Genomic DNA, 230686 nt, shown 5'->3' on the forward strand with positions numbered 1-230686 from the left:
ATCCAAATGAACTATTTTTGTTTTTTACACTGTCCACTTGACAGGGAGCACTTCACTTGCGGCGGATTGCTTTTTTTTTCAAATCTTATTCATTTGGGAACCATGGTTTGACCGTGGTGCAATATCCTTTTATTGCTTGATCCATTCCCGCGGCATCAGGAAAACCCTATGCAGAGGCTCCCCGGAAACCGAAGGTCTTTCGTACCGGAAAATTAGCGTCTGCCCCGGGAACTGTGTTTCCCGCTCGTCGTTACGGGTGCTATATATTCGTCTCTTACGACATAGTTGCAGATATGCTTCGGTACGGGCACGCAGTGATGTCTTTTCACGATTTGAACCGTGTGGACGACGGGAACGACTTGGGGATAGTAAAAATCCTTGTAAACGACGGATGGATCTGTATAAACCGGGTCCGCTGGCGGACAGTGGAAGCAATGAGGATGCATTTGTAAACAGCTCCTTTCGTGATTTAGTACATTTTATTGTGGCCGAATCCCCTGTGTTTGTACGAATGTCCTTATATGGGAGGTATTTGACTAAATCAGGCTCGTCTTGCAAGTCCGCAATACACGGCTCAAAATAACTCCATAACGTGGGCCAGTACGCTTCAAAGCGGATTCAGTCACGTTGCGAAATGCATAAAAATAAAAAGGCGGCATTCCGGTTCAACCGGGCATGCCGCCTTCAAACGAGTTCATATGAATGATACAGTTGTTGTAGTTTGGAAAGTTTTACGTAAGCCGGGTTCTGTGCTCGTTGCGGTACAGACGGGAACTACCCTCCCGCAGATAAGCGACAATCATCTATCTAGGCCAATCATTGCTGATTGGCTCAAGCGACCAACCCGAACGCGCCTCGGGCAAAGGCTGCTTCAATCAAGAAGCTGCGTTCCATTAGGTCTTGCTCCAGGTGGGGTTTACCAGGAACGATGTCACCAGCGTTCCTCGGGGTCTCTTACACCTCGGTTCCACCCTTGCCTGATCCGCTCGAAAGCGGCCATCGGCGGTCCGTTTCTGTGGCACTATCCTTCAACTCGCGCTGACTGGACGTTATCCAGCACCCTGCCCTATGGAGCCCGGACTTTCCTCTCGCGGCGCCTTACGCGCCGCCAGCGATTGTCTGTCAAACTTTCCGGACAACTGTATTATAGTATACTAGGAATTCGGCTTCGTTTCAATCCTCATCTGTCTGGCAGCGTTGGATGAATTCGCCTGCCTTTCCTTACATAAACCGGAACGGTTCGGTGTCGACGGCCGACGCGACCGCCTGGATATCGTACCGGTGCTTTTCCGCCTGTGCTTTCAGCCAGTCCGCAACTTTCGCCTTCATGATTTTTTCGGCGTTATGCCCCGGATCGATCAATGCGATTCCCGCGGCGAGCGCATCCTGCGCCGTATGGTAATCGACGTCCCCCGTTACGAGCACGTCCGCGCCGCGGAAGCGCGCCGCTTGGTAATACCGGCTGCCCGAGCCGCCGATGACCGCCGCCTTTTTGACGATCCGGTCGGGATCGCCCACGACCCGTACATGCGGCACGTCAAGCTTGTCCTTGACGACCTGGGAGAATGCGGCGAGCGTCATCTCCTTCTCCAGCTTGCCGGCGCGGCCCAAGCCGTAGGCCTTCCCTTTCAAATCCAGCGGATACAGGTCATAAGCGACCTCTTCATACGGATGCGCTTTTAGCATCGCCTGGATGACGCTGCTGCGGATGCTCTGCGGCACGATCGTTTCGATCCGGACTTCCTCCGCCTGCTCAAGCTTTCCTGCCGAACCGAGGAACGGATTCGTGCCCTCCTGCGGCAAAAAGGTGCCGGTCCCCGCCACGTTAAAGCTGCAATGGCTGTAATTTCCGATGGCTCCCGCACCGGCGCCAAAAACGGCTTCGCGCACCTGGTCGGCATGGGTGGCCGGCACGAACACGGCCAGCTTGTACAGCGGCTCGCGCTGGGTTTCTTCCACCGGCACCGTGTTTCGGATGCCAAGGGCCTCGGCCATCCAATCGTTCATGCCCCATTCGGCGTTGTCGAGGTTGGTATGAGCTATGTATACGGCAATGTCATGTTTGATTAACCGCTCATAGACCTTTCCCGCGGCAGAATCGGTCTGAATAGACTTAAGCGGCCGGAAGATGATCGCATGGTGCGCGATAATCAGATCCGCCCCGATGCGAACGGCCTCATCCACGACTTCTTCGTTGACGTCGAGGGCGACCAGCACCGTTCGGATTTCCTTTTGAAGAGTGCCGAGCTGCAGCCCGATCCGGTCCCTGTCATCCGGATATGCCAGATGTTTCGGGGCAAGCTGTTCCATCCATTGAATTACGGTCTGTCCTTTTGCAAACATGCAAGTACCTCCTTGATCTGCTCCATTTCCTGTTGCAGCAGCTTTGCTTTTATTTCCGCGGATTCCAGCTTCGAAGCGGACATGGAGTCCAAAATACCTTGAAGCTTATCCAGCTCGCGGTTCCACTTTTCGATCAGAACCGGCGTGGGCTCCTTCAGAAGCCACGGCCCCATGCGCAGCAAAAGGTCCCGGGTTACCGTAAAAGTTCCATCGCCGCTGCTTCGGAGCCATTCCTGGTCTTCGTACAACAACCGGCTGCTGATCCGCTGATCCGAAAGCTCGGGAACCGCGGTCAAAATCTCGTAGATTTTCCCGTCTTCCTCCAAAATGCGCTCGGAGCTGAGCAGCCAGCCATGTTCCATCAGCCATCGCCGGAGAATGTCCTCGCCGACATTGGGCTGCAGTATCAACAGTTCAACTTGCTCGAGCTTATCCCGCCCGTTATCCAGAATGTTGGCGATCAGGCTGCCGCCCATGCCGGCAATCGTAATGATGTTCGCTTCACCCGCTTCAATCACCGCCAGTCCGTCGCCCTTCCGGACCGAAATGAGTTGCCCGAGCCCGGCTTCCTGGACTTGCGCGGCAGCCGCTTTTAGCGGCCCGGGGTTCACCTCGCCCGCCACGGCCCGGACCGCGCGTCCGGATTGAACCGCCGCCACAGGCAGCAGCGCGTGGTCGGAGCCGATATCGGCCAGCCGGCTCCCTTCCGGAATGAGATTCAAAATCGTTTCTAGCCTTTTCGATAATTTCATGTCGCACCCACGTATCGTTTTTTTGGTTTTCAAGCTTCTTTTTATACCCTAACAAACCGGAGGCCCTACGCGCAAATCCTTCCTCCCATTTGCAATGGTCCCTAAAAAGCGCTAAAATAAAAACAACAAATAAAGGAAATAGTTCTAAAACCAAGAAAAAGATCGAACCTTATTTTCTGTTATCGACCATTTGGCTGAAAAAAAGACCTTGCTGCGCAACCGGCAGAAGGTCTGAAATAAAGAAGTTATTCGAGAAAATCTTTCAGCCGTTTGCTGCGGCTAGGATGGCGCAGTTTGCGAAGCGCCTTCGCTTCGATTTGGCGGATCCGCTCGCGCGTAACGCCAAACACTTTGCCGACTTCCTCCAACGTTCTCGTTCGGCCGTCATCGAGGCCGAAGCGGAGACGAAGGACGTTTTCCTCGCGTTCCGTCAACGTGTCCAGCACGTCCTCCAGCTGTTCTTTCAGAAGCTCATAGGCTGCAGCGTCTGCTGGCGCCAACGCCTCTTGATCCTCGATAAAATCTCCAAGATGCGAATCGTCTTCTTCGCCGATCGGCGTTTCGAGCGATACCGGCTCTTGGGCGATTTTCATAATTTCCCGAACCTTCTCAACGCTGAGTTCCATCTCGGCCGCGATTTCTTCCGGCGTAGGTTCGCGCCCCAACTCCTGAAGCAGCTGGCGGGATACCCGGATCAGCTTGTTGATCGTTTCGACCATGTGAACCGGAATCCGGATCGTTCTCGCCTGGTCCGCGATGGCGCGGGTAATCGCCTGACGGATCCACCATGTTGCATAGGTACTGAATTTAAATCCTTTATTGTGGTCGAACTTCTCGACGGCCTTGATCAGACCCATATTGCCTTCCTGAATCAAATCCAGAAACAGCATGCCGCGTCCGACATAACGTTTGGCGATGCTGACCACGAGACGCAGGTTCGCTTCCGCGAGCCGGCGTTTGGCCTCTTCGTCCCCGTTCATGATCCGTTTCGCCAACTCGACCTCGTCATCGGCGGAAAGGAGCGGCACGCGTCCGATTTCCTTCAGGTACATCCTTACGGGGTCGTTGATTTTAATGCCCGGCGGCAGGGACAAATCGTCGTCAAAGTTGAAATCGTCGTTGTCGCCGTTCTCGTGATCATCCGACGGATGGTGAAGAGGGTTGTGGTCTTCGTCACTTTCGTTGACCACTTCAATGCCCAGATCGCCGAGCTGCTCGTAAAATTCGTCAATCTGCTCCGCGTCCTGATCGAATGGAGAAAGTTTCTCCATAATATCTTTGTAGTTCAAAGAAGATCTTTTTTTACCCTGTTCAATCAGCTGGTCTTTTACCTGATCAAGCGTAAACTCTGTCTCTAGTTCAGTATGCTGATCATTCGCCATAACTCGACTCCCTCCTCCCTAGAAACATTCAAGCCTGTTCTTTATTGTCTCTCTAGGGCTATAATCTCACTTGCAATTTGTGCAGCACGCAAAAAGTCCCCCGAACGCTCGGCAATGATCATTTCTTCTCTCTTCTTGTCGATCTGTCTTTTCTGCGGAACTTTCTGTACTTCCCGGATACAATCCTCGAGTTCCTGCACGTTCCACTCCGGCGGTGTCTCCATCATGGAGATGGAGCTAACGGTCTTCTCCAGGCGGTCATCGTGCAAAAACGACATGAAGCGGCTGATATCCGGGGGTTTGCCCTGTGCGTAATAGGCATATAGATAAGCAGCAATCGCTGCATGATCATCGATGTTAAATGCGTCGCCGAGCCTTTTTTGAACGTAGCTTGCGGCTTCGGCATCCTGCAGCATCATGGCCAAAAGGCGCCGTTCTCCGGTATGGTATGCCGGCAGTAAAACAGGTGCGGATACCTGCCCTTTTTTATGCCTACCATTATTCCACCTTTTGTCGTTATTATCCCCATCCGGCGTGTTTTTTAACATGGCTTGGCGGAGCTCGTTGCAATCCTGCTTCAAGCTTTCGAAGGAAAGCTCAAGTTCCGTGGCAAGTTCCTTCAAATACACTTCCCGTTCGGTTGATGAAGGCAGCGCCGCGATAATCGGAAGCACTTCCTTCGTATACGCGATTTTGCCGTCTTCTTCTAGCAGTATATGGTTTTTTTTCAGATATATAAGCTTAAATTTTGTTGTTGAAACCGCTCCGTCAATGATTTGCCGTTTAAAGCGGTCTCCGCCGTTTTTCTTGATGAATTCGTCCGGGTCGAGGCCTTCGTTGATGACGGCGATTTTTACCCTGAGACCGACTCCCTCAAGGAGCGGAATGGTCTTCATCGCCGCGGCTTGCCCAGCACGGTCCCCGTCGTAGCATACCACGACTTCGTCGGCCATCGTTTTCATCATCGCCGCATGGCTCTCCGTCAGCGAAGTGCCCATGGTCGCAACGCCGTTTTGCACACCCGCCTCCCAAGCCGAAATCACGTCGCCGTAACCTTCGAATAAAACGATTTGCCGCAGCTTGCGGATGGACGGTTTGGCCAGATGGAGGTTGTACAAAATGCGGCTTTTGTTGAACAGCTTGCTTTCGGGCGAATTCAAATATTTCGGCTGGCCGTCGCCAAGCACCCTGCCCGCGAACGCGATGACTTTGCCGTTGCGTTCGCTGATCGGGAAGATGACGCGTCCGCGAAAACGGTCGAGGTAATCCTCGCCGTCGCTTCGTTTGGACAGGAGTCCGCCCTTTTCCATCTCGGCGAGATCAAAGGATCGTTTGGTCAAAAACTGAACCAACGTATCCCAACGGTCCGGAGCGTAGCCGATCTGGAACTGATCGATGGCTTTGTCGTTAAAGCCGCGCGAACGCAAATAGTCCATCGCCGCTTTGCCATGCTCCGTATTTTTGAGCAAAAAGTGATAAAATTTGGCCGTCCACTCGTAGGCCTGAAGCAGTCGGTCTCTCTCCGGATTCGGAGGAATCACCACGGCCCCTTGTCCTTCCGGCAGTTCAATGTGGCTTTCTTCGGCCATGGCTTTGACGGCTTCGGGAAAGGATAATCCTTCGATTTCCATCCTGAATTTGATGGCATTTCCGCCCTTGCCGCAGCCATAGCAGTAGAAAATCTGCCGATCCGGCGTTACCGTAAAAGAGGGGGTTTTCTCCGAATGAAACGGGCAGAGGCCTTTCATGTATTTCCCCTGCTTGGTCAGATGAACGTACCTGCTTACCGTATCGACGATGTCATGCTTGTCCAGCACCGCGTCAATCACTTTTTCCGGTATATTGCCTTGTCCGGCATTCATCCAAACCACCTTCATCTCTTTTTGGCACGTAAAATATTATTCGCTACCGTTAAACATTCTCCTGCAACTTGTGCAAAAGTTTTGTCAGTTTCTGTTGAAAAAGCAATTTGTCCGCTTGCGTCATCGGTTTCGGGCCTTTGCCGTAACTGCCGCTTCTTCGGGCCTTGGCCTGATGGTGGCGCCGGTCGAGCATAAACTCGATATTTTCGCCCGTGTAGCTCTGCCCCCGAAAAGAAATGGCGTGACAGCCCTTTGACAGGGCCAACGCAGCCAAACCGTAATCCTGCGTCGCCACGATATCCCCGCGTTTGATGTGGTTGGCGATGTAGAGGTCCGCGCTTTGATCGCTGCGGTCCACTTGAATCGTTTGCACGCCCTCTTCTGCCTGGATGAAATGGTCATAAGAAGAAACCATCAGCACAGGAATGCGGAAGGCTCTGGCTGTTTCGCCAATTTCACGCTTTACGGGACAGGCGTCCGCGTCGACGACAATGTGGAACGTGTGCATATCGGCCAGAATATATCACCCTGTAATCATGGTTTGCCATACTAGTATATACGTAATAATACGCTCAAAGGATGCCAAAATCCTTCTTGCGGGCAAATAACAACTTCTGACAGCTTTCCGGCGGTTTTCCGAAAATACGGAACAGGCAGCACCAGGTGCTCGGCCCGTTCCGTACGTTCGGCAATGCTATATTGCTACCATACCAGCTTGTTAAAATCGGCAAATTGCTTAAGACCCTGATCGATTTGGGCAAGGAGCCCCAACCGGTTGGCCCGGACCTTCTCGTCCTCCGCCATAACCATGACGGAATCGAAGAAATTCGTGATGGCCGGTTTCAGTTCCCCCAAAATGTCCAGCGCCTTGGCCCCGTCCCGCTGCTCGAGAGCGGTGGAGTACGGCTTCTGCACCCGCAGCCAAGAGGCATGCAGTTCCTTCTCCGCCCCTTCCTGCAGCAGGCTTTCGCTGACCGCCGCTTTGGAGGCTTTCGCGGCGAGGTTGCTTACCCGGTTAAAGGACTCGACCGTCGTTTTGAAATCTTCGCCGCCGCTCACGGCGTGCATCAGCGCGTCTCCGCGGGACACGACCGACATCACGTCGTCAAATCCGGCGGCAATGACCGCGTCGACGACGTCGTAGCGAAGGTTTTCGGACAGCAGCTTTTTCACGCGCAGCCCGAAGAAATCTTCGAGGTCTTTGCGGATTTCGCTGCCCTGACGCTTCAATTCCCGGAATTGGGAGTGAACGTCGATCGCGATGCCGAATACATGCGACAGCGTCAGCGGCATTTGCTTGGCAAGCAGAATTTGCACGATGCCCTGGGATTGGCGGCGCAGCGCATACGGATCCTGGGAGCCCGTCGGGATGATGCCGATCGAGAAGCAGCCCACGATCGTGTCGATTTTGTCCGCGATGCTGACGATCGAACCTACCAGCGAGGAAGGCAAATCATCCGACGCGGAACGAGGCTGGTAATGCTCGAATACCGCTTTGGCGACCGCTTCGTTTTCTCCGGCTTTGCGGGCGTAGTCTTCGCCCATGACGCCCTGCAGTTCCGGAAACTCGTATACCATTTGGGTAACGAGGTCGAATTTGCAAATGTCGGCGGCGCGGCTGACGTATTCCTGCTCGGTTCCGGAGATATGCAGCGCCTCGCCGAGCCGGTCCGCGATTTTGCGGATGCGGCGGACTTTGTCGCCGACCGTGCCGAGCTCTTCATGGAAGACGATGCTTTCGAGTTTGGACAGCGCGTCCTTGATTTCAAGCTTCTGGTCTTCGTCATAGAAAAACTTCGCGTCGGAAAGCCGGGCGCGCAGCACCTTTTCATTCCCTTTGGCGATCACGTCGAGCGAACGGTCGTCGCCGTTTCTGACCGTGACGAAAAACGGCAGCAGCTTGCCCGCTTCGTCAAGCACAGGGAAATAACGCTGATGCTCCCGCATGGACGTGATCAGCACTTCCTGCGGGATGTTCAGGAAGGACGGGTCGAACGTGCCGAACAGCACGGTCGGCGTTTCGACCAGGAACAGCACCTCTTCGAGCAGGTCGTCCTTGATGGCGATTTTCCAGTTTTTCTCCTGCGCCAGCTTGTTGATTTGCTCGAGAATGATGTTTTCGCGTTCCTGCACGTCCACGATGACATGCTGAGAACGGAGCGCTTCCGGATAATCCGAAGCATTGGAAAGCACGGCTTCGGTTCCAAGGAAACGGTGACCGCGCGTCACGTTGCCCGATTTGACGCCGGTGACTTCCAGATCGACAACGTCGGAGCCGAACATGGCCACGAGCCAGCGGATCGGACGGACGAATTTATAGTCGTAGCTTCCCCAGCGCATGTTTTTCGGGAACGTCATCGAGGACAAAATGCCAAGCAACCCTTCGGCCAAAATGGAAGCGGTATCGACGCCCGTGCTGCTTTTGGTCACGTAAATATATTCCACGCCGTTCAATTCTTTAAAGGTAAACTCCTCCGGATCCACGCCCTGTCCACGAGCGAAACCAAGCGCCGCTTTGCTCCAGTTTCCGTTCTCGTCCTGAGCGATTTTGCGGGAAGGACCTTTGACCTCCTCCTGCACGTCGTCCTGCTTCTCGGCTACGTCATGCACTAGAACCGCCAAACGGCGCGGAGTCGCGTAGGCCTGTACATCGCCGTGGGACAAGCGGGATTGCTCCAGCCACTGGGCCGTTTTTTCCTTGAGCTGGTCCATCGCGGCGCGCAAAAAGCGCGCAGGCACTTCCTCCAGCCCGATTTCGAACAACAGATCCTTGGCCATTACCGGTCGCCTCCTTTCTTCAACAGCGGGAAGCCGAGCTTCTCGCGTTCCTCCACGTAAGTCGCGGCCACCTGGCGGGCCAGATTCCGCACCCGCGTAATATAGCCGGTCCGTTCGGTTACGCTGATCGCGCCGCGGGCATCGAGAAGGTTAAAAGTATGGGAGCATTTCAGCACGTAATCGTACGCCGGAAAAACGAGGTTTTGGTCCATCGCTTTTTTGGCTTCCTGTTCGTACATGTTGAAAAGCGTAAATAGCATTTTCACGTCGGACACTTCGAACGTGTATTTCGAATGCTCGTATTCGGGCTGATGGAACACATCCCCGTAAGTGATGCCGTCCACCCACTCCAGATCAAACACGTTTTCTTTTTCCTGGATATAGGACGCCAAACGTTCCATGCCGTACGTAATTTCGACGGATACCGGATGCGTTTCGATCCCGCCTACCTGCTGGAAGTAAGTGAATTGGGTAATCTCCATGCCGTCAAGCCACACTTCCCAGCCAAGGCCGGCGCAGCCGAGCGACGGGTTTTCCCAGTTGTCCTCGACGAAGCGGATGTCGTGATGCAGCGCATCGACACCAAGCGCCTTCAAGCTTTCCAGATACAGCTCCTGGATGTTGTCGGGGGAAGGTTTGATGATGACCTGGAACTGATGGTGCTGGTACAAACGGTTCGGGTTTTCGCCGTAACGTCCGTCGGAAGGACGGCGCGAAGGCTCAACGTAAGCAACCTTCCACGGCTCCGGCCCCAGCGAGCGCAAAAAGGTCATCGGGTTCATCGTGCCCGCGCCTTTTTCCGTGTCATAAGGGTTCACGATAATGCAATTCTGTGCTGCCCAAAACTGCTGCAGCGCCAAAATCATCTGCTGAAAGTTCATATGAGCCTCTCCTTTACTAATCATGGCTTTGCAATGGTTGTCAGCTTGCTTCATCCGCTGCAGGCCATTTACGGGACATCAAAAAGCTCCCGCCCATGCCTGCAAATACAGACATAGGGACGAGAGCTGTCATTTCCCGCGGTTCCACCCTACTTGACTGCAGTCCCTGCTTTCGGGAATCCGCAATCCACTTTTTAGCCGATTTCATCTCATGCTCCCGGCTGCCTTTCATGAATCCGTTCCACCGGGCTTGCACCGTCCCCGGCTCGCTACTGGGAATCCGAAATCCACTACTTTTCCGTTCAACGCATGTCAGACAATGAATAGAACTTAATATATATTACCGAATTCGAGCGGAGAAGTCAACGTTTTTTACAGTCCGTACTTTTCCATCTGATCCAAAAAGCTTAGGGATTTCAATTTGAGCCCGAGCTGCATGTCCATAAAAGCGCGCATCACCGCTTTAAGCTCCGCTTTCGTCTCCTCCTTGACGTCGACGTGGCCGAGCCTTCGCAGATCGAGTCTGGCGAACAGCCGCAGCAGCTTTAAGCTTTTCGGGGATATGTTCATCGCCGGCGGATCCAGATGTTTGCAGGAGCGGCATAACGTACCTCCCAATCTTGGGCTGACGGCGGCATGTTCGTCTTCGGACAAGTCTTTTCCGCAAGAAATGCAGGATAGGAGCTCGGGTCCGTATCCTGCCGTTTGAAGAATTTTCATTTCGTACAGATTGATGATGATTCCGGGATCTTTGCCTTCCTCCAGCGCATTCAGGCATGCCTTGAGCTGCTGGTACCAGAAGCTCCCCGTTTCCTCGTCCTGGAGCACTTTGTCGAGAAGCTCGCAGGCGTACGACGCATAGGCCGCCAAAACCAGATCCTGGCGAAGGCCGTGCCGGGAATTCATGATTTCGCCGGAATTAAGCGTTCCGAGGCCCGTGCCGTTTCTGAAAAATACGTATTCCGCTTCTGTGAAAAGCTGCGTTAAGGCAGCATGGCGGCTTTTGACCTTTTTGGCTCCGCGGACAAGCACGCCTACTTTGCCCGCATTTTCGGTGCAAATCGTAATGATTTTGTTCCCTTCGCCGTAGTCCATGCTGCGGATGACGATCCCTTCCACCCTATATAGCATGCCTCTTCCCCCAGCCATTCCCGGAGCAGCCACAAATCATTCGTTTTCTTCATAGTTCCCCGTCTCTTCCGCTGCCGCCGTTTCCGGCGCCGCAGCCGCTTCCTCTACAGCCATGCCCGCATATTCCTTATAAAGCAAGTAAGCATCCACATCTCCAGTCATCGCAAAATACTTCCACGAAAAGTCTCGCATTCGTATTCATCCTCTCTTTGGAAATGGCGTCTGCATCTTCAAAAATAGGATGTGGCGAACGATGAGGATCTATGTAAAGCAATTCCTGCCAGCTTGGCATGGCGCCCGTTTAAGCGTCGCGGTGGAAGCCGAGGTCACGAAGCACGCGTTCCTGGTTGCGCCAGTCTTTTTTTACTTTTACCCACAATTCCAAAAAAATCTTCGATCCGAGCAAGTTTTGGATGTCCTGCCGGGCCAGCTTGCCGACTTCCTTCAGCAGCGCCCCCTGTTTGCCGATGATGATGCCTTTTTGGGAATCCCTCTCGACGAAAATGACGGCCGAAATGTATACGACGCCGTTGTCCTGCACCCGCATATCCTCAATGGTGACCGCAATCGAATGCGGGACCTCCTCCCGGGTTAAATGCAGTATTTTTTCGCGGATGAGCTCGGCGCAAACGAATTGTTCCGGATGGTCCGTAATCTGATCGGCCGGATAATACTGCGGACCTTCGGGCAAATATTTCTCCACCTGCGAAAGCAGCCGATCCACGTTATTTCCGCTTAGCGCCGAGATCGGCACGATCTCCGCAAACGTATGCAGCTTGCTGTACTCTTCGATGATCGGAAGCAGCGCGTCCGGCTCGATTTTGTCGATTTTGTTCAGCACGAGAATGACCGGCGTCTTGACGCCCTTCAACTGTTCGACGATAAACCGGTCCCCTCCGCCCAAACCTTCGGAAACGTCGGCCAAAAACAGAACGGCCTCCACCTCTTTAAGCGTATTGAGCGCCGTTTGGTTCATGTAATCGCCAAGCTTGGATTGGCGCTTGTGGATGCCCGGCGTATCGAGAAACACGATCTGGGCTTCGTCGGTCGTATATACCCCATGGATTTTGTTGCGCGTCGTTTGCGGCTTGTCGGACATGATCGCGATTTTTTGCCCGATGACCTTGTTCATCAGCGTGGACTTGCCCACGTTCGGCCGGCCGACGATCGCCACGAAGCCGGATTTGAATGCCGGTTTAGCCATAATCGAAACATTGCCTCCTCAAGTTATCATTTCATTGGTTGCATAAAGAGCTCCGGGGCCCGTCATCCGAACAAGCCGGCACGAACAAGCCCGATACCGGCCGCGGAAGCGGGCCCCAGCTGATATTATTTATTGGCGCTCGCCAAATCCGAAGGGCCAAACGCCCCCGGAAGCAGCTCGCCTACGGTCGTTTCCGTCATGTCGCCTTTCAGGTTCCCCAAAATGACTTTCATGTCCGGCGAACACAGCTCGAGCAGCACCTGCCGGCAGACGCCGCATGGGGAAATCGGCCCTTCCGTATCGCCTACGACGGCAATCGCCTGAAAACTTCCCGCTTTGTGCCCGTCGGCAACCGCACGGAACAATGCCGTACGTTCCGCGCAGTTGGTAGGCCCGAACGCCGCGTTTTCGACGTTGCAGCCGTGGTGGACATGCCCGTCCTTGTCGAGCAGCGCCGCGCCGACACCGAAATGGGAATAAGGTGTATACGCGTTCATACGCGCTTTAATCGCTTCCTGAAGCAACAATCCTGAATCCATATCAAAAACCTCCTTCGATGTCCAAAAACCTAGGGTTGCGACCCGCCCCCAAAAAGCTCGAGCAGCGGGTCGAAAAACACGATGATTCCGATCGCAGCGGCAAAAACAGCCGCCAGCAGCACTGCGCCGGCAGCCGTGTCCTTTGCCGCTTTGGCCAGCGGGTGAATCTTTGGCGAGGCCAGGTCCACGACCGATTCAAGCGCCGTGTTGACCAGCTCCATAGCCATGACGAGCGCGATTGCAAACAGCAGCGCGACCCATCTGAGCCAAGATAAATGCAGCAGCGCCGCCGCCGAAATGACGACAACCGCCGCAACGGCATGGATTTTCATGTTGCGCTGCGTCCGCAGCGCGTAAACGATCCCCTGCGCCGCATATCCAAACGCGGCCCAAAACGATTTTTTCGGCATTAACGCGTAAGCCCCACTTCAGCCAGCACGGCTTCCTGCTTGCCCATCATTTCAGCTTCGCTTTCTTTGTCCTGGTGGTCGTATCCGAGCAAATGGAGGAATCCGTGCACGAACAAAAATCCGATTTCGCGTTCCAGGGAATGTCCATATTCTTCGCTTTGCGCCTTGGCGCGATTCACCGAAATGATAATGTCCCCGAGCATCTCGGGCAAATCGGCAAGCTCCTCGCCCTCTTCCAGCTCGTAAACGATGTCCAGCTCTTCGTCCGTATATTCGTTCATGGCGAACGACAATACGTCCGTCGGGCGGTCGATGCCCCGGTACTCCTTGTTCAGTTCGTGAATTTGTCTGTCGTCGACGAACGTCAGCGCGACTTCGCCGTCTTCGACGCCTTCGGCTTTTCCCGCTTTTTGCAGCAGCAGCTCAAGCGTCGCGATCAGTTCGTCGCTGATTTCAAGCTCCTGCTGCTCGTTCGTCCATGCAAGCTGCAGTCCCATCGTTTTTAACCGCTCCTTCTGGTCTCTTCAGTCGTTTTGTTCTTTTTGATCTCTTCCGGGTATTCTATTCTGGAATGGAATATGCCCATGACGCTTTCTTTCAGCGTTTTGGCAATGATGTCCAGCTCCTTCATCGTCAGGTCGCAGTCGTTAAACTGGTGGTCGTCCAAGCGGCTTTTAATGATTTTTTCGATCATCGATTCCACCTGGTCCACGGTCGGATTCCGCAAGGAACGCACCGCCGCTTCCACGCTGTCCGCAATACCGATGACGGCCGATTCCTTGGATTGGGCTTTCGGGCCGGGATAACGGAAATCCTCCTCGGTAAAGTCGGGTTCCCTGCCCTGTTCCTCCGCGAGCCGCAGCGCCTTGTGGTAGAAATAGTGAAGGAACGTCGTTCCGTGGTGCTGCTCGGCGATGTCGCGGATCGGCTTCGGAATTTTATATTCTTTCAGCATCTCGACGCCGTCCCGGGCATGGGCGATAATGATCGATTTGCTCATTTTCGGGTCCAGGGAATCATGCGGATTTTCCATATTGTTTTGGTTTTCGATGAAATATCTTGGCCGCTTCGTTTTGCCGATATCGTGATAATAAGAGCCCACCCGGCAGAGCAGCCCGTCCGCGCCGATCGCTTCCGCAGCGGCTTCGGACAAATTGCCGACCATGACGCTGTGATGATACGTTCCCGGCGTCTCCGTCAGCAGCTTCCGCAAGAGCGGATGGTTCGGATTGGAAAGCTCGACCAACTTGAGCGCGGACAAAATGCCGAACGTGACTTCGAAAAACGGCATCAGCCCGATCGCCAAAATCGCGGTCAAGAGACCTCCGGCAAAAGCGAACCCGATCGCGTACAGCATCTGCATCTGGTTCCATTGACCGCTTCCGATCAACGTCATGATAAACACCGTCAGCGAGCCGAACAGGCAGACCATGATGCCGCCTTTCAGCAGCGTGGAACGCTGGCTTGCGCGGTGAATGGTGAAAATCGCCACCACCGACACGACCAGCGAAAAAAATCCAAACGTAAAATCGAACATCTGTCCTTGATGTACGTTCAAAATGACGCTCGCCAAAACGCAGAACAACATCGCGCAAAAATACGCAAGCTGCATGTCGAGGAGCAGCGTCACCAGCGTGGCCCCGATCGCTACGGGCGCCACGTACCCGATGTACGGCCGTTCATTGCTTTGCAGGATGCCCGCCAGATGTAGCACGATGACGGTGATGACGAAGATGAGCACCAGCATGAACAGCTGCGAGTTGTTGTATTTGAACTTGTTCGGATCCGTTTGCCGGATGAACAGGAACAGCCCTCCCGACATCAGCAAAGCCAGCAGGAACAAGCCCAGTTGCGGCCAATAGTTCACTTCGTTTTTAAGCAGGCCGTTGTCGTCGAGCAGATTGTACAGATCCTCCGTAATGAGCTGCCCTTTCGCGACGAGGATGTCCCCTTGCTTGATATAGACGGGCTGGGTGTTTTCTCTCGCTTGTACCTTGGCCTCTTTGGTCGCTTCCTCATCGTAAAACTTATTCGCCGTAATGGCAAGCTTGGACAGCTCCTGCACGACCTCCCGCGCCGTGCGCTGGCTCAGCGTGCTGGCGCTGACCAGCTCCGCCACCTTGGCGCGCGCCGCCTGCGCTTCGACCACCTGATCGTTGGTCAAGCGGGAGACGATCTCCCGGGCGACCGGCTTCATTTCGGCGATATCCTGGGACGTCAGCCGCGGGATTTTGATAAAGGTCTCTTCCGGGATTTTATAGCTCTGCTGGCTGGTCACTTTCAGCATCTCATCCAGCAGCTTGTCTGGGTAGGATGCCGACGAGCGGTTGGCATTGACGAAATTTTGAATGAAGTCCTTGGCCCGCTGCGGAATTTCCAACCGGTAGATGGCGATCTTATCCTCCCGGGACACTTGGTCGTCCTGGTTCAGACGGTCGATCCGGTCCAAAATGGACACGACCAGATTTTCGTTCGGAACGGTCACGATCGTGTAAATCGGCTGCACGCGCTCCGCTTCCTGCTCCTGGGCTTTCAGCGTCGCTTTGTTGTTCGGGATTTGCATCGGCGCCCGGATTTCCTTTTCGCTGCGCGTTCCCACCTGGATGTTGTACCGTTCGGGAAGCAGATTCGGGGCGAGGCTGACATAAAACAGCACAGCCAGACATAAAAAGAGAACATAGCGGGTTCCTGCGCTATGTTTCCAGCCGACATGTTTCATTGAGAAAGATTTGCCCGATGACGTTTCTTTCGAAGTCATAAAGATAATCCCCTCTAATCTTGGTTTTCTGCAGCTTTGTCGTAAGCAGTGATTATTTTTTGAACGAGAGAGTGGCGGACGACATCCTGCTCGGCAAACTGAACGAAGCCGATCTCCTCAATGTCTCCAAGTATATGTTTCGCCTCGATCAACCCGGATTTTTTGCCTCTTGGCAGGTCGATTTGCGTCACGTCGCCGGTAATGACCATTTTCGAGCCGAAACCTAGGCGGGTTAAAAACATTTTCATTTGTTCAGGGGTCGTATTCTGGGCCTCGTCCAATATGATGAACGAATCGTCCAGCGTACGCCCGCGCATATACGCCAGCGGCGCGATTTCGATAAGTCCTCTTTCAAGCGCTTTGGCCGTTTGCTCCGGGCCCATGACGTCGTATAAGGCGTCGTAAAGCGGCCGCAAATACGGATCGACTTTTTCCTGCAGATCCCCCGGCAGAAACCCGAGGCTTTCACCCGCCTCGACGGCCGGACGCGTCAGCACGATGCGCTTGACGGCCCCTTCCTTCAAAGCGGCGACGGCAAGCACGACCGCCAAATACGTTTTCCCCGTGCCGGCCGGTCCGATTCCGAACACGATGTCCCGCTTGCGGATGGTCGTCACATAGTGCTTCTGGCCGATGGTCTTCACCCGGATCGGTTTGCCGCGGAACGTTGTCGTAATTTCTCCCTTGAAGAGATCAAGCAACTGGTCGGCCCGAAAATCCTTGGCCAAATCGATGGCGTAAGAGACGTCCCGCTCCGACAGAATGTGACCGTTCCGGACGAGCTCAAGCAGCACTTCGAACAGATGCTCCAAAACTTGCACATCCCGCAGTTCCCCGCGGATCGTAATTTCCGCCTCGCGGGAAACGATTTGCGCCGGAATCTGCGCTTCGATCATTTTCAGAAAAGTATCCTGAGGTCCAAATAGGGACAGTCCTTCGCTTGCACTATGCAATGAAATTTGCGCGCTGTGGTTTTTTTCTGACAAATAGCCTCATTCTCCTTGACTTTGAACTATGGGAAGTTCTTCGGCAATCTTTTCTTCCACCTCAAAAAGCACTTTCATATAAACTTTACCATTCTCTCTCTTCTCATGCAAAATTTTTTGGCTGATGATCTGCGAATCGTTGCCGTATTTTGCCAAAATATCCCGAACCGCCGCCTCCAGCCCTTGTTTTTTCGCCGCTTCGGGTTCCAGCGCCTCCTCCCTCTCGTCGACCTCCATCACTTTCTCGGTCATCCAGCCGATCGGGAGCGCAATCGAACGCCATGTCAGCGGATCAAGCTCGGTCAGCGTTTGCGATTTCGCAAACGGCTCTTTCCCGTACCCCCACAGCTGGATCGCACGGTTCCCGAGCACGAGGTAGCTTTTGTCTTTCCGTTCCCCCGTATATACTTCCCGTTTCTGGACAAGCGGGACCTCCAGCTGGTATTCATGCCATACGAGGCCCTTCACTTCGCCTTTGGCCACCACAACCTGCGAATGGGCGGAGCCGTCGCCCAAAATGCCGGAAATGAGCACTTGTCCTTTTTTGACGCGCGTATTTTTTTGAACGAGGGGGCGCCCCTGCTCCGCATAAATGCTGGTGACGACCGCATCCGACTTGCTGATCAAATGGCGCGGGCTCGCCAGCGGCTCCTTCTTCGGCTTTTCCGCTTCTACGACCTGGATGGTGATCGTCGTCCCTTTGCGTTCGACCCCGACCCATGACGTTTCAGGCAGCTTGAGGCTGAGCGCCCGCGAAAGCTTGTCCGGGTCCTTCAAGCGGAAAATCCACTGGTAAGGCCGAATGCCTTCCTCCCTCGCCGCATTCAAAATATCCTCCGTCGCAAGCTTTTCGTTTCCCTCGACATTTATGTTCCAAACAAGGGATGAAAGCATGAACAGCATCAGGAAAAACACGGCGATGCCCGCCGCAAAAAATTTGCGCTTGTACAGCTTGACCAAACGGAAAGGCAGTCCGATCCGGCGCGTGACATGCATCCGGCAGCCTGTCCGTTTCAGCAGGGGGCGAAGAGCGTGGAAATCCCTAAGGAGCAGCTTCATGTCGGCCGTTTGTTGGCTGGTGGGCCGAATATCCCAGACGGGAATGCCCGCTTCCGCCAAAGCATTGATCAAGTGATTGACGCCCTCTCCTCTGACCGTAATCTGTACGCAGCCGCGCACACCGGATAGTGTAGGTATTTTCATGAGCTCTCCCCCATTCCTATATATTTTATATTGCGGATCATTCCTTCGATCAGGACCTCTTGCGGCAAAATCGCCCGGATCATCAGTCCGGCGCCTTCGATTTCGAGCATGCCCTCACTCAAGGAAAGAATCATTTTGTTCTCCGAAAAATGCCGCACGCCCTGGTGATTCTCGACGGTCAACTCCTTATTTCCAACCAGGGTAACCCGCGGCAGATCAAGTAAGACGTCCTGCGGCAGATCCAGCGCTTCATGGGTCCATTTCCGCAGCCTGCGGCTGATCCGGGTCATACGAAGGCCTCCCCCTTCCTGTACTTTACAACTTATGCCCGGTCCGGCCGTTTTATGAGAGATTTCAGGCTGCAGGCGGAGATTGCGCAAAATAACCCCGCAAAGCGGAGCCGATGGCTTTGAAACCGAACCAGATACTTTGCGGGGACCCCGGAAATGATAAATGATTATAGATAAAAAAGCCTTTTCCGCACGGATCGATCCTTCGGATCGTTCCCCTTTGCAGAAAAGGCTTTTGTTTCGTAAAAGCAGCTGCCTGTTATTTTCGACCGCCGTACGGCCGCTTCGACCGCGGCGGACCGAGAATTTCGGCCCAGATCACGCCGTTTCGGGCTTCCTTTGCAAGCCTGGAAACCGGTTTTGGGGCTTCCGCCCGCGCAGCCGAGGCCGGCACGGGCGCCGTTTGCCCGATCCGGTCCAGCGAAGCGTCGACCTGCTCCAAACGCGTCTGCATGACGCGGTTAAAGTCCTCCAGCGTATCCGGTATATCGTCCTGCCACATGCCGGATACGCCTTCGCCGGTATCGTAGTCCGGCCCGGCTTCCGAATAACCTCCGAACGGGGAGGTCCGGCCGGCGGTTTCCGCGTATCGGCCCCGCGCCGGTTCCATTTCGCCGGCCGCGGGCCAGCCCGATTCCGGCGCGCTTTCGTCCCGGCGGCTTGGGGAGGCTTGAGGCGAACCCGAAAATCCTTTTTGTTCCCGGATTTCCCGATGCTCCCCGTGTTCCCTCTGCCCCCTGCCTGCGTCTCCGCCAAACGACGGCATGCCCCGCGGATTTTGCTTTTGCTTTGATTTATTGCTTCTGTTTAAGGCGGAGAAGATAGCAAACAAAACGATCAGGATCCAATAAAAATGTTCAAAGATCCACATGGGTGCATCATTCCCTATTTGTTATTTTGGGAACCGTTCTGATCTCCCTCGCCCATCTTGCCCAGCGAGCCTCTCATTTGGGTATCCGCCTCGATGTTTTTCAGATTCATGTAATCCATCACGCCGATTTTGCCGGACCGGAGCGCTTCCGCCATCGCCAGCGGCACTTCGGATTCGGATTCGACCACGCGCGCTCTCATCTCGACGACGCGCGCCTTCATCTCCTGCTCCTGCGCGACGGCCATGGCGCGGCGTTCCTCGGCTTTCGCCTGCGCGATGCGTTTGTCGGCTTCCGCCTGTTCCGTTTGCAGGTACGCGCCGATGTTTTTGCCTACGTCCACGTCCGCGATGTCGATGGACAAAATTTCGAACGCCGTCCCTGCATCCAGCCCTTTGGCGAGCACGGTGCGGGAGATGCTGTCCGGGTTCTCAAGCACGTCCTTGTGGGCGTCGCTGGAACCGACCGTCGTTACGATCCCTTCGCCGACGCGGGCAATGATCGTCTCTTCGCCCGCACCGCCGACGAGGCGGTCGATGTTCGCCCGGACGGTTACTCTCGCTTTTACCTTGACCTCGATGCCGTTTTTCGCCACCGCGGCCACGACAGGCGTTTCGATGACGCGCGGGTTGACGCTCATTTGCACGGCCTGAAGCACGTCCCGTCCCGCCAGGTCGATCGCGGCCGCCCGCGTAAACTCAAGCGGAATGTTCGCGCGCTGCGCCGCGATCAGGGCATTGACGACCCTGTCCACGTTACCGCCGGCCAAATAGTGGCTTTCCAGCTGGTTGATGTTAAGCCCCAACCCCGCTTTCGTCGCCTTGATCAAAGGGTTGACGATCCGGCTTGGCGTAACCCGGCGGAGCCTCATCGCCACCAGAGTAATGATGCTGATGCGAACGCCGGCCGCCAACGCGGAAATCCACAGCGTAAGCGGGAAAAAGCTGAAAAATACGCTTAATACGATGATCACCAAGACGGCGATCAGCAAAATGGAGATTAAAGGACTTGTCATAACATGCCATCCTCCCATTGTTTTTACGGTTTCCACCTAAGCGGAACCGTTATTTTCCGCAGCCGCCTTATGTTAAGGATTCGCTGCGTGCAAACTGATTCATTTCGGCTTCACGACGACGCGCGCGCCTTCGACATGAACGACAACCACCGCGGAATCCCGCGGTATAAACTCTCCTTCGGTCACCACATCCACCCGTTCGTCGTCGATCAGCGCCGTTCCTGCAGGCCGCAGCGGCGTCACGCTGACGCCTTCCTTGCCGAGCAAAGACTCCCTGGATTCGGTCGGGACGTATCCCTGCTCTTTGGTTAGGGATTCATTCAGAATAAAGCGATTCCAGATGCCGCGTTCCTTGAAGACGATCGCCACGACGACAACGACGACCAGCGCAGCAATAAAGGCGATTCCTAGCGAGATCAACGCATGACTTGTGTCGTATGCCGCCCGTATCACGCCGGCCACTAAGCTGATGGCGCCCAGCACGCCCAATATGCCGAAGCTTGGCACGAACATTTCCAGGATCATCAAAATCAGGCCGATGATAAAGAGGAGCCAGGTCTCGTTGCCGGCAAAACCCGCGACATAGTTTCCGAAGAAATACAATATGAATGCCGCGGTTCCGATAATGCCCGGTACGCCGAATCCCGGAACGATGAGCTCGATCACGATGCCGGCGATGCCGAGAAACAGCAAAATGGTCATCACGATCGGGTTGGTCAAAAAGGAAGCGATGTTTTCCGCCCATGTATGTTCCACTTGAATTACGTTATCGGTCGAATATCCCATCCACGAGATGACCTCCTCCGGCGAGGAGGCGATTTTGTCCGCATACCCGACCTTCAAGGCCTGCTCGCTGGATAATGCGATGATTTGGCCTTTTTCTTTCTTTTCACCGATTTCCGGCATGTCGACGACCATGTCGATGTCCGCCATACCTGCCGCTATTTTGGCGTTCCTGCCGCTTGATTCGGCTGCGGCCGACATTTCGGATTTCCACGCGGCGACAAGTTTCGGATCATCCACCCGTTTGCCCGTGCTGTCCACCATAGCGGCCGCGCCGATCATGCTTCCCGGCGACATCGCGATTTTGTCCGCGTTGAGCGCGATGTAACTCCCGGCGGAAGCGGCATTTCCGCGTATGTATGCAACGCTTTCGATTTTGCTTTCGCGAATCATTTTCCCTATCGTTTGCGCCGTCGTTACCAATCCGCCCGGCGTGTCGATGTCCAGGACGATCAGCCCCGCGTTCATTTTTTCGGCTTCCTTGAATCCGCGCTTCATGAATTTTTCCAGTCCGGTCTCGATTTTTTGGTCAACCGGAATGATATACACCGGCGCGATTTTTGCGTCTTCGGCACTCGCCGAGCCCGGAAACGCCGCAGCCATTCCCAACATCAGCATCATGAATAGAACCAGCCGCCTGTGCAGCATGTTTCCATATCCGGATCGTTTCAATAAACCACCCTCCCTTCTCCATGATTATAATATATTTTCCGGCATATGGTACTTATTACGCAGCAATCCTCCGATCGTTTCAACAAAAATGAACGAAAACGTCTTTCGGCCGGTTTCAACAGGAAATTCAACGCTTGACAAGGGCGGGCTTGGAGAGGTCCTAACGTTTCAATTTGCCGTAAATTATGGACGTTAGCATGAAAAAACACCCCTTAAAAAGGGGTGTTTTGCGTTATGTTTTATTGCAGAAATTGTTGAACCAGCTGGTTCACAAGTTTTCCGTCAGAGCGACCTTTGACTTTCGGCATCAGCGCGCTCATCACTTTCCCCATGTCGGCTTTCGAAGAAGCACCGGTTTCCTGGATGGTCTGCTGTACAATAACTTTTAATTCTTCTTCGGTAAGCTGTTCGGGAAGATACTGACTGATAATCTCAATTTCTGCTTCGACATCTGCCGCAAGATCGTCTCGATCCGCTTTCTTAAATTCTTGGAGGGCATCTTTGCGCTGTTTAATTTCACGACTGAGGATATCAAGCACTTCGTTGTCATCCAAAGTTCTTTTCAAATCTATTTCAAGATTCTTGATCGTTGAACGAACCATTCGAATAGTGGAGAGCTTGAACTTGTCTTTGCTCTTCATCGCTTGTATCATATCTTCGTTCAATCGTTCGCTAAGACTCATGACAGTTCAGTTCCTCCTAAAACTTTCTCTTACGAGCAGCCTCGGACTTTTTCTTGCGCTTTACGCTTGGCTTCTCATAATGCTTGCGTTTCTTCACCTCAGCCAATACGCCATCCTTAGCGATGGAGCGCTTAAAGCGGCGAAGTGCAGCATCAATAGACTCGTTTTTGCGAACTTTAGTTTCAGACACCAGTTTTCCCTCCCTCCGACCAGACCGTCCAAGAGCAATAACACGGTTCATCAAATTTAATTATAGGTGAAAGAGAAATAGGGTGTCAACCTTGACGCCTATTTTTTCAGAAAAACCCTTTCACGCCGCTTTCAAGGGGATTAACCAGCAGGCCGGGCCCCGCCCGTTTGTGGAACTGCTTCCTCCGTGCCGGAACCTCGGTCCTGCCAATTCTTTCCTATCATCCCGATCAAGCAGGAACCCTTCCATGATTACGCATGAGAATCGGAAATGCCCGTCAACGCGCCCAGCTTGGCTCCTCCAAGCAGATGGTAATGAATATGGTACACCGCTTGTCCGCTGTCCGGCCCGCAGTTGTTGATGAGACGGTAGCCCGTATCCGCCACGCCGAGCTCTTTGGCCACCTGCTGCGCTACCCGGTGCATCTCGGCGACGAGCGGAAGATCTTCTTCGGCCACGTCGTTCATCGTCGCGATATGTTTTTTCGGAATGATGAGCACATGCACCGGTGCCGCCGGTTGAATATCCTTGAACACCAGAATGCTGTCGTTTTCAAACACCTTTTGTGAAGGAATGCTGCCTTCGACGATTTTGCAAAAGAGACAGTCCATCGTTAGTTCGCCTCCGCTATGTATATGTTTTGAATTTATTCCTATCATAACGGATTTCGGGGGAACGCGTCCAATGCCCGGCAAAAAAATCCGTCGCATAGCGCGTTCATGCGCCGAATCATTTCATGATCCGCGTTCGGGCAAAGAGCCGCTTCGCAAAGAAAAAGACCCTCCGAAGAGAGCCTGTTCCGCGTTCGTGCTGCATCGGTGTCCATCCGCCGTCCAAAAAAGCTGTCGAAAAAAAACGGTCTGTGGGCGTACTTCCTTTGAAGAAGGACACGTCTAGCGGAAATATTTCTTGCGAGATAGGGTTGCTTATGCACAGAAGGATTATATGTCCTTGTCTTTTTAAAAAAACGGCAGCAAGGAAAGCGCCGTCAAGCCGGCGAGCGGCAAAATGAACCGGTTGAAGCGGCGTCCGTATGGAAACCCGAAGAACGGATACCCAAATCCGTATCCGTAAGGAACGAAAGGATAAAATGCCCGGACATCCTCTTCCGGACGGAAGCATGGGTCCCAGCCGCCGGCGTAAGGGCTCGCGTAACCGTGATGGTAAGGCATGTTTTCATGGCCGACCGGAACGGCAAGATACAGCCTTTCTTCATCCACATGTTCGATAAATCCGTCATGGACGCTACCGTCCGCCATCGTCGCTCTGACATAGCGGTACATATGTTTTTTGCAAATTTCTTTGGCCTCAAACTTCTCCACTTTTCATAATCCTCCCCAGTTGCGATTTACAGGATCATCATATTCACGACTGGGCGAATGGCTACTGATTTAATAAAAATCCGTCGGCCGCAAAATAAAAAGAAGCCCCTTGGGCCAGAGAACGAAAAACCGGGGCGCTGCCGCGGCAGCGCTGATTTTGCGTTCCTTGCCAAGGAACCTCAACGAAAAGAGAAAGTCGGCTTGTCTATTGCGATAGTAACAACCTTTAAACAGGGCCGCTATGACATGCGTCACTACAGCTGTTCCACCGCGATTTTCGAGCCTCCTCCCGCCTCGTCGGCCGGAATGACGACGAGTTTGCGCGGGAGGCGGGCGCGAAGCTCCGGAACGTGGCTGATGACGCCGACGGAAAGATGGTCGTTGTGCAGCCGTTCCAGCGAGGAAATGACGGTTTCGAGCAGCTCCGGATCCAGCGTGCCGAACCCTTCATCCAGGAAAAAGAATTGGAGCGGGTATTGGCCGCGGAGCTGAATCTGGGCGGATAACGCCAAAGCGAGCGACAGCGACGTGAGGAAGGTCTCGCCCCCGGACAACGTGGACACCGGCCGGCGAACCCCTCCGTTCGCGTCGTCCCGGATGAGGAAGCCGCCGCCGGAGTCCACTTCCAGCGCGTAACGCTGCTTGGTCAAAAACGCCAGCCGCTGGGATGCGGACCGGCTGACCTGCATCAGCTGTTCCTCGGCGATATATTCGACAAAAGCGTTGCCGCGCAGGCATGATTGCAGCTTGGCGAGTTTATCGGCCTCATGCTGGCGCTCCGCGCGAAGCTTCTCAAGCTCCATCCAACGGAGATGCCGCTTTTTGACGTCCTCGAGATCGCGTTCGGCACGCGCCTTCATCCGAAGGGCCTCCTCATCGGCCTCGCGGGCGGATGCGAGCTCCCGGCTCACGTTCAGCCATTCTTCTTCCGTCAGGGTGCTTCCCGACAACTGCTCTTCGATGTGCCGAACCGCAGCCAGCAAGTCACGTTCGCCTTCGCGGTGCTGCCGCACCTTCGCCGCAAGCTGCTCGGATTCCGGCGCCGGCAGATAGGATTCTTCCACTTCGGCAGCCGTTGCAAAGGGCGATTCCGCCAAGAGAGCCTCCCAGCGCCGGGCGGCGGCTTCATGATGCGAGGCGGCCGATGCTGCGGCCTGCTGGGCCATCGCATGAGCCTTCGCGCTTTCATGTTTCGCCTGCTCCGCGGATTGCCTCCGCCGCTTCGCTTCGGCGGCCGTCTCACGCAGCGTCTTCAGCTCGCGCGCGCAGGCCTCCAGAAGCGCCTCCGCCTGACGGTCTCCGATCCAGGCATGCAGACGCTCCTGCTTTTCGGCCAACAGCTCCCGTTTGCCGCGAAGCTCGGCTTCGAGCTGGATGAGCCGCTTTTCGGCTTCAAGCACATCGCGTTCCAGCGATTGGACCGCCTGCTTCTTCTCGTCAAGGAACGGCACGCTCTTGCGCAAGCGTTCCTTCACTTCTTCCGCCTCGCGGTCCTTCCGCTGCACCTGCGACCAGCGGCTTTCGACCTCGTCGAACGGAAGCTCCCGCAATTCCTCCGCCCATCCGGCTTTCAGCCGGCCGATCTCTTCCGACAGCCGGTCGGCATTTTCCTCCAGCCGTTTCAGCAAGGAGTCGGCGGCGGCGGCTTCCGCGTCCAGCTGAAGGCTCTGCTGCCGCAGCGCCTCCCGTCTTTCCGCAAGGCCGGACGACTCTTGTTTGGCATGATGCAGCGCGGACGCGAACGTTTCCCGCGAACGTTCGAGCTCCAAGACCCGCTTGTCCCAGGCTTGGGCAGAGAACATGTCAAAGGCTTCGGGTGCCTCGGCCTGCTCAGCGGCGGCCGCGGCCTGCAGCGCGCCGGATTCGGCTGCCGGAAGGCCGGCGGCGCCCAGCAGGCCCGTACCTTCGTGGATCAGCTGAAGCTGGGCGTATTTGACCTCCTGCAGCCGGTTTTTCGCCCGCTGCAGCTGCTGCGGCAAATGCTCGTCGCGAGCCGCGGCGGCTTCCTCCGGCAGGACGGGCGCCGGATGCTCCAAGGAACCGCAGACCGGACAAGGCCGTCCGTCATGCAGCTCCGCCGCGAGAGCGAGCGACAAGCTTCGAAGCTCATGCTGCCTGAACTCCTCCCTTAGCCGGAGTTCGGCGTGCTCCGCTTCGCGCAGCGCCTGCTCGGTCTGCTTGTTTTCCAGCCCGGCTTGCGACAGGAGCGCAGAAATGCCGCTTGCGAGCTGTTTCTCCTTCTCCTGCAGCTCGCCGAGCTCCCGCCCGGCCAGCTCGCGTTTTTTCCGCAGCGCTTCCGACTTTTCCTTCTGCTGTTCATATTCGTTCCGCGCTTGATGGAGCCGTTCCTCGGCGGAACGAAGGTGCTGGCGCAGCTCCAGCGCCCGCTGCACCAGGGAGCGTTCTTTTGCGGTCACTTCCAGCTCTCCCAGCTTCTCCTGCAGGTCCGCCTGCTTCTGGGCTCCGCGGTTCAAAAGCTCCTGCTCCTTGGCCAAAAGCTGACGCAGCTCCTGCATGCCGTCCGCCGATTCCTTTTGCTGCCGTTCCAGCCCGGCCACCAGCGTGCGGAGCCCGTCCCTTTCCTTCTGCAGCAGAACGGCCTGCTCCAGCTGTTCCTGCCGCTGCAGCAGCTTGGGCTCGCCGGCAGCCAGCGCTTCCTGCGCGGCATCGTCGGCAGAGCAGGCTTTTTCCGCATCTTGTTCCGCTTGGGCGGCAGCCGTTTGAAGCGCCGCCACCTCCGCTTCTTTTTTCTCCCGATCCTGCAGGCTTTCCCGAAGCAAAGCCAAAGCCGGCATCATCGCCGATGACGCCGCCGACTTGGCCAGCAGTTGTTCAAGCCGCTGCATTTCCGGCTCCAAAGCCCGCAATTGCTCAAGCTGCGCCTGCTTCCGTTCTTTTTCAAGCTGGCGCTCGCGTATTTTTCCTTTTTCCTCGGCTTCCCGGTTCAAAGCATGCAGTTTTTTCCGGATCGCCTCGGCCTGCGCCACTGCGTCCTTCAAACGGCCTTCCGCCGCTTGAAGAGCATCTTCGCCGGCGTCGCCAAGCCCCTGCTGCTCCGCTTCCACCGCTTTCAGCGCCCCGTCGTTTTCCTTGACGCGGCGGCTGAGCTTGATGCCGAGCTGGTCGCCGTACTGCTCCAGGTGGAAAAGCCGCTGCAGCATTTGCCTCCGCTCGCTGCCTTTTAAGGAGAGGAATTCGGCGAATTTGCCTTGGGGAAGCACGACGGCCCGCGTGAAATCGTCCATCTTCAGGCCGATTTTGTCTTCGACGCAGCGCGTCACTTCCGCCAATTTATCGGCGATCACCGTTTCCCCATCCGCCGTGATTTCGATAAAGCGGCTGAGCGTGTTGCTGACGGAAAGGTCTCCGGTCCGTTTGAACCTCCGTTCGACGCGGAAGCGCCGCTTGCCTTCGGCCGAAGCCAGCTCAAAGCAGAAGGAAACGAACAAGGTGTCCTCCGAATGGTTCATGATGCCCTGCGTCCCGTTTGCGGCACGTTCGACCTTGCCGTACAAAGCGAGCGTCATCGCGTCCAGCAGCGTCGATTTGCCGCTTCCGGTCGGCCCGAAGATGCCGAACAGCCCCATGTCGCATAAACCTTCAAAATCGATCTGCTGCATTTCCCTGTAGCTCTGCAGCCCCGACAGCTTCAGTTGAATCGGCTTCATTCGGCTTCCGCCTCCTTCTCGCGCCCGTCCTCGGCCACCAGCTCGAGAAAGAGCTGCACCAGCTCGTCCTCCGGTTCGGCGCCGCCGGTCTGGCGCTGGTAAAACCTGCGGAACAGCTCCGACACCGGGAGGCCGGACCGCTCCTGCTGAAGCTCTTCCCGCTCCATCTCCGGATAAATCGGCCGGATATGTACGAATCCGTCCCGGCTTTTGCGCAGGCGCTGGATGTCTCCCAGCGACATCGATTCCGAAAGGGATATTTCAAGATCGATGTAGGCTTCCGCATCCCTTCCTTCGTCCAGCCAGCGGTACACCTCCTCGAGCCCGCCTTTCGCCTTCCAGCGCACCAACGGACGCCCGCAGCTCAAATAAACCTCCTCCAGCTCCGGCAACCCTCCGGGCGCGATATCCATCATCATGACCGATTTGGCCTGGCCCGCTTCCGAAAAGCTGTAAGCAAGCGGCGACCCGCTGTAACGGATCATGCCGTCGCCTTTGACCGCCTGCGGCCGGTGCAGATGCCCGAGCGCCGTGTACTGGGCCCCGACGGACAGCGCCGACGGATCCACCGTGTACGCCCCGCCGACCTGGATCGGACGCTCGGAATCGCATTCGACTCCGCCGAGGACGTAAATGTGGCTCATCGCCAGGTTGACCGTTTCCGGTGAAAAGGAGCCGGCCAGCTGCTTCATCAGCATACCAACGCGAGCGCTGTACGCCTTGCGCAGCTCCTCCTCCTTGCCTTCCGCGGACAGCAGTTCGTTCAGCCTTGCCTCGGAAGGATAAGGAAGCGCGGCGATTTTGGCGATTTCCCCCGTGCGGGAAACACCTACCGTCACCGCCTCGGCCACGGGCAGCCCGACGAGCGTGATCCCTTGGCGCGCCACCAAAGGCGAAACCGAAGAGACGCGTTCGGGCTGATCGTGATTGCCCGAGATGACGACCAGCGGCCGCCCGTTTTCCGTCAGCCTTGCGCATGCCTCGTAAAAAAGCTGCTCGGCCAGCGCGGGCGGATTGACGGAATCGTACACGTCTCCCGCCATCAATATCAAATCGGCCCGCTGGTCATCGGCGATGCGGACGAGTTCGTCCACGAAATCCTCCTGTTCCTTCAGCCTGCTGCGGCCTTCAAGCGTTTTTCCGAAATGCCAGTCCCCGGTATGCAATATCCGCATGCGGCTTTCTCCCCTTTCCCATGCGTGAAGTTCTGAATCTATAAGCGGACGGCATGTCCGCCGTCAAAAAAGTAGAGCCATTTTTCGCTGATTTCCTCGTGCAAAATGTCCTCCAGCGCTTTGGCGTACAGGTTCAGCTGAAATCTGTACTGCTCGGTAAGAGCGCCGATTCCGCCCCGATGCTCCAACACCCGGTCCGTTTTGTAGTCCACGAGCACGAGCTTTCCATCATGGCGGAACAAACAATCGACCACGCCCTGGATGAGCACCGTTTCATGGTTTAACGCCGACATCTCAAGCAGATCGGGTTGATGGTATAGCACGCCGTCCTGCTGGGAGAACAGCCCCTTATGGGCTTCCTCCGCCGTCAGGCCGTAGCTGAACGGCATTTCCCGCGCCGTCCACTCCGCGCTCAGCAGCCGTTTTCCGACTTCCGTCGCAAAAAACATGCCCGCTTCGTCCGGACGGATCACCTCCGCCTGCTCCCGCGTCAACAGCTCGCGTTCGACCAGCCGGCTTACGGTTTCTTCGACGGCGGCGGCATCCACTTCGCCCCGGTCCAGCGGAATATGCTGCATCAGCGTATGATAGACCGTGCCTCGCTCCGCCGGCGTCAGCGCCTTTTGCTCCATAAATTTCGGCCGCCTTAGCGGAAGGGTCGTCGCGAAAGAGTCCGAAGGGCTCGTCAGTTCTCTGCGAAGCATCCGTTCTTCCATCCATGGCTCGGACGGCTCGTCCTGCATCGCCAGCAGCTTTTTCATTTCCGATACCGAGGTTTTGGCCGGCAGCTTCGTAACGGTTTCGTACGGATACCGCCAGTTCAAACGTTCCGTTACCCAAGAACCGCCGGGCACCGACTCTTCATTTTCGGCTTCGACGGGCCGACGTTCCAGAAGAGACTGAAGCCGGAGCTTTCTTTCCGGCGTGGATTCCTCCTCTTCTTCCCAGCCGCCCAGCTCGGCTAACGACAGCTCATCCGCAGCCAGTACCGATATTTTCCAGACGGAAGGATCGGAAGCGAGAACCGAAGACGGATAGCCGTCCGCCTCCGCCATCTCGCGGAGTTTGCCGGCTCCCGGATGCCGGATCAGCGCCGGACCCACCCAATCGATGTAACTTCGCCCCCTGGCAAGCACATAATCCGGAAGCGTGTATTCGGGCGACTCCAGCACCTGCGCCCAGGACGACGCTTTTTTGCTTACGTCCTTGACCGTGCCGATCAGGTACAGCTTCTCCTTCGGGCGCGTCAACCCGACGTACAGCACCCGCATCTCCTCCGCCAGCAGCTCCAGCTGGGACCTGCGGCGGATCGCCAGGTTCGGAAGCGTCGGGAAGCTGACCCGCTTCTCCTCGTCCACGAACTTCGGACCAAACCCAAGCTCCTTGTGCATAAGGAACGGGGCATTCAGATCCTGCTGGTTAAACGTCTTGGACATGCCGGCCAAAAATACGACCGGAAATTCCAGCCCCTTACTTTTGTGGATCGTCATGATGCGAACCGTGTTATCCTTATGCTCCATGCCGCTGCCGCCGCCGAGATCGCCGCCCCGTTCGCGCAGCCGGGAGACGAAAGTCAGAAAACGGAACAACCCTCTGGATGCCGTCGTCTGCTCGAACTGGACGGCGCGGTCGTACAACGCCTTCAGGTTGTTTTGCCGCTCGACGCCGCCGGGCAAACCGCCGACCCAGTCGAGATAGCCGGTTTCCCGGTACAGCTGCCAGATCAAATCCCCCAGGCTGATTTTGCGGGCGTCGTCTCGCCAGCATTGCAGCTGCTTCACGAAATCGTGGATCTTGTGCCTTAAGGCGGGCGGGATGCCGTCGCTTGCGGCGAGCACGGAGACGTCCATCGCGGACGCGCCCGGGATTTCGCCGAGGTCTCCGACCCGCAAAGTTTCCGAGGCTGCCGCCGCTTCCGCTTCGGCCATAAGGAGCTCGCGATGCGCCCCGTCCCCGGACGCGCCCGTTATCGGCCGCGCAGCCGCAATCAGCGCATCGTAAAACGATCCGCTTTGAACAAGCCGGATCTGCGCCAGCTCCTCCTCCGTCAAGCCGACGATCGGGGACCGAAGCACGCCGGCCAATGGAATATCCTGCAGCGGGTTGTCGATGATCTGCAGAAGGGACAACATCACTTCCACTTCCGTCGCTTGAAAATATCCGCGGGCCTGCTCGCCGTCGGCGGGAATCCCCAGCTGCTTCAATTCCTCCATGATCAGCGGTCCCCAAATGTAAGCGGAACGAAGAAGGATGACCATGTCGCCGTATTTGACCGGCCTCATCTCTTTAAGGCCCTTATCGTACACAAGGAGAGGTTTGCCGGACGTGTCCCCCGTCAGCTGCCTGATTTTTTTGGCAATGGCTCTGGCTTCCAGCTGCGCCGTCTCCATTTCCAGCACTTCGCTTTCCTCCATCAAGCCGCCCTGTTCGCCTTCATTGGCCTCATCCTCCGCCGCAGGCCCTTTGCCCGCGCGGTCGATGAGCAGCAGCTCCGGCGCATACGGGTTGGCAACGCCCTCCTCCGCATTCGGGAACGAGGCGCCGTACACGAGCTCGGCCCGTTCGTCGTAAGCGATCTCCGCCACCGTTTCGTTCATGATTTGGCGGAAGATCACGTTCACCGCGTCCACCACTTCCATCCGGCTGCGGAAATTCCGCGCCAGGTCGATGCGGATGCCGCTCCCGCCGCCGCTGCCGTATCTGCGGTATTTATCCAGGAACAGCCCCGGCTCCGCCAGCCGGAACCGGTAAATGCTCTGCTTGACGTCGCCGACCATAAAGCGGTTGCCCGGCTTCTCCCTGGAGATCAGCCCGACGATCGTCTCCTGGACGCTGTTGGTATCCTGATATTCGTCCAGAAGCACTTCGTCGAACTGCTCGCGGTATTCCACGGCTGCGTCGGACGGAAGCGGGCGCTCCGGCGCCGAGTCCTCGTGCAGCAAAATCCGCAGGCAGTAGTGCTCCAGGTCGCTGAAATCGACCGCTCCCCGTTTGCGTTTTTCCGCTTCGTACCGTCCGCCGAACTCGATGACCAGCTCGGCCAGCTCTTTCATCAGCGGCGCCGCTTCGTTCATTTCCGCAAGAAATGCCGCGGCCGGACGGCCGAACAGCGCGCCGCGCAGATCCGTCAGCGTTTTTTTGACGGCATCCCGCAGCTCCTTTACGCGCTCCTGCAGCTGCGGATCGGTATCGTCCTTGCGGACGCTTTTCAGCTTGCCGAAGGAAATGCCCTGGAACGCCTCGTACAGCTCCTCCCAAGGTCGCTGCTCCATCGCTTCCCGGAGGCTGCGGACCATCTCGAGGTCGGCGTTCAGGTTGTCCGCGTAAGCGCCCGGTCCTCCCGGCGCCATCGCCAGCCCGTGGGCCTGCATCAGCAAGCCTTCCGCTCCCGCGAGCGCAAGGCGGGCGTCCTGCAAAATGCTCCGCACCCAGGAGGTTTGCCCTAAGCTGGCGGCATCCCGGACCGCAAAAGCTTCGGCCATGCTGCGCAGCCAGTGGTCCGGCCAGGCATGGCTTCGGGAAAAGTCATACAGCTTCTGGACCAGCAGATGCATCGCATCGTCGCTGCGTTCGCCGCTGAACCAATCCACCAGCCGGATAAAATCGCTGCCTTCCGCTTCCTCACTGTATTTTTCTTCGAAAAGCTCCTCCAGCAGCTCCTGCCGGAGCAGTTCGGCTTCGTTTTCGTTGATGATCCGAAAATTCGGATCCAGCGGAATCAGCTGGTAATAACGCCGGATGACTTCCAGGCAAAAGGAGTGCAGCGTCGTGATGGAGGCCCGTCCCAGCAGGGACAGCTGGCGGCGCAGGTGGACGTTATCGGGATCCTTCTCCAGTTCCCGGTCCAGCGCCTCGCGGATCCGGTCCCGCATCTCCGCCGCGGCGGCCTTCGTGAAGGTGGCGACGAGCAGGCGGTCCACGCTGAATCCCTGCTCTTCATCCGTAATTTTGCGGATGATGCGTTCCACGAGCACGGCGGTTTTGCCCGAGCCGGCCGCGGCCGCCACCAGGATGTCGTCGCCCGTTTCGGCGATCGCCCTCCACTGGTCGTCGCTCCATATGCTGCCTTCGGGTTTCGGTTGCATGCTCAATGCGTTTCTCCTCCTTTGCGCTCGGACAGCAGCTCCCATACCTGCTTTTTATCCGGCTTGCCCAACAGATGATATTGGTAGCCTTCGACCGTCTCGTCGAATTGGCATACCGGCTTGAACGGGCAATACGTGCAGGCGGTTTCCTGCTGGATCCGGTACGGCTCGATCCGTACGTCGCCTTCCGTGATCCTCGTTCCGATATGTTCGATGCTGTTCCGCACGGAAGCCAGCAAATCGTCCCATTGCTCGGGGCTTGCGACCGAAGCGCTGCTGTAAAAGCTTCCGTCCGCTTTGACGGCGACCGGCAGAATGGAGGAATGCCCCTTGTCCAAGGACGTGTCCATCAAAGACACGACATCCCGGTCGGCAAGCAGCAGCCCTTTCATCTTGAAACGTTTGAGCAGCTCTTCCGCCGCCTGCTCCATCGTCATGCCGTTCGCCGACTGCAGCATCGGGTCGTGCACGTGGAAATACAGCGTTCCCGCCGGCAGCGCCTTGCTGCCGAGCCACTGCTCCGCGTAGGTCAGCAGCACGTCCAAATACGTCAGCATTTGCAGTGCCAGCCCGTAATACACTTCATGGAGCTTCAGGTCCTTGCTTCCGGATTTGTAGTCGATGACCCGCAGCAGCAGCCCGTCTTCCCCATGGGCCAAATCCACGCGGTCGATCCGGCCGACGACCTCCATCACGGTGCCGTTCTCCAGGCGGAACGTAAGCGGGGGCAGCGGTTTGCCTGGGCCGAAATCAAGCTCCAGGCCAACCGGCTCGAAGCTGCCGCGGCGCGCATGCTCGCCCAAAATGACGGAAGCTCTGCTTACGATGTTTTTCAGCTTTCTTGAAATGTAGCCATACCGTTTGGAGCTGAGCAAAATTTCGCCCTGCAGCTTTGGCGCAAGCCGTTCCACCGTCAGTTCGGCTTCCCTTCGGCATTCCTCCGCCGTCAGGCTTCCCCAGCTGCGGTTTTGCTCTTTTAAACGGATCGCCATTTCGCTTAAAGCCGCATGGAAAAGCTGGCCGATGTCCGGCGCCTTCAGCCGGTACAGCTGACGTTCCCTCAGCTTCAGCCCATGGGAGGCAAAATGCGAAAACGGGCACGCCACAAACCGCTCCATCCGCGACACGCTCGTGCGGACTTTGCTTCCGTACAGCTTGCGGCTGGTGCCTGCCGTAAGCGCCTTGGCGCCGTTGCGGTAAAACAAGGACCGCAGCAGCATATCCAGCGGGCCGCGCCACTGCGGATCCCGCAAATACCAGTTGTATACGTCCCACCACAGCTCCGGCATCCTCATGCCCTGCCGCCACCGCCGCAGCTGCACGATCAGATGCTTCAGCGTCTGGCGGGGATGTTCGATATAAGCTTCATGCTCCAAGGCGTCCCGGTCCGCCCCCGGTTCGGCGGAAAGCGGCCGAGGCGAAAGTCCCGGAAACATTTTGGCCAGGTGACGCACCACTTCGGACGGCAGCAGTTCTTTGCCTTCGTCGTCCGCGGCCGGATAACTGATCCAGACGTGCCGGCTTGCGGAAGTCAGCGCGTTGTAGATCAGGAAACGTTCATCCAGCAGCCGCCGCGAGATTCCCGGGGCGAGCTCCAACCCCGCATCGGCAAGAACGGAGCGCTCCTGTTCGGTGATGACGCCGTCCTCCTGAAACACCGCAGGGACGACGCCGTCGTTCACTCCGAGCAAAAAAGCATGCCGGATGCCGCTTGTCCGCGTACGGTCCATCGTCCCGACCAGCACCTGGTCGAGCGACGGCGGCACGAGGCCGAGCTTCAGCTCGCTGAGCCCCGTTTCCAGCATCCCCGCGAACAGGTCGAACGTCATCGACTCGGAGCCCATCATCTCGACGATCTGATCCAGCAAATCCAGCACCTCGCCCCACAGCTGCCGGTGTTCCCTTGCCGCTTCCGGCCGGCCTTCGAGCAGCGCCTGGCGGCTCCAAACATCAAGCTTTTCGGGCACGCCCGCGTCTTCAAGCAGCCCATAAACCGCCGTGCACATGTCCCGGGCCGTTTTGGCGCGTTTGATCCGTTTCTCGAACGCCGCCAGCGGTCCCGTCACCGCGCTGCGGCAGCGCTCCATGAGCTCAAGAAGCTCCTCGGCCGTTTGCTGCTGCGGCGCCCCTCCTTCTTCGAGGGACAAGCTCGGGATGCCTTTTAAAGGCCGCCCGTCCGTCCAGCGGTAACCTTGCATTCCGCTTGCCAGCGCATAGTTTTCGAGACGGTCCATGTCTTCCCGCGTGAGCGATCCGTCGAGCGGAAGAACAAAATCGCTTTTAACGCAGCGGAACACGTCCTCGTGCCTCCAGTACCGCCGGACGACGTCCAGCGCGGCGCGCATGAACTCCGCCAGCGGATGGTGCAGCTCGCTTCTTTTCTGGTCCAGGAAAAACGGCACGCCGTAATCCTGGAACAACGGCACGACCAGATGCTCATAATCCCCCAAATTGCGCACGAACACCGCCATTTCCCGGAAACGCACGCCTTCCTCGCGCGAAAGCCGAAGCATTTCCCGAAGCGCTCCTTCGACTTCGGCGCGCCGCCCGGATGCGGGATGGATCGAAATGCCGTCGCCGTTTTGGCCTGTGGCCGCCTGATAACGCAGCCGCCGGTCATATCCCCGCTCCAAATGGGCAAGCATCGGACTTTCCCGAAAACGCGGCGGCACCGGCGGATCAAGCACCGTGTCGTCGATGTCCAGTCCCAGCTCCTCCGCCATCCCTCTCAGCTTGATATAGGTCGTGGCGGTCGGATGGAACAAATCCAGCTCATGCGGCATCCGCATCGCGTCGTAAGGCCGGTCCAGCGTCAGCGAGATGGTGACGGAACGGGCATGCGCCATCATTTGGCCGATCGCCAGCAGCTCCTGCGGGGTGAAGCCGTGGAACCCGTCGATCCATATTTCCGCGCCCCGCAAATAAGCCGAGTCCTTCACCGATTCGGTCAACCGGATGAGGTTGTCCTCCTCGTCGATATACAGCGGTGACATTTCCTGCTCAAAGTCCTTGTAAACCGTCCATAAATCCTCGAGCTTGCTGCGCAGGATCGGCGTGACGCCCGGCGCGGGAGCCAGCTTCCCGAGCAGCTGCCCCACGGCGGAGGCATCGACGCAGTACCGCTTCATTTCGGTATATACGTCGCCAAGCTTGCCGACGAACCCGAGCTGCTCGCCCGAAGCGCCAAACAGCTTCAGCTCGTCCTTCCGGCGCTGTATGATTTTGTACAGCAGCATTTTTTTGCCCTCGTCGCTGATGCCGACACGCGCCGTTCCCCCGGTCTCCTGCATGACGCGATAGGCGAGGCGGCGGAAGCTGAGCACTTGGGCCCTGACGCTGCCCTTGATCCGGCCCGACGTTACCAGCCCATGCTCGGCTTGAAACGAACCCTGCTCCGGTACGAGCAGGATGATCGCATTCCCCTGCGGCTCGGCTTCCAGCTTGGCGGCAATCCGCTCCAGAATCGTCGTCGTTTTTCCGCTGCCCGACCGTCCGATCAAAAAATGAACCGACATGATGCTCCCCCTTCATCTATGTAAAATAATCGCTGCTCATTCATCGATAATCTATCAATCAGTATATCATACGAATCTGAAAGGCAGAACGTATGTTTGTCGAAAAACCTAATCTATCAACCAAAATGGCTATAAAGCTCCTACTATTTTACCATTAAAACTCCGCTAGCGTTTAACGTCCATTATTTGCAAAAAGCCTCTTCGCCGGCGTTTCTTACCTGAGGATTTTGCAAAAATCCAAGGAGCGACTTCCAATCAGCAACATACAGAACGAAACGGTTTAATTCGTCAATAAATCGTACCCGGGAGCGGCCGGAATCGAATTTTGAAAATCTTGATCTCTAAAAAAACTGCCGCCGAATCCTTTTTCGGATTCAAAGCGGCAGTCCGGCTGCATTCCTATGAAAAGGTTTTGCTTCTCACTTCAAAAATCGCAAATTTCAGGTAATGCCCTTCGTCGACGCCCAAAATTTGCGGATGGTCTTTGCCTGCGGCGCGCCATTCGATCAGGCGCAATATTTTGCCCGCGTCGGCCGCGGCTTCCCGGATCGTCTCGAGGAACAAATCGGGCCGCATATGGTACGAACAGCTGGCGGTAACCAGGTATCCGCCTTCGTTCACCAGCTTCATGCCGTGCAGGTTGATGTCCTTGTACCCTCTGCAGGCGCCTTTAACCGCGCTTTTGGTTTTGGCGAAAGCCGGCGGGTCCAAAATGACGACATCCCAGGTTCTGCCGCCGCCGGCGGTCATTTTTTGCGAGGTGTCGACCTTGCCTCCAGTGCCGCGGGAACGTTCTTCTCTTTCCTCAAGCCCTTTGACCTGGTTGCGCAAATACTGGAACGCGTCGTCCACCACAAATTCCACGCGGTCGCCGAATCCGTTCAGCTCCACGTTTTCGCGCGCGCTGTCGATCGCATGCTGGGAGATGTCCAGGCAGGTGACCTTTTTGGCGCCGTATTTGCAGGCATGCAGCGTAAAGCTGCCGGTATGCGAAAAGCACTCCAGCACCGTCGCGCCGTCCCAGTACGGGAACGTGACGACCTTGCCGCTTTTGTTCACCGGGCGCTCTACCGTTTGCCCGTTTTCTTCGACTTCCCGGACCGTAATGCCGCTGCGCTCGCCCCAGCCCGTCATCAGCGGCTCGATCGATGCGCGGTTTTCCCGTTGGTCGAAAAAGTAGCCGGTTTTTTGCCCTTCCTCGATATCGACGCGGATCAAAAGGCCGTTTTCCCGCACCGTCACGAATCTAGGGCAGTCTCCGTAGACCGGTCCTTTGGTTTGCTCGAGCCCCTCCAGCTCCCGGATCGGAACATCGCTCCGTTCGTAAATCCCCCGGGGATTCATCACTTTGGCCAAAGCTGCGATGATCTCCTTGCGGCGGATATCCATGCCCAGCGTCAGCAGCTGAATGACCAGCACGTCATCGAAACGGTCTACGATCAGCCCCGGAAGGAAGTCGGCCTCCCCGTATACAAGGCGGTACGCGTTTCCGTCATTCAGGAAGCGTTCCCGGTGCTTCAGGCAGCCTAGGAAACGTTCCGTAAAAAAGGCTTCGTCCATCGCTTCGATTTCGCGGTAGGAAACGGCGCGCACCGTGATTTGAGATGCCGGGTTGTAATACCCCGTCGCCAAATAACGCCCTTGATGGTTCACGACATGAACCAGATCCCCGGGCTGCGGGTCGCCCTGGACCGACTCGATTTCATTTTTAAAAATCCATGGATGTCCCTGCTCCAGCCTTTTTTTGCGGTTTTTATGAAGAACGACAGTTCCCAACATGTCCACTCCTACTCGTGTGCAATATCTTGAATCTTAAATGTGCGCCGCCCTCCAAGTCATGGTTGTCCACACAGCGGCATATATGTAATGCATGGACAAGAATCCGCCAAAGGAGAACCTTCCCCATGTTTCATACGGTTATTTTTCCCGTCATTTACGGGCTCATCATTTTTTTGGCCGGCATGAAGGTGATGGAAGCGGCGCTCGGGAGCTGGGCGGGACCGCTGCTTTCGAACTTTCTGGAAAAAGCGACCTCATCCCCTTTCAAAGGCATGCTGTTCAGCACGGGCATCACGGCCGTGCTCCAAAGCAGCACCGCCGTTACCGTGCTCACGATGGGCCTTGTGAACGCCGGGCTGCTCTCGTTCGAGCGGACGCTGGGCATCATTCTCGGCAGCAACATCGGAACCTGCCTTACGACCGAGCTCATCGGACTGCAGATCGGCCGGATCGCGCTTCCTCTGCTCGGCGTTTCCATCCTCGTATGGGCCGCGGCGGTCCTGCTCGACGAATACAAGCTGTTTTCCATGCGCAGCGCCTCCCGGGCCTTCAGGCCGATCCAGCTGATGGCTCTGGCTGCGGCCGGTTTTGCCATGGTGATGCTCGGCATCCGCGTCATGCAGATGATCGGCCCTGCGCTCGAACAGTCGGGGCTGTTCGGCTGGTTTATCGGCCAATCCACGCATAACCTGTGGTGGAGCGTCGCCGCCGGAGCGGCGCTTACCGCCCTTATGCACAGCAGCGCCGCCGTCATCGGCCTTGCGATCGCGCTTGCGGCCGCCGGAACGCTTCCGGTCGGCATCGGCATCGGCATCGTGCTTGGCGCTAACGTAGGCACTTGCGTCACGGCCGTCATTGCCGCCATCGGCAGCACGAAATCCGGCCGATTCGTCGCCTGGACGCATGTCGTCCTCAACGTAGGCGGGGCGCTGCTGTTTATGCCCTTCATCCCGCAGCTGCATTGGGCCGTCTCCTTGCTGTCGGCCGACGGCGGAGCCCAGATCGCCCACGCCCAAACGCTGTTTAACATCGTTTGTTCGCTCGCCGCGCTTCCGTTATGCTATTTGCCGGTCTGGAAAAAGCTCCGCTTTCAGCATTAACATCCGAAATGGCGCGCCTTGCCTGCCCCCTTACACGCGGATCCCGAGGCGGGCAAGCGCCTTGCGGACGATCACGTCGTTGTTATCATAACCGCCTTGCTCCTGCTTGCTCCACGCCTCCGCCGGATCATACCAGGACACGCCGCTGATTTCCTCTACCTGCGGGCGCAAGGTGCCGCTCACGGCTTCGACGAGGTAATAATGGACTTCCTTGTCCACTTCCCCATGCACCGGATGCTGGTATTTATATTTGATGACGTCCACGGGGGCCACGATGTTCCCTTTGATCCCCGTTTCCTCCTCAATTTCGCGCAGCGCCGTCTGCTCCACCGTCTCGCCGGGCTCCATCTTGCCTTTCGGAAGCGAAATCTTGCCGTACCTGTCCGTAATGAGCAGCGCTTCCAGCCGGTCTCCGGCTTTGCGGTATACGACGCCTCCTGCTGAAATCTCCGTTCTGGCCATCCCGATTCCTCCCTTACCGAAGCGAATAGTGCAACAAGGATTCCACCTCCCTGGTTTGCACCGGAAATGAAATCCTTGTTTTTCATCCATTGGATTGATTGTTTACATGGCAGCGCCGGAAGCTTCTCCAAGAACGCGCACGAGCTGTCCTTCGCATTCATGCACGCCCGCTTTGGTCACCTTGACGCGGCAGAGCTGGCCCTGAAGGGCTTCGGAGCCGTCAAATACAAGCTGCAAATAGTTGTCGCTGAAGCCGTGCATTTTGCCCGGGCCGTGGGACTCCTTGGAGCCCTCCGGAATGACGTCGAGCACCTGGCCGACGAATTTCTCCGCATAGGCGAGCTGCATTTGCTCGGACAGGCTGATGAGCTCGCGCACGCGCGCATGCTTGACCTCTTCGTCGATCTGGTCCTGCATCCGCGAAGCAGGCGTACCGTTCCGTTGGGAATACGGGAACACGTGCATCTCGGAGAAGTTGATCTCCTTCATGAAATTGTAACCGTTCCGGAACATTTCATCCGTTTCTCCCGGGAAACCGACGATGACGTCCGTCGTAATGCCGACGTCCGGCATCGCTTGACGGATCAATTGCATTTTATTGTAAAATTCCTCGGTCGTATATTTGCGGCGCATCCGTTTCAGGACGGCATCGTCTCCCGCCTGCAGCGGGATATGCAGATGGCGGCACATTTTCGACGAGCGGTTCAGCACGTCCAGCATGTTGTCGTCGATTTGGCTCGCCTCGATCGAACTGATGCGGATTCTTTCCAAGCCGTCCACCTTGTCCAAATCCCACAGCAGGTCCGACAAGCGGTAGTTTTCCAGGTCGTCGCCGAAGCCGCCCGTATGAATGCCCGTCAGGACGATTTCTTTATAGCCCGCTTCGACCAACTGGTGGGCCTGGGTGATGATGCTTTTCGGATCGCGGCTGCGCGACAGTCCGCGTGACCACGGAATGATGCAGAACGTGCAGAAGTTGTTGCAGCCGTCCTGGATTTTCAAGAAGGCGCGCGTGCGGTCCGCAAAGCTTGGCACGTCCATGTCCTCGAACACGCGGTTTTTCATGATGTTGCGCACGGCGTTGATCGGCTCGCGTTTTTCGCGGATTTCATTCACGAACGGAATGATTTTGTCGCGGTCCTGGTTGCCGATGACGAGATCCACGCCGGGAATGTCCATAATTTCGGCCGGGGACGTCTGCGCGTAGCAGCCGGTAACGGCGATGATCGCTTCCGGATTGCGGCGGACGGCGCGGCGGATGATCTGCCGGCTTTTTTTGTCCCCGGTGTTTGTCACGGTACATGTATTGATCAAATAAACGTCTGCGGTCTGTTCGAAATCCACCTGCTCGTAGCCTTCATTTTTGAACAGCTGCCAGATGGCTTCCGTATCGTAAAAATTAACCTTGCAACCTAATGTATAAAATGCAACGGATGGCATTTTCAAACTCCCCCCATTTCTCCGGATTCGTAAAGTATGCATGCAAGGGCAACCATACCCGCTGTTTCGCAGCGCAGGATCCGCTTGCCGAGACCGACGCTCGCCGCGCCCGCTTCCTCCGCCTGCCGGCATTCCTCTTCGCTGAACCCGCCTTCGGGACCTACGAGGAGCAGCACGCGCGGCGGACGGTCCGCCGGCAAAGCCTGCATGAAAGGTCTCAGCGCATCGCGCAGCTGAAGGCCTTCTTCCTTCTCATAACAAAAATAAACGGCATCGTAATTTCGGAACGCCGGCAAAAGCTGCTTCCAGGCAAGCGGCTGCGCCACCTCCGGAACCGTGTTCCGGTGGCTCTGCTCGGCCGCTTCCTTGGCGATTTTGTTCCAACGCTCCAGCCGCTTGGATTCCTTTTTGGCATCGTATTGCACGATGGTCCGCTCCGAAATAAAAGGAACGAAAGAAACCGCGCCGATTTCGGTACATTTCTGGATGACGGTTTCCATCTTGTCCCCTTTCGGCAGGCTCTGGGCGACCGTCACTTTCACGGCGGGCTCATGCGTCATCTCCAGCCGGCGCACAACCTCGGCCGTAACCGCGCCTTGTTCGATCGCGGTAATCTCAACAAGCGCCTCGCGCGAGACGCCGTCGCTGACGATGAATTGGTCCCCGGCTTTGCCGCGCATCACCTTCGAAATATGGCGCGCGTCCTCGCCGGAAATGTCCACTGTATTTTCTTTGAACTGCTCGGGCGATACGAAATACCGCTGCATGATCATCAACATCCTATTTTAAAAAAATCACAATCCTCATCATACAACATTTGCCCGGTCCATGACCAGTACATGTTTCACGTTTCGGGCGTCCCCTGCCTATGACAAAATATGCAAAAAGACCTGCATGAAGTGGTAATATAAATTTTTTGCCAGCAGATAGAGAGGCGAAATCGTATATTCTCGAAGCACCGGAATAAACAAAATGAGCAAAAAGATAAACACCGACCACTGCTCCACCTGCTGCAGCTTGCTCCTCACCGGGCGCGGAACAAGGTCTTCCACGATCCGGTAGCCGTCGAGCGGCGGCAGCGGAATAAGGTTGAACAGGAACAGGAAAAAGTTCATCAAGCCGAACAGTTGGAAAAACAACACGATGGCTTCGAGAAGTTTCGGATTCGAAATCGACGCCAGCACGCCGGTGCTGATGAGCAGCGAATAGATGAACGTCCCGATGACCGCAAGGAAAAAGTTGCTGAGCGGCCCGGCAGCCGATACGACCACGCCCATCAGCCGCGGGCTTTTGAAATTGTCGCGGTTGACCGGAACGGGCCTCGCCCAGCCGAAACCTGCGATCAGGAGCAAAATGATCCCGAGCAGGTCGAAGTGAACCGCGGGGTTCAACGTGACCCGGCCGAGCAGCTTCGCCGTCGGGTCGCCGAATTTATAGGCAAAATAAGCATGCGAAAATTCATGCACCGTAAACGCGATCACCAGCACGATCAAATAAAAAGGGAGCTGGTGAAGCGGTACGCTCAGTATTCTGTTCAAAAAATCCATCATGACCTCTTTCTGGCCACAAATGCGACCCAGTCCTCATCGCGGCATACGTCCTCAATGGCAAAACCGGAATCCTCAAGTGCCTGCTGTACGATTTCCACTTTATTTTTATAAATGCCCGACGCGATATAAACGCCGCCCGGCTTAAGCGCTTGATACACATCATCGATGAACAGCAAAATAATTTCAGCCAAAATGTTGGCCACGACGATGTCGACCGGCAGCGTAATTCCGAGCTCGCTTCCGTTGCCGCCGTTCAGCAGGCCCAGCAGATCGCTTTCTTTGACCGTAATCTGTTCTTCCATGCGGTTCAGCGCCGAATTTTCGCGCGCGCTCGACACCGCCACCGGATCCAGGTCCAGGGCGAGCACATGTTTTGCCCCGAGCAGCACCGCGCCGATGGACAAAATGCCCGAACCGGTACCGACGTCGATGATTTCCTCGCCGCCTTTGACGACCTTCTCCAGCGTGCGCAGGCAAAGCGCCGTCGTCGGATGGGTTCCCGTGCCAAACGCCATGCCGGGGTCGAGCTCGATGATTTTTTCGGACTCATGTTCCGGCTCGTAATCCTCCCAGGTCGGTTTGATCGTCAACCGGTCGGAGACGCGCAGCGGCTTGAAATATTGCTTCCAGGCGGTCGCCCATTCATCCTCGTTGACCGTTTTGGTCTCATAACGGACTTCCCCCGGATCGATCTCAAACTCGCGCAGTCCTTCGATTCTTTGCTTCACTTCTTCCAGAATGTCCTCCACCGGGGACTCCTCCGAAAAATATCCTTTGATTTCGGCTTGCCCTTCGGGAATATCGTTAAGCGGCACCTCGTACCATTGCCCGTAAGACGTGTCGCGCTTTTTGTTCAACGAACCGGATTCTTCGATCGAAACGCCGCCCGCACCCGCTTCATGCAGAAAATTGGAAATCATCTCCACGGCTTCCTCTGTCGTATGTATCGTTATTTCATGCCATAACATCGTTACTCATCTTCCTCCTCAACTCGTGCATAGCTTTTATTGTACTATACATGGGCTGCCGAGTACAAAATTTTAAGTAAATTAGCCGTTTCTTGAGTGAGGAATGCGGTTGGTAATGTTTTCAAAGCATGTATAGATCAAGAAGTAAGATGGGCGTTGAATAATCCATAATGGGCAATATGGATATTTTGATTCCATCTCTGTTAAAGAAAAAGAATTTATTGTCCCGAATTATTTCCGCGCAAAAAATAACCGCGCTCGCCTTAAGGCTTATGCACGGTTATGGATAAGTTACCCACTGCCTGACACGTTCAAGACGTCCAGCCGTCATCCATTTTGCGCAGCTGGCGATCGTCGGCGGCTTCGCTGCGGCGGAGCGCTTCCACGTCGTCCGCGTCGGCGAGCGCCCCGGAAAATTCGACGTCCTCGTTTTTCATGGACATCAGTTCTTTGATTTTTTCCGTTTTGGTCATGATGCGTCCCTTTTTGTCACGGTTAGCCATATTCCAGCACCTTCTTTCGATTTTTTATGCGTCGGTCCCGCAATCCGCATCGTGGAAACTATACGAAACCGCCCGCTTCTTCGATGATTTTCATCGCCTTTTCAAACGATTCTTCCTCGACCACGACGGTCAGCAAAATATCCCTTCCGGTAGGCCCCCCTTGACCCCCGTCGCTCATGCCGCTAGCCGAGGTATTCGTGGCGGCCAGCACCCCGGCATCGCCGCCGATCGTGTTCCCGAAGGTCACGGAGGACAAGCTGCCCATGCCAGTGAGGTTCCGCTCCCCATACTGATCCGTTCCCGGGAACATGCTGAAGCGGTCGATCGACATGTCCACGACACGCAGCGACTGCAGCTTCCTGGACACGCTTTCGGCTTCCTCCGGCGTTTTGAAATAGGCCAATATATTTTTTTCGGCCATTAAGCTCACCTGCCTGTCTTAAGTTTCATTCCTTGGCCATAAAATAGGCTTTCATGCCTTTGGTTAGATTTTGCCTAATGCGGATCGAATATGCGCCGGGTTCCATCGAAAGCGGAAACCGCAGGCTCAAACGACCAAAAAAAACGCATAGCGCGGATATGGGCTTCATAGCCGATTCAGGCACTTTGCGGGAAAACGGAAATGTATAAATTTTTGTGTCATTTCTCCTAGGTTCAATATTCTAAAAAGGAGATCTCTTTTATCATATTGAACCTCTTGCCTATTCCTTGTCACGTTTCTTTAGTTCGACTTATATAGACCAAAAAAACCGGCCACAAAATGGCCGGTTTGCCGGTACTGCTTTACCCAATTATTCCCCGCGGAAAGCGCGTTTCATCCGGTCGAAAAAGGACTGCTCATGCTCATGTGTCTGCTCGCCTTCAAGGGCGGCAAACTGGCGAAGCAGATCCTTTTGCTCGTCGCTCAGCTTGCTTGGCGTCACGACGACGACCTTCACGTGCTGGTCGCCCTGGCCGATGCCGCGCAAACGCGGAACGCCTTTGCCTCTTAAGCGGAAAAACGTGCCTGTCTGGGTGCCTGCGGGAATTTTGAGCTTCACTTTTTCGGTCAGCGTCGGGATTTCAATCTCGTCCCCAAGCGCCGCCTGCGCAAAGGTCAGCGGAATTTCGCAATAGATGTCGTCGCCTTCGCGCTCGAAGAAATCATGGGCTTTAACCCGAATGACGATGTACAGGTCGCCCGGAGGACCGCCGCGCAGACCGCCTTCGCCTTCGCCCGTCATGCGGAGCTGAGCGCCGTCGTCCACGCCCGCAGGAATTTTGACATGGATCTTGCGCTGTTTTTTGACTTTGCCGCTGCCGCCGCAGGTCGAGCATTTTTCTTTGATGATTTGGCCGGTGCCGTTACAGTTCGAACAGCTGCGGCGGTTCACCATGCGCCCGAACGGCGTGTTCTGAACCACTTCCTGCTGACCGGACCCGTGGCACACGGAACAGGTTTGCGGCTTCGTGCCCGGCTTGGCGCCGGTGCCGTGGCAGGTATCGCAGTTTTCGGTACGCGGAATGGTAATATCCTTTTCGACGCCGAAAACCGCTTCTTTGAATTCGATCGTCATCGTGTATTGAAGATCATTCCCCCGCTGCGGCGCATTCGGATCGCGACGGCCTCCGCCGCCGAAAAACATGTCGAAAATGTCGCCGAAGCCGCCGAAGTCGGCTCCCGAAAAACCTCCGCCCATGCCCTGGTTCGGATCGATATGTCCGTACTGGTCATAGGTGGCGCGTTTCTGGCTGTCGCTGAGCACGTCGTAAGCTTCCTTGACTTCCTTGAACTTCGCTTCGGCGTCATCCGCTTTGTTGACGTCCGGGTGATATTGGCGGGCAAGCTTCCGGTAGGCTTTTTTGATTTCGTCTTCCGAAGCGTTTTTGCCGACGCCAAGCACCTCGTAATAATCACGCTTTTCAGCCACTCTTCCACCCCCGTTGTTTTCTCTGGAATTGCCGCTCATGGAAAAAGGAAAGCCGAAGCACCTGGGATGCCCCGGCTTTGCCTTCCCTTCCTGAACATAACTTTCTTAAGGTTAACCTTGTTTTTTGTCCTCGTCAACAACCTCGTAATCCGCGTCAACGACGTTGTCTTTTTTGGCTGCGCCTTCCTGGCCGCCTTGTGCTCCTTCGGCGCCTTGCTGAGCTTGAGCCGCTTGCTCATACAATTTTACGGAAAGCTGCTGCACGATTTCGGTCAATTCTTCGGTAGCTTTTTTGATTTGCTCGAGATCGTCGGTTTCGATCGCCGCTTTTACTTTATCTTTAGCCGCATTCGCTTTGTCGATTTCGGCCGCGTCGACTTTGTCGCCGAGATCCTTGATCGTTTTGTCCGTGGAGTACACGAGCTGGTCGGCGTTGTTTTTCGCTTCAACCAAATCTTTGCGCTTGCGGTCTTCTTCGGCATGCGCCTCGGCGTCCTTCATCATGCGTTCCACTTCCTCGTCGCTCAGGCCGCTGGAAGAAGTGATCGTAATTTTTTGCGTTTTGTTCGTGCCTTTATCCGTCGCAGACACGTTTACGATGCCGTTCGCGTCGATGTCGAACGTAACTTCGATTTGAGGCACGCCGCGCGGTGCAGGAGGAATGTCTCCGAGCATAAAGCGTCCGAGCGTTTTGTTGCCTGCCGCCATTTGGCGTTCGCCTTGCAAGACGTGGATTTCCACGCTTGGCTGGTTGTCGGCGTACGTAGAGAAGATTTGCGATTTGCTTGTCGGGATCGTCGTGTTGCGTTCGATCATTTTCGTAAACACGCCGCCTGCGGTTTCGATACCGAGAGACAGCGGAGTAACGTCAAGCAATACGACGTCTTTGACGTCGCCTGTCAGGACGCCCGCTTGAACCGCTGCGCCCAGCGCCACCACTTCGTCCGGGTTAACGCCTTTGTGAGGCTCTTTGCCCGTCAGCTTTTTGATCGCTTCCTGAACGGCAGGAATACGCGTCGAACCGCCGACGAGGACGATTTTGTCGATATCGTTCGGAGTCATGCCCGCATCGCTAAGCGCTTGACGGGTTGGACCCAATGTGCGTTCCACCAGGTCGGCGGAAATTTCTTCGAATTTGGCGCGGGTCAGGTTCACTTCCAAGTGCTGAGGCACGCCGTCTACGACCGTGATGAACGGCAGGGAGATCGTCGTGGTCAGGACGCCGGAAAGTTCCTTTTTCGCTTTTTCCGCCGCGTCTTTCAAACGCTGAACGGCAGCTTTGTCTTTGCTGAGGTCGATGCCTTGTTCTTTTTTGAACTCGTTCACGAGGTAATCGATGATGACTTGGTCGAAGTCGTCGCCGCCCAGATGGTTGTCCCCGCTGGTTGCTTTAACTTCGAAGAAGCCGTCGCCCAGTTCAAGAATGGATACGTCGAACGTACCGCCGCCAAGGTCATAAACCAGGATCGTTTGGTCTTCGGCTTTTTCGAGGCCGTAAGCAAGCGCCGCAGCCGTCGGCTCGTTGACGATCCGGAGAACTTCCAGGCCCGCGATTTTGCCGGCGTCTTTCGTTGCTTGGCGCTGGCTGTCGTTAAAGTATGCGGGAACCGTGATAACCGCTTGGGTTACCGGTTGTCCCAAATACGCTTCGGCGTCGGATTTCAATTTTTGCAAAATCATCGCCGAAATCTCTTGCGGCGTAAATTCCTTGCCGTCGATCACTTCCTTGTGGTTCGTGCCCATATGGCGTTTGATGGAGATGATGGTGCGGTCAGGGTTCGTGATGGCTTGGCGTTTTGCCGTTTCCCCGACGATGCGCTCCCCGTCTTTTTTGAAACCGACGACGGAAGGGGTCGTGCGCGCGCCTTCCGGGTTCGGGATGACGACTGCTTCGCCGCCTTCCATCACGGCTACGCAAGAGTTCGTCGTTCCAAGGTCAATACCGATAACTTTACTCATGAGAAAATATCCTCCTTCATCAATTAGGAATCAGACGCTTATAACGTTTATATTTGAAAAGCCGCCGATTTACATGCTGACTTTGACCATAGCCGGCCGCAGCACTCTGTCCTTGAGCATGTAGCCCTTCTGGACTTCCTCCACGACGGTGCCTTCCTCGTATTCATCGCTTTCCACCTGCATGATCGCCTGATGGAACTCGGGGTTAAACGGCTGTCCAACCGTATCCATCGCTTCCAGGCCTTCGGCCTTCAGCACGCCTTCAAGCTGGCGGAAAATCATGCTCACGCCTTTGGCAAAGGATTCGATTTCGGCATTGTCGCCGGCGGCGGAAATAGCCCGGTCGAAATTGTCGATGATCGGCAAGAGCTCCGTAATCAGCTTGGAGGATGCGTATTTCGCGAAATCCTCTTTTTCCTTCTGGGTCCGCTTGCGGAAGTTGTCAAAGTCCGCCTGCGTCCGCAAGGCGCGCTGCTGGTATTCGTCGGCAAGCGCTTGAAGGCGCTGAACCTCGCTTTGCAGCTGGGCTGCGTTGACGGTCTCCAGGTTTTCCTCTTCCGTAGAAGATGCATCCGAACCCGCCCCGGCAGCCGCGTTTTCCTGCTCCGCCGTTTCCTCGATGTGTTGGTTTTCATTCAATTCATTTTCGTTTTCTTGAAATTGCTGGTTTTCTTTCAAGATGTCTTCACCTCCTTAATATGCTCTATCTTTTTCGGCGTCAAACCGGCTTTTCATTAGCGGCATCATTCGTTTCCGCTTGGTTTTCTCATCTTGATGACATTATGAATGCGCAGCACTGCGCAAGCGACTTCGCCTGCCGTAAGCAGTCCGTGAATTTTGACGAGCGCAGGGTCGACGATCCCGTGTTCCTCGTAATGGATGACAAGCCCGGTATCGCAATCGACGCCCATGCCGTCGCATTCTTCCGCGAGCTGCGCGGCGCGGGCTTCCTCCATTTTCTCGAGCGGGTTGTAGCCGGCATTCAGCAAAATTTGGGCCATCGGCTTGCGCAGGGCGGCGGCGACGGCCGCAATGCCGTACGCCTCCATCCCCTTCACGGCTTCGCGCCGCCGCTCCAGTTCATAGGAGACGGCCAGCTCCGCGGTTCCGCCGCCGGGAAGAATCCCCCCGGAAATCGCCGCCTGCAGCGCCGAAGCCGCATCGGCGGCAATCCGGGCCGCTTCGCCGACAACTTCCGCGGTGCTTGCCCCGACGATCAGCGTGACGACGGGATCCTCCTTCTGCCCTCCGCTGCGAATCCGCACCCGTTCGAGCAGCTCGTCGTAGCGCGCAAGCGGGGTGAATCCAAGCAATCTGGACAAGGAATCCCGTTCCTTATGTAACGCCGTCCGGCGAAGCGGCACGGCTCCCGTCATCAAGCTGACCCGGGCGAGATCCTTCCGGCTTACCCGGGGGATCACCATGATGCCGTGATCCATGCAAAATTGCTCCGCGTCCGGGTGAATCCCTTTTTCCAGCAAAATCAGGCCGACGCCGAGTTCGGCCAACACGCTCAAATCGCGGGCGAAACGCTCCCGCAGCTCCATGTAGCGGGCAAAACCGGCCTCGGTCGTCAGCACCTCTTCATCCAACGTTTCCGGTTCGAGCGCATCATGCAAAACAAGGATGCGCGTATCGGCAAGTTCCGGCGTATCGTGGGGATACAGCGGCGCCTGTCTCAGCAAAAGGCCTTCAAATACCTCATTATTGCCTTTTTCGTGGGCCGTAACCGCTTCGGCAAGGGAGTAGGAAGGGTCTTTCAGCTTGCGGAGCCCGACGATCGAAGCGGCCTCCATCACAAGCGCGACGATGTCTTCCCGTTCCCTGCCCGCGACATAAACGGCTTTGGCCAGCAAAGGATCGTCGAGATCCCGGATTTCCCTCGTCCTGTTTCGGAGGGAATCGGCCGCCATCCGGACGCCTTGCTGCATCCCCGCCACGACTTTGGAGGCCGGTACCCCTTTTACGATCTGGGAGACCCCTTCCTGAACAAGCGCCCCCGCAAGGACGGTGGCGGTCGTCGTGCCGTCCCCGACCTTTTTTTGCTGCGACCGGGCTACTTGTATCAGCAGCCTGGCCGCGGGGTGGCTGACGTCCATTTTGTCGAGGATGGTCACCCCGTCGTTGGTAATGATCACTTCCCCGCGGTCGCCCACCAGCATGACGTCAAGCCCTTTGGGGCCGAGGGTGCCTTCGACCGCCGAGGTGACGGCCCGAACGGCGTTGCTGTTGTTAAGCAGCGCGGCATACCGCTCCTCGCCTTCGCGCACCGGCTGCTGACCTTGACTCATCCGTCTTCAAGCCTCCTTATTTATACCGCTTCGACAGCATCTCGGTCAGGTCCTTGGACAAAATGCCGAGCAGGCCGATCACCTTGGCGTATTCCATCCGCGTCGGTCCCAATATGCCGATCGTTCCGAGCGCTTCGCCTTCCAGGGAATAGGTGGCGGTAATCAGGCTGCAGTTGGCAAACGCCTCATGGTCGTTTTCGGTGCCGATCCGAACCTGGATTCCGGCCGCCCCCTGCATCGACGCCATCATTTTTGTCAGCGTAGGCGTTTCTTCAAGCAGGTCCAGAATGTCCTTGACTTTCTCGACGTCTTTGAATTCAGGCTGCGTGAGCATATTCGTCGCGCCGCTCAAATACACGCGCTGATCGGAATCTTCCTCCACGAATATGTTGTCCAGGATGCCCATAATCTCCTCGAAATTGGTCAAATGGCGCTGCATTTCCTGGCCAAGCTCGCGGTAGAGTCTCGCTTTCAGCTTGTAAAGCGGCACATTCACCAGTTTGCTGTTCAGCAGGTTGACGACTTTTTCCATTTCGGACACGGAAACGCCGGGCGGCACGGTGACCGTCTTGCTTTCAACCTGACCCGTGCTTGTGACGATGATCGCCACCGCGGTCGTTTCGTTTAACGACAGCAGCTGAAAATGGCGCAATGACGTATGAAAAACTTCCGGCCCAAGCAGGATGGAAGTGTAGTTGGTGATATTGGAAAGGATCATCGCCGCATGCTGGATGACCTGTTCCGTAGCATTCAGCTTCTCCGCGAAAAAAGCGCGCAGCGTGCGCATCTCGACGGAAAGATTTTGATACTTCGGATCCAGATGGTCCACGTAATATCGATAACCTTTGTGAGAAGGGATGCGTCCGGCCGATGTATGCGGCTGCTCCAGAAAGCCCAGCTCCTCCAAATCGGCCATTTCGTTCCGAATGGTCGCAGGACTGAAGCCGACATCTCCCCGTTTCGATATGCTGCGCGAGCCGACGGGTTCCGCCGAACGGATGTAATCGTCCACGATGGCATTCAGAATTAATCGTTGGCGTTCGGTAAGCATGTCTTCCCCTCCCTTTGGTCGTTGTAATTTTGCTTCGTTAGCACTCGACTCCAATGAGTGCTAACCGCTAATACAAAAATACCAAACTGACCTGAGCATTGTCAAGTCAGTTCGGCATGCGGGATAGAATCTGTGCGGGTATCCCCGCCCGGTTGTTTTTTCGTTTATTTTTGGGTCAGCGCCATCTCCACATCCCGGCCCGGATCGCTGTATCTATAGATCCCCGGATTGATTTCGAGCGTATGGCTCATATTGAAATCGGGATATCTCTCAATGTTTTTGCCAAGCGCGCCCGGGCCCCTCGGAGCGTATTCCGGATAGACGTCTTCGCCGTCGACGCGGAGCATCGATTGGCCGATGCCTTTGACGGGTCCGGAAACGGGCTCCGATTCGACGACCAGATCTTTTCCATCCATATAATAGGTAAACCGGACTTGGGATGATTCGAGGTTCATCTCGGCCGTTTGCTTTTCCGCCGTCGGCCGGTGCAGCGCCAGCCAGTTTGCCGAGGTGTCCCGTTTCATGACGACGGCCTGCTTCAATATGAGCTTCATCGGAACGCCGGACCAATCCTTATACCACTCGGGCGACTCGAAGGCATACGCTTTCCGGTATTTTGCAGGGTCATCCCCTTTGATCGTGTAGGAGCCTTTGATTTCCTGGTCCCCGATTTGCAGCCGCACGTCGTCGTAGTTGACTTCGAACCATTTGCCGCGCTCCTGCGGCGTTTCCTCGTTGATGCCGGCGATAATTTCGAGCGGGGTGACCGTCAACCGGTCAAGCGACTTGCGGGCTTTCTCCCGGAATTCGCCGCTCGTCTGCAGCGGCCGCGAATAGATCGCTTCGCCAGCCTTTTTGCCGTCCGTCTGAAAATGGAACGACCAGGAGCCCTCGATCCGTTTCGATTCTTTCAAATAATTGAAACGAATGTCGGCGTTTTCCCAATCTTTTGCCGCCATCCGCGGGAACACCTGTTCCATCGGGATGCCTTCGCCTTCGGGCGGGAGCTGCGTGACGGACCCGCGGACCGTTTGACCTCCGTACGTTACGGTCAGATGCGGGTCGCCGCTGCCGCCGTCTTTCGCCTCAGCGGCGTTGACGTTATAACGGACGCTCAGCCCCTCCGAGGAACCGACGACCGACTTGATATTCAGGGAAGGATACCGCGTTTCCCCCGTTTTGATTTCGGTTCCCACGGCAGGCTTTTGCTTCAGCGGAACGGCCTCGGATTTGTAATAAACAAGGTTCCCTGCTTCAAGCGTGTATGTTTTTTTGCCGTCCTTCAGCGTGTCCTTCGTCTCGTAAATGCCGAGCAGCTTGCCGCTCGCCCCGTCATATTGCAAATATCCGCTCAGCGGTTCCTCATGGCCTGCCTTATCTTTAATGGCCATATGCTCCAATACGACCACATCATATTCTTCCGGCTTCATGCCCGCGTCCACCGCAACCAGCAGCTTCATTCGTTCGCCGTCGGTGACGACCCCTTTCAAGCTCATGGTGACGCCGTTGCTGCTTGCGTCAAGATCATAACGCTGCCCGATTCCGTTATCCAGCGCACGGGTCACGCTTTTGCCGCCGTATAGATGATCCCAGTTCAGCGTTACGCCCGCAAAGGCGGGGACTGCAGCGACCATAAAACACGAAAATACAATCGCGGCGGGGATGTATTTTTTTCTCGACCTTGGCGCAGCTTCGGTTGGCACGACTCCCGCCTTACGCTCCGCCACTTCGCGTTCGATCCGCGACCACATCCGGTCAAAATCCGGCCGCTCACAGGCTTGAACGTTCTCCCGAACTTCGTTTTCAAAATACCGACTCATTTCCGATCATCTCCTTTTCCTGAAATGCCGCCATTTGCTGGAGCAGCTTGATTCCCCGGTTCAACCTCGATTTGACCGTTCCTTCCGGAATCCCGAGAACGCCTGCGATTTCCGGCACCGTCATATCGTTGGCATAACGCAGGGTGACGGCCAGCCGGATTTTGTCCGGAAGCTTGCCGTACATGCGGTCGAATTCCGCTTTGATTTCATGCCGGTCGGCGCTTTCCTCCACGGGGTTGCCCAACCTTGGACGAGCGAGCAAATAAGCCCGCAGCTCTTTGGCCCATCCGTTTTTGCGCCTTCTGAGCACGCTGTTGCATTCATTGGACGCGATTCGCAGCAGCCACGACTTCAAATCCCGCACCTGCGACCGGTCGGCCAGCAAAGCTTTTACGAACACCTCCTGGCAGAGGTCCTCGGCGTCGGACGGGTTTTGCATCATGTAGCGGCAGAGCCTGTAAACCTGTTCCTTATACGTCTCAAAAAGCTCGCGGTCATTCAATCTTGGCACCTCCTTCATGCGTGTTTCGACTATATGACCGTTAACGCGGGCAAACCGTTCATTTTCCAAACTGAAAATAAATGTATTGGTGATAAGTGAATAAAAAACCGCTTCCCTGCCATCATCATACATGACTCCCCTCGGAAAAGGGCAAGAAAAAAGCCGTTGTTTAACGCAAAAAACCACTTTCAATCAGCCGAACATCCGGTTGATATGAAAGTGGTTGATGATCAAGTCTCGTTTAAGATTCATCCAGCATCTTCAGCACGGCGATTTCGTCGCAGCAGGACTGCTTGCTGCAGTTGACGCAATCGGTCCATACCTTTTCGGGGAAAATTTCTTTTTCCACGACGGAAAAGCCGTTTTTCACGAAAAAGGATACCTCGTACGTTAACGCCATAATTTTCGGAATGCCCTGCCGTCTGGCTTCCTCCGTCAGCTTGTTTACGATCATCGAACCGATGCCGAGACCTTTATGCCCGTCCATGATCCCCAAAGAGCGGATTTCGACCAGGTCGTTTCCGAGGCGGCAAAGCGAGCCGCAGCCGATGACGGCGCCGTCCGCTTCCGCAACGACAAACTGATCGATCTGCTTCTCCAGCACCTTGCGGGAGCGGGGGAGCATGATCCCTTTTTTCGCATATCCATCGATCATCTGAAAAAGCGGCTCGACATCCTCCGGGACCGCAACTCTGCATGTGACTACAGCCGGCATCCTACTTCTCCTCCTATTCGAGGATGAAGCAAACCAGGTTATTGCCCGGGGAATTTTGCGCATCCTCTACACGTCGCTGTTTTATAATATGAATAAATATACAACATTGCGTATAGAAGTGCAAGCCTATTCTTTGACCGTCAAATAGCCGATAAATTCGCCGAAAACGTCGTTTCCGAACAAGAGGCCTTTTTCGCTGAGGCGGTATCCCGCCTCCGTCGGCTCCAGCAGCCCCGCGTTTTGCATTTTATGCAGCGGCTCCGCGAATACGTCCTCGATCCGGGCTCCGAACTGCTCCTCGAAATGGCGGTTCGACACCCCGCTCAGCACGCGCAGGCCGACCATCATGAAGTCCTCCATCGCTTCCTCGCGCGACACCTCGAACGTCTCCAGCCGCGGCAGGCCATCTTTCGTCGCTTCCGTATACGGATTGACGCCTTTAATATTCATATGGCGCTGACGCCCGACATAACCGTGGGCCCCCGCACCGAGTCCGTAATAGTCTTCGTTCAGCCAATAAGCCATGTTGTGGCGGCTGTGATAACCGGGTTTGGCAAAATTGCTGATTTCGTATTGCACGTAACCCGCTTTTTTCATCCGGTCCATGAGCAAGAGGTACATTTGGAGTTCCTCGTCTTCGCTTGGCAGCGGAAGCTGGTTCTTTTTATACATCGTATGGAAAAGCGTATTTTCCTCAACCTTCAGGCTGTAGATGGAATAATGCGGCAGCCCGAGCGCCAGCGCCTTGTCCACGCTTTCCGCCAGCATGTCCAACGTCTGGTTCGGCAAGCCGAACATGAGGTCGATCGACAAGTTTTCGAACCCCGCCTTGCGGGCGTTCTCCAGGCTTTGATACACGTCGTCCGTGTCGTGAATGCGCCCGATGCCCTTGAGCAGCTCGTTCTGGAACGATTGCACGCCAAAGCTGACGCGGTTGACGCCGCCTTCGCGCATGACCGAAAGCTTTTCCAGATCCGTCGTTCCCGGGTTCGCTTCCATTGAAAATTCGATGTCTTCGGCCCAATCCGGAAAATAAGTGCGGACCGTCTTCAAAAAATATTCCATCTCGTCCGGCTTCAGCACCGTCGGGGTGCCGCCGCCCACAAAAATCGATGTGATGACGCCGGGGGGAACCTCCTTGACCGTCCGCTCCATCTCGCGTTCAAGCCCTTGCAAATAGTCCATCACCGGCTGGTTTTTCAGCACGTAAGAGTTGAAATCGCAATAAAAGCACTTGTTCGTGCAAAAGGGAATATGAAGATAGACCGCCTGCGGTTTCCGGCTTTCTTGGGATCCGCTGCCCGTCGTTTGCGCTTGTACTGCTGCCATGGCTCAATTCCCTCCTTCTGGTTCTTTAATGTATAAGAAAAACGTCTACGACGTTCCACGTTCTATTAGTTCTTTGTCCAACCATGCGAAAAGCCGCTTCAGCGGCTTTTCCGTAACGGCTTATTTGTCGTCGATTTTCAGGACGGCCATAAACGCTTCCTGCGGCACTTCCACGGATCCGACCTGCTTCATGCGTTTTTTGCCTTCCTTTTGTTTCTCCAGCAGCTTCCGTTTCCGCGAAATGTCGCCGCCGTAACATTTGGCAAGGACGTTTTTGCGCATCGCTTTGACCGTCTCGCGGGCCACGACCTTCGTTCCGACGGAGGCCTGGATCGGCACCTCGAACATTTGGCGCGGAATGAGCTCGCGCAGCTTCTCGCAAATGATCCGTCCGCGCTGGTAAGCGCGGTCGCGGTGCACGATGAACGACAACGCGTCCACCTGCTCGCCGTTCAGCAAAATGTCCATCTTCACAAGATTCGACTTGCGGTATCCCGACATTTCGTAGTCGAACGAAGCGTATCCTTTCGTTCCCGACTTCAGCTGGTCGAAGAAATCGTACACGATTTCCGACAGCGGAATTTCGTAGGTGATCGTCACGCGGGTCGTGTCCAAATACTCCATGTTGACAAATTCGCCGCGTTTGCCTTGGCACAGCTCCATGACCGTTCCGACGTAATCGTTCGGCACGATGATGGCCGCTTTGACGTAAGGCTCTTCGACGGAATCGATTTTGCCGACCTCCGGATAGTTGGACGGGTTATCGATCTCGACCATGTCGCCGTTTGTCAGCGTGACGCGGTAAATAACGCTCGGCGCCGTCGTAATGAGCGGAATGTTGAATTCGCGCTCGATGCGCTCCTGGATGATCTCCATATGGAGGAGTCCGAGGAAGCCGCAGCGGAAGCCGAAGCCGAGGGCGCTCGAGGTTTCCGGCTCGAAGCTGAGCGATGCGTCGTTCAGCTGCAGCTTCTCCAGCGCTTCGCGCAAATCGTTGTATTCCGACGTTTCGATCGGATACAGGCCGCAATAAACCATCGGATTGATTTTGCGGTAGCCCGGCAGCGGTTCCGGCGTCGGGTTTTTCGCGTCCGTGACGGTATCGCCGACCCGGGTATCCCCGACATGCTTGATGCCCGCCACGATGAAGCCGACGTCCCCGACCTTCAGTTCGTCCACGATCGTCATCCGCGGCTTGAACGCCCCGACTTCGATGACCTCAAACGATTTGCCCGTCGCCATCATTTTGATTTTCGAGCCCGTCTTAATGCTGCCGTTCACGACACGCACATACACGATAACACCTTTATAAGGATCGTAATGCGAGTCGAAAATGAGAGCTTTCAGCGGCTCGTCCGCTTCTCCGGACGGAGGCGGAACCTGCTTGACGATCTGTTCCAAAATTTCTTTGATCCCGATCCCTGCTTTGGCCGAAGCGAGCACCGCTTCGCTGGCGTCCAGACCGATGACGTCCTCGATCTCCTGCTTGACCCGATCCGGGTCGGCGCTAGGCAGGTCGATTTTGTTGATGACCGGAATGATCTCCAGATTGTTGTCCAAAGCCAAATACACGTTGGCCAGCGTCTGGGCTTCGATCCCCTGCGCGGCGTCCACGACGAGGAGCGCGCCTTCGCAAGCGGCGAGGCTTCGCGATACCTCGTAGGTGAAATCGACGTGTCCCGGCGTATCGATCAGATTAAGCAGATACTCTTGGCCGTCGTCCGCCTTGTAAGCAAGATTGACGGCCTGCAGCTTGATCGTAATGCCGCGTTCGCGTTCCAGATCCATCTGATCGAGCACCTGTTCCTGCATTTCACGGGAAGTGAGCGCGCCGGTATATTCCAAAATCCGGTCGGCGAGCGTCGATTTGCCGTGGTCTATATGTGCAATGATGCAGAAATTCCGAATATTTTTTTGCCTTGCTTGTACGTCTGACATGCCCTACCCCCAAAACAGCCTGATGTGTCAATCAATTTATTATAGCAGTTGAAATAAAGGCGGGCAATCCCACTTGCGACCGCAAGTCATTCGGTAATGGAATCGAACATGGAAACGACCAGCCGGATGCCTTTTTGCGAAAGATTTTGCAGCAGCCCGGCGGTTTTGTCCGCCAGAACGTCCACCGTCGGCTTCCCGGTTTCCGGCGACAAAATTTGCTCCGGCGTCAGGTTGCGGGTACCCTTGACCTCGACCTGCTCGGGTTCTTTTTCCTCGACCTTGAAACGGTTCGAGCTTTTTGGCGCGGGGGCTTGTCCCTTGCCGGCGGCCGCGGCTTGGCTGCTGGCGTATGCCGGGCTTGTTCCTGTGTCCGGCTGGGACCCTCCGGAGCTTGCAAGCTGCATGCCGATCAGTACGCCGATGCCGGCCCAAACCCCTACCATCCAAATTCTTTTCGTCCATTTCGACATGACCGCTTCCTCCTTCGTCCATACCGTAAATTCGACTTAATTGACGGACCCTGCCTTTTGGGCCGATCCGGACTTGTCCGCGCTTGCTTTCTCGGCATTTTGGGTTTCGAAATACAAATCCGCGATGATTTGCCCCAGCACCTCTGCCGTCCGCTTCAGTTCTTCGTTTGTGCTGTCGATGCCGCCGACTTCGATCAAGATGCTGTTTCCGGAAAGGGACTGGTTATATTCGCCGTTGCCTTGGGATGAAGTTTTGCCCCAAATGCCTCGGGATATTCCCGGATACGCCTTCTCCAGCCGCTCGTGGATCGCGTTTGCGAAAGCTTCGTTTTTGCGCCAGTTTTTGTTTTCATGGCCGATGATAAAAAACACCTGGGCGAAACTCTTTCCGTTGATGACCGTCGTCGTTTTCGCGTGCCGTTGCGAATCGCGGTGGATATCGATGAGATAGTCCAGCCCGCTGTTTTGGGCCATGGCCTCTTTTACCGTCTGACGGGAATATTTATATGAAAAATTATAGTTGTAACCATTCACGGTATTGGCGTAATCCTTCTCCGAGTGGACCGTCCCTACCCCCAGCTTTTCCAGCTTGTCGGCCATATATTTCCCGACCAGCATGACGTTTTTTTCCGGGGAGGCCGAGCTCGGATTGTCGCTGGTTTTGCTCAGCAGCGGATTATAGGCTTCTCTCGGATGCGAGTGATAGATCATGACCACTTTTTTGCCCGAATTGGCGGCCGGAGGTGTTTCCGTTTTGCTTGGACTTTTCGGTTCCTGCTTGGACGTCCCCGCATTGCCGGGCTCCTTTTTCGGACCGGGTTCGGGCTCTTTGGCCGGCGTTTGGGGCGTTTGGTCCGTTTGCTTCGGCGGTTCCGTTTTGGCCGGTTTTTCATTCGGATCCTCCGCTTCGGGCGGCAGATGAAAATCTTCGGGCGGGACCATGTTTTGGTTGCCGGCGGCGCTTCTCAGCAGCACCGGATCGTTTGATCCCATCCCCGGCATCTCATTCGCCAGCAGGCTTTTCGGATCGCGCGGGTTGACGCTTGTCAGCATTTGAAACACAAACGTCGTCATCTTTTCGCCCGAAAACGTCGACGCGCCCTTTTCCTTGTCCAGATGCGGCACTTCCATGCCCAGCATGTCCATAAAAAACCGGCTCGACAGCGTGCCCGCAAAACCTTTCATGGACGAAACGGGGGAAGAATTCAATTTATTTTCCGCTATTCCGCCGAGCCCCAGCATGACAAAAAACAGAAACGACCCGATCACCAGCAGCAAAAACGTGCGTCCCATGGACAGCATGCGCAGCATCTTCGTTCTCCATTTGCGGATATTCCACAGCCGAAATCCATTTTTCATTGTGTCGTCCTCCTGAACTCTCTTATACTTCAAAACTATGAGCGGAGGAGAATCGCTAGAACCAAAAATGATATATTCGCAGAAAAAAAAGAAGCCGCGATAGATTCGCAGACTTCCTTTTGATGAGTCGACCGGATTTAGTGGGTATAGGCACCGGCATTGCCCGGATCGACGGCTTCATGCAGCGATGCGTTCAGGCCGCTGGCCACGATGTTGGCGATATCCTCGATAAATTCGTCGATTTCTTTCGGCGTGACGATCAGGTCGTGCCCAAGCGGCTCCAGCACCTCCTTGACCAAAGCAAGCCGCTCGTTTTCGGAAATGCTGTCGAGCAGCCCCATAATTTCGCGCGTTTGCTGCTGGTCGCCGCCAAAATGCTTTTTCATCATTTCCATCACGTTGTTGACGATCGTGGACGCGTAACATACGGTCGGCACGCCGATGGCGATGCAGGGGACGCCCAGCACTTCTTTGGTCAATCCCCGCCGCTTGTTGCCGATGCCCGAACCCGGATGGATCCCGATGTCGGCGATTTGGATCGTCGTGTTCACGCGTTCCAGCGAACGGGAGGCCAGCGCGTCGATGGCGATGATCAAATCCGGCTTCGTCCGGTCGACGATGCCCTGCACGATCTCGCTGGACTCGATCCCCGTAATGCCGAGGACGCCCGGCGCGATGGCGCTGATTTGGCGGTAGCCCGGCGCGACCTGGTCCGGCATCAGCTCAAAATATTGGCGGGTCACCAGCACGTTTTCCACCACGAGCGGACCCAGCGAGTCCGGCGTCACGTTCCAGTTGCCCAATCCGACGATGAGTACGGTGTCTTTCTTTTGAATGCCGATGAGCGTCAGAAAATCCTCGAATTCTTTGGCGAAAGCTTCCGCTACCCGCTCCTGCAAACCCGTATCCCCGTTGCGGAGCCCGGGCACCTCCAGCGTGACGTAATGCCCTTTGAGGCGGCCGATCGCCTGCGAGCCTTCGTCGGTCAGCACGTTCAGCCGGGTCACCTTAATGCCGTCCTTTTCCGAAACCTCTTCATCGACGCCCGGAATCGAATCCGGATACTGCTTTGCGGCAAGCTCTCTGGCATCCACCGCCAAATCGGTGCGCACGTTATATTTTTGCAGATCCAACTCCATCTCAAAATCATCCTCCTTTGCCGTTTTCCTTATAGTGTGCGGGAGGCGGCCTCCGATTATGCAAGCCTTAGTATTGCTTTTTGCGGTACCCCATGCTAAACTATTTTAAGTTGTGAATCATTTCGAGTAATTCGAATGCCTTACAGGAGGTGAATGCAATGCCAAACATTAAATCCGCCGTTAAACGCGTAAAAACGAACGAAAAACGCCGTGCGCTTAATGCTTCCCAAAAATCCGCGCTCCGCACAGCTGTGAAAGCCGCTGACGTTGCGCTGGCAAATAATGAAGTTGAAGCTGCTAAAGCTGCAGTTCAAGCCGCTTCCCAAAAGCTGGACAAGGCTGTGACTAAAGGTCTCATCCACAAAAACGCAGCAAGCCGCAAGAAATCCCGCTTGGCGCAAAAACTGAACGCTCTGACTGCACAAGCATAAGGGTGTTATCCATACGATGTAAATGAAAAGTCCTGAACAGCCTAAAGCTGATCAGGACTTTTTGATTCAATATCCTTTGCGTACATATTTTCGTGATCCCAAGCCCACAACACAATTGTCAGGAGTTGACGAGCAGTGGAAATCTGGAAGAAAAACTTATGGGTTTTATGGTTCGGTTCTTTCATCGTCTCTTCAAGCTTCTCCATGGTCGTACCGTTTCTCCCGATCTTTCTCATTCAAATCGGCACGACCGAAAACGTTGAAATGTGGTCCGGCCTGCTGTTCAGCAGCGCGTTTTTGGCCGGGGCGCTGTCTTCGCCGTTCTGGGGGGCGGTTGGCGACAAATACGGCCGCAAAGCCATGATCGTCCGCGCCGGTTTTGTGCTGTGCGTCATCTACATTTTAACCTCCTTCGTCACGAGCCCGGTGCAGCTGCTCATTTTACGGATTTTGCAGGGACTTCTTTCCGGCTTTATACCGGGGGCCATCGCCATCGTCGGCACCAATACGCCCGAGCACAAGGTCGGGTACGCGCTTTCGACGATGTCGACCGCGACGGCGACCGGGAGCATCATGGGGCCGCTGCTTGGCGGCGTGCTGTCGAAGCTGTTCGATAACCGGCTGGCTTTCGCCAGCGCCGGCGTGCTTTGTTTTCTGGCCACCCTGCTGGTCATCTTTTACGTCAAGGAAGAAAAGTTCGTGCCGGGCAAAGGGCGCGTGTCCGTGTTCAGCACCATCAAACTTGCCGCCAATAATAAAACGCTGCTGATCGTGCTGCTGCTGACGATGCTAACGCAGTTTTCGGTCATGACGATCGAGCCGGTGCTTCCGCTTTATATCGTAGAATTCGGCCATTCGGCCTCCGATGCCTCGATTTTGGCGGGCGTCATATTCTCGCTGGTCGGAATCGCCAGCATTTTGTTCGCGCCCCGCTGGGGCAAACTCGCCGACAAAATCGGGTTCCGGAAAATCCTTTTGATCGGGTTGTTTGCCGGAGGCGTCGGGTCGCTGCTGCAAATCCTGTTCTATAACATTTGGGCCTTCTCGATCGTCAGATTTTTGTACGGATGTTTCTTTTGCGCCGTATTCCCGGCACTGAACGGCCTTGTGGTCCGGGCGACCTCGGCCGAGTTCCGCGGCAGGGCGTTCAGCTTGAGCCAAACCTCAAACCAGCTTGGCGGCATGCTTGGTCCGCTTGCGGGCGGCGCCATCAGCGGCGTGTTCAGCATCCATACCGTCTTTTTGCTCACGGGCATCTTGCTGCTGCTGACGATGGGCCTCGCCTTTTGGTCCGGACGGTTCGGCCATCAAACGAAAACGCCTTCATCCTCTAGTACGATGAATCACTAAAGCATCATTTCCCTCTTTGTCACACTGGCGTAACAATTCCCTTTTACACTTTGGAGCCAAGGAGGGATTCATCATGAACAAAAAAACCGTCATGCTCGTCGGCTGCGCGGTATGCGCGGCCTTGACGGCAGGCATCGCGGCCATTCCAAAGAAAGACAACGCCGTCCCGCCGGTGCCCGTCATGCAGAAAAACAATGCGGATCACGAAACCGAAAGCCCGGCGGCAGCGCATGATTTCAGCTTTGACGCCGACCCGGAGACCGGGCAGCTGCACATCATCCGAAACGGAGCCCGGATCAGCGCGTCGCTTCCGATGCCGAAGGAGCCGATCGCCCATCTGGCCAAAACCACGAACTCCGTCGCTTGGACCTATCCCCGAAAGCAAATGAACGTCAAAATGGAGAAAAAAGGCCGTTATCTTGAAGTATCGCTGACCTCCACCGGAGCCGCGCAATTCGAATGGCCCAGAGTGCAGGGAGACAGCTACACGCTGCCGATCGGCGAAGGCAAATATATTCCCGGCGGGGATCCAACATGGAAGAGCTTTTTGAAGGACAACGACATGAGTTTCATCGAAAGCTTTTCCATGCGTTTTTTTGCCGTCAACCACGAACAGGATTCGATTGTGTACATTGCGGGCGACATGTATAACGACACGGTTTCCTTTCAAACCGAGCCCTCGATCCAAATGAGCTTTACGCATGAATTTCCGTCGATCAATCCGAACAAAACCTACAGTTTCCGTATTTACGTCACCGACAATGATCCTGTGCAGATCGCGGGCATTTACCGTGCCTACATCCAGGAAAAGGGCGAATTTGCTTCGCTGAAGGAAAAAGCGGCGCAAAATCCGAACGTAAGCAAGCTGTTCGGCGCGCCGCATATTTATTTATGGAGCGGTCAGGCGATCGCCCAAAACAATCTGCATTGGAGCACGCTCATCCATTCGATCCGGAAGCCGCTCTACGGCTGGATCGGGGAGCTGCTCGCCAAGTACGGCGACGACGGAGCAGCGGAATACAACCAGGTACTTGCAGGCATTTCCAAGCAAGGGTACATCGACAACTACCAAAAGCAAACGGTGACGAGAGCGCTCAATGCCGTCCTGAAGATGCCACAGCTATACCATCCCGGCGTGTTTGCGGATGTGGACTTAAACCTGAAAAAGCGAATTGAAGGAAACATCGGCCGTTTAAGCGAGCAGGAACTGTATGATATCAACAAGAAGCTGCTGAAAAGCGCCCTTAAGAACGACGCCGACCCGACAGACCAGTGGGGAGCCGAAGCTTCGACCGAGCTGCTGCAGGATATGCACGACGCCGGAATAAGCAAAGCGTGGATCGGTCTGCCGAATTGGGCGGACGGGCTGCAAAACCCCGCCATGGTCGAAAAAGCGGCGCAGCTCGGTTACCTTGTGGGACCATACGATTCCTATCATTCCATTCAAAAAGAAGCGGGCAGGGACTGGAACACGGCGTCCTTTGCGGATGCCGCCCTTTATGACGATGCGACGATCGAAAATAAAAACGGGGAAAAAATCAAAGGCTTCCTCGGCAAAGGACGCAAGCTGAATCCTATGCTGTCGCTGCCCAGCGTCAAGCAGCGCGTCGGCGGCATTCTGCAGGACGGCATCCCGTTCAACTCGTGGTTCATCGACTGCGACGCCACCGGGGAAATCTATGACGATTACTCTCCGTCGCATCCAACGACCCAGCGGCAGGACCTTGAAGCCCGGCTTGCCCGCATGCGCTACATCCGCGACGACAAACATATGGTGATCGGTTCCGAAGGCGGCAACGACTTCGCCAGCCGAACGATCGCTTTTGCCCACGGCATCGAAACGCCGGTGATCGCGTGGTCCGATCCGGATATGCGCACTAATAAAGCAAGCCCTTATTATGTCGGCGGGTACTGGTCGGCCAACGGCGGAACGCCGGACAGATACGACAAGGCCGTTCCGATCAAAGAAGCGTATGAGCATATCTATACCGATCCTTTTTACGCATTGCCCCTGTATAAGCTCGTTTACAACGACTCGGTCATCACCACCCACCATGGGAATGGGGAAGCCTAAAAATCAAAGGCGAGATCGGCAACCGGATGCTTTCGGAGCTTCTATATAACGTGCCGCCGCTGTATCATATCGACCCGGACAACTGGCAGCGGAACAAAAAGCTGATCGCGGATTATGTGAAGGTATGGAGCCCTTTCCATGAAAAAGCGGTGACCCGGCCGATGACTTCCTTCCGAATCTGTTCCCCGGACCGGCTCGTGCAGTTCGCTTCATACGGCGACAAGCTGCGGATTACCGTCAATTTTTCGTCCAAGGACTTTGCGGACCGCCAGCGGACGATCCCGGCCCGATCGGCCGTGATCGAAGATGGCGGCAAGGTGATCACCTATCGCGCACCGAACGTTTAGGGATGCAGGCGTTCTTTCGCTGCTCATCTGACATGCGCCGCCGCCGGCCGCAAGGGGCAACCCAAAAAGCCCTCGTTCCGCTTTAAGCAGAACGAGGGCTTTTTGCCTTGAAATAGAGATAAAAATGAATTGTCTGATCCTTCGTCTCCGCATGGCAGCGGAAGCCGTGCCGCTCCAAAACGGTTTTGACGATCGCAAGCCCGAGGCCCGTTCCAGACATGCCCTTATGCCGCGAGCTTTCCCCCACGTAGAAAGGCTCCCATAGCTGCGAGGCATCGGCGACCGCTCCCGAATAGCGGTTGCTCATCTGCAGCATGATTTCCTCCCCTTGCTTTCCGAATGATACGTCGATCCGGTCACCTGATGCATATTTCACCGCGTTGCCGAGCAGGTTGCGAAACACCATCCGCATTTTCTCCGGATCCGCCTCGATCACCGGGTTTCCCGGCAAATCGTCGCGGATGTCAAGCATCAAACGTTTCGTGTTCAGCTCGATGGAAAACGTTTCGGCGCATTCGCGGAACAGTTCCTTGACCGCCACCGGGCGCAGTTCAAGCTCGTCCCTTTCGATTTTCGCAAAGTCCAGAAACTCATCGATGAGCCTTGCCAACCCCTCGTTCTGGCGTAAGATGGTGGCGGCGTAGCTGCCGTCGTCCAGCCCGTCCTGAATTCCTTCGGCATAAGCCTGAATGAGCGAAACCGGCGTCTTCAGCTCATGCGTCATGTCCGACATGAACCGTTTCAGGCTCACGTTTTTCCTGGACAAATCGGCATGCGCCGCCCTCAGCTTGTCGCTCATGGCGTTGATGCTTTCCGCCAGCTCCCCGATTTCGTCCCGTGTCCCGACCCGGGCTTTGCGGAAACGAAGCTCCGATATATCCTTCGCCACTTGCCCCAGCTCCTTGAGCGGTTTCGTCATCCGGTATGACAAAATCCAAACCATGAGGACGATGATCAGGACCGAACCTAACGCCAGAACCAACATAAACTCGTTGATCATCCCGATCGTATCGCTGATGTAGGCCATCGACAGCCCGACCAGGACGATGGATTCGTCTTTGCGGATCAAACTGGCGTAAAAGCTGGATTTCAGCTTGCCCTGATCGTATATTTTGTTGACCCGGTTCCCGGCCTCCACCTTGCGCAGCGATTCGTCCGTCACCCAAAACTTGCCGAGCGTCACTTTCTTTTTCGCCAGCTGCTGGAGCAGCGATTCGTTCAGGTCGTTTTCCCGCTGCCGCAAATCGTCATAGACGATCGTCACGCGGTAGTGCCGTTCAAGCTCCGGAACCGCCTCGGTCCACTGCGCTTCCGGCAGGCCGGAGATAGCGTCCACCGCTTCCCCAAGCTGCTCCTTCGTTTTGTATATATAATATTTTGGCATAAACAAATTCGCCAACAGAACAAACATGACGAAAATGAGCAGGACGGCGACCGAAATGCTCAAAAACAGCTTGCGGCCAAGCTTATTCATCGTCCGCCTCCACGCTGTAGCCGAGACCCCGATGCGTTTGGATCAGATGATCGCCGACCTTCTCCCGCAGCCTGCGGACATGGGTGTCTACCGTTCGCGCGTCGCCGAAATAATCAACCCCCCACACCAAGTCGAGCAGTTGGTCCCTCGACAATATCCTGCCTTTATGGCGGACCAGGCAGCAGATCAGCCCGAATTCGGTTTTGGTGACTTGCAAGTCCGCGCCTTCCCTAAATATCTTGCTGCCTTCAAGATCGATTCTGAGCGACTTGTAGCGCAGGAAGCGTTCGTCTCCCAGCAGCTTTTTGGCCCGAAGAACGAGAATTTTCGGGTGAAACGGCTTGCGGATGTATTCGTCCGCGCCGATGCTGAGTGCCTTCAGCTCATCCTCTTCTTCGCTTTTGGCCGTTAAAATCAGCACTTTTTTATCCGAACGCGCTTTGATTTCCTTGCATACGTCAATCCCGCTCCGCTTCGGCATCATCCAATCCAGGACGGCAAGATCGATTTTTTCGCGGTAAAAAACCGCCAAGGCCTCTTCGCCGTCCTCGGCCGCATGCACCTCGTAACCTTCCTTTTCGAAATACGCCGTTAAGATTCGCAGCATATCCCGATTGTCGTCCGCAATCAATATCCGCATAGCAATCTCCTTTTCGCGAAAGCCGCCTTCTGTCACATTCATGTAACGCGGCCCCGGTATATTGGTTATCGAAAGGGAGGATTCCTATGAACCCCAAGCACCGAAAACACGCAAGCTTCCTATGGTTCCATGGGATCGCCGCTCTGCTGCTCCTGGCGGCCGCATCCGTCCTCTATTATGCAAGATATACGGAGCCGAATCTACTCCGCCTCCAAAACGTGGACATCGGCGCAGCGGCCGTCACCTCCGACCTGGAAGGACTCCGCATCGTTCAAATTAGTGATATCCACCTGGGCCGGTTCTATTCGCTGGACAAGCTGCAAAACCTGGCGACGCGCATCAACGGGCTGCGGCCCGACCTGATCGTCTTTACGGGCGACCTGATCGATAATTTCGCACACGATCCGGTTTCCGGCGCCATCGCTCCGATATTATCGCAAATGAAAGCCCCTCTGGGTAAGTTCGCCGTTTACGGCAATCATGACCAAGGGGGCGGCGCCAAACGTCCTTATGCCCGTATTATGGCGGAAGGCGGCTTCAAGCTGCTCGTGAACGATCATGAAACGCTGTCCATCGGCCGCAGCAAGCTTGTCGTGGCAGGACTTGACGATTTTCTGCTAGGCTCCCCGGATTTGAACAAGACGTTCAGCGGGATCGATCGGAACGCCTTCGTGCTCCTGCTTGCCCATGAGCCTGACGTTGCCGACCGGCTGGGAAAATATCCGGTAGACCTTCAGTTATCCGGCCACAGCCACGGAGGCCAGGTTCAGCTTCCGGGGTACGGCCCGCTTTATACTCCGCCGCTTGCCCGCAAATATAACGAAGGGTTGTATACGTTCCATGCCGACAGCCGCAGGCCCTTGCAGCTGTACGTCAACCGGGGCATCGGCACCACCCGCCTGCCGTTTCGCCTGGACAGCGTGCCGGAATTGACCTTGATCACCCTGAGACAGCCGGCAAAGCAATAAAGGCACCCCCGGGGAAAATAGATAGCGTTAAAGCGAACTTATCCCATGGCCGCAAAAAGGCCGGTCGGCCGCTTAAGGTTTTTTAAATCCTCCGGCCCCGGCCTTTCTTTTTTAGGCTGCCAACTTGAGCAAAAACAGTTCGAGACCCAACACTTTGTCGATGGCTCCCGTCTTCATCTGGTAATCCAACGTGCCCAGCCTGCTCAAAATTTGCTTCAGCTGCGCCGCTTGAAATTTCCGGGCCTGTTCACCGGCAATTTTTACGGCATACGGATGAAGGCCGAGCTGAGAAGCGATCTGCTGCTGGGAGTAGCTTTGTCCTGCAAGATCCTTGACCTGAAGAATGATGCGGAATTGCCTTGCGATGAGGGCGGCGATTTTGATCGGCTCCTCCTTTTGCTTCAGCAGCTCATAGAAGATCGACAGCGCCCGGTCCACCCGCAGGTTCGCAATATCCTCCACGAGCGCAAACACGTTTTGTTCCGTGCTCCGCGCAATCAGCTCGTCCACGATGTCCGGGCGAATGGTTCCGCCTTTGCCTGCATACAGGCAGAGCTTGTCGATCTCGGCGGCGAGCGTCTGCAGCTGGGTGCCCGCATTGCGGATCACCGCCTCAGCGGCGCTCTCTTCCAGCGTGCAGCCTTGCTCTTTCGCTTTTTTGACGATCCATTTCAAAAGATCTTCGCTGCCAAGCGGCATAAACGATAAAAGCGTACCTCCGGTTTTGACGGCTTTGACGATTTTTTTGCGCTCGTCCAGCTTTTCCTGATTGACGATAAACACGAGGACGCTGTATTCAGCCGGATTTTTCATATATTCAAGGAGCGATTCCGGGCGATGCTCCACTTTGCCCTGGTCTTTGCCCGCCGTAAAAACGGACGCATCCTGCACCAGGATCAGCTTGCGGGGAACCATAAACGGCACCATTTCCGCTTCCTCGATGACCTGCTGCAGAGGCGTGTCCGCCAAATCGTAGTGAACCAGCGCAAAATCGCGCTCGTTCTCGGAAACGGCATGCTCCGTAAGGAAGGACACAAACTCGTTCATTTGATATTTTTCCGTTCCGTACAGCAAATACACGGGAGCGATGTCTCCCTGCTTCACGGCTTTGGCCGCCGCTTTTACGTCCACGCTTCCGCTCCCCCTTTCATTATGTAGCCCACGTAAGATTCGACCTGCCTTATTATATTATCAAAATTCCGCATGCGGTAAAACAGCAGAAGGACCTCTCCTAAAGGAAAGGCCCCTCCGTCCCAGCTCATCTATGATAAACACCGGCGGGCAGGACTCTAGAAATCCCGCCGCCAGTGGTTACACGACGATTCTGGTTCGCTTCCAATTCTAATCGTATTAAATCCTATTCCATATCTCTTGAAATGGTGCATGCTGTTTTCTGTATTTTTTCGTTGCCGGAAACTTTGCGGCTTATGGATTGGAAGCTGCCGAGTCTTCGACCCTGTAAGTTCTGCTGGTCGCCGTCCCCTGATCGTCCGCCGTTTGATAGGTAAAGACGGTGCCGTCCGCGGACCAGACCCCGGACACCCAGCTGCCCTGCAGGTCAATGGTTTTAACGGCCTTCTTCTGGCTTTCCTGGTCCGACACGGCGTAAATGACCAGTTTGTTGTCTTCCACCGAAGCGACGTATTTGCCGTCGGGAGAATTGATTTGCGCCGCCGGCGTTTTGAGCGCGCTTATTCCCATGCTCACTTTTTCATCGGCGAGGGACTTTTCCTGAGCCGGATCCCCCGTCTCGTTGGCTTGGCCCTGCGCCCCGTCCTGGCTTGCGCCGCCGTCTCCGCCCGTATTGCCCGCTGCGGTCGCTTTATCCAGATTCGCCGTGTCATCGGCCGGCTTCTGGGCAGGATCTTGTTTCTCTTTCGGTTTTTCCGCGGGAGCGCCCTTTTGGGAAGCCGATACCGATTCATCCGGAGCTTTGGCATCGGTTTTCGCATCGGTTTTAGCATCGGCGCTGCGGCTTGCTTCGGGATTCACCTTATCCGAAGGCGCCTCGGACTGGACCGGCTGTTCCTTCTCCGCGCGATCCGAAGACGACGTGTCCGCCGATTTCAGCTCCGACGCACCGCCAGCGCTTGCAGCGGCATCATCTTCCGCAGGCGTGTTGCCGGGTTCGGCGCTGTACAGCATCTCACGCTTCGGTTCGAGATCCTGCCGCTCTCCTCCGCTGCCCTGCGAGGAGTCGGCGGAAGTCGCCGCGCTGCCGGCCGTTTTTTGCTCCGCTGCTTTGAAGGCAGGCTCTTCCGCGGTAGACAGATGTTTCTGCGGATAGCTGTATATCGCCACGCCCAGAATGACCATCGCCGCTGCAGCCCCGATGGCCGTTCGTCCCGCGACGGAATTTCGAAATTTGCTGTTGCGCACTTGACGCGCCGGCACCGGCACCATTTCGGCGGGAGCTTCCTCGCGCGAGGCGCTTTTCTCCTGGCGGGCCTGGTCTATGGCGTCAAGCTGGGGCATGATGGCGTCCACGATGCTGAATTTGGGCGTTACCTTCGGCAAATCCTCCAGGTCCCGGGACAATGATTTCAGCATCCGAAAGGTTTCCGTACATTCAGGACAATGTTTCAAATGCTCATACAGCTGCACGGTTTCTTCCTCGCTCAAATCATAATCCAAATAACGGTGCATCCACTCCACCACCTCTGGACATTTCATCCTGATACACCACCTTTCTGATGCTCTTGAAGCATATTCTGGAGCTGCTGCCTGGCCCTGAACAGATAGGATTTCACGGTATTCAGCGGAAGGTTCAGGCAGTCAGCGATTTCGTTGTAAGAAAAATCCTGCAAATACCTAAGCACGATGACGCTTCGATGATGATCCGGCAGCTGGTCGATGGCCTCCTTGATATCCTGGGCCAAATACGAGGACATGACGGTTTTTTCCACGTTCTCTTTGTCCTGAAATACCAGCTCATGTTCGTCGATGGAAACCGTCGGCTTCGTGCGCCTGAATTTGTCGATGCAAATATTGGTCACGATCCGCTGGACCCATGTTTTGAACTGCGCCTTTTCCTCATAGGAGCCGATTTTGGTATAGATGCGGATCAATGCTTCCTGGGAAGCGTCCATCGCATCTTGTTCGTCGTTTAAAATATAGTAGGCTGTGCGGTACACTTGATGCTCAATTTCTCTTAATAGGGTGATTAGAGCGTCGCGATCGCCCGATTGAGCGGCTCTTATGAGTCCCTGCTCTACCACAAAGGATCCCCCTCTCCCTGCAATCTAACAGACGTGCAGGCGTGTAAAATTGTTGCAATTTGTAACCAACTTTTTTTATCATTATAAGTTCGATATATCCTATGTACGTAAGACCGCTTCGGGCCGCTTTTCTCCCGAAAATGGCAAACCCCAATTAAGGATACCAAATTCTAGTGAACCCGTCACCAACAATCCTGTTTTGCTTACGCAACTCATCCATTTTACGTTGTTTTTTCGATCATTTCTTTAAAATTTTGTCAGAAACGGACCGGATTCATCCCCTATTGATGTCAATTCCGTCATGTTTATGAGCAAAACATAGTAACACCGTCTGCTAGCGCATCAGACCCAGCTTGCTCCGGATTCGGATGCCTTCAGGCCGGATTAGCATCTGGACTTCGCCGTTTTGGTCCGTCCGGAACAGTTCGGCGCCTTCGTCTTCGATCCGCTGCACGACTTCGGCATGCGGATGGCCGTATAAGTTGTTCACGCCCGCCGATATTACGGCGGCTTTCGGCTTCCAATAATGAAGCCAATCCTCGCCGCTGGACGATTTGCTGCCGTGATGGGCGATTTTGATCACGTCGATGCCCGCTTGGGGGACCTTGGCCGTCATTGTGCCGGCAGCGTTTGAAGAGTCTGAAGCTGCGGCAGTCATTGCCGTTTGGCTGCTCCTTGCCGTCCGCTCCAGCACGGCCTCCTCCGCAGCCTTGTCCATATCGCCTGTAAACAGCAGTCTCCTCTCGTTCATGGTCAGCACGAACGCCACCGACACATGATTCTGGCTTTTTTCGACCGGAATCTCCTCCTGCTCGGTGTCGTCCATAAGCGGCGATATAAAAGCCAATTCCGTATGCCGATCCGGCTTCAGTTTCATGCCCTGATGGACGGCATACACGGGAATCCGGCGCTTCAGGGTCGTATCCATCAGCTTGTCGAATGCCTTCGTACCGGCAAGCGTTCCGTTAAACAGGAAAGCTTTTACGGGGATTTGCTCCAAAACGGCCTGAAGCCCCCCGGCATGGTCCTGGTCCCCGTGCGTAACGATCACTGCGTCCAAACGGTGGATTCCCCGCTGCTTTAACAGGGGCACGACAACCTTGGCGCCGACTTCGAACGGTTTTTTCCGCTCCTTCCAGGCGTCCGCGGGTTTGCGGAAGTTGACCGTGCCTCCCCCGTCCACCAGAATGTTCCGTCCTTCCGGCGTCGTAATCAGGATGCCGTCCCCCTGCCCGACGTCCAGAAACTGCACCAGTCCCGCCCCGTTAAGGGAAGTAGGCCGATATTCCCAATATATCAGAAACAGAAAGGCAAGCATAATTCCGGTCAACGCCATTCTCATTTTTTTGTTGTTAGGTGCATTTCCGGCATCAATGGAACGTCCGGTCCCCCCGAGTTCCGCCGTTTCGTCTCCAGCGATTCCCGCCGGTATCCGGCTGCGGCTTCCGGCGAGGCGGCTCGCCAAATAAAGAAAAAGGTACATGAAAACAAAATAAGCGGCGATCCACGCCAAAGACGGCGATTTCCAAATGGTGACGAACTGCGGAAACCCGTTCAGCCACCGGACCAGCCGGAACGTCCAGTCGCTCGTGAACTCCGTCACCCATCCCGCGGCCTTTCCGGCCGGAAGCCAAATCCAGCCGAGCAGCAGCGACACGGCGCCAAGCGGAAGCGTAACAAAGGTAATAAACGGCACCAACACGAAATTGGCCGCAAACGACAGCAGCGAAAACTGATTAAAGTAATAAACGGTAAGCGGAAACGAAACCAGCTGGGCGACCAGCGTTACATTCAGAGCCCCGGCGATGCGCTTAGGGAGGAATCGAAGCAACTTACTCATCAAAGGAACGTAAACCATCAGCCCGGCAGTCACCAGAAAAGACAATTGGAAGCTGACGCTTAGCAGGTAATACGGGTTCCACAGCATCATTAGCAGGGCCGCCGCCGCCAATACGTTCATGCCGTCCTTCAGCCACCCTTTTCTCGCCGCATAAAGCCCGATCATGCCCATAATACCTGCTCTTACAACAGAGGGACTTACGCCCGATATGAGCACGTATACGGGAATAAGGAGCATCGTCAGAAGAAGCGCCTTTTCCCGGGTCATTTTCATTAAGGAGAACAAAAACAGCAGGCTTGCGACGAACACCGCGACATGCATGCCGGAGATCGCCAAAATATGCGTCAAACCCAGCTGGGAAAATTGCGAATACGTTTCGGGGTCGATATCGTCCTGCATGCCGATGAGCAGGCCCTTCATATATCCGGCATGGGGCTCCCGGAAAATTTGGCCGAGCTTGTCTCCGAGGCCGCTGCGCGCGCCGTCGTTCCACCGGAAAATCATGAGCGCGCTCCACGGCGAAGCCGGCGGCGAAACTTGCGCGTTTTGCGCCCCTTTCACTTTAAAAAGCCAATGGATATGCTGCGTCCGCAGGTAAGCCGCGTAATCGAAACCGCCGAAATTGCGGGCGTTGCCCGGAAGCTCAAGCGTTCCGGCCAACTTGATCCGGTCGCCGCGCCGCCATGTCCGCGCCTCCGCCTGCTGCTCCGTGCTCTGGAGTTTGACTTGCACCATCACACGTTCGTGAAGCCCTTCGGCCGCAGGTATGCTTGTCCCGCCTTCGCCCGAAGCGGCTTCCCCCTGCATGCGTGCCGTCCGAAGCTCCAGTTGAAAATCGGCACGGTCCCCGTCCACGTCCACCGCCGAAACGATCGTTCCCTCGCCATGCAGCATCATGCCGTCCAAACCGCCGGCTTCGGCCGCCAGCGCCTCCGGCAGCTTCGTGACGTTTCGGCCATCGTTTAAAAGCCAGTACGCCCCCGACAACGTTAACGCAATCCACAAGATGAGCATGCTCCGAAGCAGCTGCCTGCGGAGCAGGACCGCAGCGGAGACCAGAAGCGTCACCCCACCCCAAATCAAAAGCAGCCGCATCCCCGAAAACGCGTATGCCAGGCTGCTCCCGGCCAGCCATCCGGCCGTTCCGACGATCAATGGCCTTCCTTTCACGGCGGTTCACTCCCATTCCCATATTCTAAATCTACGCTAAAACAAAAAACCTCCGCCTGCGGTCAATCGCCGCTTTGGCAGAGGTCCTTCCCCTAAAAAGTCATGGTGAGTCTTTTTTCCTTCCCAATCAATTGCAAACGTTCATGACGGTTTCGCGCGGAGGTTCGTAGGATGACAGCCCGCGGAACACGATCCCCTTCTGCTTCATCATCTCCGCCACCTTATCCGAATCCTTCGGATAGGAGCGGTGAAACACGATTTCCGTCACGCCGCTGTTCGCGAGCATATTGGCGCAGGTCCAGCACGGCTCGTCCGTGACGTAAACCGAACTTCCTTCCCGGTCGATCCGGTCCGTAAAAAGCAGCAAATTTTGCTCGGCATGAATGGTACGCACGCAGCGCTGCTTTTTGACCATTTCCTGTTTGCCGTCATGCTCGATCATTTCGATTTCCTCCGCAATCATGCAGCCGGCCTCCGAACAATCCGGTACGCCCATCGGCGCGCCGTTGTATGCGGTGCCCAGCAGCTTTTTGCCCTGAACAAGCACGGCGCCGACATGCCTGCGGGGACAGCGGGAACGCGTCGAGACCATGTAAGCAATGTCCATAAAGTAGGTATCCCAGTCTTTTCGTGTTTCGACGTTCACGTGTAATCACCTGTTTATCATAGAATGTTTGTCTTATTGTAGCACATCTCCGGGCTAAAGCTCTATGTAAGGCTTCATTTTTTCAAGCATTTTCGGGCCGATGCCCTTGACCTTGTCCAAATCGGAGATTCTTTTGAACGGTCCGCGCTCGTTTCTGTATTCGATGATCGCCTGCGCTTTTTTGGCTCCGATCCCGGGAATGTTCATCAGTTCGGAAGCCGGCGCCGTGTTGATGTTGATTTTTTTGCCCGAAGGCGCCGTCTCGGCGCCCGCTTGCGCATCTGCGGCGTTTTGAGGCGCGGTATTAGCTTGCGTACCGCTTGTCCCTTGATCCGGTTGTTTTGAAGATTCTGACGTTTCCGTTCCCGGCAAAGCCGAACCGTTATCCCGACCTGCCGGGCGGGTAGCTTGCGTGGCTTCTCCAGGCTGCCGGTTCGAGGGCGAAGTCTGCCCGGGTTGCTCCGTTTGGGAGGCCTGTCCGGGTTGCTCTATTTGGGAGCCCTGCCCGGGTTGCTGCGTTTTTGCCGGATTTGCTCCTGTTTCCGCATTCACGGTCCCTGACCCGGTTTTCTCCGCGCCGGATGAAACCTCGCCGTTTTTCTTCCCGGATCCTATCTCCTGCTCCTCTTTCATAGCGGCGGCGAGATGATCGTTGAGCGGTTTCCACCCTTCCACCCCGTTTTCATGCCCTATGCCGGACAGCAGAATAAGGGCGCTCCCCAACACCGCGCAGCATACGCTTGCTGCCAACGTCCGTCTTTTCACAGAAAAACACCTCTTTTATGAAATGTGATCGAATAAGCTTTACGCCCGCAAAGTTGCCTTTGCGCTGCTTAGACGCAAACTAACCATTCCGCCCCAGCCTGTTCTGCCGAAAAGCCGTCATGAGGTACATGCTCATGTGCATACATTATTGAGAAGGACTGCGCTGTTACGACAAAGCACGAAAGGAGGGGAACGATATGAAGGTAGGCTTCATCGGAACCGGCAGTATGGGAAGTATATTGATCGATGCCTTCATTGCTTCCGGTGCGCTTAGGCCCACGCAAGTCTTCGCAAGCAACCGCACCTTGGAAAAAGCCACTTTGCTCGCGCAGCGTCACCCCGGACTGAATGTATGCAGCAGCAATTCGGAAACCGTAAGAAACTGCGATATCGTGTTCGTATGCGTAAAACCGCTTCAGTATAAAGCATTAATAGAGGAAATAGGAGATGACGTAAGACCGGATCAAATATTGGTATCCATTACAAGCCCGGTTCAAATTCACCATCTCGAACATGCCCTCGCCTGCAAAATCGCCAAAGTCATTCCAAGCATCACGCATTTAACCTTAAGCGGCGCATCCCTTTGCATGTACGGCGCCCGCATCGACGCGGAAGACAGGCTCGTGCTTGAAAAACTGCTGAGTTCGATCAGTGAGCCGCTTGAAATCAAGGAAGCCCACGTGCGGATTTCCTCGGATTTCTCCAGCTGCGGCCCCGCTTTTATCAGCTTTTTCGTGGACCAATGGGTCGAAGCCGCCGTGGAAATGACCGGAATCGGACGCGAGCAGGCCATCTCCCTTGCCGGCGAAATGCTGCTCGGCACGGGCAGGCTGCTCACGGAAGGAGGTTTTCATCCGCTTGAGCTGCAGGAGCGTGTCGCCGTCCCCGGCGGCATAACCGCCGAAGCGCTTGCGCTGCTCAAACAAAGCCTGAACGGCGTGTTCCACGAATTGATTGCCACGACGCATGCCAAATACGAAGAGGATCTGCATAAATGCGACAGCCTCTTTGGCGATGCCGGCACCTAGCCGGGCTGGACTTACGGTTAACATGAAGCAGGATCATAAAGGCGTGGTTTCAAACAAAAATCCCCGTACAACAATGTACGGGGATTTTAATGCTTTTAAATCCTGGTTTGGATGAGGCGGGATAGTTTTCGAACTTGCAAAACATTTCCGCCATATCCGCGGCATATGAAATTAGTTGGCGACGATATTGACCAGCTTGCCCGGAACCGCGATCACCTTGCGCACGGTTTTCCCGGCAATGGCTCCCTGAACGCTTTCCTGGGACAGGCTGAATTCCTGCATCGCCTCTTGGCTCATGTCTTTGGCGATTTTGGCGCGCTGCACGATTTTGCCGTTCACCTGGATGACGATCTCCACTTCGGAGTCCACGGTCCATGCTTCGTCGAAAGTCGGCCATGGCTCATACGTGATCGATCCCTCGTGTCCGAGACGTTCCCACAGCTCTTCGGCGATATGCGGCGCAAACGGGGACAGCAGCTGCGTGAAGTCCTCGATCGCTTTGCGCGGAAGCGCGTCGGCTTTGTAAGCATCGTTAATGAAGATCATCAGCTGGCTGATCGCCGTGTTAAAGCGCATATGCTCCATGTCTTCGGTCACTTTTTTGATCGTTTTATGCCATACGCGTTTGAAGTCGTCGCCGCCTTCGCCGTCCGTCAATTTCGGATTCAGGCTGCCGTCGTCGTTCACGACGAGGCGCCAGACGCGGGACAGGAAGCGATGCGCGCCTTCCACGCCGTTTTCGTTCCATGGTTTCGTCGCTTCCAGCGGCCCCATGAACATTTCATAGATACGGAGCGTGTCCGCGCCGTAGTTTTCGACGATTTCGTCCGGATTGATGACGTTGCCGCGCGATTTGCTCATTTTTTCGTTGTTCGTGCCAAGGATCATGCCCTGGTTGACCAGCTTCTGGAACGGCTCCTTCGTGCTGACCACGCCCAGGTCGTACAGCACCTTATGCCAGAAACGGGCATACAGCAAGTGGAGCACCGCATGCTCGACGCCGCCGATGTACAGGTCGACCGGCATCCACTCCCGTTCTTTCTCCTTCGAGACGAGCGCTTCCTTGTTGTGCGGATCGATGAACCGCAGGTAGTACCAGCAGCTGCCCGCCCATTGCGGCATCGTGTTGGTCTCGCGGCGCGCTTTCATGCCGGTTTCCGGATCGACCGTTTCCACCCATTCGGTTACGTTCGCCAGCGGGGATTCCCCGGTTCCCGAAGGTTTGATTTGGTCGATGTCCGGCAGCATCAGCGGAAGCTGATCCTCAGGCACGGTTTTCATCGTTCCGTCTTCGAGATGCAAAATCGGAATCGGTTCGCCCCAATAACGCTGGCGGCTGAACAGCCAGTCGCGCAGGCGGTAGGTCGTTTTCCCTTGGCCTTTGCCGTTCTCTTCAAGCCATGCGATCATTTTGGCGATCGCCTCTTCGGTGCCCAGTCCGTCCAGGAAACCGGAGTTCACATGCACCCCGTCTCCGGTGTAAGCTTCTTCCTGCACGTTGCCGCCTTTGACAACCTCGATGATGTCCAGACCGAATTGCTTCGCGAATTCCCAGTCGCGCGTGTCATGTCCTGGAACCGCCATAATGGCGCCCGTTCCATATCCCGCGAGGACGTAATCGGCGATCCAGATCGGCAGCTTCGCGCCGTTGACCGGATTGACGGCATAAGCGCCCGTAAATACGCCGGTTTTGTCTTTGGCAAGATCCGTGCGCTCTAGATCGCTTTTGCGCGCGGCGAGATCCTGGTACGCTTTGACGGCTTCCCTCTGCTCCGGCGTCGTAATGTCGGCTACGAGCTCATGCTCGGGAGCCAGCACGCAGTAACTGGCGCCGAACAAGGTGTCCGGACGGGTCGTAAACACCGTCAGATGTCCGTCATGTCCTTCGATGGCGAAATTCACTTCGGCCCCTTTGGATTTGCCGATCCAGTTGCGCTGCATGTCCTTGATGCTTTCGGACCAGTCGAGATCCTCCAAATCCTCAAGCAGCCGCTCGGCGTATTCGGTAATTTTCAGCACCCATTGCCGCATCGGCTTGCGGATGACCGGGTGCCCGCCGCGCTCGCTTTTGCCGTCGATGACTTCTTCATTGGCAAGCACCGTGCCCAAAGCCGGGCACCAGTTGACTGGCAGCTCCGCTACATAGGCGAGGCCCTTTTTGTACAGTTGGATGAAAATCCACTGCGTCCATTTGTAATATTCCGGATCCGTCGTGCTGATCTCCCGGTCCCAGTCGTAGGAAAAGCCGAGGGATTTGATCTGGCGGCGGAAATTGTTGATGTTTTTTACCGTGATATCGCGCGGATGTTCGCCCGTATCAAGCGCGTGCTGCTCGGCCGGCAGGCCGAACGCGTCCCATCCCATCGGGTGAAGCACATTATAGCCGCGCATTCTTTTATACCGGGATACGATGTCGGTAGCCGTATAACCTTCCGGATGGCCTACATGAAGGCCTGCGCCGGATGGATACGGAAACATGTCGAGCGCGTAAAACTTCGGCTTGCCCGGTTCTTCTCCCGTTTTGAACGTATGGTGTTCATCCCAATACTTTTGCCACTTCGGCTCGATCGACTGGGGATGATACCCCTGAGCCTGCTGCTGGTTTTCACTCATTGACTCATTGCCCCCTCTTACAGTCAGGCGGACGCTGCATGCGCCGCATCATTCGCTAGAATCTCATTAAAAAAACCTCTGCAATCCATAGCGTATTCGCGCTAGGGACGAGAGGTTTGATTCCCGTGGTACCACCCTAGTTAGCGGGAAAACATGCTTTGCTTCCCACTCCCTTTGCACCCTTAACGGAGGTGAGGCGATGGTTGTTCACGCTAGGGACCGGCCAAATCCGTCCCCCGTTCCAACCATGACTCCGAGGCGAGTTCATTCCGCTTCGTCAACCGGCTTGCACCGACCGCCGGCTCTCTGGGTGACACAGCCGAAACTACTACCCCTCATCATTGCCGTAAATATCATGAAATTGTTGCTAAACATTAAGTCATATTATATATAAAACGCGAATTATAGTCAATCCGGTCGCTTTTTCGGGCTTCCGTCGCTTGAAGGCAAATGCCGTGCGTCAGCCGAAAGTTTTGATGAAGTTTTTTTGGTCCTTCGTAAAAACGTAGCCGCGGTTTTCGTAAAATCGGTGGGCCTGCGTTCTGCTGGGATGGGACAGCAGCTTTATCCCGGAATATCCGTTATCCTTCCCCCACTGCTCGAGCCTTCCGATCAACATGCTTCCGATTCCCTGATTGCGAAGCTCCTTCTTAACGACAAACCCCAAAACGTTGACCAAAGATTCCGAAAAAAGCAGCTCATACGGGCTTCCGTGAATGTATCCGATCACCCGGCCGTCCCGTTCGCCGACAAAAACGACGTCTTTGGTTTTGCTTGCGATGATTTCGATCCGCCGCTTGACTCTCTCTTCCGAAAACGTACAAAAATTAGGGTTAAAATCCACGTTCAGCCCATAAACGTCGCGATCATCGGTTGGCCGGATCTCCCTGATCGTAACTTCTCCCGCGTTTTCCGCCACGCCCACTCCTCCTCTTATTCCGTCATCCGTCGACGATGTATTCGGCGCGGACTTCCGTGTTTCCTTCAAGCGATGGCGGACGAAGCATGACGGCCATCTAGATTAAGCCTGCAAATAGGGCCCCAGCTTCAACGCCGATTCAGGAGCTTGCGGGGACTGACGGAACATAAACCATTCGAACCAAAAAGGGCCGGCCCGCCGAAAAAATGTAATTTCCGACGGCCGGCTCGTGTTATCCTTTTGCAGCAAATCTATTTGACCGCGACATAAAACAGCCTCTGGGCATCGTCTCCGGGCTCCGCCCATTGAAAGTCCGCGAAGCATTTCACATCCCGGAAACCGGCCTTGACCAGCTCCGTTTTCATCCATTCCGGATCATAGGCGCGCTGCACATGCGTTTCCTCGAACCGGCGGTATAAACCGCCCTGCTCCTCCTTCGCGAAAATGCTCAAGTGATGTTCGATTTCGCAGCGGGAGGCATCCAGCTCGCAGGTCCATATGTACGATACCGACCGGTCATCCCAAACGAAAGGCTGTTCTTCGGCATAACGGATGATGGTGTTCGGGTGATGCACGTCGAACACAAAAATGCCTCCGGGCTTCAGCCCCCGGTACGTATGCTCGAACGCGGAAACGACGTCCCGTTTTTCGGTAAGGTAGCTGAAGCAATCGCAAAAAGAAATGACCGCGTCCACCTGTTCCGGAACCTCCCATTCCCGCATATCCTGCTGAACCCAACGGATGGAGCCTTCGCGGAACAGCCTGCTCCCTTTGGACGTGCTTTCCATTTTCCGTCTGGCAACGGAAAGCATATCAGCGGACAGGTCGATGCCCGTCACCTCGAAGCCCGAATTGACGAGCGGAATCGTAATGCTGCCGGTGCCGCAGCCGAGCTCGACGACGCTTTTGGGCATGCTCCCATGTTTCTCCCAGGCCTCCCGCGCAAAACGGAGCCAATCCGGATAAGGCATGTCCTCCATCAGCTGATCATAGACATATGCAAATTTCTGGTAAGAAGACATGATGACACCGCGCTTTCTGTTCATTTCGGGCAAACGGAGCCGGAAAAGCTACTCTTGCCCTTCCTGCTCCTCTTTTGCCAAATACGTCCAACTTTCCTTTTGCGTCACAAGTCCTTCCTTCATCAGCTTGCCCAGCGCCCGCTTGAAAGCCGATTTGCTGATCCCGAAACGCTGCTTGATAATGTCGGGCGGCGTGGCGTCCGAATAAGGCATGGCCCCCGACGGGCGCTCTCTCAGGTAGGCCAGAATCCGTTCCGAGTCGATGTCGCGCCCGACCTCCTTGCGCTGCGCCATGGAGAGATTGACGCGGCCGTCCTCGCGGATATGGCTTACGCGCACGTCGATCTCCTCTCCCAGGCGGAGCAGGCGGATCCGTTCCGAGGAATGGATCATCCCGATGACGCCCAAACCGACCACGCCGCCGTCCACGATGACGAAAGTACCCATCTGCAGCGGCCTGTACACCGTAGCCTTGAACCATTGGTTCAGCCACGACCCCGGCGCCCTGAACGCATGCTGCGACAGCTCTTGCTCTCCCGCCAGCTTGGCGCGAAGGCGTCCCTGCTTGTCATGCTCCATGATGACGAATACCGAGTCGCCGACTTGCGGATGAAGCTCCTTCATTTCAGGCAGCTCGCGGATCGGCAGCAGCAGCTGGCGTCCAAGCCCCATCTCCAGAAAACAGCCGAGCCGCGGATGCACGTCCGCCACGACCAGCTTCGCCATTTCCCCAAGGGTAAGGTAAGGTTTTTTCATTGTGGCCGCGAGGCGGTCCTCGGTATCGTAAAAGATGAATACCTCGACAAGGTCGCCCGGCTTGATCTCGCGCGTAAGCTCCGAATAATGCAGCAGGACGTCCTGCCCTTCCGCATCGAGAAAATAACCGTACGGCGAAACCTCGCGCATCACTTCATAGGTCTGGATCGTGCCTGCAACCGGACTCATACCGTTTCCACGACCTTGGCATCCGACCACAGGCGTTCGATATTGTAATATTCGCGCTCATCCCGGTGGAAGACATGGACGATGACGTCCCCCAGGTCGATCAGCACCCACCGCGCCGAATTGAGGCCTTCGATCCCGCGGATTTCCGAGCCCGATTCGTGCACGCGCTTGCGGATTTCGTTCGTGATCGATTGGACCTGCGTATCCGAGTTCCCGTGGCAAATGACGAAATAATCCGCGATCAGCGATACGCCTTTCAAATCGAGCGCCACGATATTCATCGCTTTTTTATCTTCGGCAGCTTCCACTGCCAGGTTGAGCAATTGTTCCGATGTAAGGGTCATGAATTCGCCTCCAACTGTTTGATAAGATCGTTTCGCGCAAAAAACGTCAGCGGATAAATGATCTGCCGCCGCGACACCAGCAGGCTGATGGTGGAATCGAATCCGGCGATCAGCCCCTCTTCAAGGCTATGGTTGGCCAGTTCGCGGATATTATTCACGCCGGGAAAGTCCCTTCCCGGTTCGATGTAATCCGCCAGGCACACCACTTTGTCCATCAGCGTCATGCCGATCCGTCCGGACGTGTGGTACTTGATGGCATCCAAAATTTCCGCGTCTTCCACGCCGTAATCGCGTTTCGCGACGAATGCGCCCACCTCGGCATGCCAGAGCGATTTGTCGTACAGCAGAAGGTCCTTGGACAAATCGTTGTCGCGGATGATCGCTTCCATTTGCTTGACGGGCCAATATTTGGCGACGTCATGCAAAATCGCGGCCCGCTCGGCTTTGGCCGGATCGGCGCCGTAACGCTCGGCGAGCTTTACGGCCGTTTCCATGACGCCTTGCGTATGCTTCCAGCGCATGGCAGGCATCTGCTCCGAAACCGATTTAATCAGTTCTTCGCGGCTGAATTCCATACAATCCTCTCCTTCTGATATAGTCGTAGACGCTGTCCGTTACCATATAGCGGATCGAATGGCCCGTGGCCAGCTTTTCCCTGATTTCGGTCGACGAGATGTCGACCTGGGGCATGTCGGCCAAATGCACTTTGCCCTGCAAATAGCCGGGCAGCGCATCCAAATCCAGCGTAGATCCCGGCCGCCCCACGCCAATAAACGTCATCAGGTTGACCAGTTCCTCGATGCCTTCCCATTTCGGCAAATAATTGACCATATCGGCGCCGATGATGAAATGAAAATCTATGCCTTCAAAGGATCGGCGGATTTCCTTTACCGTGTCGATGGTGTAGGAAACGCCTCCCCTTCTGATTTCAATGTCCAACGTGCGGAAGCAGGGGTGGTCCGAAATGGCTTCGGCCACCATGCCGAGCCGGTCCTCTCCCGACGCTCCGGCCTGTTCCTTGTGGGGCGGGATGTGGCTTGGCATGAACCAGACCTGGTCCAGCCCGAACGAATCCCTTGCCGCTTCGGCGGCCAGCAAATGGCCGATATGAATCGGGTCAAAGGTGCCCCCCATGATGCCTACCTTCATGGTGAAACCCTCCCGCATTATGGCAACTCTATCGTTTTATGGTCTTTGGATTCTTTGTACAAAATAATCGTGCTGCCGATGACCTGCACCAGCTCGGAACCGGTGCTTTCCGCCAATTCCGCGGCGATATCGTGTTTATCTTCAAGGCAATTGTTCAGCACGCTGATTTTCATCAGTTCCCGTTTCTCGATCGCTTCGTTGATGTGACGCACCAGCTGTTCGTTCGTTCCTCCCTTTCCGACTTGAAAGATCGGCTCCAAATGATGCGCGAGGGACCGAAGATAACGTTTCTGCTTACCCGTTAGCATGTATAATCATAACTCCTTAATATTCAACTGTACTCTGAATGGTTTTACCCTAAAAAATTAAGCTATTCGCCCATGTCCTTCAGCACCGCGTTTCTCATCGCGGCGACCGGAGCCGGCAGGCCGGTCCAGTATTCGAGCGCGTAAGCGCCCTGGTTCACGAACATGCCGAGGCCGCCATGCACAACGCAGCCTTTTTGTGCGCTTTCCGCCAGCAGTTTCGTTTGCAGCGGATTGTAAATGAGGTCGCTGACGACGATCCCTTGCGGGATCAAATCCGTATCGACCGGGGTATCGGCCATGTTCGGATGCATCCCGACCGAAGTCGTGTTGATCAAAATGTCGGCGTCTTTCAAGCATTCCGGCAGCTGCATCATCGATATCCCGCGGATGTCCGCGAGATCCTTCCATTCGGCGGCCATCGCCTCCGCCTTGTCGACCGTCCGGTTCGCAACGTAGATCCGGTCCGGATTTTCCAGCGACAAAGCGTAGATGATGCCCCGGGCGGCGCCGCCCGCGCCGAGCACCACGATCTTTTTCCCTTTCAGATCGGGCGCCGCCTCTTCCTTCAGCGAGCGCACGTAGCCGATGCCGTCGGTGTTGTACCCGGTCAGAACGCCTTGATCGTTGACGATCGTATTGACCGCGCCGATCCGGAGCGCCGTTTCGTCGAGATGGTCCAAATGCGGAATCACCTCGAGTTTATGGGGGATCGTCACGTTGATCCCACGGAAACCAAGCGCTTTGATGCCTGCGATCGCATCCTTGACCTGCCCGGTTTTGACATGCATCGGCACGTAGAAGCCGGGAAGCCCAAGCGCTTCCAGCGCAGCCTGATGCATGACGGGCGACTTGGAGTGGGCGATCGGATCGCCGATCACGCCAAGCAGCACCGCCCCGGTGCCCGCAAGCCATTCCTTGTTTGTGACCACCATATCTTCCTCCTGCCTCTCCCGCAGACTCCCAAGCTCATTAGATCAGTGAAGGTCTGGCAAGCACTTTGACGCCTTTCGGCGCGTGAACGGCCGTTAAGGCCCCTTGATCGCCGTTGACTTTGATCCACCCCAGACCGGAAATAAACAGATCGAGCTTGCTGCCTTTCGGCACGCGGATTTCATGCTTCGTCCACTCCGGCATTTCGCCGAGACGGTCGGCGTCCGGCGGCGACAGCAGATCTCCGGCATGCTCTTTATATAAGGCGTCCGCTTTTTCCAGCTTCGTTCTGTGGATGTTCAAGCGGCTGCTGATAAAGCAGGTAAAGGACTGCCGTTCCCCCTGGATAAAGTCAAATCGGGCCATGCCGCCAAAAAAGAGCGTTTGTCCCTCGTTCAGCTGATAAACCATCGGTTTCAGCGGATTTTCCGGCATGATCGCGCCCAGATCCTTCCGGTTTACGAGCTCGCTGTACCGCCACGGATAAACGATCCCCGGCGTATCGATGATGAAATGGCCGTCATCCAGCGGGATGCTGACCATGTCGAGCGTCGTTCCCGGATATCGCGAGACGGTCAGCTCCTGCTCAAGATCGCTATAATCCCGGATCAAGCGGTTGATCAGCGTGGATTTGCCTACGTTGGTTCCTCCGACGACGTATACGTCGCGGTTGCCGCGGCGTTCGGCCACCGCCTCCAGGAGACGGTCGAAACCTTGGTTTTTCTTGGCGCTGCAAAGGATAATCTCCTCGGTTTTAAGCCCGTGCTCTTTGCATTGCTTTTGCACCCAATTAATGATTTTATTCCAATTCGTCACTTTTGGCAGCAGGTCGATTTTGTTGACGGCCAAAATGACGGGGTTGTTGCCTACGAACCGCTGCAGCCCCGATATCAGGCTGCCGTCGAAGTCGAACAAGTCGACGATATGGATGACGAGCGCGTCCTTTCCGCCGATTTGGCTCAACAGCCGCAGGAATTCATCCTGATCCACCGTCACGGAAGAAGCTTCGTTGTAATTTTTGATGCGGAAGCAGCGCTGGCAAACGACCGGATCCCTGCCAAGCGACTTTTCCGGAATGTATCCCGGCAAATCGGGATTCAGCGTCTGCAGCCCGATGCCGCAGCCGCTGCATTTTTGGACCCCTTGTCCTTCCATCGGACCTTTCATTAACGTTTTTCCTCCTCAAGCCATAGTCCTTTTTTTCGCAAGCGCCTCAAGGCGATTTTCTCCAGGCGGCGGTTGATCCTCGTCCCCCAGCCTTCGTCGCCGATGGAGATCGGAAGCACCAAAACCGTAAAGAGACCCAGACGGTTGCCGCCGTACACGTCGGTCATCATCTGATCGCCGACGACGATCGTTTCCTGACCGCTCAGCCCCATCATGTTCATGGCCTTGCGAAACGGCGCATTGCTGGGCTTGCGCGCCTCATGGACAAACTCGATGTTCAGCGGCGTGGCGAAGGCCGACACGCGCTCCATCCGGTTGTTCGACACGATGACCAGCTTAAAGCCGATTTTTTTTACGCGTTCGAACCAGGCAACGAGCTCCGGGGTGGCCAGCGGCTCCTTGGCCCCGACGAGCGTGTTGTCCAGATCGGTGATAATGCCCCGGTAACCTTTGGCGTACAGGTCCTCCAGGTCGATGTCGAATACCGTATTCACCCTCAGTTTGGGGATAAACATTTCAAACAAATTGTTGTCACCTCAGTTTCATAGGACAAACTATACCATAATCCGCGTAGTTAGCAAAATCATCCGTTCACGAAAAAACGGGCGTTTCCGGGCTTTTCCAAAAAGAAAGCGCCCGCGAGGGCGCCAGGTCAAAACCCGCGTGTTATGCCGCAAGATCTTCCGTCTTTTTGATCGCCTCCCGAAGTTCCCGGCTCAGCGTCCGAACATGTTTCCATTCGTCTTCGGTGATGGCCGCAGGGCTGTATCTTGCCTTTTCGAACAGCGCCAGCAGCGGGTCCAGGGAAGGTGACAAAGCCGGCATCTCCCTTTTCCATCTTTTCACCGACTCCCGCAGCGTTTCATGCGAATCCCGGCGGATGCCTTTCCGCTTCAGGTCCCGGATCCAGCGTTCCGTAAGGACGATGACCTTTTGGTCTGCCGTCAATTTCCGTCCCTTTCGGACGCCTACGAGGAAAAAGCGGAGCGGAATCCGCATCACCCAAGCAGCATACGCCGCAAACAGCACGATGATCGACGCCGTAATCGAGGCGACGGCCGCCCCGGACAGCCCCTTCTGCCCTTCAGAGGTTCCCGCCGCATGCGTTTCTTTCTGCGCCTCAGGCTCCGGCTCTTCCTCCATCTCCGGCGCGGTCACGGGCTTGCTGTCCTCCGCATGCGTCAGCAGCGGCATGTTGAAGCCCGGCGTCGCTTCGACGGGGATCCAGCCGTAAGGTCCGAAATAAATTTCCGCCCAGGAGTGCGCATCGGCATTGGTTACCGTATACGTGCCACCGTCCGGAACATCGCCGCTCTGGCGGTTCATCAAGTCGGAGTCCATTTGCTGCAGCCCCGGCGCATACCCTTTGACCCAGCGCGCGGGGATGTCAAGCGAACGGGCCATCATGACCATGGAAGTGGAGAAATAATCGCAATACCCTTCCTTGATTTCGAACAAAAAGCCGTCCACGAAATCCTTGCTCGTTTTTTTCGATAAATCGGGCTGATTCGTATATTGAAAATTGTTTATTAGATAGTTTTGCAGCAAACCGATTTTTTCATACGGCGTTTTCGCCGAAGCGGTCACCTGCTCGGCAAGCTTCCGCGCCCGCTCCGGGAAGTCCTTCGGAATTTGCAGGTAGCCGTCGTCCACGTTATGGCTGCCGTACAGCTGCTTAAACGTTTTGCCGCGGATTTCATCCTCGGGTACGACCGGGATGTCCGATTCCACGGTGTACGTTTTCGGATACTGCGGCTGTTTGGTGGAGGTGCTCCAATGCAGGGCGGACTGCTGCGGGTCCCACAATATTTTGCCGCCGTCGGGTTTGTCGATTTGTTTGATTTCCGATACATGGTAAGCCCCGAACAGGACGGGATACACTTGATCGCTCAGCATCGTCACGGTCTGGACCAGCTTTTCCGTTTCGGCTGCCCGCGGCGTCTCGCTTTGAAGCCCGGTTCCCGCCGCCACTTCCTCGTAGCCGCTTTTGCCGCCTTGGTCCGACCAGCCGCTCCCCGTATAAATTTGCCTCGTCTCGCCGCGCCAATAGCTGCGTTTTTCCGATTGGATGAGCATGACGGGCGAATAATCGAAATCGAATCTCCCGCCCAAACGGGTGTCGTTCCGGCTGTACCCCGAGGAGCTGCTTTCTTTGGCGGGAACAAGCTCGCCGCTGACATCGGCCGCGTTGCCCGCTCCTCCCGTCGTATCCACCCATGCGGTGTATGGATCGGTTAGCGTCGGAGGCACATTGGGCATGCTGACGCCGGCGATAAACATGGCGGAAAACAAGACGGCCGCATGAATGAAAACTTTAAGCGGATATTTGCGAAGGCGTCTCCAGCCGGCCGGAAAACGCGCCTGAAACCTGCGGAAATGCTCGGTGACAAGCCAGCCCAACGCCGCGAACGCCGTCCAGGCGACCTCCCGCCACAAATGGACGGGCGTAAAAGAGTCCAAAATGCAAAACGCGATCACGTTCATGGCCGAAAAAAGCAGAATTCTCCGCTTTGTTCCGACCAATAGGGCGCTCAGCACCATTAACAGCCAGGCGCCTAAGGCGATCCATACATAAGGCGACATATGATCCATAAACTGCCGAATCCGGTCCGCAAACGCGCCGGACGGCGTATAGACCCAATACCGAACGAGTTCCCGGTAAACGATGTATATAATGACAACGGCCTCAAGGAAAAGCCGGTATATTCTTTTGACGGGGAGCAGCATTTCCGCCAACGCGACAAACGTGATCGTCAGCCATACGATGGATTTGGTTTCCTCGTACCACGTAAAATCCATGAACGAAATCCACTGCAGCCCCATAATCCAAATCCAAAAGACCGATAAGGAATAAAAAAACGAGTGTTTCACATACGATAGCCAGGCGCTCATGCCACTCCTCCTCCCAGGGCTCCCGGCAGGTCCTTCAGATCGCTAACCGAGCATCCGTACGTCCCTGCCGTTCTCAGCATGGAAACCCAGCCCTGCTTGTCGTTATCGCCGGAAGGCGCCACAAGAATGTGGGAAGGCGTATACCCGCGCGTTCCGGCCCACCGCAGCGCTTCCAGCGTTTTACCGCCCGTTTTGGGGCTAACCAGCACAAGCAGGCAGCCGGAAGGAAAGATTCGCGCATGTTTTTCGAGCTTCGGCTGAAGTTCGCCAAAACCGTCCGCCGTCACGTCCACCAGATGGTGCATCATCCGCTGAAGCTCCCCGGCATTTTCGGTCGGGGTAAAACACTTCGGCGTCTCCCCCGCCGTCATCAGCCCGAGGCACATCCTCTTTTGAGCGGCGTATTGGATCAGCGAAGCCGCCGTAGACACCGCAAGCTCGAACTGCTTGTCCGATGTGTAATGCCCTGCGACGGCGTCCAGCACGACCATGATTTTGGGCACCGAGTCGTATTCGAATTCCTTCGATTTCCAGGAGCCGGTTTTGGCGGTCGCGTTCCAGTGGATCCGCGAAATCCGGTCCCCGTAGACATAGTCCCTGACCCCGTTGATCTGCGTCGTTTCCCGCCGGGAAGCGGCGGACCTTTGCGGCCCGGCGAGCCTGGAATTCCGGTCGACCAGCTTCCAGTCCGAAATCGGAACCGTGCGCGGAAGCACCCGGAATTGCCCGGGGACATGGAAGGTGCCCTTATGTTCGACCAAACCGAAAATATCCTCGGTCACGCATTCCGTTTCGGTAAAATAATACCTTCCGCGTTCCAGCGGCGGCGTTTGGAACGTCAGCTCGCCGCTGCCGCGGAAATCGGGGATGACGCTTTCCTCGAACGACCACGTCTCCCCGTTATGCCGTTTCATCACTTCGCGGATGACGACGTACGGCATCGGCAAAAATCCGGGTACGTCAAATTGAAGGCTGACCTTCACCTGCTCTCCCGCCTGCAGTGCATGGCCTTGGTCGAGCTCGGCGGTGAGGGCCCGCCGGCCGTGCACCCGGCGGATGCCGCCCAGGCCGCCGGCGATCAAATACAACACGAGTATCGATATCATGGCGAGCAGCATGAGCGAAGTTTTGCCGCCTTGAAACAGCACGAACAGCAGGCTGGCAGCCCATACCGAAAGCACGGTCCAGAAGCGGGCATTCCGCAATATCGCCCCTTTGGCGTTCAGCGTAGCCTTCATCGCAATCAGCGCTCCAGCGCCACAGGCACCTGAACCTGCTGCAAAATCTGTTTTACGACGGATTCGGCGCTGACGTTATCCAGACGGGATTCGGGACGCAAAATGATCCGATGCGAAAGGACGTAAGGCGAAAGCACCTTAATGTCGTCGGGGAGCACGTAGTCCCTCTGCTGAATGAACGCGAAAGCTTTGCCGGCCATCATCAGGGACAGCGAAGCGCGCGGGCTCGCGCCGAGCAAAACGGAAGGATGCTGACGGGTCGCGCGGACGATTTTCAACAGATAATCGGCGACGGCGTCGTCGATGAATACGTTCCGGACTTCCTTTTGAAGCTCCGCAATTTTGTCCATACGGGTAACCGGCTGCAGCTGATCGACGGGCTGGCCGTCGTTATGCTGCCGCAGCAGGTTCCTTTCGGTCGCCGCGTCCGGATAACCGAGGCTGATCTTCATCATGAACCGGTCGAGCTGGGCTTCCGGAAGCATGTACGTACCCTCGAAATCGATCGGATTTTGGGTGGCGCAAAGCATAAACGGCTTGGGCAGTTCGTACGTTTCCCCGTCTACCGTTACGTTTCGCTCCTCCATGACTTCCAGCAGGGCCGATTGCGTTTTCGTTGTCGCGCGGTTGATCTCGTCGGCGAGCAGGATGTTCGTCATGACGGGACCGGGCCGGAAAAAGAACCGCTCTTCGCGGGGATGGAATACGGATACGCCGGTGATGTCGCTCGGAAGAATATCGGGATTGCACTGCACCCGTCTGTAATCTCCGCTCATCGATCTGGCCAGCGCCTTGATCATCTGGGTTTTCCCGGTACCGGGAACGTCTTCGATCAGGATATGCCCTTCCGCCAGGAGCGCAGTAAGCAAGAGCTGGATTTCAAAGGATTTGCCTAGAATGCAGGATTCAAGATTCGTTCTTACGGCTGCAATGGTTTGCAGGGATTCGCTGCTTACGGGCATGGATCCGTCCTCCTTATTTCATGGTTGATGATTTGTAAAATAGAATGAATAAGTACCGAATATTGCTAAATCTTGAGATAAGAAGCATATATCTTTCATTGTACATGATCCGTTCCCCAAAAGTATATTGTGCAGGACTCCTAAATTCGTCGTATACCCCGACATCCCGTTTCGGACTTTGGCTTTCGTACCTAGAACAACAATCGAAAAAACAAGGCGGCAAGCCTGAAACCTGCACCGGATTGAAAAAAGAAAAAGAGGCCCTCCCCGGCCGAATACGGCCTTGGGAGAGCCCCTTCCATTATTTCGTTTATCCGCGCGGGCGGACGATAAGCGCCGCCAAAAAGGAGAAGATGATCGCCGACGATATCCCGGCGCTCGTCACCTCGAATATGCCTGTGACGATTCCGATCCACCCGTCCCTCTGAAGCTCCGACAACGCGCCGTGCACAAGCGAGCTGCCGAAGCTCGTGATCGGAACCGACGCGCCGGCCCCCGCGAATTTGACCAGCGGGTCGTACAGCCCGAACCCGTCGGCGACCGCCCCGGCCACCACGAGGGTGCTCATCGTGTGCGCCGGCGTCAGCTTGAACACATCCATCATGATCTGCCCGATGACGCAAATTAATCCGCCGATAATAAATGCCCATAGAAACTGCATGCTGTTAATCCTCCATTTCCAGCGCGACGGCGTGGGCGATGCAGGGGATGCTTTCCCCCTGCTGGTAGGACAGCGGGGATAGCAGCGCTCCCGTCGCCACGACGAGCACCTTTTTAAGTTCTTTGTTGATCAATTTTTTTATCAGATGTCCGTAAGTCACGACGGCGGAGCAGCCGCATCCGCTGCCTCCCGCTCTCACGTAGGTTTGGTTTTGGATGTCGTAAACCATAAGTCCGCAATCGTTGAATTCCGTTTCGGCCATGCGAACCTCCGCCTTTTGCAGGAGCTCTTTGGCGATCGAAAGTCCTACCGAAGCCAGATCGCCGGTAACGATAAGGTCGTAATGCCCGGGCGTCAGCCCGGTATCCCGGAAATGGGCTTCAATGGTGTCCGCCGCCGCGGGAGCCATCGCCGCCCCCATGTTAAACGGATCTTTGACGCCCAAATCCATCACCCGGCCGATGGTCGCCCGGGCAACCGCGGGCCCGCCGCCGCTTTTGCCGACGATGCCGCAGCCGGAACCGGTCACGGTATATTGCGCGGTCGGAGGCTTTTGCGAGCCGTATTCCGTCGGGTAGCGGAACTGCTTTTCCGCCGTGCAGTTATGGCTGGTCGTGCCGGCCAGCACAAGCTCCGCCGCCCCCGTATCGACGAGCAGCGCCGCCAGCGCCAGACTTTCCATCGAGGTGGAGCAGGCTCCAAAAACGCCAAGGTAAGGAGCACCGAGCGTTCTGGCCGCAAACGTGCTGCTGATGATTTGGTTCATCAGGTCGCCGCCGATATAAAACTGGATTTGCTCCTTTGTCAGCCCCGCTTTGACCACCGCGAGCTGAGACGCCTGCTCCAGCAGCTTTCGTTCGGCCTTTTCCCATGTTTTTTCGTTGATTTCCAGATTGTCGTAAATGTAGTCGTAATCGGCGGCCAGCGGTCCTTGTCCTTCTTCGGGTCCCACGACCGTAGCGCTCGCAACAATGCGGGGTTTCGACGCGAATTCCCAGGTCTGGCCCTTCAGCCTCATGGATGATGCACTCCCTCCAGTCCGAAAATGGCGTATACGAGACCGACGAAAAACGCGGCAACGGTTCCGAACACGATGACGGATCCCGCCAGCTTGAACATGTTGGCGCCCACGCCAAGAACGTAACCTTCGGCTTTATGTTCCAATGCGGCGGAGCACATCGAGTTCGCGAACCCCGTGACGGGAACCGCTGTCCCCGCTCCGGCAACCTGCGCGATTTTGTCGTACACCCCGCAGCTGGTCAATATGACGGAAATGATGATCAGCACGGCGACCGTCGGACCTGCCGCTTCCTTGACCGTCATGTCGAACAAGGCCATAACCCCCTGCTGAATCGCTTGTCCAAGCAGACAGATGGCTCCGCCGATCAGGAAAGCCAGCAAGCAGTTTTTGAAAACGCTCCGTTTCGGCTCGTGTTTTTGCGCTATGGTTTTGTAATCTTGCTGCGAAAGGTTATCCAGCGAAAATTTGGCGCCTTTTTTTGTGTTCGCAGGCAATGCGATACCCCCTCTTCCTCATTTTTTGGATCGTGGAGAAAAACGCGGCTTGGCTTCCTTTTTACTGCTTCGATGGATGTATTATTTGTCGCACTAAGGTTTGTTATGTATTCGGCGTCCATGCTTGCACCTACGGCAAACAGCCGCCCGGAAGGCTTTAGTCCGGGCAGCCGTCTGAGACAATGGCCTAAGATGCATGATCAAGGTCCGCACTCGTCAAAAACACATCAGGACGATGATCAACAAAATTAGCAGCACGCAGACAAGAATCACTGCTTTGTTCATTTGTATGAACTCCATGTATGATGCTCCCTTCTGCACCTTAATCAGGGCGTTCATCTATATTTATCGTATTCCGGAACCGGGGGGAGGTGCTTCATCGCGGCAACATGGACAATCCGCATCCGGGAGTTCATACTATAGGAATGAAGGCTACTACATAGACTCCGGGATGGGAACATTCCGGCAGGAACAAAAAGAACGCGCAAAGGAGAATTGTTGCATGGATCAAAAAACGATGGACCTCTTCCGCAAGCTGACGGAATTTCCTGCAGCTTCGGGCTTCGAAAAAGAACTTCGGACGTACGTCAAGGAATTGATGTCCGCTTATACAGAAGAATTTGTTCAGGACCGGCTGGGCAGCCTTTTCGGCGTGCTCCGCGGCGACGAGCAAGGACCGAAGGTCATGGTCGCCGGCCATTTTGACGAAGTCGGCTTTATGGTGACGGGCATCACCGATGCCGGCATGATCCGCTTTCAGCCGCTTGGCGGTTGGTGGAGCCAGGCCGTCTTGGCGCAGCGTCTGCAAATCATGACGCCTAACGGTCCCGTCATCGGCGTGGTCGGCTCCATCCCGACCCACCTGCTGGATGAATCCCAGCGGAACAAACCTGTGGACATCAAAGCGATGTATATCGACATCGGCGCCGACAACCGCGAAGACGCCGAATCGTTCGGGATTCGCCCGGGGCAGCAAATCGTGCCGATTTGCGAATTCACGCCGCTTGCCAATCCGAAAAAAATTATGGCCAAAGCATGGGACAACCGCTACGGTGTAGGCTTGGCGGTCGAATTGCTCGAAGCGCTCCACAAGGAAAAGCTGCCGAACACGCTGTATTGCGGGGCGACCGTGCAGGAGGAGCTTGGGCTTCGCGGCGCACGGACTTCGGCCAACCTGATTCAGCCGGACATCTTTTTTGCGCTTGACGCAAGCGCAGCCAATGACATGACCGGGGACAAAAGCTCCTTCGGCCATATCGGACAAGGCGTGCTCCTCCGCATTTTCGACCCTTCGATGCTGACGCACCGCGGATTGGTCGAATACGTGCAGGATACCGCCGACACGCACAAAATCAAATATCAATATTTCGTATCGCAGGGCGGCACCGACGCCGGACAAGTCCATTTGAGCGGCATCGGGGTGCCGTCGACCGTGATCGGCATTTGTTCGCGGTATATCCATACGTCGTCTTCGATCATTCACACGGATGATTACGATGCGGCGAAAGAGCTTTTGATCAAGCTCGTCAAAGGTCTCGACCGCACGACGTTGAATACGATCTTGGAAAACGCCTGATGCGACAAAAACCGTCCTTCCGTCATTTTCGTGACGGGGGACGGTTTTTTAATATTGCGTTTTTGAATCGAATTCGGCGAAGAACCTGCCTTTTTTGGGGCGTTTTATCCTGTCCGCCAAGCCGAAATAACGGACCTGTTTCAGGTTTTTGTCCAAGCTTACAAAAAAAATAGTAAAGTTCACAAAAAAATATAATATTTCGCCCGAAAATATGTTAAAATGAAAGCGCTAACAGTCATCATCTTCTAAAGGGGGCTTTTGTAAGATGAACCAAAACGACAAGGTGGTCACCGAATACCACGATTTCGACCCGGTCACCGATGCATTTTTCTTTAAAACCGGCACGCAGGAGCAGGTCATTTTCCACGGCAGGAATTACATTATAAAAAAGAGAATGTCCTCCGCAGAACTGGCTTCCCTCAAATCCCAGCCCAACTTTGTCCGCGCCGCCTCCAATCTTTACGTGAATGTGAACAAAATTACAAATATCGACGGCAACACGCTGCATTTCCGGGATGAATTCGCATATCCCCGCACCATTACGGTATCCCGGCGAATTTTGGAGCAGATCAAACGGCGGTTGCCTCACACTCCCGGTTTCATATCGCCCAAGCCATGAATAAGTCCCTGCACGCAGTAAGGCGGCAGCTCCCGGTTCTTCCGGGCGTCTGCCGCCTTTTTATGGTGAAAAAGTAAGGATGCGCGTCAGTTGACGCGGAAAGGCTCCACTTTGCGAAATCCCCAGGAGTTTTTTCCATCCTCCGGTATGCCCGGCAGGATCAGCCCGCCGTCGATCCGGACCGTAATCCCCGTAATATAGGAAGCGTGTTCCGACACAAGCCAAAGCGCCGCTTGTCCGATATCGTCCGGGAAGCCGATCCGGCCGAGCGGCACGAGCGAGCCCATGTTGTCGTCGGACGGTTCCGGTTCACGGACGAGAATGCCGCCGGGAGCGATGCAGTTAACCCGGATCCCGTACGGCGCCAGGTCCAGCGCCACCGATTCGGCCGCCCGCTTCAGCGCTGCTTTTATCCCTCCGTAAACGGCGTCTCCGGGATATGCCCGTTCGGCATGCGTCGATAAAATATTGATGATGTTTCCTCCGCGCCCGGCCTCGATCATACGCTTCGAAACCTCTCTCATCAACAGCATCGGCGCGCGGAAGTTGAGCTGCATCGTATAATCCAGATGCTCCAATGGCAATTCCGTGATGGATGCATACATCCCGACGCCCGCATTATTGATGAGACAGTCGATCTGCCCCATCGCCCGCATCGCCTCCGCCGCCGTTTGGACCGCTTCGTCCGCATCCGTTAAATCGCCTTCGCGGACCGTGCAGGGTCTGCCCGATCGCTTCGCAATTTCTTCGGCGGTTTGTTCGGCCATGGCGTCATCGCGGTAATGGGTGATCATGATTTCGTATCCCGCCCCGGCCAAAGCGAGCGCGATGCCGCGCCCGATGCCCCGGCTGCCCCCCGTGACGAGGGCCGTTTTTTTCGCCGTGTTTACGTTGCCGTGATGCTCCATGATTTACGCCTCCTTCTCGTGCTTCGAAAAATAAGAAAAAGAATGCCCGAAAAACATGTCAGCGTTTTCAAAGGATGACTATGATGATCAAACCGCATGACGCAGAAAAAGTCAAACCTGGTATTCCATCAATCTGTTTTTTTGTTCCACCCGGCGCAAAACAACGTTTTCCGTTATTTCGCGATGCTTTTTTTGCCCGTCAGGCGGACTCTCGGGTCCACCAACGTATACAGCAAATCCGCCGCCCAGTTTGCCAGGACAATAAACCCCGATACGACCATAATGATGGCGATCAAAACCGGAAAGTTGCGCTTGAGGGCCGAAGTGACCATCAACGGGCCAAGCCCGTACCAATTAAACACGTTTTCGACGATCGCCGATCCGCTGATCAGAACGGGAAGGTCGAGCGCAATCAGCGTGATGATCGGAATCAGGGCGTTTTTAAGCGCATGCCGATAGACGACCCTGCGGTCCGAAGCTCCCTTTGCCCGGGCGGTCATCAGGAAAGGAGATTCCAAAACTTCCATCATGCCGTCGCGGACAAACTTCAAATAATAGGCCAGCATGCCCATGACCAACGTAGCCACGGGGAGGATCATATGCTGAACCAAATCCCATAGATCGCCCTCCTTGGAAGGGGTGTGCATGCTGCTCGGCGGCAGCCATAAAAGCTGCATGGAAAAAATCTGCTGCAGCCAATAGCCCAGCACGAAACCGGGGACGCTGAACCCGATCGCGCCTAAAAATAATGCCGTTCGATCGGAGATGCCATAAGGTTTGGTACTGTTATGTATTCCCCACGGAATGGCGACCATGAGCGTAATCAGCCATGCGGTGCCCAAAAGGATAAAGCTGTTTTTGGCATGCCACCAAATGTAGCTGTCAATCGGAACGAAGTTATAATCTACTCCCAGATACCCTTTCGCAAGTCCCTTGAGCCAACGAAAATACTGCTCGTAAATCGGCAGGTCCAGCCCGTGTAAATGCTTCTGCTCGTCCACCCACTTGTATTGCTCTTCCGTCATTCCAATGCTGGCCCACGGATTTCCCGGCATGAGATGCATCAGAACGAACGCAACCGAAGAAACGACGAACAGCACGGCAACGGATTGCACGGTCCGATAAAGGATGTACTTCCACATTTTGCGCTCCTTCAAGCTCCTTTCCCTCTGAAAAATGTTTCGCAAGACTTCCACATATTAGCAGGATACACCAAGATCGCGCAAACCTAAAGACAAAGTTCCGCGGAAACCGGCGGCTTTTGCGATTTGGAACATGCGGTTTGCATTTTCGAAGCGGACGGGATTGTCAGAGCGGACGAAAGGAAGCGTTGATTTGCGGATGGCCGACATTTCGGCATCAATGGGATCGCGATCGATGAACTGCCGAAAACGAAAAATTGAACGCAAAGGGCTGCCGCATGGGCGGCAGCCTGATTGGATTGCAAACGACAAAAACATCACCTAATCGCAGGCGGAAGCCGTCAACCGACGATGCCGGTCCGTTCCACGCTTTCGACGAAATACCGCTGCACGAACACGTACAAAATGATAATCGGGGCGATGAACAGCAGCTCTCCCGTATTTTTGATCATATAGGCATACAATCCGTCCTCGAACTGCGTGGCCGTCCACATCGTCGGCAGCATCGTCGACAGCACCTTGATTCTCGTCAGCAGCAGCGACACGTAATAATTGTCGTTCCACATCCAGACGAAAGAGAATAGAAAAACGGTCACGATCGCCGGAACGGCGTTCGGAAGCATGATCCGGTAAAACGTCTGGAATACGCCGCAGCCGTCGATATAAGCGGCCTCTTCGAGTTCTTTCGGAATCCCGCGGAAAAATTGCCGGAAAATAAAGATAAACAAGCCGCTTTTGATTCCCATGCCCGTCGCCGCCTGCAAAATGAAAGGCCAATAGCTGTCCAGCAAATTGACGCCATGCCCGCCGAACAAGGACAAAAGGCCGGCCAGATCAAAAAATCGAAAATTCAAGTAGGTCGGAATCATCAGCGTCTGCGGCGGGACGACGATCGTAAACACCGCAAGCGCAAACAGGATGCCGCTGCCCTTGAACCGGAGCCGGGCGAAGCCGAAAGCGGCGAGCGAACAGGAGATGACCTGCAGCAGCGTCGTCAGCAGCGAAATGAACAGCGAATTCAAAAAGGTGTCGGCATAATGCAGCGTATGGGCCGCAAACCGGAAATTGTCGAGCGTGAAATGCTTCGGAATCCAAAGGACGGTCGGATCGAGCATATCCGCCCTCTCTTTAAACGAAATCGAAATTTTAAAAAATATCGGATACAAAATGACGAAACAAAGACCCGTAACCAACACCGCCCGGATGAGAACCCAGGCAAAATGCTGCATTTTGAGCAGCGGCTGCTTTTCCCTGGCATAACGGGCATAACCTGCCGCCGCCTTGACCACAACCTGTTTCAAAATCCGTCTCCCTCCTTTAATCCCCAAAAATGACAGGCATCTTCCCGCTCAATCGAAATAAAAGACCTTCCGGGACACGAGGCGAACCAAGATCAGCAAAATAATGGACGCCACCGCGAAATAGGCCCACGACATCGCCGCACTCAGGCTGAAGTTCAGCGCTTTGAACGCCGTATCGTTGATCAGCACGCTCAGCTTGTTGTAATTGTAGGAGTCGATGACGGTATAAACGATGTTCGTCAAAATGAGCGGGCTGACCATCGGGAACGTAATTTTCCAAAACGCCTCGTACCCGGTCGTCCCTTCGATTTTGGCGGCTTCGTACAGCGCCGGGGGCACGGATTGAAGCCCGGCCAAAAAAATCAGGATTTGCACGCCGGAATGGCTGATGATTTCGTAAATGCGGTTGACCGAACCCGTGATGTACATGGTCAAGCCGCTGCCGAACCCGGACTGCAAAAGAAGCGCTTCGAGTTCGCTGCTTTTAAGTCCCGCATCCCCTCCGCCGGTCACCGTTTGCGCCACTTCCGCCAAATTGCTGCTCTGCTCGATGGACAACAGGTTCGTGGCAAGCAGCACCGGCAGGAAAAAGATGGCGCGGGCCAGCACTCTCCCCCGGAATTTCTGGTTGAGCAGGGTGGCGGCAAACAAGCTGAAAACGACGATCGAGGGGATGTTGATCAGGAGGTCCGCAACGGCATCCAGCAGCACCCGGTTAAAGGTCGGATGTTTGTAAAAAATTTCCTTGTAAAACTGAAGCCCCGCAAACTCGGTATCGAAACCGCTCATGGCGACCGTCAAGTGATTAAAGCTGTATACAAGCGATTCATACAAAGGGACCGCAAACAAAAACACGAAGCCTAAAAACCACGGACTGATGAACAACACGCCGAGCAGCGACTTTTTTTGCGACAACGTCAGCTTCTTTTTCATCGCTTTCCACCGCCTATTAGATAGCTTTCGCCTTCAAGGACAACGCCTCCGTCCAGGCTCACGCCCGAAGCGTTGTAATTGACCGTGACGGTTTTGCCGTTTTCGTAGGTTGTACGGAATACGCCCTCTGCCAGCTTCTCGTGGCCTACGATCCTCTGGTCCCGGACGTCCTTCAACACCCCGTTTGCTTCCTTGTAATAACGCACCGCTTCGTCGAGCCAATCCTTGTACCGGGCCGAATACAAATCGTTGAAGTCGGTGTTCCGCACGGCGGAAGCTTTTTCGTAAAACCATCTGTAATACACGCCGGAACCGGTCTCAAGCGTTTTAAGCAGGCTGGCCCGCCCGCTTTGGTCCCGATCCAGATTGACGGGTTCTCCCGAATAGTCGACGTATCCGTGCAGCACCATTTGATAAAATGGGACTTCCTCGTCGGCGATATTAAACCCGCTGCTGCGGGTCGGCGCATTGACCACGATATCCGCGTATGGCAGCACGCCTGCGTTGCCGCCGCTCACCATCGTTTTTCCGGCCGCCTCTTTCAGCCTCTTCACCGCCTCCTCGTTCAGCGCCGCGCCGGCCTGCCGGTCGGTCGTCCTGCCGGACGTCACGTCGGAATGGATATCGTCGCCCAAATCCCGCAGCGATACTCCGCCCACGCTCCATGTTTTATAATCCCGCAAAAAATCGTCCACGAGCTTTGGCAGCTTCTTCGGCGACAGCAGGTAATAATCCAAATCGCCCCGATTTGCCGTCACCGGATCGGTTTTGTACTGCGCGATGCCTTCGCGGAACAAAAAGCTTGCCCCGTCGCGGGAAGGCTTGAATCCATGTCCGCTGCGGTATACCTGCAGGAAGGAAACGTCCGGATAGAGCTCGACGTTTTGTTCCTTGGCGAAGCGAACCAGATGTTCGAAGCCTTTTTCGCCGCCAAGCGCGGCATCGACGTCGATGTCGTCCGGATAATGATGGGCAAGCCCGCCGTTGAACCATCCCGAATAACGCAGCTTGATGCTGCCGACGCCTTTATCCTTCAACATGCCAACCAGCGATTCGGCCTCTTGGAAGGTCGTCAGCGCCTTCACCGACCGGTACGGGATGCCAAGGAACGTTTCGCGCACCGGAATGGAGCCGACGAGATCAAGCACAAAAGGCGTATCTTGGGAAGCTTCGAGCTTGGTCAGTTTGCCGTTTTGCACGAGATAATCCTGATAATGGCGGGCCATGCCGGCATAATCGGCCGACGCGCCGGACAGGAACGCATACCGCAGCCGGATGCCTCCCCCGTACATTTCCGGAAACATCGGGCTGTCCTTTTTTACGCTGCCTGCGCGGTACGTAAACAGTTCCATCGGTTTCAGCAAAAATTTGGCGCTCACCCGGTTGTAGGAATTGACCCTTCCGCTGATGTCGGCATGGATCGAAGCGACCGCATCTCCGTCCTCAATGATGCAGAAAAAGGCCTGCTCCCCTTTTTTCATGCCAAAAACGGGCAGCCTGGTCGTTTCGGTAAATTCCTTGGTTTCCGTCGATTTCTCTTTCAAGGTGCGGTCTTGGCCGTATATCGGCATTTCGTAGGGCTGGGCGGCGACTTTCCCGTTGTTCAAACGGATCAGCGCTCCCGACCCGTCGGGAACGAACATATATCCGCTTTCCTTCGTCCCGGCCGCGCCGAACATTTCAAGCAGCTGGATCGACTCGATCGGGAACAGCTCCGTATCCCGGATTTCCTTGACGGGGACCTGAACGACCAAACTCCGGCCGTCCAGCCGGTATTCGACCGGTACGGTGAATTTCGCCGCCGCCGAGGATTTCTGCTCGCCCGCCTGGTTCAGCTCGTTATCCTTTCTGGCATCCTCCGCCGTATAACCGACCGATTCCAGGATGGCCACGACGTCCTTTACGACGTACTCCGGCATTTCCTTCCGTTTGTAAACCTGCGTTTCCTCATCGAGGAAAAACCGTTTCTCGATCTCGAATTTGACGCTTTCATCCTGGATTTTGCTTAGGATCAAGTCATCCATCCGCTGCTTCGAAATGAATTGCGGGACGGCTTCCAGCCCTTTCTGAAAATCCCCGAGCCGATAGATGATTTTGACGCCATGGTCCGTTTTCAAAATATCGAACTGTTTGCGTTTCACCGCCTCGGTATAGTTGTTCGCGTAAAACGTCTGCCCTTTTTCGTTGTTGTACACGATGGAAAATTGCGCGGACAGGTTTTCGAAATTGACCGCTTCCGCCTTTTTGTCTTCGTCCCGGTCCTGCGGGTTGGAATACCACATCTGTCCGCTGCGCTTGTCCTTGACCGCGGTCTCCGTCGTTTCCGGATCGATGTAAAGCGCGAGATCTTCATTTTCGGCGATCAGGTTCCAGCCTTCGGCGTTACTTTCGAAACGGGCGGATGCGGGCGTCTTCCCCTCACCGGATAGGCTGCCGGGTGTTTCTGCGGATCCCGCCGCTTCGCGGCCGCCTGCAGGTTTCATGATCTGAAAGCTTGCGTAAGCGACCAGGCAAACGCCGGCGAGTGCCGCCAGCCACCATCCTGCTGTTTTGCGTCTCAACCGTTTCTCCCCCCTTTACAAGCGAACGATGATTTCGCGGTACAACGCCTGGACGAACGTCGCCATCTGCTGCACCAAACTGAAGCAAAGAATGCCCAGAAAGACGATAAAAGCCATGACCAGCACGGTTAAAAACAACGTCGCGACCGTTTTGCCGATCGAATATTGATGCACCGTCATCGTGCCGACGAAAAGCAGCCAGGCGAACCACAGGTACGCGATGGAATCGAGCAAATAATAAAACGGGCTTTCGGCTTCGGTCATGAAGTTGCTGACCCCGGTTTGCGGCAAAAAAATGATGACGAGCGGCAGCGCCGCATATCCGGCGGCCATGACGATCTCTTTGAATTTCCCTTCGCCGTCCATCAAGGTCGTCAGCGACCAGTTCGAAACGCAAAACAGCAGAAACGGCAGGACGATATATTTCAGCTCATCGACGCTGCTGAACTCGCTCGGCTTGTTGAAATTGACGATGAAACCGGCATACTGCCGTTTCAAAATCATCGTCACGACAAGCATAAGCAAAATGAAAACCGCGATCGCGACTTTTCCTTTGTTTTCGTATTTCAGTTCCCAGAATCCGCTGAACGGACGGACGATCGTGCGCAGCGGCATCCTCCACGCCGCCGTATCCGTGTAATGGACCGCAACCCTCCGTCTCGCCCGGACGATCCGAAGCGCAAGCAAAGCACCCGCCGTCCCCAGCACGACCGTCATCGCGGTGCCGAAATGGTTCCACAAATACTCCGAACGGTACCGGTTCAACGCCTCGGAATAATACTTCCGGTTGTTCCCGTTTTTGAAATATTCCATGGCCTGTTTGTTTTCGCCCTGTTGCAAAAGCGATTTGCCGATGCCGATATAGGCGATGTCAAAATTGGCGTTCAGCTTGAGCACTTCTTCCCAATCCTTGGCCGCCTCGTCGTCCTTGCCGTTATATTGCGCCTCGACCCCGGCGCGGATCAGCGATCCGTAGCGGGTCGGAGCAAACACGGTAAGCCGGTTCATCCCGGCGTCGAGCACCACCATCCGGTCGCCGAGCATCGCCATGGCCGTCGGCTTTTGAAACCGGTTTTCGCTCATGCCGACGCCCCCGAACTGGTAGAGCATGTTGCCGTCGCCGTTGTACGCGAATATCCGGTTGCGTTTCGAGTCCAGGCCGCTATAGATGCCGCTTTTGTCGTAAATGACGTCGACGAACGTCGAGCTGCCGGCGTTTTGGATCGTTTTTTGCTTGGCGGCATCCACCTGAACGGCGGAAACGTCGCCGGCCGGATCGAAATAACCCTCCCTTCGCAATACGTCTTCCCCGCCCGGGTTAATCCGTTTTAGCGGACGGACTGCATTAACTTCCGAAGAGACGGCATAAATAAAACCTTTGTCGTCCAAATCCATATTGGCGAACTCGATCGGCAGGAACAGCTGCATTTGGCTGCTTTGCTCCTTGGTGGAGAACCGTTTCCAGAACAGGTCGACCGGACTGAACCTCACTTTGTTCGTGCCGACGTATCCCCGAAAATTCCCTTTGGCGTCAAACTCCATAATGCCTTCGTATGCGCCTTGGGCGATCACGTACAGCCTTTGCGTTTTGTCCACGGCCACTTTTAATGGAAAATATTGAAATCCTTTCGGAATGATGCTGGACACCGGAGGTCCGTACATCCGGATCAGCCTGCCGCTTCGCTCCATCTCGACCACCCGTCCGTTTTGCGTATCGGCGACGAACAGGTGCCTGTTCGTCCGGTCGACGTAGACGCCGCTCGGCTTGTTGAACGTATCTTTTTTCCCGCCGTTGTCGAAAGCGGATATCACCCCGAGCAGCTTCCCCTTTTCGTCCAAATGAACGATCCGGTTGTTGCCCGTGTCCGCAATGAAGATGTCCCGATCCTCGTCCACGAACACGTCCTGCGGCTCATTCCAATGGCCGATGCCCAAATCCGAGCCGTAAATCGTTGTTTCCGCCAAGTACGGATAAGGCGCCGGTTCGGCTTCCCTCCAATACGAGTAGTTGTATCCATGGTCCGGCACCTCCGCTTTCACCGGGGTACCGACGGCAAGAAGCGCCAATGCAAGCAGCCACGCCGCCCATTTCCTGACACCCAATTGCACTCCCCCCTCACCATCAGTCTTTCATCCCCGACGTCGACATCGTCTGAATGACGTTGCTTTGCGTCAAAATGAAGATCGCCACCGGCACGACCATCATGATCAATGCCGCCGCGGCCATCGGTCCGGACCGGACGAAGCCGCCCGACAAAATCTGGCTGAACGCGTAATCCATCGTCTTCAGCTGCTCGCTGTAAATAAACGAAGCGCCTTGGCCTCCCGCGCCGGTTCCCCATAATCCTTTGAAGGAGAAAATGATCAGCGTCAGCCAGGCCGGCTTGACGATCGGCATGACGATGTTCCAGAAGATGCGGTATTCGCTGGCGCCGTCGATTTTGGCCGCCTCCAGCAGCGAGTCCGGAATTTGCTCCATGAACTGCTTCATCAGAAACAACCCGAGCGAAGTGGCGAAGGCCGGAAAAATGAGCGACCAATACGTGTTCAGCAGCCCAAGCCAGCTGACGGTCAGATAGTTCGGAATCGACGTGACCTGGGACGCGAACATAAGCGACAGCACGACAAGCGCAAACAAAAATTTGCCGCCGGGCAGCTTTAATTTGGCCAGCGGATAGGCGGCCATGGAAGCGAGCACGACGTGACCGGCCGTACCGAGGAACGCGACGAAAAACGTGTTGAATATATACCGCGACAACGGGACCCAAGAGTTGGCGAAAATGAGAAACAAATCGTAAAAGTTGTCCAGCGTCGGATTGCGCACGATAAACGTCGGCGGGAACAGGAACATTTCGTCCAGCGGTTTCAGCGCCGTGCTGACCATAAACACAAACGGCGCGGCCATAAACGCCCCGGCGCATGCCAAAAGACCGAAAATGGCGATGTCCACCGGGAGCGAGCGGTTCACCTTCCGCTCCCTGCGCAGCCGAAGTTGAAGTTTTGCCTGCATGGGATCTATTCCCCCACTTTCCTGAGCAGCTTCTGGATCACCATGTTCGTGCCGAGCATGATGACAAACAACACGCTAGCGATGGCGCAGGCGTATCCCATCTCAAACCGGATTGTGCCGTAATCGTTCAGATGGGTTACGATCGTATGCGCCGCATATTGCGGGCTCGGAAAACCCGCCATATTCGTGGCCACGTCGGCGACGGCAAAAGAGCTCGTAATTTGCATGACCGCCCCGAACATGAGCTGCGGGCGCATCGACGGCAAGGTGATATGCCACAGCTCCTGCCAGCGGTTTTTCACGCCGTCGATCGCGCCGGCTTCGATCAAAGTTTTGTCGAGGCCCTGAAGCCCGGCGATAAAAGCGAGAAAAGCGGTGCCGAGGCTGAGCCACAGCTGGACGAGCATAATAATGAACAGCATGTATTTCGGATTCTGAAGCCATTGGATCGGCTCCAGGATAAATCCCCATTTCATCAAAAATGCGTTCACGTAACCGAAGGAATCGCCCGAAAAGGCGACCTGCCAGATCAAATAGACGTTGCCGGAAATCGAAGGGGCATAAAAAAGCAGCGTCACCACCGCCCGCAATTTCGGCGACAGCTCATTGATGAGCCATGCAAGCATAAAACAGGCGATATAGCTGATCGGCCCGGTAATGACCGCAAACAGCAGCGTGTTTTTCAAGGCGATCAGAAACACTTCGTCCTTGATGAACAACGTCGCGTAATTATCCCAGCCGATCCACTTCGGCGGCTCCAGCACGTTGAAATACGTGAAGCTTAACGCAAACGCCATCAGGACGGGAAAAGCCGTAAAAACGAAAAACAAGACGAAATAAGGAGCGAGCAGAACATACCCTTGCTTTTGCTGCCTCATTTGCTTCATCAGCTCTGCCAGCTTTCCCGGTTCGCGGCCGGGAACGGGCGGCGATGCGGTCCTGGCCGGGTCCGGCAACCTCACGCGAACATTCTCTAGCTCAGACATCGGGATCACCTCTCTTTCTCGCCTTCCGGCAGCCCGAATTCCTTCCGTTTTTTCGCAATTTCGTCGTTGACGAACCTCGTGTAATTGCGGATCGCTTCCCGCGGGTCTTCATTGGAGATGACCACGCTGCGGAAGGCGTTGTCCAGATGTCTCCCCGTGAAGTAACCGCCGGGGACTTCCGGAACGCCTTTCGCCCACTGCCACTGCTCCATGAGCGTTTTGTAATCCTTGACCTGCCAAGGCAGCTGCCCGACCGCTTCGAGATTGGCGGTGGCAAACCGGCCTGCCGGCCCGAATATGGCCTCGCTTTCCCACCCGAATTTCGCCTGCACTTTCGAACTCGTCCACCACTGCATAAATTGCCAAGCTTCGGGTTTATGCTTGCTGCTTTTCAGCATCACCGCCGCGTTGCCCGATGCCGGGACGTCGCGCCGTATGGAGCCGTCCTCCCGTTTCGTGCCGGGAACGGGGGCGATATCCCACAGCCCCTTCAATTCGGGGGCCGTCACGCTGATCATGTTGAACCGGGTGTAATCGGCGATGCCGATCGGCATTTCCCCGCTGCGGAAGCGGTTCGTGAAATCCATTTCGATCGGCAGCTTATAGGTTGTGTACAGCTCCGACCATTCGATGAACGCTTGAACCGACGTTTCCGAATCAAGGGCGCTCGTTTGGCCGTCTTGCGAATACAGCGTGCCGTCCTTTTGGTAAAGCAGCGTGCCGTAGGTCGGATTGACGGGCAGGTTGCCGCTCTCCTGAACGTTGGAGCCGGTTTTGACGAGCACTTGGATCGGAAATCCGAACAGCAGGTTGTTTTTTTGCAGCTCCGGGATGATGGCATACACGTCGTCCCAGGTTTGAGGCACTTCAAGGTTCAATTCCTCGAGGATATCCTTGCGGTAAAACAGCACCGGGAAGTATTGTTCCACAGGCAAACCGTAAACGGCGCCGTTAAAGGTGTAAGGGACAAAGGCGCTTTCGCTGTACTGCCGTTTCACGTCATCGAATCCCGGATATTTCGATACATCCTCGACGCCGCCGCGCAGCGCGTAATTGAGCGGCTTGTCGTTGCCGACGGAGAAAGCGACATCCGGTCCGCGGCCGGCAAGCATCGCCTGCAGCAGCACCGATTCGGTCACGACCTGGATATCGACGCCGACGCCGGTTTCCGGGGTGAAGGACTCCTCGACCATGCGCTTCAAAATTTTGGCCTGGTCAAGCCCCATCGTGATCCATACTTTGATTTTTTTTCCATCCTTGCCGTTTGACGTGCCCAATGCGTTGTAATCGTTGATAAACGACAACGCAAAAGATCCCACTTGATGCTTCACGTTTTCCCATACGCCCGCGCCGGCGGCCGGCATGTTCCGATCCGGCGAAGCGACGACGAGGTAATCGATCGACAACGGCATGTTGTTGATCGAATAAATCCATGAACCCAGCGAGCTGACGTTCGATTTGAACGTCTCCAGCCGGCGGGCCACCGTATCGGGATGATCGGCCATCTCGCGGAGCTGATAAACGATCCGCTTCAGCGTCGCCGTCCGGTCGCCGCTGCCCCCGGCCTTTTCGATCCTTTCGGTGATCGAATCGATCAGGTCCGCCTGCCGGCGGAATACGTCCACCATCTCGGGCAGCTTGAGCTCAAGCTGGTAGTCCCGGTATTCGTCCGGCACGACGCCCGTGATCATGACGATCCGCCGGTACATGTTGTTCAGCTCCAGCACGCTGGATTCGATGGTGCGCAGGTAAAGCGACATTTCGCCCAGCGTGACGTCCATCCGGATTTGATGCTTTCCTTTCGTCAAATAAAACAGGTACGGATGTTGGCCGTCGCCGAGCTCTTTCATTTTCCAGTCCGGAGAAAAATGGAACGCGATGCTTTCCGCTTCCTTGAACGGAACGGTGCCGTCAATCAGCAATTTGCGGTACGAAGCGGCTCCCCGCTGCATGCTTTGGTTGTATTTCACGCCGATTTTATACAATCCGTCTTCAGGAACCTCGATGTCCCATGAAATCCATTGTCCCGCCTCCGACCAGTTGAACGAACCGATCGTGTTGAACCTGATTTTGGCCATGTCATAAGGTTCGGTCGCCGGGCTGCTGCGGTCCATCATCGGGTAAAGCACGGCGCTTGATTTCAGTGCAGCGGCCTCGCCCTGGATTTTGATGAAGGCGCCGGGCGCTTCCTTGTATCCCTTTGCCTTGTAGCTCCGCGACACTTCCTCATAAGACGGAACCTCAGGCAGCTGATACAGCTTGATATAATCGATCATCATCGGCTCCTTTTCGGAGACGAGGGTAATGACGTGTTTTCCTTTCGAAAAATAAAACGAATACGGCTCCCCATGCCGCCCGTCCGCGCTTTGAATGCTGACCTCCTGCCACATCGGCACTTCCGTCTGCTTGGTATAGATGTCGTTGCCTTTTTCGTCCTGCACGGTATCGCCTTCGTTTGTCCACAGCCGGTGAAACACCAAATTTCGGGCTTCCGCAAAAGGCAGCTTCCCGTCGATCATGAGCTCCCGGTCCATGTCCGATCCTTTTCCCGGCATCGAACGGTAACGCAGCGCCATATGGTACAAACCTTCCTCGGGAACCTCCACCGTCCATGAAACCGTCCCCGATTCGCCGGTTTGAACGACCTTTCCGTCGGCGCCTTCAACGCCCCCGATCACCGCCACGTCCATCCCATCCGTCCCTGTGAAGGCATCTCCCCGGACGATCAGCTCGCGCTGCGGCCGTGCGGCGCTTTCGTATTGACGGATGTAATGGTCGTAGCTGTCCTTGCCCGTTGATCCAAGCTCAAGCTTCGCAAGCGAATCGGCGGCCGCGGCCGCCTCCTTCGCAGCCTGAAGCGGGGTAAACGGCAGCGGCTGCGGAAACAAGCTGCATATTCCAACGAATAATGCGATCAGCGCCATTCGGCGGTTCAACTTCCGCGTCATCGGTGCATCCCCTCCATATGTAATCCAGCACCCCGATGAAGCCATCGGAGTGCTGAAGCAAAGAAACTGTCGCCTATTTTTTGGTCGTGACGTCGATGGCCCCTTGCGCCATCGGCTTGATCCGCTGAACGGCCTGGGATGGCGACTCCTTGCCGTTCGCGATGTTTTTGAACGCTTCTTCAAGCACGTCCGGCAAACCGACGTAAGCCTGGTAATTGATCAGCTTGTACGGACTGTCGAACATTTTTTTCATCGTGTCGAGCGACTCCTTGTTTTTCATGTTCGGCTCCTCTTTTTGCAGCTGGATCTGCTTTCCTTTTTCGACGTCAAACTCATACAACTCGCTCCATGCGGCCAGCACGGCTTTCGGATTTTCGACGCCCTGCGGAATGAACCACAGGTTCATTTTGTCGTACGGGGTAACGTATTCCTTAGCTTTTGGCCCTTTCGGGAAAAACACGTACCCGATGTCGTTCGGCTTGTCTTTGACGTAACCGAGGTTATCCCAGCGATAGCCGTTGACGAATGCCGTTTTTCCGCTGCCAAAGTCGGCCCCGTCCGTGCGGCCCACGACTTTGTGGACGTTGTACAGGTCGTTGAAAAACTGCAGCGCCTCCATCGCATTCGGCTCTTCCAGCACGAATTTGTTCGTCGCCTCGTCTTCGATTTGGCCCTCATTGGTGTAGATCAGCACGGATGCAAGCAGCGACTCGCTGTCGAAGTACAGCGGAACCTTCCCGCTAGCTTTGACCTGCTTCAGCATGTCGAGGAATTTATCCCACGTCCATTCCCCTTTTTCCTGAAGCTCGTACGGATCCGGCAGCCCTAACTTCTGCAGCAGCGTTTTGTCGTAAAACAAACCGTGGCTTTCCGTGTAAGGCAGCGTGACGCCATATTGCTTGCCCTGGTATTTGCCGTTACCGATAGTCACCGGATTTTTGCCGAAGGCTGGATTGTCTAAGTCGATGACGCCGTCCAGCGGCTGCACGTACCCTTCGATGACCAGCTTCGGAAACGCCTCGCGGATCGGAATCATGACGATGTCGGCAAAAGGTTCGCCCGCCACGGAGGACGTGATGAGACGCGCCGTCGTGTCCTCCACCGTCACGTATTCGATTTTGGTGTTGTATTTTTCTTCGACCTTCTTCTGTTTCGCCTTTTCCTCGTCGTTCAAGTACGCGTCCATCCCCCACCATTGTCCGATGCGCAGCGGCTTGCCGCCGAAATCGAGCTTTTCTTCCGCTTCCTTCGGCGGCTGCTCCTCCTTCGTTTCCGGGGTCGCGGCGGTTTGGCTTTCGTTTCCGGATGCATTTTCGGCCGGTTTGGCGCCTTCTCCCGTCGTTTCCGTCGCCCCTTTGCCGGAACAGCCGACCATCGACAGCATCACCGCAAAAATAAAGGCCATGGACCATGCTTTCATCGTCTTCAAGCGATTCCCCCCTAAAATGTTCAATGTAAATGATCAAACGCTAATTCGGGCGTTAACCGGGAAGCCCCTTTTTCTTCTCCGCTTTTCGGCTTCATCCGCTCTCCTGACAGGTCCTCCTTTCAAAAAAAATGACGTCACGGCCAATTGTAATCGCTTTCAAATCTGCCGAACGGGAAGCTTGCTTTCAGCTCCCTGCAAAGGCCAAGCGACACCGCCCTCTCCGACAACGTCTGCGCTCTGTTCATGCACATCATTAAAGCCTTCCTCCCCAATATAACTTGAAAGCATCCACCCTTGTATTCATCCAAAAAAGGCATTCCCGTACATACGCATTCGAGCTTCTGGCGCCCTGCCCCGCAAAACATCTAATTATCGTCCATGCCGAACCTAAGATTTGTCCATACCCAAACCGGATCGGACCGGCGTAACCCGGCAGACGTCCCCTCCCCCTCGGTGCGGGTCACGCAAACTGCTCCCGGAACTGGGTCGGCGTGCGGCCGGTCACTTTTTTGAACATTCTCGTGAAATAAAAATAATCCTGGTACCCCGCCTTTTCCGCGATTTCGCTTACCAAATCCTCCGTTTGCTCCAGCAGCTCGCAAGCGTAGGTTATTCGCAACCTCGTAATATAGGACGTGAACGTTTCGCCGGTTTCCTTTTTGAACAGCTGGCTGATGTAATTCGGATGGATGTAATATTTTTGCGTCAGCGTTTGGATCGAAATGGCGCTGCGGTAGTTTTCATGCACATACTGCAGCATCGTTTTGAAGGTTTCGTTGCCGGTTTCCTTCGGGCCGTATCCCGGATTTTTGCCGATCCCCTTCATGACCGCCATGTTTACGTAATCGATCATATCGGATCCGCTTGGAAAGATATCCATAAGCTGCTCGTAGCTGAGGAGCATGCCGTCGTTTTCGTCCCCATGGACACTGTACAAAAACGTAAACGCTGCGTTGTACAGGTGCAAAGCGTCTTTGACCGTTACACGCGCCCCGCGGAAAAGCGCCTTGATTTCGTCGGAACAGCGGAGCAGCGCCGGCACGTCTTTGCTGCCGATGGCCGCGCCGAGTTTGCGGATGCAGTCCTTGATTTCCCCTTTGCCATCTTCCCGGTGCTTGAATATGCCCGGCTTGCCCGTCATGAAATATTGATTGGACAGCACATAAGCCGTTTCGATCGCCCGTTTCAGCATGCCGGCATCGCCGCATGGGTAGCTGATGCCGGCTCCCTTGAAGCCAGGCTGCGTCTGCAGAATACGGGCAGCCGTTTCCAATTGATCGTAATCCATGAGGCGCAGCGTTTTTGATCTGCCGATTTTCACGCTGAGCCCTTGTCCGGCCTCCGGCTCCGTTCCGTCTTCAAAGGCCGCCACCAGCGCGCCGATCGCAGGCCCCGGCTGAAGGCCCCATTTCATGAGCTCGGCTTGCAAGCTGTCCGAACCGGCTTCGTTTCGTTCGGTCAGAAGATGTAAAAGACGCGATTCGGAATGAAAACGTTCTGCGTCGAGCGCTTTTTTCAACTTGCCGAGAACGCCGGCAATTTCCTGCTCGTCGTAAGGTTTCAGGCAGTAGGCCGAAGCGCCGAAATTAAGCGCCCGCTGGGCATACGCAAATTCCGCATAACCGCTGATCACCACGAATTTCGGCGGCGAAGGCAGCTCGCTTCCTTTTTTGATCAGCTCGAGCCCCGTCATCCCCGGCATCCGGATATCGGTAAACACGACCTCCGGCCGTGTGCTTTCCATGTTTTGAAGCGCTTCCAATCCGTTGTGCGCCGCGCCGGCCACCTCAAAACCAAGGCTTCCCCAATCCACGCACGCCTTCAGGCTTTCCACGACCCAGCTTTCGTCATCGACGATCAATACTTTGTACATGAACATTCCTCCTTGCCGGCATCGATAAACGTATTTTTGTCCCTTTCCCCAGCGCGCTCTCGACTTCAAGCCCGTATTCCTCGCCGTACGTCAGCTTGATCCGGTTATTGACGTTGGCGAGTCCGATGCTCGATACCCGCGGCTCGCCGCGGCTTCCGATATCCCGTTCCTGCCGGTGCAGCGCATCGCGCACCTGCGCAAGCCGCTCCTGCTCCATGCCCAAGCCGTCGTCTTCGACGGTGAGAACAAGCTCGCGATCGTCACGGACGTTCCCCCGGATCGTTAAAGTTCCCGGGTGCTCCTTCAGCTCCAGTCCGTGGAACACCGCATTTTCGACGATCGGCTGCAGAATCATTTTCGGGATTAGGCACTGCATCGCTTCGTCCTGCAGCTCGTATTGCACGTGAAACCGTCCGCCGAAACGGATTTGCTGGATCTGCATGTACGAGTCGACGATCCCCATCTCCGTTTCCAGCGTCACCACGTTTTCCCCTTTAATGCTATAGCGGAATATTTGCCCCAGCGATTTGGCGATGTCGCGGATTTCGTGCACCCCCCGGACCGCTGCCATCCCTTTGACCATTTCAAGCGTATTGTACAAAAAATGCGGGTTGATCTGGCTGCGCAAAAACGTCAGCTCCGATTTTTTGTTTTCCAGCTCGGCTTCGTACAGCATCGCATTCGTTTCCAGCAATTGATGCGTCAAATGGTCGACCTTGTCCAGCATGCTGTTCAGACCGGTCGACATGACCGTAATTTCGGCGTATCCCTGCAGGGAAATCCGGGTTTTCAGCTTGTCCAAATCTCCCCGCCTGATGTTGTTCATAAAGGACATCAGTTTTTTAAGCGGCAGCAGGATGTTGTTTGTGACGAGCCTGAACAGCAGCAGCATCGCGATCCCCCCGGCAAAACACACGATCAGCTCCAATCTGCGGATTTTGGCGATGTCGGAAAAAAGCTCGGAGACGGGGATGATGCTGACGATCATGCTGCTTACCTCAGGCAGCTCCTCTTTCTGAACGACATAGGTCCTTCCGTTCAATTTCACGTTGATCGGCTTCGAAGCGGCCGGATGGTCCGCAATGATGCCGTTCAGCTCGCTGCCGATTTCCATCGGGTCGCCGCTCGACATGATTTTGTTGTCGCCGTCGACCAAATAAACGAGCGTGGCCGACTCGCTTGATACGACGCCGGCCTGGCCGATCAGCGCTTTCGGATCGATGACGAAAAACAGCGTGCCGATGACGGAGTTGAACCGCTCGCCGGACTGCAGCGATTTCATTTTCATGCCGACCAAAAGGACGTTGCGGGAAGGGTATAAATCCCCGAAATCCTTCAGCCCGAAATAACGGACGGAATCTTCCGGCGCAATCGAACCGGCATAATAGGAAGCCGCCTTGTTGCCCCCGAACAGGTCGTACCAGCGCCCGTTTTCTCCCAGCACGACGATGTCGAGGATCCCTTCCTTCAAGGTGCCCATGTTGATCAGCAGGCTGTGGATCTTTTTCGAATACACGTAGGCTTCGGCGGCGTTCGGTTCGATCAGAAACTTTTGCACGTCCTGGTTGTAGGCGACGTTTGTCATCAACCGGTCGATGACGTCTTTGTTCGAATGCACCGTCTCTTTGATCTGCGCTTCGAGGTCCCTCGTATACCTTTCGTTGTTGTCGCGGATGATCCCGGACATTTCAACATACGTCGCCGCGATGATCGTCAACATAACGGCCGCGATCGAAGCGGCGATAAACGAAAGCTGCGAACGAATCGATAATTTGCGGTAAAAGGACACGGCCAATCCCCCGTTAATTTCGGATAATATGGATGATTATTACGAACATCGTAACATAGTTTGGAAATCTGCGGCAGAAATCTCTTTACGCGCCTACCTTTTTCCCTTACCATCTTTTAGAAAGGGACTTCTTGAAAAGGAGTGGATCGTTTTGTTCCGGTTCAAAGCTACAATTCTGGCATGGATGGCGGTTTTCCTGGCCGTGGGCGGAGCGGGATGCGGCAGCGGCGAACCCCTTGATCCGGACGCCAAACCCCATCCCGATGCCGGTGAGCATCTCGACATTTCCATCGCGTTTTGGGATATCGGCAGGGCGTTCGAAAAAAACGACGCCGTGCTGCAGAAAATCGAGAGCGATTTCAACATTTCGATCAAACCGGTCCAAGTGAGTTACGCCGACTATGAGGAAAAATTCAAAATATGGGCGGCCTCCGGCCGGTTTCCCGACCTGTTCGCGCATTCGCTCGTCAGCGACTCTCCGGGAATTTATGCCGATTGGATCAAGCAGCGCCTCATCCGGCCGCTTCCCGACGATTTAACTCCTTATCCCAATGTATACCGGGTGGCGCAAATTCCCGATACGCTCGCCCTCCGCCGCAACAAAAAGCTGTACATGCTGCCGCGCATTGCATACCCGACCAACGATCTATGGATGCTGGAGCGGGTGGTGTTCGTCCGCAAGGATTGGATGAATAAGCTGGGTTTCTCGGACCCGGCAAATTTCGATGAATTTTCCAATATGATGAAAGCGTTTACTAATAATGATCCGGACGGCAACGGCCAACATGACACGGTCGGACTGACGGCCGCAAGCCTTGATTACTTGTCTTGGGTGTTCAGCCCCACGTTCCCGCAGTTTGCGGCAAGCAAATGGGTGCAGGAAAACAACCGGTGGATTCCCTATTATGCCTCTCCCAAAATGAACGCCGTTGCTGCGCAGTTCCGGGAGCTGTACGCAAACGGGGGCCTCGACCCGAACTTTTTTCTCGTAAAGGAAGCCGATGCGCTCGAACGGTTCACCCAAGGACAAGCCGGCGCGCTCGCCTACAAGGCAACGCCCCAAAGCTTGAGCAAAATGGTCCGCATGTGGGACAAATACCACCCCGGCAAGGACTTTTACGACTCGGTCAAAATTTTGCGCCTGTGGCCGGCGGAAGACGGAAACCGCTACTATTACGTCGCGTCGACCTACTGGACGGAAAGCTACTTCAGCGCCAAAGTGGATGACCGCAAAATGGACCGCATCTTGAGGCTGTACGATTATTTGCTTTCGCCCGAAGGCAAAATGCTCATGAAATACGGGATCGAAGGCAAAGATTACGAGAACAGGGACGGGCAAATCGTCATTACCCGGCCGCGGGAGGAAACGGGAGAATACGTCAGCCTCCAAAAGCTGTATCCTTCCACCGAAATCTTCGGCAATCTCGCCTCCTGGGGGCTGGAGCAATCGTACCGGCTCGACCCGATCAACAAAGACAATTACGGCGAAAAAAATATCCGCGCCTGCCTCGAAGAAATGCGGTGGCTGCTGAACAACGCCAGGGCAACGCCGTTTATGTATTCCATCATTTCGCTCTCCACCGACAACAAGGACAAGCTGAGCGCCGCCATCCATCCGATGGAAGACCTGACGAAAGCGGTCCTCGGCTCGGGCGACCCGGTAAAGCTGTGGCAGGACAACGTGAAATATTACAACCAAATCGGCCTGCCTGAGGCGATCCGGGAGGTCAACGACAAGCTCGCAGCGCGTTAACAAGCGGCGGCCCGGTCGCGTAGGGAAAAAAACGGAAAAGAAAAAGGCCGCGGAATGCCGCGCGCCTGTTCGGATCTAATCAGAACGAAACTGTCCAGGGCCCTGTAAATGTCCTGAAACGGGTTCAATGGCAAAGCCCTGCCGGTTTGATCTACGATTGAACGAGCCGTCCTTCCGGCTGATGCTCCGGCTGCCCGCTCACGACGGTCCCATCGTTTTGGCGGATCCATGTCGCGAAATCCCGTTCCCCGGCCTTCAATTGAATGACGCGCGCTCCCGTCGGGAAGTGGTCCTTGCGCTTATGGCCGACGTAGCTGACGTATTTGGTCGCCCGCCCGTAGCAAAGCCGGATGCCGTGCAGCGTGCCGCAAAAATCGTTGGCATGGTCATGCCCGACGAAAGTGCCCATCACGTCGCCCATTTCAAGCATCGCCGCAAACATGCCCGAATTGAATCGCGGCGCGGAACACGTGCCGTCCAAGCGGTGTCCGCGGCACACCTCCGTATCCCACACCTCGTTGTATTCCGGCAGCGGGATATGGAAAAAGGCGAGCGCCGGCAGCGGCATGCCTCCGTTTAGCTCCGTTAACGCCCGGGACTCGGACACGTACCAATTGATCTGGTCTCTGCGGATCCAATCATACCCGCCGAACGGGGAGTAATCGCCGCTGTCGAGAAAATAAAGCGCGGCTCCCGCTTTGCCGCCGTCGTCCTGGACGGTCAACAAAAAATTGCCCGCCCCGCTGACCCCCGGCGGATCTGCCTTTGCGACGCAATATTCATGCTGCAGCTGCAGCCGGTGCATCTCCGCCCGGGTGACGTGTCCTTCCGAATCGTGGTTGCCGAAAACCGCAGCCCACGGTACGCGATTGTCCTCGGCGACGGCCACGGCCCTGCGGAACGACGCCGTCGGGTCTTTCGTTCTCGCACTGGCGATGACGTCTCCGGTGAACACGACCAAATCGGGTCGTTCCTCCCGGATGACCATCTCCATTAAACGCCGCGTCTCTTCGTCCAGCTTGGGGGATTCGGGGTCGTAATCAAATTCGTCGATAAATTCGACATCCGTAAACTGGACGATGACAAACGTGCCGTCATCGCGGAATTTCAAGCTTTTGTTCATTTTGCAGCGAGCCTCCGTTCTCGGATCAGGTTGTGCGGCATGTTCCTCATGCCGATGCTTGCTTGCCGCCAAACAAGCCTTTGCCTGTCGTTTCAGGCGTCTATCGTCCGTCATCCTTCAGGCTTTTCGATGACAAGCCAGGTCATGCTTTTTCCCGCCACCGTAACGGGAACTTCCGCATGGAACGTCCGGTCCAGTTCATAAAACACCGGCGTCCCCTCCCGCTCCCGAATGGACGCCGCATCCGTCAAGCCGGTGTAATAAAGCGGCAGGCGGAGTGTCGTTCGGAGCGGCCCGTCAAGCGGATTATGCACGACGGCGAGCCCCCTGTGCGCCAAGCGGGGATTCACGTGCAGGATGCAATCGTAATCCCGGCCGTCGGGCCTGCGGACATGGATCATGTCCGAATCGAGGATCGGGCGGTATGTTTTATAAAAATCGACCCACCGCCGGACAACCCGCTTCGTCTCCTCCGTATCAAATAGGCGACGGCCCCTGTAAATGGCCTGCACTCCCGAGGCGAAATTGTTCGCCAGATGGGATGCGTAGTCGTCCAAATGTTCGGAAAGCGGTTCCAAAATCGCTTCGGCCCCTCCTCCATGATAAGGCATCAAAGGGACGAACATCCAGCCCATGCCCGGCGTTTTTTCCCAAGTGCCGTCAAAAATGTTTTGCCGGGCCAAGATCAGCTGCCTTTCCCTCGGCAAGGCCCAGTTGACTTCGCGGTATCCCATGCCCGTTTTGTTCGAGCCGTTCAGAAAATACCAATCCGGCACGTTGAGGTACACGCCGCTTCCCCTGCACCATTTGTAAAAATCGGTGATCGCCCTCCACTGCATCCACTGCGAATCCTCCCGTCCGATATGGCCCGGATGCTCCGTCGAGCCGCAAATGTCGCCTGCATACGAGCCGTCATGCTCCAATGCGTCAAAGCCGGTCCGCTCCAGAAAGGTCCTCATTTTTTGCAAATATCCGCGGCCCCAGCGGCTCCCCAAACATGGCGCATGCACATAATAAGCCCCGTTCGGGTTGACGACATCTTCTTCGGCGCCGATCGTCCGGCTCGCAAGCAGGGAGTATCCGCCGATCCGGATGCCCTTACGATGCGCATAGTCGGCCAACTCCTTCATCCGCTTTATATATGCGGGATCGTCATTCTCCATGTCAAAGCCGCTTCCGAAAGACAAGATCACCATTTCGAAGCCGACTTCGGCGCATTGGTCGATGGCCGCCCGCACTTCATCCGCCCCGTCGCTCATGACGTGCATGAAAATCGGATTGTCTTCGACCCAAGGGGCCAAAACGCGGTACATCCTTTTTTGCGCAAGCCCCTTGCGTTCACGGTCCGTGCTGTCATGAACCAGCTCAAACGTCCGGAACGTGTCGAACGCCTCGCCGGGCGGCAGGGTAACCCCGGGTCCAAGCGGCGGCTTGCTGACAAGCAGCAGCGGAGTAAGGCAATCATAATTTACCTGCGACGTGTAATCGGGATCGGGCAGCCAGCAGGTCGTGCGGTTCGCTTTTTTCCGGGTCATCCCCTGGAAGGCGTAATCGCTCTCCACATCGATGTTCGGATAATCCCAACGGTCCGGCGTCTCCACGGGCGACTCCCACTCCACGACGGCCAGCATTTCACTCGTAAACGAATCGATCCGCCATGCCCTTTCGCTTCCGTTGCGGAGGGAAAACCATTTGGCCAGCAGCGGCAGGCCGTCGTACATCTCGTAATGGACGGATAAAACGAGCCCTTTCAATTCTTTCGCACGCTCCGGCGGCGCAAAATGCAGGGTGAGCGACATCCCCGGCGGAGGCCAAACGGCAGCTTCCGTTTCGGAAACGCGCCGGTACGGAAACCGCTCCTTGATCGGCCCCGTTTCATACCCCGTGCATTGAAAGGCATCTTGGTTTGCCGTCAGGGCGTCGACCCACTCGCGCCGCAAGTAACCGTATTCCGCCTGCCCTTTTAAGCCGCCGATTTCGTAGTCGATCCCGTTCAGACGGATGAGCGCCTCCGGTTTCACGCCCCGGATGATCGTCTCCGAGGTCATCAGGTTGTCGAAGGCAACCGTGGCGGCATTCGGGAATAAGCGCCATGTACGGCGAATCAAACCGTTGTCCATCACGAGTTCGTGCGGATGTTCCGTGCCGTATACTCCCGTGCGGAAAGGTTCGGGGCGGAGCAGCCAATCGTCCTTCGGACGGGACGGCCTGTTGCCGGACAACCGCGGCAGCTTGACGGTTCGTAGTTCTTCAAAGATCAAATGGACCCACTCCTAAAACTAAATGGCGTTACAGTTCCATTTTAGCGGGGGCCCGTTATAATGGATTTATACAATTCACAGTTGTTTTTTTCCAAGTCCGCGCTGCGGCGGCAGCGGGGCGATCCTTCAAGTTACTGAGGCAGGGGGCGGATTCCCATCGACCGGAGGCTGCTTTTTAAGCAATACGTATCCAACGTCCAGACCAATCTGTTTATCGCCGATATCAACAAAGTTTCTCCGGATTGGGGCAGCCCTTCCTTTATCCCCGATGCGCATAAATTTTATTTTTTTATGGAAGGGGAAGGCTGGCTCCGCATCAACGGCGCGGAGTATTCGCCCAAGCCCGGCCAGCTGTTTTTGATCCCGGAAGGCGTCCATCAGGCCCACGGCACGGTCGGCGGCAACACGTTCCTCATGTACTGGTGCCATTTTTCCGCGGGCGTCTCGGATTTGAACATTTTGCAGGCGCTTGAAAAACCGGACTATATCAACGTCGAAGAACCGGACAAGGTCGTGCGGTTGTTCAAGGATCTGATTCATTATCACCGCAGCGACGAGCTGCTGGCCGGCTGGAAGGTCAATTCCGTTTTGCTGGAACTGCTCTGTTATTTTTTCGAACGTTCGGGCATCCGCCGCGTCAATTTAACCGGTTCGCCTTCGCACCAGGCGATGGAAACGGTCATCCGTTATATGGAGGAGAATATTTCGAAGCCGCTTTCGGTAAAGGATTTGGCGAAGCAGGTTCATCTGAACCCGAACTATTTCAGCCAGCTGTTCCGCAATATGCTCGGATTGTCGCCGATCCACTACTTGAACCGGATGCGCATGGAGGAAGCGAAAACGCTGCTGGCCGGAACCGAGCTGACCGTATCGGAAATCGCCTCCCGGGTCGGCATCGAGCCGCATTATTTCAGCCGGATGTTCAAAATGCAGGAAGGGCATTCGCCTTCGGAATACCGGAAGATGGGACGTTCGAAGGAGGTGTAGCGGAAAAGAAAAAAAACGCCGAATGGCGTTTTGGGGCTGCCGGGAATCCACCCTGACGGCCTGAATCATCACACTTATATTTTCTGTTTTTCATGCATCGAGTAAAAAATACCTTTTCTGGACAGCAATTCATCCGGGCTGCCTTTCTCCACGATCTTGCCGTTATCGACCACGATGACGTAGTCAGCATACTTAATCGTTGATAGTCTATGCGCAATGACCAGAATGGTTTGCTGACCTTTCAATTTTAATAAAGTATCATTTAAATCACTTTCCGTGATGGCATCTAAAGCAGAAGTATATTCATCTAACATGAGAATTTTGGGATCATTCATGAAAGTTCTGGCTAATAAGATCCTTTGAATTTCTCCGCCTGATAAATTTTCTCCGTTGCTTTCAACCTTTGTATCATATTTGTTCGGCAAGGTCTCGACAAAATCTTTCACATGCGCAAGTTCAACCACATGATGAAACCTTTGGATTAGCGCCTCATTCATCTCTTCCTTTTTTATTGGATAAATAATATTCTCAAGAATGCTATGGTTCCAAAGGATCGTTTTTTGCGGATTATAGCCCACATACTTTCTAAACTTATGGATGTTGAATTCAGAAATGCTGGTTCCGTCAAGCAATATTTCTCCGGACTCCGGTTCAATATGTCGATGAACCAATTCGAATAAAGTAGATTTTCCCGACCCGCTTAAGCCTACAATGCCGATAAAGCTCCCTGGTGCTACATCTAAGTTGAAATTCGAAATCCCGGAGGAGTTTTCACCTGCGTAGCTATAAGAAACATTTTTGAATTCCAACCTAGGTATGTTATTAAAATCAGGAGTTAGGCTACCATATTTCAACTTGTCCAAATTAAGAATTTCATTTATATTTCCCGTAATGACTTTCATTCTGGTTAAATCTATATTTACTGTAAACAACGACTTAAAAATGCTGTACAGTCTTGGGAGCAATATAATAAACGCCAGTAGCGTGCCCGGTGAGATTTTTCCTGATAATATTAAATAAAGGCTGTAACCATATATAATTCCCGTAATTAACGAGATCACCGTATCCGCGATCAAGTTTACGACCATGTTATGAAAAACATAGGACTGTTTTGATATTTTCCAAGCTTGATCATTCCATTGATCCCACCTCTTTTTTTCAACCTCTTGCCCGTTAAATATTTGAACCGATTTAAGATTAGAAAAAAAATCATTTAAATAACCCATGCCTTTTTCCAGGATCGAATAATAACTTTCGTCAAGTTTTTCAGTTTTTTTTCTAAATCGTTTGAAAATGTACATAAAAACCGGAAACGAAATCATTGCAACGAACGTAAGTTCAAAGCTCATTGAAAACATGATCCACAAAGTGGCAAACAATAAAATGAGATTTGATACGACCGACATCACGGTCTCTACAACGAATACCTCACATAACATCCCGACTTGGGATGTTAGCCGGTTAATAATTTCTCCTCGTCCAACCTGATCGACCTGTTTAGGCCTAATCTGAAGTAAATGCGAAAATAATCGTACCCTTAAGTTTTTTGAAAGTTTATTTCCTAGCTCATTGTTGTAATACGCTGTAAAACTACGGAGTGCGGCAAATACAATAGGAATGAATACGATTAACAAAATATAAAAAATGGCAGTATGTATTTCCTTTTTGGGCAAAAGCTCATCGAACAAATCTTTAAAAATTACGGGTTGCAGTATGGAAACTAATGAAGCGGATATATTGAAAAATAAAATGAGAAACAGAACTTTTTTGCTTTTCTTTAACACCTCGATAATGGCACTCCTGGCTTGATTCACCATTGCACCGCCTCTCGCGATTTTTTTCACGGTTCATGCGTATAGAGTACGTAATAATGATCTCTGACATCATCGAAATCATTCACTGGTCTTCTAGAAATTTCTACCCAAGAATGAAACATAAAATCTAATGACCCTCTCTTTTTGGGTTTAGCAATAATCAACTCCGATTTTAATCCCTAAAAATTACACTGTTCCATGGCGGGCTGCGTTGACGAAGTGGAAGGGTTTATGTTCGGATCGTACCTGTCCCTTATCCCTACTGAATGTGATCTCAGCAAAGTCAGGTACATAGATGAATTCGTGATAATAATATCTAGTGCGATAGATCATTTATACCTGTCAGAATATATGTATTTACCCTAGAAATAGTAGAGTCTTATCAAATACTTTCGAACTAAACAAGTCAATTGATGCGCCTGGGATGCCGGGTGCGCGCCCTCCCCACCTGTAACGGAACGCAAAAAAGCCGGGCTGCTCGCCGAGCCCCCGGCCACTCTTTACCGTTTCATCTTATAAAACTCACTGACCGGGTCGGAAATCGCCTTCCGGGTCGGCATCGAACCGCATCATTTTAGCCGGATGTTCACTTACTTTTTTCCATCACGGCAAAGTAATTTTCTTCATCATCCGCAAAGTTAAACACTCTTCCGGCAGGCATAACGACAATTTCCCCGACCTTGACGTTTTTATTGGTTAAGTCGCCATGAATTGATCGAGATGTTCCGTAAAAAACATTAAGGAAGGCGTCCCGAGGTTCATACCGGGATCATTTTGGCAACGAACTCCTTATTATGAAGCACGATGCTTGTTTCTCCCTTGGCGGGAGCGACTTCGATCCATCTCATCTCGCCGCTCGTTTCTTCCGAAACGACGTGAAAACCCAACTTTTCCGTCCAAAAATCCCGCGACTGGTCCTGATTGTTTACATACAGCATAATTTGACCGACTTTACTGATCATTGATTTATACACTCCTTTGGTTTCGTCTTTGCCAAACTTCTTATGGCTTTCAATCCTTCGTTGTAACCATCTTTCTGTTGTTCACAATATACCACCAAAGGAATATTCCCGTCAAGGAATATTATTTGAAACTTGCGAAAATAAATCTGGAGCTATCACATGATTTCTTTTAATGTGATCATTTCGGCACCGATGAAGATCATACCCTAAAAAAAATATCCGCCTAAAATTGCTTGAGGCAGATATTGGCTAACCCTTTTGAGTTTGTTTGAATTCACCAATTAAGATTGCTTATCGCTCTTTGTCTTATAAAACTCATGATACAGCTTCATCAGCGCCCTTTTTTCGATCCGAGACACATAGCTGCGGCTGATGCCGAGCTCCTTGGCGATTTCCCGCTGCGTCCGCTCCTCTCCGCCGAACTCGAGCCCGAAGCGCCCCTTGATGACTTCCTGCTCGCGTTCGTCCAAAATGTCGAGGTTGCGATATATTTTGCTTTTCTCGATTTTCAACTGCACCATATCGGCGACATCGTCGGCTTCGCTGCCGAGGATGTCGATCAGGGTGATTTCATTGCCTTCCTTGTCAGTTCCGATCGGATCATGAAGGGAGACGTCTTTACGCGTCTTTTTTAATGATCGTAAATGCATAAGTATCTCGTTTTCGATACAGCGGGCGGCAAACGTGGCGAGTTTCGTTCCTTTTCCCGTCTGAAAGCTTTCGATCGCTTTGATCAGCCCGATGGTGCCGATCGAGATCAGATCCTCCAGGTCCTCGCCGGTGTTGTCGAATTTTTTGACGATATGAGCCACCAGCCGTAAGTTATGTTCGATCAGCATATTGCGGGCATGAGCATCTCCTTCGGACATCAATTGAAGGTATTTGCTCTCCTCTTTTTCCGTTAGGGGCTGAGGAAAAGCGTTATTTTTGACATACGATACCAGCAGCGTCAGTTCTTTAATAAACAGGGCGATAAAACTGAATAATCCGGGCAAAGATGACACCTCCTGCTGAATGGCTTAGGCACCGCGACTTCGTCTAAATAGGACGGCGGCTCACAAGTGCGGTCTGTTCATTCTATGTAGGCGATGACCCATCTGTGCCTGTACGGCCCGCGAAAAAGTGAAATTCGAATCGGGGGTATCTTTGATCGCCGCAGCAGATATGGCCGAATCGAATCCAAGGTGATGATGAACCGTTCGCCGCAAAAATTCCGCCACAAAAACGGCCCACGTGATAAAAAAGAAAAAAACGTACGGTTTGACCGGACGGCTGCAACAAACGATGGCTTTGACCTATTTTCGTGAATGTCGAAGGATTTTTCGCATAAATGTCGAAATCACCTCCTTGAAAAAGACCAAACAAGGAGGAATTTGTAAATGAAGAAAAAGATGCTACTGACGGCTTCCTTGGGCTTGTCCTTTGTGCTGGGCACGGTAACCGCCTCTCAAGCTGCCTCTACCTTGGAGAAAATCCAGGCCAATTTGAATCATGGGCTCACTTTCCTGCTCAACGGGGAAGCTTGGACGCCTAAAGACGCCAACGGCGCAAAAGCCACGCCGATCAGCTACAAAGGAACGACATACGTGCCGCTCCGCGCTGTGGCCGAAGCCACAGGAGCGGAAGTGAAGTTTGACGGAGCCAAGCAGCAAATCACGATATCCACCGGCTCAAATCAAGCAGAAGCGGAAACGCCCAACAAGCAAGGAGAACGGGTACCGTTCAGCGTCAACAACGTTTCCCATCTCAAATGGAGTTATTTTGCGAGCGGCATCACGCGCAACAAAGCGGATCTGCTGTTCGGGGAAACCCAATACGAGACGGCTTTCATCGTTAACGAAGTCAACAGCGCAGGCCAAGGCGTCGCCTTTAAAGTCAAAGAAGGGACGAAACGGGTAGGCGTCCTTGTCGGATTTAAATCGCCGAAAAGCGACGGCACGGCAACGTATTCCATCGCGGATAAAGACGGCCAGGCGCTTGCGACGGGCCAAATCGGAAACGGCAAAGTCGTCAACAACGAATTGGTGCTTCCTGCAGGGACGACGGAGCTTTACGTGACTTTCAAAGGCCCGGCCGGCGAAAAATCGACAGGATACATCCTATGGGATGAAAGCTGGCTGGAAAACTAAAGGCTCTCTTAAAAAAGAAAACGGCGCCGCATGCGGATGCGGGCCGTTTTTGTGATTTTCGCCGTACCCCCGGCCCTTCCCAGCCCCTTTCCGGCAAGACCGCTTAAATCAGCCGATCCGCTCCCGGGCCTCTTCCGTCAGCCGGAGCACTGTTTCCGTACGCGCACGACTTCGCCGATGATTAGGAGCGCAGGATTTTTCACTTTCATCCTTCGGCAGACGTGAGGGATACTGCCCAGCGTGCCGATCAATATGCGTTCGGCCTCGCCCGTTCCCTGCTCGATCACCGCGGCGGGGCTCGCTTCAGATTTGCCGTGCACGATCAGCTCCCGCAAATTTCCTCCATCCGTCCAACGCCCATATAAACGACGAGCGTATCGACGCCGTGCGCCAGCAAATCCCATCTGTGGCACGGATCGAGGAACGGAAATGGATCGACCAAGCGAAAGGCATTTTATGCGAGCTGAAAAACATATCGGACGCCGAAGCTTATGACCTGCTGCGGAAGCAGGCATTGAACGAGCGGAAACGAATGGTCGACGTGGCAACCTCCATCGTTCGTCTTCACCCATTGCTTCGCCGATCCGATTCCGGAGGGATCAACAAATGATGGCTGGGCGGGCGTACTCCATTGAAGAAGGGATATGCCTGCAAAACGCCGCTGGAATCCGGCAAGCCGTGGACGTTATACTGCCGTTAGTGAGCGAACATAAAAATTGCCGGATGAATATTCGACGTTTCGACACGATTGCGCACATCTGAGGATTCATGTCGTCGACGGCGAACGTATGGAAAGAGATCCTCATAACCAGCCGTCCGCCGTGCAACCTGGTATTGGTGCCGCATTGCGCCCAGGCGATTTAAACGAAAAACGCTGCAAGCCCTCTTCGGGCTTGCAGCGGACCATTTAACAAAATTCCATGACGCCAACGTCTTGGATATGAACCTTCACCGGAAAAATCTCCGCGGTTTTTTTCGCGAAAAACCAGCGCCGGTCTTTTTTTACGACGATCAGCAGCCCGTACTCGTCCCCGACCGGCACAAATTCGAGGCCGCCTTCCCGATACTTCGGAAACCCCCGGCCGACAAGCTCATCCACAAACGGCGGCACTTCCTCCTTCACGATGCCGACTTCGCTGACGCATAGCAGGCTTTCCGCATCAAAGGGTCGGTCCGACGCGTTATTCAGGCTGTGCCTTGCGATCAGCTCCAGGATATTGCCGGCGGGGTCCTCGAAATACACCGAATGGGCGTTCCAATCGGTAGAATTCGTTTCGTCTTCGCCGTCTTCCGTGTTCAGCGCCGTTTTTTCGGCGATCCAAGCTTTTGCCTCCCGGAACCGGTTTTCGGGGATGTTAAACGCAAAATGGTAAAAAGGCCGCCCTTCCTGCGTTTCTTCAAACGTCAGCGTTGTTTCGCCGATCCGCAGCGATAAAAAACTCTCCCCCTCCGCAACCACCGGCACCTGCAGCACATCCTTGTAAAAATGCTTGAGCGAATCAAGCTCGGCCGTTTTTAACGTCACATCGATAAAGCGCATCTCAACAACCTCCTTGGCGGTAATTTTTTCCTTTCCTTTGGTTAGATCTTAACGGACCCGCTCCCCGTTTTCAATTCCCTTCAAGCTAAAAGCCAACCTTCGTCTGCATAAAAAAAGCCCCGGATATCCGGGACTTCCCTTATTTATAAAATGATCCTTCCGGCTTAAAACCGGTCGGCCCACACGCATACCGGCTTTGAAATTTGGGCCGATTTGCCCGTAAAGGCCAGCTTGCCGCTGTCCGCGTCTCTCGCAAACACGGCGAGGTTGTTCGTATCCCGGTTCACGACAAGCACGTAACGTCCGCCCGGTACGATGGAAAAATGGCGCGGATGTCTGCCTTCCACGGATACATGCTGAACCGCGTCAAGCTTGCCTGTTTCCGCATCCACCGCGTAGACGACGATGCTGTCATGCCCGCGGTTGGATCCGTACAGGAAACGTCCGTCTGCCGAAATCGCAATTTCCGCGCATCCGTTCTCGACCTTTACGCCTTCCGGCAGCGTCGATACGGTTTCGATTTCCGTCAAGGATCCCTGCTCCGCGTCGTAACGGAACGCCGTGACGGTCGATTGCAGCTCGTTGATGACGTAAGCGAATTTTCCGTTCGGATGGAACGTAAGGTGGCGCGGCCCGGCGCCTTCCTTCACCGTCGCTTCGCTCACCGGAACCAGCTTGTCCTGATCGATGCGGTATGTAAAAATGGTGTCCAGCCCCAAATCGCATACGAACAAAAACCGGCCGTCCGGACTATAGAAAGAGGAGTGAACATGCGATTTTTGCTCGTGTTTCCGCCCTTCATGGTTCCGGATGTCCAGCACCCGGCCTACCGTGCCGTCTTCCTTCATTTCGACCAGGCTGATCGAACCTTTATGGTAGCTCGTCAAAGTCAAATAACGGTTATCCGCGCTGCGCTGAATGTGGCAGGACGGTCCGTTCAGGGCATTCGCGCGGCTGGTTTCCTTCAGCTTGCCTTCTTCCGCATCGATATCGTACGATACCGCGTCGCTTTGCTTCGCCCCGTCCACCGCCGTTTCGCTGATCGCGTACAATTTGCGCCGCGGCGCGTCCAAATTCAGGAACGTCGGGTTTTTGAGCCCCGATACTTGATCCAGCCGGGTAAGCTCTCCATTGGTTTCGTCAAAAGCATATACATATACGCCGTCCGCAGATTCTTCAGCATACGAACCTACGAATACGAGCATGCGCTGTTTATCTGCCATTTCGGTTTCGCCTCTTCTCAACTTTTTGTGTAACTTTGCAAATCGAATACCAGGATTTTGCAAAACGTTCGATTCCGGCCGCTCCCGGGTACAATATATAGACGAATGAAACCGTTTCGCTCCATATATTGCTGATTGAAAGCCGCTCCTTGGACTTTTGCAAAATCCTCATATGAAAACATTGTATCATTTTCAGCCGGTTTTCCGCAAAACATTTCGGAAGGCCGAGAGCTTTTTCAAGCTTCTTGGACAGCGGCATCAACGCGGTTTTTCCGGCAACAATCGAGATTTTACCGCCGACAAAAAAGCCGCCCCGGATCGAAACGATCGCTCGGGACGGCTCCCTCTGCCGGTGTTACACGAGGCTTCCGGGTTTTTTGCGGTATTTGAGAATCCCTTCAGCCGCCCGGTACGCCAGCGCACCCACGGTGCCTGTAGGGTTGTAGCCGCTGTTATGCGGGAATGCGGATGCCCCGATGACGAACAGATTATCGACGTCCCACATTTGCAGGTAATTGTTGACCGCGGAGGTGTCGGGGCTGCTTCCCATGATCACCCCGCCGGTGTTGTGCGTCGATTGGTACGTCGTAATTTCGTACGGCGCCAGCTTCGTATTGGCCACGACGTTGTTTGCGCCCATCTGTTTCAGGATTTCGCCGCATTTGGCCCCCATGAATTTGACCAGCTCCCTGTCCTGGTCCTCGAAGTCGAACGTAATCCGCATAAGCGGATCGCCGAATTCGTCCTTGTACGTCGGGTCGAGGTCCAGGTAATGATGGCGGAACGGCATGCAGGAGCCTTGAGCGCCGACATTCAAATGGCGGTTCGCGTATTTAATGGAAGCCGCTTTGTAGTCCTTGCCCCAGGTCGGCGTTCCCGGCGGAACCGTGTTGTTCTGGATCGGCCGCGCCCCGGTTTGGCTGTAGGAAATGTTGGCTCCGTGAATGAAATTGAGGTCTTTATGGTCGAAGTTGTCGCCGTTGAAATCGTCGATGCACATGCCAAGCGACCCCGCTCCGGCAAACAGGTTGAATTCCTTGTCTTCGTAAAAGCCGACGGCGGCGCCTTTAAGCACCTGGTAGGCATAGTTTCTGCCGATCACACCCGTTCCCGTTTTCGGATCGTAAGGTTTGCCGATGTTCGACAACAGCAGCAGGCGGGAGTTGTTAAAGACATAACTTGTCAGCACGACGATGTCGGCCGGTTGTTCGTATTCTTCGCCGGTGGTGGTATCGATGTAAAGCACGCCCGTCGCTTTGCCGCCTTTGTGCAGCACCCGTCTGACGTTGGAATGCGTGCGCAGCTCGAATTTGCCCGTGTTTTTCGCAACGGGAATGACCGTGACGACCGGATCGGCTTTCGCCCCGTATTCGCAGCCGAAACGCTCGCAATATCCGCAATATTGGCAGGCCGCGCGCGCAATGCCGTCCGGGTTCGTGTATTGGTCCGACAGGTTCGCGGAAGGCATATGGTACGGATGGTAGTTCAGCCCTTTGCAGGAGTCGGCGAACAATTTCATCCCCGGCGTCGTTTTCATCGGCCCCGTCGGATATTTTTCGGAACGTTTGCCTCCAAGCGGGTTTTCCTCCCCGGAAATGCCGGCGGTTTTTTCGAATTTGAGGAAGTACGGCTCCAGCTCATCGTATGTAATACCCCAATCCTGGATCGTCATCCCGTCAGGGATTTTATTTTTCCCGTAACGTTCGATCGTTTTGGACCGGATTTCGAAGTCGTACGGAAGGAAACGGAAGGTTTGTCCGTTCCAGTGCACGCCCGAACCTCCCAGCCCGTCGCCGAGCAAGAAGGAACCGTAGGAACGCATCGGCAGCGCCCGGATTTTTTCGTTGCCGCGGAACGTGATCGTCTCCCGGGACAAATCCTGAAACATCTCGTACCGCAGCGCGTAGCGCAATTCGTCGTGCACCATGAAATAATCTTCGGTTTTTCTTTCTTTGCCGCGTTCAAGGCCGACGACGGACAAGCCCTGCTTGGTCAGCTCCGAAGCGATGATGCCGCCTCCCCAGCCGACGCCGACGATGACGACATCCGTTTTTGGCAGTTTCGTAGCCATAATTAAATCACCTCTGGTTGTATTTTTAGGAATGTGGCAGATGCTCTTTCAAGCTGACCGGCGGTATTTTAGCGAATTGGTCCTGCTCGATGATTTTTGTGTAAGACATTTGGTTGCCGGGATAATTTTTCAGCTTCCAGCCGTTCATGTTGGTGTTTCCGCCGTACAGCGGATCCGCATAGACGCCTTCCATCGTTGCGTTGAAAAGCGTTTTGAAAAAGCCGCTGGCCGAAATGGTCGTCAGCTTGACCTCGTCCGTTTCGAATGCCTTAAGCACGGCATCCTGCTCCTCCGGGGCAAGATCCTTGAACTTTTTCTGGTATTTTTTATTGCTGTAGTTTTGCATCTCCTGAAGGGCGATATCGAAAATTTCGCGGCGTTTCAGGCGGCCCTGGTAACCTTGCGTCGTTTCCCCTTTGTAGAAGGGACCCTGCATGTATTCCCTGCCGTTGTTGCCCCATTCGCCGGCAAGCTGGTGATCGATGTAGTAAGCAACGCCAAGCTCCTTGGCTCCGGGCCCGTTATCGTCCGCAGGGAAAAGGCGTTCCGTGGCGGCTTCCGTAATTAAAAACTGTTCCTGGGTGAAGTACATGAGCGCCTGGTTGAAATTGACGGTTTCCGTCGCCGGAGCCTGGTTGTTGGCGGTGCCGTTGTTCACGTTATTGTTCGTGGTCGCTTTTTTTGGCGTCCGCAGCAAACTGCCGACGACTCCGCCGACGATCAGGCCGCCGACGGCATATCCCGAATTTTTCAAGAAATTCCGGCGCGATTGGTCCGGTTCTCTATGGTCTTTCAACTCTTTCTCTTCGGTTTCGTTAGCCATAAATGTCAACCTCCAACTGGTGTCGATGCACTCCAATGATTTGGGGTAACATCAGTTTTTTGTTATTTTGTCGAAATATCCCACAAATAATACATCCCCGGAAAGATAATCATAATCGTATGTTCAACATATCCAGGGAGGGATTAACAATGAAAGGATCCATCGTCAAAATCGCCGTTCCCGCGATCTGTGCCGCCATCGCCCTCAGCGGCTGCACCGGCACGCCCAAGCAAAAAGCGCAGACGAAGCCGGTCCGGATTCAATCGAACGCCAACCACCCCCACGGCGCCCATCGGTTGACGAACGACGGACTTCGGGAAGACGCAAGCACCGACGGACATCCGCATCTGAACAGCATTAAAGTCATTCCGAAATTCAACGGGGAAAAAGTCCGCACGACCAACGAAAACGGGACGACCTACAGCGGAATGGGCTCCGGCGTCTACAGCCGCATCGGCACCTCCAGCCTGCACAACACGCCGGAATCCAAAACGCTCGAAGACCGGCTGGAATCCGCCGGCATTACCGGCATCAGCGTGCTGACCCTCGGGGATTCGGTCTACATCGGCGATCCGGAGCATCACACCCACATCAAAAACTCCGAACCGCAGCCGCATAAAGTGCTCAGCCCGAACGAAGGCTCGTCCGGCAGAGGGTATATGAGCCAAAAAGGCGGGTACGGCTACACCATCGGACAGCGCGACAACACGAAAACCAATCTGCAGGTGATCCGCGCCGAAACGTTGGGCGTATACGGAAAAAAAGTAAAGGTCTACACCGTTCACGATCCAAAAGCCATCCAGGCGATCAAACGGGTCAAAACCGCGATGCGCGCAGGCACGCCGGTCTCCAAAATGAGCAAAGACATGGCCGTCATCAAAAAAAGCGCACATTTGGATCAAAACAAATAAAGCTTGCATGAATGGGAACGAAAACACCTCCTTTAGCGCCAAAAGCGTTATAAGGAGGTGTTTTTCGTAAGATGTTAGTTTTTTTCGGCCAGTTTTTCCGGCTCGGCGGCAGGTTCGTTCGTAATGTCTTCGACGACACCTTTGGTGGAGGAGCGGAATTCCCGCAGCGTGTCCCCCACAGCCCGGCCCAGCTGGGGAAGCTTGGACGGTCCGAATACGACCAGGGCGATCATCAGGATGATCAGAAGCCCCGGCAGCCCGATATTGTTAAACATGGTTGGCGCCTCCTTTCGGATCAAGAATCGGTTGCCCCGTCTCCTTCCGGCGCAAATACCATCCGGAAACGAGAATGCTGAGTTCGAACAGCAAAATGAGCGGAATGGTCACGGACAGATGCGAAACGAAATCCGGCGGCGAAATCATCGACCCGACAATGGCCAGGGCCAGATAGACGTATTTCCGCACTTTTTTCAGCTGCGTCGGCCCCAAAATACCGAGCCGGGTCAGAAACAGAACGACGGCCGGCATTTCGAAGGCAAGCGCAAGCGGAAACACGACGCTGAACAGAAGGGAAAAATAACGATCCATCCCGTACGTTTCGACCGCACCAACCGTTTGGTTCATTTTGGAGAGGAAGGAGACCATCATCGGAAACGCGACGTAAAAGCTGAACGCAATCCCAATCATGAACAGAAGGAATGCCAGCGGAACGAACCAAAACGTTTTTTTGGCCTCCTCATTGGTCAAGCCGGGTCGCACGAACGCCCAAATATGGTACAGCGCAAGCGGAACGGTGAAAAATACAGCCACCAGAAAGCCGCATTTCATGTAGATGAACATGCCGTCCGTCAGGGAAAACACGTTCCACACGATATCGGCGGCGGCTGGCCGGGTTTTCATGTACAGCAGCACTTTGGGTGACATGTACAAACCCGCCGCCAGCGTTACGATAAAAAAGAGCATGACCCAGATCAGGCGTTTCCGCAGCTCCGTCAGGTGGGTGACCCATTCTTCACTGTTCATCAATGAACCGCCTCCTCATATGGCGCCTGCCCGACGGGCCGGTCCGGACATGGCGCTCAGCGATATGTATATTGTATCCAGGTTTTGCAGAATTATAGATAAATTTGTCGGCAACGTGTGAATCAGGCGCGGCCCCTGACATCATTGAAATAAAGGAACCCATCGATTTTGCAAATTAGGCTCCGTTGATAAAAAAGGAAAATTGCAAACCCAATGTAAGTACGCGAAAAAGCCGTGGTCTGGTGCAAGCGAACAGCAAAAAGGGGATTTTCCGCTCGGAAAATCCCCTTTTGCTAATACTTAGAAAGTATCAACTACAGAGCCACTGCCTTCCTGATATTGCAGGAAAAACTACCTTATAAACGCGGTCTGTCTTCTTAGGAGGTACGTCGATATTTTCTTAACAATATGAATTTATAATTTCCGGGCTCCCGCAAAGACCTGATTCGGCTTCGAAGCCATTGACCCGCGATGTTGCGCTGTTTGGTTTATTCCACCTTAGCCCCGTAAGATCGGGCCACGTTAACCGCTTGCTCCAAATCGAGCCGCACCCCTGTCAGGTCAAACGACCTGTAATCGATCCGGTCCATTTTCGCTCCCCGCAAATCCGCTCCTTTCAAAGCCGCTTTGAACAGCTTCGCGCCGGAAAGATCGGCTTCCCGCAAGTCCGCCTTTTGCAGATTGCATTCGCTGAGATCCGCTTCGATCAGGCGAATGCCTTTGAGCACCTGCTTCGACAGGTTCGCCTGCCGCAGGTTCGTATAAGACCACTCCCCGCCCTGAATCGTGATGCCGTCCAGATAGGCTCCCCCGAAATCGCTGCCCGTCATTTTGCAGTCCTCCCATTTCGAGACAAACAGGTTCGCGCCGGCAAACCGGCAATTCGTAAACGCCGACCGCGTGTGCAAGGAAGCGTTAAACGCGGCGCCTCCAAAATCGCATTCGATAAACTGGCAGCCTGCGGTCCATATTTCGTTCATTTCCGTGCCGCGGAAGAGGCAGCGCGTGAAAACGCAGCCCTTCAGTTCCCCGCTTCTTAAATCGGCCTGGCTAAAATCCTTGTTCTCATATCTTTCGTCCATGTATTGAAACATGAGCGTTTTCACTCCTTCAGCGGCCCGCGCCGGATGTCTTTTCCTAGATCGTAACAAACATACGTTCCTTCAACAAGGACGGATCGGGCCGAATTTTGTCGCAAGACCCGAAAAAAGCAACCCTAAAAACGAAATTTTGGACCTGTTACTTTCCTCCACCCCCTTCTACAATAGAAGATGCAACAATGAAAGCACTTACAGGGGGTCGGAACTCATGCGTGCCAAGCTAGGCGCAAACATGGCGCAGCCCGAAGCTCCCGCTGCGGCGGGAAAGCGGAATTTGCTTCTCAAAAAGCTGCTCAGCCAGAAATATTTGCAGGTCATGGCGCTCCTCGGCGTCGCCTGGATGATCATTTTCAATTACATACCGATGTACGGCATCATCATCGCGTTCAAGCAGTACGTCATCACGCGTCCCATTTCGGAAGCGCCTTGGGTCGGACTCGAGCATTTCAAAGCGTTTTTCGAAGACGAGGATTTGCCGCGCGTCATCTGGAACACGATCGGCATCAGCATGATCAAGCTGGTCATCGGTTTTCCGCTGCCGATTTTGTTCGCGCTGTTCCTGAACGAGCTGCGTTCGATCCGGATGAAAAAGGCGGTGCAGACGATCTCGTACCTGCCCCATTTCCTGTCCTGGGTTATCCTCGGCGGCATTTTGGCCACCTGGCTGGCGGACGTCGGCATCATCAACCATATTTTGATGGCGCTGCACGTCATCGACGAGCCGATCAGCTACCTGGCCGAACCGAAATATTTTTGGGGCATCGTCGTCGCCTCGGACATTTGGAAGGAGCTCGGATGGTCGGCCATCATTTATCTCGCCGCCATCGCCGGCGTTTCGCCCGATCTCCACGAGGCCGCAACCATCGACGGCGCCGGTCGCTTTAAGCGGATGTGGCATGTGACGCTGCCCGGCATCCGCAGCACGATTACCATCCTGCTCATTTTGGCGGTCAGCGGCATTTTGAACTCGAATTTCGATCAGATTTTGGTGCTGCGCAATTCGCTCAACGAAAGCGCCAGCAGCGTCATCGACGTGTACGTGTACCAGACGGGCCTCGTCAACAACCGTTTCTCTTATTCGACGGCGGTCGGTCTGATCAAATCTTTGATTGCTTTGGTACTGCTTCTCATCGCCAACTCGGCATCCAAGAGAATCAACGGTACATCCCTATTTTAACGAAAAGGTGGTTGATGCCCCATGTTCAAACGGAATCGAACAACTGCCGGGGATGCGGCCTTTGACGCCGTCAACGTGCTGATCATGCTTGCCGTCTGCTTCGTGACGCTGTACCCGATCTGGTACGTGCTCGTCAATTCCTTTAACGAAGGACAAGACGCCATGCGCGGAGGCATTTACTGGTGGCCGCGGATTTTCAGCCTGGAAAGCTACGAGGCCGTTTTCCGCAGCAGCGGCATCATGACGGCGATGGGGGTCACGGTGGCCAAAACGCTGATCGGCACGGCGGTGCACGTGTTTTTTACGGCGATGGTCGCCTACGCCTTCTCCCGGCGGGAGCTTGTCGGGCAGAAGCTGTACATTTTGATCGGCACGGTCACCCTGTTTTTCAACAGCGGCCTGATTCCCTATTATTTGCTGATCCGCGATCTTCATTTGCTCGACAACTTTTTGGTGTACATCATTCCGGCCATGTTCAGCTTTTTCGACCTGATCATTTTTATGACCTTTTTCCGCGAAATACCGGACGGTCTGGAGGAAGCGGCGAAAATCGACGGAGCGAACGACCTGTCCATTTTCGTGCGCGTCATCATCCCGGTGTCGATGCCCGTCATTGCGACGATCGCCCTGTTTCACGGGGTGTACCAATGGAACGACTACTTCACCGGCATGATTTATATCAACAACATGGACCTGCAGCCGATCCAAACCTATTTGTACCGGATCGTCGCCCAGTCCAGCTCCAACCAGATGGCCGCGGCCATGCCCGGAGGCATATCCAAAAACGTCACCTCCCAGTCCATCAAGCTGGCGACCATGGTCGTGACGACCGCGCCGATCGTGCTTGCTTATCCGTTCCTGCAAAGGTATTTCGTGAAAGGCCTCATGATCGGCTCCATCAAGGGGTAAGCGGCGCCGGAGTTTTTTCCCAAGCGGTAACACGGTTTCACCAAAATATAAAAAGTGGGGTAAAGACGTATGAGAAAACATGTTTTACGCAAAAGCAGCCTGCTGCTCCTGGCCTTTACGCTGATGCTTTCGCTTGCCGCATGCGGCGGCTCGTCAGGCGGGGACACCAAGGCGGCGGAACCCGAGAACAAAAACGAACCGGCGCCTGAAGCGAAGACGGTATCGGCGGACGAACCCGGCTGGAAAGCCGACACGTCCCCGATCACCTTCGACTGGTATTTGAACTTCTCGTGGTTCGCCAACAAATGGGGCGTCGACCCGACCTCCCAATACGTCACGAAAAAAACCGGCGTCAGCGTCAACTTCATCGTTCCCGCCGGCAACGAAAACGAGAAACTGAACACGATGATCGCCTCCGGCAGCCTGCCCGATTTCATCACGCTCGGCTGGTGGGAGGACGCCGTGAAAACGATGATCGAAGGCGATCTGGTGCTTCCGCTCAACAAACTGGCCGAAGAATACGATCCTTATTTCATAAAGGTCGCCGACCCGGCGAAAATGGCTTGGTACAAGCAAGAAGACGGCAACACGTACGTTTATCCGAACTCGTCTTCCTCGCCGAAGGATTTTGAAAAATATTCGCGGGAATACGTGTCCAACCAGACGTTCCTCGTCCGGAAGGATATGTACGAAGCTTTGGGCAAACCGGATATGCGCACGCCGGAAGGATTCCTGAACGCGCTCAAGATGGCGAAGGAGAAATTCCCGGAGGTCGACGGCCAGCCGATGATCCCGCTCGGCTTGACCGAATTTAACGACGTGGGCAACGGCAGCCTTGAGGGGTATTTGCAAAACTTCCTCGCCATCCCGTACGAAAAAGACGGCAAGCTGTATGACCGCCAAACCGATCCGGAATATGTCCGCTGGCTGAAGACGCTGCGTCAGGCCAACGAGCAAGGGCTGCTCGCCAAAGACATCTTTATCGACAAACGCCCGCAAATGGAAGAAAAAATCGCCCAAGGCCGTTATTTTGCCATGATCTATCAGCGCAGCGACCTGACGGCGCAGGAAAACGCGCTGTACGCCAAAGATCCGAACTCCGTCTACATCGCGGTGGACGGCCCGGCCAACACCAAGATGGATCCGCCGACGCTGGCAGGTCCCGGCATTTCGGGATGGACGGTCACGCTCATTTCGAAAAACGTCAAAGACAAAGCCAGAGCGATCCGCTTCCTGGAATATCTGATCAGCGAAGAAGGCCAGAAGGATCTGTACCTCGGCGAAAAAGGCGTCACCTATGATACGATTGACGGCAAAGACCAATTTAAGCCCGAAGCGCTGGAGCTGCTGAACAAAGACCGTTCCGCCTTCGACAAAAAATACGGCGCCTCCCTTACGTTCTGGATGATGCAGGATACGAACATGATTTTGCAATGGCAGCCGCCTAGCGTCGAACCGTTCAAGCAAATGGAGGACTGGACCAAAGGCAAAACGAAAAGCTTCTCCCAATACGACAACATCAACCCGACCGGCAACTCCGAGGAAGGCATCGCGAGCAACAAAATCGCCCAAACCTGGGGCAAAACGCTGCCGAAGCTTCTTTTGAGCAAATCGGACGAGGAATTCGACAAGCTTTGGAACGAGTTTTTGGAAAAACGCGACAAAGCCGGCTTTGCCAAAGTCGAAGCTTTCAAGCAGGCCAAATTCGAAGACAACGTGAAAAAGCTTCAAGAGTTTTTGAAATAATTTCACATGCGAATGCATATCCAAAAAGCCCCATTTTTGCGCGGGCTTTTTGGATTTTCGTCTTTCTTGCCAATCAATAAATTTCCGGATGTGATTCGAGTGCCCAGACGCTTACGATCTTTGACCCGCGTGTTAATCCAAAGGCTGGAGCAGTACTCCCTGCAGCAGCGGTTGTTTCTTTCCTATATCGTCATCATTCTTATACCCGGCATCGTGTTTTCGCTCATTATTTTCCGGCAGCTGAACGAAAGCTACACGAAAGACGCCATCCGCAAAAGCGAAAGCTCCATCGAAATCGAAAAAACGAACATCAAAAACAATATGGAAACGATGGAGCGGACCGTGCAAATCGCTTTGTCGGACCGGGAAGTGATGAATTATCTCGACCGCTCCTCCGAACCGGACCCGTCCGAGCTGATCGAATTCAGCAGCAACACGATGAACAGCCTTCTGCGGCTTCAATTCAACAACCAGGATCTGGAGCATATCCGCATCTTTTCAAACAACCGGTTGATCAGCGAAATATGGCCGGTTTTCCTGAAAGAAACCCGGGTCACGAGCGAGCCGTGGTACGAAGCGGTGAACCGGCTGAACGGAGCGGCCCTTTGGGAAATATCCGAACGCGACAAAGAACTGATGCAAAACCATATCCGCGATGAAAAGGAATTCCGGCAAAAAATGTCGCTTGTGCGCGAAATCGAATATCCGAAGGGCACGCATGTCGGCATCATTCAGGTCGATATGCTGCTGAGCCGCTTTTTCCCAAGCGCTTACGCAAGCCGCAACGGCGACCAATCGCAAATGATCGTCATGGCTTCGGACGGGCGGCTGTATTACGATCAGTCCCGCTCCCTGCTCACCGCTTCCGAGCTCGCCGAGGCGAAGCTTGCGGAAAAGCTCTACCCGACGGAAAATGCCGGCGCCTTCCGGCATGTCAACATAAGCCTCGCCGGCCAACCTTATCTCGCCGTGTATGCTTACATCGACGGCATCGACGCGTACGTCGTGCATATGACGTCGCTGCAAGCGGCGCTTTCGGAGCTGAATAAAACCCGGAATACGATTTTGCTGGTGAACGTCGTGTTGATCGCCATCCTGTCGGTTTCGACCTTTTTTCTCAATTCGCTAATTTTGAAAAAATTGCGGCAGCTGACGCTCTCCATGAAAAAAATCCGCCAAGGGGACTTCAACGTCCAGCTTCCGGTCGGCGGCGGCAGCGAAGTCGGCGAGCTGACCTTTCATTTCCGGAAAATGATGGGCAAAATCAACGAGCTGATCGCCGATGCGGTCAACAAGCAGGCCGCAACGAAGGAGGCCGAGCTGAAAACCTTGAAAAACCAGATCGACTCCCACTTCCTGTACAACACGCTTGAAAACATCAAGATGCTCGCCGAGGTCGAAAACCAGCGGCCGATCTCGGACGCGCTGACCTCGCTTGGCAGCATGATGCGCTACAATCTGAGATGGAGCGGCGAATACGTGCGGCTGCGCGAGGAACTGAACCATGCCCGCCATTATGTCGCGCTGATGAACCTGCGGTTTGACCAGCGGATCTTGCTCCGGGCCGAGCTGACGGAGCGGGAGCTCGACCTGGAAGTGCTGAAAATGTCGCTGCAGCCGATCATCGAAAACGCCGTCAAGCATGGCCTGAATGGAAGCGCAGCGCAGACGGGCGATTTAACCATCACGCTCAGCACCTATGCGCACCAAGGGGCGCAGATGATCGTGATTGAGGATAACGGCGCCGGGATGTCCCCCGAACAAACGCGCCGGCTGAACGAAACCATCCGCGCTGCCGACGGCGGCGGCCGGAGCGGACCCGAGGCGGAATCCTCCGGAATGCTCGGCGGAGGCGGCGGAAACGGCATCGGCCTTCGCAACGTCCATCAACGGCTGCAGTTGTTTTACGGGCAGGAATGCGGCCTTTGGGTCGAAAGCGAGGAACGGCGGTACACCCGGGTGATGATCAAGCTGCCTTACTTTAACCTGATCGGAGGCGAATCCGCATATGTACAGACTATTGATCGTTGACGACGAACGAAATATACGAATCGGGCTGAAAGCCATGATCGAAAGGGAATATCCCTCCCTATTCAGCATCGGATTGGCTGCGGGGGGAGCGGAGGCGTTGGAGCTGCACCGGTCCGAGAAAGCGGACATCGTCGTGACCGACATCCGCATGCCGGGCATGGACGGCCTGGAGCTCATCCGGGAGCTGAACAAGCTTCCCTCTCCCCCGGCGGTGATCATCTTAAGCGGCTACGACGATTTTCAATATGCCAAAGAAGCGATCACGCATAAGGTCCGGGAATATTTGCTCAAGCCGATCGTGCGCGAGGAGCTGCACCAGGCGTTGAACCGGATGCTGACGGATCTGGGGAAGGAACAGGAGGTTGCGCGCGAGCTCTCGGAGCTTGGCAAATACCGCGAAGAGCAGGCGGCGGACCAGCTCAATTACATTTTGCTGCATCCGGACCTGCCGGAGCATGAAATCGAGCGCCGCTTCGCCAAAGCCGGCCTCTCTCCCTCCTCTTCGCCTTTCGTCGTCGCCGTCGTACGCGAAGAGGATCCGCGAAACGGCGCTTTGGCGAAGCTGGCCGAGCCGTATTGGAAGGAACGCCGGTCGATTTGCTTCGAGGACAAGGACCGGAACGTGGTCGTCATTGCGGAAGACGAGGCGGCCGTGGCCGATTTTGCCCGGCATGCGATGGACAGAGGGCTTCACGTACATATCGGCGTCAGCCTGAAAGCGGCGGGCGCCGGACAGTTCAAACGCGGCTATGTCCAGGCCAAGCAGGCGCTGAAGTACCGGATGCTGCAGGCGCAGCCGGGCGGCGGGATCTTTTATTATTCGGACGTTCGGCATCTCCCGATGCCGCAAACGTACCCGGAAGACGCGTTCCGCAGGCTCGCCAACCTGCTCGGAACCGGAAGGAAACAGGTCATCAAGGAGCAATGGCACGAGATCATGGATCTCCGCGAAATCAGGCGCCTCGACATCTCCTACCTGGAACGTCTCAGCCGGATGTTGAACGAGCAGGTCATCGACCGGGTGTTTGCCGATTACGGGGAAGCGTCGGTCGAAATTTTGAAAATCTATAAAAAAATCGGTTACCTTTATGACAGCCAGGCGGTTTTCAGCTACATCCACGACGCGGAAGCGCTGCTGCTGCGGTTGGACGATTACGTGAAGGACGTCAAGGAGGCCCATGTCGGGCATGCCGAAATGAAGGCGGCCGTCGACTACATCTGCGAAAATTATGCCAAACCGCTCAACATGGCGACCGTCTCGAACCATGTTTCGTTGAACTACTCTTACTTTAGCGAAACGTTCAAGCAGTTTACCGGGATGAGCTTCGTAAATTACGTCAAAAAGGTCCGCATCGAAAAAGCGAAAGAGCTGCTGGAGCATACCCGCGGCAAAGTGTACGAAATCGCGGAGCAGGTCGGCTTCGAAAGCGTCAAGCAATTTAACCGGGTTTTTCGCGAGCAGGAAGGCATCTCCCCGATGGAATATCGCGAAAAGGCTTGGGTTCAGGCCGGGGTTCCGGAGTGACCGCCGTTCCAAACCGGCTGCCCAGGGCAAATGAACCAAAAAAGTCCGCGGCAATGATGCCGCGGACTTTTTTGCCCGTTCCCTACGATTCCATTCCCGCCGAAACCAGAAGACGCTGAAGCGTAAGTTCCTTCGTCGAGGAACATATCAAATCGGCCCCGGAGGGTCCGAGGATGCCGGCATCGCCGATGCCGACGGCATACATGCCGGCCGCTTTGATCGCCTCGATGCCCGCCTGCGAATCCTCGATACCGACGCAGCCCGCGGGATCGGCCCCGGCCAGCTTGGCGGCCTGAAGGAAAATATCCGGCGCCGGTTTGCCCGGAATACCGCCGGGGTCCACGATGGCATGAAAATATTCGTTCAGGCGGAGCGCTTCCAAAATAAGCGGCGCGTTTTTGCTGGCGGAGGCGATCACCGCAGGGATGCGGCGTTCCCGGAGTTCGTGCAGCAGCTCTTGAATGCCCGGATACGTATCCTCGGGGGTCAAGCCCGCAAGCAGCGATACGTATTCGTCGTTTTTTTCCCGGGCAAGACGTTCCTTTTCTTCCTGCGAATAGGTTTGCTCCCGTCCCCCATGAACCAGTATTCTTTCAAGCGATTGCATGCGTTCGATGCCCTTGAGGGACTCGTTAAAATCGCTGTCGATCGTAATGCCGATCCGCTTGGCCATGTTTCTCCAGGCGATGAAATGGTATTTGGCGGTATCGGTCACGACGCCGTCCAGATCAAATAATACGGCTTGCAGTTTCATCGTATGCCTCCCGACTGCCTAACCTGATGCTTTATAGGCTTTATAACGTCATCGTTATTTGCGTTTCTTCGGATATATGGGTGAGCCCGTTCCATTCGAGCACGACTTTGTAACCGGACGGATTGGCGATTTCGGCATGAAGCGCCCCCTCTTCGGCAAGCAGCCGGACGTCCACGGCCGTGTCGCCGATTCTCAGCCGTTCCAGCGTGACCGCTTTGCCTTCCCAGGCGGACGGAATCAGCGGTGCAATATGGATCGTCCGCAAGTGGGCCAGCGGTTTGATTCCGACGAAATGCCGGATGATCGGCACCGCCATCGCATACAGCGTCCAGGCCTGCACGGCGCAGCCGTAATCCGGGGACATTTCGCTCATCGAGCCGGGCAGCGCCATCGAAAAGGTCCGCATCATCCGCTGCAGCAAATCAAGCGCCGCGTCCGCATTGCCGTACACCGCCTCCGCCGTCGCATGCACGCCCGTGGAAATGGTCATCGTTTCGCCTTGGTATAGGCCCGACAAATAAGTTCCGTACTCACCGACAAACTCGCCGGAGCGCATCCGTTCGAGCGCGCGAATCCCCTTCTCCCTGTCGGCGATCCCCGTTTCCATCGGGGTGACGATCACCCAGTTTTTGTTCAAAAGCCAGCCCCGGTCCCCTTCCTCGTCGCCGCATGCGGCAAGGAGTCCGTCCAAATATTCCCGGTAACCGGATATCCCGTGTTTCGCGGCGTTTTGGACCAAATGATCCACCTTCGGGACGATATCTTTTTTTGGCGCAACCGCATCCGTAAAAAGCCCCTCCCGCTCGGACCAATATTTGTCGTTGATCGCTTTTTTCATCCGGTCGGCCAGCTCCCCGTAGCGATCCGCCTTGGCGTCATCCCCCATCACCCTGCTCATTTGGGACAATGCCCGGGCGGCCTCCGCCGTATATACGGCCGAGTCGATCAATTCCATGTTCAGGCCGGAAATTTCGATGATGCCGTAACCCGACGGAAATAAATCCCGGTCCGGATCCATTTCCCGAAGCAGCCAATCCAAACCTTGGACGCAGGTCCCGTAGTTTTCCCGCAAAAATTCGAGGTCCCCGTTCCAGCAAAACATATCCCAAATCATCGCGATAAAATGGGCGGTTTCCTGCGTATTGCCCGGATTGGCCACGGCGCCCATCGTCGTGATTTCGTGCACGATCCGGCCGTTGCCGTTGGCGTCCTGGGAAAACCGGCGCAAAAGTTCGACCGTATCTTTGGCCAGCTCGAACTCCCCGGTCGCCATCAAACCTTGAATCGAATACGAATTGTCGCAGCCGAACCACCACGGGTAATGCGGCGAACCGGCGGTTAAGCCCCGGCCGATAAAATCCACGCGCTGCACAAGCCACCTTGTGTTCCATTTGACCCAGGCAAAAATATCGTTCAGCCGCTCTTCGCCCTCCACCCCGAAATGCGACGCGGCTTCGATCCGCTCATAGGTTTTCTTTTTCGCGCCAAGCAGCCCGTCAAAGTCCTGCAGGCTGCGGTAAGTCGTCTCGCATTCTTCTTTGGAGGCATAAGAGCCTGCAATATATGCATGAAAGACGTACGTCTCTCCGGGAGCAAGGATGTTTTCGGCCAAGATCGAAAGCCCGGTGCCTCTCCCAGCCGTCCATTCCGGCCCGATCAGGCCGGCGCCCGTGCGAAGCTGCTGTCCGGTGATCCCCGGCATATCGGCCCCGAATTTGACGTACCAGTCGTTCCCGCTGTCCTTCGCGATGCCGGCCCAATCGGACACTTCCTCGAACCGGTCCTCTTCGCCGTCCCGGATGCCGATGTCCTCCGAAAACCATACGGGCCGCAAATCGGTCCGGCAAAGCAGTTCAAGCTCCAGCTCCACCGGCTCAGCCGAATAATTTTGGAGCTCGTAACGCACGACCATCCCTTTTTCCAGCTCCGGGGCGAATTGGGTCCGCTTCATGGAAACGGGGATATGGCCCAGGCCGTGGTCGTAACGGAATTCCCCGCCCCATGCGTAATTGATAAATTCGTCGGCTTTGGCCCATACCGAGATATCGCGCTTCCGGTCCTTCAGACGAAGCCAAAAGCCGTCAAGCAGCTTGATGGGATGCAGCCAAACGCCGCCCATTTCGCCCGCAACATGGTGCCCGAAGTCCGGAAACCATCCATCCTGGGTTCCAATAGCCTTTACGTATTCTCCTGCCGTCAAATAGATCGGAAACGGATGTCTGCTGCTCGCTTTTTTCATTGGATTCTCCTCTTCTTTCCGTAATCTCGGTTGTTTCCCCGCAGTTTACCCCTTCGTCGCCGACGACAGGGATATTCCCTCGATAAAGTATTTCTGCAGGAAGAAAAATACGATGATGGCCGGAAGCATGATCAGGATCGTCGCCGCCATCAGCATGTTCCATTCCACGTTGTACAGCCCTTTGAACATGGACAGGCCAAGCGCGAGGGTATATTTCGTATTCGTGTTCAGATAAATGAGCGGTCCCTGGAAATCGTTCCATACGCCCATAAACGTAAAGATCGATACCGCAATAAGCGGCGGCTTGCTGAGCGGCAGCATAATCCGGGTAAAAATGCTCCAGCGGGACGCGCCGTCCATAAACGCCGCCTCGTCCAAATCCCTCGGAATGCCGCGCATAAACTGCCGGATCAGGAAGATGTTAAAGGCCCCGCCCCCGAAAAACGAAGGGATGATAAGCGGCAGAAACGTATCGACCCAGCCGGCTTCCTTGAACATGATAAACATCGGAATCATCGTGACCTGGCCGGGCAGCATCATCGTCGCCAGCAGCACCAGAAACAAAAAACGCTTGCCTTTGAAGCGGAAGCGGGCAAAACCGTACGCGCATAACGCGGAAGAGAACACCGTCCCGATCATGACCGGGATCAAGATGATCAGCGTATTTTTCAGAAAGAGAAAAAAGGGAACGGCCGTCACCGCGTTTTTGTAGTTATCCCAATGCCATGCCTTCGGGATAAAAGAATCCTGGAATACCTCGGCCGGCGACTTCAGCGACGTGGATACCGTCCACAGGAGCGGAACCAGCACGACCGCCGCTCCTCCAATGAGCAGGAGAAACGCGATCAGCTTTCCGAAACTCCATTTTTTTTGTTTGATCGTCATTTTGTTTTCCTCCTCCCTTAATCCCGTTCGTCATCGCCGTTATAGTAGACCCACATGGAAGAGCTGCGGATGACAATGAGGGTGAAAAGCAGGATGATGGCGAACAAAATCCAGGACAATGCCGAAGCATATCCCATTTCGAAGCTGACGAAAGCTTTGTTGTACAAATAAAGGTTGTAGAACAGGGTCGAATTGAGCGGACCTCCGTTTGTCATAACGAAAGCCTGCGTAAAGTATTGAAACCCGCCGATGATCCCCATGATCAGGTTAAAAAAGATCGTCGGCGAAATCATTGGCACCGTTACGCTCGCAAACCGCCGGAAAGGGCCCGCCCCGTCCAGCTGAGCGGCTTCATACAGCTCTTCCGGAACGCCCTGGAGACCGGACAAATAAATGATGATGGTGTTGCCCACGCCCCAGATCCCCATCACGATCAGCGCCCCCAGCGCATAACTCGGATCCTGAAGCCAGGCCGGTCCCTCGATGCCGAACCAAGCCAGGGCCCGGTTCAAAATTCCGTATTCCGGATTGAAAATCATGATCCACATCATGGACACCGCCACCGCAGGGATCACGGAAGGCATAAAATAAATCATGCGGAACAGCTTCATGCCCCGCGTGCGCATGTTGAGCAGCAGCGCGATCAATAGGGAAACGATCTGGTACAGCGGCACGGAAACAAGCGCGAATATAAACGTGACTTTCAGCGATTGATAAAACAGTTCATCATGGAAAATGGCTTTAAAATTATCCAATCCTACAAACTCGATCGAACGAATGCCCGTAATGATGTCCCATTTGCTGAAGGACAATATCAACGAAAACACCATCGGCCCAAGCGTAAAAAGGAGTAAGCCCAAAAACCAAGGAAGAATGAATAAGTAGCCGGCTTTTTCCGAACGTGGATTTCGCATGGAGACCTCCTTGACGATGCGGATGCCGGCCGGATTCAACCCGGCCGCCTCATCCGAAAGTAGCTGAAAGGGTGAAGCGGCTTGCGAACCGCCCCACCCCGCTCCCGTTATTACTTGATCTTGCTGTCAACCGTCTTGGCCGCTTCATCCAAAGCTTCCTTCACCGTGGATTTGTCCAGCAATATTTTTTCCATCGCCTTGTTGAACTCCTCCGTAAAAATCGGAGCGTTGGCGGAACGCATGGAGATCGGCTTTTTCGCAAAGTTCATCATTTCGATCACCGGTTTGTCGACAACCTCCGTGCTCTTCACCTGGTCGAGCTCGGCAACCGTTGCCGGCAGCACCTGCCCTTTTTCGGAGCGGGCTTTTTGCGCCTCGGTGCCCGACAGCCATTTCATCAGTTCAAAGGCTTCTTTTTTATGTTTGCCGTTTGCGTTCATGGCCCAGCCCGCGGCGGCGATGATGCTTGCGCGCTCGCCGTTGGCGCCGGAAGGAATCAGGGCCGATCCGTACTTCACGTCCGATTTGTCCAGGTCGCTTTTTACCCAGCGTCCGGTAATCATCATGGCCAGCTTATCGGTCATAAACATGGAGGAGTCGCCGCCGAGCGTTTCGGTGTCCTGCGGCGTAGGAGATACGCGGTCCTCTCCTTTGGTCAGCGCCACGTATTTTTCCATGGCCGCGATCGTCTTGTCGCTGTTCATGAAACCTTCGGCTTTCGTTCCGTCCTCGTTGCCGATGTCGGCGCCGTTCAGCCAGAGATAGATGTAAATCGGATATTCCCATTTCGTCGCGTTAAAGCCGAATTCCGTCACTTTGCCTTTATCGTCCTTTTTGGTCAGCTTTTTGGCGGCGTCGATCATGTCGTCCCATGTCCATTTATCGCTCGGATAAGGGATTTTCGCTTCGTCAAACATCCGTTTGTTGTACCACAGGGCAAGCGGGTTGAAATCCTTCGGCAGATAGTACAGCTTGCCGTCGATTTTGCCCATATTGATCAGGTCCGGCTGGAATATGTCCGTTTTGAACGCGCCGTCGTTTTTGACGTAATCGTCCAGCGGCTCGACGACGCCTTTGTCGACGTATTTGAAATAATCGCCTTCGCCGATCAGGAATACGTCAGGCGCCTGGCCGGCCGCAAGCGACGTCGTCAGCTTGGTGGCATAACCGTCGCCCGGAACCGGCTCGAAGGTAACCTTGATGTTCGGGTGGGTTTCGTTGAATTGGTCGGCCAGCTTTTTCTCTACGGAATCCGCCGACAATTCCCCCCATGTCGTGAATTTCAGCTCGACGGTCTTTTCCGAAGAGCCGCCGCTTTCCCCGCCGCCGGATGCGGCGTCCTTGGAAGAACCCGAAGAACATGCGCTCAGCACCATGCTGAACATCAACAAAAACGCGAGACCTGCAGACCATTTTTTCATAACCGTTGACCTCCCTGAATGAAAATAATTAGATGTGCATCAGTTCAAATTGCAGCCGGCCTTGAAAACTCATCTTTTTGCCGTAGATCACAAGCTCTATTTCTTCTTGGGTGTCGGCCGAAATTTCCATCCGCTCCTTCGTCACGTTGAACTGCAGTTTGGTGCCCTTCCAGAACAGCGGGAAGGACAAACGCTCCCACGCATCCGGCATTTTCGGATGCACGTGCAGCGCGCCGTCCAGCATGCGGATGCCGGCAAACCCCATCACGACGCATTGCCAGATCCCGCCGAGCGAAGCGGCATGAATGCCTGCGTCCGACGAGTGTTCATGCGGTCCCAAATCGATTTCGGCGGCTCTGCGGAAAAGCTCGTAGGCCAGCTTTTTGTCATCGAAATCGCTTGCCAGAATGCTGTGCGTCGAGAAGGAAAGCGACGAATCATGCAGCGTTTTGGGCTCGTAATAATCGTAATTCGCCCGCTTGAGTTCGGGCGCGAACCTGTTTTCCAGCAGATAAAACAGCATCAGGATGTCCGCTTGTTTCGATACCTGCATTTCGTTGACCTGGTCCAGGCTGTAATCCTGGAACAAGGTGCCCACTTTCGCCTGCGATTTGTAAGGCGTCAAATCCAGCTCCTGTTTCTGCAGGTAGGTGTCGTCCTGGGCGATGATTCCGCGCCCGTCCGGCTGCGGAAGGTAGATGGCATCCGCCTTCTCCCGCCATTCCTGCGGTCCGCGCTCCAGACCCAGCTTGGATTCGAGGCGCTCCAGCAGCTGCGGATCCCGGTCCTTAAGCTCATCGTAATATTGAATGGCAAGCAGGAGATTAAAATGCGCCATGTAATTGGTAAAAGCGTTGTTGTCCACGTGTTCCTTGTATTCGTCCGGACCGATAACCCCGTTGATCTCGTACCTTGAAGCTTCCTCGTTCCACTCCAGGCGGCTCGCCCAGAACACCGCGGTATCGAAAATCATCTCGTAGCCGTAATCGTCCATGAACCGCTGGTCGCCGCTCGCCTTGTAGTAATGCCAAACCGCGTAGGCGATATCGGCCGTAATGTGCTGTTCGATGAATCCCGACCAAATTTTCGTCTGCTTGCCGGTTACGACATCAACCGCTCCCCACACGGGGGTCACTTCCCCGTCGCTCGGCCAAGCGACCTCCCACGGATACATCGCGCCCCGGAACCCGTTTTCTTCCGCTTTTTTTCTGGCCCCTTCAAGCCCAAGATAACGGTATTCCAGCAGCGTCCTTGCCACGCTTGGCTCGCTGTAAATGAAAAACGGAAGAATGAAAATTTCGGTATCCCAGAAGGAGTGGCCCTTGTAGCCTTCGCCGCTCAGCCCTTTCGCCCCGATTCCCATGCGGCGGTCATGGACGGGCGTCATGACCGTCATGTGGTAAATCGCGAACCTGAGCGCCAGCAGATCGAAGCGGTGTGCGGATTCGATCTCGACACGGTACCGGCTCCAAATCTCCGCCCATGCTTGCCGGTGCCGCTCGAACAGCCCGTCGTATCCCGCCGATTCGGCCTTCTTAAGCGCTTCCAGCGAATGTGCGCGCAGTTTTTCGAGGTCGCCCGCTGCCTCGACGTCCGCGTCCCGGCTCGTATGCACCTGTACCAGCTTGTGCAGCTCCAGCGTCTGCCCGGCCTTCAGCTCCATGCGGTACGCCATCTCCATCTTGCGCCGTTCGATCTCCATCTGCAGGGCCGGCTCGAACGGATGGCCGTCGATCAGGAACCGGTGCAGGGCGCTCAGCACGAAATCGACCTTGGACTCGGTCGTCGTCTGCACGAGCTGAAGATATTTTTTGTCAAAAATCCTTTTTTCGCCTTCATGGAAATGCTGGCTGCCCGAGTTGGCCGCCTGGGCGTTGATGCCGGATGTCAGCCGGAGCGTAATGCCCTCATCCAGCGGCGTCATCCGAAGCTTCATGCCGATCAGGTGCAGGTCATCCTTTGAAACGAAGCGGCGGAATTCGAACCGAATTCTTTTTCCGTCGGGGCTCCGCCATACGAAGGAACGGGTCAGCTCCGCATCGCGCAGGTTGAGCGTCCGTTCGTAATCGGCCGTATCGCCGGTTTCCAGCGAGAAACGCCGGCCGTCGACCAGCAGCTCGATCTGCGTCACGTCCGCCGCATTCGGCAGTTCGGTCACCTCCAACTCGTCGAACCGGTTAAACGTGCCGTTTACGAACAAGTTCCGGGTTCCCCCGATATAAGCTTCCTCCGTGGCGGAGCGAAGTCCCATATAGCCGTTCCCCAGAGACATGACCGATTCGCATTTGCCCTGAGCCAGCGGGTTGAACGACGTTTCCGTAAAGCTCCACTGCTCGAGTTCGGGTGTTTGCCCGTTGTAGCTTAGCATGTATTCCAACTCCAATCTCTGTCTAAAAAGCCTTGATTCCAGGGTATCGAAATCGATTTCGAAACCCTCAAAAAAATATGGTTTATCAGGGAAAGCGCTTTCGGGCAGATTATATCATCGCCACGGATTCCCTGTCAACCAGATGAAACGGAATTTTTTGATGCACCCCTGCCGCCTTTTTTTCAAGAATGCGAATCATCTGCTCGAACGCCAAAAAGGCCATCTTCTGAAAATCCTGGTGGATCGTCGTCAGCCGAGGGGTCGTATAGCCGGACAGCACGATATCGTCAAAGCCGATGATCGATAGCTTTTCGGGAATGCCGATTTGAAGCTCGCGGCACCGGCTCATGAATCCGATCGCCATCAAATCGCTGGCAAAAAAAACGGCCGTCATCTCCGGATGCTCCCGCAAATAGGAATCGGCCAATTCATAGGCGTATTCCTCCGTATAATCCCCGTTAACGACAAGGGATGGATCATATGGAATGCCGTTTTCCGCCAGAGCTTGGCGGTACCCTTCAAGGCGCTCCTTGCTCACGACGGCATAATTATGGCCGTTCACCATGCCGATTCGGCGATGGCCGTGGTCGATCAAATACTGCACGGCGCATTTCGCCGCCGCGATGTTGTCCGTCATGATCGAGCCGGTATACGAACCCGTGATGTCCGCATCGATGACGACGCACGGAAAGTTGCTGTCGACGATTTCGAGGAAATAAGGGTCCGTCGTTTTCAAACCGGTGATAAGCGCCCCGGACACCTTATGCTCTTTGCAAAACTGCCAATACGATTTGTCCTGCTGCTCGGACAAGCTGCGCGTATACAGCAGCACCTCATAGTTATAATGGGAAGCCGCCTCGAAAATCCCCGTCATCATTTTGAACAGCACGCCGTCTTTGCCGTTGGAATACTCGAAATTGGAAAAAATGAGGGCGATGGATTTCGTCACCTTTTGCTTCAGGTTTTTGGCCAGCATGTTCGGCGAATAATTGAGCTCCTCCACGGCCTTCAGCACTTTTCTTCTCGTTTCCTCGCTGACGTCGCTGTACCCGTTCAGCGCCTTGGACACCACGGTGGTCGATACGTTCGCGTGTTTCGCCACATCTTTTATCGTCGCCACCTGGTTCACCTCCTGTAAATTTGCAACCTAATGCGGAATGATCACATATTCACTAATTAAATCACAGCGCCCAAATCCTGTCAAAATGGATTTCCCGCGGCCGTCCCAAGCCGGGAATTCGCTGTGTTCATAAAAATCCTTTTAAAGTATAATTATTCCATATGGGACACGATCAGACAAGGGGTGGCACCGATGTACAAAGTTTTTATCGTCGACGACGAAGCGGTCGTGCGCGACGGCTTGAAACGGACGATCGACTGGCGGGAGCACGGGTTTGAGCTGGCCGGCGATTTCGCCAATGGCCGCGAAGTATTGGAGGTGATGGAGCATACGGTACCGGACGTCATCATCTCCGATATTTCCATGCCGTTCATGGACGGGCTGGAGCTTGCCGCAAACGTCACCAAAAAGTACCCGTACGTCAAAATCATCATCCTGACCGGCTTCGACGAATTCGAATATGCGCAGCAGGCCATCCGGCTCAAGGTGTCGGATTTTATTTTGAAACCGATTACAGCCCATGAAATGCGGGAGCTTTTGCGGAAGGTCAAGCTTGAAATGGATGAAACGGCCCGGCAGCATGAAGATTTAAGCCGCTTGTACAGCCAGTTGAAGCAAAGCCTGCCGCTGCTCAAGGAACGTTTTTTGGAACGTCTGGTCGTCAACGGATTGCGGCCGTCCGAAATCGAGGAACGTTTCCAATACTTCGGCCTTCCTCCGCTTTCCCCGCCGCAGCTCGTCATGGTTGCGGATATCGACGATTTCGGCACCCGGCAGCTTCAGCCGGAGGCGGCAAACGACACCGAGATTCTTCGCTACGCGGCATACAATGTGCTCGAGGAAATCGCCGAACGCGAAGGTTTGCTGCTGTTCCGGACGCGGGAAGAGCGGCTCGTGCTGGTCGTCTCCGGCCTTGCCGACGAAACGGAGCTGTACGAGCATGCCTGCCGCATCGCCGAGGAGGGGAGATTTTACATCGATAAATTTTTGAAATTTACCGTCAGCTTCGGCGTCGGGCAAGCGGTCGGGTCCGCCGAGGAGCTTCCCGTCTCCTACAAAAGCGCCCTCTCCGCGCTGGACTACCGCTTTTTGCTCGGCAAAAACCGCGTGCTCAGCATTTTGGATTTCGAAAGCCGGCCTTCCTACGACAACCGTTCCCGCGGCGACTGGGACCGCAGGCTCGCTTCCGCGGTCAAAACCGGTTCATTGCAGGAGGTTCGCCAGCTCATACAGCAGTTCGTCGCCGATCTGAAGGAAAGCATGGCCCCTCTTGATGCCTGCGTCCTCCAAATCCAGAAGGCCATCCTTTCGCTCATCAATACGACGCAGGAGCTAGGGCTCGACAACGCCCGGCCGATCCGCCTGACCGACGTCTACCCGTTCAAAACGCTGGACGAAATCGGGGCTTGGCTCGAAGACGCGGCGTCATCGGTCATGTCGGCCATCGCCGACAACCGCAACCATCATACGCTGGCGCAGATCCGCAAAGCGGTCGAATACATCGAAACCCACTACGCGGAAGAAAAAATCTCGCTGCAGGACATATGCCGCCACTGCTTGATGAGCACAAGCTATTTCAGCCTCGTGTTCAAGCAGCATACCGGCGAAACCTTCGTCGAGTATTTGACCCGCATCCGCATGGACAAGGCCAAGGAAATGCTGCAGCATACGATGATGAAATTTTACGAAATCGCCGGCAAGGTCGGGTACGGCGACCCGAATTATTTCAGCATTTTATTCAAAAAACATGTCGGCATGACGCCGCGCGAATACCGCGACAAATACGCCAAGGAGAGCCGGGCCTGATGCTCAGACTGAACAAGCGCAATTCCGTCATACCGTTTCCGCCGTTCAAAAGCATCCAATCGAGCATTTTTTTTACGTTTTCCTGCCTGATTCTGGTGACGGTCATGGTCATCAGCTTAAACAGCTACCGTTTGTCGGTGGACGCGGTCGAAACGAACTCCCAAAGCTACGTACAGGAAATCATCAGGCAGGTCAACTCCAACATCCAATCCTACATCGACAATATGGAGAACATCAGCATGCTTGCCATGACCAACAAGGACGTCAAATATTACATTTCCAACAACAGCTTTATCAGCAAAAGCGACCGCATGCCTTACGAGAAACGGATTTCGGACCTGTTCCAAGCGATTTTGTACTCCCGCAAAGACATCTCGGCGATCATGGTGTTCGGGTACAACGGATTTTACGTGTCGGACCGGCGGATCACCCTTCTCAATCCGTACACGAAGCTGGAGGAGCAGCCTTGGTACGTAGAGGCGAAACAAAAAGGCGGCCAATCCGTCATCTCCCCTCCCCACGTCCAAAACATCATCCAGAACGAATACCGCTGGGTCGTCTCCTTGAGCCGGGAGCTCAAAAGCACGGACGGGATCCGGGGCGAGGGCATTTTCCTGGTCGATCTGAACCTCAGCATCATCAACGACATTTGCAGCAAAATCAATATGGGCAAAAAGGGTTACGTCTTTATCGTCGACAAATCCGGGAACATCGTCTACCATCCGCAGCAGCAGCTCATCTACAGCAATTTGCGCTCGGAACAGATTTCGCGGGCGGCCGCCGCCAAAAGCGGCACCTCCTTTACGGTCGACGACAACAAGGGCAAACGCGTGTACTCCGTTCAGGACACCAATTTCGGCTGGAAAATCGTCGGCGTCGCCTATACGGACGATTTGATCGCCAACGAGGGCACGATCCGCAACTCGATTTTGATGTACGCCTTGATCGGAATTCTTTTTTCCCTGCTGCTGTCGCTGTTTTTGTCCTACCGGATTTCGCGGCCTTTGCGCATTTTGCAGCGCGACATGAAAAAGGTCGAGCGCGGCAATTTCGACGTGCGGACCAACATCGAGCCGATCAACGAAATCGGGCAGCTCGGACGCTCCTTCAACCTGATGACATCACAGATCAAAAACCTGATGGAAGAAATCATCGAAAACCAGGAAAGCAAGCGGAAAAGCGAGCTGATGCTTTTGCAATCCCAAATCAACCCGCATTTTTTGTACAACACGCTGGATTCGATCATCTGGATGGGCGAGCAGAAAAAACACGAGGAAGTCGTGCTGATGACCTCCGCCCTGGCGAAGCTGTTCCGGGCCAGCATTACGAAAGACAAGGAGCTTGTGCCCGTCCGCGTCGAAATAGAACATATCACCAACTATTTGCTGATCCAGAAAATGAGGTACGGCGAGCAGCTCGAATACGAAATCGACGTTTCCCCGGATATCATGCACTACAAAACGCTGAAGATCCTTCTGCAGCCATTCGTGGAAAACGCCATTTATCACGGCATTCGCAACAAGCCGGAGCCGGGCAAAATTACGATCCGCGGCCGCGAACGGGATGAAACGATTCTGTTCGAAGTCGAGGACGACGGCATGGGCATGACGCCGGAGCAGGTGGAAGGCATCTGGACGACGCATGGCAAAAAGCTGGGAACCAAATCGACGAGCGGCATCGGCATCGGCAACGTCAATGAACGGGTCAAGCTGTTTTTCGGGCAATCGTACGGCATTCAAATCCGAAGCGAGCCGGAAGAAGGCACGGTCGTGACCATCGCCATTCCGAAAATAAAGGAGTAGCGCCTATGCGAATACAACGTGCCACGCTGCTTTTGACCATCATTTTTGTTGCGTCCGTCGTGTATATCATTTTATATTTCAAGCTGTTTATCCCGGCGCCGGAGCATGAACGGAGCGTTACCGTCATTTTGAAGGAGCATAACATCCGCTCGGATTTTTGGCAGACGGTCAGCAGCGGGGCCAAAGCCGCCGCCAAGGAAGCGGGCTCGGAAATCACCATTACCGGCCCGCTGCAGGAAACCGACATCGACGGTCAGGTCGGGCTGCTGGAGGAAGTATTGGAGCAAAAACCGCAGGCGGTCGTGATCGCCCCGATCAATGACGACAGGGTGACGGACAAGCTGCAGAAAATTCAGGAGGCGAAAATCCCGCTCGTCATCATCGACACGCCGGTCAATCTCGCGTCTTCGCCGACTTTCGTGTCCAACGACCATACCGCCGCGGGCGTGCAGGCGGGCAAAGCGGCGCTTGCGCAGACAGGGAACCGTCCGAAATCCGTCATCATCGGCGATTTTGCCTCGTCCGGCGTCTCGGCGGAAAGGGAAAAAGGGGTGCGCCAAGCCCTCCTTCCTTATCCCCAAAGCGTATACGGCACCTACTACTGCTCGGATTCCGAGGAACGCGCGTATTTGATCGCCAAAACGATGATGCGGGACCACCGCGATTTGAACGCCATCATCGCCCTGAACGAGTCGGCGGCGCTGGGAGCGGCCAAGGCGATCAAGGACCAGAGCAAAACCGGGCTGATCAAGCTCATCGGGTTCGATACCTCGGCTTACGAAATCCGTCTGCTCGAGGAAGGGACGTTAAACGCGACGGTCGTGCAGCAGCCGTTTAACATCGGTTACCTTGGCGTGCAGACGGCGCTGGATATGCTGGACGGCAAAAAGGTAAAGCCGGTCACTTACACGAATTCGATCGTCGTCACGAAAGCAAATATGTATTCGCCTGAAAACCAAAAGCTGTTATTCCCATTTATCGATAAATAATTGTTGCAATATGGAATGAACTAAAGAAATGAAGGTTATAGGACCGCATCGGGCCTTTTTAACAGGAAGTTCGATGCAAGCTTTAGTTCAATCTATATAGCGATCCTTACGAAAGGTGTGAGCGCCTGATGAACTCCCGCCTGCTGCTTGGCCTGGCGAAGCTGTCGGTTTCCTTGCTGCTTCTGCCGCCGCTGCTTGCGTCCTGTTCCGGCACCGCCCAGCCGAAGCCTGCGCTAAAACCGAAGGACAACCCTCCGGCCGTCATTAATTTCATCGCATCGGAGTACAGCTCGCAGACGCGGCCGCTGCTCGAAAATTTGGTGCAGGACTTCATGCTGAAAAACCCGGATATCGTGATCAATCTTCAAGTAGCCAATTGGGATATTCTCGACATCATTTATACGACCATGATCAGCAAAAATCAGCCGCCGGACCTTTTGAACACCAACGTGTATACGCATTTTGCCAACGACGGCCTGCTGAACGACATGGACGACATCATCTCGCCCGACCTGAAAAAGAAATTTTATCCCGATCTTCTGAAGCTGGACAACTGGAACGGCAAGCAGTACGCCATTCCGTACGTGTCTTCGACCAGAAAGCTCTATTACAACAAGGAGCTGTTCCGCGAAGCGGGAATCGAAGCGCCGCCGAAAACCTGGTCCGAGCTTAAGGAAGACGCGCGCAAAATTAAAAACGGCGGCAAAGCCCGCGGGTTCGGGGTCGATTTGACCGATAACGAGATCCAGGCCTATCTTTCCTACTTTTTTTTGGGCGCCGGCGGCGGCTGGATCAAGGACGGAAAATGGACCATCAACTCGCCCGAAAACGTGGAAGGACTGACCTTTTTGCGGGATATGTACACCGAAGGCTTAACCGATTCGGACCCGACGGTGACGACCCGTGACGAGAAGCAGCGCGTCCTGGGCGACGGCAAACTGGCGATTATGATTTCCGGCAACTATTTCAACATCGTCGTTCCGCGCGAATTTCCGAACCTCGAATACGACAAAGGCCCGATTCCCGTCAAGGACGGGGTCAAACCGATCAACTTCGGTGTCCATGATATGCTGGTGTCGTTCAAAACCGACCATACGGACAAGGAGGCGCTCTCCAAGTTTTTGGACTACCTTTACTCCAGCCCCATCTACGAGCAGATTATCCAGCAGGAAGGTTTCCTTCCCGTCACGCAGCTCACCGGGGAGCGCCTCGGATCGGCGAATGAGGAGATGAAAGCCGACTTGGCGGCGTTGCGGAAAGCCAGCTTTTACCCGATCCAGCAGCCGGAATGGCAGGCGGTAATGGACACGGCCCGCAAAATGGGCGACGCCGTCCTTCACGACCATATGTCGCCGAAGCAGGCGCTGGACGAGCTGCAGAAATTCGCCGAGGAAGAGCAGCGGGAGCTGATCAAGCATCATAAGAATAAGAAATAACGTCTCTCGACGTACTTCCTAAGAAGACAGACCGCGTTTAAAGGTAGTTGTTCTTGCGATATAGGGAAGCAATGGCTCTGCAGTTTATACTTTCTGATATAAAAAATAACGTATGCAGCGCGGAGAAGCCGGACGATTGTCCGGCTTTTTTGGCGTCCGGGCGAGCACTTAGAACCAAATTCCCCGGAAAGAGAAAATAACAAAGAATTCATGGAAGAATTTCGATAGAGTGACAGAGCCCCCCTCATTATGATTACTGTAGGCGCTGTAATTCGAAAGCAGGAAGTTAAATATGGCGTTGAACATGATTCTCAAGGAGGGTTAGCTTTATGGTGTCTAAAACAAGATTGGCTGCGCTGGGCATCGCGGCTTTGATGGCCGTGGCTCCGCTTGCAGGCTGCGGCAGTTCCAAAGATGAAGCAAAACCACAGGAACCTGCCAAAACGGAAGAACCGGCAAAAACCGCAACGGATGAAGGGAACAAGTCCGGAACCGACGACGGAGCCAAAAAACTGACGGGCGAGTTCGAAATTCAATACTTCGTCGGCGGTTACGGCGACAAATGGTGGAAAAAGGTCATTGCCGACTTCCAGGCTGCCAACCCGGATTTGAAGATTAAAGAAAGCGGCGGCCCGAAAATCAACGATCAAATGAAACCGCGTTGGGTCGGAGGCAATCCGCCGGATTTCGTCTACATCGACGGACCGAACCTGAACGACCGGCAAATGGTCGAAGACGGGCAGCTGGAGGATTTGACCGATTGGATCAAGGACGCCAAAAATATCGACGGCGACAAAATTTCCGACATTTTGGCCCAGCCGCCGCAGCAGTTTGACGGCAAAGTGTATGACATCCCGCTCGTATTAAACTCCTGGGGCGTGTTCTGGGACAAAGCTCTTTTCAAAGAAAAAGGCTGGGAAGAACCGACCGACTGGCAGTCCTTCATGGCCGTCAGCGACAAAATCAAAGCCGCCGGCGTAACGCCGTTCATCCACACCGGCAAATATCCGTACTACATTAACGGCGCGATCCTGTATCCGGCGATCGTATCCGCGAATAACAACGACATATCGATCCTGCAGGACATGGCGGCATCCAAGGTCGAAGCGTTCCAAAAACCTCCGGTCCTGGCCGCCTTGAACAAAATCGTGGAGCTGCGCGATAAAGGATTCATCGACAAAGCCTCCATCCAAATCAACCATACCGATTCCCAGATGCTGTTCCTGCAGCATAAGGATGCGTTCATTCCGAACGGCCTCTGGCTGCCGAACGAAATGTCGAAAGACATTCCGGGCGGATTCGCCTTCGGCTTCATCCCTTCGCTTACGCAGGATAACGGCGGCAAAGTGGTCGCCAACACGTCCACGGCGAACGTAGCCATCGCGAAAAACGCGAAAAACAAGGAAGCGGCGAAAGCGTTCCTGGAGTTCATTTTCTCGAAAGCGCAAGCTTCCCAATGGGCCGAGCTGAGCGGCGCGCCTTCCAACATCAAAGGCGACATCAGCGCTTCCAACGCGCCAAGCCATGTAAAAGACGCGGCCAAATATTTGACCGACCCGAACACCGTCGTCGTGCCTGCCATCACCTTTAACGCCGACGTCGACAAGGCGATGCAGGATGCCACGGACGCGCTGACCATCGGCAAAATCACCCCTGAACAATGGGTGGAACGCGTGGTCGAGGTCGCCAAAAAAGCTTCGGGCAAAAAATAAATAACGGGACCACCCGCGTTCATCCGGATCGCAACCGAAACCGGAGTTGACGCAGGATCCTTTGGCAAGCGGCAGACGACCAAGACGGAGGATGACGGGGATATACTCTTCGGTCATCCTCCTTATCTTATTTTGAAAGGCAGGTTAAACGATGAGATTGGGAACAACCAAGTGGCAGCGGAACCTTTTTGTCGCAACGTTTATTCTCCCCACCTTTTTGTTCTTCTGCGTATTTACGGTTTATCCCGTTTTGCAGGCCATGTATTATTCGTTGTTCGACTGGTCAGGCTCCTCCGACAACAAAACGTTTATCTGGTTTGACAACTTCAAGGAAATGATCCACGACCCGATCGTTTGGAACGCCATGGGCAACGACTACTTTCTCGTCGTCGGCAAAATTATCGGCATCATGCTTTTGGCCACCTTTTTTGCCGTCGCCTTGACCCGGTTCCGGTTCAAGCTGTCCAGCTTCTTCCGGTCCATCTTTTTTATCCCGAACGTAATTTCCGTCGTCGTCATCGGCGTATTGTGGAATTTCATTTATAATCCGCAAATCGGCTTCTTGAACGCGTTTTTGTCGCTTTTTACGAAAGAAAAAGTGGACATCACCTGGCTCGGCTTCACCAGCCATACGATTTGGATGCTTTTGCCTCCGGCGATCTGGGCGGGCATCGGCTTCTACATGATTCTGCTCATTGCGGCGATCCAGGGCATTCCCGAATCGTATTACGAGGCGTCCAGCCTTGAGGGCGCGGGTCAATGGGCGCAGTTCCGCCACATTACGCTGCCGCTGATTTGGGAACAGATGAAGGTGTCGATCCTGAACATCATGATGACGACGCTTAACGGCTCTTTCGTCATCGTCATGATCATGACGAACGGGGGGCCGGACAACTCGACCCAGGTCATGGGTTCCTACTTGTATCAAATGGCCTTTTCCCAATACCATTTCGGTTACGGCGCGGCCATCGGCGTGTTGATTTTGATCGTCTCGCTTATTACCACCGTCATCATGCAGCGCTTGATGCGCCAGGAAACGATTGAAATCAGCTGATTTTAAAAGCCCGGGAGGAACGAATTATGAAATCAGGCGGTTTACATCCCATTTATAAAACCGTATTTTATGCCATTCTCGTCATCTGGGGGCTGTCCGTGCTTTATCCGCTGCTGTGGACGCTGCTCGACGCGCTCAAAAACAACGATCAGTTTTTCCGCAAAATGCCGTGGTCCCTGCCGGACCTGCCGCTCTTGTGGAGCAACTTCTCATATGTATGGAGCGAATTCAGCTTCGATAAATATTTCATGAATTCGGTCGTCGTGACGGTCGGTTCGACGCTGCTCGGATTATTTTTGGCCGCTTCGACGGCTTACGTGCTTGCCAGATATCCGTTCAAAGGCAGCAACGTGTTATATCTCATCTACATCGCGTCGATGATGATCCCGTTCAGCTTGGCGTTGATCCCGCTCTTTTTCCTGCTTAATTCGATGCATTTGACCAACTCATCTTTTGGGCTCATCCTGGTGTATGCTTCCACGTTGATCGCTTTCGGCATTTTCGTGCTTGTCGGTTTTTTCAAAAGCTTGCCCATAGAGCTAGAGGAAGCGGCCGCCATCGACGGCGCCTCGTATTTCGGCATCTTTTTCAGGGTGATGCTGCCCTTGTCCCAACCCGGCCTCATTACGGTCGGCATCGTCAACGTGCTGAACATTTGGAACGAATACATCATCGGGACGATTCTCGTCAACGATCCGGCGCATTATACGCTTCCCGTCGGGATCGCGATGATGCAGGCGCAAATGCAGTACCGCACCGAATGGGGGCCGCTGTTCGCAGGGCTGCTCATCACGATGGTTCCGGTGCTTGTCGTCTACATGTTCTTCCAGCGCCAGATCGCCAGCGGCATTACGGCGGGAGCGATCAAATAAGCGGCGGCGGGCGGCATGGGCATGCGGAGTTGCTGTACGGTCATGTCTTCAAAGCAAACGAACAAACCTTAGTTTGGGGATTTTCCATGCTAAGGTTATTTTTTTCGAACTTCAAAAACATCGTAAAAAATCGGTGCATCGGACCGCAGGGGACGGAAAACATGGGAAATGCCTTATTTCGCCGCCGTCATCATTACCTTCAAGCGCTGAATAGGGCCGTGCCGGTTCTTTCCGCCGCGGTCATTAAGAGGTTCGGCCACGGCCGTTTTTTTATCGCCATGCTCTTTATCATTGTGACCATATCTTGCCTATTCCCCGTGTTGTTGCGCTGGGTGCTGCTTGATTTTACTTTTGAGTTTACCCAAATTAAAGGCGCGGCTGGCGCAGCCACAAAAAAAGACTCCCCCCGGCTTTAGGTTTTAAACCGGGAAAGGGAGTCTTTTAGCGTTCCTGACAACACTTGAAGTTTTCGGGACAGCTGCACCAGCCCCGAGCTGATGTTCAGCTGTTCGCCGCTCAGCGTAGCCACTTCCTCGGACGTCGCCAGCGATTGGTCGGATACGCTGCTGACGCCGGCCATCGCATCGGCCAGCTGGAGCTGGGATTGCTCCAATTCGAGGATGGAGCCGTTCACCCGCCTCAAGTGGTTCATCAGTTCATTCATTTGGGTGCCGACCTGATTGAACAGCGTGTCGGCTTTTTTCACGGCGGAAATTTGCTCCATAAAAATCGGACCGGATTCCTGCAATACCTGTGCCGTTTCGCCGATTTCCTGCAGGATGGCGGCGGTAACCTGCCGGACGTCGTCCACCGACCGCTTCGCCTCCTCCGACAATTCGCGGATTTCGTCCGCCACCACCTTGAAACCTTTGCCGTACCTGCCCGCCCGGGCCGCCTCGATCGTCGCGTTCAGCGACAGGACGTTCGTTTGCTTCATCAGCTGCGTCAAAATTTCGAGCACTTTGGAAATGGACTCGGCGCTGGCTTGAAGATGAACCACTTTGCCCGTGATGAAGCCGATCCGCTCTTCCATATCCCCGGTTTTCCGCATGAGCCCAAGCATATATTCCGTTCCCGACCGGCTCGTTCCGTTGACGTCCTCCGCAAGGCTCTGCATCTCCCGGCTGGTCAGGACGAGCATTTCGGCCTGTTCCTTGGAGCGCTGCGCCAGCCGCTTCCCGCGTTCCGCATCGCTGGCCAGCCCTTCCCCGCCCCTCGCGATTTCCAGTGTGGCGGACGCGATTTCTTTCGCCGTTTCTTCCGTGTTCAGGGACACGTACGAAAGTTCGCCGGCCATCTCCAGCATGTCTGCCGCGGACCGTTCCGTCTGCCCCACCAGCACGGTCAGGTGGCTCATCATTTCATCGAAGCTTCGCCCGACCTGCCCGATTTCATCCTTGGAAACCGCATACGTCCGCACGCGCAAATTCCCGTCCGCCCCCTGCTTCATCAATTCCTGCAGGCGGCCGAGCGGTTTGCCGATCATCCGCGCGACAAGCCATCCGATAACGACGGCAAGCGCAAAGGCGCAGACCAGCACCCACAACGTCGCTTGAAAGATTTGCTTCGCGTCCTTCAGCATTTCGCCGACGGGGATCATCCCGATGGTGAACCAGCCGTTGACTTCGGATTTGGCCATGACCACTTGTTTCGATCCGTCGGAAGCCAGAAACGCGAATTTCGGTTTGCTCATCCCTTCCGGAGGGAGGGAAATGACCGAATTTTTGCCCAGCTGCGAGGCGTTTTTGCTGTATATGACCTGATTTTGTGGACTGATGACCTGGATGCTGCCGCCGTCGCCCATGCCCACATGCTCCACCTGATCCTTGATGGCGGCCAAATCGATGTCGATCAGGATCACGCAGTACCCCCGGGACGCCCCTTCGCCGGAAATGACTCTGCCGATCGTGATGGTCGGATTCGTATTCCGGTTGCCGTCCAGGTTGTGGTGAATCCAGACGGATTGACCGCTATTTTCGGTAATCCGTTTAAACCAATCCTCTTTTCCGTAATTTTTGCTCGCCAGCAGGCCCGAACGTGTTGGAACGACCGTCCCGTCGGTTTCGAGCACTTCGATCGACGTAATATATGCGTCCGAAAACATGTACGATTGCAATATCGCGTCCAGAGCGTCGGCAAGCCGCATATATTCCGCCGGGTCGTTTTTTTGCTTCAGCAGTTCCAGGACGGTTTCCTGCATCGGTTTGTCCACCATCATCTGCAGCAACAGCTTATCGAAGGAATGGAACAAAAAGTCGAGCTTCTGGCTCGTTTGCAAGGCGGTTTCCAAATACGCGCCGGTCACTTCGCGTTCCAGAGCCTTTTTTGAAATGTGATAGGATACCGCCCCGGTGACCGCCACAAAAACCATAACGGCAAGTATCAATATCAGCGCGATTTTCGTTCCGATCGACCTTAGCGGATTCCAGCGGAACGGATCCTTTAAAGATTTTTCCCGCATCGGCATGTCCCCCTATTTCACCGTACCTTTTTGCAAAGGGTATAATCCTACTATATCGGTCCGAATCGGAAGGCTCTATCGATTATTTTCCTCATTTTCTCGAATTTATTCCGTTCTCGTTCGGACCATAAACGGGTTATCCCGATGCATTTGTGCCAATAATGGGAACATCTCCTTTTTAAGTTGACTAGGTGTGCAAGGTTCATCTACAATAGATTAGAAAAGCGTGTTTGGCGTATTTTCACTTAAGATGAACCGCCTTTTAAGGTGGTTTTTCTTGCGGTTACAACGATGACCGTCTTCGCGGATACGAAGGACTTTGACAGGATATTGCCGCAATCGGGCGCCATTCGCTCTTTTTGGGGTTATGCAGCAGCATCCTCTTTTACGATAAATTAACAAGACAGGTGAAGAAAGAATGACAGAAGAATCAAAAGATTACCGTATTCTGCTATACTACAAGTTCGTGCAGATTCCGGATCCGGAGCAGTTTACCGCAGAGCATCTGCAATACTGCAAGGATCTGGGCGTCAAAGGGCGCATTCTGATCGCCGCGGAAGGCATTAACGGAACGCTGTCCGGCACGGTGGAGCAAACCGAGAAGTATATGAACGACCTGAAGGCCAATCCGCTGTTTGCCGACATCGTCTTCAAAATCGACGAGGCCGACGGCCATGCGTTCAAGAAAATTTTCGTCCGCTACCGCAAGGAACTCGTGACGTTCCGTTACGAGAAACCGCTGGATCCGAACGTCATCGGCGGCAAAAGACTGTCCCCGAAAGAATGGCACGACCTGCTGGAAAGAGACGACGTGGTCGTCATCGACGGCCGGAACGATTATGAATACGACATCGGCCACTTCCGGGGCGCCATCCGTCCGGAGGTCAAATCCTTCCGCGAGTTTCCGGAATGGATCCGCAACAACCTGAGCGAGTACAAGGACAAAAAAGTGCTGACGTACTGCACGGGCGGCATCCGCTGCGAGAAGCTTACCGGATTCCTGATTCACGAAGGTTTCCAGGACGTCAACCAGCTTGAAGGCGGCATCGTGACCTACGGCAAAGATCCGGAAGTTCAGGGCCATCTTTGGGACGGAAAATGTTACGTATTCGACGAGCGCATTGCGGTGCCGATCAACCGTACCGACGAAGACGTGGTCATCGCTAAATGCCATCACTGCGGCAAAACGGAAGACCGCTACATCAACTGCGCGAACCCGGTATGCAACAAGCAGCATGTATGCTGCACGGATTGCGAGGAAGAACATCAGTCCTTCTGCTCCGACGAATGCCGCGAAGCGGTGCTCGGCGTAAAAGCATAAAACGTCTGAATCATGGATTAGCAAGCGGCTTGTTTGGTCGGTTCCTTGGAGAACGATCGAACGGGCCGCTTTTTTCATGCCCGAATAACTCGCAACACGAAAAAAACGCCCCGAATATCGGGACGTCTCATGCTACTCAGGATGTTGCAATATTCGATTCCGGCCGCTCCCGGGTCCATTATATAGACGAACGAAACCATTTCGCTCTAATATAGCTAATTGAACGTCGCTATTTGGATTTTTGCAAAAAATCCTCTACTAAAACCGTTATTGTTCCTCCCCCAGCAAAATATCGAGCATCTTTTCCCGGTCGTTCATCATTTTGCGGGTAATGATGTAATGCTCCGTATCCTCCAGCTCCACCTCCCGAAGTCCCGATTCATCCAGCAGCCAAATCTCGGCATGGGGATAAGACATCAATATGGGCGAATGCGTCGCGATGACAAACTGTGAGTTTTGCTTTACGAGCTGATGGATGCGCGTCAGCATCGACATCTGCTTCAAGGGCGAAAGCGCCGCTTCGGGTTCGTCCATCAGGTAAAGTCCCTTTCCTCCGAAACGATGCATGAACGTCGCAAAAAAGCTTTCGCCATGGGACTGCTCATGCAGCGATTTGCCGCCGTAGGACGCCTTGATCGGGGGGCCACCTCTTTTTTCCATATCCAGCTTGTCGATCGTGGTCGCCACGTTGTAATAACTTTCCGCCCGGAAAAAGAATCCGTCCTTCGGCCGGACCGCGCCGCGAACGAGACGCAAATACCGGTGCAGTTCCGAGTGGGAGGCCATCGTCTCGAAAGCGAAGTTTTTCGTCCCGCCTTCGGGGTTAAACCCCCAGGCGATCGCCATCGCCTCCAGCAGGGTGGATTTCCCCGAGCCGTTTTCGCCGACGATAAACGTGACCGGTTTCCGGAACGACAGGCTGGCCAAATCGTGAACCGCCGGGAGATTAAAAGGATACGTCCGGAAAGACGGCACTTCTTCCCTTTTCAGCACCATGTTTCGCAAATAAAGCGAATGCGGATCCAGCATGAAGGTTTCAGCTCCTTTGAACGGGTTGGAATAAAAAGGGCATCATCCCGCCCTCGCACGGCGGGAATGATGCCCTCGTTTTCAGCTTGTCCAAAAAAATTACAGCAGTTCCTTGCGAAGCTGCTCGGCCGATTTGGGCGACAGCAGACCGAACGGAATGTCGAATACCGTTTTTGCGCCTTTGTCACCTTGGGCGGACAGCTTGGCAGCGGCGCGCGCGTACGCGACCAGCACGCTGGCGGTAAATTCGGGATTGCTGTCCAGCTTCAGGCCGAACTCGATGATTTGGGTGCTGTTTTCGCCCGTACGTCCGCTGCGCAGCACCGTTCCTCCGTGAGGCATCGCCGAGTGGTTTGCCTTCAGCTCCTCTTCGCCGATGAAATTCACGATCGTGTCGTAATCGGAGAAATAGTTCGGCATTTCCTTGATTTCTTTTTCGATCCGGGCAAGATCGGCGCCTTCTTCCGCAACGACAAAACATTCGCGCAGATGTTTCTGGCGGGTGCTCAGCTCCGGATTTTCCCCGGCGCGTACTTTGGCCACCGCTTCTTCAACGGGAATGGTGTACTGCACGCCATTTTTCACGCCTTCGACCCGGCGGATCGCATCGGAATGGCCTTGGCTGACGCCGCGTCCCCAGAACGTATACTCTTTGCCCTCTGGCAAAATCGCTTCCGCAAGCATGCGGTTCAGCGAGAACAGACCCGGGTCCCAACCCGTGGAAATGACGCTCACATGGCCGGCCGCAGCCGCTGCCGCATCAACGGACGCAAAATATTCGGGAATACGCGCATGCGTATCAAAGCTGTCGACGGTGTTGAACAATTTCGCAAACTGAGGGCCTTGTTCCGGCAAATCCGTCGCGGATCCTCCGCACAGAATCATAACGTCGATTTTGCCGATATATTTTTCCGCTTCGGAAATATGTACAACCGGCACGCCAGCCTCAACGCCGTTCGGCTCGCGGCGGGTGAAGATCGCCTCAAGGCGAATGTCCGGATTTTGCCGGATCGCTTTTTCCACGCCTCTTCCCAAATTTCCGTATCCCACAATACCAACCGTAATTTGTTTCATAGAATCCTCCCAAAACAAGCAATATCGTATTTTTTCTATTTCCGTCCTCTATTTTGAAGCTCTCGCGGCCAATGTCGCAAGATGCCTGAACCCAACTCCCTCATGAGGAAAGGTGAGCAGGCTATCCCCGTATATTATAAACGGATTTGCGAATACATACCATCCGATGTGAGGAAAAGTGCAAATTTTCGGCATAAAAATGCAGGGACAAGCCGTCCCTGCGCAAAAATTCTATAAAGCCCCTTTAAATTTCAAAGCATGGGATTGTCCGTTTTAGAACGCCCCTGTGCCTCCGCCCCCGCCGCTGTCTCCTCCGCTGCTGAAGCTCCCTCCTCCGTCGGAGAAACCGTATGGAGAACGCGGAGGGGTGAAATTCAGGTGGTTTTGCGTGTACGCAAGCGAAGCCATCAATTCGGCGTTCAGCAGAACGGGAAGCGCCGCGGCGCCCAAGGCGAGGCCGGACACCCCTTTTTTCTGCAGGTTTTTGACGTACTTCGGAACGATGCCAAGCAAAACCGCATGCTCCGCGGCCCGTTCCGCTGCCGCGGGATCCATGCCGCTTTCGTCTTCGCCTTTTAGAAGCTTTTTCCTTAACTCAAGAAGGGCAAAGCGGTATTTCAGCATCTCCTTCGAAAGCACGGTTTTCGGCACCAAGACGGCAAACACGATCGAGCTTACCGCAAAAAGCAAATAATTTTCCATTCCCTGCTCATGCGTAATCTGAGTCCCGGCAATGAAACAGCCGACCAGATACGTGATAAACCACCGTTTGGTTTTGGTTTTCACGCAGGCGAGAATCCCGACGATTCCCAGCAATACGGCAGCCGTTATCATCCCGGCAATCGGTATCACATCGGCATAATAAAGATATAGGAGCAAAACATAATGGACGATCACGATCAGCGGTACCAGCAGTTTAAGAAGCGCGTTGAATTTGACTTCTGTGCCGTACGGCTCCGTTTGCGCCAAAGTTTCGCGCCATTTATTGAATTTTTTGGCGTTCCTTTGCGATTGCTTGCGGTACTCGGAAATCTGCCGATCATCCTGCTTTTCCTTAAAGGTCGGGGCCGCCATCGAATCCAAACGGAAGACGTTTCTTGGATTAAAAAGCCATCCTACCAGTATCCTGTCGGCTGCGTTCAGCTTAGCCTTATTGCCGTGGAAAGTGAATTCCAACGTTGTATCGGGGGCCGTCGGCTCCTCCAAAAATCGTTTGGACGCCTGAACCTCTTTGACGGTCACGTACCCTCGGCTCCGCAAAGACAGCAGACCTGCGATCACGTCTTTGGACTTCAGCTTGCCTTTACGCATACAATAGGTTTTTATCAGAGGATCCGACTCTTCCAGATCGCGTTCCGTCACGTCCCTCCGCCCGAACCAGGCCGAAATTCTTTTGACCGACAGCACGCTGTACAATGCGCCCAGCAAAACGACGGCCGTCAGCACTTGAAGGACTGTGCCTGCTTGACGCATGATCCCGTCCCGGGCATCCATCCGCTTCTCCCGCTTCCGCTCTTTCTGAAGCAGCTCCGCAGGGGATATCTTTTTGTCGGTTGCCGCCATTTGCGACAGCTGATCCTGCGGGAAAAGAAGAAGCAAATGCGCTTCCCCGTATTCGGAAAGCTTCGGATTTTCGTAATGGACCGCCGAATCGCCTCCGGTCGTAATCCTCCCGCCCGTCCGGTCATGCAAAAAAGCATGGACATCGGCTTTGTTGTAGCCGGAAGGCAAAAACACATCAAGCGTCACATGGTTGATCTCCTGGTTGTTGTTTTTAAAAAAGCTCCAGTCCAGTTCTCCCACATCGCTGTATTTGACGGCAGCCTTGTCAATCCGGTAGCGGTAATACACCTGCTTCGTTTCATCTTTGGCGGCGTCGTAAACGTAATACGTTTCATTTTCGCCGTCCCATTCGGTTTTCAAGCGCTCCAAATTTTCATAAGAAAACTCGCCAAGCTTTTTGCCTTTCGGCGGAACATAAGCTTCAAAAAACTCGATGCCGTCGTGCTCCCCCGGGGAAATATACCTGGTTGTTCCTTCAAACTTGCCTTTAAACGTATAGGTGAACAGTTCTTCCACATACAAATCCCCGTCAGGCGTAATATAAGCTTTCGAATCGACTTGATCCATGGAATAGGACTTTTTATCGCAACCCGCGATCATGATGACACAAACGAGTGCCCCTAACAACAGCATCCATTTTTTCATCCACTCACTCCTGATTCTGCTCTCCAAATATTCTCCAATTCATTCATATCGGGTCCCAGATTTCCAATTTATTTTTATATTCTATCAAATACTCCCTACGGCGAATCAAGAGGATATGGTACCAATTCATCCATGGATGCGTAAATCGGCCGGGCAACAATAAGCGGCATTTTAGGCACACGGTCATAGGTGAGGAGTTCGTTGACCTCCTTGCCCGTACAGCTGAGGCATTCTCAGGGCGGCTTAATCACAAGCATCCGATGCCGGCCGTGGTCGGCGAATGATGGCCATTCCCTCAGACTGATTTCCTAACGAAAAAACCATCCGGCGATCAGGATGAACCTGACGGCTGGATGGTCTTTTCATTTGCTTCCTATTCCTCGTAAATTTTCGTCAGCATTTGGCCAAGCTCCTGCAAAGCCTGCTCTTCCTGCTCGCCGTCGGCTTCGAGACGGATTTCGTCGCCCGCCGAAATGCCCAGCGTCAACAGGCCGAGAGAGCTTTTTCCATTGGCTTTCTTCTCCCCCTTGAACAACGTGACCTTACAAGGGAAAGTATTGGCCTTTTCCACGAACAGCTTGGATGGACGGGCGTGAAACCCTTGCGGGTGGATGACGGTAAAAGTTTGGGATACCATAGCTATGCTTCACTCCTTAGTTGTTGATTTACGAAATCGAGCACCTCTTGCTGCGAACTCATGCCGAGCGCCTGCTCCGCCAGCCGGGACCATTCCTGCTTGGACAAGCGGGAAACCAGCTCCCGTGCCGGAAGAACGGAAGATGCGCTCATGCTGAACTCATGCAGTCCCAGGCCAAGCAGCAGCGGGATCGCCGCCGAATCTCCGGCCATCTCCCCGCACATGCCGGCCCATTTTCCATTCCGGTTGGCCGCTTGGATGACCAGCTGCACCAGTCGAAGAATCGACGGATGATGCGGCTGATATAAATAGGAGACCGATTCGTTCATGCGGTCGGCCGCCATCGTATATTGGATCAGATCATTGGTGCCGATGCTGAAAAAGTCCACTTCCTTGGCCAAAATATCGGCAGCCAGGGCTGCAGCCGGAATCTCGATCATGATGCCGACCTCCAGGGAGTGAGACACTGCGATACCCTCCTGCTCCAGCTTGGCTCTCTCCTCAGCCAGGATGCGCTTGGCTTCCCGAAGCTCGCTCAAGACGGCGATCATCGGAAACATGATCGCGAGTTTGCCGTGTACGCTTGCCCGGAGCAGCGCTCTCAGCTGCGTACGGAACAAATCCTCGCGTTCGAGGCATAGACGGATGGCGCGAAGACCCAGAAACGGATTGCTTTCTTTCGGCAGCTGCATGTAGGACAGCTCCTTGTCTCCGCCAATGTCCAGCGTGCGGATGACGACACGTTTGCCGCCCATTTTTCCCAGCACATGCTTATAAACGGAATACTGTTCTTCTTCGGACGGGAACGCGGAGCGTCCCATGTACAAAAATTCCGTTCGGAACAGGCCGATGCCGTCGGCTCCATTTGCGAGCACCTTTTCGAGGTCATCGATGCCGCCGATGTTGCTTGCAAGCTCAACCTGGAACCCGTCCGCGGTAACCGATGGACGGTCCACATAGCTGCGCATCCGGAGTTGGTATTCCTCATACTCGCGCTTGCGTACCGAATATTCCTCAAGCTGCCGGTCCGTCGGGTTTACGATCACCTGGCCTGCGGTCGCATCCAGAATGACCGTGTCCCCCGTGCGGATCTCGGATGCGTCCGCCCCCGCACCGACAACGGCCGCCAGCTCCAGCGAACGCGCCATAATGGCGGAATGGGAAGTACGGCTTCCGATTTCCGTCACGAACCCGCGCACGAATTCCAGATTCAGTTGGGCGGTGTCCGAAGGCGTCAAATCCTTGGCGACAAGGATCGTCTCGCTGTTCAGTTCGGAGAGCGCGCTGTGCTTGCGCCCTTCGAGCTTGCTGATCACCCGTCCGGTAATGTCTTTGACGTCCGCCGCCCGTTCGCGCAGCAGCTCATTGTCCATGGAACGCAGAGCTTCCATGATTCCCGATGCCACTTCATACAGCGCAAATTCGGCATTGATGCCTTCACTTTCGATCTGGTCCATGGCGGCGTCAATCAGGTCGGGATCATCAAGAAGAAACAAATGCGCCTCGAAAATTTCGGCTTTTTGCGGGCCAAGCCGTTCGAGCGTCGATTCCCGGATCCGGTCGATATCGGCCTTCGCCGCTTCGACCGCTTCCTTCAACCGCTGTTTCTCGGCTGCAGTGTCGTCCACCGCTTTCCGCTGCGGCACGGATTCCTCCGATTCCAGCCGGTACGCCTTGGCAATGGCAATCCCCGGGGATGCGGGAACGCCTGTCAGCAGATGGCTCATGGCAATGCCTCCTTCGTGTTTTACGATCGTTTCTAAGCCCGATCGCCATTTCCTTTTCTGCTTTATCTATTCATCGTTATTGTTCGTAATCGTGCATGACACGTTCCGTCAACTCATGATCGGCACCCAGCCCGCTGACTTCGGCAAACGCCTGGCGTGCGCCCTTCTCGGCGATCATGCTCTGCAGCTGGGCTGCCTCCGGATCCTCCGCATAATCGAATTTAAGGGCGAGCGCCATCACCTTCGTCAAATGCCCCGTGCTTCCTCCCTGCTCCCAAGCCCGAAGCGCCGGCCGCACCAGACGGTCATCCGGCGAAAGCTTGCGGATTGGGGAACGGCCGACCCGGACGACCTCATCACGCAAATAAGGATTGCGGAAACGGTCTAAAATTTTGCGGATATAGGCTTCATGCTCCGCAGCGTCGAAGCCGTAGGCATGCACCAGCATGCTCCCCGTCTCCTGCAGCGCTCCGGCAACGAGGCCAACCACCTCTTCATCCTTCATCGCTTCCTGAATGGTGTCGTACCCCTTGCGGTAACCGGCATAGGCCGCGCTGCAGTGGCCGGTGTTTACGGTAAACAGCTTCCGCTCGATGTATGGAATCAAGTCGTCGACGTAATGAACCCCGCCGATTTCCTTCGCCCCCGGGAACATTTGGGAGCGGTTGATGACCCATTCATAGAAAGGCTCCACCGTAACCGCGAGCGGGTCTTCGTGATGCTGGAGCGGCACGATCCGGTCGACCGCCGAATCCGGAAATGCCGCAATCGAAGCCGCTTGCTGTTTCTCCTCGGGCGAGAGCAGACCCATGACATGCTCTTTCAGCTGCGTGCTTGCCCCGATGGCGTTCTCGCATGCGATGATATGAAGGGGCGCACCTCCGCGCTCCATGCGAAGCTTGATCCCTGCGGCAATGCCGGGCGCAATATGCTTCAGGATCGGAACGCCGACCGCCGTCGTAACCAAGCCGGCCGTCGCCACCTCCTCGGCAACCAGAGCAAGGTCCCGGCCGTCAATGGCACGGACGCCGTGGACGGGAATATGCTCCCCATTTTCGTCCGCGATGGTTACGGTATAAGAACCGCGTTCCTGCAGCGACCGGACCAACGATTCATTGACATCGGAGAAGACGACCTCGTATCCCGACTGCGACAGCAGCAGCCCGATAAATCCTCTGCCGATATTGCCTGCGCCAAAGTGAAGGGCCTTCATTCTTCCATCCCGCTTTCGAAAATGCTCAATATTTCTTCCGCAGTCTTCGCCGTCCGGATGGCTTCCATGCTGTCTTCATCCGAGCACACCATGGCGACGCTGGTCAGAATATCCATATGTTCGCCGTTTTGCGCGGCGATTCCGACCACCAGCACGGCCGGTTCGTCGCCGCCGAAATCAACTCCGTCCGGGATTTGCAGCACGGCAAGCCCGGTGGATTTGATCATCCCTTTGGCTTCATTGGTACCGTGGGGAATGGCGAGTCCGGAGCCCATATAGGTTGAGAGCGCATTTTCGCGTTCTATCATTTTCTCGATATATTCCTGATCCGCATGACCGGCGTCGACGAGCATCTGGCCGGCCAGGCGAATGGCTTCGTATTTGTCGGATACCTTCACGTTTAAACGGATTTGATCTGCGGATAAAATACTCATTGATGATCACTCTCTCTCCAGTTTGTTTTTTAAGTAAGCGCGGAGATGGGCGGACATCAGATCCCTGATCCGATGTTCCCGGCCCTCCGCAAGCGCCTCGATCATATCGCTGTCCAGCAGCGTTGCGCTGATTTCGCTCAGCACTTTCAAGCTTTCGCCGGTCAGCTGTCTCGGGGCCAGCATCAGCAGGAAACGCGACAGCTCGATCGGGCCCGAATCGTCCATCTTGAACGGCCGATCCAGCTCAAACAGCATGAGTGCAGGCCGTTTCACCACCTCGCTCCGCGTGTGAAACAACGCCAGCTCCGTTCCCGGAATCATCTGCGTCCCTTGCTGTTCACGCTGCAGCAGCTGCAGGACGACAGCTTCCGGATCGCCGACGACCTCCCTGAGTTCCGGGTGATTGCAAGCGGCGCGAAGCCATTGGCCGAGACTCGGCTCACCCGTTATCCGTAACGGAAGAACCCGGAAGGCTTCGAGCAGCTCGATGCTTTGCTGAACGGTTTTGTTCAGGGAATGCAAGCCTTCCATCTCGGACATGCCGTCCGCTTCGCTTTGGCCGGCAGGCGACTTCAACGCTTCGGACGGTGGACCAAAATCGTCCGGAAGCCCGGGCGGCGGCTTATCGGCCCAGGTCCCGTCCCGGGCCTTCTGCATGCCGCGTTTGCGAATGTAGTCCCGCAGCTTATCCGCCTCGGCAGGGGTTAGCAGCGGACTAAGCTTCATGTATTGCTCTTCGGGGAGCGACAAATCCACGGTGCTGATGATCAGATCGTAATCCGTTCTCGGGATTCGGGCAGCTTCATACCATGACGCCTGCTCCACGATCTGCAGCTGAGGGAATTCCCTCCGAAGCCTTGCCGCCAGCATTTTGGAAGACCCAATCCCGCTCGTGCATACGATCACCGCACGGACGTCCTGATGAATCTGTCCGAGCCGTTCGCGCGAAGCCCCGAAATGCATGACCAGAAAGGCGATTTCCTCATCCGGAACGGAAATGGACGGAAACACGGCGTCCGCTGCCTGCCGCACCCGGCCGAACAGCTCGGAATAATCTTTGCGGATCGTTTCCAGCAGCGGATTGCGAATGCGCTCCCCGGCGGTAATCCGCTCCAATGCCGCCTTCAAATGGATGAACAGGCCGTCCCGCAGGGACCGGTCCGCGGCGTAGTCGTTCGCGTCGAGCTCCCCCATTTTGCGGATGAGCGATCTGACCGATCCGGCCAGCTCCAAATCGTCCGCAGGGAGCATTTCGCTCGAATGCGCGGAGGCTCTCTCCAGCAGCTCGGCGGCATACTTTACTTCAGCGGCTGAATAGGCCATGTTCAGCCTTTCGCCGAGCTGACTGCACAGGGTAGCCGCCGCTTTCAGCTTGGTATCGGCTGGCGGCGGTTCGCCGGGCCGGTCGAATCTCCGCAGATTGACGAGCCGCTCGGCTTCCGCTTCGCTGACTTCAACCCCGGATCGGATGCGGGAAGCGGCTATGGAGAGACGGATCAGCAGATCGGTATAGGCGTCTTCGCTGAATGCCTCCTCCTGATCCTGCTCCTCCCATTTCCATAAAATGTCTTCGATCGCCGTGATGCGGTCCGCTCCCGCTAGCGCGGCGATCTTCGCATCGACCGGATGCAGCGGCGTTTGGCCGGCTCCGGCGATAAGCGGAAGATCATCCAGCCGAAATCGCACCAAAGTGCGTATCGCCTCGCGGATCAGCGGCTCCGATCCGGTGATTTCCACCCCGTAGCCGCGACGGCGAATGAGCAGCAGTCCCTGTTTGCCGATCCAGTCCGCCAAATCGTCCAAATCCGCTCCGACGGTTGGAACGGTCACCTTCATTTCGTGAGCCAGCGCAAACAGCTTCACAGGTTCCTTGGACGCCAGCAGCCTGCAGAGCAGGTAAATTTGCCGTTCATCCGCCGAGTATTCCACATTGGCGGGAATGAGCAGCTCCGACCGGACCTTTTCGATCTCGTCAGGTTTGCCTTCGACGCTGAGTCCGGAACCGGCCTTGCGGTGCAGGGTAATCCCGTGCCGGTGCAGATAGCTCTCTACCGCATCCAGCTCCCTGTGCACCGTCCGCGGGCTGACGCGGATGCTGCGTGCGATTTCCGCAACCGTGCTTTCATACGGGCTGCGCAGCAGCAAATCCAGGATCTGTCTAACGCGGTGTGTCAGTTCCATCCGCTCAAACCTCCAAACGGCCGCAAAAGGCGCTTGGATGCCGGCACAAATTACCCGCATCCATTCGCCTTAAACGTCGTATAGTTATTTCAAGCGTTCTACAAGCTCGTCATATTCCGGACTTTTCAGGAAGTTATCGATGGAAATATGCTCCGCTTGCGGTGCCACTCCGCGAGCGCGGTCCGTGAGCGTTTTATGCGTCACTACGATATCCGCGTCGGACGGAATGTCACTGATCGCCGTGTTGGTCACTTCAATCGGCGATCCCGCCGCTTTCATCTTTTTGCGCAGAATGGAAGCGCCCATGGCGCTGGATCCCATCCCGGCATCGCAAGCAAAGACGATTTTATGAACCTCTTCCTTGCTCTTCTGCCCTGCGGCGGCGCTCGTCTCGATGTGGGCCGCGGCTTCGGACACGGCGGCAGCCGCTGCAGCAGGGGTTCCTGCGGCTTTCATATCTTTCATTCGTTTCGTTGCTTCTTCCAGATCATCCTCATCCTCTTCCGACTTCTTGCTCGTTTTCAGCAGAAGCGCGGCTACGGCAAAGGATACGATCGCCGCGGTAACCACGCCGCTAAGTACCGGAAGAATTTCGCCGCGCGGCGCCATGGCCAGGTAAGCGATGATGCTGCCGGGCGACGGCGGGCCGACGAGGCCTGCGTTCAGCAGCGAAAACGTGAATGTTCCCGTCACGCCGCCGGCCATTGCCGCGAGAATGAGGCGCGGATTCATCAGAATGTACGGGAAGTAAATTTCATGAATCCCGCCGAAGAAGTGGATGATCGCAGCCCCCGGAGCAGATTGACGGGCGGAACCGCGGCCAAGGATCATATATGCGAGCAGGATGCCTAGCCCCGGACCCGGGTTCGATTCCAGCATGAACAGGATCGATTTGCCTACATGCTGTGCCTGCTCGATTGCGATCGGGCTCAGAACGCCATGGTTGATGGCGTTGTTCAGGAACAGCACCTTCGCCGGCTCGATCAGGATGTTGACGAGCGGAATAAGGTGATGATTGACCAGAAACTCGACGCCTGATGACAGGACGTTCGTGATGGCTTCAATAATGCGGCCCACGATCGAATAGGCGATCAGGACGAGGGCCCCGCCGATAATACCGAGCGAGAAGTTGTTGACCAGCATTTCAAAGCCGGATTTGATTTTGCCTTCAACGGCTTTGTCGAACTTTTTGAGCACCCAGGCGGCGCCCGGTCCAACCGCCATTGCCCCGAGGAACATCGGAATGTCGGTTCCGACGATGACACCCATGGTAACCAGGGCGCCGATGACCCCGCCGCGCTGCTTGTGGACCATCGTGCCGCCGGTATAGCCGATCAGCAACGGGAGGAGGTACTTGATCATGGGATCAACGAGTTTGGCAAGGTATGCGTTTGGGAACCAGCCTGTCGGAATGAATAGTGCGGTAATCAAACCCCACGCGATGAACGCTCCGATGTTCGGCATAACCATGCCGCTCAGGAAGCGCCCGAATTTTTGAACTCCGACCCGTGCCGCGCCGGATGCAGAGGAAGTAGATTGAGCCACGAGGATAACCTCCTTTGTAGACTTTTGTCGAACGATATTATTCAATATGTCGTTCGTCCTATATCCATCCTAGCCAACACGAACCTGACACTCAACAAAATGAAAACGCTATATTGTCAGGAAGCCTGATGACAAAATTTTAAGAAGCCCGCTGAACCCCTTGTCTCCCAAGGCTTTTGAGGCTTTCGAAAAACAATATCGGAAACGGTAACCGGCGAGGGATGCTGACAAGATTTCCTGACCCGTCATGAGAGCCGGGCAGCGCGGATATACAATTTCATTCCATAAAATATGAAGCTCCGGTATTGGATAGCATTTCCCTTTTCGTCGTCCTGATTCAAAACCGGAGCGGGCCTTTCAAATTGATAACCAAAAAAAGCGCCCTTGATTCAGGGCGCATAACGTGTCAAAAAATAATGGATGCCGGAAACGTCAAGAAAACCGCTATATGGAAAACGTTCCTGTCCACGGAAACTTTTCCGATAGAAAACCGCCTTCGCGGCGGTACTTCGCAATTTAGAACATGGAAGGCAAATAATCCTCAGCTGCGGCGGCATAATCGTCGATCATATTTCAGGATTTTGCAAAATTCGATTCCGGCCGCTCCCGGGTACAATATATAGACGAATTAATCCGTTTCGCTCCATCTATTGCTGATTGAATGTCGCTCCTTGGATTTTTGCAAAATCCGCATTTAAATGCGGTCCACCTGCTCAACCGGCAAAAATCCATAAGCGGCATCAAACTTGACGTGGTGGTGAAAATGCTCCAGCAATGGCGGACAGGTTTCCGTGCCCCCGTCCAAGCCGGAAAGCGTGCCGCGGTCAAAACGAATGGACAATACCGTCACATACTCCTCTTGTCCCGATTCCCGGTTTATTTTCGTGTCGCGGGCATGGACAATCACCGTTTCAAGCGGAAGCAGCGCAAACAGCTCGCGGGCAATCCGGAACGCGCAGCCGCATGCGTATTTATACTCCAAGGCATTTTGATCTTCAACTTCGAGCGGAACGGTTACAAGGGTTCCGTCTTCCGCCAGCCGTTTGGATTCATGCGGGATGATTTGTCCCGAATTGACGTCCAATTCGACTTCGACCGTTGCCGGGTCAAGGACGGCGAACTCCAAGCCGCTTCCCAAGGCCAGCAGATCGTTTAGCGGAGCGAATTCTTCCAATACCCGCAAATACGCGGTGCGGTTTCCTTCCAGGATGTCGCGCGCAAAATCGGCGGCGCTTTTCCACCGCGAATATTCCAGACGGTCTTCCTCCTTCGCCCGTTCAAGCTCGTCCTCCAGCTGCTGCCGGATGACGGCGTCCTGTTTCAATAACTTTTGCAGACGCGTAGGTTTAAATTCGCGCAGCCGGGTTTCGGCCTGCTGCTCGCGCGGACCTTTTTCTCCTCTGCCGTACGGAGGCTCCAAGGCCGCAATCCGGCTCCAATCTACCGATTCCCCGCAGATCTGATGGACCGTGTCGATGAGCTCCAGAAGGTGGGCGTACCGCTCCGCTGCGGATGCCGCTTGCTCGGCTTCGTTCAGACGGGCCGGCTCCTTTTGCCGCGGGTCGTTTCGGGACAGCAGCTCCTCCCGCCTGCGGCACGTTTCGTTTTGGATTGCGCTGCCGAAAAAAGGAATATTCCATTCCGTTTCGCTTACTGTCGATTGATCTTCACTGTACCTCATACCGTTCTTCCCCTCATACGAAAGCCATGATTGAATCACAGATAATAGGCCAAATATACTACGTGCTATGCAGCTATATTTCGCCGTATCCTCCGAAACTCCTTCATAAATCCCGTGGAAGATCAGCAATTTTTGTGGGAATTTGCTAGAAGGGATGAGTGCCTATGAGCTGCATGTTCAAAGGATGATCCCGGCCGGCGTCCAAACAACGAATCAAAAAAGGGCCCGTTCCAAAGGACGGCCCTTTTCGTTCTGTAAGATGACAAGTCTTCGTCACAGCGCCAGCAGCTCGCGGATTTCCTGCTCCGTCAGCGCCGTTTGGGTATCGGAGCCCGGTTCCATCACTTCGCGGATCAAGTCTTTTTTGCGCTGCTGCAGCTCCATCATTTTTTCCTCCACGGTCCCTTTCGTCACCAGACGGATAACCTGCACCACGTTTTTTTGCCCCATGCGGTGGGCCCGGCCCGCCGCTTGCTCTTCGACCGCGGGGTTCCACCACAGATCGTACAAAATGACGGTGTCTGCCCCGGTCAGATTGAGTCCCGTCCCTCCGGCTTTGAGCGAAATCAGGAACACGTCGTTTTCCCCGGCGTTGAAGCGGTCGCATATGTCCAGCCGCTCTTTGGCAGGGGTTTGCCCGTCCAGATAAAATGCCGGTATGCCGAGCTTGCCAAGTTCGCTCCGGATAATGCGGAGCATGCTCGTAAACTGGGAGAAAATCAGCATCCGCCGGCCGCTTTCCAGGCAATCCTGGGCGACTTCCAGCAGCTGCTGCAGCTTCCCGGACTCCCCTTCGTATCCGTCGACGAACAATACGGGATGGCAGCACAGCTGGCGCAGCCTCGTAATGCCGGCCAAAATTTTCATCCGGCTCCGCTGGAAACCTTCGAATTCGAGGTCGCGCATCGTTTCTTCCTTGAATTCCTCCAAATACGCCGCGTAAAGCTTTTTCTGATCCCTGGACAGCTCGGACTGCCGTACCGTTTCGATCCGTTCGGGTAATTCCTCCAGTACGTCCGCACGCATTCGCCGCAAAATGAATGGCTGCACCATCCGTGCGATCCGGTCGCGGGAAAGCCCGCGGAAATTTTTGAGGCCGGAGAAAAGCCCCGGGAATACGGCGTCGAAAATGGACCACAGCTCGTCGACCGAATTTTCGATCGGCGTGCCGGTCAGCGCGAATCTGCGTCCCGCCGTGATTTCACGCACCGCCTGCGCGGTTTGGGTCGATGCGTTTTTGATTGCCTGGGCTTCGTCCAAAACGAGAGTGCTAAACGCCATCTCCTGGTATATCCGGATGTCCTTGCGCAGGGACGGGTACGAGGTAATGATCACATCCGCGTCGAATTCCGAGCTGGCTTCGCCTGCGGTTTCCTGAGTACCCGTTTCGGCATCCGCCATGCGTAGAAGCATTTCGCTTCGCTCCTTCTTGGCCCCCAAAGCAACCTCGACTTTAAGGGATGGGGCGAACCGGTGAAATTCCTGCTCCCAATTGTATACGAGCGACGCCGGGGCAACGATCAGCGCGGGCTTTTGCGCCGCCTGCTCACGGGCTTCCGACAAAATGTAGGCGATGCTCTGCAGCGTTTTGCCAAGCCCCATGTCGTCCGCCAAAATCCCGCCGAAACGGTAAGAGCCGAGCGTTTTCAGCCATTGGAAACCTTCTATTTGATAATCGCGAAGCACGGAGGACAGCTCGGCCGGAACGGCAAATTCCCCTTGCTGTGGATGCAGCATATGGTCAAGCAGCGCCCGCAGCGACTTTCCGAGCTTCAGGCTGCCGTTTTCCCGGTCTCGCAGCTGAAGGCCCCTGAACATGGGCAGCTCCAATCGGCTTCCGGTGATGTCCCCTTTTTTCATTCCAAGCTCGTCGTACAGCTCGCCGAACATTTGAAAAGCTTCTCCCTCAAGCGATAAATACGAGCCTTCGGCAAGGCGGTAATATTTCTTTTTTTCGACGATGCTGAGCAAAATTTTGCGGATTTCCTTGTCGCTGATGCCGTCCAGCTCGAACCGGATTTCCAGCCAGTTGGTCGTCTCGTCCGTATCCGCTTTGATCTTGGGGGCTTTGCGGCCCGCGTGGACCATCTGCTTGACGCTGTCCGTCGCATAAACCTCGACCCACGAATCCAGCCGCGGCAGCAAACGGAACAACACGTCGTACACGCTGTCCTCCTCCGCCAGATCAAGCGACCATTCCTTGTCCAACCGGATAAAATCGCTTTCGTTCAGCGCATCCAGCAGCTTTTTCTCCTTCTCCGAGTCCCTGACGAGGATCAGGTCGGCATCTTTCCGCGCTTCCCAGTCGTCGGCGAGCGCGTCGATCACGATCCCGCCGTATACGAATTCAGCCCTCGCATGCAGCGCCGACTCGTCCCGGTCCAAATACAGCTTGGCCGACAGCGCCGGCTGGACGATGCGGTCGCGGATCGCGGAATCCACCGATACCCTTCCGATCTTGCGCAAGCCCGGAACGACCTTCTCCATCAGCGCGTCCATTTGATGCGGGGATACTTGGATTTTCGCGTGGTCGTGGCGGTATAACAGCGACTTCATCTCGGACAGCAAATAAAGCTCCCGTTCCGGCAACAGATACACTTTCCCCTCCAAAACGGCGCAGCGGTAAGCGTTCATCACCGTCGCTTTTTTCAGGCCCCGGATTTCAAGGCCGTATGCATCCTTCGCGGCGCCGCTGATTTCGAACGTAACCGGAAGGGGCTCATCGCTCGCCTCCATCCGTGCCGGTTCGCCGAAATCCCGCTCAAGCAAAGCTCCCGCAGCGGTCAAACGCGGCAGCAGCGTCTCCCATGCAAGGGGCGGCACCGTCAGCAGCCGCTGGTTTCCCGATGAGGAATACCCGGCATAATACCTTCCCGTTTCGTCATAAGCGAATTCGCTGGCGGCAATGCGCATCAGCTGCTCGATGACCGCCCAGTCTTCGTCCCGGAACGTATGCGCGGACGGATCGTACGTGAACAGCCTCGTAAACGGCAGCGGCCGGCCTTCCTCGATATGCAGCAGCAGCTGCCGGATGTTTTGCACGACATACGGACGCTTGAGCCCCATTTTCATTTCAATCTTGAATTTGGGTTCGGGCTGGTATTCGTCGGTAATTTTGCATATGAATTCGACGCTGAGCGTTTCCTTCAAGGCGTTTGCAAGCCTTTGGCCCGCTTTGATGCGGCTTTGGTCGGCCGCTTTGTCGAATAAATCGATCAGGCCGCCGGTCAAACGAATGTCGCGGGAGGTGATGCCCGGCGTCGGCAGCGGCACCACCTCGCCTTTGCGCCGAAGCTCTCCGTTTCCGTTTTTCTCCTCGTCCAGCATCAGGATCAGGACGGCCGCAATATGCTTGCAGTACGGATAATAACCGCCGTAAGCGCCGCATTCGCATTCCGCGTGAAAATCCGCGCCGTCAATGTCGATGTGGACATGATAGATCTCATCGTCCTGAACGACGGCCCGGCTGCAGCGGTCCTCATCGTCGCGCTCCACAACCATGACCTGTCCCTGTTCTACCATCGCTTCTCCGCGTTTGTAGCCCGTGACGCCGCACAGGGTTCTGATTCGTTCTGCGGTAAATGCCAGCATGAATATGTCCTTTCCGAAATCTATATCGTTACATTTTGATTTATTAGTCTCTTCTTACCACTATACCATACATCCCGCAAAATCAAGAACTCTTGTTCTCGTTATTTGTTGTCGGCAGTCTCTTTGATTAGGCGGAAAACGGTGGACAGCGCATCGGAACTCGGGTTGCTCCGCATGTTTTCAACGATTTCCTTCCGGCTTTTGAACACGTCCATCACCCCCGAAAACAAGGTGTCCCCGTCAAGTTCTTCCTCCTCCAAAACTTTGCAATATCCCGCCTTTTCGAACGATTGGGCGTTCAGGATCTGATCCCCCCTGCTCTGCTGCCGGCTGAGTGGGATGAGCAGCATCGGCTTGCGCAGCGACAAAAACTCGAAAATCGAATTGGAGCCGGCGCGGGAAACGACCAAATCCGCCATGGCCAGGACGTCAGGCAATTCGTCGTTGATGTATTCGTACTGACGGTAGCCGGGGATGTCGAGACTCGGGTCGAGCTGCCCTTTCCCGCATATATGGACCACTTGAAAATATTTGAGAAGGGTAGGCAGCGCCGATCTCACCGTTTCGTTTATTTTGCGGGCCCCAAGGCTTCCTCCCATGATGAGCAGCACGAACTGGTTCCGCTGGAAACCGCAAAAATCCCTTCCGCGGTCGGCATTCCCCTGATGAAGCTCCTTCCGGACCACCGCGCCCACGTAACGGCTTTTATCCGTATTCATTTGTTCGGCCGTTTCCGGGAACGTCGTGCAGACGACGGATGCCATCGGAATGGAGATGCGGTTGGCGAGGCCCGGCGTAATATCCGATTCATGGATGATGACGGGCACTTTGTTCAACCAGGCTCCGATCACCACCGGAACGGACACGAAACCGCCTTTCGAAAACACGACCTGCGGCTTGCGCTTTTTGATCAACCGGTATGCTTCATACACGCCTTTGGCCACTTTGAACGGGTCTTTTACGTTTTGAATGTCAAAATAACGTCTTAATTTGCCTGTCGAGATCGGAAAATATTTGACTTCGGGCAGGGCTCCCACCAGATCTTTTTCGATGCCTGCCGCGGAACCCGCATATTCGACGGACCAGCCCTCCTCCAAAAATAACGGCATCAGCGCCAGATTTACGGTGACATGACCTGCGGAACCCCCGCCGGTAAACATAATTTTGCTCATAACTTCCCCCTGGATCTTTGTGCAGTGTTTTATTTCATTATACAGCCCAAAGGGTCGCCTGTGACGATGCCGTCGGCATCAATCCCGAATATAGTCATCAGCCTATTGCTTTTTGCGTCCGAACTCTCTAAAATGTACATATCTATATTTTGAAGGAGGTGAGGTAGCAGTGGTGCGCAATTTTTCGAACGACCGGATCAATCAGTTGCCGATGGTATTGTCCGGAATTTTTCATGCAGCGGCATTTGACGGGATCAGTCTGTCCATTTTCCCATATCCGGTTGCTTCAAAAAATTGCGAAATGCCGCTCCTACCTTAACTTCAACGGATGAATATGCGTTGAACGTTCAAGCCGCGGGGACATTTCCCTGCGGCTTTTTTTCTGTAGGTCCCGGCATCTATGGAGGAAAAACAAATGATGATTCAATGCAAAAACGTGCAAAAATACCATGGCGCCCAGCTGGTGCTGTCCGATATCAGCTTCGAAATTTCCCGCGGGGAAAAGGTTGCCCTCATCGGCCGGAACGGCAGCGGCAAAACGACCCTGCTCCGGCTTCTGAACGGGGACGAAACCCCGGATCAGGGCCAAATCGCCATCCAAAAAGGGGTGAAAACCGGTTTGCTCGCCCAAATTCCGGAAGCCGCCGCGGAAGAAACGGTTCGTGACGTGCTCCTTCGCCCGTTTGCCCTTGTCCTCGAATGGCAGAACCGGATGCGTACGCTGGAAACGCTCATGTCCGATCCGAAAAAAAGCGGCGATCCGAAAGCGCTGGCGGGCTGGCTTGACGAATACGGCAAGCTGCAGGAGCGGTTCGAACGCGCAAACGGTTATGAAATCGAAGCTTCGATCGCCAAAATCACGGCCGGCCTGGGGATTCCCGCGGAGCAGCTGCCCCAAGCCTTCGCTTCCCTCTCCGGCGGGGAGAAAACGAAAATCGGCCTCGCATCGCTCCTGCTGGAGCAGCCGGACCTTTTGCTGCTGGATGAGCCGACGAACCATCTGGACATGGCGGCGCTGGAATGGCTGGAGCAGTTTTTGGCGGAATATGCCGGCACGGTGCTGGTCATTTCGCATGACCGATATTTTCTGGATCGGCTCGTCACGAAGGTGATTGAAATCGAAGACGGCGAAGCGTTCATCTACCATGCCAACTACAGCGGCTTCCAAAAAGAGAAGGAAGAACGGCTGCTGCTGCAATTCGCGGAATATCAGGAACAGCAGAAAAAGATCAAAAAAATGCAGGAAAGCATCAAACAGCTGATCGAATGGGGCAACCAGGCCAATCCGCCGAATGCGGGTTTTCACCGGCGCGCCGCTTCGATGCAAAAAGCGCTCGACCGCATGGTGAAGGTGAAACGGCCCGTGCTCGAACGCAAAAAAATGGATCTCCGGCTCAAGCAGGATGACCGTTCGGGCAAACAGGTCGTTCTGTTTGATCAAGTCGGCAAAGCCTTCGGAGACCGCTTCCTGTTCAGGAATGTAAACGGGCTGCTCCGTTATGGCGAAACCGCTATGCTGCTGGGGGCGAACGGGTGCGGCAAAAGCACCTTGCTGCACATGCTTTTGGGACGTGAAGCGGTGACGGAAGGGGCGGTTTCCTTGGGGTCCCGCGTTGTCGTCGGTTATCTTGCGCAGCAGGAGCATCCGGACGACGTCCGGCAGACGGTGCTTCAATATTACCGCGAGCACGCGGGCATCGAGGAAGGGGAAGCCAGGGGCAAGCTGGCGCGCTTTTTGTTCTACGGACCCGACGTGTTCAAAAACGTCGCCAGCCTATCCGGGGGCGAATGGACGCGCCTGCGGTTTGCCGTGCTGATGGAGCTGAAGCCGAATCTGCTCATTCTCGACGAACCGACCAACCATCTGGATATCGACTCCAGGGAGGTGCTTGAAGAAGCGCTGGAGGACTTTCCGGGAACCATTCTTGCCGTCTCCCATGACCGTTACTTTATAAGCCGTCTTGGCAGCGTAATTTGGAGCTTGGGGCAGGGCGGGCTTGAGCTCATCCATGGAGGGCTGGAGGAATATCGGCGGCGCGCCGTTTCGGAAAAGCCGGCGACCGTGCGGGAAACCGAAGCCCTTTCTGTACCGGCTTCCAGGAAGAAGCCTGCGGCCGTTTCAAAAATGCCGCCAAGAAACTGGGAAGAGGAAATCGAAATCGCCGAACGGCAAATTCAGAGCCTCGATGCGCAAATGATGGACCTTGCTGTCGCCAGCGACGCCCAGCGGCTGGCGGAGCTGCACAGCATCCGCGAACGGCTCGAGGAGGAACTGCGCCGCCTATATGAAGAATGGATGGGCGCCTCCGAATAAAAAAACGCAGCCTGCTCCCCAGGGAGACGGGCTGTGTTTTTATGTTTCGGCTTCCGGTTTCGAGTCAACCCGAACGACGGAAGCTGATCATCTCTATTCCTTCGCTTCTTCTCCCGAAGCTTCCGGCGCTGCATCGCCCTCGGCTTCCGCTTCGCCTTCGTCTTGGAGCACGGCCCGCGGAGCGGTGACGGATGCAATCAATTCTTCAGGGGAAGCCACCAGCGTCACGCCTTCAGGCAGCTTGATGTCCGAAGCGGCCAGCTTGTCCCCCATCTGGAGATGCGTAATGTCCACCGGGATCGTAGCCGGCAAATCTGCTGGCAGCCCTTCAACCTCAAGCTCCGTTTCCAGATGCTGAAGCACGCCGCCGACTTTCGTTCCTTCCGCGGTTCCCTGGAATTCGATCGGCACGCGGACTTTCAGCCGCTTGTTCGCGGATATTTGCAAGAAATCGACGTGGCTCACGGCCCCGCTTTTTTTCTGGAAATCTTTAATGATCACGTTAAAATCGGAGGTGCCTTCCACTTTTAGCTTAAACATTTCGGTGCGTCCCGTCCGGGCCACCTTCATCAGTTCCTTGGCATCGACGCTCAGCGGGATGCTTTCCGTTTGCGAGCCGTAAACGACGGCCGGAATGCGCCCGCTTTCCCTCAGTTTGCGCAAGCTCGAGTGCTTGGTATCTTTTCTCGGCTCAGCCGTAAGCGTATGTGACATCTAGCATTACCTCCTTGGATATCGCCAAATCTATCGCCGCCATTCGAAACGGCATACTTATGTATTACCCATTCCGGAGACAAATCAAACATTCGCCTATGAAAATTCGGCGCGGACAAAAAAAGACGGAAGCACGCCTGCCCCCGTCTATTTTGCCGAATCACGATACGCTGCTTTTCTTTTTGTTGTAAATGTCGAAGGCGACGGCCGCAAGCAGGACAAGCCCTTTGATGCCCTGCTGCCAGTCGATGCCAAGGCCGATGAGCGACATGCCGTTGTTCAGGATGCCCATGACAAGCCCGCCGATGATCGCCCCGAACACCGTTCCGATGCCGCCTGTCGCCGAAGCCCCGCCGATGAAGCTTGCGGCGATCGCGTCGAGCTCGAAGTTGGTGCCGGCCCTTGGCGTTGCCGCGTTCAGGCGCGCGGCGAAGATCAGGCCGGAGATGGCCGCCATGACGCCCATGTTGACGAACACCCAGAACGTTACCTTTTTCGTTTTGACACCGGACAGCCCCGCCGCTTTTTCGTTGCCGCCGATCGCGTAAATATGGCGTCCCATCACCGTTTTGTTCATGACGAAGGAATAGATGAGAATAAGCGCAAGCAGCAGAATCAAAATGTTCGGCAGCCCCGCGTAACTGGCCAGCATAAACGCAAACGCTACGATGATGGCCGCGATAATGACAAGCTTGAGGATGAACAAACCGCCGGGCAAAACGTCGAAGTTGTATTTTTTCTTGGATTTCCGGTCGCGAAGTTCATTGATGACAAAAATGACGGTGCAAATGACGCCGGCCGCAATCGCCACCACATTGATGCTGCCGCTGCCCAAATCCGGGATGAAACCGGAGCTGATCTTTTGAAAGCCTGCCGGGAACGGCGAGATGGATTGGCCTTTCAGCACGATCATGGTCAATCCCCGGAATAGCAGCATGCCCGCAAGCGTGACGATAAATGCCGGGATTTTGACGTAAGCGACCCAAAAACCTTGCCATGCGCCGATCAGCGCGCCGACGATGAGCGAGGCGATGACCGCAATGACCGGATGCAGGTGCATATCCACCATCATGATCCCCGCGACCGCGCCCACGAAGGCGGCGACCGATCCGACCGAAAGGTCGATGTGTCCCGTAATGATGACCAGCACCATGCCGATGGCCAGAACGAGAATATAGCTGTTTTGCAAAATCAGGTTCGTTATGTTGATCGGCTCGAGCAGCAGGCCGCCCGTAATCAATTGGAAAAAGATCATGATAACGACAAGCGCGATGATCATTCCGTATTGGCGGATGTTATTTTTGAACAATTTAACAATCGTTTCCATGCTTTGGACCTCCAGTCTTGGTCATGAATCTCATCAATGTTTCCTGCGAAGCCTCTTCCCGGCTGACTTCCCCGGTAATTCGTCCCGCGTTCATTACGTAGATCCGGTCGCAGATGCCCAAAATTTCCGGGAGCTCGGACGAGATGACCAGAACGGCTTTCCCCTCGTCGGCCAACTGATTGATGATCGTATAAATTTCGTATTTGGCCCCGACGTCGATGCCGCGCGTAGGCTCATCCAGGATCAGAACATCCGGCTCGGAAAATATCCATTTGCTGAGAACCACCTTCTGCTGGTTGCCGCCGCTGAGATTGCCGGTTTTCTGCAAAATGTTCGGCGCTTTGATCTTCAGCTTTTTCCGCATGTCCTCCGCGACGAGAATTTCCTGCTTGTCGTTGATGACGCCTTTTTTCGCCAGCTTGGAAAGCCCGGTAAGCGAAATGTTGCGCTTGATATCGTCGATCAGGATCAGCCCGTAATGTTTGCGGTCTTCCGTCACGTAGGCAAAGCCGTTGTTTATGGCCTGGGTCACGGTGTTGTTTTCGATGGGCTTGCCGTCCTTGTACAGCGTGCCGCTGACGTTTCGGCCGTAGGATTTGCCGAAGACGCTCATCGCCAGTTCCGTCCGACCCGCTCCCATCAGTCCTGCAATCCCGACGATTTCTCCGCGGCGGACATGCAGGTTGACGTTGTCGAGCACTTTGCGGTCGGCCCGAACCTCGTCATATACCGTCCAGTCCTTGATCTCCAAAATAACGTCGCCGATGTTCGGCATACGTTCCGGATAGCGGTTCGTCAAATCCCGTCCGACCATGCCGCGAATGATGCGGTCCTCGTTCACATCCCCGCTTTTCATGTCGAGCGTTTCGATCGTTTGTCCGTCGCGCAGAATCGTGATCGAATCCGACACTTTCGAAACTTCGTTAAGCTTGTGGGAAATGAGGATGCAGGAAATGCCCTGCTTCTTGAACTCAAGCATCAGCTGGAGCAAGTTTTCGCTGTCGTCTTCGTTCAATGCGGCCGTCGGTTCATCCAAAATAAGCAGCTTCACTTTCTTCGAGAGCGCTTTCGCGATTTCCACCAGCTGCTGCTTGCCGACTCCGAGGTTCCCTACGGGCGTGTTCGGATGTTCGTTCAGCCCTACCTTCTGCAGCAGCTCGCGGGAACCCGCGATCGTCTCGTTCCAGTTCATCAAGCCTTTTCGGGACCGTTCGTTGCCGAGAAAAATGTTTTCCGCGATGGACAGGTAAGGAATAAGCGCCAGCTCCTGATGGATGATGACGATGCCGAGCTCTTCGCTTTGTTTGATGTTTTTGAATTCGCACACGCTGCCCTTGAACAAAATATCCCCTTCGTACGTGCCGTGCGGGTACACGCCGCTTAACACTTTCATCAGCGTGGATTTGCCCGCCCCGTTTTCCCCGCACAGCGAATGGATTTCGCCTTCCCGGATTTTCAGGTTGACGTTGTCGAGCGCTTTGACGCCCGGAAACGCTTTCGTAATGTTCCGCATTTCAAGAATGTATTCCGACATAGGTTTCACCTTCCGATCGTTCGAGTATATGGACGGCTTATTTCAGGCCGATTTGCTCCTTGGTGTAATAGCCGGTTTCCACCAGCTCCTTCTCGACGTTGGACGCGTCGACCGACACCGGAGGGAGCAAGTAAGCCGGTACGACCTTTACCCCGTTGTCGTAGGATTTGGTGTCGTTGACTTCGGCCTCTTGGCCTTTCAGGACGCTTTCCGCCATTTTGACCGCCTGCTCCGCAAGTTTCCGCGTATCCTTGAACACCGTTTGGGTTTGCTCCCCGGCCACGATGGATTTGATGGAAGCGAGCTCCCCGTCCTGCCCGGTGATGACCGGCATCGGTTTTTTCGCGGTTCCGTACCCGACGCCTTTAAGGGAAGATATGACGCCGATGCTGATGCCGTCGTACGGAGACAGGACCGCGTCCAAATGGGCGCCCGAGTAGTTGGCGCTGAGCAGGTTATCCATCCGCGACTGGGCGAGCGATCCGTCCCAACGCAGGGTGGCGATCTGCGCCATCGTCGTTTGCTTGCTGCGGACGACCAGCTGTCCGGAATCGATGTACGGCTTCAGGACGGACATGGCTCCGTCGTAAAAGAAATAGGCGTTGTTATCGTCCGGCGATCCCCCGAACAGCTCGATGTTGAACGGTCCCTTGCCCTCCTTCAGCCCGAGCTTTTTCTCGATATAGGATGCCTGCAGCACGCCGACCTGGAAGTTATCGAAGGTGGCGTAATAGGACAGGTATTCGGTGTTGCGGATGAGACGGTCGTAAGCGATCACCTTGATGCCCCGGTCATGCGCTTTTTTGATGACGTCGGACAGCGTGTTTCCGTCGATCGAAGCCACGACGATGACATCGACTCCTTTGGTGATCATGTTCTCGATTTGCGAGATTTGATTTTCGACGACGTCTTCCGCAAACTGCAGATCGGTCTTGTATCCTTTCTCCTGAAACATCCGCTCCATGTTTTGCCCGTCGGCTACCCAGCGCTCCGACGATTTGGTCGGCATGGCGAGCCCGACATAACCTTTGCTTTTGTCTCCGGCCCCCCTCTCGGCCAAATTGCAGGCCGTCAGGACCATGAGCATCGACGCGATCAGAAGTCCTGCGATTGCTTTCTTCATCGGTTCAATCTCCTTTCCTGGATGCTGCGCCCTGGAGCGCTTACACCATCCTGGGCGTCATGCCTCTCTGTACAAAAAGGATACACGCGAAGACCGGTCGGGGTCTTTTCACCGATTCGACCATTTTTTATAAATTTCATACCTTTGTGCAAAAGAACAAGCCGTTTGGATTGAACTTGCCTTTGTTATTAAAAAAGGGCACCCCCTTTTACCGTTGATGAACGGTTCAATGGGATGCCCTTCGGCGTACCTATGATTGAGCAATGATTGCTTGGACACACGAACAGCGGTTACATGTCCTGGGAAGCTTCGCCTTTTCGGTAGCGGTTGGGCGAAACGCCCATCACTTTCTTGAAGGCGGTGCTGAAATAATGCTGGCTTTCGTACCCGACCTGCTCCGCGATTTCGTACATGGTCATCGGGGTCGAATTGAGAAGCTGTGCGGCCTTCCGGATCCGGGCCTGCGTCAGGAAGCCGACAAAAGAGGTTCCGAGCTCCTTTTTCAGCATTCGGCTTAAATACACCGGCGAAACCTGCAGGCTGGACGCAAACGATTCCAGCGTCAGCTCCGGTCGGCCGTACTGTTCTTGGATAAGCTGCCTTGCCCGCCGCACGAGCGGCGACAGCTGAGCTTCCTTGAACACGGCTTCCCGGCAGGCGTCATAGGCCTCCGCCACGGCTGAGGGTCCTTCCTTTACCGGCTCGAAATGAACGTGGACCGCAATTTTCAAAAAGTTTTGCACCGCCTGTTCGATTTCCGCCGCGGTTTCCACCGGCGCTTCGTCCCACAGGCAAATTCCGATCAGTCCCGTATGCTCGCGGAAAAGCAAATGGACGGCGTGCTGAACCAATTCGGACACGATGTTCTCGATGGCGAACAATAACAGCTGCCTTTCGCCTTCCTTCATCAGCGGCTGGTTCGCGGACGTTTCAGGCCAGCGGACGACGCCGATCTGCGCCGGCAGCTTGGAAGGAAGGCCCAAAAACTCAAGCTGCTCCATCGCCTCCGATTCATCGACGAATCCTTGGACCCATTCCCGGCAAAAACGCTCGCGCAAGACCGGAATGTTTTTTTCGATTTGCTCGGAGGCTTTTTTCAAATAACGATCGCGCACATGCAGCTCGTCGAGCTCGTCCTTGACGCTGTGCAGCACTTCCCTCAAGTGGTCCGCGTTAACCGGCTTCAGGATGTAATCCTTTACGCCGAGCCGGATCGCTTCCTGCGCATATGCGAATTCGTCATGGCCCGTAATGATGACGAAACGGCAGGCCGGCTGCAGCTCCTTCAGTTTTTTCATCATGGCAATGCCGTCCATGATCGGCATGTTCATGTCTACCAATACCAGATCGATCTGGATCCGCTGCGCGATTTCGAGCGCCTCTTCTCCGTCTTCGGCCTCCGCGGCGACCTCCATGCCGAGCCCCAGCCAATCGACGGCGTCGATAATTCCTTCGCGGATAATCGGTTCATCGTCGGCAATGAGTACTTGGTACAACTTCTTCATCAACTATTTCCCCCATCGTTATCGGTTGGAGACGGCACTCCGTAAAGCAACGGATGGCGGATCGTTACGTTCGTGCCGAAGCCCTCGGCGCTTTCGAGCGAAATCCCGTACTCCTCCCCGAAAGCGAGGAGGATTCGCGCCTGAACGTTCAGCATCCCGTAACTCCGGCCGGCCGGTCCTTCTTCTCCGCCGCTTGCTTCCATCGCCGCCAGCGGATCGCGCAGCTGCATGCGCAGCGCCTTAAGCTTTTCGGGCGGCATGCCCGCACCGTCATCCGATACCGTCAAGACCAGCATATCCTGTTCAACGGATGCCGCAATCCGGATATGGCCCGGACCTCTGCGGGCCTTGATCCCGTGATAGATCGCATTTTCGACGATCGGTTGGAGAAGAATCTTCAGCACGAACAACCCTTCCGCTTCTTCGGAAAGCAGCAGCTCGCAATGAAGCCTATCGCGGTATCTCGTTTTTTGGATTTGCAGATAACTGGAAATATGCGTCCATTCATCCCGGATCGGGATGATGTCGCTGCCTTTGCTAAGACCGATCCGGAACAGCCTGGACAGCGACTCCACCATGTCGGACACGTCGTCGGCCCCTTTTTTCTTCGCCATCCAATGGATCGTGTCCAGCGTATTGTACAAAAAATGCGGTTTGATGTGCGCCTGAAGGCTTCGCAGCTCGGCCTCGCGCTTTTGCCGCTCGCGCAGCTCGTTCAGCCTGATGAGCTTGCGTATTTCCAGCAGCATGCGGTTGAAGCTGCGGCCGAGCATCCCGACCTCGTCCTGCCGATGCCTCAAGTAGCGGACCGTCAAATCCCCGGACTCGGCCTTTTGCATGAAGGACATGAGCTGACGGATCGGCCTCGCGATGGACTGGGACAGCGTATAGGACGCGGTCAGGCCGAACAGGCAGACGACGAACAAAAAGCAGATGAGATAAAAACGGATTTGACGGACCTCGTATACCGCTTCATTCGTTTCGAATACGCCGATGGTCCGCCACCCGGTAAACGATGACGTGCCGTAGATGAACTGCAGCCGCCGTCCCCCGGCCTCCTTGACGAAAGCGCCGCTGTCCTCCCCGGGAATCCAGGCTGAAGGCACTTCGGGAACCAAAGGATCCTCCGGCGTATAAATCGGCTCGCCGCTTTTGTCCGTTACCATGAGATACCCGTTTTTCCCGAGCGTCACATTCCGCACCGCTCTCGCAACCGCCCGCAGCTTCAGGTCGATCAGCACGGCCCCCGTCACCTTTCGCGTATCGGGATCGACAAACGAACGGACGACCGAAACCAGCTCGTCATTCGCATAATGGACATGGGTCGTTACATTCCGTTGCTGCGGATGGCCGAGCACCGTAAACAAACCTTCGTGTTTGGCGGCTTCCAGGTACCAGCTATCCCGGGTTAGATTGTCCGGCGACCGCGCATACATTTCGTTGCTGACATAGTCCCCGCTGCCGTTCACGACCAGGATGGCCGCAATTTCCGGATAAAGCGTCGTAAAGCCCTGCAAATACTGCTTGATGGCGTACAATTCGGCGTTTTTATCGTCAAGCGCCGGCTGCTGCCGCCCGCCTTCGGCCATCCCGGCATTTCCCGCGGAAATGCTTCCGTCAAGGAATCGTTTGACCTTCGGATCGAATCCGATCAGATAGGTGATGTTTTGCAGGTTTTCCATGTCGTTGTCGAGCGTCTGGTTGACCTTGCCGATCAACTGGATCGTACCTTCCGTCACCTGCTTGTCCACGATGCGGTTTACCGTGAAATTCACCAGTATCCCGAGCGCGATCGACGGAAGGATGCCAACCATCAGAAACAGCACGCTAAGCTTATACCGAAGCGGCAAATCGCTGAACCGGCTCCACTGCATCCACTTGTCGCGCCATGTTGTCCGTTTATTTCGCATAATAATCATTCACATTCTCCCGGGTTACGACCGTAACCCCTGTATCTACCCGCGGCGGCAAGGGCGAAACGTCGTTGCCGAGCGTCGGGGCGGGCACCGTAAGACCGTGATGGAGGTGAAACAGATACTGCAGGGACCAGTAACCCATGTTCCAAGTGCCCTGGGCGATCGTCGCCGAAATCGTCCCGTCCGAAATCCGGTCCAAGGTGGCCTTATTCGTATCGAATCCGATGATTTTGACCTTGCCGGTTTTGTTCGCCGCGATGACCGCATCCGCCGCCCCGGCCCCCCCGCTCGCTTCCGTGGCGAAAATGCCCTTTAATTCCGGATGTTTCTTTATCATTTCCGCTGCCGCGTTTTTGGCGATCATCGTGTCCCCTTTTCCTTCCCTGACGTCCACGACCGACATCGCGGGATATTTGGCGGCGATGGCATCGCGGAATCCCGACATCCGGTCGTCATGGTTTTGCTGGCCGGGCTGGGTAATGATTCCTACCTGGCCTTCGCGTCCAAGGATCCGCGCCATTTCATCGGCAGCCGTCGCACCCGCTTCGTAATTGTTCGTGGCGAGAAAAGAGTACGCCTTGCTGTTTGGGGCGTCGGCATCGAACAAAACGACGGGGATCCCCGCGTCCACCGCCTTGTTGATCGTCGAGGTCAGCGCCTTGGAATCGATGGCCGACAAGGCGATGCCCGCCGGTTTTTTGGCGATGACCTGCTCCAGCACGGTGATCTGTTCCTTCGCGTCATACTGGGTGGATCCGCGGTAATCGACGGAAACGCCCAGCGCGTCTCCCCCGTCCTCGAACCCTTTAAGGATGTTTTTCCAATATTCCATCCCGGATTGAAAGGTGACCATAACGTAGTTTTCACCGATGCTGCCGTGCAGGCCGCCGTCCTGCCAACCGGTGCTGCGGCGTTGGTCTTCAAGTCTGTACATCACCACGTATCCGACAAAAGCAACGATCAGCAAAAGATAAACCATCATCAATTTCTTCATGTCAGAAGTCCCCCGTTTGCTTCCCTTTCATCTGTGGAATCGGTTACATTATAACAAGTGTACTATACTGCAAGGCGCAGGGATGTTCAACAATGGTTGGAAAAACGTTCGCTTTAAAGCGGCATTCAGGGCGGAAAAACCATGTTTGGCTTAACGCGCAAAAACCCTGCCGCAACATGCGCAGGCAGGGTTTCGTTAAACAGAGGTTGGTTAATTTTAATCAATCATCGTAAAATCGTCGAAATGAAAGCCGGGAGATACGACACAGGAAACGAGGACCGGTTCGTTGCCCAGCGGACGCGCTTCCTGCCATACGTTCGCCGGTACCAAAGCTTGGGGAACTTGTCCCTTTTCCATGTCCATGCCAAGCACGATTTCCTTCCGCTCTCCGGGATTTTCCCCGTCGCCGCCGAGGACGAGCTGCAGGGGGCTGCCGGCATGCCACAGCCACAATTCATCCGAGTATACGCGATGCCATTTCGAAAATTCGTTCGGGTGCAGAAGGAAATAGATGGATGTCGCCGCTGGGCGCGAACCCGAATATTTGGCGTCAAGCACGTCTTTCGGAATTTCGAATGAGGACTTCCAAAGCTCCTTATACCAACCGCCCTCGGGATGGGGCTGCAGGTCCAAGGTTTTTACCAAAGGGGACAACATTGCTTCAGTCATGTTCTGCCTTCTTTCCGTGTCAGAATTGCACATCATGGGGCAAATAATGAACCCCGTCTGTGAGGGAATCCGCCCTTTACTTTAACAAATGGGGCGGCGGATTGTAAACAAGCGGATTTCGTTTGCTTAAAACGCCGGTCAACGCGCGGGACAGCTCCATGGCGGCATGACAGGCATCGGGGGTGTGGGTGATCGCCGAGATGACCGCAACGCCGTCCGCTCCGGCCTGGATTACCTCGTGTACGCGATCGGCGGTAATGCCGCCGATGCCCACGATCGGCATAGCCGCATGCATCCCCCGGATATTCCGCAGCGCTGCCGTGCCTTGAACCGGGCGGGCATCCTCCTTGGAAACCGTCGGAAAAACCGGGCCGACCCCGAAATAATCGGCATGCCGTTCCGCTCCTAGCCTCGCTTCCTCGGGAGAATGGACGGACAAGCCCAAAATCCGGTTCCCGATTCGCTTCCTGACCTGCTCCGCCGGCTCGTCCTCTTGTCCGATATGCACGCCGTCCGCATCCAAAGCGAGCGCCAGGTCGACGTCGTCATTGACGATCAGCGGAACGCCGTGCTTCCGGCAGACGGCCAGAATGCGCCCGGCCAGCTCCCGCTTGGCGGCTCCTTCAAGCGCATTCCGGCCTTTTTCGCGAAATTGCACCATCGTGACGCCCCCGCGGATCGCTTCCTCCACGACCTCCGCCGCGTCTTTCCTGCAGTTGGCGCTGCCGATCACGAGATAAAGCTTCAGCCATGCTTTCAAATCGGCGGCTTCGACCGGTTTCAACGGACACGCTCCTTTCTGCGGCCGTACGCCCAATGATTGGTCGGGCCGTGGCCTCCGCCGATGCCGGGCGCATCCTCGATCGCCGCCTGGATATATTCGCGGGCGGTCAAAACAGCCGCGTGCGGAGACGCCCCTTTCGCCAACCCGGCCGCGATGGCGGCGGAAAACGTGCAGCCCGTTCCGTGCGTATGGTTTGTCGTAATTCTGGGCTTGGCGATTTCCGTAAACGACTCCCCGTCATACAGCAGATCGACCGCTTCGTTTGAAACCGGATCGTGTCCACCCTTAATGACGACCATCCGGGGGCCGAACCCGGCGATTTTCAGCGCCGCCCGGCGGCGTTTTTCCATCGAGTCGATCCGCATGCCGGCCATCGCCTCCGCTTCCGGGATGTTCGGCGTGACAACCAGCGCCAGCGGAAGCAGCCTGCGCATCAGGGCGTCGACGGCGTCGCCCTGCAGCAGCTCCGCCCCGCCTTTCGCGATCATAACCGGATCGACGACCACCCGCCGCCAACCGAAGGCTTCGATTTTGTCTGCAACGGCCTCGATGATGTCGGCGCTAAACAACATGCCCGTCTTGACCGCATCCGCGCCCAGATCCGACCCGACCGCTTCGATTTGCTCGGCGACGGCCGCGGCCGGCAGCGGGTAGACGCCCGAAACGCCAAACGTGTTTTGCACCGTCACCGCCGTGATGGCCGACATCCCGAAGGCGCCCAGCTCCTGAAACGTTTTGATGTCCGCTTGTATTCCCGCCCCGCCGCCGCTGTCGGAGCCGGCAATCGTCAATGCTTTGGGGACGCTCACTGCACGAACCCCCTTCCGGCCGAAACCCGGTGCCCGCTGAGCACCTCTTCCGGAAGCGGATATTGGTCCATCTCGGACAAGGCGTCGAGAAAGGCGGCTTGAAAGCTCCCCGGACCTCGGTTTCCGGCGGCCACGTATGCCCTCGTAGCCGCCTCCCCGTAAAAAGCAAGCGCGGCCGCGCCCGCCGTCAGCAAATCCGGCTCCACGGCGGCGAAAGCCCCGATGACCGACGTCAGCAGGCAGCCCGTTCCCGTCACCCGGGTCAGCATGGGATGTCCTCCTCGGACCACGTATCCTTTCAGGCCGTCCGTAATAACGTCCTCACGGCCTGTGATCGCAACGACGCTTCCGGTCCGGCAAGCGGCCCGGACGGCCAGGTCGACCGGAGGTTCGGCTTCGGCCTCTCCCGCATCCACGCCTTTGATGACGGCCGTTTCGCCGATCAGGTTCGCCACTTCCGCCGCATTGCCGCGGACCAAGGCGACCCGGACTTCCCGCAAAATATTCAGGGCCGCGGTCGTCCGAAACGGCGTGGCGCCTGCGCCGACGGGATCGAGGATCACCGGCACGCCGTGCAAATTCGCCGATTTGCCTGCCAGGATCGCCGCTTCGACGAGCTCCGCGCTGAGCGTGCCCAAATTCAGCACCAGCGCGTCCGCTATTTTCGCCATATCCGCGACCTCCTCACGGGCATAGGCCATGACGGGGGAAGCGCCGATGGCCAGCAAACCGTTGGCCGTAAAATTCGTGACTACCACGTTGGTTATATTGTGCACCAGCGGCCTGCGCCGCTTAACCAGCCGGGGCAGATGCTGCAGATCCTCGATCATCGTCCCGCCCCTTCCGTTTGAGCCGCCGACACCGGCCACTCTTCTAGCGTGTACGCCATATCCCAAAACATGTACTCCAGACGGCAGCTGGCCACAAAATGTTCCGTCAGCCGCTTTTTCCGGTCCGGAGACAAACGTTCAGCCCGCTCATCGAGCAGCAATCGCATTTTTTCCGTAATGCCGCCTTCGAAGCTGCCGTAAAAATGCATCCAGTCATAAAACGGATGGGAGCGGTCCGGTTTCACCTCCGCCAGCAATTTGGCGCCGATCTCCGTATACGTCCACGGGCAAGGCAGCATCGCCGCCAAAATGTCCTCAAGCGTTCCCGCGTGGGCCACGCTCAGCATGTGGCGGACGTAGTGGTTCGCCGACGGGGCTAGCGGATAACCCTGCAGCTGCTCGTACGAAACGCCGGCTACGCTGCAAAAATTGTTGTGCGGATGCGTTTCGCTGTGCAGAATGAACGAAATTTGTTCGTTAAATAGGGCCATCGCGTCACGGCTGTCGCACTTCGAAATCGCAATGCCGTATAACCGGATATAAGCGTTCAAATATTCGAAATCCTGCTTCACGTAATGAATCAGCTGTTCCTTCCGCAAAGTTCCGTCCGCAATGCCGCGTACGAACGGATGATCAAAAATCGCCCGGTAAATCGGGTCTGCTTCTCTTCTGAGCTCTTCGCTAAAACGGGTCATGCCAGCACCTCCGCATCGATTTGGATGAAATCCAAACAGGGAGAAGCCGGAAGCGGCCGATAAAACTTAAAAAAGCCGCCCCGAAATGGAGCGGCTTCCAACGCTTTCGAACGCTGACCTAAAGGAAGGTCGGCGTAAAACATGCGAAGTCCGTCTCCACTTCCCTACGCCGGTATGATCCGGATCAGGTTCAAAGGGTCCAAGCATCCTTGTCTCAGCCGCTCGCTTGCGGCTCCCCCAGTGGATTTCGTATGAAGTTCGTTTTCACCCTATACTTTATCTTCCATTTTGCGGCTTGTCAAACCGAAAATCATCGCCGCGGAAGTTCCCCACCGCCTTTTCGGGCTTACCCTAAATAGCGGTGATACAAGCTTTTTGCTTCCGTGATGTCTTTTGTCCCGTGCACGAGCACCCTCCCGTCCTGAAAAACCGTCAACCGGCACCCTTCGGCCGCAAAAGACACGAGATACGGGTTCTCCTTTACCTCTCCGCCCTGCCGGGACAATCTGCGCGCCAGCTCCTTTAAATCGCGCCGAACCGGTGCGGGCGGACGAATTTGCACCGTATCCCGGCCGCACAGCACGGCTGCCCGGGACTGATTGGCCGGCTGCAGAAACGGATAGGTGCGGTGTAGTCCGCACGACGGGCAGTTCGGCTTCTTCATGCGCTCGACCCGGATTGCGGCATAGGCCCCCGTCCATAGATCGAACGAAATGAGTTTGCCGTGCAAAGCCTCCCCATCGTCCACCAGCAGCTTCAGCGCCTCGGAGGTTTGGTAGGCCGCGACCATCTGCGCCGCCGGGCCGATGACGCCGGCCGTGTCGCAAGTTGCGCCGCCGGGCGGCATCGTTTCAAGCAAACAATGCAGGCATGGCGTGCGGCCGGGCACGACCGTGAAGGTCAAGCCGTAGCTGCCGACGCAAGCCCCGTAAATCCATGGAATGCTCCGCTTTTGCGACACGTCGTTAATCAGCAGGCGCGTCTCGAAATTGTCCGTCCCGTCAAGGATCACGTTCACGCCCTGCGCCAGCTCTTCGATTTCCGGAATGGCGGCGTCGGCTACGACGGTCCGGATGTCGATGTCCGGGTTGATGCGTTCCAGGCGGGCTTTGGCAGCCGCCGCTTTCGGCAGGCGCAGCAGGGCGTCCTCCTCGCTGTACAGCTGCTGCCGCTGCAGATTGCTCGGTTCCACGTAGTCGCGATCCACGATGGTGACGGTGCCTACGCCTGCGCGCACGAGCGTTTCGGCGCTTCCCGACCCCAGCGCTCCCGCGCCGACGATCAGGACATGCCTCTCCCCCAGCTTCCGCTGTCCGTCCGGGCCGATTTTGGGAAACAATTCTTGCCGCGAATACCGCCCGTTCTGGGTCCCGTTCCCGCTCATGTCAGGCTCATTCCTTCGAGCGGGCTGCTGGCGGCCCCGCAGCGCCTTTTCGGAATGCGGCCGGCTTCGTAGCCGAGGCGCCCCGCTTCGATGGCGAGCTTCATGGCAAGGGCCATCTTTACCGGGTCTTTGGCTCCCGAAACGGCCGAATTGAGCAGCACGCCGTCGGCGCCCAGCTCCATCGCGATGGCCGCATCCGACGGCGTGCCGATGCCGGCGTCGACGATGACGGGCACCGTCGATTGCTCGATGATGAGGCTCAAATTCAAGGGATTCACGATCCCTTGGCCGGAGCCGATCGGCGAGGCGCCGGGCATCACCGCGTGCACGCCGAGCTCCTGCAGCCGCTTCGCCAGCAGAACGTCGTCCGACGTGTACGGCAATACGATGAACCCTTCCTCCAGCAGCATTTCTGAAGCTCGCAGCGTTTCGACCGGATCGGGTAGCAGCGTCTTCATGTCGCCGATCACCTCGACCTTGATCATGTCGCATAATCCGGACGCTTTGGCGAGCTTGGCGATGCGCACCGCTTCCTCCGCCGTCCGCGCGCCTGCCGTATTGGGCAGCAGCGTAAACCGCCCGACGTCGATCATCTCCAGAAAATTCGGCTGGCTTGGCTCGTAAATGTTCATCCGCCGAACGGCAAACGTCAATATTTGCGCGCCGGACACGTTTACCGCTTCCCTCTGCACGTCAAAATTCGGGAATTTCCCTGTCCCAAGCAGCATTCTTGATTGAAATTCATACGGTCCGATGTGTAACATCGCCTTATCCTCCTCCCACAAAATGCACTAGTTCGACCCGGTCCCCGTTTCGGACATCCGTGTCCTTATGCTCGTTTTTCTCGAGTATGTTCCCGTTGATTTCCACGACGACGACCTGCCGGTCCAGGTCAAAATGCGTCAGCAGCCGCGCCACCGTCGTTACCGACTCCGGCACCTGTACGTTGTTCCCGTTAATGATCAAATCCAACATGGACGATCCTCCCCTCCGATGGCCTGACGGCGTGATGCCGGTCCGGCGCAAAAGATTCCCAGCCTGTGAATGAAGGCCGCTTTCCGCTCATCTGCTCCACGATCAGCGCCCCGGTAACGGGGCTCAGCAGCACGCCGTTGCGATAATGCCCCGCGGCGACAAACAAACCTTCGCAGCCCGCAGCGGCACCCAGATAAGGAAGGCCGTCGCGGGTTTGCGGCCGCAGCCCCGCCCATGCCTTCTCCCATTGGGCAGCCGTAATCCGCGGCACAAGAGCGGCCGCTTTGGCCATCAGCCCCATCAAACCTTCGACGGATACCGTAAGTTCCTCGTTGCGCTCGATCATGGAAGCCCCGACGATGAGTCTGCCTCCGCGCTTCGGCACCAGGTAACAGCCTTCGGTAAACACCGTGCTGCTTATCAATGGGGCCGGCGTAACGACCGAGAAGCACTCGCCCTTAACCGGGTACACGTCGGCGTTGATCCCCGCTTGCGCCAGCAGCCTGCTGCCATGAACGCCCGCCGCGATGACCGCCTGCCCGCAGCCGATCGTCCCTTCATCCGTGACCACGCCGGTCACCCGGCTCCGTTCCAGCCGCAGCGAATGAACGGTGCAATGTTCCTTTACTTCGGCTCCAAGCATAACGGCTGCCCGGACATAAGCGGCCGTCAATTCGGGCGCCGACACTTGTCCGTCCCCGGGAATCCGCATCACGCCCTCGATGCGCCCCGTCAGATTAGGTTCCAGCTCCCTGGCCTCGGAAGGCGTAAGCCAGGCGGCCGTTTCCCCGGCTTTGCGCTGAAAGGCGATCGTCCGCTGGCATTCCATCGCCTGTTCAGGGGTCAACGCCACCTTCAAAAGTCCTTGCTGCACCAGTCCGATGTCGATGCCGGTCAGCTCCCTCAGTTCCTCCGCCAGCTTGGGAAACATCGCCCGGCTCTGCCGTGCGAGGTCGAACAGCGCGCCTGACCGGTGCATCTCCGACTGGGCGCCGAGCATGCCGGCCGCGGCGCTCGACGCGCCGGAGCCGATCTTCCCCCGCTCCAGCATGAGGACGCGCCTGCCCTGCTTTGCCAGGTGGTACGCGATCGAACCGCCGATCACGCCGCCGCCGATTACGACCACTTCAGCTTGATGGACCATGGTTGTTTTCCCTCCCTCTATGTAAGCATTGATGATAAGCAGCCGCCTCCCTGATCGGGTCCGCCGCTTCCAAAATCCCGCTCATGACGGCGACACCCGACGCGCCGGCTTTCAGCGTCTCGGCCACGTTCGCCGGCTTCACCCCGCCGATGGCGATGACGGGAATGCGGGTGCGGCTTGCGAGCAGTTTCAGTTCCCTAAGCCCGCGGGCCGGGGAATCGGGTTTCGAAGCCGTCGGGTAGACATGCCCGAAAAACACGTAATCGGCCCCTTTCTTCTCGGCCTCCACCGCTTCTTTCAGCGAGTGAACCGATCGGCCGATCCGCAGCTGCGGAAACCACTCCTTCACATCGGTGACATCCAAGCTGTGATAAGCGAGCTGCACGCCCTGAACGCCGGCAGCCGCAGCGACGTCGGCCCGGTCGTTCACCACGATCCGGTCCGCAGGAACGCCTGCGGCCAGCAGCATTCCGATTCCGTTAAGCAGCTCGCGCGCCGTTTTCGCATGTTCCCTTAAATGAATTGCATCCACGTAAGGATGGATGAGGCCGGCAATCCTCGCCAGCTCATCAAGCGGCTGCCTTCCCGTCGAAACGACATGCAGTTCCCTTCCCGCCAATGGCCCCACTCCCGTTAAAAAAATGAAGGCCGCTTTCCCGAAAGAAAGCGGCCTTTGTCTGCACGTTGACAACCTTGCGCGCCAAAAAAAGCACAAGCGCAAGCATGAAACGTCGATTTTACCACTTCCCTCCGCTGGCATCGCTCCAGATCAGGTTCAAAGGGTCCGGAATTCGCGCTTCCGTCTCAGCCGTACAGGCACCCCTAGTGATTTGCTATGAAATTGAAATTGACTATAACATGAAATCCAACATGTGGCAATCCCTTCCATTCGGCATGCAGCAATTTTTTCATCCGGACACGTCCCCGCATGCATCCAAGAGCAGTCAGCCTGAAGCCGCCCCAGCCAGCGAAGATCGAACCAAATACGCCGCAAGGAGGTCAGCGCGTAAGCAAAAATCGATTGGCTCTGCTGATGCCGCCCACATCCTCGAACAACACCATCATGGACAGGGCCGGAACGGTCACCTGTTCATCCGCGATCCAATCAAGCGCCTTATTTCCCGCACGCTCCTCGTTCACCGCAACCTTCCAGCCGGTATTGGAAAAAGGAATGTCCAGCTTGATCTCATGTCCGTTCGCGTTATAGACGACGATGATGTTTTTCCAAGCGTCGCCGCCCGCAAAGTCCTTCAGCATAAAAGCGACGATGTTGTCCCCGCAGCGAAGCGTCGCCAAATGATTGTCGATCTCCTCCCGGGAGGTTAAACAAAAAGCGGGGTGGCTTCTCCGAAGCTCGATCAAACCGCGGTAATAGTCAAAAACGGGCTTAAACCTCCGCTTGTTTGCCCACCGTATGGCATTGACGGCATCGCCGCTGCGGTAGCTGTTATGGTCGCCGTATTTGGTACGGAGCAGCTCGTCGCCGGCTTGAATGAGCGGAATCCCTTGGGAGGTAAGCACGATGCCGTTGGCCAGGAGGGCGCGTTTTACCGTTTCGCTTTTCATGATGCGTTCACTGTCGACGCTCCGGTACGGCTCGGACTTTTCCACGGCCTCCCTCAGGCTCCCTCCGTGAACCAGCTCCCCGTTTCGAATCTCCCGAAACCCGGCCTCGTCCCGAAGCCCCTGCGTCGTCAACACTTTATCCCATAAATTCAAATTGTCGTGAACGGTCACATAATTGATCGATTCGAGCGGAGATTCCGCAAAATCGTGAATCGATCCCTTGACGCCTTCAAGGATCGCCGCTTCCGTCCCCGTTCCGCCCGTGGCAAACCCTTTCCCTCCGCCATCGCTGTCCCCTTTGATCGCGCCGCGGAAATGGTCGTTGAATACGGCAAAACCGAGATTCCTTTGGCTGCCTTTCAGCGTTTGCCGCGCGAGCGGCGTCTCCCCGCCCGTCCAAGGCTCCCCGTAGACGACGATGGCCGGGTCCACCTCGCGGCGCAGCTCTTCGGCCATCCGCTTGACGGTATCCGTATCGATCAATCCCATCAGATCCAACCGGAACCCGTCGATGTGATATTCTTCCGCCCAATATCGAACCGAATCGAGGATGAATTTCCGGACCATCGGGCGTTCCGTCGCCAGCTCATTGCCGACGCCGGAACCGTTTGCCAGCCTTCCCCGGGCATCCCTCCGGTAAAAATACCCGGGCACGACTGCCTCGAACGGTCCGTCCTCGACGCTGTACGTATGGTTGTACACGACGTCCATCACGACGCGGATTCCTTTGCCATGCAGCGCCATGACCATTTCCTTGAATTCGCGGATCCGAAGCCCGGGAACGTTCGGGTCGGTCGCGTAGGAGCCTTCGGGCACGTTAAAATGCTGCGGATCGTACCCCCAGTTGTATTTCGGCTCGGGAGCGTCAGGATCGTCGACCTTCAGTTCGTTTACCGTTTTGAAATCGAATACCGGCAGCAGGTGGACATGCGTCACCCCAAGCTCCTCCAGATGGTCGATGCCGATAGCGTTTCCTTCTTCGTCGCGAAGCCCCGTTTCCGTAAACGCTTTAAATTTCCCCTTGTATTTAAAAGCAGCGTTAGGGTCTGCCGAAAAATCGCGCACGTGCAGCTCATACAAAACCGCATCCTCAAGCCCTCCGATAGGCGGCCGCCGGTCCGCTTCCCAGCCTTCCGGGTTCCAAGCCTCCATATCGACGATCGCCGATCTGGCACCGTTGGCGCTGACGGCCTTGGCATACGGGTCCGCCGCGTAACGGACGGTTCCATCCGGATGCTCGACCTTGTACATATAGTACCGGCCCGCGAGATCGCCGTAAAAACGCAAAAACCATACGCCGTCCCTCCATTTTTTCATGCCGATCTCCAGGCCGCCCGCATGATCCGTCACCTCTCCGTTTGCTTCGTAGCGGCCCGCATTTTCATAAAGCGCCAAAGTGACTTTCACCGCCTCGGGAGCCCACACCTTAAAAATGCTCTCCGTTTTGGCATACGTGCAGCCCAAATCCCGTCCGCCGTAATATTCCGTAATTTCCCTCATCATTACACCACCACAACACGACATTTGATGTTCGAAAAAAACGCCTCAACACATCCTATGTGCCTTTGTTGCCAATTGCAAAAGAATGTATGCATGTGCGGGAGCCCAATTTGCGGACGTGATGGCCCAGAAGGGAAAAATGGAGGTTGCGTCAATCGGCAGGCATTCTCAGGCCAACGCAAAAAAGGCGTGCGGATGACATCGTCATCCGTACGCCTGTCCCTTGCATATTTCGCGGGCGCTACTCTTCGAGAAACTCCGCATACTGCTCCGCGCTAAGCAATGCCGACAGCTGCTCCTCCAGGTCGCCCTCCACTTCGATTTCCGCCATCCATCCGGCATCGTACGGTTCGTCGTTGACAAGCTCCGGCTCATCGCCGAGCCGCGGGTTGATTTTCGTCACTTGACCGCTGACGGGACAGAACAGGTCCGACACCGTTTTAACCGATTCGATCGTGCCGATGCTTTCCTCGGCCTGCACGCTTGCGCCTTCTTCAGGCAGCTCGACGAACACGATGTCGCCAAGCTGATGCTGCGCGAAATCGCTGATGCCGATGCGCACGACGTTTCCGCTTACCTTTTCCACCCATTCGTGATCCTTGCTGTACCAACGATTCTCTTTCACATTGCTCATGGTTTTCAACTCTCCTTCGAATCATGTCATAATCCTTGGAAAAATGCGTGCAGATGAGCCATTACGGAGTGTCTGACGGCGGTTGTATCGCATCTTTGGCTTCTTTTGCTTTGCGGCGGCGCTGTTCCACCAGCTCCCGGGTCAGCTTGCGCCCGGTCGGCGTGGCGGCCAAGCCGCCTTTGCCGGTCTCGCGGTGTTTGCTCGGCATGGCGCTGCCCACCTCCAGCATGACGCCGATCACTTCATCGGCGGGGATGACGCTGCCTACGCCGGCAAGGGCCATATCGGCGGCTGCCAGCGCGGTGACGGCGCCAAGGCCGTTGCGGACGATGCACGGAATTTCCACGAGTCCCGCAACGGGATCGCAAATGAGGCCGAGGCAGTTTTTCAAGGCCAAGCCGACCGCATGGACGGCCTGCCGAGGCGAGCCGCCTCTCAGCTCTACCATGGCCCCCGCCGCCATGCCGATCGCCGAGCCGACCTCGGCCTGGCACCCGCCTTCGGCGCCGGAAATCGACGCGTTGTTGGCTATGACGTACCCGATGGCCCCGGCCGTGAACAGGCCGCGCACCAGCTTGTCGTCATCCCAGCCGAATCGTTCCTGCGAGCTGACGAATACGCCGGGAATGATGCCGCACGAACCTGCCGTCGGCGTGGCGATGATTCTGCCCATGGAGGCATTCACTTCGGAAACGGCGAGCGCGTAAGCCATCGCCATGGCGGAAGGCTCGCCGAGCGACGTGTCGCCTTGCCGCATGTAATCCGCCACCTTTTTGGCGTCGCCCCCCGTCAAGCCGCTTCGCGATTTCGTGTTGCCGGTCAGCCCCTTGCGAACGGCTTCCTTCATGACCTGGTAGTATTCGGCCATCTGGCGGAATACGTCGTCCGCAGGGACGCCCGTTTCCTTGGCCTGATCCTCCACCATCACGTCGGCGATCGTTTTGTTTTCTTTCAGGCAAATGTCTGCCAGCTGTTCCAGCGTCTCGAATCTCATAGTCACCTTTAACTCCTTTGGGTCAAATCGATCATCGTCACTTCCAAAATATGCGGAAGGCGGGCCATCTCCTCCAGAACGGAGGCGGAAGGCGGCGTATCCAGCTCGAACACCGTCATGGCCGCTTCGCTCCGCCCTTTGCGGTCCACGTCCATGTAGCCGATGTTGAGGCCCTCCCGGCTGAGCAGGCCCGTCAAGCCGGCGATCACGCCCCGGCTGTCGGAATGCGTGACCGCGATCGTAGGGTATTCGCCGGTAATTTGCACGTCGAAGCCGTTCAAGGCATAAACCGCGATCGTTCCTCCGCCGATGGAGGCCGCGATGACGTCTGCTTTGCGGTCCCCGGCCCAAAGCTTGAGCTTGACGGAATTCGGATGGGGCCCGTTGCCTTTTCCCTGAATCCACTCGATGTCCATTCCGGCTTTTTCGGCTTCGATGTCCGCTTCCGGAATCCGTTCGTCATCCGTGTCGAAATTCAGCAGCCCCGCCGTTAACGCAAGGTCCGTACCGTGTCCCCAATACGTCTCCGCGAAAGATCCGAACAAAGTGACCTCGACCTTCTCCGGCTGGCGGCCGAGCAGCTGGCGCGCCACCCTGCCGATGCGCACGGCGCCGGCGGTGTGGGAACTGGAAGGGCCCACCATGGACGGACCGATGATGGAAAATACGTTTTTGAATCTCAAAAACTCCACGCTCCTGTTTTAGGTAATTCACATCAGGAATTTGTCATTTATCCAAACGGCAGAAAAAACGCGGCCGGGCGCTGTCCGCAAACGCAAAAAAAGGGACAGCAAAAAAAGGTATGCAGCACCTTTTCTCTGTCCCTTGTACCTGAGAGTTTAAACGGAAACTTCGTTCCCGCGTTCCCCTTGGGTGGCTGACGCTCTCTCCAGAGCCGCGTCCGGCGACGGTTCCTTGTACCTGAGAGATTAGCCGCCGGTTTGTGCCCTCCCGCAGCTTGCTCCTTCGGTGCCGCCCCCATGCCGGGTCGGTCTCTCCCGTTCGCCATCATCCGCCTTATATTTGATCGCCTCTTACGAAACCATTTACATTCCTAATCACCTTAAGAATAAAGCAGAGCAAACGGCGCTGTCAATATAACAGGAATCTGAATTCCCGGAACAGCGAAAACCATCTTGTTTCCCGCGGTTTTCCCCGTTGTTCCTCCGCCTTTCGGCCGCCTAAATCCGCATGCCGCTGCGCATGTATTCCATGGCGCCGAGAGCGACGATACGTTTATTGTCTTTGGCCGGGACGATCCGGCAAGCGTCGAACATGTCCGGAATGGTATGTTTTTGCGCGGTTTCGAGCGCATGCTCCATATATCCGGGATAGGTGGCGGTGCTGCCCCCGATCACGATCACATCCGGATTAAACAGGTGGATCACGTTCGTCAACGCCATTCCGAAATATTCGCCCGCCCGGGCAATCAGCTGCACGGCCGCCGGTTCGTTCCGGTCGATTCGCTCAAGGAATTCATCAATGCCGCAGCCCGCCTGCTGCAAAATGCCGATGCCCCCCGCGATGCTGTCCAGCCTTTGGGGACCTTCTTCGGTTTGGATGATGCAGTAGCCCAGCTCCCCGGCAAAACCGTGCGCCCCCGTAAACATCCGCCCCTTCGAATAGACGCCGAGCGCAGTGCCGGAACCGGCCATAATCACCGCGAGTGTGTCTTTGTCCTTATAATGGACCGTTTCCGCAACCGTAGCGGATTTGACGTCATTAATAAGCCGGACGGGAAACCTTCCCTGCCCGAAATCATCGGCGGTCATCCCGGTCAAAGAACGTACGTCCGACAGCTGCACGCGATGGTCTCCTTCCACAAGGCCGGGCACCGCGATCCCGACCCCTTCCGGCTCAAACGGCAGCCGGCCGATAAACCCGTCGATTTCCCGCTTCAGATTCTCCCACGGGCAATCCAGCCCGGTCGGCGCTTTTTGTTCGAACGTTTCCCCGCCAATCTGCGCAAACATGTACATTTTCGTGCAGCCGATATCCACGCCTACGATTTTTTCCACGCTTTCATCCTCCCCAGATTGAAGACCGTTTTGGGCCATGCCGATATTATTGTATCAATTCGGGCGTGGAAACAGTATGGCAAAATCCAATGTTTTCATATGTTTTTGCCGGTTGCATCCCCCTTCTCAGGGTCCGTCTTCATAACCGATATTGTTGTTGACATTCCTATAAGCTTTGAGTATTAATGGTATTAGACAATACCATAGCGGATGAAAGTAATGGGAGAGATTACTGTTCACTGGTGACGCCGAAGGAGTAAGCCCGCGGGAGGCGGGGGAATCTCTCAGGCAAAAGGACCATTACCGGACGCATCTCTGGAGAGAATTCTTAAGCGAAAGAATCACCCAAGGGGAAATTTGTTGACCGGCACTTGAAGTGGTGTGAAGTCTTGTAAACCCTTTTTGGCCGTTAAGCAAAGTAACTCTCAGGTACCAAGGACAGAGCGGAAGAAGCGGTATGCCGTGCATCGGCATGCTTGTTCTTTTGCCTGTCCTTTTTGTGCTTAAAAAATGTAAAGAGAAGGTGATGGAAACGTGTCCGAGCTTAAACGAACCCCGCTTTACCCGCTGTATGCCGAAATTCCGGGCGTGCGCTGCATCGATTTCGGAGGCTGGGAGCTTCCGGTCCAGTTCAGCGGCATCCACAAAGAACATGAGGCGGTCCGCGAAGCCGCGGGTTTATTCGACGTGTCCCACATGGGCGAATTTTGGGTTGACGGCCCGCAGGCGGAAAGCTTCCTTCAGCATATGACCGTCAATGATGTAACCGTTCTCGCCCCGGGGCAAGCGCAATACAGCGCGATGTGTTACCCGGACGGCGGCGTCGTTGACGATCTGCTGGTATATAAGCTCGCGGAGGCGTCCTACATGCTTGTCGTCAATGCGTCAAACATCGGCAAAGACTGGCAGTGGCTCCAAGAGCATCTCACGGACGGGGTGCGGATGACGGACCGATCCGATGAAACGGCTCTTCTCGCGCTCCAGGGACCCAAAGCGGAAGAGATTCTCGCCCCCCTTGTCGATTGCGATTTGACGAAGCTCGGCGCGTTTCATTTCCTGCAAAACGTATCGCTGTTCGGCGCGTCCGTCCTCATCTCGCGCACCGGCTACACCGGCGAGGACGGCTTCGAAATCTACCTGCCTGCCCAAGATGCCGCGGCCGTATGGAGCGGATTGCTTGAGCGCGGCGAAACCTTCGGCCTGCTTCCCGCAGGTCTCGGAGCGCGCGACACGCTCCGGTTCGAAGCCAAGCTGCCGCTTTACGGGCAAGAGCTGTCCCGGGATATCTCCCCGCTGGAAGGCGGGATCGGCTTTTTCGTCAAGCTGGGCAAGGATGATTTTATCGGCAAAGAAGCGCTGCAGCGCCAGAAGGAGGCCGGCGTGCCGCGCAAACTGGTCGGCGTGGAAATGATCGACCGGGGGATTCCCCGCTCGCATTACGCGGTATATTCCGGAGGCGAACCGATCGGCGAAATTACGACGGGTACCCAATCCCCTACGCTGAAGCGGAATTTGGGGCTGGCGCTCATCGACAGCCGTTACGCCGCCGTCGGAACGCAGGTTGAGGTCGACGTGCGGGGCAAACGCTTGAAAGCCGAAGTTGTCAACGTCCCATTCTACAAACGAGCCCGAAAAGGAGCTGACTCCAAGTGAAGCACCGTTATTTGCCGATGACCGAGCAGGATCAGCAGGAAATGCTGAAAACCGTCGGAGTGAATTCGATCGAAGATCTTTTTAAGGATATTCCCGAAGAAATCCGTTTCAAGGGGGAGCTTCCGGTCTCCAAGCGGCTGGACGAGTACGCCCTCACGACCCACCTGTCCGCGCTGGCCGCCAAAAACGCCAACACCGACCAATACGCCAGCTTCCTGGGGGCTGGACTTTATGATCATCATATTCCTTCCGTCATCAACCATGTCGTCTCCCGATCGGAATTTTATACCGCCTACACGCCGTACCAGCCTGAAATCAGCCAAGGCGAGCTGCAGGCGATATTCGAATTCCAATCTTATATTTGCGAGCTGACGGGCATGGCCGTGGCCAATGCAAGCATGTATGACGGCGCGACGGCCCTTGCGGAGGCCGGTTCCCTGGCGAGCGCCGCCACCAGACGGACCAAGCTTGTCGTCTCCGCGGCGGTTCATCCGGAATCAAGGCAAGTGCTTCATACGTATGCGCGGGGCTTAGGCCTGGACATCGTCGAGGTCGGTACGAGCAACGGGGTAACGGACATGAACGAGCTGGCCCAAGCCGTTTCGGACGATACGGCCGCCGTACTCGTGCAGAACCCGAACTTTTTCGGCTCGGTCGAAGACCTCGCCGCCATCGGAGAGCTGGTGCACGGCGTCAAAGGCCTGATGGTCGTAAGCTCCAACCCGCTCGCGCTCGGGCTGCTGGAAGCTCCGGGCAAGCTTGGCGCCGACATCGTGGTCGGGGACGCTCAGCCGCTTGGCATTGCGTCGTCGTTCGGCGGACCGACCTGCGGATTTTTTGCGGTGTCCAAGGACCATATGCGCAGAATGCCCGGCCGCATCGTCGGCCAGACGGTCGACCGGAACGGCAAACGCGGCTTCGTTCTGACGCTTCAGGCGCGCGAGCAGCATATCCGCCGGGAAAAAGCCACCTCCAACATCTGCTCGAACCAGGCGTTGCTTGCGCTTTGCGCTTCCGTCTATCTGTCGGTGATGGGCAAGCAGGGATTGATCGAGGTCGGCAAGCTGAACCTGCAAAAAAGCCATTACGCCGCGGAACGGCTCGCAAAGGTGCCTGGCGTGACGCTGCCGCATACCTCCCCTTATTTCAACGAATTCGTGATCCGGCTTCCCGAGGGCACGTCCGTCGCGGGGGTCAATGCCAAACTGCTTAAGGAAGGTTTCCTGGGCGGTTACGACCTTGGCCGCTCTTACCCGGAGCTTGCAGGCCAAATGCTGGTCGCCGTAACGGAACGCAGAACGAAAGAACAGATCGACCAATTCGCATCACTGCTGGAGGGCTGTTTATGAACCAGGAAAAAGCGTTGATATTCGAGTTGAGCCATCCGGGCCGCATCGCCTATTCCCTGCCGGAACTCGACGTGCCGGAGCTGGAAGCGGAAACCGTGATTCCGGCCTCCATGCTGCGCAGCGAGCCCGCGGCGCTGCCGGAGGTGTACGAGGTGGACGTCATCCGGCACTATACCGAGCTGTCGCGCCGCAATTTCGGCGTGGACAACGGGTTTTACCCGCTCGGGTCGTGCACGATGAAATACAATCCGAAAGTCAATGAAGACGTGGCCCGTTACCCGGGTTTTGCCAAAATCCATCCTTACCAGCCCGAAGAAAGCATCCAAGGCGCGCTTGAGCTAATGTATCAGCTGCAGCAGGACTTGGCAGGGCTCACCGGCATGGATGCGGTCACGCTGCAGCCTGCTGCCGGCGCCCACGGCGAATGGACCGGCTTGATGATGATCCGCGCATATCACGAAAGCCGCGGGGAACGTCGCGACAAGGTCATCGTGCCGGACTCGTCGCATGGCACCAACCCGGCCAGCGCTTCGGTCGCCGGGCTCAAGACGATCACGATCCCGTCCACGGCCAAAGGGCTCGTCGACCTTGATGCGCTGCGCGCGGCGGTGGGCGGCGATACGGCCGCCCTGATGCTCACCAACCCGAATACGCTCGGCTTGTTCGAGGAACAGATCCAGGAGATCGCGGCAATCGTTCACGAGGCCGGCGGGCTTCTGTATTACGACGGCGCCAATTCCAACGCGATTATGGGCATTACCCGCCCCGGCGACATGGGCTTCGACGTCGTGCACCTGAATTTGCACAAAACGATGAGCACGCCCCATGGCGGCGGCGGTCCGGGCGCCGGTCCGGTCGGCGTCAAAAGCCTGCTCGTGCCGTTCCTGCCGGGACCGGTCGTCTCCAAAAAGAAAGACGGCACGTATACGCTGGACGGCGCCAACGAATCGTCGATCGGCCGCGTAAAAGCTTATTACGGCAACTTCGGCATTCTCGTCCGCGCCTATACCTACATGCGGAGCTACGGCCCCGAAGGACTGCGCCGCGTGTCCGAATGCGCCGTGCTGAACGCCAATTACATGATGAAACGCCTCGAGCCTTATTACGACATTCCGTATCCGGGCATCTGCAAGCATGAATTCGTCATGTCCGGCACGCCGCTCAAACAATACGGCGTCCGCACGCTGGACGTGGCGAAACGGCTGCTCGACTTCGGGTATCATCCGCCGACCATCTACTTCCCGCTGAACGTCGATGAATGCATGATGATCGAACCGACCGAAACGGAGAGCAAGGACACGCTCGACGCTTTCATCGACACGATGATCCGAATCGCCAAGGAAGCCGAGGAACAGCCGGAACTGCTGCTAAACGCCCCATACGGCACGCCGGTCACCCGTTTGGACGAAACGGCCGCCGCGCGCAAGCCGGTGCTGAACTGCGCCTGCAGCTAAGACCTGCTAAGCAGCAGCGTCCTGAAATGAGATACAACATAAAGAAGGCGGCCCAAGCCTGTTGTTGCTTTGGGCCGCCTTTTTTAATTAAGCATTTCGTGCAATACGAAATGAGAAATGCAGCCTTCGGCATGTCCGAAGGCTATTCCGTCATGAAAAACACTACGAAAAAGGCATGGGACGGAGCCTCTCTTCCTGTCCCATGCCTTCTCTTTTTTGCGAGTCCTTCGCAATGTATGCAGCGGCCGAAACTATTCCTCTTTCGCCGCCCCCGCCTCCAGATTCACCAGCTCGCGATCCTTCTGCGCATGCTGGGCCACGACCGGAGCGGGCTTGGATTTGCTCGTCAAGTTTTTGATCAGCCCTTCCACGTCGATGCCGGACACGTTTTTCAGCATTTCCGGCGCGGTGGACATCAGCTCCGTCACATAATTGCTTACGCGGGCCGCGCCTTCGCCTTTGCCCGTATCCACCACGGTAAGCTTGTCGATCGAGGAGATCGGCTGCGCGATTTTGCCGGCCAGCTCAGGCAGCATTTTGACGATGATGTCCAGTACCGCCGCTTCGCCGAACTTCTGGAATGCCTCCGCCAGCTTTTCCTTCGCTTCCGCTTCGGCCAAACCGCGCAGGCGAATGACTTCCGCTTCGGCGGTACCCTTGGCCCGCTCGGCATCGGCAATCGCCTGGCCTTCAAGCCGTTTTTGCTCCGCGGAAGCTTTGGCCTGCGTTTCGATCGAATACTGCAAAGCGTCGGCCTCGCGCATTTTGCGCGCTTTATCCGCCTCGGCCGCCTGCTCGACGGCGTAACGGTCGGCATCGGCCTTTTTCTTCACTTCGGCGTCGTATTGCTTTTGGCGAACCATGATTTCTTTTTCCTGCAGGTCGATTTCGCGTTCCTTGCGGACCAGTTCGACCTTCATCTGTTCTTCGACCATCGTCTGCTTGGCGCGGGCTTCCTGAATGTGGTACGCCTGGTCGGCTTCCGCCTTCGCGGTGTCCTGCTCCTTCTTAAAGGAGGCAACCTTCAGCTCTTTTTCCTTGGTCGCTTCGGCGATGTTGGTGTCGCGCAGCAGTTCGGCCTTTTGCCCCTGTTCTTCCGCGTTCGCCTTCTGAATCCGCGCATCCCGCATCGCTTCGGCTTCCGCGATTTCGGCATCCCGCTTCACCGCCGCAATCCGCGGTTTGCCCAGCGCATCGAGATAACCCTGCTTATCGCGGACGTCCTTGATCGTAAAAGAAACGATCTGCAGTCCCATTTTCTTCAAGTCGCGAGCCGCTACGCCTTGAACCTCCTGCGCGAATTTATCGCGGTTCCGGTATACTTCCTCCACGGTCATGGAGCCGAGAATCGCGCGCAGATGACCTTCCAGCACCTCTTGGGCTTCGCCCTTCAGCGCGTCGATCGGCTTGCCGATAAATTGCTCCGCCGCGGTTGCGACGTCTTCGATCGAGCTGCCTACCTTGATGATCGCGACGCCGTCGGCAATGACCGGCACCCCTTGCTCGGTGTAAACCTCGGGCGTTGATACGTCCAGCTTGTGGGAAAGCAGCGAAATAAATTCCGACCGCTGGAATACGGGCAAAATAAACGCGCCGCCTCCGCGGACGATTTTGATTTTCCGCCCCGATTCATCCTCCGCGATGTTTTTGTTACCCAAAAAGGAACCGGTCACGATCATGGCTTCGTCCGGCCCAACCGTTTTGTAGCGGGCCCAGAAAGCCAATCCCAGCACAATAATAACCCCGACGACAATGATTGGAATGATCAGGTAATCCGGCAAATCCATCAAACAACATCTCCTCTTCTCTCGTCTAATTTGGCGACACGCAGTACCCCGTCAAGCACGTCAACGACGACAACCCTAGTGCCGGCTGCCAGCAGATGGCGATCGAAGCTTGAGGCGATATGAACCGTGTTCCCGGCGCCAAGCTTGATCATGACCTCGCCGAAACCCGTTTCGGGAATCGGGATGGTGACTTCGCCGATGCGCCCGGACAGCTCGCGGATGGAATAGGCGGTGGAATTTTCGCTGTTGTCCATCGGCCTGACGTAAAACCAATAGACCAGCGCCGAAATGATCACCGCTGCCGCCGCCGACAGCAAAATCACCGGCAGGCCACCCCATCCCGTATAGCGCTCCAATAAAACGCCTGCACCCCCAAACACCGTCACTGCGCTTGCGATGACCATCGGCTTCAGGAAATCGACCGACAAAAAGTCGAGCAGCCCGTCAAGGGCATGGCTGACCAGATCCCCCAAAACGACGCTGACCACCGCAAACAGGATTCCGCCTGCAAGACAGCTCCAGAAAAGCGTTTCCATGGTCGCATCCTCCCATGCCGGGATTTTGCAAAATTCGTCAATCCGTCCGCTTCCGGATCGCAATACGTGGAAACATACCCCTTCGATCCACCTATTGCCGCTTGGAAACCCGCTTTCATTGGATTTTTGCAAAATCCCCCAAATATGTTCAAACTGCCTATATAAGGATATACGTAAGAAGGTTCGATTTGTTTCAAATATTTCCTATCTGATAAAATCTTGGCGAAACGGCTGCAAGCGGGAACCTTCCTTCGTTCCGATTGTCTAATTAACGGGAGGGATCACAATGGGATGAACATGAACGGCCCGGCCGATCTGATGATCGTCGAAGACCCGCGTCTCGCGCTGCAAGGCCTGATGGGCAGTTATGCGCAGGAAGTGTGGAATTTCGCTTTTTTCCTGACGAAAAACAAAGAAGCTGCGGACGATATATCGCAAGAAGTTTTTATAAAAGCATATGAACACTGGGGAAAATTCGAGAGGCGGAGTTCTCCCAAAACATGGCTGCTCGCCATTACACGCAACCTATGCCGGAACTGGTCGAAATCCCACGGCGTACGCAAAGTCGTGCTTATGGAAAACATTTTCGCTCAGAGTACGGCCAGCTCCGCCGAAAACGAGTACTTGGACCGGCTGCAGCTGCAAACCATCTGGCGCCTCGTGCTGCAATTGCCCGCCAAATACCGGGAGGTGCTTGTGCTCGATGCCCATTATGGGCTTGGGTACGCGGAAATCGCGCAGCTTCTAGCCATTTCCGAAGGAACGGTCAAGTCGCGGATTCACAGGGCCCGCAAACGGATGGAAAAAGCGATGGAAGGAGAATTCCGCAATGAAACATGACAACAAACCTCAATGGTATAAGCAGCTACAAACTCCCCCTTTTGATCGACCGATGTTTACGCCGGAAATGGAGCAGACGGTATTAGACCGGCAGCAGCGGGCCAGCTCGGGAAATAAATTGCCTGCGTGGATGAAACGCTGTTCCGTGATCGGCGCTGCGGCTGCGGCGGGTGTCGCGCTCGTCCTGACCATAGCGGGAAACGTCCCGGGGATAAACCAAGCCATCGGTCTTGGGAATGTTTGGACGAATGACGGAGCCGCCAGCGGATGGAGACCGCATTCGGTTTATTATGAGGGAGAAAAACCCTTGATCGAAGCTTTCCCCGGAGGGGATTATCGGGCGGGCCGGCGGGCGGGATGCTGGTGGAACCTGAGCATCCCTTACGAACAGCTGAAGGATTCGACCGTTGAAATCACCGCCACCCATCGCCAAAGCGGACGGACAATTTCAGAGCTTCCCCCAACGGCCATCATCCGTTCCATGAGCTACGACAACTTCACCCGAGTCCCTTCGGATTTTGCGCTGCCGCTTTCCGGCACCTGGAAATTCGACGTGTACATCGACGGGCAAAAAAAGGGGGACCTCGTGTTTGAAGTTCCCGATTCCGATTGGAATGTCAGTCCGAATTTCGTATATAACAAATCGGTGTTGACCGGAAACAAAATGGAAATGGGCTTCGTTTCCAGCGGCTTTACGGCAGGACAGCCGAACAAGTTTTTATGGCATCTGTTTGCCGGCGGGGAAAAGTCGGGAAGCTTTCGCGTGGACGCGGTCAAAAAAGGAACGACGGACGTCATCACCATCCTGAACACCGAACTCAGCGGGAGCAAGCTTCATCAAACGCTGCCAAGCACCATGCAGCTGCCCGAAGCCGGACTTTGGCGGCTGCTCGTCTATGTGGACGGAAAATTCTATGACAGCATGGTCGTTGAGGCCAAGGCCGCGGCGGAAAAAGGAAACGGGAAGTGAACCACGGCCGCCAATCACCCCAACTGAACGTAAAAACTCGTCTTCCCGTTTGGCACGCTTTTAGCGAAAATTTTCCCTTTATGGCCTTCCACGATCGATTTGGCGATTGCCAGGCCGAGGCCGTATCCTCCGTGCTTGCGCGAACGGGAAGCATCGGCGCGGTAAAAACGGTCGAAAATATGGTTCAAATGTTCCGGTGCGATGCCCGCGCCCGTGTTTGTCACCTTCAGCAGCGGGCGGTTATGCTGTTTTTTCAGCTTAAGATGGATGGCCCCTCCCGGGTTGGCGTATTTGATGGCGTTGTCCAGCAAAATCATGACCACCTGCTTCACCTGCTCGCTGCTTCCCGTGACGGTCAATCGAGGTTCGATTTCATACGTGAAGGCGAGCTCTTTTTCGAAAATGACGGCTTCCATCGTCAACATGACGCTTTCGACGGCTTCGCTGAGATCGAACGGTACGAAAATGACATGCTCGCGCCCATCGTCCATTTGGGTAAGATACAACAGATCGTTCGTCAGGGTTTTCATGCGCTCGGTTTCCGACTTGATATGCTGCAGCCATTTGGACTGGGACAGGATCGTTTCTTCGCCGTTAGCCAAAAGGACGTCGGCGTTCGTGTTAATGACCGCCAGCGGCGTCTTCAATTCATGCGAAGCGTCGGCGATGAACTGTTTTTGCTTGTCGAAAGCTTTGCGCACGGGTTCAATCGAACGGTTGGCAAAATAACGGCTTGACGCGTAAATGACGGCCAGCATCACCAGCGCTACAGCCAAAAAGGTGTAAATCAGGTTTTTAATGATTTTGAGCTGGGCGGTCACATCCAGATACACGACGGAATATCCGTTCGGCGTGGGCAGCACGCTGTACGCCCAGCGCGTCCCGTCCAGCATGACCTGGCCGTTTCGTACCGGGCTTTGCGCCGCATGTTTTTTGGCCGCCTCGTAGAAGTCCGCATCCATTTCGAAACGGGAATTGGTTTTTACCATATTCCATTCCCGGTCCGTCTTCAGCTCGAACGCAACGGAAAGCTCCGGAGGCGGAGTTTGGCCTCCATCCTTGAGGCGGGGCATATCGACTTCCCGCTGTAGAGGCTGCGAAGAACCGGAATCCCCGGTTTGGACGGAATCGCCGTTGCCGCCGTTCGATGACGGACCTACGACTTCCTCCGAACCGGAATCGGCGGCATCCGGCTCCCGGCCGGCGGTGCCGGAGTCCGGCGGCGGCGAAGCAGGCTGCCGGCCGTTTTCGGCCTTCGCGGCAGCGCCGCTCTCTTCCTGCGCCGCGGGCGACGACGGCGTTTTCCCCGGATCTTTTTTGCCGGGCCCTCCCTCTTTATGGTAAAACTCCGAAACGCGCTGAAGCTCCATGCCGATATCGCGGCGGACGTTTTGATACGTGATCGTATAAATGGCCGTAAACGCGACCAGCATGATAATCGTGATAATGGCCATGTTCATCAGCAAAAACCGGTTGCGCAGCTTCCTGAACATTATGATGTCGCCTCCAATACGTAACCGACGCCCCGGATCGTGGTGATCCGCGCCGAAGCGCCTAAAAAAGCCAGCTTTTTCCGCAGAAACGAAATGTAGACTTCGACGTTGTTATGTTCGGCATCGGAGTCGAAACCCCATAACTTCTCGATCATTTGCTCCTTGGAGATCACCGCCTGTTTGCGCAGCATCAGCAGCTCCAGCAGCTCGCATTCCTTCAAAATCAGCTTCAGCTCCTTGCCCTTGCAGCTCAGCTTCAGCATGGACGTATTCAGCTCGATGTCCGCGAATTTCAGGCTGTCCTCCGGGACCACCTCGCCTTTTCGCCGCAAAACCGCCCGAATGCGCGCCAACAGCTCGCCCGTAGAAAACGGCTTGGCGACGTAATCGTCGGCTCCGCAGTCCAGTCCCGCAATCGTGTCGGAAATTTCCCCTTTGGCCGTTAGCATGATGACCGGCGTGGCGATGCCCTCGGCGCGGATCGTTTTCAGCAGCGTGATGCCGTCCATCTCCGGCAGCATGATATCGAGCAGCAGCAAATCGTAAATGCCGCTAAGGGCGTTATCGAGACCCGTCAAGCCGTCATAAACGGCATCGACGGAATAATGTTGTTTTTTCAAAATTTGGGTCAGCGCTTCCGCCAGATGTACCTCGTCTTCCACAATCAATACGCGCATAATCGTAACCCCCTTCTTTTCCTCTATATGAATCGTTCCATGGCCTGATTATAATAGGCGAACCTTTAACCAACCTTTAAAAAAAGCCAGCCTTCCAAGCGGTGTCTCGCTCGAGCCAAAGCGGGTGGCATGAGGTTGCGGCCGATCCGGTTCAAATGCGTTGCCCAACGGGCAAAGGCCTCCCCCGTTTTGTAATCGCCGATGTAAACGGAATGTTATCGCAATGTTTAAGATTCGTTAAAGGTTAGGCCATTAAGCTCAAATCCGTAAGGGCGATGACCCGATCAATCCGTCAGTGAGGAAAGGAGCGAAATCATGATGGCCATCGAAGTGTTTAACCGGTATGAGAACAAATATGTGATGGACACCAAAGCTTTCTACGATATTTATAACGACTTGATGGCATATATGGAGCCGGATGAAAACAACAAGGACGACAAGTTTTACACCATCAGCAACCTGTATTACGATACGGACTGCCATACCCTCATCCGCACCAGTTTGGCCAAGCCCAAATATCGGGAAAAGCTGCGGATCCGGTCATACGGCGTGCCGGACGGCGATGCCAAGGTATATCTGGAGCTGAAGAAAAAAGTGTTCGGGCTGGTGAACAAAAGAAGAACCTCGCTCAAGCTGAACGAAGCGTACGAGTTTGTGCGGACGGGCATGCCGCCGGCATACCGGAAAGGCATGAACAAGCAGGTCATCGGCGAAATCGAATATTTTTTAAGCAGGTACGAGCTGCGGCCGATGGTGTACCTGGCGTACGACCGCATCGCCCTGTTCTGCAAAGGCAACCGGGATCTGCGGATCACCTTCGATACAAACATCCGCTCGCGGCGTTACGACCTGCGGCTCGAGGCCGGCGATGACGGCGACCCGCTGCTGGAGCGGGGGCAATGGCTGATGGAAGTCAAAGCCGAAAAAACGGTGCCGGTGTGGCTGTCCAAAATGTTGTCCGAGCATCAACTGTACCGCACCGGCTTTTCCAAATACGGGAATGAATACAAAAAATCGATTCGAAACGCAAATGCGCAAGTCGTGGAAAGGGAGAGAGTTGTTTTATGATCGATTCCATCTTGAACGCGTCCGCCGCGGATACGGACCTATCGTTATCCCGCGCGCTTTTGACCTTGGCCGTGGCCATCGTCCTGGGCGCCATCATCAGCTTTACGTACATGAAAACGCAGCCTGCCTATTCGCAAAGCTTCACGCTGACGATGATGATTCTGCCGGCGATCGTCGCCATCATCATTTTGCTGATCGGCAGCAACATCGCCAGGGCGTTCAGCTTGGCCGGCGCCTTCTCGATCATCCGGTTCCGAAGCGCGCCGGGGGATGCCAAGGATATATCCTACGTGCTGTTTTCGATGGCGGCCGGGCTGTCCGCCGGCGTCGGCGCTTTCGGATATGCCGTCTTGTTCACCGTCATCCTTTGCGGATTGATGTACGTGCTCAGAAAAGTCCGATTCGGCACGAGAAAAGACGATCTCAAACTGCTTAAAATCACCATTCCGGAAAATCTCGGGTATGAAGAAGCCTTTGAAGAGGTATTCCGCAAGCATGGCGTCGAGTACGAGCTGAAGAAGGTGAAAACCACCGAGCTGGGGAGCTTGTACGAGGTCGTGTATTCGGTAAAAATGGGGCCGCAGACGAACCAGAAGGAATTTTTGGACGCCGTGCGGACCCGCAACGGCAATTTGGACATCACGCTGACGATGAACCCTGCGGTGCAGGAATATTAAACGAAAAGAGGTTGAACCATGAAACCATCCTACAAAAATAAATTTGCCGCGATTTTGATCCTGTCGGCCATGCTGGCCTCCGGCTGCACGACCAATGCGGCAGGCGACACGGCTGAAGCGGACGGCGCGGCGGCCGAAACAACTGCAGCGGCGGTGGATGCGGGCAAAGCCAACGCGCAGCTGGCGGGGCTTAAAATCAAGGATCTCGTGGAGTATGACAGCGATGATACATCCGCCGATTGGACGGCGAGCGATGCTACGGCCATTACGCTGAACGGTGCGGGCGCTGCCGTGAACGGTTCCGGCGCGAAAGCGAGCGGCGGCGACGTTACGATATCCTCGGCCGGAACGTACGTGATCAGCGGCAAGCTGCAAAGCGGAAGCATCGTGGTGGACGCCGGCAAGGACGATGTCGTTCATTTGGTGCTGAACGGCGCGCAGATCGTGAACCCGGACGGCCCTGCCATCCAGGTTAAAAAGGCCGGCAAAACCGTGCTGACGCTGAACGAAGGCACGAGCAACACCCTGTCGGACGGCAAAACCTACGCGGATACGTCCGAAGATGCCCCGACGGCGGCGCTGTACAGCCAGGACGATCTGACGATCAACGGCACGGGCAAACTGACCGTGCAGGCGAACTACAAGGACGGCATAACGAGCAAGGATGATCTGAAGATCGTCAGCGGCACGCTCGACGTCAACGCCGCCGACGACGGCATCGTCGGCCGCGACTTGGCTGCGGTCAAGGCCGGCACCGTTCACGTCAATGCCGGAGGCGACGGCTTCAAGACGACCTATGACGGCGACAAGGACAAAGGCTACCTTGTCATCGAAGACGGGACGTTCGCCATCGAATCCGGCAGCGACGGATTTCAGGCAGCCGCATCGCTGTTGATCGCCGGCGGGACCTACGATGTGGTGACCGGCGGAGGCAGCGCAAACGCCGAGCCGCACGAGGAGGAAATGCCGATGTGGCGTCCCGATTACGGCGGCCAGCCGGGAAGCGGCGGGCAAAACGGCCGGACGGCCGCTCAGGCAACGGACGGCGGCGCGAACGCGGACTCGGCGAAGGATTCGACGGCGGCGGCTTCAAACGCGGGTTCCCAGGCGAAGGATGACGGAGCGGAGGCGGAAAGCGGCATCTCGGCCGGCAAAGATGACGCTCAGGCCGCTAATGGGGAGAGCGAATCGAAAAGCATGAAAGGCCTCAAGGCGGAAGCGGGCATTTCGGTTTCGGGAGGAACGTTCGGCATCGACTCGGCGGATGATTCCGTGCACAGCAACGGCAGCATCCTGCTCTCCGGCGGACGGCTGGATCTCGCCACCGGCGACGACGGCATCCATGCCGATGTGTCGATCGTCATCTCCGGCGGAAAAGTAGACGTCAAAAACAGCTACGAAGGCATCGAAGCCGCGGATATCCTCATCTCGGGCGGCAAGATCCATGTCGTCTCCAGCGATGACGGCGTGAATGCGTCCGACGGAAGCGGCAGCGGGGAAGGTCCGGGAGGAATGTTCGGCGGAGAGCCGCCGGCAGGCATGCCTGGACAGGCGCCGGATCAAGCGGAAGGCGGCCGGGCGCAGTCCGGAACAACTGCGCAAACCGGCGGCAGCGCGCAGCCTGGTTCAGGCACGGCGCCGTCCAATGCGCAGGCGAACGGCAGCGGCCAAGCCGCGCAGGACGGTTCGGCCGATCAAAGCGGCGCCCAGCAGCGTCCAGACGGTCAAGGCATGCCTGGCGGACCGGGTGGAAGCGCCGGCAACGCAAAACTTACGATCAGCGGCGGCTATTTGACGGTGAACGCGCAAGGCGACGGCCTGGACGCCAACGGCTCCATTACGATGACCGGCGGCACCGTGCTGGTGAACGGTCCGACATCGGGCGGCAACGGCGCCCTGGACTATGACGGCACGTTCGAGCAGTCCGGCGGCCTGCTGGTTGCCGCGGGAAGCGCGGGCATGGCCCAAGCGCCATCCGAATCCTCGCCGCAGCGTTCGGTTCTTATGACATTCCCGAGCACCGTGAAAGCAGGCACACTAGTGACGCTGGCCGACGGCAAGGGGACGCCAATCTTAAGCTTTGCACCGGCCAAAGATATCCAGACCATCGTCATTTCGACGCCGGATCTGAAGTCCGGAGACACATACGCCTTCTATACGGGCGGCAAGTCCAGCGGCTCGGCGAAGGACGGCTTGTACACGGGCGGCAAGCTGACCGGCGGAACGAAGGTCGTCAGCTTCAAGCTTGGCGACGCGGTCACTTACGTGAACGAATCGGGCGTAACGACCGGGGGAGGCGGTTTCGGCGGCGGACGCGGGCCGGGCCGTCCCGGCGGATTCCGGAACCAAGGGGATGCAGCCGCAAACGGAGCGCCGGCGCAAAGCGGCTCGGGCGGCACGCAAACCGGCGATTCGGAATCTTCCACCAAGTAAATGGCCGCCTCCTACGCTCTAGGCTTTCCACGCATTCCTTAAAAAGATTTCCCAAAACCATTGCCGGCTTCGATCCGCCGGCAATGGTTTTTTGCGCGCCACGGTGTGGGCCTAAACTATGACCTCGAAGCCGATTCCGGCACCTTCGGGGACACCCGAAACGATAAATTTCCATACCTTAAAAAAGGCCCGCAAGAAGCCGCATTTCATGCGTTTTCCCGCGGGCCGCCGCATCCTTTGGATGCTTTCCTTCAACAGTTACAGCGACATTTTATAGATTTCAACGACATCTTCTTTGTTCAGCGTTCTGAATCTGCCGAACGGCCCGAACCGCACCGTTTTCTCGGCCATCACTTCGATTTGGCTGTCGTCGATGCCATAGTCGGCAAGGCGGCTCGGCGCGCCGATGGAGCTCCAGAAGTCGCGCAGCGCCTGAATTCCTTCAAGCCCTACCTCTTCATCGGTTTTTCCTGCCGGATCGATATGGAACACATGAACGGCAAGCTGTTTGAACCGGCCCGGATTGGACTTCAAATTGTATTTCATCCAGTTCGGGAACAAAATCGCCAGACCGCCGCCGTGCGGAATGTCGTACACGGCCGAAACGGCGTGCTCGATGTTGTGGGTCGCCCAGTCCCCGGCAAACCCCATGTTGAGCATCCCGTTCAGCGCCATCGTGCCGCAGTACATGATCGTCGAGCGGTCTTCGTAATTTTCGAGGTCCTGGATAAGGCGCGGCGCCGTGTCGATCACGGTCCGGAGAACGGTTTCGCAGAAGCCGTCCTGCACCGGCGTGTTCGTTTCGGCATGGAAATAATGCTCCAGCACATGCGACATCATGTCGACCATGCCGTAGACCGTTTGGTCTTTAGGCAGCGTAAACGTCAGCACGGGATCCAGGATCGAAAAGGCGGGAAACGCGTAAGGGCTCCCCCATCCCATTTTCTCCTGGGTTTTCTCGTTCGTAATGACGGAACCTCCGTTCATTTCCGAGCCGGTTGCCGCGATCGTCAACACGGTGCCGAGCGGAAGCGCGTCCTGCGGGGTCGCTTTGCGCTCCACGAAATCCCACATGTCTCCGTCGTATTTGGCGCCGACGGCGATCGCTTTTGCGCAGTCGATGACGCTGCCTCCGCCAACGGCGAGGATCAGGTCGATGTGATGCTCGCGGCACAAGCTTACGCCTTTATGTACCGTGGATAAGCGCGGATTCGGCTCAACGCCGCTCAATTCGGTGACCTCGGCGCCGATTTCCTTGAGCAGGGCGTGCACGTCGTCGTACAAACCGCTGCGCTTGATGCTGCCTCCCCCGTATACGAGCAGGACGTTTTTGCCGTATTTCGGCACTTCCCTTTTTAATGTATCAAGCTTGCCTTTGCCAAAGATGAGCTTGGTCGGATTATGGAATTCAAATGCGTTCACGGCATGTTCGCCTCCCTGGTGTAAAAATGGATTGCTTTTTTATTATACCTCTCCACCCGAAAAAGAAACAAACCGCCCTCCCGGATAGGCCGGGATCAGGCGGTTTGCGCGTTTCTATTTGATTATACCGTGAGTTTATATGCGAATCGTTTCAACGTCTGCCCCCGGCAGAAGCAGCAAAAGGCTGTTTATTGAACGGGCGCGCAGCCTAGATGGGCAACGAATCTGCGGAACGCTTCCATGCCGGTTTCGGTCCGTTTATATACGCCCGCATGGCCCAAAATTTCCACGAAAATGCCGCCCACCTCGGACTGCACAAGCTTCCAGGCTTCCTCTTTCGTGCGGTTCGTTCCGTATTTTGCCGCCAATTGCCCGATCCAATGCTTATGCAGGTTTAAAGGATGGTCTTCCTGCTCCATGACGGCCTCGTAAAGCCCGCGGTCTCCGGCAAGGATCTCGGCCGTCAGGTCGAGTTCTTCCTTCAGCCGCCCCGGCAAAATCGCGAGCCCCATCACTTCGATCAAGCCGATATTTTCCTTCTTGATATGATGCATTTCCTGATGGGGGTGAAAAATGCCGGCCGGATATCGTTCGCTGGTCCGGTTATTCCTAAGCACCAAATCCATCTCGTATTCTCCGTCCGGCGTGCGGCGCACGATCGGCGTCACCGTGTTATGCGGCACCTTGTTCCCGTTTTCTTCGCTGAAAGCCAAAATGTCGGCCGCCGGATCGCTGTACCGTTTCCAAGATTCATACACCTTGTCGGCCAGCTCCAGCAGCACGCCGCTGTCCTTCCCGGTCAGCCGCAGCACGGACATCGGCCATTTGACGATGCCGACGGTGACCCCGTCATATTCCGGATGGGCAAAAACCGCTTCCTTCGGCGCGTTCTGAATCGGGAAGGTATGGCGTCCCCCCTGGAAATGGTCATGGGTCAAAATCGAGCCGCCGACGATCGGCAGATCGGCGTTGGAGCCGATAAAATAATGCGGATACTCATCCACGAACGCCAGCAAACGGCGGAACGTATCCTTCGTCAGCTTCATCGGCACATGATCGCGGTGGAACACGATGCAGTGCTCGTTGTAGTACACGTAAGGCGAATATTGGAAAAACCACGGCTCCCCGTTCAGCTTCAGCGGAATGATGCGCAGGTTTTGACGGGCCGGATGGTTGACCCTGCCGGCATAACCGACGTTTTCGCGGCACAGCTGGCATTTCGGGTACACCGGTGGCGGCAGCAGCTTCGCCATGGCGATTTCCTTCGGGCTTTTTTCCGGCTTGGACAGATTGATCGTAATCTCGATGTCTCCGAATTCCGACTCATGCTGCCAATAGACGTTTTTGTTCACCCGGTCCATCCGGATATAGTTGGCGTCCACCGACAGCTGGTAGAATCGGTCCGTTGCGGCTTCGATGCCTTTCGCTTCCTTCAGTTCGCCGAATTCCCGGGTCACTTCCGATGGCCGCGGCATCAAGCCGCCCATAATTTGGGCATCGAGCAAATCGCGGTACGTGTCGGTATTTTCCGGAATAAGCCCGATCCTGTAGCCGTAATCGATCAATACGTCCAGCGCGGGCTGCGGCCCTTCCAGCGGCTCCGGAGCCTCGTCGCCGAGATAAGGCTCGTCGAAGCGGAACAGGGAGAGCAGCAGATTGCGGCTGTAATCTTCATCGAGCGGTTCGATCAGCCGGCGTTCGAGCGCAAAGCGGACCAGCTGTTCGATCGCGGCCAAAGCCTTTTGCCCAAGTTCCGTCGTTCCGTTTGCTTCGTTCGTGTTCACGGATGTCTCCTCCTTAATTGTCGCCGTAGCCGTTCGGATGGCTTTGATGCCAGCTCCATGCGCTTTGAATGATGTCCTCCAGCTTTTCGCGTTTCGGATTCCAGCCGAGCACTTCCCGCGCCTTTTGCGAAGACGCGACCAGAACCGCCGGATCGCCCGCGCGGCGCGCCTGCATGACAACCGGAATGTCGAGCCCGGTCACCTTTTTCGCCGTTTCGATCACTTCTTTGACGGAGAAACCTGCGCCGATGCCGAGGTTAAATACGTTGCTGCGATCCCCTTTGCGCAAATAATCCACCGCGCAGAGATGGGCGTCGGCCAGGTCGCTCACATGGATATAGTCGCGGATGCAGGTGCCGTCCTCCGTCGGATAATCGTCCCCGAACACCGCGATGCTTTCGCGCTGCTTCAGCGCGGTTTGCAGCACCAGCGGAATCAGATGGCTTTCCGGACGGTGGTCTTCGCCGATTTTGCCGCTGTCATGCGCGCCGGCCGCGTTAAAATAACGCAGGGCGACATATTTGATGCCAAGCACCTGGTCGAACCACGACATCATTCGTTCCATCATCAGCTTCGTTTCGCCGTAAACGTTGGTCGGCCGGGTCCGGTCGCTTTCCTGGATCGGCACGCGCTCCGGCTCGCCGTAAGTCGCCGCGGTCGAAGAAAACACGATGCGGCGAACGTTCGCGGCATCCATCGCCTCGAGCAGGCATAAGGTGCCGTACACGTTATTGTCGTAATATTTCACCGGCTTCTGCATGCTTTCGCCGACAAGCGAATTGGCCGCAAAGTGGATGACGGCGTCGATGCTGTTTTCGCCGAACAATTTTGCAAGCAGCTCCTTATCGCGAAGGTCCCCTTCGTACAGCTTGCCGCCGAGCAGCGCTCCGCGGTGCCCCGTCTGCAGATTATCCAGCACGACCACTTCTTCGCCGCGTTCCAGCAGCGCCGCTACCGTATGGGAACCGATATATCCTGCCCCGCCCGTTACGAGAATCGCCATGTTATTTGCCCTCCTTCAATTCTTTTACGCCGTCGCCCGTGCCGCAAACGTAAAATTCCGCCTTCAATCCCGTTCGTTGTTCATAAGCTTGGCCCACCTGCCGCACGAACGTCTCCACCGAATCCTCATGCACCAGGGACACCGTGCATCCCCCGAATCCGGCACCGGTCATCCGCGCTCCAAGCGTTCCCGGAATGCGCCGCGCCTCTTCCACCATGACGTCCAGCTCTTCGCAGCTGACTTCGTACAAATCGCGCAGCGAATCATGCGATGCGTTCATCAATTCGCCGAACCGCTTCAGATCGTTGTTTTTGAGCGCCTCCACCGAATCCAGAACCCGTTGGTTTTCCTCGACGACATGCAGCGCGCGCCGTCTAACCGTCTCGTCCTGGATATGATGTTTCAGCGTTTCGAACTGCTCCGGCTTGATGCCGGCCAAGTATTCAAGCGCTTCCGCTTCCTCCTTCAAAATGCCGAGCGCCGTTTCGCACTGCTGCCTGCGTTCGTTGTATGCCGAATCCACCAGGCCTCTTCTTTTGTTCGTATTGCCGATCACGATTTTGTAAGCCCCGGTCCGGAACGGAACATGCTTGTATTCGAGCGTGTCGCACATCAGCAAAATCGCATGGTCCTGTTTTCCGTTCGCGACCGCGAACTGGTCCATGATGCCGCAGTTGACGCCGACGTATTGGTTTTCCGCCCGCTGCGAAAGGAGCGCGATTTTTACCGTATCCGGCTCGCAGCCTTCCATCGTTTGCAGTGCGAATGCCGTCACCACTTCGATGGAAGCCGACGAAGAGAGGCCTGCGCCGTTCGGGATTTCCCCGTGGTAAAGAAGGTCGTACCCCGTCGTCACCGGACAGCCCGCTTGTTTATTTTCAACCATCACGCCAACCGCGTAATCCACCCATTCGCCCGTTTTTTCCTGGCCAAGCTCGCTGACGGCGAATTCCTTCTCATATGGAAAATTAGTCGTTGCCAACCGGATTTTGCCGTCTTCCCGTTTGCGCGCAAGCAAGGTGGTCCCAAACTCGAGCGCGGCAGGCATTACGTATCCTCCGTTATAGTCGATATGCTCTCCGATCAGGTTGACGCGTCCCGGAGCCAAAAATACCCGGATCTCCTGCCCCGCCTCCCCGTATTTTTCGATAAACTTCCCTTTCAGCGATTCGATGTTCATTGCGATGCCCATCCTTTCCTTATGGTCACGTTCTTGCTCTTAGTATAAAAACAAAGCGCTTCCCTGTTAATGCAATTATGTTTGTTCCATATGGATTTATGTGACTCCAAAGTCTATAATATCATTCATGACCGAAGATTTCGCGGACGATTGCGCCCGCCAAAAGGAGGCCCCATGGCCGTTCAGGAAACCTACAGCGTCGCGTCCAACCCCGTTTATCACGAAAACAGCCCGCTGCACGTGCTTTTTGCCGGCGAAAGCCAAACCAAGCCGCTGCACGTCGTCGGGCCGAAAATATACGATTATTATCTTCTCCATTACGTCGAAAGCGGCCGCGGACAGTTCCGCTCGGAGCAGCATACGTACGAGTTAGGCGCTGGGAGCTGCTTTCTCATCCATCCGGGCAGGCTTGTCAGCTATGCTTCCGATGCGGAAGACCCTTGGCGCTACCGTTGGACGGCGTTTTCCGGAAACGAAGCGCCGGAGCTTGTTGAATCCGCCGGGTTCGGCGGCGGCAGGTCCGTGCTCAGAGCAGGCGGCGACAGCCTCGTCCCTTCTTCCATCCAACGGATTTCGGAAGCTTTTTACGGCAAAAAGGAAAGCGCCGACATGGCGGCGCTTGGTTATCTGTACCTCATTTTTTCCGAAGCAAAAAGCATTTTGGCGGACGAAACGCAGCCTGCCGGCACCGAATCCCAGGTCCAGCGCACGGTCAAGCAAATGATCCATTATTTGTCCGCCCAATACGCCCATCCCGTGTCCATCGAACAGATGAGCGAAAGTCTGGGATACAACCGTGCCTACCTCTCCCGCATTTTCAAAAGAGAAACCGGCATGTCTCCCGTTACCTATCTGCTGAAACTCCGAATCGATAAGTCGCGCCAGCTTCTGCGCGAGCGCCCCGAGCTTTCGATCGAACAGATCGCGGCTTCCGTCGGATTGACCGACGCTCTGTATTTCTCCAGGCAATTCAAAAGGTTGTGCGGCTATTCGCCAAGCCAATACCGCGCCAAAACCGCCGCCTCGCCGGGCGGCGAACCGTATAGCCGCAAGTGAGCGGATAAAACAAACCAAGCCCGCCGCTCCAACAGGGACGCGGACGGGCTTGGACGAGTTTCTATCGGGAAACCGGACGCCCATCGAAATCGACGCTTCCAGTTTGATCGTAAAATGGAATGATCAGGATATTTATGACTCGTTTTCCGTTTTGAGGATCGCCTCGATCCGGTCGAGCTCCTCGCGGCTGAACTCCAGGTTGTTCAGCGCCGCCACGTTGTCCTCGATTTGGCTGACTCGGCTTGCGCCGATCAGGGCGGACGTAACCTTGCCGCCTCGCAGCACCCAGGCAAGCGCCAGCTGCGCCAGGCTTTGGCCGCGGGCCGCCGCAAGCTGGTTCAAAGCACGTATTTTGCGTAAAGCTTCGGGCGTGATGTCATGCGCATTCAGAAAAACGGACGAGCTGGCCGCCCGGGAATCCTCCGGAACGCCGTTCAAATATTTATTCGTGAGCAGGCCCTGCTGAAGCGGCGTAAAGGCGATGCTGCCGACGCCGTTTTCCGACAACACCTCCTGCAGGCCGTTTTCGATCCAACGGTTCAGCATGGAATAACTCGGCTGATGGATCAAAAGCGGGGTACCCAAAGACTTCAAAATCGAAACGGCTTGCGCAGTTTGTTCGGCGGAATAATTGGATATGCCGACGTAC

General features: G+C 55.4%; 186 protein-coding genes, 1 other RNA gene, 3 pseudogenes, 5 riboswitches and 1 other annotated feature (1 of these 196 cut by a window edge). Of the genes and pseudogenes, 38 read left to right on the forward strand and 152 right to left on the reverse strand.

Annotation, left to right across the window (positions count from 1 at the left end):
- Positions 1 to 721: 721 nt before the first annotated feature.
- From rnpB to GQY55_RS18465, 30 genes are all read right to left on the reverse strand, one after another.
- Positions 722 to 1131, reverse strand: an RNA gene (rnpB, locus tag GQY55_RS18320) — RNase P RNA component class A.
- A gap of 90 nt (positions 1132 to 1221) precedes the next feature.
- Positions 1222 to 2343, reverse strand: coding sequence for a Nif3-like dinuclear metal center hexameric protein (locus GQY55_RS18325; protein WP_160043331.1), 1122 nt, complete (start codon positions 2341 to 2343; stop codon positions 1222 to 1224).
- Complete coding sequence (locus GQY55_RS18330) at positions 2319 to 3095, reverse strand: tRNA (adenine(22)-N(1))-methyltransferase (RefSeq protein ID WP_160043332.1); 777 nt, start codon at positions 3093 to 3095, stop codon at positions 2319 to 2321. The genes GQY55_RS18325 and GQY55_RS18330 overlap by 25 nt, the downstream gene beginning before the upstream one ends.
- Before the next feature lie 245 nt (positions 3096 to 3340).
- A complete protein-coding gene (gene rpoD / locus GQY55_RS18335) occupies positions 3341 to 4477 on the reverse strand; it encodes an RNA polymerase sigma factor RpoD (protein WP_160043333.1) in 1137 nt (378 codons plus the stop codon).
- Positions 4478 to 4518: 41 nt separating this feature from the next.
- Positions 4519 to 6339 carry a DNA primase gene (gene dnaG / locus GQY55_RS18340; RefSeq protein ID WP_160043334.1) on the reverse strand — a complete coding sequence of 607 codons (1821 nt, stop codon included), beginning with the start codon at positions 6337 to 6339 and terminating at the stop codon, positions 4519 to 4521.
- 49 nt (positions 6340 to 6388) lie between these two features.
- On the reverse strand, positions 6389 to 6847 hold the full coding sequence (locus tag GQY55_RS18345; protein WP_160043335.1) for a YaiI/YqxD family protein: 459 nt from the start codon (positions 6845 to 6847) through the stop codon (positions 6389 to 6391).
- 194 nt (positions 6848 to 7041) lie between these two features.
- A complete protein-coding gene (glyS, locus tag GQY55_RS18350) occupies positions 7042 to 9117 on the reverse strand; it encodes a glycine--tRNA ligase subunit beta (RefSeq protein ID WP_160043336.1) in 2076 nt (691 codons plus the stop codon).
- Complete coding sequence (glyQ, locus tag GQY55_RS18355; RefSeq protein ID WP_160043337.1) at positions 9117 to 9998, reverse strand: glycine--tRNA ligase subunit alpha; 882 nt, start codon at positions 9996 to 9998, stop codon at positions 9117 to 9119. The genes glyS and glyQ overlap by 1 nt, the downstream gene beginning before the upstream one ends.
- A 372-nt stretch (positions 9999 to 10370) precedes the next feature.
- Entirely contained in the window at positions 10371 to 11129 is a 759-nt protein-coding gene (recO, locus tag GQY55_RS18360) for a DNA repair protein RecO (RefSeq protein WP_160043338.1), read from the reverse strand.
- A gap of 36 nt (positions 11130 to 11165) precedes the next feature.
- Positions 11166 to 11321 carry a YqzL family protein gene (locus tag GQY55_RS18365; protein ID WP_160043339.1) on the reverse strand — a complete coding sequence of 52 codons (156 nt, stop codon included), beginning with the start codon at positions 11319 to 11321 and terminating at the stop codon, positions 11166 to 11168.
- 109 nt (positions 11322 to 11430) lie between these two features.
- The gene (era, locus tag GQY55_RS18370; protein WP_160043340.1) at positions 11431 to 12333 is read right to left on the reverse strand and encodes a GTPase Era; all 903 of its coding nucleotides are present in this window, start codon (positions 12331 to 12333) and stop codon (positions 11431 to 11433) included.
- Positions 12334 to 12458: 125 nt separating this feature from the next.
- Positions 12459 to 12872, reverse strand: coding sequence for a cytidine deaminase (locus tag GQY55_RS18375; RefSeq protein ID WP_160043341.1), 414 nt, complete (start codon positions 12870 to 12872; stop codon positions 12459 to 12461).
- A gap of 29 nt (positions 12873 to 12901) precedes the next feature.
- A complete protein-coding gene (locus tag GQY55_RS18380) occupies positions 12902 to 13282 on the reverse strand; it encodes a diacylglycerol kinase family protein (protein ID WP_160043342.1) in 381 nt (126 codons plus the stop codon).
- Positions 13282 to 13779, reverse strand: coding sequence for an rRNA maturation RNase YbeY (gene ybeY / locus GQY55_RS18385; RefSeq protein WP_160043343.1), 498 nt, complete (start codon positions 13777 to 13779; stop codon positions 13282 to 13284). Before ybeY ends, GQY55_RS18380 begins: the two co-directional genes overlap by 1 nt.
- Before the next feature lie 5 nt (positions 13780 to 13784).
- Positions 13785 to 16040: an HD family phosphohydrolase gene (locus GQY55_RS18390; RefSeq protein ID WP_160043344.1), complete on the reverse strand. Its 2256-nt coding sequence runs from the start codon at positions 16038 to 16040 to the stop codon at positions 13785 to 13787.
- Between the two features lie 14 nt (positions 16041 to 16054).
- Entirely contained in the window at positions 16055 to 17026 is a 972-nt protein-coding gene (locus tag GQY55_RS18395) for a PhoH family protein (RefSeq protein WP_160043345.1), read from the reverse strand.
- 6 nt (positions 17027 to 17032) lie between these two features.
- A complete protein-coding gene (gene yqfD / locus GQY55_RS18400) occupies positions 17033 to 18229 on the reverse strand; it encodes a sporulation protein YqfD (protein ID WP_160043346.1) in 1197 nt (398 codons plus the stop codon).
- A complete protein-coding gene (gene yqfC / locus GQY55_RS18405) occupies positions 18226 to 18519 on the reverse strand; it encodes a sporulation protein YqfC (RefSeq protein WP_160043347.1) in 294 nt (97 codons plus the stop codon). Before yqfC ends, yqfD begins: the two co-directional genes overlap by 4 nt.
- Before the next feature lie 259 nt (positions 18520 to 18778).
- A complete protein-coding gene (locus tag GQY55_RS18410) occupies positions 18779 to 19390 on the reverse strand; it encodes a hypothetical protein (protein ID WP_160043348.1) in 612 nt (203 codons plus the stop codon).
- 14 nt (positions 19391 to 19404) lie between these two features.
- Positions 19405 to 20403 carry a flotillin-like protein FloA gene (floA, locus tag GQY55_RS18415; RefSeq protein WP_201452185.1) on the reverse strand — a complete coding sequence of 333 codons (999 nt, stop codon included), beginning with the start codon at positions 20401 to 20403 and terminating at the stop codon, positions 19405 to 19407.
- Positions 20404 to 20502: 99 nt separating this feature from the next.
- A complete protein-coding gene (locus GQY55_RS18420; protein WP_160043507.1) occupies positions 20503 to 21834 on the reverse strand; it encodes an NfeD family protein in 1332 nt (443 codons plus the stop codon).
- A gap of 263 nt (positions 21835 to 22097) precedes the next feature.
- Positions 22098 to 22541: a GatB/YqeY domain-containing protein gene (locus GQY55_RS18425; protein ID WP_160043350.1), complete on the reverse strand. Its 444-nt coding sequence runs from the start codon at positions 22539 to 22541 to the stop codon at positions 22098 to 22100.
- Positions 22542 to 22557: 16 nt separating this feature from the next.
- Complete coding sequence (rpsU, locus tag GQY55_RS18430) at positions 22558 to 22731, reverse strand: 30S ribosomal protein S21 (protein WP_036712328.1); 174 nt, start codon at positions 22729 to 22731, stop codon at positions 22558 to 22560.
- Between the two features lie 251 nt (positions 22732 to 22982).
- A complete protein-coding gene (locus GQY55_RS18435; RefSeq protein WP_160043351.1) occupies positions 22983 to 23342 on the reverse strand; it encodes a histidine triad nucleotide-binding protein in 360 nt (119 codons plus the stop codon).
- Between the two features lie 348 nt (positions 23343 to 23690).
- Positions 23691 to 24053: a hypothetical protein gene (locus tag GQY55_RS18440; RefSeq protein ID WP_160043352.1), complete on the reverse strand. Its 363-nt coding sequence runs from the start codon at positions 24051 to 24053 to the stop codon at positions 23691 to 23693.
- 254 nt (positions 24054 to 24307) lie between these two features.
- Positions 24308 to 27721: an AAA family ATPase gene (locus GQY55_RS18445; protein WP_160043353.1), complete on the reverse strand. Its 3414-nt coding sequence runs from the start codon at positions 27719 to 27721 to the stop codon at positions 24308 to 24310.
- On the reverse strand, positions 27718 to 28896 hold the full coding sequence (locus tag GQY55_RS18450; RefSeq protein WP_160043354.1) for an exonuclease SbcCD subunit D: 1179 nt from the start codon (positions 28894 to 28896) through the stop codon (positions 27718 to 27720). The genes GQY55_RS18445 and GQY55_RS18450 overlap by 4 nt, the downstream gene beginning before the upstream one ends.
- 38 nt (positions 28897 to 28934) lie before the next feature.
- The gene (gene addA / locus GQY55_RS18455) at positions 28935 to 32981 is read right to left on the reverse strand and encodes a helicase-exonuclease AddAB subunit AddA (protein ID WP_160043508.1); all 4047 of its coding nucleotides are present in this window, start codon (positions 32979 to 32981) and stop codon (positions 28935 to 28937) included.
- A gap of 2 nt (positions 32982 to 32983) precedes the next feature.
- Positions 32984 to 36496, reverse strand: a complete 3513-nt coding sequence (gene addB / locus GQY55_RS18460) for a helicase-exonuclease AddAB subunit AddB (protein ID WP_160043355.1) — start codon at positions 36494 to 36496, stop codon at positions 32984 to 32986.
- A gap of 399 nt (positions 36497 to 36895) precedes the next feature.
- Positions 36896 to 38272: a class I SAM-dependent rRNA methyltransferase gene (locus GQY55_RS18465; RefSeq protein WP_160043509.1), complete on the reverse strand. Its 1377-nt coding sequence runs from the start codon at positions 38270 to 38272 to the stop codon at positions 36896 to 36898.
- 128 nt (positions 38273 to 38400) lie between these two features.
- Here GQY55_RS18465 and GQY55_RS18470 point away from each other — a divergent pair, with 128 nt between their 5' ends.
- A complete protein-coding gene (locus tag GQY55_RS18470) occupies positions 38401 to 39375 on the forward strand; it encodes a Na/Pi cotransporter family protein (RefSeq protein WP_160043356.1) in 975 nt (324 codons plus the stop codon).
- Positions 39376 to 39405: 30 nt separating this feature from the next.
- Here GQY55_RS18470 and GQY55_RS18475 read toward each other — a convergent pair whose 3' ends face one another.
- The 20 genes from GQY55_RS18475 to gpr all read right to left on the reverse strand — a co-directional run bounded on the left by GQY55_RS18475 (position 39406) and on the right by gpr (position 60781).
- Entirely contained in the window at positions 39406 to 39837 is a 432-nt protein-coding gene (locus GQY55_RS18475) for an NUDIX hydrolase (protein ID WP_160043357.1), read from the reverse strand.
- Between the two features lie 102 nt (positions 39838 to 39939).
- Positions 39940 to 41277, reverse strand: coding sequence for a tRNA (N(6)-L-threonylcarbamoyladenosine(37)-C(2))-methylthiotransferase MtaB (mtaB, locus tag GQY55_RS18480; RefSeq protein WP_160043358.1), 1338 nt, complete (start codon positions 41275 to 41277; stop codon positions 39940 to 39942).
- A gap of 2 nt (positions 41278 to 41279) precedes the next feature.
- Complete coding sequence (locus tag GQY55_RS18485) at positions 41280 to 42044, reverse strand: 16S rRNA (uracil(1498)-N(3))-methyltransferase (RefSeq protein ID WP_160043359.1); 765 nt, start codon at positions 42042 to 42044, stop codon at positions 41280 to 41282.
- Positions 42045 to 42143: 99 nt separating this feature from the next.
- The gene (locus GQY55_RS18490; protein ID WP_160043360.1) at positions 42144 to 42824 is read right to left on the reverse strand and encodes a site-2 protease family protein; all 681 of its coding nucleotides are present in this window, start codon (positions 42822 to 42824) and stop codon (positions 42144 to 42146) included.
- On the reverse strand, positions 42824 to 43795 hold the full coding sequence (prmA, locus tag GQY55_RS18495) for a 50S ribosomal protein L11 methyltransferase (protein WP_160043361.1): 972 nt from the start codon (positions 43793 to 43795) through the stop codon (positions 42824 to 42826). The genes GQY55_RS18490 and prmA overlap by 1 nt, the downstream gene beginning before the upstream one ends.
- A gap of 311 nt (positions 43796 to 44106) precedes the next feature.
- On the reverse strand, positions 44107 to 44298 hold the full coding sequence (locus GQY55_RS18500) for a YfhD family protein (protein ID WP_160043362.1): 192 nt from the start codon (positions 44296 to 44298) through the stop codon (positions 44107 to 44109).
- Between the two features lie 58 nt (positions 44299 to 44356).
- Positions 44357 to 44719 (reverse strand): hypothetical protein, encoded by a 363-nt coding sequence (locus GQY55_RS18505; RefSeq protein WP_160043363.1) that lies wholly within the window; start codon positions 44717 to 44719, stop codon positions 44357 to 44359.
- Positions 44720 to 45089: 370 nt separating this feature from the next.
- Positions 45090 to 46208 carry a molecular chaperone DnaJ gene (gene dnaJ / locus GQY55_RS18510; protein ID WP_160043364.1) on the reverse strand — a complete coding sequence of 373 codons (1119 nt, stop codon included), beginning with the start codon at positions 46206 to 46208 and terminating at the stop codon, positions 45090 to 45092.
- A gap of 111 nt (positions 46209 to 46319) precedes the next feature.
- Positions 46320 to 48167, reverse strand: a complete 1848-nt coding sequence (dnaK, locus tag GQY55_RS18515; RefSeq protein WP_160043365.1) for a molecular chaperone DnaK — start codon at positions 48165 to 48167, stop codon at positions 46320 to 46322.
- A gap of 69 nt (positions 48168 to 48236) precedes the next feature.
- A complete protein-coding gene (grpE, locus tag GQY55_RS18520; protein WP_160043366.1) occupies positions 48237 to 48845 on the reverse strand; it encodes a nucleotide exchange factor GrpE in 609 nt (202 codons plus the stop codon).
- A 65-nt stretch (positions 48846 to 48910) separates the two neighbouring features.
- Positions 48911 to 50458: a TCP-1/cpn60 chaperonin family protein gene (locus GQY55_RS18525; protein ID WP_160043367.1), complete on the reverse strand. Its 1548-nt coding sequence runs from the start codon at positions 50456 to 50458 to the stop codon at positions 48911 to 48913.
- Positions 50459 to 50474: 16 nt separating this feature from the next.
- Positions 50475 to 51509, reverse strand: coding sequence for a heat-inducible transcriptional repressor HrcA (gene hrcA / locus GQY55_RS18530; RefSeq protein WP_160043368.1), 1035 nt, complete (start codon positions 51507 to 51509; stop codon positions 50475 to 50477).
- Positions 51510 to 51673: 164 nt separating this feature from the next.
- A complete protein-coding gene (locus GQY55_RS18535) occupies positions 51674 to 53329 on the reverse strand; it encodes a DUF4179 domain-containing protein (protein WP_160043369.1) in 1656 nt (551 codons plus the stop codon).
- The gene (locus GQY55_RS18540; RefSeq protein WP_160043370.1) at positions 53313 to 53831 is read right to left on the reverse strand and encodes an RNA polymerase sigma factor; all 519 of its coding nucleotides are present in this window, start codon (positions 53829 to 53831) and stop codon (positions 53313 to 53315) included. Before GQY55_RS18540 ends, GQY55_RS18535 begins: the two co-directional genes overlap by 17 nt.
- 241 nt (positions 53832 to 54072) lie before the next feature.
- The gene (locus GQY55_RS18545) at positions 54073 to 54546 is read right to left on the reverse strand and encodes an N-acetyltransferase (RefSeq protein ID WP_160043371.1); all 474 of its coding nucleotides are present in this window, start codon (positions 54544 to 54546) and stop codon (positions 54073 to 54075) included.
- 126 nt (positions 54547 to 54672) lie between these two features.
- Positions 54673 to 55875 (reverse strand): radical SAM family heme chaperone HemW, encoded by a 1203-nt coding sequence (gene hemW, locus GQY55_RS18550; RefSeq protein WP_160043372.1) that lies wholly within the window; start codon positions 55873 to 55875, stop codon positions 54673 to 54675.
- Positions 55876 to 55995: 120 nt separating this feature from the next.
- On the reverse strand, positions 55996 to 57813 hold the full coding sequence (lepA, locus tag GQY55_RS18555) for a translation elongation factor 4 (protein WP_160043373.1): 1818 nt from the start codon (positions 57811 to 57813) through the stop codon (positions 55996 to 55998).
- A gap of 86 nt (positions 57814 to 57899) precedes the next feature.
- The gene (locus GQY55_RS18560) at positions 57900 to 58283 is read right to left on the reverse strand and encodes a hypothetical protein (protein ID WP_160043374.1); all 384 of its coding nucleotides are present in this window, start codon (positions 58281 to 58283) and stop codon (positions 57900 to 57902) included.
- 36 nt (positions 58284 to 58319) lie between these two features.
- On the reverse strand, positions 58320 to 59642 hold the full coding sequence (locus tag GQY55_RS18565; RefSeq protein ID WP_160043375.1) for a stage II sporulation protein P: 1323 nt from the start codon (positions 59640 to 59642) through the stop codon (positions 58320 to 58322).
- Positions 59643 to 59779: 137 nt separating this feature from the next.
- On the reverse strand, positions 59780 to 60781 hold the full coding sequence (gene gpr / locus GQY55_RS18570; protein WP_160043376.1) for a GPR endopeptidase: 1002 nt from the start codon (positions 60779 to 60781) through the stop codon (positions 59780 to 59782).
- Between the two features lie 158 nt (positions 60782 to 60939).
- On the opposite strand from gpr, the gene rpsT reads away from it, so the two are divergent.
- The 3 genes and pseudogenes from rpsT to GQY55_RS31495 all read left to right on the forward strand — a co-directional run bounded on the left by rpsT (position 60940) and on the right by GQY55_RS31495 (position 64983).
- The gene (rpsT, locus tag GQY55_RS18575) at positions 60940 to 61212 is read left to right on the forward strand and encodes a 30S ribosomal protein S20 (RefSeq protein WP_160043377.1); all 273 of its coding nucleotides are present in this window, start codon (positions 60940 to 60942) and stop codon (positions 61210 to 61212) included.
- Positions 61213 to 61347: 135 nt separating this feature from the next.
- Positions 61348 to 62562: an MFS transporter gene (locus tag GQY55_RS18580; protein ID WP_160043378.1), complete on the forward strand. Its 1215-nt coding sequence runs from the start codon at positions 61348 to 61350 to the stop codon at positions 62560 to 62562.
- 1309 nt (positions 62563 to 63871) lie between these two features.
- Positions 63872 to 64983 (forward strand): annotated as a pseudogene (locus GQY55_RS31495) (glycoside hydrolase).
- Between the two features lie 82 nt (positions 64984 to 65065).
- Here GQY55_RS31495 and GQY55_RS18595 read toward each other — a convergent pair.
- Both GQY55_RS18595 and GQY55_RS18600 read right to left on the reverse strand, forming a co-directional pair.
- Complete coding sequence (locus GQY55_RS18595) at positions 65066 to 66457, reverse strand: sensor histidine kinase (RefSeq protein WP_160043380.1); 1392 nt, start codon at positions 66455 to 66457, stop codon at positions 65066 to 65068.
- The gene (locus GQY55_RS18600) at positions 66450 to 67097 is read right to left on the reverse strand and encodes a response regulator transcription factor (protein ID WP_160043511.1); all 648 of its coding nucleotides are present in this window, start codon (positions 67095 to 67097) and stop codon (positions 66450 to 66452) included. The genes GQY55_RS18595 and GQY55_RS18600 overlap by 8 nt, the downstream gene beginning before the upstream one ends.
- Before the next feature lie 86 nt (positions 67098 to 67183).
- Here GQY55_RS18600 and GQY55_RS18605 point away from each other — a divergent pair, with 86 nt between their 5' ends.
- Complete coding sequence (locus GQY55_RS18605) at positions 67184 to 68065, forward strand: metallophosphoesterase (protein ID WP_160043381.1); 882 nt, start codon at positions 67184 to 67186, stop codon at positions 68063 to 68065.
- A gap of 111 nt (positions 68066 to 68176) precedes the next feature.
- Here GQY55_RS18605 and holA read toward each other — a convergent pair whose 3' ends face one another.
- The 6 genes from holA to GQY55_RS18635 form a co-directional block, all read right to left on the reverse strand.
- Complete coding sequence (holA, locus tag GQY55_RS18610) at positions 68177 to 69196, reverse strand: DNA polymerase III subunit delta (protein ID WP_160043382.1); 1020 nt, start codon at positions 69194 to 69196, stop codon at positions 68177 to 68179.
- Positions 69197 to 69490: 294 nt separating this feature from the next.
- The gene (locus GQY55_RS18615; protein ID WP_160043383.1) at positions 69491 to 70738 is read right to left on the reverse strand and encodes an anti-sigma factor family protein; all 1248 of its coding nucleotides are present in this window, start codon (positions 70736 to 70738) and stop codon (positions 69491 to 69493) included.
- The gene (locus GQY55_RS18620) at positions 70735 to 71283 is read right to left on the reverse strand and encodes an RNA polymerase sigma factor (protein WP_160043384.1); all 549 of its coding nucleotides are present in this window, start codon (positions 71281 to 71283) and stop codon (positions 70735 to 70737) included. The genes GQY55_RS18615 and GQY55_RS18620 overlap by 4 nt, the downstream gene beginning before the upstream one ends.
- Before the next feature lie 334 nt (positions 71284 to 71617).
- Positions 71618 to 74293 carry a ComEC/Rec2 family competence protein gene (locus tag GQY55_RS18625; protein WP_236575703.1) on the reverse strand — a complete coding sequence of 892 codons (2676 nt, stop codon included), beginning with the start codon at positions 74291 to 74293 and terminating at the stop codon, positions 71618 to 71620.
- Positions 74294 to 74420: 127 nt separating this feature from the next.
- On the reverse strand, positions 74421 to 74939 hold the full coding sequence (locus GQY55_RS18630; RefSeq protein WP_160043385.1) for a deoxycytidylate deaminase: 519 nt from the start codon (positions 74937 to 74939) through the stop codon (positions 74421 to 74423).
- A gap of 54 nt (positions 74940 to 74993) precedes the next feature.
- Positions 74994 to 75704: a helix-hairpin-helix domain-containing protein gene (locus GQY55_RS18635; protein WP_236575704.1), complete on the reverse strand. Its 711-nt coding sequence runs from the start codon at positions 75702 to 75704 to the stop codon at positions 74994 to 74996.
- Positions 75705 to 75901: 197 nt separating this feature from the next.
- Here GQY55_RS18635 and comER point away from each other — a divergent pair, with 197 nt between their 5' ends.
- Positions 75902 to 76732 carry a late competence protein ComER gene (comER, locus tag GQY55_RS18640; protein WP_160043386.1) on the forward strand — a complete coding sequence of 277 codons (831 nt, stop codon included), beginning with the start codon at positions 75902 to 75904 and terminating at the stop codon, positions 76730 to 76732.
- A 171-nt stretch (positions 76733 to 76903) separates the two neighbouring features.
- Here comER and leuS read toward each other — a convergent pair whose 3' ends face one another.
- The 17 genes from leuS to spoVAC form a co-directional block, all read right to left on the reverse strand.
- Positions 76904 to 79345 (reverse strand): leucine--tRNA ligase, encoded by a 2442-nt coding sequence (leuS, locus tag GQY55_RS18645; protein ID WP_160043387.1) that lies wholly within the window; start codon positions 79343 to 79345, stop codon positions 76904 to 76906.
- A 100-nt stretch (positions 79346 to 79445) separates the two neighbouring features.
- Positions 79446 to 79696: a binding site (T-box leader), on the reverse strand.
- A gap of 109 nt (positions 79697 to 79805) precedes the next feature.
- Positions 79806 to 80264, reverse strand: coding sequence for a GNAT family N-acetyltransferase (locus GQY55_RS18650; protein ID WP_160043388.1), 459 nt, complete (start codon positions 80262 to 80264; stop codon positions 79806 to 79808).
- A gap of 251 nt (positions 80265 to 80515) precedes the next feature.
- Complete coding sequence (locus GQY55_RS18655) at positions 80516 to 81286, reverse strand: class I SAM-dependent DNA methyltransferase (RefSeq protein ID WP_160043389.1); 771 nt, start codon at positions 81284 to 81286, stop codon at positions 80516 to 80518.
- Between the two features lie 48 nt (positions 81287 to 81334).
- Positions 81335 to 82231, reverse strand: coding sequence for a CvfB family protein (locus GQY55_RS18660; protein ID WP_160043390.1), 897 nt, complete (start codon positions 82229 to 82231; stop codon positions 81335 to 81337).
- Positions 82228 to 82575, reverse strand: coding sequence for a ribosome silencing factor (gene rsfS / locus GQY55_RS18665; protein WP_160043391.1), 348 nt, complete (start codon positions 82573 to 82575; stop codon positions 82228 to 82230). Before rsfS ends, GQY55_RS18660 begins: the two co-directional genes overlap by 4 nt.
- Positions 82572 to 83150 (reverse strand): bis(5'-nucleosyl)-tetraphosphatase (symmetrical) YqeK, encoded by a 579-nt coding sequence (gene yqeK / locus GQY55_RS18670; protein WP_160043392.1) that lies wholly within the window; start codon positions 83148 to 83150, stop codon positions 82572 to 82574. The genes rsfS and yqeK overlap by 4 nt, the downstream gene beginning before the upstream one ends.
- Positions 83122 to 83724 (reverse strand): nicotinate-nucleotide adenylyltransferase, encoded by a 603-nt coding sequence (gene nadD, locus GQY55_RS18675; RefSeq protein WP_160043393.1) that lies wholly within the window; start codon positions 83722 to 83724, stop codon positions 83122 to 83124. Before nadD ends, yqeK begins: the two co-directional genes overlap by 29 nt.
- A 17-nt stretch (positions 83725 to 83741) precedes the next feature.
- Positions 83742 to 84032 (reverse strand): ribosome assembly RNA-binding protein YhbY, encoded by a 291-nt coding sequence (yhbY, locus tag GQY55_RS18680; protein ID WP_160043394.1) that lies wholly within the window; start codon positions 84030 to 84032, stop codon positions 83742 to 83744.
- A gap of 62 nt (positions 84033 to 84094) precedes the next feature.
- Positions 84095 to 84964 (reverse strand): shikimate dehydrogenase, encoded by an 870-nt coding sequence (locus tag GQY55_RS18685; protein ID WP_160043395.1) that lies wholly within the window; start codon positions 84962 to 84964, stop codon positions 84095 to 84097.
- Between the two features lie 37 nt (positions 84965 to 85001).
- Positions 85002 to 86129, reverse strand: a complete 1128-nt coding sequence (yqeH, locus tag GQY55_RS18690; RefSeq protein ID WP_160043396.1) for a ribosome biogenesis GTPase YqeH — start codon at positions 86127 to 86129, stop codon at positions 85002 to 85004.
- The gene (locus GQY55_RS18695; RefSeq protein ID WP_160043397.1) at positions 86129 to 86653 is read right to left on the reverse strand and encodes a YqeG family HAD IIIA-type phosphatase; all 525 of its coding nucleotides are present in this window, start codon (positions 86651 to 86653) and stop codon (positions 86129 to 86131) included. The genes yqeH and GQY55_RS18695 overlap by 1 nt, the downstream gene beginning before the upstream one ends.
- A 142-nt stretch (positions 86654 to 86795) precedes the next feature.
- Positions 86796 to 89021, reverse strand: a complete 2226-nt coding sequence (locus GQY55_RS18700; RefSeq protein WP_160043398.1) for a transglutaminase TgpA family protein — start codon at positions 89019 to 89021, stop codon at positions 86796 to 86798.
- Complete coding sequence (locus GQY55_RS18705; protein WP_160043399.1) at positions 89018 to 90259, reverse strand: DUF58 domain-containing protein; 1242 nt, start codon at positions 90257 to 90259, stop codon at positions 89018 to 89020. The genes GQY55_RS18700 and GQY55_RS18705 overlap by 4 nt, the downstream gene beginning before the upstream one ends.
- Before the next feature lie 5 nt (positions 90260 to 90264).
- A complete protein-coding gene (locus tag GQY55_RS18710) occupies positions 90265 to 91221 on the reverse strand; it encodes an AAA family ATPase (protein WP_160043400.1) in 957 nt (318 codons plus the stop codon).
- A 310-nt stretch (positions 91222 to 91531) separates the two neighbouring features.
- The gene (gene spoVAE / locus GQY55_RS18715) at positions 91532 to 91882 is read right to left on the reverse strand and encodes a stage V sporulation protein AE (RefSeq protein ID WP_160043401.1); all 351 of its coding nucleotides are present in this window, start codon (positions 91880 to 91882) and stop codon (positions 91532 to 91534) included.
- Between the two features lie 4 nt (positions 91883 to 91886).
- Positions 91887 to 92900 (reverse strand): stage V sporulation protein AD, encoded by a 1014-nt coding sequence (spoVAD, locus tag GQY55_RS18720; protein WP_160043402.1) that lies wholly within the window; start codon positions 92898 to 92900, stop codon positions 91887 to 91889.
- Positions 92897 to 93397, reverse strand: a complete 501-nt coding sequence (gene spoVAC / locus GQY55_RS18725) for a stage V sporulation protein AC (protein WP_160043403.1) — start codon at positions 93395 to 93397, stop codon at positions 92897 to 92899. Before spoVAC ends, spoVAD begins: the two co-directional genes overlap by 4 nt.
- Before the next feature lie 502 nt (positions 93398 to 93899).
- Between spoVAC and GQY55_RS18730 the strand changes: the two genes are divergently transcribed.
- Both GQY55_RS18730 and GQY55_RS18735 read left to right on the forward strand, forming a co-directional pair.
- The gene (locus GQY55_RS18730) at positions 93900 to 94973 is read left to right on the forward strand and encodes a M42 family metallopeptidase (RefSeq protein ID WP_160043404.1); all 1074 of its coding nucleotides are present in this window, start codon (positions 93900 to 93902) and stop codon (positions 94971 to 94973) included.
- A 265-nt stretch (positions 94974 to 95238) separates the two neighbouring features.
- Complete coding sequence (locus GQY55_RS18735; protein WP_160043405.1) at positions 95239 to 95592, forward strand: LytTR family transcriptional regulator DNA-binding domain-containing protein; 354 nt, start codon at positions 95239 to 95241, stop codon at positions 95590 to 95592.
- A gap of 86 nt (positions 95593 to 95678) precedes the next feature.
- Here GQY55_RS18735 and GQY55_RS18740 read toward each other — a convergent pair whose 3' ends face one another.
- The 13 genes from GQY55_RS18740 to GQY55_RS18795 all read right to left on the reverse strand — a co-directional run bounded on the left by GQY55_RS18740 (position 95679) and on the right by GQY55_RS18795 (position 114472).
- Complete coding sequence (locus GQY55_RS18740; protein WP_160043406.1) at positions 95679 to 96500, reverse strand: SDR family NAD(P)-dependent oxidoreductase; 822 nt, start codon at positions 96498 to 96500, stop codon at positions 95679 to 95681.
- A 173-nt stretch (positions 96501 to 96673) separates the two neighbouring features.
- The gene (locus GQY55_RS18745) at positions 96674 to 97642 is read right to left on the reverse strand and encodes an ABC transporter permease (protein ID WP_160043407.1); all 969 of its coding nucleotides are present in this window, start codon (positions 97640 to 97642) and stop codon (positions 96674 to 96676) included.
- A gap of 57 nt (positions 97643 to 97699) precedes the next feature.
- Entirely contained in the window at positions 97700 to 97963 is a 264-nt protein-coding gene (locus tag GQY55_RS31500; protein ID WP_236575705.1) for a hypothetical protein, read from the reverse strand.
- 20 nt (positions 97964 to 97983) lie between these two features.
- Positions 97984 to 98871, reverse strand: a complete 888-nt coding sequence (locus GQY55_RS18750; RefSeq protein ID WP_160043514.1) for a carbohydrate ABC transporter permease — start codon at positions 98869 to 98871, stop codon at positions 97984 to 97986.
- A 120-nt stretch (positions 98872 to 98991) separates the two neighbouring features.
- On the reverse strand, positions 98992 to 99876 hold the full coding sequence (locus tag GQY55_RS18755; RefSeq protein WP_160043408.1) for a carbohydrate ABC transporter permease: 885 nt from the start codon (positions 99874 to 99876) through the stop codon (positions 98992 to 98994).
- The gene (locus tag GQY55_RS18760) at positions 99873 to 102437 is read right to left on the reverse strand and encodes a DUF5696 domain-containing protein (RefSeq protein WP_160043409.1); all 2565 of its coding nucleotides are present in this window, start codon (positions 102435 to 102437) and stop codon (positions 99873 to 99875) included. Before GQY55_RS18760 ends, GQY55_RS18755 begins: the two co-directional genes overlap by 4 nt.
- 15 nt (positions 102438 to 102452) lie before the next feature.
- Complete coding sequence (locus tag GQY55_RS18765; RefSeq protein ID WP_160043410.1) at positions 102453 to 104540, reverse strand: YIP1 family protein; 2088 nt, start codon at positions 104538 to 104540, stop codon at positions 102453 to 102455.
- Positions 104541 to 104559: 19 nt separating this feature from the next.
- Positions 104560 to 105447: a carbohydrate ABC transporter permease gene (locus GQY55_RS18770; protein ID WP_160043411.1), complete on the reverse strand. Its 888-nt coding sequence runs from the start codon at positions 105445 to 105447 to the stop codon at positions 104560 to 104562.
- Positions 105448 to 105452: 5 nt separating this feature from the next.
- A complete protein-coding gene (locus GQY55_RS18775; protein WP_160043412.1) occupies positions 105453 to 106433 on the reverse strand; it encodes a carbohydrate ABC transporter permease in 981 nt (326 codons plus the stop codon).
- 5 nt (positions 106434 to 106438) lie between these two features.
- Positions 106439 to 109381, reverse strand: a complete 2943-nt coding sequence (locus GQY55_RS18780) for an extracellular solute-binding protein (protein WP_160043413.1) — start codon at positions 109379 to 109381, stop codon at positions 106439 to 106441.
- A 73-nt stretch (positions 109382 to 109454) separates the two neighbouring features.
- Positions 109455 to 110801 carry an ABC transporter substrate-binding protein gene (locus GQY55_RS18785; protein WP_236575714.1) on the reverse strand — a complete coding sequence of 449 codons (1347 nt, stop codon included), beginning with the start codon at positions 110799 to 110801 and terminating at the stop codon, positions 109455 to 109457.
- A 469-nt stretch (positions 110802 to 111270) separates the two neighbouring features.
- Positions 111271 to 112683 (reverse strand): response regulator transcription factor, encoded by a 1413-nt coding sequence (locus GQY55_RS18790; protein WP_160043415.1) that lies wholly within the window; start codon positions 112681 to 112683, stop codon positions 111271 to 111273.
- Positions 112658 to 114472: a sensor histidine kinase gene (locus GQY55_RS18795; protein WP_160043416.1), complete on the reverse strand. Its 1815-nt coding sequence runs from the start codon at positions 114470 to 114472 to the stop codon at positions 112658 to 112660. Before GQY55_RS18795 ends, GQY55_RS18790 begins: the two co-directional genes overlap by 26 nt.
- Positions 114473 to 114623: 151 nt before the next feature.
- Between GQY55_RS18795 and GQY55_RS18800 the strand changes: the two genes are divergently transcribed.
- A complete protein-coding gene (locus GQY55_RS18800; protein ID WP_160043417.1) occupies positions 114624 to 116225 on the forward strand; it encodes an extracellular solute-binding protein in 1602 nt (533 codons plus the stop codon).
- Between the two features lie 151 nt (positions 116226 to 116376).
- Here GQY55_RS18800 and GQY55_RS18805 read toward each other — a convergent pair whose 3' ends face one another.
- Both GQY55_RS18805 and GQY55_RS18810 read right to left on the reverse strand, forming a co-directional pair.
- Complete coding sequence (locus GQY55_RS18805) at positions 116377 to 117348, reverse strand: metallophosphoesterase family protein (RefSeq protein ID WP_160043418.1); 972 nt, start codon at positions 117346 to 117348, stop codon at positions 116377 to 116379.
- Positions 117349 to 117458: 110 nt separating this feature from the next.
- The gene (locus GQY55_RS18810; RefSeq protein ID WP_160043419.1) at positions 117459 to 119609 is read right to left on the reverse strand and encodes an alpha-galactosidase; all 2151 of its coding nucleotides are present in this window, start codon (positions 119607 to 119609) and stop codon (positions 117459 to 117461) included.
- Between the two features lie 261 nt (positions 119610 to 119870).
- On the opposite strand from GQY55_RS18810, the gene GQY55_RS18815 reads away from it, so the two are divergent.
- On the forward strand, positions 119871 to 120596 hold the full coding sequence (locus GQY55_RS18815; RefSeq protein WP_268895034.1) for an AraC family transcriptional regulator: 726 nt from the start codon (positions 119871 to 119873) through the stop codon (positions 120594 to 120596).
- Positions 120597 to 120670: 74 nt separating this feature from the next.
- Here GQY55_RS18815 and GQY55_RS18820 read toward each other — a convergent pair whose 3' ends face one another.
- The 3 genes and pseudogenes from GQY55_RS18820 to sigK all read right to left on the reverse strand — a co-directional run bounded on the left by GQY55_RS18820 (position 120671) and on the right by sigK (position 124367).
- Positions 120671 to 122440 (reverse strand): ABC transporter ATP-binding protein, encoded by a 1770-nt coding sequence (locus tag GQY55_RS18820; protein WP_236575706.1) that lies wholly within the window; start codon positions 122438 to 122440, stop codon positions 120671 to 120673.
- A gap of 556 nt (positions 122441 to 122996) precedes the next feature.
- Positions 122997 to 123372: pseudogene (locus tag GQY55_RS18830) on the reverse strand (VOC family protein).
- Between the two features lie 281 nt (positions 123373 to 123653).
- Complete coding sequence (gene sigK / locus GQY55_RS18835) at positions 123654 to 124367, reverse strand: RNA polymerase sporulation sigma factor SigK (protein WP_160043423.1); 714 nt, start codon at positions 124365 to 124367, stop codon at positions 123654 to 123656.
- A gap of 384 nt (positions 124368 to 124751) precedes the next feature.
- On the opposite strand from sigK, the gene GQY55_RS18840 reads away from it, so the two are divergent.
- On the forward strand, positions 124752 to 125501 hold the full coding sequence (locus tag GQY55_RS18840; RefSeq protein WP_236575707.1) for a stalk domain-containing protein: 750 nt from the start codon (positions 124752 to 124754) through the stop codon (positions 125499 to 125501).
- Between the two features lie 137 nt (positions 125502 to 125638).
- Here the strand turns inward: GQY55_RS18840 and GQY55_RS18845 are convergent, their stop codons facing one another.
- Positions 125639 to 125905 carry a hypothetical protein gene (locus tag GQY55_RS18845; protein WP_236575720.1) on the reverse strand — a complete coding sequence of 89 codons (267 nt, stop codon included), beginning with the start codon at positions 125903 to 125905 and terminating at the stop codon, positions 125639 to 125641.
- A 5-nt stretch (positions 125906 to 125910) separates the two neighbouring features.
- Between GQY55_RS18845 and GQY55_RS31505 the strand changes: the two are divergent.
- A pseudogene (locus GQY55_RS31505) lies at positions 125911 to 126111 on the forward strand (ANTAR domain-containing response regulator); the annotation flags it as partial.
- Between the two features lie 297 nt (positions 126112 to 126408).
- Here the strand turns inward: GQY55_RS31505 and GQY55_RS18855 are convergent.
- The 4 genes from GQY55_RS18855 to GQY55_RS18870 form a co-directional block, all read right to left on the reverse strand.
- The gene (locus GQY55_RS18855) at positions 126409 to 127041 is read right to left on the reverse strand and encodes a VOC family protein (protein ID WP_160043425.1); all 633 of its coding nucleotides are present in this window, start codon (positions 127039 to 127041) and stop codon (positions 126409 to 126411) included.
- A 164-nt stretch (positions 127042 to 127205) separates the two neighbouring features.
- A complete protein-coding gene (locus tag GQY55_RS18860) occupies positions 127206 to 128264 on the reverse strand; it encodes a lactonase family protein (RefSeq protein WP_160043426.1) in 1059 nt (352 codons plus the stop codon).
- Positions 128265 to 128619: 355 nt separating this feature from the next.
- The gene (locus GQY55_RS18865) at positions 128620 to 130335 is read right to left on the reverse strand and encodes a GMC family oxidoreductase (RefSeq protein WP_160043427.1); all 1716 of its coding nucleotides are present in this window, start codon (positions 130333 to 130335) and stop codon (positions 128620 to 128622) included.
- A 25-nt stretch (positions 130336 to 130360) separates the two neighbouring features.
- Positions 130361 to 131158 (reverse strand): gluconate 2-dehydrogenase subunit 3 family protein, encoded by a 798-nt coding sequence (locus tag GQY55_RS18870; protein ID WP_160043428.1) that lies wholly within the window; start codon positions 131156 to 131158, stop codon positions 130361 to 130363.
- A 149-nt stretch (positions 131159 to 131307) separates the two neighbouring features.
- Here GQY55_RS18870 and GQY55_RS18875 point away from each other — a divergent pair, with 149 nt between their 5' ends.
- Complete coding sequence (locus tag GQY55_RS18875; RefSeq protein WP_160043429.1) at positions 131308 to 132069, forward strand: hypothetical protein; 762 nt, start codon at positions 131308 to 131310, stop codon at positions 132067 to 132069.
- A 74-nt stretch (positions 132070 to 132143) separates the two neighbouring features.
- Here GQY55_RS18875 and GQY55_RS18880 read toward each other — a convergent pair whose 3' ends face one another.
- The 3 genes from GQY55_RS18880 to GQY55_RS18890 all read right to left on the reverse strand — a co-directional run bounded on the left by GQY55_RS18880 (position 132144) and on the right by GQY55_RS18890 (position 134174).
- Positions 132144 to 132344, reverse strand: a complete 201-nt coding sequence (locus GQY55_RS18880; RefSeq protein ID WP_160043430.1) for a twin-arginine translocase TatA/TatE family subunit — start codon at positions 132342 to 132344, stop codon at positions 132144 to 132146.
- On the reverse strand, positions 132337 to 133092 hold the full coding sequence (gene tatC / locus GQY55_RS18885; RefSeq protein WP_160043431.1) for a twin-arginine translocase subunit TatC: 756 nt from the start codon (positions 133090 to 133092) through the stop codon (positions 132337 to 132339). The genes GQY55_RS18880 and tatC overlap by 8 nt, the downstream gene beginning before the upstream one ends.
- A 488-nt stretch (positions 133093 to 133580) precedes the next feature.
- A complete protein-coding gene (locus tag GQY55_RS18890; RefSeq protein WP_373309282.1) occupies positions 133581 to 134174 on the reverse strand; it encodes a pentapeptide repeat-containing protein in 594 nt (197 codons plus the stop codon).
- A 250-nt stretch (positions 134175 to 134424) separates the two neighbouring features.
- On the opposite strand from GQY55_RS18890, the gene GQY55_RS18895 reads away from it, so the two are divergent.
- The 5 genes from GQY55_RS18895 to GQY55_RS18915 all read left to right on the forward strand — a co-directional run bounded on the left by GQY55_RS18895 (position 134425) and on the right by GQY55_RS18915 (position 141580).
- Positions 134425 to 135369 carry an ABC transporter permease gene (locus GQY55_RS18895; protein ID WP_236575715.1) on the forward strand — a complete coding sequence of 315 codons (945 nt, stop codon included), beginning with the start codon at positions 134425 to 134427 and terminating at the stop codon, positions 135367 to 135369.
- A gap of 21 nt (positions 135370 to 135390) precedes the next feature.
- Positions 135391 to 136278, forward strand: coding sequence for a carbohydrate ABC transporter permease (locus GQY55_RS18900; protein ID WP_160043434.1), 888 nt, complete (start codon positions 135391 to 135393; stop codon positions 136276 to 136278).
- Positions 136279 to 136347: 69 nt separating this feature from the next.
- Entirely contained in the window at positions 136348 to 138024 is a 1677-nt protein-coding gene (locus tag GQY55_RS18905; RefSeq protein WP_160043435.1) for an extracellular solute-binding protein, read from the forward strand.
- Positions 138025 to 138153: 129 nt separating this feature from the next.
- The gene (locus GQY55_RS18910) at positions 138154 to 140055 is read left to right on the forward strand and encodes a cache domain-containing sensor histidine kinase (protein WP_236575716.1); all 1902 of its coding nucleotides are present in this window, start codon (positions 138154 to 138156) and stop codon (positions 140053 to 140055) included.
- Positions 140033 to 141580, forward strand: a complete 1548-nt coding sequence (locus GQY55_RS18915) for a response regulator (protein ID WP_160043437.1) — start codon at positions 140033 to 140035, stop codon at positions 141578 to 141580. The genes GQY55_RS18910 and GQY55_RS18915 overlap by 23 nt, the downstream gene beginning before the upstream one ends.
- A gap of 82 nt (positions 141581 to 141662) precedes the next feature.
- On the opposite strand, the gene pgmB is transcribed toward GQY55_RS18915, so the two are convergent.
- From pgmB to GQY55_RS18950, 7 genes are all read right to left on the reverse strand, one after another.
- Complete coding sequence (pgmB, locus tag GQY55_RS18920; RefSeq protein WP_160043438.1) at positions 141663 to 142334, reverse strand: beta-phosphoglucomutase; 672 nt, start codon at positions 142332 to 142334, stop codon at positions 141663 to 141665.
- 40 nt (positions 142335 to 142374) lie between these two features.
- A complete protein-coding gene (locus tag GQY55_RS18925; protein WP_160043439.1) occupies positions 142375 to 144573 on the reverse strand; it encodes an MGH1-like glycoside hydrolase domain-containing protein in 2199 nt (732 codons plus the stop codon).
- A gap of 45 nt (positions 144574 to 144618) precedes the next feature.
- A complete protein-coding gene (locus GQY55_RS18930; RefSeq protein WP_160043440.1) occupies positions 144619 to 145458 on the reverse strand; it encodes a carbohydrate ABC transporter permease in 840 nt (279 codons plus the stop codon).
- A 17-nt stretch (positions 145459 to 145475) separates the two neighbouring features.
- Positions 145476 to 146372, reverse strand: coding sequence for a carbohydrate ABC transporter permease (locus GQY55_RS18935; protein ID WP_160043441.1), 897 nt, complete (start codon positions 146370 to 146372; stop codon positions 145476 to 145478).
- A gap of 110 nt (positions 146373 to 146482) precedes the next feature.
- The gene (locus tag GQY55_RS18940) at positions 146483 to 147793 is read right to left on the reverse strand and encodes an ABC transporter substrate-binding protein (RefSeq protein ID WP_160043442.1); all 1311 of its coding nucleotides are present in this window, start codon (positions 147791 to 147793) and stop codon (positions 146483 to 146485) included.
- A gap of 28 nt (positions 147794 to 147821) precedes the next feature.
- The gene (locus tag GQY55_RS18945; protein WP_160043443.1) at positions 147822 to 150161 is read right to left on the reverse strand and encodes a glycoside hydrolase family 65 protein; all 2340 of its coding nucleotides are present in this window, start codon (positions 150159 to 150161) and stop codon (positions 147822 to 147824) included.
- Positions 150162 to 150270: 109 nt separating this feature from the next.
- Complete coding sequence (locus GQY55_RS18950) at positions 150271 to 151281, reverse strand: LacI family DNA-binding transcriptional regulator (RefSeq protein ID WP_160043444.1); 1011 nt, start codon at positions 151279 to 151281, stop codon at positions 150271 to 150273.
- A gap of 192 nt (positions 151282 to 151473) precedes the next feature.
- Here GQY55_RS18950 and GQY55_RS18955 point away from each other — a divergent pair, with 192 nt between their 5' ends.
- The 8 genes from GQY55_RS18955 (at position 151474) to GQY55_RS18990 (ending at position 161368) form a co-directional block, all read left to right on the forward strand.
- The gene (locus tag GQY55_RS18955; protein ID WP_160043445.1) at positions 151474 to 153087 is read left to right on the forward strand and encodes a response regulator transcription factor; all 1614 of its coding nucleotides are present in this window, start codon (positions 151474 to 151476) and stop codon (positions 153085 to 153087) included.
- Complete coding sequence (locus tag GQY55_RS18960) at positions 153087 to 154889, forward strand: cache domain-containing sensor histidine kinase (protein ID WP_160043446.1); 1803 nt, start codon at positions 153087 to 153089, stop codon at positions 154887 to 154889. The genes GQY55_RS18955 and GQY55_RS18960 overlap by 1 nt, the downstream gene beginning before the upstream one ends.
- Before the next feature lie 5 nt (positions 154890 to 154894).
- A complete protein-coding gene (locus tag GQY55_RS18965; RefSeq protein WP_160043447.1) occupies positions 154895 to 155878 on the forward strand; it encodes a substrate-binding domain-containing protein in 984 nt (327 codons plus the stop codon).
- Positions 155879 to 156006: 128 nt separating this feature from the next.
- Positions 156007 to 157314, forward strand: a complete 1308-nt coding sequence (locus GQY55_RS18970) for an extracellular solute-binding protein (protein WP_160043448.1) — start codon at positions 156007 to 156009, stop codon at positions 157312 to 157314.
- A 329-nt stretch (positions 157315 to 157643) separates the two neighbouring features.
- Positions 157644 to 159026, forward strand: coding sequence for an ABC transporter substrate-binding protein (locus GQY55_RS18975; protein WP_160043449.1), 1383 nt, complete (start codon positions 157644 to 157646; stop codon positions 159024 to 159026).
- A 151-nt stretch (positions 159027 to 159177) separates the two neighbouring features.
- Positions 159178 to 160080, forward strand: a complete 903-nt coding sequence (locus GQY55_RS18980) for a carbohydrate ABC transporter permease (RefSeq protein WP_160043450.1) — start codon at positions 159178 to 159180, stop codon at positions 160078 to 160080.
- A gap of 26 nt (positions 160081 to 160106) precedes the next feature.
- Positions 160107 to 160952: a carbohydrate ABC transporter permease gene (locus GQY55_RS18985; RefSeq protein ID WP_160043451.1), complete on the forward strand. Its 846-nt coding sequence runs from the start codon at positions 160107 to 160109 to the stop codon at positions 160950 to 160952.
- Between the two features lie 161 nt (positions 160953 to 161113).
- Positions 161114 to 161368: a hypothetical protein gene (locus GQY55_RS18990; RefSeq protein WP_160043452.1), complete on the forward strand. Its 255-nt coding sequence runs from the start codon at positions 161114 to 161116 to the stop codon at positions 161366 to 161368.
- Here the strand turns inward: GQY55_RS18990 and GQY55_RS18995 are convergent.
- Positions 161365 to 163413, reverse strand: coding sequence for a methyl-accepting chemotaxis protein (locus GQY55_RS18995; RefSeq protein WP_160043453.1), 2049 nt, complete (start codon positions 163411 to 163413; stop codon positions 161365 to 161367). The two genes, GQY55_RS18990 and GQY55_RS18995, sit on opposite strands and share 4 nt — an antisense overlap.
- A 418-nt stretch (positions 163414 to 163831) precedes the next feature.
- Between GQY55_RS18995 and trhO the strand changes: the two genes are divergently transcribed.
- A complete protein-coding gene (gene trhO, locus GQY55_RS19000; protein WP_160043454.1) occupies positions 163832 to 164734 on the forward strand; it encodes an oxygen-dependent tRNA uridine(34) hydroxylase TrhO in 903 nt (300 codons plus the stop codon).
- 267 nt (positions 164735 to 165001) lie between these two features.
- Here trhO and GQY55_RS19005 read toward each other — a convergent pair whose 3' ends face one another.
- The 12 genes from GQY55_RS19005 to GQY55_RS19060 form a co-directional block, all read right to left on the reverse strand.
- Positions 165002 to 165763: an AAA family ATPase gene (locus tag GQY55_RS19005; RefSeq protein WP_160043455.1), complete on the reverse strand. Its 762-nt coding sequence runs from the start codon at positions 165761 to 165763 to the stop codon at positions 165002 to 165004.
- Between the two features lie 99 nt (positions 165764 to 165862).
- The gene (locus GQY55_RS19010; protein ID WP_160043456.1) at positions 165863 to 166837 is read right to left on the reverse strand and encodes a diaminopimelate dehydrogenase; all 975 of its coding nucleotides are present in this window, start codon (positions 166835 to 166837) and stop codon (positions 165863 to 165865) included.
- Between the two features lie 273 nt (positions 166838 to 167110).
- Positions 167111 to 169045 (reverse strand): DUF2207 domain-containing protein, encoded by a 1935-nt coding sequence (locus tag GQY55_RS19015; RefSeq protein WP_160043457.1) that lies wholly within the window; start codon positions 169043 to 169045, stop codon positions 167111 to 167113.
- Positions 169046 to 169418: 373 nt separating this feature from the next.
- The gene (locus tag GQY55_RS19020; RefSeq protein WP_160043458.1) at positions 169419 to 169682 is read right to left on the reverse strand and encodes an HPr family phosphocarrier protein; all 264 of its coding nucleotides are present in this window, start codon (positions 169680 to 169682) and stop codon (positions 169419 to 169421) included.
- Between the two features lie 2 nt (positions 169683 to 169684).
- The gene (gene ptsP / locus GQY55_RS19025; protein ID WP_160043459.1) at positions 169685 to 171409 is read right to left on the reverse strand and encodes a phosphoenolpyruvate--protein phosphotransferase; all 1725 of its coding nucleotides are present in this window, start codon (positions 171407 to 171409) and stop codon (positions 169685 to 169687) included.
- Between the two features lie 76 nt (positions 171410 to 171485).
- Positions 171486 to 172622 carry a mannitol-1-phosphate 5-dehydrogenase gene (locus tag GQY55_RS19030; protein WP_160043460.1) on the reverse strand — a complete coding sequence of 379 codons (1137 nt, stop codon included), beginning with the start codon at positions 172620 to 172622 and terminating at the stop codon, positions 171486 to 171488.
- A complete protein-coding gene (locus GQY55_RS19035) occupies positions 172619 to 173056 on the reverse strand; it encodes a PTS sugar transporter subunit IIA (protein ID WP_160043461.1) in 438 nt (145 codons plus the stop codon). The genes GQY55_RS19030 and GQY55_RS19035 overlap by 4 nt, the downstream gene beginning before the upstream one ends.
- 6 nt (positions 173057 to 173062) lie before the next feature.
- Positions 173063 to 175237 carry a BglG family transcription antiterminator gene (locus GQY55_RS19040; RefSeq protein ID WP_160043462.1) on the reverse strand — a complete coding sequence of 725 codons (2175 nt, stop codon included), beginning with the start codon at positions 175235 to 175237 and terminating at the stop codon, positions 173063 to 173065.
- An 84-nt stretch (positions 175238 to 175321) separates the two neighbouring features.
- Positions 175322 to 176788, reverse strand: coding sequence for a PTS mannitol transporter subunit IICB (locus tag GQY55_RS19045; protein WP_160043517.1), 1467 nt, complete (start codon positions 176786 to 176788; stop codon positions 175322 to 175324).
- A 688-nt stretch (positions 176789 to 177476) separates the two neighbouring features.
- Positions 177477 to 178463: a hypothetical protein gene (locus GQY55_RS19050; RefSeq protein ID WP_160043463.1), complete on the reverse strand. Its 987-nt coding sequence runs from the start codon at positions 178461 to 178463 to the stop codon at positions 177477 to 177479.
- Between the two features lie 273 nt (positions 178464 to 178736).
- A complete protein-coding gene (locus GQY55_RS19055; RefSeq protein ID WP_160043464.1) occupies positions 178737 to 182054 on the reverse strand; it encodes a DEAD/DEAH box helicase in 3318 nt (1105 codons plus the stop codon).
- 101 nt (positions 182055 to 182155) lie between these two features.
- Positions 182156 to 183226 (reverse strand): undecaprenyldiphospho-muramoylpentapeptide beta-N-acetylglucosaminyltransferase, encoded by a 1071-nt coding sequence (locus tag GQY55_RS19060; RefSeq protein WP_160043465.1) that lies wholly within the window; start codon positions 183224 to 183226, stop codon positions 182156 to 182158.
- Positions 183227 to 183398: 172 nt separating this feature from the next.
- Between GQY55_RS19060 and GQY55_RS31965 the strand changes: the two genes are divergently transcribed.
- Together GQY55_RS31965 and abc-f are read left to right on the forward strand one after the other, a co-directional pair.
- Positions 183399 to 183545, forward strand: coding sequence for an RAxF-45 family protein (locus GQY55_RS31965; RefSeq protein WP_310858620.1), 147 nt, complete (start codon positions 183399 to 183401; stop codon positions 183543 to 183545).
- A 96-nt stretch (positions 183546 to 183641) separates the two neighbouring features.
- Positions 183642 to 185540 carry a ribosomal protection-like ABC-F family protein gene (abc-f, locus tag GQY55_RS19065; RefSeq protein ID WP_160043466.1) on the forward strand — a complete coding sequence of 633 codons (1899 nt, stop codon included), beginning with the start codon at positions 183642 to 183644 and terminating at the stop codon, positions 185538 to 185540.
- A 93-nt stretch (positions 185541 to 185633) separates the two neighbouring features.
- Here abc-f and GQY55_RS19070 read toward each other — a convergent pair whose 3' ends face one another.
- From GQY55_RS19070 to GQY55_RS19175, 22 genes are all read right to left on the reverse strand, one after another.
- Positions 185634 to 186254 carry a 50S ribosomal protein L25 gene (locus GQY55_RS19070; RefSeq protein ID WP_160043467.1) on the reverse strand — a complete coding sequence of 207 codons (621 nt, stop codon included), beginning with the start codon at positions 186252 to 186254 and terminating at the stop codon, positions 185634 to 185636.
- Between the two features lie 160 nt (positions 186255 to 186414).
- Positions 186415 to 187581: a multiple monosaccharide ABC transporter permease gene (mmsB, locus tag GQY55_RS19075; protein WP_160043468.1), complete on the reverse strand. Its 1167-nt coding sequence runs from the start codon at positions 187579 to 187581 to the stop codon at positions 186415 to 186417.
- Positions 187565 to 189115 carry a multiple monosaccharide ABC transporter ATP-binding protein gene (gene mmsA, locus GQY55_RS19080; RefSeq protein ID WP_160043469.1) on the reverse strand — a complete coding sequence of 517 codons (1551 nt, stop codon included), beginning with the start codon at positions 189113 to 189115 and terminating at the stop codon, positions 187565 to 187567. Before mmsA ends, mmsB begins: the two co-directional genes overlap by 17 nt.
- A 37-nt stretch (positions 189116 to 189152) precedes the next feature.
- Positions 189153 to 190238 (reverse strand): multiple monosaccharide ABC transporter substrate-binding protein, encoded by a 1086-nt coding sequence (chvE, locus tag GQY55_RS19085; protein WP_160043470.1) that lies wholly within the window; start codon positions 190236 to 190238, stop codon positions 189153 to 189155.
- Positions 190239 to 190528: 290 nt separating this feature from the next.
- Entirely contained in the window at positions 190529 to 191743 is a 1215-nt protein-coding gene (locus GQY55_RS19090) for a response regulator transcription factor (protein ID WP_160043471.1), read from the reverse strand.
- Positions 191743 to 193662, reverse strand: coding sequence for a sensor histidine kinase (locus GQY55_RS19095; RefSeq protein ID WP_160043472.1), 1920 nt, complete (start codon positions 193660 to 193662; stop codon positions 191743 to 191745). Before GQY55_RS19095 ends, GQY55_RS19090 begins: the two co-directional genes overlap by 1 nt.
- A complete protein-coding gene (locus GQY55_RS19100; RefSeq protein WP_160043473.1) occupies positions 193643 to 194653 on the reverse strand; it encodes a substrate-binding domain-containing protein in 1011 nt (336 codons plus the stop codon). Before GQY55_RS19100 ends, GQY55_RS19095 begins: the two co-directional genes overlap by 20 nt.
- Positions 194654 to 194869: 216 nt before the next feature.
- On the reverse strand, positions 194870 to 195322 hold the full coding sequence (locus GQY55_RS19105) for a cupin domain-containing protein (RefSeq protein WP_160043474.1): 453 nt from the start codon (positions 195320 to 195322) through the stop codon (positions 194870 to 194872).
- A gap of 76 nt (positions 195323 to 195398) precedes the next feature.
- Positions 195399 to 196106, reverse strand: a complete 708-nt coding sequence (gene thiE, locus GQY55_RS19110; protein WP_160043475.1) for a thiamine phosphate synthase — start codon at positions 196104 to 196106, stop codon at positions 195399 to 195401.
- Complete coding sequence (gene thiD, locus GQY55_RS19115; protein ID WP_160043476.1) at positions 196103 to 196915, reverse strand: bifunctional hydroxymethylpyrimidine kinase/phosphomethylpyrimidine kinase; 813 nt, start codon at positions 196913 to 196915, stop codon at positions 196103 to 196105. The genes thiE and thiD overlap by 4 nt, the downstream gene beginning before the upstream one ends.
- Positions 196912 to 197745, reverse strand: a complete 834-nt coding sequence (thiM, locus tag GQY55_RS19120; protein ID WP_160043477.1) for a hydroxyethylthiazole kinase — start codon at positions 197743 to 197745, stop codon at positions 196912 to 196914. The genes thiD and thiM overlap by 4 nt, the downstream gene beginning before the upstream one ends.
- Positions 197742 to 198440: a thiaminase II gene (gene tenA, locus GQY55_RS19125; RefSeq protein WP_160043478.1), complete on the reverse strand. Its 699-nt coding sequence runs from the start codon at positions 198438 to 198440 to the stop codon at positions 197742 to 197744. Before tenA ends, thiM begins: the two co-directional genes overlap by 4 nt.
- A gap of 144 nt (positions 198441 to 198584) precedes the next feature.
- Positions 198585 to 198689: riboswitch (TPP riboswitch) on the reverse strand.
- 97 nt (positions 198690 to 198786) lie between these two features.
- Positions 198787 to 199824, reverse strand: coding sequence for a thiazole biosynthesis adenylyltransferase ThiF (locus GQY55_RS19130; protein WP_160043479.1), 1038 nt, complete (start codon positions 199822 to 199824; stop codon positions 198787 to 198789).
- Positions 199821 to 200588 (reverse strand): thiazole synthase, encoded by a 768-nt coding sequence (locus GQY55_RS19135; RefSeq protein WP_160043480.1) that lies wholly within the window; start codon positions 200586 to 200588, stop codon positions 199821 to 199823. Before GQY55_RS19135 ends, GQY55_RS19130 begins: the two co-directional genes overlap by 4 nt.
- Positions 200589 to 200592: 4 nt before the next feature.
- The gene (gene thiS, locus GQY55_RS19140) at positions 200593 to 200799 is read right to left on the reverse strand and encodes a sulfur carrier protein ThiS (RefSeq protein WP_373309275.1); all 207 of its coding nucleotides are present in this window, start codon (positions 200797 to 200799) and stop codon (positions 200593 to 200595) included.
- Positions 200780 to 201943, reverse strand: coding sequence for a glycine oxidase ThiO (gene thiO, locus GQY55_RS19145; protein ID WP_160043481.1), 1164 nt, complete (start codon positions 201941 to 201943; stop codon positions 200780 to 200782). Before thiO ends, thiS begins: the two co-directional genes overlap by 20 nt.
- Complete coding sequence (gene tenI / locus GQY55_RS19150; RefSeq protein ID WP_236575708.1) at positions 201927 to 202562, reverse strand: thiazole tautomerase TenI; 636 nt, start codon at positions 202560 to 202562, stop codon at positions 201927 to 201929. Before tenI ends, thiO begins: the two co-directional genes overlap by 17 nt.
- Positions 202563 to 202671: 109 nt before the next feature.
- A riboswitch (TPP riboswitch) is annotated at positions 202672 to 202777 on the reverse strand.
- 165 nt (positions 202778 to 202942) lie between these two features.
- Positions 202943 to 205009, reverse strand: a complete 2067-nt coding sequence (pulA, locus tag GQY55_RS19155) for a type I pullulanase (protein WP_160043483.1) — start codon at positions 205007 to 205009, stop codon at positions 202943 to 202945.
- Positions 205010 to 205250: 241 nt separating this feature from the next.
- The gene (gene gcvH, locus GQY55_RS19160; protein WP_160043484.1) at positions 205251 to 205643 is read right to left on the reverse strand and encodes a glycine cleavage system protein GcvH; all 393 of its coding nucleotides are present in this window, start codon (positions 205641 to 205643) and stop codon (positions 205251 to 205253) included.
- A 61-nt stretch (positions 205644 to 205704) separates the two neighbouring features.
- Positions 205705 to 206637: an L-serine ammonia-lyase, iron-sulfur-dependent, subunit alpha gene (gene sdaAA / locus GQY55_RS19165; protein ID WP_160043519.1), complete on the reverse strand. Its 933-nt coding sequence runs from the start codon at positions 206635 to 206637 to the stop codon at positions 205705 to 205707.
- An 8-nt stretch (positions 206638 to 206645) separates the two neighbouring features.
- The gene (gene sdaAB, locus GQY55_RS19170; protein ID WP_160043485.1) at positions 206646 to 207320 is read right to left on the reverse strand and encodes an L-serine ammonia-lyase, iron-sulfur-dependent subunit beta; all 675 of its coding nucleotides are present in this window, start codon (positions 207318 to 207320) and stop codon (positions 206646 to 206648) included.
- A 216-nt stretch (positions 207321 to 207536) separates the two neighbouring features.
- Positions 207537 to 207648, reverse strand: a riboswitch (glycine riboswitch).
- A gap of 170 nt (positions 207649 to 207818) precedes the next feature.
- Positions 207819 to 208655 carry an ROK family protein gene (locus GQY55_RS19175; RefSeq protein ID WP_160043486.1) on the reverse strand — a complete coding sequence of 279 codons (837 nt, stop codon included), beginning with the start codon at positions 208653 to 208655 and terminating at the stop codon, positions 207819 to 207821.
- Between the two features lie 210 nt (positions 208656 to 208865).
- A riboswitch (glycine riboswitch) is annotated at positions 208866 to 208965 on the forward strand.
- Positions 208966 to 209107: riboswitch (glycine riboswitch) on the forward strand.
- An 82-nt stretch (positions 209108 to 209189) separates the two neighbouring features.
- Here GQY55_RS19175 and gcvT point away from each other — a divergent pair.
- From gcvT to gcvPB, 3 genes are read left to right on the forward strand one after another with little or no spacing between them, the layout of a single operon-like run.
- Positions 209190 to 210308, forward strand: coding sequence for a glycine cleavage system aminomethyltransferase GcvT (gene gcvT / locus GQY55_RS19180; RefSeq protein ID WP_160043487.1), 1119 nt, complete (start codon positions 209190 to 209192; stop codon positions 210306 to 210308).
- Positions 210309 to 210325: 17 nt separating this feature from the next.
- Positions 210326 to 211657 (forward strand): aminomethyl-transferring glycine dehydrogenase subunit GcvPA, encoded by a 1332-nt coding sequence (gene gcvPA / locus GQY55_RS19185; RefSeq protein ID WP_160043520.1) that lies wholly within the window; start codon positions 210326 to 210328, stop codon positions 211655 to 211657.
- Positions 211654 to 213111, forward strand: coding sequence for an aminomethyl-transferring glycine dehydrogenase subunit GcvPB (gene gcvPB, locus GQY55_RS19190; RefSeq protein ID WP_160043488.1), 1458 nt, complete (start codon positions 211654 to 211656; stop codon positions 213109 to 213111). Before gcvPA ends, gcvPB begins: the two co-directional genes overlap by 4 nt.
- Positions 213112 to 213362: 251 nt before the next feature.
- On the opposite strand, the gene GQY55_RS19195 is transcribed toward gcvPB, so the two are convergent.
- Together GQY55_RS19195 and GQY55_RS19200 are read right to left on the reverse strand one after the other, a co-directional pair.
- On the reverse strand, positions 213363 to 214898 hold the full coding sequence (locus GQY55_RS19195) for a flotillin family protein (protein WP_236575709.1): 1536 nt from the start codon (positions 214896 to 214898) through the stop codon (positions 213363 to 213365).
- Positions 214898 to 215434, reverse strand: a complete 537-nt coding sequence (locus tag GQY55_RS19200; RefSeq protein WP_160043489.1) for an NfeD family protein — start codon at positions 215432 to 215434, stop codon at positions 214898 to 214900. Before GQY55_RS19200 ends, GQY55_RS19195 begins: the two co-directional genes overlap by 1 nt.
- A gap of 291 nt (positions 215435 to 215725) precedes the next feature.
- On the opposite strand from GQY55_RS19200, the gene GQY55_RS19205 reads away from it, so the two are divergent.
- Together GQY55_RS19205 and GQY55_RS19210 are read left to right on the forward strand one after the other, a co-directional pair.
- The gene (locus GQY55_RS19205; RefSeq protein WP_236575710.1) at positions 215726 to 216274 is read left to right on the forward strand and encodes an RNA polymerase sigma factor; all 549 of its coding nucleotides are present in this window, start codon (positions 215726 to 215728) and stop codon (positions 216272 to 216274) included.
- Positions 216264 to 217244 carry a DUF4871 domain-containing protein gene (locus GQY55_RS19210; protein ID WP_160043490.1) on the forward strand — a complete coding sequence of 327 codons (981 nt, stop codon included), beginning with the start codon at positions 216264 to 216266 and terminating at the stop codon, positions 217242 to 217244. The genes GQY55_RS19205 and GQY55_RS19210 overlap by 11 nt, the downstream gene beginning before the upstream one ends.
- Before the next feature lie 14 nt (positions 217245 to 217258).
- Here GQY55_RS19210 and GQY55_RS19215 read toward each other — a convergent pair whose 3' ends face one another.
- Complete coding sequence (locus GQY55_RS19215; protein ID WP_160043491.1) at positions 217259 to 218737, reverse strand: sensor histidine kinase; 1479 nt, start codon at positions 218735 to 218737, stop codon at positions 217259 to 217261.
- Positions 218737 to 219414, reverse strand: a complete 678-nt coding sequence (locus GQY55_RS19220; protein WP_160043492.1) for a response regulator transcription factor — start codon at positions 219412 to 219414, stop codon at positions 218737 to 218739. Before GQY55_RS19220 ends, GQY55_RS19215 begins: the two co-directional genes overlap by 1 nt.
- A 318-nt stretch (positions 219415 to 219732) precedes the next feature.
- Between GQY55_RS19220 and GQY55_RS19225 the strand changes: the two genes are divergently transcribed.
- The 3 genes from GQY55_RS19225 to GQY55_RS19235 are packed head-to-tail and all read left to right on the forward strand — an operon-like array spanning position 219733 to position 223592.
- Positions 219733 to 220482: a polyphosphate polymerase domain-containing protein gene (locus GQY55_RS19225; RefSeq protein ID WP_160043523.1), complete on the forward strand. Its 750-nt coding sequence runs from the start codon at positions 219733 to 219735 to the stop codon at positions 220480 to 220482.
- Positions 220479 to 221159 carry a DUF4956 domain-containing protein gene (locus tag GQY55_RS19230; RefSeq protein ID WP_160043493.1) on the forward strand — a complete coding sequence of 227 codons (681 nt, stop codon included), beginning with the start codon at positions 220479 to 220481 and terminating at the stop codon, positions 221157 to 221159. The genes GQY55_RS19225 and GQY55_RS19230 overlap by 4 nt, the downstream gene beginning before the upstream one ends.
- Positions 221160 to 221177: 18 nt before the next feature.
- Complete coding sequence (locus GQY55_RS19235) at positions 221178 to 223592, forward strand: carbohydrate-binding domain-containing protein (protein ID WP_160043494.1); 2415 nt, start codon at positions 221178 to 221180, stop codon at positions 223590 to 223592.
- A gap of 258 nt (positions 223593 to 223850) precedes the next feature.
- Here GQY55_RS19235 and GQY55_RS19240 read toward each other — a convergent pair whose 3' ends face one another.
- The 4 genes from GQY55_RS19240 to GQY55_RS19255 form a co-directional block, all read right to left on the reverse strand.
- Positions 223851 to 225014 carry an iron-containing alcohol dehydrogenase gene (locus GQY55_RS19240; protein ID WP_160043495.1) on the reverse strand — a complete coding sequence of 388 codons (1164 nt, stop codon included), beginning with the start codon at positions 225012 to 225014 and terminating at the stop codon, positions 223851 to 223853.
- Positions 225015 to 225202: 188 nt separating this feature from the next.
- On the reverse strand, positions 225203 to 226798 hold the full coding sequence (locus GQY55_RS19245; protein WP_236575711.1) for a UDP-glucose--hexose-1-phosphate uridylyltransferase: 1596 nt from the start codon (positions 226796 to 226798) through the stop codon (positions 225203 to 225205).
- A 13-nt stretch (positions 226799 to 226811) separates the two neighbouring features.
- On the reverse strand, positions 226812 to 227801 hold the full coding sequence (galE, locus tag GQY55_RS19250) for a UDP-glucose 4-epimerase GalE (protein ID WP_160043496.1): 990 nt from the start codon (positions 227799 to 227801) through the stop codon (positions 226812 to 226814).
- A gap of 1 nt (position 227802) precedes the next feature.
- Positions 227803 to 228981 carry a galactokinase gene (locus tag GQY55_RS19255; protein WP_160043497.1) on the reverse strand — a complete coding sequence of 393 codons (1179 nt, stop codon included), beginning with the start codon at positions 228979 to 228981 and terminating at the stop codon, positions 227803 to 227805.
- A 174-nt stretch (positions 228982 to 229155) separates the two neighbouring features.
- On the opposite strand from GQY55_RS19255, the gene GQY55_RS19260 reads away from it, so the two are divergent.
- Complete coding sequence (locus GQY55_RS19260) at positions 229156 to 230037, forward strand: AraC family transcriptional regulator (RefSeq protein WP_160043498.1); 882 nt, start codon at positions 229156 to 229158, stop codon at positions 230035 to 230037.
- Between the two features lie 132 nt (positions 230038 to 230169).
- Here the strand turns inward: GQY55_RS19260 and mgrA are convergent, their stop codons facing one another.
- Positions 230170 to 230686 carry the 3' portion of an L-glyceraldehyde 3-phosphate reductase gene (mgrA, locus tag GQY55_RS19265; RefSeq protein WP_160043499.1) on the reverse strand. The gene runs 488 nt beyond the window's last position, so the window shows 517 of its 1005 coding nt (coding positions 489-1005); the start codon falls outside the window, past its right edge; the stop codon is at positions 230170 to 230172.

The organism is Paenibacillus sp. USDA918EY (assembly GCF_009870825.1).
Classification (GTDB): Bacteria; Bacillota; Bacilli; order Paenibacillales; family Paenibacillaceae; genus Paenibacillus_AQ; species Paenibacillus_AQ albilobatus.

Bases quoted from the DNA above. Each gene is read 5' to 3' on its own strand.
- GQY55_RS18325 (WP_160043331.1), bottom strand. From the start codon at position 2,343: ATGTTTGCAAAAGGACAGACCGTAATTCAATGGATGGAACAGCTTGCC.
- GQY55_RS18330 (WP_160043332.1), bottom strand. From the start codon at position 3,095: ATGAAATTATCGAAAAGGCTAGAAACGATTTTGAATCTCATTCCGGAA.
- rpoD (WP_160043333.1), bottom strand. From the start codon at position 4,477: ATGGCGAATGATCAGCATACTGAACTAGAGACAGAGTTTACGCTTGAT.
- dnaG (WP_160043334.1), bottom strand. From the start codon at position 6,339: ATGAATGCCGGACAAGGCAATATACCGGAAAAAGTGATTGACGCGGTG.
- GQY55_RS18345 (WP_160043335.1), bottom strand. From the start codon at position 6,847: ATGCACACGTTCCACATTGTCGTCGACGCGGACGCCTGTCCCGTAAAG.
- glyS (WP_160043336.1), bottom strand. From the start codon at position 9,117: ATGGCCAAGGATCTGTTGTTCGAAATCGGGCTGGAGGAAGTGCCTGCG.
- glyQ (WP_160043337.1), bottom strand. From the start codon at position 9,998: ATGAACTTTCAGCAGATGATTTTGGCGCTGCAGCAGTTTTGGGCAGCA.
- recO (WP_160043338.1), bottom strand. From the start codon at position 11,129: ATGCTATATAGGGTGGAAGGGATCGTCATCCGCAGCATGGACTACGGC.
- GQY55_RS18365 (WP_160043339.1), bottom strand. From the start codon at position 11,321: ATGCGAGACTTTTCGTGGAAGTATTTTGCGATGACTGGAGATGTGGAT.
- era (WP_160043340.1), bottom strand. From the start codon at position 12,333: ATGGCTAAACCGGCATTCAAATCCGGCTTCGTGGCGATCGTCGGCCGG.
- GQY55_RS18375 (WP_160043341.1), bottom strand. From the start codon at position 12,872: ATGGATTCAGGATTGTTGCTTCAGGAAGCGATTAAAGCGCGTATGAAC.
- GQY55_RS18380 (WP_160043342.1), bottom strand. From the start codon at position 13,282: ATGCCGAAAAAATCGTTTTGGGCCGCGTTTGGATATGCGGCGCAGGGG.
- ybeY (WP_160043343.1), bottom strand. From the start codon at position 13,779: ATGGGACTGCAGCTTGCATGGACGAACGAGCAGCAGGAGCTTGAAATC.
- GQY55_RS18390 (WP_160043344.1), bottom strand. From the start codon at position 16,040: ATGACTTCGAAAGAAACGTCATCGGGCAAATCTTTCTCAATGAAACAT.
- yqfD (WP_160043346.1), bottom strand. From the start codon at position 18,229: ATGAAAATACCTACACTATCCGGTGTGCGCGGCTGCGTACAGATTACG.
- yqfC (WP_160043347.1), bottom strand. From the start codon at position 18,519: ATGACCCGGATCAGCCGCAGGCTGCGGAAATGGACCCATGAAGCGCTG.
- GQY55_RS18410 (WP_160043348.1), bottom strand. From the start codon at position 19,390: ATGTGGATCTTTGAACATTTTTATTGGATCCTGATCGTTTTGTTTGCT.
- floA (WP_201452185.1), bottom strand. From the start codon at position 20,403: ATGACAAGTCCTTTAATCTCCATTTTGCTGATCGCCGTCTTGGTGATC.
- GQY55_RS18420 (WP_160043507.1), bottom strand. From the start codon at position 21,834: ATGCTGCACAGGCGGCTGGTTCTATTCATGATGCTGATGTTGGGAATG.
- GQY55_RS18425 (WP_160043350.1), bottom strand. From the start codon at position 22,541: ATGAGTCTTAGCGAACGATTGAACGAAGATATGATACAAGCGATGAAG.
- GQY55_RS18435 (WP_160043351.1), bottom strand. From the start codon at position 23,342: ATGGACTGTCTCTTTTGCAAAATCGTCGAAGGCAGCATTCCTTCACAA.
- GQY55_RS18445 (WP_160043353.1), bottom strand. From the start codon at position 27,721: ATGAAGCCGATTCAACTGAAGCTGTCGGGGCTGCAGAGCTACAGGGAA.
- GQY55_RS18450 (WP_160043354.1), bottom strand. From the start codon at position 28,896: ATGCGGATATTGCATACCGGGGACTGGCATTTCGGAAAAACGCTTGAA.
- addA (WP_160043508.1), bottom strand. From the start codon at position 32,981: ATGCAACCGAAACCCGAAGGCAGCATATGGAGCGACGACCAGTGGAGG.
- addB (WP_160043355.1), bottom strand. From the start codon at position 36,496: ATGTCGGTTCATTTTTTGATCGGACGGTCGGGCAGCGGAAAAACGACG.
- GQY55_RS18470 (WP_160043356.1), top strand. From the start codon at position 38,401: ATGTTTCATACGGTTATTTTTCCCGTCATTTACGGGCTCATCATTTTT.
- GQY55_RS18475 (WP_160043357.1), bottom strand. From the start codon at position 39,837: ATGGCCAGAACGGAGATTTCAGCAGGAGGCGTCGTATACCGCAAAGCC.
- mtaB (WP_160043358.1), bottom strand. From the start codon at position 41,277: ATGCCATCCGTTGCATTTTATACATTAGGTTGCAAGGTTAATTTTTAC.
- GQY55_RS18485 (WP_160043359.1), bottom strand. From the start codon at position 42,044: ATGCAGCGGTATTTCGTATCGCCCGAGCAGTTCAAAGAAAATACAGTG.
- GQY55_RS18490 (WP_160043360.1), bottom strand. From the start codon at position 42,824: ATGGATTTTTTGAACAGAATACTGAGCGTACCGCTTCACCAGCTCCCT.
- prmA (WP_160043361.1), bottom strand. From the start codon at position 43,795: ATGTTATGGCATGAAATAACGATACATACGACAGAGGAAGCCGTGGAG.
- GQY55_RS18500 (WP_160043362.1), bottom strand. From the start codon at position 44,298: ATGGCTAACCGTGACAAAAAGGGACGCATCATGACCAAAACGGAAAAA.
- GQY55_RS18505 (WP_160043363.1), bottom strand. From the start codon at position 44,719: ATGGCCGAAAAAAATATATTGGCCTATTTCAAAACGCCGGAGGAAGCC.
- dnaK (WP_160043365.1), bottom strand. From the start codon at position 48,167: ATGAGTAAAGTTATCGGTATTGACCTTGGAACGACGAACTCTTGCGTA.
- GQY55_RS18525 (WP_160043367.1), bottom strand. From the start codon at position 50,458: ATGAGTCAAGGTCAGCAGCCGGTGCGCGAAGGCGAGGAGCGGTATGCC.
- hrcA (WP_160043368.1), bottom strand. From the start codon at position 51,509: ATGCTTACCGAACGCCAACGATTAATTCTGAATGCCATCGTGGACGAT.
- GQY55_RS18535 (WP_160043369.1), bottom strand. From the start codon at position 53,329: ATGAGTCGGTATTTTGAAAACGAAGTTCGGGAGAACGTTCAAGCCTGT.
- GQY55_RS18545 (WP_160043371.1), bottom strand. From the start codon at position 54,546: ATGCCGGCTGTAGTCACATGCAGAGTTGCGGTCCCGGAGGATGTCGAG.
- hemW (WP_160043372.1), bottom strand. From the start codon at position 55,875: ATGGCAGCAGTACAAGCGCAAACGACGGGCAGCGGATCCCAAGAAAGC.
- lepA (WP_160043373.1), bottom strand. From the start codon at position 57,813: ATGTCAGACGTACAAGCAAGGCAAAAAAATATTCGGAATTTCTGCATC.
- GQY55_RS18560 (WP_160043374.1), bottom strand. From the start codon at position 58,283: ATGTCGAAATGGACGAAAAGAATTTGGATGGTAGGGGTTTGGGCCGGC.
- GQY55_RS18565 (WP_160043375.1), bottom strand. From the start codon at position 59,642: ATGAAAAATGGATTTCGGCTGTGGAATATCCGCAAATGGAGAACGAAG.
- gpr (WP_160043376.1), bottom strand. From the start codon at position 60,781: ATGGAGTTGGATCTGCAAAAATATAACGTGCGCACCGATTTGGCGGTG.
- rpsT (WP_160043377.1), top strand. From the start codon at position 60,940: ATGCCAAACATTAAATCCGCCGTTAAACGCGTAAAAACGAACGAAAAA.
- GQY55_RS18595 (WP_160043380.1), bottom strand. From the start codon at position 66,457: ATGAATAAGCTTGGCCGCAAGCTGTTTTTGAGCATTTCGGTCGCCGTC.
- GQY55_RS18600 (WP_160043511.1), bottom strand. From the start codon at position 67,097: ATGCGGATATTGATTGCGGACGACAATCGGGATATGCTGCGAATCTTA.
- GQY55_RS18605 (WP_160043381.1), top strand. From the start codon at position 67,184: ATGAACCCCAAGCACCGAAAACACGCAAGCTTCCTATGGTTCCATGGG.
- GQY55_RS18615 (WP_160043383.1), bottom strand. From the start codon at position 70,738: ATGAAATGTCCAGAGGTGGTGGAGTGGATGCACCGTTATTTGGATTAT.
- comER (WP_160043386.1), top strand. From the start codon at position 75,902: ATGAAGGTAGGCTTCATCGGAACCGGCAGTATGGGAAGTATATTGATC.
- leuS (WP_160043387.1), bottom strand. From the start codon at position 79,345: ATGAGTGAAAACCAGCAGCAGGCTCAGGGGTATCATCCCCAGTCGATC.
- GQY55_RS18655 (WP_160043389.1), bottom strand. From the start codon at position 81,286: ATGTCTTCTTACCAGAAATTTGCATATGTCTATGATCAGCTGATGGAG.
- GQY55_RS18660 (WP_160043390.1), bottom strand. From the start codon at position 82,231: ATGAGTCCGGTTGCAGGCACGATCCAGACCTATGAAGTGATGCGCGAG.
- rsfS (WP_160043391.1), bottom strand. From the start codon at position 82,575: ATGACCCTTACATCGGAACAATTGCTCAACCTGGCAGTGGAAGCTGCC.
- yqeK (WP_160043392.1), bottom strand. From the start codon at position 83,150: ATGGAATTCAGCCGCGAAGAACTGATTAAATCGGTTTCGGAGCAGATG.
- nadD (WP_160043393.1), bottom strand. From the start codon at position 83,724: ATGAAGGTAGGCATCATGGGGGGCACCTTTGACCCGATTCATATCGGC.
- yhbY (WP_160043394.1), bottom strand. From the start codon at position 84,032: ATGCTAACGGGTAAGCAGAAACGTTATCTTCGGTCCCTCGCGCATCAT.
- GQY55_RS18685 (WP_160043395.1), bottom strand. From the start codon at position 84,964: ATGGTGGTCACAAACAAGGAATGGCTTGCGGGCACCGGGGCGGTGCTG.
- yqeH (WP_160043396.1), bottom strand. From the start codon at position 86,129: ATGAAAGGTCCGATGGAAGGACAAGGGGTCCAAAAATGCAGCGGCTGC.
- GQY55_RS18700 (WP_160043398.1), bottom strand. From the start codon at position 89,021: ATGAGCGCCTGGCTATCGTATGTGAAACACTCGTTTTTTTATTCCTTA.
- GQY55_RS18705 (WP_160043399.1), bottom strand. From the start codon at position 90,259: ATGAAGGCTACGCTGAACGCCAAAGGGGCGATATTGCGGAATGCCCGC.
- GQY55_RS18710 (WP_160043400.1), bottom strand. From the start codon at position 91,221: ATGCCCGTAAGCAGCGAATCCCTGCAAACCATTGCAGCCGTAAGAACG.
- spoVAE (WP_160043401.1), bottom strand. From the start codon at position 91,882: ATGCAGTTTCTATGGGCATTTATTATCGGCGGATTAATTTGCGTCATC.
- spoVAD (WP_160043402.1), bottom strand. From the start codon at position 92,900: ATGAGGCTGAAGGGCCAGACCTGGGAATTCGCGTCGAAACCCCGCATT.
- GQY55_RS18730 (WP_160043404.1), top strand. From the start codon at position 93,900: ATGGATCAAAAAACGATGGACCTCTTCCGCAAGCTGACGGAATTTCCT.
- GQY55_RS18735 (WP_160043405.1), top strand. From the start codon at position 95,239: ATGAACCAAAACGACAAGGTGGTCACCGAATACCACGATTTCGACCCG.
- GQY55_RS18740 (WP_160043406.1), bottom strand. From the start codon at position 96,500: ATGGAGCATCACGGCAACGTAAACACGGCGAAAAAAACGGCCCTCGTC.
- GQY55_RS18745 (WP_160043407.1), bottom strand. From the start codon at position 97,642: ATGTGGAAGTACATCCTTTATCGGACCGTGCAATCCGTTGCCGTGCTG.
- GQY55_RS18750 (WP_160043514.1), bottom strand. From the start codon at position 98,871: ATGCAGCATTTTGCCTGGGTTCTCATCCGGGCGGTGTTGGTTACGGGT.
- GQY55_RS18755 (WP_160043408.1), bottom strand. From the start codon at position 99,876: ATGAAAAAGAAGCTGACGTTGTCGCAAAAAAAGTCGCTGCTCGGCGTG.
- GQY55_RS18770 (WP_160043411.1), bottom strand. From the start codon at position 105,447: ATGCAGGCAAAACTTCAACTTCGGCTGCGCAGGGAGCGGAAGGTGAAC.
- GQY55_RS18775 (WP_160043412.1), bottom strand. From the start codon at position 106,433: ATGTCTGAGCTAGAGAATGTTCGCGTGAGGTTGCCGGACCCGGCCAGG.
- GQY55_RS18780 (WP_160043413.1), bottom strand. From the start codon at position 109,381: ATGACGCGGAAGTTGAACCGCCGAATGGCGCTGATCGCATTATTCGTT.
- GQY55_RS18785 (WP_236575714.1), bottom strand. From the start codon at position 110,801: ATGAAAGCATGGTCCATGGCCTTTATTTTTGCGGTGATGCTGTCGATG.
- GQY55_RS18790 (WP_160043415.1), bottom strand. From the start codon at position 112,683: ATGTACAAAGTATTGATCGTCGATGACGAAAGCTGGGTCGTGGAAAGC.
- GQY55_RS18805 (WP_160043418.1), bottom strand. From the start codon at position 117,348: ATGAACAAAAGCTTGAAATTCCGCGATGACGGCACGTTTGTCATCGTC.
- GQY55_RS18840 (WP_236575707.1), top strand. From the start codon at position 124,752: ATGAAGAAAAAGATGCTACTGACGGCTTCCTTGGGCTTGTCCTTTGTG.
- GQY55_RS18845 (WP_236575720.1), bottom strand. From the start codon at position 125,905: ATGGGATTTGCTGGCGCACGGCGTCGATACGCTCGTCGTTTATATGGG.
- GQY55_RS18855 (WP_160043425.1), bottom strand. From the start codon at position 127,041: ATGCGCTTTATCGATGTGACGTTAAAAACGGCCGAGCTTGATTCGCTC.
- GQY55_RS18860 (WP_160043426.1), bottom strand. From the start codon at position 128,264: ATGGCAGATAAACAGCGCATGCTCGTATTCGTAGGTTCGTATGCTGAA.
- GQY55_RS18865 (WP_160043427.1), bottom strand. From the start codon at position 130,335: ATGGCTACGAAACTGCCAAAAACGGATGTCGTCATCGTCGGCGTCGGC.
- GQY55_RS18870 (WP_160043428.1), bottom strand. From the start codon at position 131,158: ATGGCTAACGAAACCGAAGAGAAAGAGTTGAAAGACCATAGAGAACCG.
- GQY55_RS18875 (WP_160043429.1), top strand. From the start codon at position 131,308: ATGAAAGGATCCATCGTCAAAATCGCCGTTCCCGCGATCTGTGCCGCC.
- GQY55_RS18880 (WP_160043430.1), bottom strand. From the start codon at position 132,344: ATGTTTAACAATATCGGGCTGCCGGGGCTTCTGATCATCCTGATGATC.
- tatC (WP_160043431.1), bottom strand. From the start codon at position 133,092: ATGAACAGTGAAGAATGGGTCACCCACCTGACGGAGCTGCGGAAACGC.
- GQY55_RS18890 (WP_373309282.1), bottom strand. From the start codon at position 134,174: ATGGACGAAAGATATGAGAACAAGGATTTTAGCCAGGCCGATTTAAGA.
- GQY55_RS18895 (WP_236575715.1), top strand. From the start codon at position 134,425: ATGGCGCAGCCCGAAGCTCCCGCTGCGGCGGGAAAGCGGAATTTGCTT.
- GQY55_RS18900 (WP_160043434.1), top strand. From the start codon at position 135,391: ATGTTCAAACGGAATCGAACAACTGCCGGGGATGCGGCCTTTGACGCC.
- GQY55_RS18905 (WP_160043435.1), top strand. From the start codon at position 136,348: ATGAGAAAACATGTTTTACGCAAAAGCAGCCTGCTGCTCCTGGCCTTT.
- GQY55_RS18915 (WP_160043437.1), top strand. From the start codon at position 140,033: ATGTACAGACTATTGATCGTTGACGACGAACGAAATATACGAATCGGG.
- pgmB (WP_160043438.1), bottom strand. From the start codon at position 142,334: ATGAAACTGCAAGCCGTATTATTTGATCTGGACGGCGTCGTGACCGAT.
- GQY55_RS18925 (WP_160043439.1), bottom strand. From the start codon at position 144,573: ATGAAAAAAGCGAGCAGCAGACATCCGTTTCCGATCTATTTGACGGCA.
- GQY55_RS18930 (WP_160043440.1), bottom strand. From the start codon at position 145,458: ATGACGATCAAACAAAAAAAATGGAGTTTCGGAAAGCTGATCGCGTTT.
- GQY55_RS18935 (WP_160043441.1), bottom strand. From the start codon at position 146,372: ATGCGAAATCCACGTTCGGAAAAAGCCGGCTACTTATTCATTCTTCCT.
- GQY55_RS18940 (WP_160043442.1), bottom strand. From the start codon at position 147,793: ATGAAAAAATGGTCTGCAGGTCTCGCGTTTTTGTTGATGTTCAGCATG.
- GQY55_RS18945 (WP_160043443.1), bottom strand. From the start codon at position 150,161: ATGCTAAGCTACAACGGGCAAACACCCGAACTCGAGCAGTGGAGCTTT.
- GQY55_RS18955 (WP_160043445.1), top strand. From the start codon at position 151,474: ATGTACAAAGTTTTTATCGTCGACGACGAAGCGGTCGTGCGCGACGGC.
- GQY55_RS18960 (WP_160043446.1), top strand. From the start codon at position 153,087: ATGCTCAGACTGAACAAGCGCAATTCCGTCATACCGTTTCCGCCGTTC.
- GQY55_RS18965 (WP_160043447.1), top strand. From the start codon at position 154,895: ATGCGAATACAACGTGCCACGCTGCTTTTGACCATCATTTTTGTTGCG.
- GQY55_RS18970 (WP_160043448.1), top strand. From the start codon at position 156,007: ATGAACTCCCGCCTGCTGCTTGGCCTGGCGAAGCTGTCGGTTTCCTTG.
- GQY55_RS18975 (WP_160043449.1), top strand. From the start codon at position 157,644: ATGGTGTCTAAAACAAGATTGGCTGCGCTGGGCATCGCGGCTTTGATG.
- GQY55_RS18980 (WP_160043450.1), top strand. From the start codon at position 159,178: ATGAGATTGGGAACAACCAAGTGGCAGCGGAACCTTTTTGTCGCAACG.
- GQY55_RS18985 (WP_160043451.1), top strand. From the start codon at position 160,107: ATGAAATCAGGCGGTTTACATCCCATTTATAAAACCGTATTTTATGCC.
- GQY55_RS18990 (WP_160043452.1), top strand. From the start codon at position 161,114: ATGGGAAATGCCTTATTTCGCCGCCGTCATCATTACCTTCAAGCGCTG.
- GQY55_RS18995 (WP_160043453.1), bottom strand. From the start codon at position 163,413: ATGCGGGAAAAATCTTTAAAGGATCCGTTCCGCTGGAATCCGCTAAGG.
- trhO (WP_160043454.1), top strand. From the start codon at position 163,832: ATGACAGAAGAATCAAAAGATTACCGTATTCTGCTATACTACAAGTTC.
- GQY55_RS19005 (WP_160043455.1), bottom strand. From the start codon at position 165,763: ATGCTGGATCCGCATTCGCTTTATTTGCGAAACATGGTGCTGAAAAGG.
- GQY55_RS19010 (WP_160043456.1), bottom strand. From the start codon at position 166,837: ATGAAACAAATTACGGTTGGTATTGTGGGATACGGAAATTTGGGAAGA.
- GQY55_RS19015 (WP_160043457.1), bottom strand. From the start codon at position 169,045: ATGAAAAAATGGATGCTGTTGTTAGGGGCACTCGTTTGTGTCATCATG.
- GQY55_RS19020 (WP_160043458.1), bottom strand. From the start codon at position 169,682: ATGGTATCCCAAACTTTTACCGTCATCCACCCGCAAGGGTTTCACGCC.
- ptsP (WP_160043459.1), bottom strand. From the start codon at position 171,409: ATGAGCCATCTGCTGACAGGCGTTCCCGCATCCCCGGGGATTGCCATT.
- GQY55_RS19030 (WP_160043460.1), bottom strand. From the start codon at position 172,622: ATGAAGGCCCTTCACTTTGGCGCAGGCAATATCGGCAGAGGATTTATC.
- GQY55_RS19035 (WP_160043461.1), bottom strand. From the start codon at position 173,056: ATGAGTATTTTATCCGCAGATCAAATCCGTTTAAACGTGAAGGTATCC.
- GQY55_RS19040 (WP_160043462.1), bottom strand. From the start codon at position 175,237: ATGGAACTGACACACCGCGTTAGACAGATCCTGGATTTGCTGCTGCGC.
- GQY55_RS19050 (WP_160043463.1), bottom strand. From the start codon at position 178,463: ATGAGGTACAGTGAAGATCAATCGACAGTAAGCGAAACGGAATGGAAT.
- GQY55_RS19055 (WP_160043464.1), bottom strand. From the start codon at position 182,054: ATGCTGGCATTTACCGCAGAACGAATCAGAACCCTGTGCGGCGTCACG.
- GQY55_RS19060 (WP_160043465.1), bottom strand. From the start codon at position 183,226: ATGAGCAAAATTATGTTTACCGGCGGGGGTTCCGCAGGTCATGTCACC.
- abc-f (WP_160043466.1), top strand. From the start codon at position 183,642: ATGATGATTCAATGCAAAAACGTGCAAAAATACCATGGCGCCCAGCTG.
- GQY55_RS19070 (WP_160043467.1), bottom strand. From the start codon at position 186,254: ATGTCACATACGCTTACGGCTGAGCCGAGAAAAGATACCAAGCACTCG.
- mmsB (WP_160043468.1), bottom strand. From the start codon at position 187,581: ATGGAAACGATTGTTAAATTGTTCAAAAATAACATCCGCCAATACGGA.
- mmsA (WP_160043469.1), bottom strand. From the start codon at position 189,115: ATGTCGGAATACATTCTTGAAATGCGGAACATTACGAAAGCGTTTCCG.
- chvE (WP_160043470.1), bottom strand. From the start codon at position 190,238: ATGAAGAAAGCAATCGCAGGACTTCTGATCGCGTCGATGCTCATGGTC.
- GQY55_RS19090 (WP_160043471.1), bottom strand. From the start codon at position 191,743: ATGAAGAAGTTGTACCAAGTACTCATTGCCGACGATGAACCGATTATC.
- GQY55_RS19095 (WP_160043472.1), bottom strand. From the start codon at position 193,662: ATGATTATTATGCGAAATAAACGGACAACATGGCGCGACAAGTGGATG.
- GQY55_RS19100 (WP_160043473.1), bottom strand. From the start codon at position 194,653: ATGAAGAAATTGATGATGGTTTATCTTTTGCTGATCGTTGCTTTTGTC.
- GQY55_RS19105 (WP_160043474.1), bottom strand. From the start codon at position 195,322: ATGACTGAAGCAATGTTGTCCCCTTTGGTAAAAACCTTGGACCTGCAG.
- thiM (WP_160043477.1), bottom strand. From the start codon at position 197,745: ATGATCGAGGATCTGCAGCATCTGCCCCGGCTGGTTAAGCGGCGCAGG.
- tenA (WP_160043478.1), bottom strand. From the start codon at position 198,440: ATGACCCGTTTTAGCGAAGAGCTCAGAAGAGAAGCAGACCCGATTTAC.
- GQY55_RS19130 (WP_160043479.1), bottom strand. From the start codon at position 199,824: ATGAGCGGGAACGGGACCCAGAACGGGCGGTATTCGCGGCAAGAATTG.
- GQY55_RS19135 (WP_160043480.1), bottom strand. From the start codon at position 200,588: ATGTTACACATCGGACCGTATGAATTTCAATCAAGAATGCTGCTTGGG.
- thiS (WP_373309275.1), bottom strand. From the start codon at position 200,799: ATGTTGGATTTGATCATTAACGGGAACAACGTACAGGTGCCGGAGTCG.
- thiO (WP_160043481.1), bottom strand. From the start codon at position 201,943: ATGGTCCATCAAGCTGAAGTGGTCGTAATCGGCGGCGGCGTGATCGGC.
- pulA (WP_160043483.1), bottom strand. From the start codon at position 205,009: ATGAGGGAAATTACGGAATATTACGGCGGACGGGATTTGGGCTGCACG.
- gcvH (WP_160043484.1), bottom strand. From the start codon at position 205,643: ATGAGCAATGTGAAAGAGAATCGTTGGTACAGCAAGGATCACGAATGG.
- sdaAA (WP_160043519.1), bottom strand. From the start codon at position 206,637: ATGAGATTCGAGACGCTGGAACAGCTGGCAGACATTTGCCTGAAAGAA.
- gcvPA (WP_160043520.1), top strand. From the start codon at position 210,326: ATGACCGAGCAGGATCAGCAGGAAATGCTGAAAACCGTCGGAGTGAAT.
- gcvPB (WP_160043488.1), top strand. From the start codon at position 211,654: ATGAACCAGGAAAAAGCGTTGATATTCGAGTTGAGCCATCCGGGCCGC.
- GQY55_RS19195 (WP_236575709.1), bottom strand. From the start codon at position 214,898: ATGGATTTGCCGGATTACCTGATCATTCCAATCATTGTCGTCGGGGTT.
- GQY55_RS19200 (WP_160043489.1), bottom strand. From the start codon at position 215,434: ATGGAAACGCTTTTCTGGAGCTGTCTTGCAGGCGGAATCCTGTTTGCG.
- GQY55_RS19205 (WP_236575710.1), top strand. From the start codon at position 215,726: ATGAACATGAACGGCCCGGCCGATCTGATGATCGTCGAAGACCCGCGT.
- GQY55_RS19210 (WP_160043490.1), top strand. From the start codon at position 216,264: ATGAAACATGACAACAAACCTCAATGGTATAAGCAGCTACAAACTCCC.
- GQY55_RS19215 (WP_160043491.1), bottom strand. From the start codon at position 218,737: ATGTTCAGGAAGCTGCGCAACCGGTTTTTGCTGATGAACATGGCCATT.
- GQY55_RS19220 (WP_160043492.1), bottom strand. From the start codon at position 219,414: ATGCGCGTATTGATTGTGGAAGACGAGGTACATCTGGCGGAAGCGCTG.
- GQY55_RS19225 (WP_160043523.1), top strand. From the start codon at position 219,733: ATGGCCATCGAAGTGTTTAACCGGTATGAGAACAAATATGTGATGGAC.
- GQY55_RS19230 (WP_160043493.1), top strand. From the start codon at position 220,479: ATGATCGATTCCATCTTGAACGCGTCCGCCGCGGATACGGACCTATCG.
- GQY55_RS19235 (WP_160043494.1), top strand. From the start codon at position 221,178: ATGAAACCATCCTACAAAAATAAATTTGCCGCGATTTTGATCCTGTCG.
- galE (WP_160043496.1), bottom strand. From the start codon at position 227,801: ATGGCGATTCTCGTAACGGGCGGGGCAGGATATATCGGTTCCCATACG.
- GQY55_RS19255 (WP_160043497.1), bottom strand. From the start codon at position 228,981: ATGAACATCGAATCGCTGAAAGGGAAGTTTATCGAAAAATACGGGGAG.
- GQY55_RS19260 (WP_160043498.1), top strand. From the start codon at position 229,156: ATGGCCGTTCAGGAAACCTACAGCGTCGCGTCCAACCCCGTTTATCAC.